Annotated in this window: 199 protein-coding genes and 1 riboswitch (2 of these 200 running past the window's edge); of the genes, 101 read left to right on the top strand and 98 right to left on the bottom strand. The window is 63.0% G+C overall.

Annotated features, from left to right (window positions below; translation table 11 throughout):
- Positions 1–338, bottom strand: partial view of a ribosome biogenesis GTPase YlqF gene (ylqF, locus tag MPZ60_RS17560; RefSeq protein ID WP_034359425.1) — the beginning only. 616 nt of this gene lie to the left of the window's left edge; only the first 338 of its 954 coding nucleotides appear in the window; the start codon lies at positions 336–338; its stop codon lies beyond the left edge, outside the window.
- A 123-nt stretch (positions 339–461) separates the two neighbouring features.
- On the opposite strand from ylqF, the gene MPZ60_RS17565 reads away from it, so the two are divergent.
- On the top strand, positions 462–686 hold the full coding sequence (locus MPZ60_RS17565; RefSeq protein ID WP_003063898.1) for a hypothetical protein: 225 nt from the start codon (positions 462–464) through the stop codon (positions 684–686).
- Positions 683–901, top strand: coding sequence for an oxidoreductase-like domain-containing protein (locus MPZ60_RS17570; protein ID WP_080746229.1), 219 nt, complete (start codon positions 683–685; stop codon positions 899–901). Before MPZ60_RS17565 ends, MPZ60_RS17570 begins: the two co-directional genes overlap by 4 nt.
- A gap of 17 nt (positions 902–918) precedes the next feature.
- Here MPZ60_RS17570 and MPZ60_RS17575 read toward each other — a convergent pair whose 3' ends face one another.
- The 3 genes from MPZ60_RS17575 to MPZ60_RS17585 all read right to left on the bottom strand — a co-directional run bounded on the left by MPZ60_RS17575 (position 919) and on the right by MPZ60_RS17585 (position 5,487).
- Positions 919–2,574: a methyl-accepting chemotaxis protein gene (locus MPZ60_RS17575; RefSeq protein ID WP_034359491.1), complete on the bottom strand. Its 1,656-nt coding sequence runs from the start codon at positions 2,572–2,574 to the stop codon at positions 919–921.
- Positions 2,575–2,731: 157 nt separating this feature from the next.
- Positions 2,732–4,258: a glutamate--cysteine ligase gene (gshA, locus tag MPZ60_RS17580; protein WP_034359427.1), complete on the bottom strand. Its 1,527-nt coding sequence runs from the start codon at positions 4,256–4,258 to the stop codon at positions 2,732–2,734.
- Between the two features lie 317 nt (positions 4,259–4,575).
- Positions 4,576–5,487, bottom strand: a complete 912-nt coding sequence (locus tag MPZ60_RS17585; protein ID WP_003063906.1) for an SDR family NAD(P)-dependent oxidoreductase — start codon at positions 5,485–5,487, stop codon at positions 4,576–4,578.
- A gap of 552 nt (positions 5,488–6,039) precedes the next feature.
- Here MPZ60_RS17585 and MPZ60_RS17590 point away from each other — a divergent pair.
- From MPZ60_RS17590 to prfH, 11 genes are all read left to right on the top strand, one after another.
- Positions 6,040–6,345 (top strand): 2Fe-2S iron-sulfur cluster-binding protein, encoded by a 306-nt coding sequence (locus MPZ60_RS17590; protein ID WP_012839207.1) that lies wholly within the window; start codon positions 6,040–6,042, stop codon positions 6,343–6,345.
- Between the two features lie 306 nt (positions 6,346–6,651).
- On the top strand, positions 6,652–7,773 hold the full coding sequence (gene ribBA / locus MPZ60_RS17595) for a bifunctional 3,4-dihydroxy-2-butanone-4-phosphate synthase/GTP cyclohydrolase II (RefSeq protein WP_003063911.1): 1,122 nt from the start codon (positions 6,652–6,654) through the stop codon (positions 7,771–7,773).
- Positions 7,774–7,788: 15 nt separating this feature from the next.
- Positions 7,789–8,262 carry a 6,7-dimethyl-8-ribityllumazine synthase gene (gene ribH / locus MPZ60_RS17600; RefSeq protein ID WP_003063913.1) on the top strand — a complete coding sequence of 158 codons (474 nt, stop codon included), beginning with the start codon at positions 7,789–7,791 and terminating at the stop codon, positions 8,260–8,262.
- Entirely contained in the window at positions 8,255–8,791 is a 537-nt protein-coding gene (gene nusB / locus MPZ60_RS17605) for a transcription antitermination factor NusB (protein WP_003063915.1), read from the top strand. Before ribH ends, nusB begins: the two co-directional genes overlap by 8 nt.
- A gap of 207 nt (positions 8,792–8,998) precedes the next feature.
- Complete coding sequence (locus MPZ60_RS17610) at positions 8,999–10,192, top strand: pyridoxal phosphate-dependent aminotransferase (RefSeq protein ID WP_187771854.1); 1,194 nt, start codon at positions 8,999–9,001, stop codon at positions 10,190–10,192.
- A gap of 52 nt (positions 10,193–10,244) precedes the next feature.
- Positions 10,245–10,679 (top strand): tol-pal system-associated acyl-CoA thioesterase, encoded by a 435-nt coding sequence (ybgC, locus tag MPZ60_RS17615; protein WP_034359495.1) that lies wholly within the window; start codon positions 10,245–10,247, stop codon positions 10,677–10,679.
- Positions 10,676–11,380, top strand: a complete 705-nt coding sequence (gene tolQ / locus MPZ60_RS17620) for a protein TolQ (protein ID WP_003063920.1) — start codon at positions 10,676–10,678, stop codon at positions 11,378–11,380. Before ybgC ends, tolQ begins: the two co-directional genes overlap by 4 nt.
- A 144-nt stretch (positions 11,381–11,524) precedes the next feature.
- Entirely contained in the window at positions 11,525–11,956 is a 432-nt protein-coding gene (locus MPZ60_RS17625; RefSeq protein ID WP_012839211.1) for a biopolymer transporter ExbD, read from the top strand.
- A 77-nt stretch (positions 11,957–12,033) separates the two neighbouring features.
- The gene (gene tolA / locus MPZ60_RS17630) at positions 12,034–13,188 is read left to right on the top strand and encodes a cell envelope integrity protein TolA (protein WP_034359430.1); all 1,155 of its coding nucleotides are present in this window, start codon (positions 12,034–12,036) and stop codon (positions 13,186–13,188) included.
- 389 nt (positions 13,189–13,577) lie between these two features.
- A complete protein-coding gene (locus MPZ60_RS17635) occupies positions 13,578–14,732 on the top strand; it encodes an RNA ligase RtcB family protein (protein ID WP_034359432.1) in 1,155 nt (384 codons plus the stop codon).
- On the top strand, positions 14,723–15,310 hold the full coding sequence (gene prfH, locus MPZ60_RS17640; RefSeq protein ID WP_034359435.1) for a peptide chain release factor H: 588 nt from the start codon (positions 14,723–14,725) through the stop codon (positions 15,308–15,310). The genes MPZ60_RS17635 and prfH overlap by 10 nt, the downstream gene beginning before the upstream one ends.
- A 73-nt stretch (positions 15,311–15,383) precedes the next feature.
- Here prfH and MPZ60_RS17645 read toward each other — a convergent pair whose 3' ends face one another.
- On the bottom strand, positions 15,384–16,142 hold the full coding sequence (locus tag MPZ60_RS17645; protein ID WP_034359496.1) for a sulfite exporter TauE/SafE family protein: 759 nt from the start codon (positions 16,140–16,142) through the stop codon (positions 15,384–15,386).
- Between the two features lie 146 nt (positions 16,143–16,288).
- On the opposite strand from MPZ60_RS17645, the gene MPZ60_RS17650 reads away from it, so the two are divergent.
- The 3 genes from MPZ60_RS17650 (at position 16,289) to MPZ60_RS17660 (ending at position 19,626) form a co-directional block, all read left to right on the top strand.
- Complete coding sequence (locus MPZ60_RS17650; protein WP_034359437.1) at positions 16,289–17,194, top strand: LysR substrate-binding domain-containing protein; 906 nt, start codon at positions 16,289–16,291, stop codon at positions 17,192–17,194.
- A gap of 27 nt (positions 17,195–17,221) precedes the next feature.
- Positions 17,222–18,610 carry a tRNA 5-hydroxyuridine modification protein YegQ gene (gene yegQ, locus MPZ60_RS17655; protein WP_034359439.1) on the top strand — a complete coding sequence of 463 codons (1,389 nt, stop codon included), beginning with the start codon at positions 17,222–17,224 and terminating at the stop codon, positions 18,608–18,610.
- A 155-nt stretch (positions 18,611–18,765) separates the two neighbouring features.
- Positions 18,766–19,626, top strand: a complete 861-nt coding sequence (locus MPZ60_RS17660) for a plasmid replication/partition related protein (RefSeq protein WP_034359442.1) — start codon at positions 18,766–18,768, stop codon at positions 19,624–19,626.
- 264 nt (positions 19,627–19,890) lie between these two features.
- On the opposite strand, the gene MPZ60_RS17665 is transcribed toward MPZ60_RS17660, so the two are convergent.
- Both MPZ60_RS17665 and ilvD read right to left on the bottom strand, forming a co-directional pair.
- Positions 19,891–20,886: a Bug family tripartite tricarboxylate transporter substrate binding protein gene (locus tag MPZ60_RS17665; protein WP_034359444.1), complete on the bottom strand. Its 996-nt coding sequence runs from the start codon at positions 20,884–20,886 to the stop codon at positions 19,891–19,893.
- Between the two features lie 97 nt (positions 20,887–20,983).
- Positions 20,984–22,798 (bottom strand): dihydroxy-acid dehydratase, encoded by a 1,815-nt coding sequence (gene ilvD / locus MPZ60_RS17670; protein WP_034359447.1) that lies wholly within the window; start codon positions 22,796–22,798, stop codon positions 20,984–20,986.
- A 540-nt stretch (positions 22,799–23,338) separates the two neighbouring features.
- On the opposite strand from ilvD, the gene MPZ60_RS17675 reads away from it, so the two are divergent.
- The 3 genes from MPZ60_RS17675 (at position 23,339) to MPZ60_RS17685 (ending at position 27,259) form a co-directional block, all read left to right on the top strand.
- Positions 23,339–25,555 carry a TonB-dependent siderophore receptor gene (locus MPZ60_RS17675; RefSeq protein WP_052057695.1) on the top strand — a complete coding sequence of 739 codons (2,217 nt, stop codon included), beginning with the start codon at positions 23,339–23,341 and terminating at the stop codon, positions 25,553–25,555.
- A gap of 49 nt (positions 25,556–25,604) precedes the next feature.
- On the top strand, positions 25,605–26,720 hold the full coding sequence (locus MPZ60_RS17680) for a PepSY domain-containing protein (protein WP_034359449.1): 1,116 nt from the start codon (positions 25,605–25,607) through the stop codon (positions 26,718–26,720).
- Positions 26,721–26,869: 149 nt separating this feature from the next.
- Positions 26,870–27,259, top strand: a complete 390-nt coding sequence (locus MPZ60_RS17685; RefSeq protein ID WP_034359451.1) for a VOC family protein — start codon at positions 26,870–26,872, stop codon at positions 27,257–27,259.
- A 72-nt stretch (positions 27,260–27,331) separates the two neighbouring features.
- Here MPZ60_RS17685 and MPZ60_RS17690 read toward each other — a convergent pair whose 3' ends face one another.
- From MPZ60_RS17690 to MPZ60_RS17720, 7 genes are all read right to left on the bottom strand, one after another.
- The gene (locus MPZ60_RS17690) at positions 27,332–30,253 is read right to left on the bottom strand and encodes an aconitate hydratase (protein WP_034359453.1); all 2,922 of its coding nucleotides are present in this window, start codon (positions 30,251–30,253) and stop codon (positions 27,332–27,334) included.
- A 167-nt stretch (positions 30,254–30,420) separates the two neighbouring features.
- On the bottom strand, positions 30,421–31,560 hold the full coding sequence (locus MPZ60_RS17695; protein WP_034359455.1) for a CaiB/BaiF CoA-transferase family protein: 1,140 nt from the start codon (positions 31,558–31,560) through the stop codon (positions 30,421–30,423).
- 92 nt (positions 31,561–31,652) lie between these two features.
- A complete protein-coding gene (locus MPZ60_RS17700) occupies positions 31,653–32,660 on the bottom strand; it encodes a tripartite tricarboxylate transporter substrate binding protein (RefSeq protein WP_034359457.1) in 1,008 nt (335 codons plus the stop codon).
- A 29-nt stretch (positions 32,661–32,689) separates the two neighbouring features.
- On the bottom strand, positions 32,690–33,868 hold the full coding sequence (locus MPZ60_RS17705) for a M20 aminoacylase family protein (protein WP_034359460.1): 1,179 nt from the start codon (positions 33,866–33,868) through the stop codon (positions 32,690–32,692).
- A 169-nt stretch (positions 33,869–34,037) separates the two neighbouring features.
- Positions 34,038–35,021, bottom strand: a complete 984-nt coding sequence (locus MPZ60_RS17710) for a tripartite tricarboxylate transporter substrate binding protein (RefSeq protein ID WP_034359462.1) — start codon at positions 35,019–35,021, stop codon at positions 34,038–34,040.
- Positions 35,022–35,062: 41 nt separating this feature from the next.
- Entirely contained in the window at positions 35,063–36,058 is a 996-nt protein-coding gene (locus MPZ60_RS17715; protein ID WP_034359464.1) for a tripartite tricarboxylate transporter substrate binding protein, read from the bottom strand.
- A gap of 95 nt (positions 36,059–36,153) precedes the next feature.
- Positions 36,154–37,851, bottom strand: coding sequence for an acyl-CoA dehydrogenase family protein (locus tag MPZ60_RS17720; protein WP_052057696.1), 1,698 nt, complete (start codon positions 37,849–37,851; stop codon positions 36,154–36,156).
- A gap of 251 nt (positions 37,852–38,102) precedes the next feature.
- Between MPZ60_RS17720 and MPZ60_RS17725 the strand changes: the two genes are divergently transcribed.
- A complete protein-coding gene (locus MPZ60_RS17725) occupies positions 38,103–38,990 on the top strand; it encodes a LysR family transcriptional regulator (RefSeq protein ID WP_034359466.1) in 888 nt (295 codons plus the stop codon).
- 156 nt (positions 38,991–39,146) lie between these two features.
- Here the strand turns inward: MPZ60_RS17725 and MPZ60_RS17730 are convergent, their stop codons facing one another.
- From MPZ60_RS17730 to MPZ60_RS17745, 4 genes are all read right to left on the bottom strand, one after another.
- Positions 39,147–39,881: an aspartate/glutamate racemase family protein gene (locus MPZ60_RS17730; RefSeq protein WP_003063973.1), complete on the bottom strand. Its 735-nt coding sequence runs from the start codon at positions 39,879–39,881 to the stop codon at positions 39,147–39,149.
- Positions 39,882–39,899: 18 nt separating this feature from the next.
- Positions 39,900–41,435: an NCS1 family nucleobase:cation symporter-1 gene (locus MPZ60_RS17735; protein WP_034359469.1), complete on the bottom strand. Its 1,536-nt coding sequence runs from the start codon at positions 41,433–41,435 to the stop codon at positions 39,900–39,902.
- Between the two features lie 540 nt (positions 41,436–41,975).
- Positions 41,976–42,296 carry a hypothetical protein gene (locus MPZ60_RS17740; RefSeq protein ID WP_157838027.1) on the bottom strand — a complete coding sequence of 107 codons (321 nt, stop codon included), beginning with the start codon at positions 42,294–42,296 and terminating at the stop codon, positions 41,976–41,978.
- A 271-nt stretch (positions 42,297–42,567) separates the two neighbouring features.
- Complete coding sequence (locus MPZ60_RS17745; protein WP_003063980.1) at positions 42,568–43,269, bottom strand: GntR family transcriptional regulator; 702 nt, start codon at positions 43,267–43,269, stop codon at positions 42,568–42,570.
- Between the two features lie 282 nt (positions 43,270–43,551).
- On the opposite strand from MPZ60_RS17745, the gene MPZ60_RS17750 reads away from it, so the two are divergent.
- The 3 genes from MPZ60_RS17750 (at position 43,552) to bfr (ending at position 46,049) form a co-directional block, all read left to right on the top strand.
- Complete coding sequence (locus tag MPZ60_RS17750) at positions 43,552–44,229, top strand: GntR family transcriptional regulator (RefSeq protein ID WP_034411041.1); 678 nt, start codon at positions 43,552–43,554, stop codon at positions 44,227–44,229.
- Complete coding sequence (gene puuE, locus MPZ60_RS17755; RefSeq protein ID WP_149353968.1) at positions 44,226–45,194, top strand: allantoinase PuuE; 969 nt, start codon at positions 44,226–44,228, stop codon at positions 45,192–45,194. The genes MPZ60_RS17750 and puuE overlap by 4 nt, the downstream gene beginning before the upstream one ends.
- A 390-nt stretch (positions 45,195–45,584) precedes the next feature.
- The gene (gene bfr / locus MPZ60_RS17760; protein WP_003063542.1) at positions 45,585–46,049 is read left to right on the top strand and encodes a bacterioferritin; all 465 of its coding nucleotides are present in this window, start codon (positions 45,585–45,587) and stop codon (positions 46,047–46,049) included.
- Positions 46,050–46,434: 385 nt separating this feature from the next.
- Here bfr and MPZ60_RS17765 read toward each other — a convergent pair whose 3' ends face one another.
- Positions 46,435–47,115: a 7-cyano-7-deazaguanine/7-aminomethyl-7-deazaguanine transporter gene (locus MPZ60_RS17765; protein WP_034356835.1), complete on the bottom strand. Its 681-nt coding sequence runs from the start codon at positions 47,113–47,115 to the stop codon at positions 46,435–46,437.
- Between the two features lie 247 nt (positions 47,116–47,362).
- Positions 47,363–47,785 (bottom strand): hypothetical protein, encoded by a 423-nt coding sequence (locus MPZ60_RS17770; RefSeq protein ID WP_034356914.1) that lies wholly within the window; start codon positions 47,783–47,785, stop codon positions 47,363–47,365.
- Positions 47,786–47,925: 140 nt separating this feature from the next.
- On the opposite strand from MPZ60_RS17770, the gene MPZ60_RS17775 reads away from it, so the two are divergent.
- Positions 47,926–48,768 carry a helix-turn-helix domain-containing protein gene (locus MPZ60_RS17775; protein ID WP_052057631.1) on the top strand — a complete coding sequence of 281 codons (843 nt, stop codon included), beginning with the start codon at positions 47,926–47,928 and terminating at the stop codon, positions 48,766–48,768.
- 81 nt (positions 48,769–48,849) lie between these two features.
- Here MPZ60_RS17775 and acnB read toward each other — a convergent pair whose 3' ends face one another.
- The 5 genes from acnB to MPZ60_RS17800 form a co-directional block, all read right to left on the bottom strand.
- Positions 48,850–51,435 carry a bifunctional aconitate hydratase 2/2-methylisocitrate dehydratase gene (gene acnB, locus MPZ60_RS17780; protein WP_003074861.1) on the bottom strand — a complete coding sequence of 862 codons (2,586 nt, stop codon included), beginning with the start codon at positions 51,433–51,435 and terminating at the stop codon, positions 48,850–48,852.
- 97 nt (positions 51,436–51,532) lie between these two features.
- Positions 51,533–52,105 carry a hypothetical protein gene (locus MPZ60_RS17785; RefSeq protein WP_034356841.1) on the bottom strand — a complete coding sequence of 191 codons (573 nt, stop codon included), beginning with the start codon at positions 52,103–52,105 and terminating at the stop codon, positions 51,533–51,535.
- Positions 52,106–52,136: 31 nt separating this feature from the next.
- Positions 52,137–53,141: a CoA ester lyase gene (locus tag MPZ60_RS17790; RefSeq protein WP_034356844.1), complete on the bottom strand. Its 1,005-nt coding sequence runs from the start codon at positions 53,139–53,141 to the stop codon at positions 52,137–52,139.
- Positions 53,138–53,962 (bottom strand): trans-aconitate 2-methyltransferase, encoded by an 825-nt coding sequence (gene tam, locus MPZ60_RS17795; RefSeq protein ID WP_034356847.1) that lies wholly within the window; start codon positions 53,960–53,962, stop codon positions 53,138–53,140. Before tam ends, MPZ60_RS17790 begins: the two co-directional genes overlap by 4 nt.
- Before the next feature lie 14 nt (positions 53,963–53,976).
- Positions 53,977–54,966 (bottom strand): malate dehydrogenase, encoded by a 990-nt coding sequence (locus MPZ60_RS17800; RefSeq protein ID WP_003063568.1) that lies wholly within the window; start codon positions 54,964–54,966, stop codon positions 53,977–53,979.
- Positions 54,967–55,196: 230 nt separating this feature from the next.
- On the opposite strand from MPZ60_RS17800, the gene MPZ60_RS17805 reads away from it, so the two are divergent.
- The 8 genes from MPZ60_RS17805 to MPZ60_RS17840 all read left to right on the top strand — a co-directional run bounded on the left by MPZ60_RS17805 (position 55,197) and on the right by MPZ60_RS17840 (position 61,837).
- A complete protein-coding gene (locus MPZ60_RS17805; protein ID WP_012839254.1) occupies positions 55,197–55,988 on the top strand; it encodes a GntR family transcriptional regulator in 792 nt (263 codons plus the stop codon).
- Between the two features lie 146 nt (positions 55,989–56,134).
- A complete protein-coding gene (gene sdhC / locus MPZ60_RS17810) occupies positions 56,135–56,560 on the top strand; it encodes a succinate dehydrogenase, cytochrome b556 subunit (protein WP_003063573.1) in 426 nt (141 codons plus the stop codon).
- Between the two features lie 41 nt (positions 56,561–56,601).
- Positions 56,602–56,967, top strand: coding sequence for a succinate dehydrogenase, hydrophobic membrane anchor protein (sdhD, locus tag MPZ60_RS17815; protein ID WP_003063575.1), 366 nt, complete (start codon positions 56,602–56,604; stop codon positions 56,965–56,967).
- Positions 56,968–57,000: 33 nt separating this feature from the next.
- Positions 57,001–58,806 carry a succinate dehydrogenase flavoprotein subunit gene (gene sdhA / locus MPZ60_RS17820; RefSeq protein ID WP_034356849.1) on the top strand — a complete coding sequence of 602 codons (1,806 nt, stop codon included), beginning with the start codon at positions 57,001–57,003 and terminating at the stop codon, positions 58,804–58,806.
- 27 nt (positions 58,807–58,833) lie between these two features.
- Complete coding sequence (locus MPZ60_RS17825) at positions 58,834–59,538, top strand: succinate dehydrogenase iron-sulfur subunit (RefSeq protein WP_003053210.1); 705 nt, start codon at positions 58,834–58,836, stop codon at positions 59,536–59,538.
- Entirely contained in the window at positions 59,538–59,831 is a 294-nt protein-coding gene (locus MPZ60_RS17830) for a succinate dehydrogenase assembly factor 2 (protein WP_003053208.1), read from the top strand. Before MPZ60_RS17825 ends, MPZ60_RS17830 begins: the two co-directional genes overlap by 1 nt.
- Positions 59,832–59,861: 30 nt before the next feature.
- A complete protein-coding gene (locus tag MPZ60_RS17835) occupies positions 59,862–61,172 on the top strand; it encodes a citrate synthase (RefSeq protein ID WP_003063579.1) in 1,311 nt (436 codons plus the stop codon).
- A 260-nt stretch (positions 61,173–61,432) separates the two neighbouring features.
- Positions 61,433–61,837, top strand: a complete 405-nt coding sequence (locus MPZ60_RS17840) for a nuclear transport factor 2 family protein (protein WP_238585735.1) — start codon at positions 61,433–61,435, stop codon at positions 61,835–61,837.
- 23 nt (positions 61,838–61,860) lie between these two features.
- Here MPZ60_RS17840 and MPZ60_RS17845 read toward each other — a convergent pair whose 3' ends face one another.
- Positions 61,861–62,856: a quinone oxidoreductase gene (locus tag MPZ60_RS17845; RefSeq protein WP_034356854.1), complete on the bottom strand. Its 996-nt coding sequence runs from the start codon at positions 62,854–62,856 to the stop codon at positions 61,861–61,863.
- A gap of 124 nt (positions 62,857–62,980) precedes the next feature.
- On the opposite strand from MPZ60_RS17845, the gene MPZ60_RS17850 reads away from it, so the two are divergent.
- From MPZ60_RS17850 to MPZ60_RS17860, 3 genes are all read left to right on the top strand, one after another.
- Positions 62,981–64,276, top strand: coding sequence for a DEAD/DEAH box helicase (locus MPZ60_RS17850; RefSeq protein ID WP_034356857.1), 1,296 nt, complete (start codon positions 62,981–62,983; stop codon positions 64,274–64,276).
- Between the two features lie 366 nt (positions 64,277–64,642).
- Positions 64,643–65,164 (top strand): hypothetical protein, encoded by a 522-nt coding sequence (locus MPZ60_RS17855; protein ID WP_034356860.1) that lies wholly within the window; start codon positions 64,643–64,645, stop codon positions 65,162–65,164.
- 107 nt (positions 65,165–65,271) lie between these two features.
- Entirely contained in the window at positions 65,272–70,056 is a 4,785-nt protein-coding gene (locus tag MPZ60_RS17860; RefSeq protein WP_034356863.1) for a DUF3320 domain-containing protein, read from the top strand.
- A gap of 84 nt (positions 70,057–70,140) precedes the next feature.
- Here the strand turns inward: MPZ60_RS17860 and MPZ60_RS17865 are convergent, their stop codons facing one another.
- On the bottom strand, positions 70,141–70,650 hold the full coding sequence (locus tag MPZ60_RS17865; protein ID WP_003063591.1) for a hypothetical protein: 510 nt from the start codon (positions 70,648–70,650) through the stop codon (positions 70,141–70,143).
- Positions 70,651–70,803: 153 nt separating this feature from the next.
- Between MPZ60_RS17865 and MPZ60_RS17870 the strand changes: the two genes are divergently transcribed.
- Positions 70,804–71,259 (top strand): helix-turn-helix domain-containing protein, encoded by a 456-nt coding sequence (locus MPZ60_RS17870; RefSeq protein WP_242882035.1) that lies wholly within the window; start codon positions 70,804–70,806, stop codon positions 71,257–71,259.
- A 48-nt stretch (positions 71,260–71,307) separates the two neighbouring features.
- Here MPZ60_RS17870 and MPZ60_RS17875 read toward each other — a convergent pair whose 3' ends face one another.
- A complete protein-coding gene (locus MPZ60_RS17875) occupies positions 71,308–72,330 on the bottom strand; it encodes a GlxA family transcriptional regulator (protein ID WP_003063594.1) in 1,023 nt (340 codons plus the stop codon).
- A gap of 149 nt (positions 72,331–72,479) precedes the next feature.
- On the opposite strand from MPZ60_RS17875, the gene MPZ60_RS17880 reads away from it, so the two are divergent.
- From MPZ60_RS17880 to fghA, 3 genes are all read left to right on the top strand, one after another.
- Positions 72,480–73,298: a hypothetical protein gene (locus MPZ60_RS17880; RefSeq protein ID WP_242607058.1), complete on the top strand. Its 819-nt coding sequence runs from the start codon at positions 72,480–72,482 to the stop codon at positions 73,296–73,298.
- 429 nt (positions 73,299–73,727) lie between these two features.
- Positions 73,728–74,849: an S-(hydroxymethyl)glutathione dehydrogenase/class III alcohol dehydrogenase gene (locus MPZ60_RS17885; RefSeq protein WP_034356869.1), complete on the top strand. Its 1,122-nt coding sequence runs from the start codon at positions 73,728–73,730 to the stop codon at positions 74,847–74,849.
- A 252-nt stretch (positions 74,850–75,101) separates the two neighbouring features.
- Positions 75,102–75,953, top strand: a complete 852-nt coding sequence (gene fghA / locus MPZ60_RS17890; protein WP_034356871.1) for an S-formylglutathione hydrolase — start codon at positions 75,102–75,104, stop codon at positions 75,951–75,953.
- 50 nt (positions 75,954–76,003) lie between these two features.
- Here the strand turns inward: fghA and MPZ60_RS17895 are convergent, their stop codons facing one another.
- Complete coding sequence (locus MPZ60_RS17895) at positions 76,004–76,951, bottom strand: sensor domain-containing diguanylate cyclase (RefSeq protein ID WP_241781243.1); 948 nt, start codon at positions 76,949–76,951, stop codon at positions 76,004–76,006.
- Between the two features lie 132 nt (positions 76,952–77,083).
- Complete coding sequence (locus MPZ60_RS17900) at positions 77,084–77,356, bottom strand: VF530 family DNA-binding protein (RefSeq protein ID WP_034356873.1); 273 nt, start codon at positions 77,354–77,356, stop codon at positions 77,084–77,086.
- A gap of 228 nt (positions 77,357–77,584) precedes the next feature.
- On the opposite strand from MPZ60_RS17900, the gene MPZ60_RS17905 reads away from it, so the two are divergent.
- The gene (locus MPZ60_RS17905; protein WP_034356876.1) at positions 77,585–77,941 is read left to right on the top strand and encodes a cupin domain-containing protein; all 357 of its coding nucleotides are present in this window, start codon (positions 77,585–77,587) and stop codon (positions 77,939–77,941) included.
- A gap of 49 nt (positions 77,942–77,990) precedes the next feature.
- Here the strand turns inward: MPZ60_RS17905 and MPZ60_RS17910 are convergent, their stop codons facing one another.
- Positions 77,991–78,290, bottom strand: coding sequence for a putative quinol monooxygenase (locus MPZ60_RS17910; RefSeq protein WP_034356878.1), 300 nt, complete (start codon positions 78,288–78,290; stop codon positions 77,991–77,993).
- Positions 78,291–78,434: 144 nt separating this feature from the next.
- Entirely contained in the window at positions 78,435–80,354 is a 1,920-nt protein-coding gene (locus MPZ60_RS17915; RefSeq protein WP_034356881.1) for an FAD-binding monooxygenase, read from the bottom strand.
- A gap of 136 nt (positions 80,355–80,490) precedes the next feature.
- Here MPZ60_RS17915 and MPZ60_RS17920 point away from each other — a divergent pair, with 136 nt between their 5' ends.
- On the top strand, positions 80,491–81,009 hold the full coding sequence (locus MPZ60_RS17920; RefSeq protein WP_034356884.1) for a MarR family winged helix-turn-helix transcriptional regulator: 519 nt from the start codon (positions 80,491–80,493) through the stop codon (positions 81,007–81,009).
- Between the two features lie 98 nt (positions 81,010–81,107).
- Here the strand turns inward: MPZ60_RS17920 and phnX are convergent, their stop codons facing one another.
- The 5 genes from phnX to phnD all read right to left on the bottom strand — a co-directional run bounded on the left by phnX (position 81,108) and on the right by phnD (position 85,784).
- The gene (gene phnX / locus MPZ60_RS17925; protein ID WP_034356886.1) at positions 81,108–81,971 is read right to left on the bottom strand and encodes a phosphonoacetaldehyde hydrolase; all 864 of its coding nucleotides are present in this window, start codon (positions 81,969–81,971) and stop codon (positions 81,108–81,110) included.
- A 60-nt stretch (positions 81,972–82,031) separates the two neighbouring features.
- Positions 82,032–83,120 (bottom strand): iron-containing alcohol dehydrogenase PsrA, encoded by a 1,089-nt coding sequence (psrA, locus tag MPZ60_RS17930; RefSeq protein ID WP_034356890.1) that lies wholly within the window; start codon positions 83,118–83,120, stop codon positions 82,032–82,034.
- A gap of 119 nt (positions 83,121–83,239) precedes the next feature.
- Positions 83,240–84,076 (bottom strand): phosphonate ABC transporter, permease protein PhnE, encoded by an 837-nt coding sequence (phnE, locus tag MPZ60_RS17935; protein ID WP_003063616.1) that lies wholly within the window; start codon positions 84,074–84,076, stop codon positions 83,240–83,242.
- On the bottom strand, positions 84,073–84,918 hold the full coding sequence (phnC, locus tag MPZ60_RS17940) for a phosphonate ABC transporter ATP-binding protein (protein ID WP_034356892.1): 846 nt from the start codon (positions 84,916–84,918) through the stop codon (positions 84,073–84,075). Before phnC ends, phnE begins: the two co-directional genes overlap by 4 nt.
- Positions 84,915–85,784: a phosphonate ABC transporter substrate-binding protein gene (gene phnD / locus MPZ60_RS17945; protein WP_080746137.1), complete on the bottom strand. Its 870-nt coding sequence runs from the start codon at positions 85,782–85,784 to the stop codon at positions 84,915–84,917. Before phnD ends, phnC begins: the two co-directional genes overlap by 4 nt.
- Before the next feature lie 175 nt (positions 85,785–85,959).
- Between phnD and MPZ60_RS17950 the strand changes: the two genes are divergently transcribed.
- A complete protein-coding gene (locus tag MPZ60_RS17950) occupies positions 85,960–86,892 on the top strand; it encodes a LysR substrate-binding domain-containing protein (protein WP_034356896.1) in 933 nt (310 codons plus the stop codon).
- Positions 86,893–87,044: 152 nt separating this feature from the next.
- A complete protein-coding gene (locus MPZ60_RS17955) occupies positions 87,045–88,025 on the top strand; it encodes a tripartite tricarboxylate transporter substrate binding protein (RefSeq protein ID WP_034356899.1) in 981 nt (326 codons plus the stop codon).
- 119 nt (positions 88,026–88,144) lie between these two features.
- On the opposite strand, the gene MPZ60_RS17960 is transcribed toward MPZ60_RS17955, so the two are convergent.
- The gene (locus MPZ60_RS17960; protein ID WP_052057630.1) at positions 88,145–89,302 is read right to left on the bottom strand and encodes a PA0069 family radical SAM protein; all 1,158 of its coding nucleotides are present in this window, start codon (positions 89,300–89,302) and stop codon (positions 88,145–88,147) included.
- A 354-nt stretch (positions 89,303–89,656) separates the two neighbouring features.
- Between MPZ60_RS17960 and rnk the strand changes: the two genes are divergently transcribed.
- Positions 89,657–90,064 (top strand): nucleoside diphosphate kinase regulator, encoded by a 408-nt coding sequence (gene rnk, locus MPZ60_RS17965; protein WP_003063629.1) that lies wholly within the window; start codon positions 89,657–89,659, stop codon positions 90,062–90,064.
- A 62-nt stretch (positions 90,065–90,126) separates the two neighbouring features.
- Here the strand turns inward: rnk and MPZ60_RS17970 are convergent, their stop codons facing one another.
- Positions 90,127–91,299 carry an acyltransferase gene (locus MPZ60_RS17970; RefSeq protein WP_034356926.1) on the bottom strand — a complete coding sequence of 391 codons (1,173 nt, stop codon included), beginning with the start codon at positions 91,297–91,299 and terminating at the stop codon, positions 90,127–90,129.
- 251 nt (positions 91,300–91,550) lie between these two features.
- Between MPZ60_RS17970 and MPZ60_RS17975 the strand changes: the two genes are divergently transcribed.
- Positions 91,551–92,135 (top strand): GbsR/MarR family transcriptional regulator, encoded by a 585-nt coding sequence (locus tag MPZ60_RS17975; RefSeq protein ID WP_003053080.1) that lies wholly within the window; start codon positions 91,551–91,553, stop codon positions 92,133–92,135.
- A gap of 10 nt (positions 92,136–92,145) precedes the next feature.
- Here MPZ60_RS17975 and MPZ60_RS17980 read toward each other — a convergent pair whose 3' ends face one another.
- On the bottom strand, positions 92,146–93,219 hold the full coding sequence (locus MPZ60_RS17980; protein ID WP_034356900.1) for a LacI family DNA-binding transcriptional regulator: 1,074 nt from the start codon (positions 93,217–93,219) through the stop codon (positions 92,146–92,148).
- Between the two features lie 182 nt (positions 93,220–93,401).
- On the opposite strand from MPZ60_RS17980, the gene MPZ60_RS17985 reads away from it, so the two are divergent.
- The 6 genes from MPZ60_RS17985 to eda all read left to right on the top strand — a co-directional run bounded on the left by MPZ60_RS17985 (position 93,402) and on the right by eda (position 99,463).
- The gene (locus tag MPZ60_RS17985; RefSeq protein ID WP_045840389.1) at positions 93,402–93,938 is read left to right on the top strand and encodes a gluconokinase; all 537 of its coding nucleotides are present in this window, start codon (positions 93,402–93,404) and stop codon (positions 93,936–93,938) included.
- Between the two features lie 19 nt (positions 93,939–93,957).
- Positions 93,958–94,464 (top strand): TRAP transporter small permease, encoded by a 507-nt coding sequence (locus MPZ60_RS17990; RefSeq protein WP_012839280.1) that lies wholly within the window; start codon positions 93,958–93,960, stop codon positions 94,462–94,464.
- 10 nt (positions 94,465–94,474) lie between these two features.
- Positions 94,475–95,755, top strand: coding sequence for a TRAP transporter large permease (locus MPZ60_RS17995; RefSeq protein ID WP_034356902.1), 1,281 nt, complete (start codon positions 94,475–94,477; stop codon positions 95,753–95,755).
- Between the two features lie 121 nt (positions 95,756–95,876).
- Complete coding sequence (locus MPZ60_RS18000; RefSeq protein WP_003065736.1) at positions 95,877–96,884, top strand: TRAP transporter substrate-binding protein; 1,008 nt, start codon at positions 95,877–95,879, stop codon at positions 96,882–96,884.
- Positions 96,885–96,983: 99 nt separating this feature from the next.
- On the top strand, positions 96,984–98,831 hold the full coding sequence (gene edd, locus MPZ60_RS18005; RefSeq protein WP_034356904.1) for a phosphogluconate dehydratase: 1,848 nt from the start codon (positions 96,984–96,986) through the stop codon (positions 98,829–98,831).
- Complete coding sequence (gene eda, locus MPZ60_RS18010) at positions 98,816–99,463, top strand: bifunctional 4-hydroxy-2-oxoglutarate aldolase/2-dehydro-3-deoxy-phosphogluconate aldolase (protein WP_034356906.1); 648 nt, start codon at positions 98,816–98,818, stop codon at positions 99,461–99,463. The genes edd and eda overlap by 16 nt, the downstream gene beginning before the upstream one ends.
- A gap of 74 nt (positions 99,464–99,537) precedes the next feature.
- Here eda and cydX read toward each other — a convergent pair whose 3' ends face one another.
- The 11 genes from cydX to MPZ60_RS18065 all read right to left on the bottom strand — a co-directional run bounded on the left by cydX (position 99,538) and on the right by MPZ60_RS18065 (position 112,784).
- The gene (gene cydX, locus MPZ60_RS18015) at positions 99,538–99,678 is read right to left on the bottom strand and encodes a cytochrome bd-I oxidase subunit CydX (RefSeq protein ID WP_003053063.1); all 141 of its coding nucleotides are present in this window, start codon (positions 99,676–99,678) and stop codon (positions 99,538–99,540) included.
- 105 nt (positions 99,679–99,783) lie between these two features.
- Complete coding sequence (gene cydB / locus MPZ60_RS18020) at positions 99,784–100,938, bottom strand: cytochrome d ubiquinol oxidase subunit II (protein ID WP_034356908.1); 1,155 nt, start codon at positions 100,936–100,938, stop codon at positions 99,784–99,786.
- Between the two features lie 13 nt (positions 100,939–100,951).
- Entirely contained in the window at positions 100,952–102,541 is a 1,590-nt protein-coding gene (locus MPZ60_RS18025; protein ID WP_034356909.1) for a cytochrome ubiquinol oxidase subunit I, read from the bottom strand.
- Positions 102,542–102,572: 31 nt separating this feature from the next.
- Positions 102,573–104,297, bottom strand: a complete 1,725-nt coding sequence (locus MPZ60_RS18030; protein WP_034356910.1) for an amino acid ABC transporter ATP-binding/permease protein — start codon at positions 104,295–104,297, stop codon at positions 102,573–102,575.
- Positions 104,294–106,024: a thiol reductant ABC exporter subunit CydD gene (gene cydD, locus MPZ60_RS18035; protein ID WP_187771853.1), complete on the bottom strand. Its 1,731-nt coding sequence runs from the start codon at positions 106,022–106,024 to the stop codon at positions 104,294–104,296. The genes MPZ60_RS18030 and cydD overlap by 4 nt, the downstream gene beginning before the upstream one ends.
- 240 nt (positions 106,025–106,264) lie before the next feature.
- Positions 106,265–107,221: a nitronate monooxygenase family protein gene (locus MPZ60_RS18040; RefSeq protein ID WP_034356911.1), complete on the bottom strand. Its 957-nt coding sequence runs from the start codon at positions 107,219–107,221 to the stop codon at positions 106,265–106,267.
- A 284-nt stretch (positions 107,222–107,505) separates the two neighbouring features.
- On the bottom strand, positions 107,506–108,636 hold the full coding sequence (locus MPZ60_RS18045; RefSeq protein WP_034356912.1) for an ABC transporter substrate-binding protein: 1,131 nt from the start codon (positions 108,634–108,636) through the stop codon (positions 107,506–107,508).
- 140 nt (positions 108,637–108,776) lie between these two features.
- Positions 108,777–109,721, bottom strand: a complete 945-nt coding sequence (locus MPZ60_RS18050; RefSeq protein ID WP_242899877.1) for an electron transfer flavoprotein subunit alpha/FixB family protein — start codon at positions 109,719–109,721, stop codon at positions 108,777–108,779.
- Positions 109,722–109,875: 154 nt separating this feature from the next.
- Positions 109,876–110,625, bottom strand: coding sequence for an electron transfer flavoprotein subunit beta/FixA family protein (locus MPZ60_RS18055; protein WP_012839288.1), 750 nt, complete (start codon positions 110,623–110,625; stop codon positions 109,876–109,878).
- A gap of 401 nt (positions 110,626–111,026) precedes the next feature.
- The gene (locus MPZ60_RS18060) at positions 111,027–111,803 is read right to left on the bottom strand and encodes an enoyl-CoA hydratase (RefSeq protein WP_034352648.1); all 777 of its coding nucleotides are present in this window, start codon (positions 111,801–111,803) and stop codon (positions 111,027–111,029) included.
- A 21-nt stretch (positions 111,804–111,824) separates the two neighbouring features.
- Positions 111,825–112,784, bottom strand: a complete 960-nt coding sequence (locus tag MPZ60_RS18065) for a histone deacetylase family protein (protein WP_003053043.1) — start codon at positions 112,782–112,784, stop codon at positions 111,825–111,827.
- A gap of 36 nt (positions 112,785–112,820) precedes the next feature.
- Between MPZ60_RS18065 and MPZ60_RS18070 the strand changes: the two genes are divergently transcribed.
- The 4 genes from MPZ60_RS18070 to mltB are packed head-to-tail and all read left to right on the top strand — an operon-like array spanning position 112,821 to position 118,081.
- On the top strand, positions 112,821–113,741 hold the full coding sequence (locus MPZ60_RS18070) for a MoxR family ATPase (protein WP_034352651.1): 921 nt from the start codon (positions 112,821–112,823) through the stop codon (positions 113,739–113,741).
- A gap of 34 nt (positions 113,742–113,775) precedes the next feature.
- Positions 113,776–114,837 (top strand): DUF58 domain-containing protein, encoded by a 1,062-nt coding sequence (locus MPZ60_RS18075; RefSeq protein ID WP_034352654.1) that lies wholly within the window; start codon positions 113,776–113,778, stop codon positions 114,835–114,837.
- A complete protein-coding gene (locus MPZ60_RS18080) occupies positions 114,834–116,942 on the top strand; it encodes a DUF3488 and transglutaminase-like domain-containing protein (RefSeq protein WP_034352658.1) in 2,109 nt (702 codons plus the stop codon). The genes MPZ60_RS18075 and MPZ60_RS18080 overlap by 4 nt, the downstream gene beginning before the upstream one ends.
- The gene (mltB, locus tag MPZ60_RS18085) at positions 116,939–118,081 is read left to right on the top strand and encodes a lytic murein transglycosylase B (RefSeq protein WP_034352663.1); all 1,143 of its coding nucleotides are present in this window, start codon (positions 116,939–116,941) and stop codon (positions 118,079–118,081) included. Before MPZ60_RS18080 ends, mltB begins: the two co-directional genes overlap by 4 nt.
- Before the next feature lie 68 nt (positions 118,082–118,149).
- Here the strand turns inward: mltB and MPZ60_RS18090 are convergent, their stop codons facing one another.
- Entirely contained in the window at positions 118,150–119,442 is a 1,293-nt protein-coding gene (locus MPZ60_RS18090) for a branched-chain amino acid ABC transporter substrate-binding protein (RefSeq protein ID WP_242882033.1), read from the bottom strand.
- 91 nt (positions 119,443–119,533) lie between these two features.
- On the opposite strand from MPZ60_RS18090, the gene MPZ60_RS18095 reads away from it, so the two are divergent.
- Complete coding sequence (locus MPZ60_RS18095; protein ID WP_034352669.1) at positions 119,534–119,917, top strand: Hsp20/alpha crystallin family protein; 384 nt, start codon at positions 119,534–119,536, stop codon at positions 119,915–119,917.
- Between the two features lie 278 nt (positions 119,918–120,195).
- Positions 120,196–120,798, top strand: a complete 603-nt coding sequence (wrbA, locus tag MPZ60_RS18100; protein WP_034352672.1) for an NAD(P)H:quinone oxidoreductase — start codon at positions 120,196–120,198, stop codon at positions 120,796–120,798.
- A gap of 53 nt (positions 120,799–120,851) precedes the next feature.
- On the opposite strand, the gene tsaD is transcribed toward wrbA, so the two are convergent.
- The 7 genes from tsaD to MPZ60_RS18135 form a co-directional block, all read right to left on the bottom strand.
- The gene (gene tsaD, locus MPZ60_RS18105; protein ID WP_034352676.1) at positions 120,852–121,892 is read right to left on the bottom strand and encodes a tRNA (adenosine(37)-N6)-threonylcarbamoyltransferase complex transferase subunit TsaD; all 1,041 of its coding nucleotides are present in this window, start codon (positions 121,890–121,892) and stop codon (positions 120,852–120,854) included.
- A gap of 86 nt (positions 121,893–121,978) precedes the next feature.
- Positions 121,979–122,434 (bottom strand): CBS domain-containing protein, encoded by a 456-nt coding sequence (locus MPZ60_RS18110; RefSeq protein ID WP_034352679.1) that lies wholly within the window; start codon positions 122,432–122,434, stop codon positions 121,979–121,981.
- A 153-nt stretch (positions 122,435–122,587) separates the two neighbouring features.
- A complete protein-coding gene (locus MPZ60_RS18115) occupies positions 122,588–123,298 on the bottom strand; it encodes a DUF937 domain-containing protein (RefSeq protein ID WP_034352682.1) in 711 nt (236 codons plus the stop codon).
- A 165-nt stretch (positions 123,299–123,463) separates the two neighbouring features.
- On the bottom strand, positions 123,464–124,510 hold the full coding sequence (locus MPZ60_RS18120) for a porin (protein ID WP_034352685.1): 1,047 nt from the start codon (positions 124,508–124,510) through the stop codon (positions 123,464–123,466).
- 134 nt (positions 124,511–124,644) lie between these two features.
- Positions 124,645–125,613 (bottom strand): tripartite tricarboxylate transporter substrate binding protein, encoded by a 969-nt coding sequence (locus MPZ60_RS18125; protein ID WP_043004809.1) that lies wholly within the window; start codon positions 125,611–125,613, stop codon positions 124,645–124,647.
- Between the two features lie 50 nt (positions 125,614–125,663).
- Positions 125,664–126,383 (bottom strand): hypothetical protein, encoded by a 720-nt coding sequence (locus tag MPZ60_RS18130; protein WP_034352692.1) that lies wholly within the window; start codon positions 126,381–126,383, stop codon positions 125,664–125,666.
- A complete protein-coding gene (locus tag MPZ60_RS18135; RefSeq protein WP_233425212.1) occupies positions 126,380–127,429 on the bottom strand; it encodes a zinc-binding dehydrogenase in 1,050 nt (349 codons plus the stop codon). The genes MPZ60_RS18130 and MPZ60_RS18135 overlap by 4 nt, the downstream gene beginning before the upstream one ends.
- A 131-nt stretch (positions 127,430–127,560) precedes the next feature.
- Here MPZ60_RS18135 and MPZ60_RS18140 point away from each other — a divergent pair, with 131 nt between their 5' ends.
- The 3 genes from MPZ60_RS18140 to cobA are packed head-to-tail and all read left to right on the top strand — an operon-like array spanning position 127,561 to position 130,381.
- A complete protein-coding gene (locus tag MPZ60_RS18140; protein ID WP_034352699.1) occupies positions 127,561–128,508 on the top strand; it encodes a LysR substrate-binding domain-containing protein in 948 nt (315 codons plus the stop codon).
- Positions 128,509–128,566: 58 nt separating this feature from the next.
- Positions 128,567–129,571, top strand: coding sequence for a DNA-binding protein YbiB (gene ybiB, locus MPZ60_RS18145; protein WP_034352702.1), 1,005 nt, complete (start codon positions 128,567–128,569; stop codon positions 129,569–129,571).
- Positions 129,572–129,580: 9 nt separating this feature from the next.
- A complete protein-coding gene (gene cobA, locus MPZ60_RS18150; RefSeq protein WP_034352705.1) occupies positions 129,581–130,381 on the top strand; it encodes a uroporphyrinogen-III C-methyltransferase in 801 nt (266 codons plus the stop codon).
- Between the two features lie 51 nt (positions 130,382–130,432).
- Here cobA and MPZ60_RS18155 read toward each other — a convergent pair whose 3' ends face one another.
- Complete coding sequence (locus tag MPZ60_RS18155; RefSeq protein ID WP_003069412.1) at positions 130,433–130,912, bottom strand: acyl-CoA thioesterase; 480 nt, start codon at positions 130,910–130,912, stop codon at positions 130,433–130,435.
- Between the two features lie 125 nt (positions 130,913–131,037).
- Here MPZ60_RS18155 and MPZ60_RS18160 point away from each other — a divergent pair, with 125 nt between their 5' ends.
- Positions 131,038–131,640, top strand: coding sequence for an SMI1/KNR4 family protein (locus MPZ60_RS18160; RefSeq protein ID WP_034352708.1), 603 nt, complete (start codon positions 131,038–131,040; stop codon positions 131,638–131,640).
- Positions 131,641–131,690: 50 nt separating this feature from the next.
- Positions 131,691–132,965 carry an NAD(P)/FAD-dependent oxidoreductase gene (locus MPZ60_RS18165; protein ID WP_034352712.1) on the top strand — a complete coding sequence of 425 codons (1,275 nt, stop codon included), beginning with the start codon at positions 131,691–131,693 and terminating at the stop codon, positions 132,963–132,965.
- 88 nt (positions 132,966–133,053) lie between these two features.
- On the opposite strand, the gene MPZ60_RS18170 is transcribed toward MPZ60_RS18165, so the two are convergent.
- Positions 133,054–134,103 carry a BMP family protein gene (locus MPZ60_RS18170; protein ID WP_241781309.1) on the bottom strand — a complete coding sequence of 350 codons (1,050 nt, stop codon included), beginning with the start codon at positions 134,101–134,103 and terminating at the stop codon, positions 133,054–133,056.
- A gap of 500 nt (positions 134,104–134,603) precedes the next feature.
- Between MPZ60_RS18170 and rpsU the strand changes: the two genes are divergently transcribed.
- Positions 134,604–134,816 (top strand): 30S ribosomal protein S21, encoded by a 213-nt coding sequence (gene rpsU / locus MPZ60_RS18175; RefSeq protein WP_003052999.1) that lies wholly within the window; start codon positions 134,604–134,606, stop codon positions 134,814–134,816.
- Positions 134,817–134,980: 164 nt separating this feature from the next.
- The gene (locus tag MPZ60_RS18180; RefSeq protein ID WP_034352908.1) at positions 134,981–135,427 is read left to right on the top strand and encodes a GatB/YqeY domain-containing protein; all 447 of its coding nucleotides are present in this window, start codon (positions 134,981–134,983) and stop codon (positions 135,425–135,427) included.
- A 107-nt stretch (positions 135,428–135,534) separates the two neighbouring features.
- Here MPZ60_RS18180 and MPZ60_RS18185 read toward each other — a convergent pair whose 3' ends face one another.
- Positions 135,535–136,470 (bottom strand): LysR substrate-binding domain-containing protein, encoded by a 936-nt coding sequence (locus MPZ60_RS18185; RefSeq protein ID WP_034352719.1) that lies wholly within the window; start codon positions 136,468–136,470, stop codon positions 135,535–135,537.
- 128 nt (positions 136,471–136,598) lie between these two features.
- Here MPZ60_RS18185 and MPZ60_RS18190 point away from each other — a divergent pair, with 128 nt between their 5' ends.
- Positions 136,599–137,687, top strand: coding sequence for a tartrate dehydrogenase (locus tag MPZ60_RS18190; RefSeq protein ID WP_012839310.1), 1,089 nt, complete (start codon positions 136,599–136,601; stop codon positions 137,685–137,687).
- 116 nt (positions 137,688–137,803) lie between these two features.
- Here MPZ60_RS18190 and MPZ60_RS18195 read toward each other — a convergent pair whose 3' ends face one another.
- Complete coding sequence (locus tag MPZ60_RS18195) at positions 137,804–138,265, bottom strand: DUF1801 domain-containing protein (RefSeq protein WP_034352724.1); 462 nt, start codon at positions 138,263–138,265, stop codon at positions 137,804–137,806.
- Positions 138,266–138,404: 139 nt separating this feature from the next.
- Positions 138,405–139,340 carry a LysR substrate-binding domain-containing protein gene (locus MPZ60_RS18200; RefSeq protein WP_034352726.1) on the bottom strand — a complete coding sequence of 312 codons (936 nt, stop codon included), beginning with the start codon at positions 139,338–139,340 and terminating at the stop codon, positions 138,405–138,407.
- 111 nt (positions 139,341–139,451) lie between these two features.
- Between MPZ60_RS18200 and MPZ60_RS18205 the strand changes: the two genes are divergently transcribed.
- The 4 genes from MPZ60_RS18205 to MPZ60_RS18220 all read left to right on the top strand — a co-directional run bounded on the left by MPZ60_RS18205 (position 139,452) and on the right by MPZ60_RS18220 (position 144,503).
- Complete coding sequence (locus tag MPZ60_RS18205) at positions 139,452–140,435, top strand: tripartite tricarboxylate transporter substrate binding protein (RefSeq protein ID WP_034352729.1); 984 nt, start codon at positions 139,452–139,454, stop codon at positions 140,433–140,435.
- Between the two features lie 58 nt (positions 140,436–140,493).
- Positions 140,494–142,023: a UxaA family hydrolase gene (locus MPZ60_RS18210; RefSeq protein WP_034352731.1), complete on the top strand. Its 1,530-nt coding sequence runs from the start codon at positions 140,494–140,496 to the stop codon at positions 142,021–142,023.
- Positions 142,024–142,085: 62 nt separating this feature from the next.
- The gene (locus MPZ60_RS18215; RefSeq protein WP_034352736.1) at positions 142,086–143,567 is read left to right on the top strand and encodes an NAD-dependent succinate-semialdehyde dehydrogenase; all 1,482 of its coding nucleotides are present in this window, start codon (positions 142,086–142,088) and stop codon (positions 143,565–143,567) included.
- Between the two features lie 132 nt (positions 143,568–143,699).
- Positions 143,700–144,503 carry an aldolase/citrate lyase family protein gene (locus MPZ60_RS18220; protein ID WP_034352739.1) on the top strand — a complete coding sequence of 268 codons (804 nt, stop codon included), beginning with the start codon at positions 143,700–143,702 and terminating at the stop codon, positions 144,501–144,503.
- Between the two features lie 170 nt (positions 144,504–144,673).
- Here the strand turns inward: MPZ60_RS18220 and MPZ60_RS18225 are convergent, their stop codons facing one another.
- The 3 genes from MPZ60_RS18225 to MPZ60_RS18235 form a co-directional block, all read right to left on the bottom strand.
- A complete protein-coding gene (locus MPZ60_RS18225; RefSeq protein ID WP_242882082.1) occupies positions 144,674–147,268 on the bottom strand; it encodes an EAL domain-containing protein in 2,595 nt (864 codons plus the stop codon).
- A gap of 250 nt (positions 147,269–147,518) precedes the next feature.
- Entirely contained in the window at positions 147,519–148,433 is a 915-nt protein-coding gene (locus MPZ60_RS18230) for an EamA family transporter (RefSeq protein ID WP_039049165.1), read from the bottom strand.
- A gap of 112 nt (positions 148,434–148,545) precedes the next feature.
- The gene (locus tag MPZ60_RS18235; protein ID WP_039049164.1) at positions 148,546–149,100 is read right to left on the bottom strand and encodes a hypothetical protein; all 555 of its coding nucleotides are present in this window, start codon (positions 149,098–149,100) and stop codon (positions 148,546–148,548) included.
- A 94-nt stretch (positions 149,101–149,194) separates the two neighbouring features.
- On the opposite strand from MPZ60_RS18235, the gene MPZ60_RS18240 reads away from it, so the two are divergent.
- Positions 149,195–149,548, top strand: a complete 354-nt coding sequence (locus MPZ60_RS18240) for a hypothetical protein (RefSeq protein WP_003069365.1) — start codon at positions 149,195–149,197, stop codon at positions 149,546–149,548.
- Between the two features lie 57 nt (positions 149,549–149,605).
- Here the strand turns inward: MPZ60_RS18240 and pmbA are convergent, their stop codons facing one another.
- A complete protein-coding gene (gene pmbA, locus MPZ60_RS18245) occupies positions 149,606–151,027 on the bottom strand; it encodes a metalloprotease PmbA (RefSeq protein ID WP_012839320.1) in 1,422 nt (473 codons plus the stop codon).
- A gap of 66 nt (positions 151,028–151,093) precedes the next feature.
- Between pmbA and yjgA the strand changes: the two genes are divergently transcribed.
- The 3 genes from yjgA to MPZ60_RS18260 all read left to right on the top strand — a co-directional run bounded on the left by yjgA (position 151,094) and on the right by MPZ60_RS18260 (position 153,958).
- The gene (yjgA, locus tag MPZ60_RS18250) at positions 151,094–151,777 is read left to right on the top strand and encodes a ribosome biogenesis factor YjgA (protein WP_034409367.1); all 684 of its coding nucleotides are present in this window, start codon (positions 151,094–151,096) and stop codon (positions 151,775–151,777) included.
- The gene (gene mog, locus MPZ60_RS18255; protein WP_046460930.1) at positions 151,770–152,387 is read left to right on the top strand and encodes a molybdopterin adenylyltransferase; all 618 of its coding nucleotides are present in this window, start codon (positions 151,770–151,772) and stop codon (positions 152,385–152,387) included. The genes yjgA and mog overlap by 8 nt, the downstream gene beginning before the upstream one ends.
- A 362-nt stretch (positions 152,388–152,749) precedes the next feature.
- Complete coding sequence (locus tag MPZ60_RS18260) at positions 152,750–153,958, top strand: ABC transporter substrate-binding protein (protein ID WP_003069356.1); 1,209 nt, start codon at positions 152,750–152,752, stop codon at positions 153,956–153,958.
- 305 nt (positions 153,959–154,263) lie between these two features.
- On the opposite strand, the gene thiC is transcribed toward MPZ60_RS18260, so the two are convergent.
- The gene (gene thiC / locus MPZ60_RS18265; protein ID WP_242882032.1) at positions 154,264–156,207 is read right to left on the bottom strand and encodes a phosphomethylpyrimidine synthase ThiC; all 1,944 of its coding nucleotides are present in this window, start codon (positions 156,205–156,207) and stop codon (positions 154,264–154,266) included.
- Positions 156,208–156,466: 259 nt separating this feature from the next.
- A riboswitch (TPP riboswitch) is annotated at positions 156,467–156,584 on the bottom strand.
- A gap of 81 nt (positions 156,585–156,665) precedes the next feature.
- Positions 156,666–157,325, bottom strand: coding sequence for a nitroreductase (locus tag MPZ60_RS18270; RefSeq protein ID WP_057092898.1), 660 nt, complete (start codon positions 157,323–157,325; stop codon positions 156,666–156,668).
- Positions 157,326–157,509: 184 nt separating this feature from the next.
- On the opposite strand from MPZ60_RS18270, the gene MPZ60_RS18275 reads away from it, so the two are divergent.
- Positions 157,510–158,730 (top strand): ABC transporter substrate-binding protein, encoded by a 1,221-nt coding sequence (locus MPZ60_RS18275; protein WP_034363015.1) that lies wholly within the window; start codon positions 157,510–157,512, stop codon positions 158,728–158,730.
- A gap of 131 nt (positions 158,731–158,861) precedes the next feature.
- Here MPZ60_RS18275 and MPZ60_RS18280 read toward each other — a convergent pair whose 3' ends face one another.
- The 3 genes from MPZ60_RS18280 to MPZ60_RS18290 all read right to left on the bottom strand — a co-directional run bounded on the left by MPZ60_RS18280 (position 158,862) and on the right by MPZ60_RS18290 (position 161,362).
- The gene (locus MPZ60_RS18280) at positions 158,862–159,521 is read right to left on the bottom strand and encodes a nitroreductase (RefSeq protein WP_242882081.1); all 660 of its coding nucleotides are present in this window, start codon (positions 159,519–159,521) and stop codon (positions 158,862–158,864) included.
- 167 nt (positions 159,522–159,688) lie between these two features.
- Complete coding sequence (cysE, locus tag MPZ60_RS18285) at positions 159,689–160,525, bottom strand: serine O-acetyltransferase (RefSeq protein WP_012839329.1); 837 nt, start codon at positions 160,523–160,525, stop codon at positions 159,689–159,691.
- Positions 160,526–160,561: 36 nt separating this feature from the next.
- Positions 160,562–161,362: an RNA methyltransferase gene (locus MPZ60_RS18290; RefSeq protein WP_003069345.1), complete on the bottom strand. Its 801-nt coding sequence runs from the start codon at positions 161,360–161,362 to the stop codon at positions 160,562–160,564.
- A 257-nt stretch (positions 161,363–161,619) separates the two neighbouring features.
- On the opposite strand from MPZ60_RS18290, the gene MPZ60_RS18295 reads away from it, so the two are divergent.
- The 3 genes from MPZ60_RS18295 (at position 161,620) to mutS (ending at position 166,593) form a co-directional block, all read left to right on the top strand.
- Complete coding sequence (locus MPZ60_RS18295; protein ID WP_242882031.1) at positions 161,620–162,540, top strand: inositol monophosphatase family protein; 921 nt, start codon at positions 161,620–161,622, stop codon at positions 162,538–162,540.
- 206 nt (positions 162,541–162,746) lie between these two features.
- Positions 162,747–163,820: a sterol desaturase family protein gene (locus MPZ60_RS18300; RefSeq protein ID WP_242882030.1), complete on the top strand. Its 1,074-nt coding sequence runs from the start codon at positions 162,747–162,749 to the stop codon at positions 163,818–163,820.
- Between the two features lie 154 nt (positions 163,821–163,974).
- A complete protein-coding gene (mutS, locus tag MPZ60_RS18305; RefSeq protein ID WP_370688567.1) occupies positions 163,975–166,593 on the top strand; it encodes a DNA mismatch repair protein MutS in 2,619 nt (872 codons plus the stop codon).
- A 62-nt stretch (positions 166,594–166,655) separates the two neighbouring features.
- On the opposite strand, the gene MPZ60_RS18310 is transcribed toward mutS, so the two are convergent.
- The gene (locus MPZ60_RS18310; RefSeq protein ID WP_034352784.1) at positions 166,656–168,581 is read right to left on the bottom strand and encodes a methyl-accepting chemotaxis protein; all 1,926 of its coding nucleotides are present in this window, start codon (positions 168,579–168,581) and stop codon (positions 166,656–166,658) included.
- Positions 168,582–168,854: 273 nt separating this feature from the next.
- Here MPZ60_RS18310 and MPZ60_RS18315 point away from each other — a divergent pair, with 273 nt between their 5' ends.
- Both MPZ60_RS18315 and MPZ60_RS18320 read left to right on the top strand, forming a co-directional pair.
- The gene (locus MPZ60_RS18315; protein WP_034352787.1) at positions 168,855–169,838 is read left to right on the top strand and encodes a proteasome-type protease; all 984 of its coding nucleotides are present in this window, start codon (positions 168,855–168,857) and stop codon (positions 169,836–169,838) included.
- A 56-nt stretch (positions 169,839–169,894) separates the two neighbouring features.
- Complete coding sequence (locus MPZ60_RS18320; protein ID WP_034352790.1) at positions 169,895–170,770, top strand: alpha/beta fold hydrolase; 876 nt, start codon at positions 169,895–169,897, stop codon at positions 170,768–170,770.
- A 136-nt stretch (positions 170,771–170,906) separates the two neighbouring features.
- On the opposite strand, the gene MPZ60_RS18325 is transcribed toward MPZ60_RS18320, so the two are convergent.
- Positions 170,907–171,731: an undecaprenyl-diphosphate phosphatase gene (locus MPZ60_RS18325; protein WP_003069230.1), complete on the bottom strand. Its 825-nt coding sequence runs from the start codon at positions 171,729–171,731 to the stop codon at positions 170,907–170,909.
- Between the two features lie 213 nt (positions 171,732–171,944).
- Here MPZ60_RS18325 and MPZ60_RS18330 point away from each other — a divergent pair, with 213 nt between their 5' ends.
- Positions 171,945–172,223 carry a PsiF family protein gene (locus tag MPZ60_RS18330; protein ID WP_003052901.1) on the top strand — a complete coding sequence of 93 codons (279 nt, stop codon included), beginning with the start codon at positions 171,945–171,947 and terminating at the stop codon, positions 172,221–172,223.
- 72 nt (positions 172,224–172,295) lie between these two features.
- On the opposite strand, the gene MPZ60_RS18335 is transcribed toward MPZ60_RS18330, so the two are convergent.
- Both MPZ60_RS18335 and MPZ60_RS18340 read right to left on the bottom strand, forming a co-directional pair.
- Positions 172,296–173,555 (bottom strand): PepSY domain-containing protein, encoded by a 1,260-nt coding sequence (locus tag MPZ60_RS18335; RefSeq protein WP_034352794.1) that lies wholly within the window; start codon positions 173,553–173,555, stop codon positions 172,296–172,298.
- Entirely contained in the window at positions 173,555–175,744 is a 2,190-nt protein-coding gene (locus MPZ60_RS18340; RefSeq protein WP_034352797.1) for a TonB-dependent siderophore receptor, read from the bottom strand. The genes MPZ60_RS18335 and MPZ60_RS18340 overlap by 1 nt, the downstream gene beginning before the upstream one ends.
- A 283-nt stretch (positions 175,745–176,027) precedes the next feature.
- On the opposite strand from MPZ60_RS18340, the gene MPZ60_RS18345 reads away from it, so the two are divergent.
- From MPZ60_RS18345 to MPZ60_RS18360, 4 genes are read left to right on the top strand one after another with little or no spacing between them, the layout of a single operon-like run.
- Entirely contained in the window at positions 176,028–176,432 is a 405-nt protein-coding gene (locus tag MPZ60_RS18345) for a DUF2306 domain-containing protein (RefSeq protein ID WP_034352920.1), read from the top strand.
- A gap of 39 nt (positions 176,433–176,471) precedes the next feature.
- Positions 176,472–176,756 carry a 2TM domain-containing protein gene (locus MPZ60_RS18350; RefSeq protein WP_034352801.1) on the top strand — a complete coding sequence of 95 codons (285 nt, stop codon included), beginning with the start codon at positions 176,472–176,474 and terminating at the stop codon, positions 176,754–176,756.
- A 24-nt stretch (positions 176,757–176,780) separates the two neighbouring features.
- A complete protein-coding gene (locus MPZ60_RS18355; RefSeq protein WP_034352923.1) occupies positions 176,781–177,842 on the top strand; it encodes a sensor histidine kinase in 1,062 nt (353 codons plus the stop codon).
- The gene (locus MPZ60_RS18360; RefSeq protein WP_242882029.1) at positions 177,839–178,654 is read left to right on the top strand and encodes a LytTR family DNA-binding domain-containing protein; all 816 of its coding nucleotides are present in this window, start codon (positions 177,839–177,841) and stop codon (positions 178,652–178,654) included. The genes MPZ60_RS18355 and MPZ60_RS18360 overlap by 4 nt, the downstream gene beginning before the upstream one ends.
- Here the strand turns inward: MPZ60_RS18360 and MPZ60_RS18365 are convergent.
- On the bottom strand, positions 178,641–179,312 hold the full coding sequence (locus MPZ60_RS18365; RefSeq protein WP_034352807.1) for an ATP-binding cassette domain-containing protein: 672 nt from the start codon (positions 179,310–179,312) through the stop codon (positions 178,641–178,643). The two genes, MPZ60_RS18360 and MPZ60_RS18365, sit on opposite strands and share 14 nt — an antisense overlap.
- 116 nt (positions 179,313–179,428) lie before the next feature.
- Here MPZ60_RS18365 and MPZ60_RS18370 point away from each other — a divergent pair, with 116 nt between their 5' ends.
- Positions 179,429–179,794 (top strand): hypothetical protein, encoded by a 366-nt coding sequence (locus MPZ60_RS18370; RefSeq protein ID WP_034352927.1) that lies wholly within the window; start codon positions 179,429–179,431, stop codon positions 179,792–179,794.
- A gap of 85 nt (positions 179,795–179,879) precedes the next feature.
- On the top strand, positions 179,880–180,401 hold the full coding sequence (locus tag MPZ60_RS18375) for an SRPBCC domain-containing protein (protein ID WP_034352810.1): 522 nt from the start codon (positions 179,880–179,882) through the stop codon (positions 180,399–180,401).
- On the opposite strand, the gene MPZ60_RS18380 is transcribed toward MPZ60_RS18375, so the two are convergent.
- The 5 genes from MPZ60_RS18380 to MPZ60_RS18400 all read right to left on the bottom strand — a co-directional run bounded on the left by MPZ60_RS18380 (position 180,398) and on the right by MPZ60_RS18400 (position 190,510).
- On the bottom strand, positions 180,398–180,721 hold the full coding sequence (locus MPZ60_RS18380) for a hypothetical protein (protein WP_012839346.1): 324 nt from the start codon (positions 180,719–180,721) through the stop codon (positions 180,398–180,400). The genes MPZ60_RS18375 and MPZ60_RS18380 overlap by 4 nt on opposite strands.
- Before the next feature lie 63 nt (positions 180,722–180,784).
- A complete protein-coding gene (locus MPZ60_RS18385; RefSeq protein ID WP_080746083.1) occupies positions 180,785–182,362 on the bottom strand; it encodes an efflux transporter outer membrane subunit in 1,578 nt (525 codons plus the stop codon).
- Position 182,363: 1 nt separating this feature from the next.
- Positions 182,364–185,537, bottom strand: a complete 3,174-nt coding sequence (locus MPZ60_RS18390; protein WP_034352813.1) for an efflux RND transporter permease subunit — start codon at positions 185,535–185,537, stop codon at positions 182,364–182,366.
- Positions 185,534–188,734, bottom strand: coding sequence for an MdtB/MuxB family multidrug efflux RND transporter permease subunit (locus MPZ60_RS18395; protein WP_034352816.1), 3,201 nt, complete (start codon positions 188,732–188,734; stop codon positions 185,534–185,536). Before MPZ60_RS18395 ends, MPZ60_RS18390 begins: the two co-directional genes overlap by 4 nt.
- Positions 188,735–188,758: 24 nt before the next feature.
- Positions 188,759–190,510 (bottom strand): MdtA/MuxA family multidrug efflux RND transporter periplasmic adaptor subunit, encoded by a 1,752-nt coding sequence (locus MPZ60_RS18400; RefSeq protein WP_052057579.1) that lies wholly within the window; start codon positions 190,508–190,510, stop codon positions 188,759–188,761.
- Positions 190,511–190,777: 267 nt separating this feature from the next.
- Between MPZ60_RS18400 and MPZ60_RS18405 the strand changes: the two genes are divergently transcribed.
- Complete coding sequence (locus tag MPZ60_RS18405; protein ID WP_003069196.1) at positions 190,778–191,161, top strand: nuclear transport factor 2 family protein; 384 nt, start codon at positions 190,778–190,780, stop codon at positions 191,159–191,161.
- 64 nt (positions 191,162–191,225) lie between these two features.
- Here the strand turns inward: MPZ60_RS18405 and MPZ60_RS18410 are convergent, their stop codons facing one another.
- The 6 genes from MPZ60_RS18410 to MPZ60_RS18435 form a co-directional block, all read right to left on the bottom strand.
- On the bottom strand, positions 191,226–191,873 hold the full coding sequence (locus tag MPZ60_RS18410) for a CoxG family protein (protein ID WP_034352822.1): 648 nt from the start codon (positions 191,871–191,873) through the stop codon (positions 191,226–191,228).
- A gap of 13 nt (positions 191,874–191,886) precedes the next feature.
- Positions 191,887–193,128 carry a VWA domain-containing protein gene (locus tag MPZ60_RS18415; RefSeq protein WP_034352825.1) on the bottom strand — a complete coding sequence of 414 codons (1,242 nt, stop codon included), beginning with the start codon at positions 193,126–193,128 and terminating at the stop codon, positions 191,887–191,889.
- Complete coding sequence (locus MPZ60_RS18420; protein ID WP_034352934.1) at positions 193,115–194,035, bottom strand: MoxR family ATPase; 921 nt, start codon at positions 194,033–194,035, stop codon at positions 193,115–193,117. Before MPZ60_RS18420 ends, MPZ60_RS18415 begins: the two co-directional genes overlap by 14 nt.
- 138 nt (positions 194,036–194,173) lie before the next feature.
- Positions 194,174–194,959, bottom strand: a complete 786-nt coding sequence (locus MPZ60_RS18425; RefSeq protein ID WP_034352828.1) for a xanthine dehydrogenase family protein subunit M — start codon at positions 194,957–194,959, stop codon at positions 194,174–194,176.
- Between the two features lie 46 nt (positions 194,960–195,005).
- Complete coding sequence (locus MPZ60_RS18430; protein ID WP_034352831.1) at positions 195,006–197,393, bottom strand: xanthine dehydrogenase family protein molybdopterin-binding subunit; 2,388 nt, start codon at positions 197,391–197,393, stop codon at positions 195,006–195,008.
- A gap of 33 nt (positions 197,394–197,426) precedes the next feature.
- Positions 197,427–197,897 carry a (2Fe-2S)-binding protein gene (locus MPZ60_RS18435; protein ID WP_034352836.1) on the bottom strand — a complete coding sequence of 157 codons (471 nt, stop codon included), beginning with the start codon at positions 197,895–197,897 and terminating at the stop codon, positions 197,427–197,429.
- Positions 197,898–198,055: 158 nt separating this feature from the next.
- Here MPZ60_RS18435 and MPZ60_RS18440 point away from each other — a divergent pair, with 158 nt between their 5' ends.
- The 4 genes from MPZ60_RS18440 to MPZ60_RS18455 all read left to right on the top strand — a co-directional run bounded on the left by MPZ60_RS18440 (position 198,056) and on the right by MPZ60_RS18455 (position 202,713).
- A complete protein-coding gene (locus tag MPZ60_RS18440; protein WP_034352839.1) occupies positions 198,056–199,228 on the top strand; it encodes a helix-turn-helix domain-containing protein in 1,173 nt (390 codons plus the stop codon).
- A 346-nt stretch (positions 199,229–199,574) separates the two neighbouring features.
- A complete protein-coding gene (locus tag MPZ60_RS18445) occupies positions 199,575–200,195 on the top strand; it encodes a TRAP transporter small permease subunit (RefSeq protein ID WP_003069181.1) in 621 nt (206 codons plus the stop codon).
- Positions 200,196–200,214: 19 nt separating this feature from the next.
- Positions 200,215–202,056, top strand: coding sequence for a TRAP transporter large permease subunit (locus tag MPZ60_RS18450; RefSeq protein WP_034352842.1), 1,842 nt, complete (start codon positions 200,215–200,217; stop codon positions 202,054–202,056).
- A 105-nt stretch (positions 202,057–202,161) separates the two neighbouring features.
- A complete protein-coding gene (locus MPZ60_RS18455; RefSeq protein ID WP_034352845.1) occupies positions 202,162–202,713 on the top strand; it encodes a hypothetical protein in 552 nt (183 codons plus the stop codon).
- Between the two features lie 84 nt (positions 202,714–202,797).
- Here MPZ60_RS18455 and MPZ60_RS18460 read toward each other — a convergent pair whose 3' ends face one another.
- The 5 genes from MPZ60_RS18460 to xseB all read right to left on the bottom strand — a co-directional run bounded on the left by MPZ60_RS18460 (position 202,798) and on the right by xseB (position 208,583).
- Entirely contained in the window at positions 202,798–203,880 is a 1,083-nt protein-coding gene (locus tag MPZ60_RS18460; protein ID WP_003069176.1) for a TRAP transporter substrate-binding protein, read from the bottom strand.
- A 187-nt stretch (positions 203,881–204,067) separates the two neighbouring features.
- Positions 204,068–205,150: an ABC transporter substrate-binding protein gene (locus MPZ60_RS18465; protein ID WP_242882028.1), complete on the bottom strand. Its 1,083-nt coding sequence runs from the start codon at positions 205,148–205,150 to the stop codon at positions 204,068–204,070.
- Positions 205,151–205,429: 279 nt separating this feature from the next.
- A complete protein-coding gene (gene dxs, locus MPZ60_RS18470; RefSeq protein WP_034352851.1) occupies positions 205,430–207,298 on the bottom strand; it encodes a 1-deoxy-D-xylulose-5-phosphate synthase in 1,869 nt (622 codons plus the stop codon).
- A gap of 65 nt (positions 207,299–207,363) precedes the next feature.
- Complete coding sequence (locus MPZ60_RS18475) at positions 207,364–208,305, bottom strand: polyprenyl synthetase family protein (protein WP_034352937.1); 942 nt, start codon at positions 208,303–208,305, stop codon at positions 207,364–207,366.
- A gap of 38 nt (positions 208,306–208,343) precedes the next feature.
- Complete coding sequence (gene xseB / locus MPZ60_RS18480) at positions 208,344–208,583, bottom strand: exodeoxyribonuclease VII small subunit (protein ID WP_034352854.1); 240 nt, start codon at positions 208,581–208,583, stop codon at positions 208,344–208,346.
- A gap of 14 nt (positions 208,584–208,597) precedes the next feature.
- Between xseB and MPZ60_RS18485 the strand changes: the two genes are divergently transcribed.
- From MPZ60_RS18485 to flhC, 6 genes are all read left to right on the top strand, one after another.
- A complete protein-coding gene (locus MPZ60_RS18485; protein ID WP_231905899.1) occupies positions 208,598–208,828 on the top strand; it encodes a hypothetical protein in 231 nt (76 codons plus the stop codon).
- A 188-nt stretch (positions 208,829–209,016) separates the two neighbouring features.
- The gene (locus MPZ60_RS18490; protein ID WP_034352859.1) at positions 209,017–210,156 is read left to right on the top strand and encodes an aromatic ring-hydroxylating dioxygenase subunit alpha; all 1,140 of its coding nucleotides are present in this window, start codon (positions 209,017–209,019) and stop codon (positions 210,154–210,156) included.
- 83 nt (positions 210,157–210,239) lie between these two features.
- Positions 210,240–211,154 carry a DMT family transporter gene (locus tag MPZ60_RS18495; RefSeq protein WP_034352862.1) on the top strand — a complete coding sequence of 305 codons (915 nt, stop codon included), beginning with the start codon at positions 210,240–210,242 and terminating at the stop codon, positions 211,152–211,154.
- A 207-nt stretch (positions 211,155–211,361) separates the two neighbouring features.
- A complete protein-coding gene (locus MPZ60_RS18500) occupies positions 211,362–212,273 on the top strand; it encodes a sulfurtransferase (RefSeq protein ID WP_034352940.1) in 912 nt (303 codons plus the stop codon).
- Positions 212,274–212,888: 615 nt separating this feature from the next.
- Positions 212,889–213,215 carry a flagellar transcriptional regulator FlhD gene (flhD, locus tag MPZ60_RS18505; protein WP_003069145.1) on the top strand — a complete coding sequence of 109 codons (327 nt, stop codon included), beginning with the start codon at positions 212,889–212,891 and terminating at the stop codon, positions 213,213–213,215.
- Between the two features lie 38 nt (positions 213,216–213,253).
- The gene (flhC, locus tag MPZ60_RS18510; protein WP_003052834.1) at positions 213,254–213,805 is read left to right on the top strand and encodes a flagellar transcriptional regulator FlhC; all 552 of its coding nucleotides are present in this window, start codon (positions 213,254–213,256) and stop codon (positions 213,803–213,805) included.
- Positions 213,806–214,248: 443 nt separating this feature from the next.
- Here the strand turns inward: flhC and ppc are convergent, their stop codons facing one another.
- Positions 214,249–217,098 carry a phosphoenolpyruvate carboxylase gene (ppc, locus tag MPZ60_RS18515; RefSeq protein WP_034352866.1) on the bottom strand — a complete coding sequence of 950 codons (2,850 nt, stop codon included), beginning with the start codon at positions 217,096–217,098 and terminating at the stop codon, positions 214,249–214,251.
- A 78-nt stretch (positions 217,099–217,176) separates the two neighbouring features.
- On the opposite strand from ppc, the gene hemC reads away from it, so the two are divergent.
- The 4 genes from hemC to MPZ60_RS18535 are packed head-to-tail and all read left to right on the top strand — an operon-like array spanning position 217,177 to position 221,417.
- Positions 217,177–218,121: a hydroxymethylbilane synthase gene (hemC, locus tag MPZ60_RS18520; RefSeq protein ID WP_034352869.1), complete on the top strand. Its 945-nt coding sequence runs from the start codon at positions 217,177–217,179 to the stop codon at positions 218,119–218,121.
- 13 nt (positions 218,122–218,134) lie between these two features.
- Positions 218,135–218,980 (top strand): uroporphyrinogen-III synthase, encoded by an 846-nt coding sequence (locus MPZ60_RS18525; RefSeq protein WP_034352870.1) that lies wholly within the window; start codon positions 218,135–218,137, stop codon positions 218,978–218,980.
- Positions 218,977–220,092, top strand: coding sequence for a uroporphyrinogen-III C-methyltransferase (locus MPZ60_RS18530; protein ID WP_034352873.1), 1,116 nt, complete (start codon positions 218,977–218,979; stop codon positions 220,090–220,092). The genes MPZ60_RS18525 and MPZ60_RS18530 overlap by 4 nt, the downstream gene beginning before the upstream one ends.
- A 17-nt stretch (positions 220,093–220,109) precedes the next feature.
- Positions 220,110–221,417 (top strand): heme biosynthesis protein HemY, encoded by a 1,308-nt coding sequence (locus MPZ60_RS18535; RefSeq protein WP_034352876.1) that lies wholly within the window; start codon positions 220,110–220,112, stop codon positions 221,415–221,417.
- A 164-nt stretch (positions 221,418–221,581) separates the two neighbouring features.
- Here MPZ60_RS18535 and MPZ60_RS18540 read toward each other — a convergent pair whose 3' ends face one another.
- The 3 genes in view from MPZ60_RS18540 to MPZ60_RS18550 are tightly spaced (each overlapping or abutting the next) and all read right to left on the bottom strand, a layout consistent with a single transcriptional unit that may run on beyond the window.
- Positions 221,582–222,868, bottom strand: coding sequence for a cytochrome c (locus tag MPZ60_RS18540; RefSeq protein ID WP_034352879.1), 1,287 nt, complete (start codon positions 222,866–222,868; stop codon positions 221,582–221,584).
- The gene (locus MPZ60_RS18545; protein WP_003069132.1) at positions 222,861–223,430 is read right to left on the bottom strand and encodes a (2Fe-2S)-binding protein; all 570 of its coding nucleotides are present in this window, start codon (positions 223,428–223,430) and stop codon (positions 222,861–222,863) included. Before MPZ60_RS18545 ends, MPZ60_RS18540 begins: the two co-directional genes overlap by 8 nt.
- Positions 223,430–224,844, bottom strand: the 3' portion of a protein-coding gene (locus MPZ60_RS18550; RefSeq protein WP_034352882.1) for a xanthine dehydrogenase family protein molybdopterin-binding subunit. Its footprint extends 1,393 nt past the window's final position; only the last 1,415 of its 2,808 coding nucleotides appear in the window; the start codon falls outside the window, past its right edge; its stop codon occupies positions 223,430–223,432. The genes MPZ60_RS18545 and MPZ60_RS18550 overlap by 1 nt, the downstream gene beginning before the upstream one ends.

Here is a 224,844-nt window from a genome sequence, read left to right on the forward strand (position 1 = left end):
TTGGCCAGACCGCCACGCGAGGGCGCCAGCAGCTTGCACTGCTCGATCAGACGCTTGGTGGGAGCAGGTTCCGAGGCGTCCAGCGCAATGGCGCGCGTCTCGCTCTGGGCGTTGTACCAGTCCATCCAGGCCTTGGTCTGGACCGGATCGGCCATATCCTGCTTGTTGAGTATCTTCAGGCGCGGCTTGTGGCCCGTCATCTCCTGCAGCAAGGGGTTGGCGCTGGAGCCGGGCAAGCGCGCATCCAGAACCTCGATGACCACATCGATTTCCTTGACGCGCTCCGTGATGGCCTGACGCGTCAGATGCATGTGACCGGGAAACCATTGGATGGCCATAAGCGGAGATCTTTCTTTTTTGCAGGGTGCGAGCACGCAATGGGCGCAAACACCCTTTTATGTCAGTGAATTCAGGCGCGCAAGGATAATCTCCCTCTGCTTTTCTGACCTGCCAGCTCGCTTATGCCCTTGCCCTCCGCCCCCCAAAAGTCCAAAGCCCGCAACGAAATTCTGATCAAGGGCCTGACGATTGCACTGATCGGCATCATCATCTTGCTGGCCCCTGTGTTCAAGCCTGAAAGCGGTATTGCCCAGCTGTTTGCCCAGTCCCATATCGTGGGCTGGTTTGCTCTGGTGCTGGGTCTGGCCTTCATAGCCCAGTTTCTCTGGGTTCGCTTCAAGAAATGAGCGACACAGCCCTGCTGCAGCCGCTGACACAGGCGCGCAGCCAGATTGCGCTGTGGCAGCAGCGCGCAGCAGCAGCGGCGGTGACGCTGCGCCAGCCGCCGCCCGAGCCCACGAGTTGCTGCGGGCGCGGCTGCAACGGCTGCGTCTGGGAAGGCTATTACGGCGCGCTGACTTTCTGGCTGGAGGATGCGGCCCAAGCCATGACCGAGGCCTGAAACCCGCTACTCGGGACTCATGCCATTTCGGCTTCCAGCGCAGCCAGGCGAGGCACATGGACTTCTTTTTCCATGACGTCCACCTCGATATCGGCGATCTCGTTATCCAGCGCTTGATAGTCAATACGGAAGCGCCCCGCCCCTGCCTCCAGCCTTTGCGCCTGATGGAATAGCTCGCGCGCTGCTGCGCTGGATTCGGCCACCAGACCCGCGTTCTGGCTGGTCATATGGTCCAGTGCCTGCACCGCCTCGCTGATCTGGGCGATACCCTGGTTCTGCGCCTGTGCCGCCTCGGTGATCGAGGCGATCAGACCGCTGACCGTGCGCACATCGCGCACGATATGCTCCATGCGCTGGCCGGCCTGCAGCGCCAATGTCTGTCCCGACTTCATCTGTTTGGTGGAGTGCTCCATGAGCTGGCGGATCTGCTTGGCCGCTTCGGCACTGCGCTGGGCTAGCTCGCGTACCTCGGCCGCCACCACGGCAAAGCCACGGCCCTGAGTGCCTGCCCGCGCCGCTTCCACGGCGGCATTCAGCGCCAGGATATTGGTCTGGAAGGCAATGCCGTCAATCACCCCCACAATGGCAGCCACCTGCTGGCTGCTTTGCGCCATGTGCTCCATATTGCGAACCACCTCCTGCACCACGCTGCCTCCGCTGGCCGCCGCCTCGGCGGCACTGCGCGCACTCTGGTCGGCATGGCGCGCACTGTCGGCCGAATGGGTGACCAGGGTGACCATGTTTTCTATGCTGCTGACCGTGGCCTTGAGTTGCTCTGCAGCATGGGCTGTGCGATCGGAGAGATCGCTGTTGTCCTGCGCCATCTGGCTGGATGCGGCAGCCACGGCCTCCACACCCCCCTGCACCTCGCCTACCAGGCCGCGCAACTGCCTAGTCATCAGCGCCAGCGACTGCATGAGCCGACCCAGCTCGTCGCCGCGCTCCGCCGCCGGCGGTGCATAGCTGAGATCGCCCGCCGCAATGGTCTGCGCCAGCTGCACCGCCTCGCTCAAGGGCGTGGTGATGGAGCGAATCGTCGTCAACGACAGCAACGCCCCCACCAGGCCCATGAACAAGCCCACGCCCATGGCCATGCGCTTGGCGATGGCGGTTTGCTCGCGCCCATGCTGCTCGGCGTCCAGACGCTGCTGCTGCTGAGCCTCGATAAAGGCATCCTGCGCCTGGACATAGCGCCTGGAAGCGGGAATCAGTTGTTCGTCCACCAGCTTCTGCGCCTCCCAGGCCTTGCCCAGATCACGCGCCTGATAGGCCTGCTCGTAGATATCGAGCACTGCCTTGCGTTCCTGCTCCACCCTGGCCAGGCCGCTTCGATCGACTTCGCTCTGAGCATCGGCCTGCACCTGTTGCTGCAGACCACCGGCCTGTTGCATCAGCCCGCGAGCTTTCTGCGAGAGCTGAGCAATCAGATGCTCTTCCGAAGAGAGCACGCTGGCCAGCGCAGCCTCCACGCTCTGCAGCGTCAGCGCCTGCCAGCGCAGCGCAAGATTGATGCGCTTGTCCGTGGCCTGAACAGCGGCGCTGACCCGCTGCTCCACATTCTGCAGATAGCTGAACAGGCCGCCTGCCACCAGCACATTGCACAGCAACAGCCCCAGGAACAAGGCCCACATCTTGCGAGCCACCGAAAGGTTCTGGAATTTCTTCAACAACATGAGCACACCGCCGATCAAGCGCGGAGCGCAGTGCTCCGCTGGTCGTTACGATATGAAACACAGATGACAATGACGTGACAGCCGCAGCACCGAATGCAATAAAAAAGCGCCTGCAACCCAGAGATTGCAAGCGCTCCCAGCTATCAAATTCCAAGAATTACAGCAGGCTGGCTGGATCCATATAGCGCTGGCGCCACTCTTCGAACGTCATGGTGTCGGCAGCCTCGATGGCTTGCTGCGCGATCACCGACTCCTGGCTCATCCGCTCGTAGCGCGCCTGCTGCTCGGCCGTCCAGGGCATGGCCAGCAAGGCATCGCGCGCCTTGGCGGACTGCGTGGTCATGAAGTCTATGAAACGATTGTCATAGGCGCCGGTGAGCTCCTTGAGCACATAGGCCGAAGGCGTGGACTGCGCGTCCTGCACGCGGGCCAGGGCCTGATCCAGCGCAGCGCTGTAGTCGCTTGTGCCATGAGCAGCATCCAGCGCCTGGGCATAGGGACGACATTGCTCGAGCACTTCCTGTGCCCAGTCGGTCAGCAGCACCTGCTGGCCGTTGCGCACCAGCTTCAGGCCCGGCTCGCGGCCCTGTTCCGCAGCCAGATGCTGGTTGTGCTTGAGGTCGGCAATTTCCTGGGGCGTGTCGTCGGGGCTGTCGCTGTGCAGGCAGTGCAGCAGGAAGACGTCGATCATGCGCATGGTGGCCGGCGCAATGCCCACGGTTTCATAGGGATCGATATCCATGAGCCGCACTTCCACATATTCCACACCGCGCTCGCGCAGCGCGTGCAGCGGGCGCTCGCCGCTCTTGACGGTGCGCTTGGGACGGATGGTGCCGTAGAACTCGTTCTCGATCTGCAGCAGGCCCGTGCCCAGCTGGTTGTAGTCGCCACCGGGGTTGCGCACGCCCAGTTGCTCGTAGGCCGGGTAAGGACGGGTCAGCGCCTCGTGCAGCGAGTCCGCATAGCCGTCGAGTCCGTTGTAGCTGACGTTGATGCTGGACTGCGCGTCGCTCTGATAGCCCAGGCGCCCCATGCGCAGCGATGTGGCATAGGGCAGGTACAGCGCATGCCTGCCGTCGCCCAGCGGCTGCAGGCGATGCTCGCGCCCTTCCACAAAGCAGGGACACAGCGCGGGAGAGGCGCCATACAGATACAGCAGCACAAAGGCGTTGCGGCGGAAGTTGCGGATCAGCGCAAAGTACTGGTCGCTGCTCACTCCGGGCAGCGACCAGTTGTAATGAATCCCCGAGATGGTCTGCATGCGACGGCCATAGCGGTGGCCCAGACCCATGCGGTACACACTCTTGGAACGGCCCGAGTGCGAGCTGCCATAGCGGCCCAGCGGAATCGTCTCGTCGGTGGGCAGGCGGCAGGGCATGCTGGAGTTCCACATCAGCTCGCCGCTTTCGCTGAGGTTGCGCAGCACGAACTGATGGACTTCGGTCAGCTCGTCCAGGCATTCCTCGACACCCAGGCGCGCGCCAGTGATGAGCTCCAGCTGGGACTCGCTGTAATCGGTGGTGATGTGCGGGTGCGTGAGAGCCGAGCCCAGTTCCGCCGGGTGCGGCGTCAGGGCCAGCGAGCCCGTGGCCAGTGCCCGCAGTCCCTCTTTCTCGATGCCGCGACGAATGCCCAGCAGCCTTTCGGCGGTGGGCATATTCACGGCGGCCTGCGATGTCTTCATTGTTCTTACCTTCTTAGTGAAGACGCTGACGACAAACTTCGTCTGCCCAATCGCGCCCAGACGGCGAATGATAGAGAAACAAGACGCAACGCGATGGCGGCTGGCCGCTTAACCACGTTTTTCGGCCTGTTGAGCCGCCAAGAGCCAGGGCCTCTGCCAGAAATTTGTCAGGTTAACAGCAACCCAAACATGAGCACATGCTCACTCCAAAACAGAAAAAGCCCTCGCGAGAGGGCTTTTTTCAGCTGTGCTAATCGCAATCGCCAGCTGCTCTTGCCGCTCGTGCAGGGCAAAAAATGCTGCGACTTTGGCCTTGATCAATGTCCATGCGCTTTCATGGCCTTGCCCACTTCCACCTGTCCCTGGACGGCGCCGCTGGCCGGCACCTGCTGGCCTTCGCTGGCCGTGACTTCAGCCAAGCGCGCGGCCAACTCTTCGGGAACGGTCTCACCCATGCCCAGATAAACGCCTTCGGTCATGGTGATATGAGCAGCCTCGAAACCGCCGGCGCCGGCGCAGACAATGGTGCGCGTGGGCGCGCTCTCGTGCGCCAGCACCAGCATGGCAGGCACCACGGCCTCCGGCTTCAAGGCTTCCAGCACCGGCTCGGGCAGCAGTCCCGCCGTCATGCGTGTGGCCGCCGTGGGTGCCAGTGCGTTGACCCGGATATTGTGTTTGGCCCCTTCGATGGCCAGCGTCTGCATCAGGCCCACCTGGGCCAGCTTGGCCGCGCCATAGTTGGCCTGGCCGAAATTGCCGTAGAGGCCCGTCGACGAAGTCGTCATCACGATGCGGCCATAGTTCTGCTCCTGCATATAGGGCCAGACCGCCTTGCAGCAATTGGCCGCTCCCATCAGGTGTACGTCGACGACAAGGCGGAAGTCCGCCATGTCCATCTTGGCAAAGCTCTTGTCGCGCAGAATGCCGGCGTTGTTGACCAGAATGTCCACGCGCCCCCAGGCCGTGATGGCCTGCTTGACCATGGCCTGCACGGCGTCGAAGTCGGTCACGGAGGCCGCGTTGGCAATCGCCTCGCCGCCCGCAGCGCGGATTTCATCCACTACCTGCTGCGCCGCCGTGGCCGAACCGCCCGAGCCGTCCACCGCGCCGCCCAGATCGTTGACCACCACCTTGGCACCGCGCCTGGCCAGAGCCAGCGCATGCAGACGCCCCAGACCGCCGCCCGCCCCCGTCACGATGGCCACACGACCTTGAAAATCCATTGCCATGATGTCCTGCTCCTTGCTTGTGCATTGATGCAGCCACTTTAAGCGCCCATGCTGCAGCGCAACGTAGCGTTTGCGACTGCCTGCGGGTAAGTCTGGAGAATGCTATCAATCCGGGAGCTGTTACCGCAAAAAATCAATTGGTTTCAATATTAAAACTATTCAAATCTCAATATCTGTATTCGCTACAAGCTCTTCTTTCAATAGCAAAAATCAGTCATCCACAAGCGACGGGCTTTTCCCCAATTTTTCTCAACAAGCCTGTGGACAAGCCTGAATATCTTTTATAACAATTTCTCAAGTATTTGATTTATATAGAATTTTTCAAACTGCCTATTTTTTGATCAGCTCCTATCCGACAACCAGCCACTTATCCCGTCCTACGCTGGACATCCTTGTGAACAACTGCCACCGCCCCATGAATAAGTCAGGCAAGTCATTGATTTCAAAAGGTTCATTTTTCAGCGCTGAAAAAACAGGCAATCCGCACCGGGCCCACGGCCTTGGCAAACCGGCTAAAACAACGGGTTTTGCAAAGAATCACTACAGCGCCTCATGTCCAACGACTCTGCTTTTGCCCCTCCCTTCTTCATCGCCAAGTGCGAGCCCAGCGGCCAGCAGGTTGACGCCTGGGCCGACCAGTCCCTGCTGGACTCGCTGGAGAGCGGCGGCGTGAACTGGCCCAGCTCCTGCCGCAACGGCACCTGCCGCACCTGCATGGGGCAGTTGGTGTCGGGCAGCGTGCACTACGACATCGAGTGGCCGGGTGTAACGACCGAAGAGCAGGCCGAAGGCTATGTGCTGCCCTGCTGTGCCTATCCCGACAGCGATGTGGTGCTCAAGGATCATGAGTATTTGTAAGCCCCCTGAGCGGCGGGGCGGCTCTTGCCGGATGCCACGCCTTGGAACTGCATCCGGTTCTTGCACTGCATCATGGTTTCAGGGTCGGCTTGCGCGCTCAAAGCCCGCTCTGCAATAGAATGAGCGCTTTCCGCAAGGCCTTGTCCTGCAGAAAGCGGCTCCGCCCAGGCGGCCTCCCGCCTCACACGTTCTTTGGAAGTCCTGCCTGCGCCCATGGCGGCGTCGGCAATGCCTCACTGGTGCGTGTCATGCGCCAGCCGCCGACTGCAGTGCATCGCATCCAGTTCACGTCCAAAAAGGCATTCCATGAACAGCTCCCTCCAACCTGTGCCCATCTCGCCCGTCGAAGAAATCGTGGCGGAAATGCGTGCCGGCCGCATGGTCGTTCTCGTTGACGAAGAAGACCGTGAGAACGAAGGCGATCTGGTTCTGGCATCCGACCATGTCACAGCAGAAGCCATCAACTTCATGGCCCGCTTCGGCCGTGGCCTGATCTGCCTGACGCTGACCCGCGAGCGCTGCGAATTCCTCAAGCTGCCTCCCATGGCCGCGCGCAACGGCACCGTGTACAGCACGGCCTTCACCATTTCCATCGAAGCCGCCGAAGGCGTGACCACCGGCATCTCGGCCGCCGACCGTGCACGTACCATCCAGGTGGCCGTGAACAAGAACAGCCAGCCCAGCGATCTGGTGCAGCCCGGCCATATCTTCCCGCTGCAGGCCGTGGACGGCGGCGTGCTCATGCGCGCCGGCCATACCGAGGCTGGTTGCGATCTGGCCGCGCTGGCAGGCTGCACGCCCTCGGCCGTGATCTGCGAGATCATGAAGGACGACGGCACCATGGCCCGCCTGCCCGATCTGCAGCTGTTCTGTGCCGAGCACGGTATCAAGATCGGCACGATTGCCGACCTCATCGAATACCGCAGCCGCAACGAATCCCTGCTGCAGAAAGTGGGCAGCCGCCCCATGCAGACGGCCCATGGCGAATTCATCGCCCATGCCTTCCGCGACGTGCCCAGCGGCTCCGTGCATCTGGCACTGGTCAAGGGCGAATGGCAGCCCGACACCACCGTGCCCGTGCGCGTGCACGAGCCGCTGTCGGTGCTCGATGCGCTCGAAACCGGCCGCAACCAGCATTCCTGGTGCCTGGACGAAAGCCTCAAGTACATCAACGGCAATGGCCAAGGCGTGGCCGTGCTGCTCAACTGCAGCGAGTCCGGCGAGCAGTTGCTGACCCAGTTCGAAGGCAAGGCCCGTTCTGCCCAGGCGCCAGAGCGTGGCCGCATGGACCTGCGCACCTATGGCGTGGGCGCGCAAATCCTGCGCGAGTTGGGCGTGAGCAAGATGCACCTCATGGGCCAGCCCCGCCGCATGCCCAGCATGGCAGGCTACGGCCTGGAAATCACGGGCTACATCCCCAAAGAATAAGAGACGGAACACCAGATGCAAAACGCAGAAAAAGGCCAAGGCCAGAACCTCAACGGAGCCGAACTGAAGATCGGCATCGTGCAAGCACGCTTCAACGAAAGCATTACCAACACCCTGTTTGCCTCCTGCCGCGATGAGCTGCTGGCATTGGGTGTGAAGAGCGAGAACATCGACCATGTCACCGTCCCCGGCGCACTCGAAGTGCCCGTGGCGCTGCAGACACTGGCCGACACCGATCAGTACGACGCCCTGGTGGCGCTGGGCTGCATCATCCGTGGGGAGACATACCACTTCGAGCTGGTAGCCAACGAATCGGGCGCAGGCGTGACACGCCTGTCCCTGGACTACCGCCTGCCGATCGCCAACGCGATCATCACCACTGAAAACATGGAGCAAGCCATTGCCCGCCAGGTAGACAAGGGCCGCGACGCCGCCCAGGTCGCCGTGGAAATGGCCAATCTGCTCAACTCCTACGACGATCATGAGTGAAGAACAATCCAGCGAGTCCGGCTCGCGCCGCCCTCCCCAGAAGCGCACCGGCCTGACCAGCACCGGCGCACGCAAGGCGGGCTCCAAATCCAATCGCAGCCGCGCACGCGAGTTCGCACTGCAAGGCCTGTATCAGCACATCGTGGGCCGCAATGCGGTGCTCGACATCGACCGCTTCACGCGCGATCTGGCCGGCTTTCACAAGGCCGACGTGGTGCACTACGATGCACTGCTGCGCGGCTGCGTGGAAAACGAAGCTGCACTGGATGCACTGATCACGCCCAAGCTCGATCGCGGCCTGACCGAGATCTCGCCCATCGAACATGCCTGCATGTGGATTGGTGTGTACGAGTTCCAGAACTGCCCCGACGTGCCCTGGCGCGTGGTGCTCAACGAGTGCATCGAGCTGGCCAAGGAATTCGGCGGCACCGACGGTCACAAGTATGTCAACGCCGTGCTCAACGGACTGGCTCCCGAGCTGCGCGCCACCGAAGTGGCGCATGACCGCGCCAACAAGTCTGCGAGCTGAACCGCTTGATCTGCAGCGCCGTGCCTGCGCGGCCCTGCTGGCGCCACATGCATAGTCAATGCAAATACTGCAACAGGGCCGCAGGTGCTATCGTGCACCGGCTGGCTGGTTGCAGTTTTTTTATGGGTGCCAGGCTGCTGTACCGGCTGCATCCTCCGGCACCAGACTGCACCCGAACGCTGATTGATTGAAAGAATAACGTCGTCCATGTCCGTCATTGAGCTTTCCCGCCGCGCCCAACGTATCGAGCCTTTTTACGTCATGGAAATGGCCAAGCACGCGCAGGAAGTGGCCCGCCAGTCCAGCGCCAGCGGCACGCCCATGATCTATCTGAACATTGGCGAGCCGGACTTCAGCGCCCCGCCTCTGGTGCAGCAAGCGGCAGAGCGCGCCATTCGCGACGGTCGCACGCAATATACCCAGGCACCAGGCCTGCCCGAGCTGCGCGAGCGCATCAGCGCCTGGTACGCCAGCCGCTTCGGCATGGACGTGCCGGCGCGCCGCATCATCATCACGGCCGGCGCCTCGGCCGCGCTGCAGCTGGCCTGTCTGGCGCTGATCGACGAGGGCGACGAGGTGCTGATGCCCGATCCCAGCTACCCCTGCAACCGCCACTTTGTCTCGGCGGCCGAGGGCAAGCCGGTGCTCATCCCCTCCTCGGCGGCGGAGCGCTTCCAGCTCAGCGCCGCCAAGGTCGAAGCCGCCTGGAGCGAGCGCACGCGCGGCGTGATGCTGGCCTCGCCGTCCAACCCCACGGGCACTTCGATTGCTCCCGATGAGCTGCGCCGCATCCACGACGTCGTGCGCGCCAAAGGCGGGCTGACCATCGTCGACGAAATCTACCTGGGCCTGTCCTACGACGAAGCCTTTGGCCAATCGGCCCTGAAGCTGGGCGATGACATCATCTCCATCAACAGCTTCAGCAAATACTTCAATATGACGGGCTGGCGCCTGGGCTGGATGGTAGTGCCCGAGTCGCTGGTCGCGCCCATAGAGATGCTGGCCCAGCATCTGTTCATCTGTGCCAGCACCGTATCGCAATATGCGGCCCTCGCCTGCTTCGAGCCCGAGAGCATTGCCGAATACGAGCGCCGCCGCGCCGAGTTCAAGGCCCGCCGCGACTACTTCATCCCGGCTCTCGAATCGATAGGCCTGCCCGTGCCCGTCAAGCCCGACGGCGCTTTCTACGCCTGGGCCGACTGCCGCGCTGCCGCCGAAAAGCTCGGCGTGAAAGGCAGCTGGGACTTTGCCTATGCGCTGATGAACCAGGCTCACCTGGCCATCACCCCCGGCCGCGACTTCGGTCAGGCCGAGACGGCGAACTATGTGCGCTTTTCCACCGCCAACTCCATGGAGCAGCTGCAGGAAGCCATTGCTCGCATGAAAAAGCTCTTCTGCTGAATCCGTGATGATGCAGAGCCAACCAGCGCCTTTGCCTGACGGGGCCGATGCCATGCAAGCCGCCGCAGCCGGGGTGTTCACATTCCCGATGCGCGTTTACTGGGAAGACACCGATGCCGGCGGCGCCGTGTTCTATGCCAACTACCTCAAGTTCTTCGAGCGTGCCCGCACCGAGTGGTTGCGCTCGCTGGGCATCGCCCAGCAAAAGCTGCGGGAACAAACCGGCGGCATCTTTGTCGTAACGTCTGCGCAGCTTGAATATCTGCACCCGGCGCGACTCGATGACCAACTCTTTGTTACCGCTAGCTTGAAAAGTGCCGGCCGCGCTTCGCTCACAATCGAGCAGCAGGCGCTGCTGGTCCATTCCGACAGTCACGCCCAAGAGCCCACGCCGCTGTGCACGGGCTCCATCCGAATTGGGTGGGTGGATGGCAAGACCATGCGCCCCGCGAGAATTCCGAACCATATCCTGGAGCAACTTTCATGAACTCCCAAGACATGTCCATCCTCAGCCTCATCATGCAGGCCAGCTGGGTGGTACAACTGGTCATGCTGATCCTGGTGATCGCATCCATAGCGAGCTGGGCCACCATTTTTCGCAAGGCCCAGACCTTGAAGCGAGTGCGCTCGCTCAACGACAACTTCGAGCAGGACTTCTGGTCGGGCACCAGCCTCAACGACCTCTATGCCTCTGCCGCGCAGAACGCCAAGACCGGCGGCCCCATGGAGCGCATCTTTGCCAGCGGCATGCGTGAGTACCAGAAGCTGCGCGAGCGCCGCATCGGCGATGTCGCCACGCTGATGGACGGCACGCGCCGAGCCATGCGCGCAAGCTTTCAGCGCGAACTCGACGAGATCGAATCCGGCCTGTCCTTCCTGGGCACCGTGGCCTCGGTCTCGCCCTACGTCGGCCTGTTCGGCACCGTATGGGGCGTGATGCACGCCTTCACCGGCTTTGCCAACATGGAGCAGATCACTCTGGCCACGGTGGCCCCCGGCATTGCCGAGGCCCTGGTCGCCACCGCCATGGGCCTGTTTGCGGCCATCCCCGCCGTGACGGCCTACAACCGCTACGCCCACCACATCGACCGCATCGCCAGCCAGGAAGAAACCTTCATCGAAGAGTTCTCCAATATCCTGCAGCGCAATGTCGGTGCCACTGCCAGCGGCTCCGCCTCCGGCCATTGAGATGAAACTGTTCCCGAGTCGCTTCAGGCCTCTGGCCTTGACAGGACACAAGGCCCGCGGGCCTTTGCACTGCGCCTCTGGATTGAGCCTCGCGCAAGCAGGACGGCTGCGCGCCAAGCAGCCTATTTGTAAGGAGTGTGATCCATGCCAGCCATGAGTTCACGCGGTCGCAATCGCCGCACCGTCAACGAAATCAATATGGTGCCCTTCATCGACGTGATGCTGGTGCTGCTCATCATCTTCATGGTGACGGCGCCCATGCTCACGCCGGGCTCCATCAACGTACCCAGCGCGGGCAAGTCCTCGCGCCCGCCGACCAAGAACATTGCCTATGTGCTGCTCGACAAGGATGGCAGCATCCAGTTCAAGAACGGCAGCAACACCCAGACCATCAAGCTCGACGACCTCAAGGGTCTGGCCCAGTCCTGGCAGCAAGGCCAGGGCGAGGACAGCGCCATCCAGATCATCGCCGACAAGGGTCTGCCTTTTGACGACGTCATGAAGGCGCACACCACGCTGTCCAAGGCCGGCGTCAAGCGCATTGCCTTCGGCGTCGTTTCCTCTTCCAGCAATTGATCCCCTACAGGAAGCTCTGCCGCCGGCCGCGACTTTGATGCCTTGAAGCCGCAGCCCGCGCAGACCACCAATTCACCATGCCTAACCAGCAAGATCGCGATCAGTTTGCCCCGCCCCGCCCCAAAGGCCGGGCGCGCTCATGGTCGCTCGCCCTGGCCGCGCACGGGTTGCTGATCGCGGCCCTGCTGTGGACGGTGCGCCCCCCCAAAGAAGCCGACGAAGCCATGGTCGAAGCCGAGGTCTGGAGCAGTTCCGCCCCGGCTTCCGCAGCCGCCGTGACACCGCCGCCTCCCGCTCCGGAGCCCACGCCGGAGCCGGCTCCGGCTCCCGAGCCGCCACCACCTCCGCCGGAGCCCGTGGTGGCACCGCTGCCTCCTCCTGCGCCTGCCCCCAAGGCTCAGGCCCATGACGACGATCATGAGGCCGAGATTGCCCTGGCCAAAAAGAAAAAGCAGGAGCAGCTGAAGAAGGAAAAGGCCGAGCAGGAAGCCCGCGAACAGCGGGAAAAAGAGCGCAAGGAAAAAGCCGAAAAGGACAAGGCCGAGAAGGACAAGGCCGAAAAGGCTCAGCTGGAAAAACAGAAGGCTGAAAAGGCGGAGAAGGAACGCAAGGAAAAGCTCGAGCACGAGAAAAAGGAAAAGGCCGACAAGGCTGCCAAGGACAAGGCCGAGAAGGAAAAAGCGGAAAAGGCTGAAAAAGAGAAAGCCGACAAAGCCGCCAAAGCCGCCAAGGACAAGGCTGCCAGGGAAAAAGCCGAGAAGGACAAGGCAGAGAAGGAAAAAGCAGCCAAGGAAGCCAAGGAGAAGGCGGCCAGGGACGCCAAGGATGCCAAGGCAGCCGATGACCGTCGCAAGGCCGAGCTGGCACGCCTGCAAGGGCTGGCCGGCGGCTCCGGCGGCAGCGATCAGGCCGGCAGCGGCGGCAGCCGCACGGGCGGCTCGGGCAGCAGTGCCAGCGGCGGTCCCTCGGCGGGTTATGCGGCCAAGGTGGCAGCGCGCGTCAAACCCAACATCGTCTACCCCGATGCGCTCAGCGGCAACCCGCGTGCCGAGGTCCGCGTGCGCACGGCTCCGGACGGCACCATCACCAGTGCCACGATCTCCAAGTCCAGCGGCAACGCGGCCTGGGATGAAGCCGTGGTGCGCGCCCTGCACAAGACCGACAAGCTGCCGCGCGATATCGACGGCAAGGTGCCCTCGGATCTGGTCATAGGCTTCAGACCCCAGGACTGACGCGGGACTGCTCCCCGCGCTTTCCCCCAAGCCCCGCTGGCATGGCCCGCGGGGCTTTTTTATCTGTGGCCATTCCACAACGCACCGAGTTGCACGGCTTGCGCCGCCGCCCGCCAGTCCATAGCATGCCTTTCTTTGCCGCAATCCACGACGGATTGCGCGCTTTCCCACTCACGCAAAGGAGAGAGCCATGTCCCAGGCGACAAATCCCTTTGCAGTCGTGCCCGCCTAAAGCCCTCTAGCGCTTCCCGCCACGCTGCAGACCTCGCCCGGCCCATCGACGCCATGGAGCCAGGCCTTGTGCTGCGCGTGAATTCCCGGATGCCTGCCGGCCGAGCATGTCGCGACTGCCCCATCGCTGATTTCATGCATTCGACCAAGGGCCATTCATGGGCAATTCTTTTTCGGACACCTACGTCAAGGTGTTCGCCAACAGCAGCGTCTGGATCGAGGACGCGGCCATCCAGCAACTTCACACCACCGCCGCCAATCTGGACGGCATCCGCGCCGCCGTGGGTCTTCCCGACCTGCATCCGGGCCGGGGCTATCCCGTGGGCGCGGCATTCTTCTCGACAGGACGCTTCTACCCGGCCCTGGTCGGCGGCGACATAGGCTGCGGCATGTCTCTGTACGCGACCGACCTGGCCGTGCACAGGACTTCAGGCGCCAAGCTCGAAAAAGCCGTAGGCAATATCGACGGCCCTCTGCCTCAGGAGCTGCTGGAGACCGTGGACATGGAGCAGCTGCAGCAGATAGCGCAGACCAGCGGTGTCGCCGATCCGGCCTATCTGCTGCAGAGTCTGGGCACCATCGGCGGCGGCAACCACTTTGCCGAACTGCAGCAGGTCGAGACCCTCTACGAGGAAGGCACGCTCGACAAAAAGCGCGTGCACCTCATGGTGCACAGCGGCTCGCGGGGCCTGGGCGGAGCCATACTGCGCGAGCATGTGCAGCGCTTCAGCCACGACGGCCTGGCCGCCGGCAGCGAAGCCGCAAGGCAATACCTGCTGCAGCACGATGCCGCAATCGACTATGCGCAGCTCAACCGCCGCAGCATCGCACAGCGCCTGCTGCGCGCGATCCGCAGTCAGGGCGAGGCCGTTCTCGACATCACGCACAACCATGTGCTTGCCCACCGCTGGCAGGGCCAGGACGGCTTTCTGCATCGCAAGGGCGCCACACCGGCAAACCGGGGTCTGGTCGTCATTCCAGGCTCGCGCGGCGACTACAGCTATCTGGTGCGGCCCGTCGCCGGCCGGCACGAGGCCCTGGATTCGCTGGCCCACGGCGCCGGCCGCAAGTGGGCTCGCACGGACTGCATGGGCCGGCTGCGACCCCGATTCACGCTGGACGAGCTGCTGCGCACGCGCTTCGGCAGCGCCGTGGTCTGCGCCGACCGCGAGCTGGTCTACGAGGAGGCCCCCCAGGCCTACAAGGATGTGGACTCCGTGGTCGCCAGTCTGCAACAAGCCGGCCTGGTGAAGCTGGTCGCACGCCTCAAGCCCTTGCTGACCTACAAGAAGGGAGCCCTGCAATGCTGCTGATGCAACTGAGCTCGGCCCATGGTCCCGCAGAGTGCGAATACGCGCTGCAGCTGACCCTGCGCAAGCTGCTGCAGGCCTGCGCCGCCGAGGATCTCGCGGTCGAGGTGCTGGAGGAGTTCCGCACCCCGGCCGGCTACAGGTCGGTGCTGCTGCGCTGCGAGCGCGAGACACCCGCCCTGCGCGAATGGCTGGGCACCATCCAGTGGATCTTCGCCAGCCCCTTCCGGCCCCGGCATCCGCGCAAGAACTGGTTCGTCGCCGTACAGCGCTGCGAGCCACCGCGCCAGCTGGCCATGGACGGCGAGATCCAGTTCCAGTCCTGCAAGGCTTCGGGCAAGGGCGGCCAGCATGTCAACACCACGGACTCGGCCGTCCATGCCCTGCATGTGCCCAGCGGGATGGCCGTCAAGGTCATGAGCGAACGCAGCCAGCATGCCAACAAGCGGCTGGCGCGCGAGCTACTGGCCATCAAGCTGGCGCAGCACAATGCGCGCAGCGAGGGGCAGGCGCAGCGCCTGCGCAGCCAGCAGCACTGGGAAGTCGAGCGCGGCCAGGCCGTCAAGGTCTTCCGCCTTTAACCGCCCCGAGACGACATTGCCGCCCTCCTCCCGAACGCAGGGACGGCGGCAATGTCGCTGCGGCCCCGGCCACTCAGAAGCACAGGTAGACACCCAGGGTCAGCAGGCTGAGCATCAGCAGCTTCCGGAAAAGCTCGGGCGAGAGTTTCTCGCGCAGCAACTCGCCCCAGTGCATGCCGGCCAGTGCTGGAATCAGCATCAGGGCCGAAGCCAGCAGTCCCAGTCCCATCTCCTGCGCCTGAGCACCCAGGCCTTGCCCCTTCCAGAACAAACTGGCCCCCAGGGCCAGCGTGGAAGTGGTAAAGCACAGGCCCATGGCCTGCATCAGCGCGGTACGGGCCAGGCCCAGCGACTGCAAAAAGGCCACGGCAGGCACGACAAAGACCCCTGTCACCGCCGTGATGGCGCCCGTCAGCAGGCCGCATGCCGCGCCCAGCCAGGCCTGGTGCGGCGCCGGCGTCTGCCAGCGCAAGCCCGACAGCCCCCACAGGGCGTACATCACCAGCGCCAGGCCCAGAGCCGGCCTGGCTGCTGACAGGCTGCCGACTCCACCCCAGAGGGCCACACCTCCCAGCGTGCCCAGCACGATGCCCAGTTGCATCCAGCCCAGACGCTGCAACAAGGCCCGCAAACCCGCCACAGGCCGCATCTGCACCAGATTCGTCACCAGCGAAGGCAAAAGCAGCAAGGCCGCCGCCTGCGCAGGCGGCATGAACACCGCCAGCAAGGCCATGGAAACCGTGGGCAGGCCCAGCCCCACCACGCCTTTGACACAACCTGCCAGTCCAAACACGGCAATGGCTGCCGCAGCCATCCAGCCTTCATTCCACATCATCAATCCTTCGTATTATCCGAATCTTCAAACACCGGCAAGATCCATCTTTCTCTTGCTTAGCGCTAATAATCCTTCGACACAAGACTCTTTACCAACGGGATTATTCAAATCCAGACTTCGTATAAACCTTAGGCTTGAACCCCATGCGCTTTGACCTGACCGACCTCCAGCTGTTTGTGCACATCCTCGACAGCGGCACGCTGACGGCGGCTGCACAGTGCAGCCATCTCACGCTGGCCTCGGCCAGCGAGCGCGTGCGCGGCATGGAACAGCTTCTGGGCACGGCGCTGCTCATTCGCCAGGCACGCGGCGTGCAGCCCACGGCTGCTGGTCACACCCTGGGCCAGCATGCACGCCAGGTGCTCAGCCAGATGCAGCTACTGCGTGGGGCCATGGGTGAATTCGGCGCCGGCCTGGCCGGGCAGATACGTTTGCGCGGCAATACCTCGGCCGTGCGCGAGCATCTGCCGCTGGCCGTCAGCGGCTTTCTGCGCCAGCACCCGCAGATTGCCCTGGAGCTGCAGGAATGCCCGAGCAGCGAAGTGCTGGCCGGACTGCGCCAGGGCTTGTGCGATATCGGCGTGGCGGCCTGGGATGCCGAAGACGCGGCGGCGCTGGCAGGACTGTACTGCCAGCCCTGGAGGCCGGACCCGCTGGCCGCCGCCTTGCCGCTGGGCCATGCGCTGGCCGGGCGCGCGCACCTTCCGCTGGCCGAGCTGCTGAACGAGAACTGGGTCGGCCTGCCACGCGACTCCGCCCTGCAGCAGTTGCTGCAGAAACAGGCCTTGCGGATCAACGACAGGCTGCTGCGCATTCAGGTCCAGCTGCAGCATTTCGAGGGACTGTGCCAGCTCGTGGGCCAGGGCGTGGGCATTGCCGTGCTGCCGCTGGCCGCCGTGCAGCGCCACGCCGCCGCCACCGGCGTGGTGGCCGTGCCGCTGTCCGACGCCTGGGCGCAGCGCCAGCTGCTGCTGTGCACGCCCGCCGCGACGGCCTCCCTGTCATTGCCTGCGCGGCAGTTGCACGCGCAGCTGCTACAGACCGCGTAGCCTTAGCAAGCCACGGTGAAAAGCGCTATGCGGGACAATAGCGCCATCATGACCCTCAAAGCCCCCGAACTGCTGCTGCCTGCCGGCTCGCTCGACAAGATGCGCGCCGCCTACGACTTTGGTGCCGACGCCGTCTACGCCGGCCAGCCGCGCTACAGCTTGCGCGCGCGCAACAACGAATTCCGCCTGGAGCAGATCGGCCAGGGCATTGCCGAGGCGCATGCACGCGGCAAGAAGTTCTTCCTGACCAGCAATCTGATTGCACACAACGACAAGGTCCGCACCTATCTGCGCGACATCGAACCCATCATCGCCATGAAGCCCGACGCCATGATCATGGCCGACCCCGGGCTCATCATGATGGTCAAGGAAAAGTGGCCCGAGCAGGAAATTCATCTGTCCGTGCAGGCCAACACCACCAACCACGCCACCGTGAAGTTCTGGCAGAAGATGGGCGTCTCGCGCATCATCCTGTCGCGCGAACTGAGCCTCGACGAGATCGAGAAGATCCGCCAGGAATGCCCCGACATGGAGCTGGAAGTATTTGTGCACGGCGCGCTGTGCATTGCCTACTCGGGCCGCTGCCTGCTGTCGGGCTACTTCAACCGCCGCGACCCCAACCAGGGCACCTGCACCAACGCCTGCCGCTGGGACTACAAGACGCATGACGCGGCCGTGGACCCCAACACCGGCGAGGCGCTGGGCCAGGCCATGGAAAACGGCTTCAACTTCGAAGAAGCCAAGAACGATCTGGACAACCAGTTCACCAGCACCTGCGGTGACCAGCAGCGCCATCCCAAGGCCGATGCCATCTATCTGCTCGAGGAAAAAGGCCGCCCCGGCGAGATGATGCCCATCATGGAAGATGAGCATGGCACCTACATCATGAACTCCAAGGACCTGCGCGCCGTGGAGCATGTGGAGCGCCTGACCAGGATCGGCGTGGACTCGCTCAAGATCGAAGGCCGCACCAAGAGCCTGTACTACGTGGCCCGCACAGCCCAGACCTACCGCCGCGCCATCGATGACGCCGTGGCAGGCCGTCCGTTCAACCCGCATCTGATCACCGAACTCGAAGGCCTGGCCAACCGCGGCTATACCGGCGGCCTGCTGGAGCGCCGCCCTGCCAACGACTACCAGAACTACGAAACCGGCCACAGCGTGCTGCAGCGCAGCCACTTCGTGGGCGCGGTGCGCGGCTATGCCGACGGCATGGCAGAGATTGAAACCATGAACCGTTTCGCCGTGGGCGACACCATCGAAGTGATTCATCCCCAGGGCAACCGCCAAGTCAAGCTGGAGAAGATGTTCAACCTTGAAGGCCAGCCCGTGGAAGTCGCACAAGGCAACCCCGTGCGCGTGCGCATTCCGCTGGAAGGCCCTGTGGAAGGTGCGCTGATTTCGCGTCTGCTGTAAGCTCGACCGGCTTTGCTTTTCCAACGCCCCATACGCTGGGGCGTTGCTCTTTTCTCTATAGCTGCTTTCGCTCGTCTTCTCTTGAATTCAAATTGAATTCATGTTGAAAACTAACAATAACAAGCGCAGGCAGCTCCTCAATTTGAAGAACACACATGGAACTGAAGATTGACGAAGGCCTGAAGGCCTATATCGACCCTCTGACCCCGGACGAGCACGAATCGCTGGAGCGCAGCATCCTTTCCGAAGGCTGCCGCGACTCCCTGGTGGTCTGGGGCGATCTGCTCATCGACGGCCACAACCGCTACGGCATCTGCCAGAAACACGGCCTGCCCTTCAACACCGTGCAGGCCACGCAGTTCAAGAACATGGACGACGTGCATCTGTGGATGATCGACCAGCATCTGGGCCGCCGCTCGGTTTCGGACTTCCAGCGCGGCGTGCTGGCGCTGCGCAAGCGCGAGATCATTGCCGAGCGACGCGCTGCAGCAGCCGCTGCCGTGAACGCCGCCAAGGCCGCCCAGCCGGCCAGCGAGGAAGCCCCATGGGAAGGCGAGACCGACCCCGTGGTGGCCCAGGCGCTGGCCAGCGTGGCCAAGGTGCCCGACGAAGCGCTGGACACACGTGAAGCCCTGGCACGCGCCGCCCGCCTGTCGGCCGGTCAGGTCAAGATGATCGAGACCATCCAGGAAAAGGCCGCGCCCGAAGTCGTGGCCGCGGTCAAGGCCGGCGAACTCTCGCTCAATGCCGCTGCCGTGGTCGCCACCCTGCCCGAGGAAGAGCAGCAAGCCGTGGCCGCCGAAGGCGCAGATGCCCTCAAGCAGGCAGCCAAGCGCGTGCGCGATGCCAAGAAAAAGCCCAAGGCCGCCAAGCCCGAAGCCGAAGAATCGGCAGAAGCCGCGCCAGCCGCCAGCCCCGAAGAGCTGCAGGCCCGCGTCACCGAGCTGGAAGCCGAGAACGAGCGCCTGCGCCTGCAGGTCAAGACCTTGCAGGACCTGCTGGCCGAACAGGGTTAAGCCGCAGCAGCTGCGATGGCCCCTGCCTGCCGCTCAGAACGCGTCGAAACCATGGGCGCGCAGGCTTTTGCGCATGAGCTGCACGATCCGGCGCTGGCGCTCGCGCGGCATGCGGTTTTCGGTGGCGGCCACGCTGATCCCTGCCAGCACATCGCCGCTGGCGGCCTGACCGAAAGCATGTCTTAGCTCCGACCAGGCGGTGCGACGGGGCCGAACCGCCCGTCAAGTCGGCGGCACGGCCCCGAGACCACCGGACACGGTTGATCAGGCCTCGGCCGTGAAGCCCACCTGCTTGACGATGGGCGCCCACTTGGCCAGGTCTTCCTTGATCAGCGCCGCCAGCTCGGCGGAAGAGGACGACATGGCCTCCAGGCCGAACACGGCCAGGCTGTCGACCACATCGGGACTGGCCAGGGCCTGACGCATCTGAGCGTTGAGCCGCTCCACCTGATCGGGCTTGGCCTTGGCCGGCAGGAAGAAGCCGAACCACTCGCTGTGGGCCATGTTCTTGTAGCCCTGCTCGGTATAGGTGGGCACCTTGGGCATGAAGCGGTTGCGCTTGGCGCCGCTCACGCCCAGCAGGCGCATCTTGCCGCTGGCCGCGTGCTGCATGGCATCGCCCACGGGGCAGCTCACCGCGGCGATGTTGCCGCCCATCATGTCCATGAGCGCGGGCTGCGAGCCGCGGTAGCCCACGTGCTTGAAGTCCACGCCCGCCTGCTGGCCCAGCAGGGCGCCGACGAAGTGCGGCGTGGAGCCCGCGGCGGGCGAACCGAAGCTGGCACCGTCGGGATGGGTCTTGACCCAGGCAAAGAACTCGGGCACGGTGGTCACGCTGGCCGGCACCATGGGGCCGACGGCAAAGCCGAAGTCGAAGATGCAGCCCACGGTCACAGGCGTGAGATCGGCCACGGGGTCGTAGCCCAGCTTCTTGTAGATGTGCGGGTAGATGGTGAGCATGGAGGTGGGCGTCTGCAGCATCACCGAGCCATCGGCCGGGCGACCCTTGACGTAGTTGATGGCGATCTGCCCGCCCGCGCCCGTGCGGTTCTCCACCACCACGGCCTTGGCATAGGCGGCGAGCTTGGTGCCCACGCGGCGGCAGATGGCGTCCGAGGTGCCACCGGCCGCGAAGCCGGTGATGATGTTCAGATTCTCTAGCGGCGCCTGGGCCAGTGCCGGCAGGCCAAGGCCCGAAAGCAGCGCTCCCGCGCTGCCCGCACCTGCGGCCTGCAGCCACTCACGGCGGTTGAAGTTCATATTGGTCTCCTTGGTGTTTTGAGTCGTCGTTAATTCTGTCTTTCAGGCCCTGGAGTCGCTTCACCCTCCCGGGTCGCTGTCTTTGCCTCTGTGCGCATCACTTGCTGTCGCGCAGCCAGGTCACCGCCCCCGAATGCGTGACCGCGCCCTGGTGGGCGGGGCGCACGGTCAGCGCGTATTTCTCCAGCAGCCCGCCCAGGGGGCGCTGCTGCGCGCGGCTGGCCCTGGCGGCTTCCAGCCGCGCGGCAATGACGGCGGGCTCCAGCTCCACCGTGATGCTGCGCGCGCCGGCCCGCGCATCGATGGCGATGATGTCGCCGTCTTGCAGTGCGGCAATCGGCCCACCGTCAGCGGCCTCCGGCCCCGCGTAGCCTATGCACAGGCCGCGCGTGGCGCCCGAGAAGCGCCCGTCGGTGAGCAGTGCCACCTTGTCGCCCATGCCCTGACCGTAGAGCAAGGCTGTGATGCCCAGCATCTCGCGCATGCCGGGGCTGCCCTTGGGGCCTTCGTTGCGTATCACCAGCACATCGCCGCTCTCGTAGGCCATGGCCTGCACGGCGTCCTGCGCCTGTTCCTCGGAGTCGAAGACGCGGGCCGGACCGCGGTGCACCAGGGTCTTGAGCCCTGCGGTCTTGAGCAGGGCACCGTCAGGGCACAGATTGCCCTTGAGCACCGTGAGCCCGCCATCCGCCGAGATCGGGTTGCCGGCCTTGCGCACCACTTCGCCGTCGGGCTCGGCCGCATCGGCCACTTCCTCGGCCAGCGTGCGGCCCGTGAAGGTCAATGCATCGCCATGCAGCAGGCCCTGCTCCAGCAGGGTGCGCAGGATGACGGCCGCACCGCCGATGTAGTAGACATCGCGTGCCAGGAAGCGGCCGCCGGGCTTGAGGTCTGCGATCAGCGGCGTGCGCGCGAAGATCTCGGCCACGTCGTCGAGGTGAAAGCGTATGCCGGCCTCGTGCGCGATCGCCGGCAGGTGCAGGGCCGCATTCGTGGAGCCACCCGTGGCGCAGACCACGGCGCAGGCATTTTCCAGGGCCTTGCGCGTGACGATGTCGCGCGGCAGCACGGCCTCGCCCCTGGCGCTGGCCCAGACCATTTCCATGAGCTGGCGGCCCGCGCGGCGCATCAGCGGCGCACGTTCGCTGAACACGGCCGGCACCATGCTGGAGCCTATGGGCGCCAGGCCCAGGGCCTCGCTGACCATACCCATGGTGTTGGCCGTGAACTGCCCGGCGCAGGCCCCGGCCGAGGGTAGGCAGGAGCGTGTGACGGTGTCCAGCTCCTGCATGGTGGAGGTACCGGCCAGCACCTTGCCTATGGTCTCGTAGGTGTCGACCACGTTGAGGTCGCGCCCCGAGACGCTGCCTGGCATCTGCCCGGGCAGGGCCGAGCCGCCATGCACGAAGACGCTGGGCACATTGCAGCGCACCATGGCCATCATCAGACCCGGCAGGTTCTTGTCGCAAGCGCCCACGGCAAAGATGCCGTCCCACTGGTGGCCGCGCACCGAGGCCTCCACGCTGTCGGCGATCAGCTCGCGTGAGATCAGCGAAAAGCGCATGCCCGAATGCGCCATGGTCAGGCCGTCGCTGACCGAGACCACGGGGCACTCGTGCGGCATTCCGCCGCCCGCGTAGATGCCGGTCTTGGCATGCTGGGCCTGGTCGCGGAGATTCATATTGCAGGGGCTCATCTCCCCGCCCGTATGGAACACACCCACATGTGGGCGTGCAATCTCCTCATCGTCCTGGCCCAGCGCATGCAGAAAGCTGCGCGCGCTGGCGCGCAAGGTGCCGCGGTGCACGATGGCCGAGCGCAGGCCCGGGGCGGAGGATGGCACAGAGGAGTCGGAGGGTTCAGCGTGGCCGCTGACGGCGGCCTGGGAATCGGTAGAGCGGGAATCGTTCATGGGGCGCGAAGCGGAAGCGGGATGAAGTCCAGCGGCTGCAGGAATGTGCCGGAACTTCGCCGCATGCTTATGAACAATAACGGTCAGCCCCAGTCCTGAACATTGGCGTTTCACCTTGCCGCCGTCCGCCTTGCCACAAGAAAAAGCCCGCTGACGCAGCATTGCGCAAGAGACATCTGCCGAACGTCCACGGACCGCTGACTCCACTGCGGCCAGGCATGTCAGGCCGGCAGTTGCGTGCCCCAACTGCCCAGTCTGCAGGAGCTGCTGCCCGAGCAGGGTCAAGCCCTTCTCCTGCCAGCGCCCACACGCAGCGGCCTCGACCGCCGAGATTGCCGGACAGGGAGGCTGTTTTTTTGTGTCTCAACATAACCACATACAGCCAAATGACAGCCATTCTCATTAATATCTGCGCCTGCCAATAAACGCCACATAGCCCCCTCCGGCCCCGACTGAAGACAAGAGATGCCGCCAGCGCAAGGCTGGGGCAGCGCGCTGTTCATGCCAGCCAGGTGCTGTGTGCACTCCCCTACAACACCCATGGCTAACCTCCATCTTTCCGACTCCCCCGCTTTTCGCCTGAGCAGCGCCGCCGCTGCCGTTGCCGCAGCCCTTGGCGTGCTCGCCAGCCCCGTTCATGCACAGACGGCCAACGCCGCCACTGCCGAAGCCGCCCTGGACTCGGTCACCGTCACCGGCAACTGGCTGGATGGCGATATGTCCAGCGCCGAGAAGGTGCTGGAGCATCCAGGCGCCCGCACCATCGTCGAGCGCGAGCGCATCCAGGAAAGCGGCGCGGCCACCTTGCGCGAAGCGCTGCGCCTGGTGCCCGGTGTGCAGGTTCAGGACAGCAACGGCACCGGCGGCAGCGATATCTCTCTGAACCTGAGCGTGCGCGGTCTGACCGCACGCCTGTCGCCACGCTCCTATGTGCTGCAGGACGGCGTGCCCGTCTCCTACGCTCCCTACGGTCAGCCCCAGCTGTCGCTGGCGCCCGTGGCGCTGGGCAATCTGGACTCCATCGACGTGGTGCGCGGCGCAGGCTCGGTGCGCTACGGCCCGCAGAACGTGGGCGGCATCATCAACTTCACGACACGCGCCATTCCCAAGACTTTTGCGGCCGAAGCCTCCATCGGCACCGAGATCTACAGCCACGGCGGCAACGTGAAGACCACGCCCAGCTTCTTTGTGGGCGGCACCAACGAGTCGGGCCTGGGCCTGGCCATGCTGTATTCGGGCACGCACGGCAAGGGCTGGCGCAGCAGCAACGACAAGACCGACATCGACGATCTGCTGGTCAAGGGCAGCTACAAGCTCAGCAACAACAGCAGCATTTCCGCTTCGCTGCACCATTTCGAGGGCAAGGGCCAGATGCCCGGCGGCCTGACCACGGCCCAGTACGCCGCCGACCCGTTCCAGAGCACGCGCAACTATGACCAGTTCACGGGCCGCCGCACCGACGGCTCGCTCAAGTACAGCTACAAGGACGGTCGCAACAACTTCGAAGTGCTCAGCTACTACGTGGACTCCTTCCGCGGCAGCTATATCGAACGCGACGCCACCGGCGCCAATGCCGGCAAGCGCAGCCTCACGGCCGCACCGCGCGACTACAGCTACTACGGCGTGGAGCCGCGCTACTCGCGCATTTTCGAGACCGGCTCCGTGGTGCAGGAAGTCAGCGTGGGCTATCGCTACCTGAAGGAAAAGAGCTCAGAAACGGCGCTGGCCACTTCCGGCTTCTATGTGCCCGGCCAGGTAGATGCCATGGCCCTGCCGCTGAACACCACCCAGACCAGCCAGGGCGGCACCACTGCCAATGCCTTCTATATCGACAACCGCATCGATGTGGGCAACTGGACCATCACGCCCGGCGTGCGCTACGAGCGCATCCGCTCCTTCAACAATGTGGTGGACTACAAGGGCGCGACCGCAGCGGCCATCTACCCGACGGCGGCCGCCAACGAATGGCTGCCCACGCTGTCGGTGCTCTACCGCGTCGACAGCCACTGGTCGGTGTTCGCCAATGCCGGCAAGTCCTTCGGGCCCCAGCAGTACGCACAGCTGGCCCAGTCGTCCAACAACCAGCTCTACCCCGAATCGGCCAAGACCTATGAGCTGGGCACGCACTACAAGAGCGACACCTGGAATGGCGAGCTGACACTGTTCAATATCGACTTCAACAAGGAGCTGTTCCTGGACCGCCCGGGCGACGGCACCGGCAACGGCATCTGGACCGATCTGGGTGCCACGCGCCACCGTGGTCTGGAATCGGCGCTGCGCTATGACTTCGGCAAGAACTACCCGGCACTCAAGGGCCTGTCGCTGGGCATGAGCTATACCTTCACCCAGGCCACCAGCCAGGCCGGTCCTTTCGCAGGCCGCGACCTGCCGCTTTATTCGCGCCACACGGCCGGCCTGTCGGCACGTTATGCAATGGAGCGCTGGACCTTCAATGCCGATCTGAACGCCCAGTCCAAGCAACGCTCGCCCGGCACGCCCGGCACCAGCGCCAAGCCCAATCCCTACATCACGCAGGAAGACGCCAATGGCAATCTGGGCGATATCCCGGGCTTTGCCATCCTGGGCCTGCGCACCAGCTACCAGGCCGGCAAGGAGCTGAACAATCTGCGCCTGACCGTTGGCATGAAGAACGTGTTTGACCGCCGCTACTTCACCCGCTCCACCGACAACAACGGCGGTGGCAAATACGTGGGCATGCCACGCACCCTGTACGTTCAGGCCACCCTGCCGTTCTAAGCGGCGGCCCCGCGAGCCCACCTCGCGGGGCATCACACCATCACGCGCAATGACTTCGCTCCGTTCTCTGTGGCTGCGGCTGCATCGCTGGTTTGCCCTGGGCCTGGGCTGGATTCTGATTCTGGCCGGGCTCACCGGCACCCTGCTCATCATCGGCCAGCCGCTGGACCGCATGGCGCACCCCGAGCTGTTCCAGGCCCGCACGACGCATGCGCAGCAGGCCGCAGCACTGACGCCGATACTGGCAAGAGCCCATGAGGAGTTCGGCAGCAAAGCGACTCTGCGCTTCCGGCTGCCTCAGGAGACACAGGACAGCCTGTGGCTGCGCGTTCAGGCTGCGGACTGGCGCGGCACCATTTACCTGGACCCCTTCACCGGAGCGGAGCAGGGCCGCCGCGGCGAGACCGAGGGCTTTGTCAACACGCTGTTCAAGCTGCACAGCACCTTGCTGCTGGACGCCAGCGGCAAGGCCATACTGGCCTGGACCACCCTGGCCTACGTGCTGCTGCTGCTGACGGGCGTCATTCTCTGGTGGCCCAAGCGCTGGCCGGGCAACTGGCGCATAGAACTCAATAAAAGCCTGGTGCGCGCCCTGTTCGACATGCACCGCATCGGCGGCGTGATCATGGGCCTGCTGATAGCGGTGTCGGTCGTCACCGGTGCCTATATGGCATGGCGGCCGCTGGGCGACTGGCTCAATGTGCTCAGCAGCAGCACGGCAATCAAGCCACCCAAGCTGCCCGCACTGACTACGGAAACATCTGCCAAACCGCTGCCAGCCGATGTGGATGCCATGCTGGCCTCGGCCCGCGCGGCCATGCCCGATGCCCAGGCCAGCTTCGTGCAGCTGCCGCCCAATGCCAAGCAGGCAGTACGCATCCGCTTTCGCGCCCCCGGTGAACCGCACCCTAACGGCATCAGCTCGGTATGGCTGGACCCGCGCAATGGTGCCGTGCTGGACGTCAGACGCTGGAATGAACTCGACCCCGGCGCTGCGGCGGTGGCCGTGGCCTATCCGCTGCACACGGGCGAGCTGGGTGGCGTACTGATGGAAATCCTGGCCGGCCTCAACGGCCTGGTGCTGGGCGGCTTGGGCATCAGCGGAATCTGGCTCTGGTGGCACCGCCGCAAGGCCAGAAAGCTTGCCGCCCAGAGAAAGCCCTGAGAGTGCGGGCCGGCGCCCGGCAGCCCGCGCCCGCCCCTTGCCCCATGTTCCAGGCTCGAAGCCCCTGTTAAGGGCCGGGTCTGCTTGCATCACAGCCTCTGCGGCCTCAGCATCTGGACTTCCACCGATGAGCAGACAAGGAGCTGAAGATGGCTATGAATCCCGTTGGCTGGTTCGAGATCTACGTGCAGGACATGTCGCGCGCCAGGAGCTTCTACGAAGCCGTGCTGGGCTGTCGGCTGCAAGCGCTGACCATGCCGGAAGGCGGCGAGCACCCCGACATGGAGATGTGGGCCTTTCCAGGGCAGCCAGATAACGCTGGTGCCACCGGAGCGCTGGTCCGCATGCCGGAATGCCCCTCTGGCAGCGGCGGCACGCTGGTCTATTTCGTCTGTGAAGACTGCGCCGAGCAGGCCGCCCGCGTCGCACGCAACGGCGGCAGCCTGCACCGCGACAAAGTCTCCATAGGCCCCTATGGATTTATTGCCCTGGCCATCGATACCGAAGGCAACATGTTTGGCCTGCACTCGATGAAATAGGGCTCGCGCCAGCCCACGAAAAAGGCCTGCCTCCGAGGAGGACAGGCCTTTTTACCTGGCAAGCTGGCGCAATCAGGCCAGCAACTGCCTCAGCACATAGGGCAGGATGCCGCCATGGCGGTAGTAGTCCACCTCGATGGGGGTATCGATGCGCAGCTTCACGGTCACGGTTTTCTTGCTGCCATCGGGCCTGGTGATCACCAGCTGGGCATCGCTTTGCGGCGCCAGGTCGGCGGCCGGGATCACATCGATGAACTCCTCGCCCGTCAGACCCAGGGTTTGCCAGCTGTCATTGCCCTTGAACTGCAGCGGCAACACGCCCATGCCCACCAGATTGGAGCGGTGAATGCGCTCGAAGCTGCGCGCCACCACGGCCTTGATGCCCAGCAGTTGCGTGCCCTTGGCCGCCCAGTCGCGGCTGGAGCCCGTGCCGTATTCCTCGCCTGCCAGCACCACCGTGGCACGGCCCGCGGCCTGGTATTTCATGGCCGCGTCGTAAATGGCCATCTTCTCGGCCCGGCCATGGTCGTCGCGGAACAGGGTGACACCGCCCTCCTCGCGCGAGCCGTCGCCTGCGGCGGGGATCATCAGATTCTTGATACGCACATTGGCAAAAGTGCCGCGCATCATCACCTCGTGGTTGCCCCGGCGCGAGCCATAGCTGTTGAAGTCGGCCTTATGCACGCCATGCTCGAGCAACCACTTGCCTGCCGGCGAAGACTCCTTGATGGAGCCTGCGGGCGAGATATGGTCGGTGGTGATGGAGTCACCGAACAAGGCCATGATGCGAGCACCGTGCACCGCGCTGGAGTTAGAGCCTTTCTGACCTGCAGCGCTACCCCCGTCTTCGGGTGGTGCTTTCAAATCCAGAGCGAAGTCGGCAAAGAACGGCGGCTCGGCGATATAGGTGCTCTCGGGCCAGGTATAGGTGGCGCCCGTCACACCCCGAATCTTTTCCCAGAGCTTGCCCGGCTCGCTGGCCACCTGCTCGTAATTGCTGCGGAAGGCCTTGCCGTTCATGGCGAACTTGAGCAGCTCCTGAATTTCCTCGCTGCTGGGCCAGATATCGCCCAGATACACATCCTTGCCGCCCTTGCCCTTGCCCACGGGCTCGGTCATCAGGTCCTTGCGCACCGTGCCGGCAATCGCGTAAGCCACCACCAGCGGAGGGCTGGCCAGGAAGTTGGCCTTGATATTGGGGTGAATGCGGGCCTCGAAATTCCGGTTGCCCGAGAGCACGGCCGAGCAGACCAGATTGTTCTGCGTGATGACGGCATTGATCTCGGGGGTGAGATCACCGGCATTGCCGATGCAGGTGGTGCAGCCGTAGCCTGCCAGCGCAAAGCCCAGTTTTTCCAGATAAGGCAGCAAGCCCGCCTCGGTCAGATAGCGGGTGACCAGGCGAGAGCCCGGGGCCAGCGAGGTCTTGATATGCGGCTTGACCTTGAGGCCTGCCTGCACCGCCTTCTTGGCCAGCAGGCCCGCCGCCAGCATGACGCTGGGATTGGAGGTATTGGTGCAGCTGGTGATGGCTGCAATCAGCACATCGCCGCTGCCGATATCGAAGCTCTTTTCCGGCGCTGCAACCGCATGGCTGGCATCAACAGCAATCGCACTGGCCTCGACCTTGCCGGTCTCGGGTGTGTTGCTCACCATCTCGGCCTTGTTGCGCTCCGCACCGGCCGACAGGGGTTTGCTCTCGGGCTGCAAGGCCTCGGGATCATCGGGGCTCACCACGTGGCGACGCGCCAGCTGATCGGCAGGGAGATTGAAGCCATTCTGGGCCACGGGAGCGCTGAACAGCTCGTCGAACTGCCCGGCCACATGGCCGATCTCGATGCGGTCCTGCGGGCGCTTGGGCCCGGCCAGACTCGGTGCCACCTTGCCCAGATCCAGCTTGACCACATGCGAGTAGTCGATTTCGCCGGCCTTGGGCACGCCAAACAGCTGCTGGGCCTTGAAGTAGGCTTCGAAGGCCTGAATCTCGCTCTTGGTACGTCCCGTTCCCCTGAAGTACTCGATGGTCTTTTCATCGACGGGGAAGAAACCCATGGTCGCCCCATACTCAGGAGCCATATTGCCGATGGTGGCGCGATCCGGCAGCGACAGGCTGCGCGTTCCTTCGCCAAAGAACTCGACGAACTTCCCGACCACTTTTTCCTTGCGCAGCAGCTCCGTGACGGTGAGCACCAGATCGGTGGCCGTCACGCCTTCGCGCAACTGCCCGGTCAACTCGAAGCCCACCACATCAGGCGTGAGGAAGTACACGGGCTGGCCCAGCATGGCCGCCTCGGCCTCGATGCCGCCCACACCCCAGGCCACCACGCCTATGCCGTTGATCATGGTGGTATGGCTGTCGGTGCCGACCAGGGTGTCGGGGTAGTACACCGCATCACCCTTGCCGCTCCTGGCCTTGTGCACGCCGCGCGCCAGGTATTCCAGATTGACCTGGTGCACGATGCCGAAGCCCGGCGGCACGACACCGAAGGTGTCGAAGGCCTGCATGCCCCATTTCATGAACTGGTAGCGCTCCTGGTTGCGCTGGAACTCCAGCTTCATGTTCAAGTCCAGCGCCTTCTTGGTGCCGAAGTAGTCCACCATGATGGAGTGGTCCACAACCAGGTCCACGGGCACCAGCGGCTCGATGGACTTGGGCTTCTTGCCCAGCTTGGCAGCGGTGCTGCGCATCGCGGCCAGATCGGCCAGCAAGGGCACGCCGGTGAAGTCCTGCAGCACCACGCGCGCGACGACAAACGGAATCTCGTCGACCCGCTCGGCCTTGGGTTGCCAACGCGCCAGCTGCGCCACATGCTCCTCGGTGATCTTGTTGCCGTCACAGTTGCGCAGCACCGATTCGAGCACGATACGAATCGAGACAGGCAGGCGCTTGATCTCCGGGAACTGCTTGGCCAGGGCCGGCAAGGAATAGAACTTGCCCTTCTTGCCCTCGGCCAGTTCAAAGGACTTCAGGGTTTTGGCAAAAGCATGCGACATCGTGAGACTCTCCATGGACAGAACACAGGGAAAACGCTTTTGCATTCCATTGTGCACACAATGCCCGTGAAAAGGGTGGGACAGGGCGCCGGCAACGCAAACCGGCTCACATGGGCGCAAGAAAAGAAAGCCCGCACGGGGCGGGCTGGAGTCGCGCCGAAGCAAGCTCAGGCGCCGGCGTCCGGCAGAAACTCCTCTCCTTCGCTCAAGGGCGCAAAGCGGTAGCTGGCCGGCGTGCGGCTGAGCTTGACCGGAGCGCCCAGCCCCTGGTATTGGCCCATCGTCACCACCATCTCGCGGTGTACGGTATGCGGGTGCTCAAGCGCCTGAGCTACATCGAGCACCGGCGCGGCAGGCACGCCGATGGCCATCAGCTCGTCGGCAAGCTTCACGCCATCTAAGGGCGCAAACGCCTGCTCGAGCAAGGGCTTGAGTTCGGCACGATGGACGGAGCGCTGGCCTGCGGTGGCAAAGCGCTCGTCCTGCGCCAGTCCCTCCTGCCCGACATGCTGGCACAGCAACCGGAACTGCCTGTCGTTGCCCACGGCCAGAAAGATGGGAGCACCGCCCGTGCTGAGCACGTCATAGGGATAGATATTGGGATGTGCATTGCCCGAACGCTGCGGCAGCTTGCGCCCCATGAACCAGTTGGCCGCATGGGGGTGGAGCAGCGACAGCCCGGAGTCGTAGAGCGAAGCATCCACCAGTTGCCCCTGTCCGCTGCGCCCCCGCTCGTGCAGGGCCAGCAGCACGCCTATGGTGGCATTCAGCCCCGTCACCATGTCCACCACCGGCAGTCCCACGCGCAGCGGCTCGCCGTCGGCTTCGCCGTTGATGCTCATGATGCCGGCCATGGCCTGGATGGCGGCGTCGTAGCCGGGCAGGCTTCCCAGAGGGCCGTCGGCGCCGAAGCCCGTGACGCGGCACCAGATCAGATGCGGCAGCTCTTCGCGCATCTGCTCATAGCCTATGCCCCATTTCTCCATGGTGCCGACCTTGAAGTTCTCCACCACCACATCAGCCTCGGCCATCAAGGCGCGCACGCGCTGCTGGCCTTCGGGCGCGGACAGGTCGAGAAACTGGAGGCGCTTGTTGCGGTTCAAGCCGAAGTAGTAGGAGGCCACGCCGTCGCGAAACGGAGGCCCCCAGGTTCGGGTGTCATCGCCCTGCGGCGGCTCCACCTTGAGCACATCGGCGCCATGGTCGCCCAGTATCTGGCCACAGAACGGCCCGCCGAGAATGCGTGACAGATCAAGCACCTTGACGCCCTGCAGGGCTCCGGCGCCAATCGTGGCTGGATTGTGCATGTTTCACTTTCCGACAGAATGCGGGCCCATGGCCTGCGTGTTGATCAAAGATTGCTCGTGGGCTTGCACCGCCAGTCGCGGCAGCCTATGTCTCAGGCCAGAGGCTTTCGGCCCACGCTGCACACCAGCGCGCTCAGGCGCTGATGGATGGCATGGAAGCTCTGGTCCGCCTCCACCTGCGAGGCAACAGGCTGGCGCAGATGCTTGCCCTCCAGTTCCAGCTTGGCGCGGATTTCCGGATTCACCAGCGCCTGCCCTATGGCACTGCGCAGCGCGGCCACGCGGTCGGCAGGGGTGCCCTTTTTCACGAAGTAGCCAGCGCTGACCGTGTATTCGAAGTCGGGGCTGAGGCGGCTTTGCGATATCAGCGGCACATGGGTCAGCTCCTTGGGCAAGACCTTGGAAAAGCTGGTCAGAATCTTCAGGCGCCCCTGCTTGGCCATGCCTTCGAAGCTTGCCTGATAAGGCAGGATGGCGAAGTCCACCTGCCCTCCTGCCAGGTCCTGCAGGGCCGGCGCGCCGCCCTTGTAGGGCACATGCAAAAACGGCAGCCTCAGTCTGGCTGCGAGAGCATCGCCCATGAGGTTGTACATGGAGTCCACTCCCACCGTGCCATAGGTCAGCGGGCCGTTCTTGCTGGCGCGTGCATATTCAATGAACTCGTCATAGCTGTTGACCGGCAGCCCGCTCTTGACCATGAGCACTATGGGCGATTCCGTCGTGGGAGCGGCCAGCGTGAAGTCCCCCGGCTTGTAGCGCGCTGCCGTATTGAGCATGGGCGCCAGGAAGATCTCGTTGGCCGAACCATGGAAGAACATATAGCCGTCTGCAGGCGCGTTGAGCACCTTGGCTGCGGCAATCAGGCCCGTTCCGCCGCCCAGGTTCTCCACCACCACCTGCTGCCTGATGCTGCGGCCTATGGATTCGGCAAAGATGCGCGCCGCCACATCGCTGGCCCCGCCTGCGGGAAAAGGCACCATAAGGACCAGAGGCTTGGCCGGAAAGCTTTCTGCAGCCCGGACCCAGCTCGAACCTGCCGCCAGGGCAGCCGTCTGCCACAGCGTGTGCCGCATAAAGCCGCGGCGGTTCCATGTGTTCATCTCTTCTCTCCCGTTCAAGGTGCGACCGCTCAGGCCAGATAGCTTTGCACCAAGTACGCCCAGAAGGCCGCACCTATGGGCAGGGCCTTGTCGTTGAAGTCGTACAGCGGGTTGTGCACCATGCAGCCTCCGTCCTCCCCCACGCCATTGCCCAGCCGGATATAGGCGCCGGGGCGCTTTTGCAGCATGTAGGCAAAGTCTTCGCTACCCATGGTCGGCGTGCGCTCGCCCACCTTGTCCTCGCCCAGCAGGCGTATGGCCACCTGCCGCGCGTATTCGGTCTGGGCTGCGCAATTCACGAGCACTGGGTACTTGTGCACGTAGTCGATGTCGCAGCTGAGCTGATAGCTCTCGGCCTGGGCCTGCACGAAGGCCTTGATGCGCGTCTCCACCCAGCTGCGCACGTCCGGGTGCAGGGCGCGCACGCCGATCTTGAGCACGGCGCTTTCAGGCACGATGTTGAAAACCTCGCCGGCCTGGATGGAACCCACCGTGATCACGGCCGCCTGCTGGGCATCGATCTCGCGCGTGATGATGGACTGCAGACCCAGCACTATGCTGGCCGCGCACTGCATGCTGTCTATGCCGTGGTGCGGCATGGCGCCATGGGCACTGCGCCCGCGCAGCGTAACGGTCACGCGGTCGAACGATGCCATGGCCGGTCCCTGGCTGATAGCCATCTGACCCACGGGCAGGCCAGGTGCGTTGTGAAGCGCATAGATCTCGTCGCAGGGAAACAGCTCGAACAGCCCCTCGTCCACCATGCGCATGGCACCGCCTTCGTTCTCCTCGGCCGGCTGGAAAATCAGGTTCAGCGTGCCGTTGAAATCGAGCTTCTCGGCAACGTACTTTGCCGCGCACAGCAGGATGGCTGTATGTCCGTCATGGCCGCAGGCATGCATTTTCCCGGGCAGGCGGCTGGCGTAGTCCAGGCCTGTTCTTTCATGGATAGGCAAGGCATCCATGTCCGCGCGTATGCCCAGCGACTTGCTGCCCGAGCCCTTTTTGAGCACGCCGACCACACCGGTGACACCCAGGCCGCGGTGCACCGCATAACCCCAGCGAGCCAGGGACTCGGCCACCATGTCGCTGGTGCGCGTCTCTTCGAAAGCCAGTTCGGGATGGGCATGGATGCTGCGGCGGATCTCCACGAACTCGGCAGCAACGGACTGCAGTTGGGCGAGCAGAAGGGAAGTTGAAGATGTCATGGCTATGGATAGTTGAAATACCCCGACTCATGCCTTGCATGGGCTCTCGGGCAGTGGCAGGCAGTGCGAAACAGTGTCCTCCTCTCGGCCGAGGCGAGACGTTTCGAAAAGTTCTAACACGTCCACCCTTCGATGGCATGCCTACGCTTGCGCCCAAGCGACAGCGCCATCAGTCAAGCTTCACGCCGGCCTTTTGCACCACCTCGCTCCATTTGTCGAGCTCGCTCTTCACGAAGGCGGCCAGATAGGCGGGCTGGGCATCCGCGCCGCGCTCCAGGCCCTGGGCCGCAAAGGCTTTCTTCACATTCTCGGAATCCAGCGCCTTGGCATAGGCCTGATTGAGCAGCTCCACCCGCTCCACCGGCATGCTCTTGGGGCCGACCACGCCGAAGAACACGCTCACGTCATAGCCTGCCAGACCCTGCTCGGCGATCGTCGGGATCTGGGGCATGGCACTGGAGCGTTTGGCCGTGGCCACGCCAAGGGCCTTGACCTTGCCGGCCTTGATATAGGGCATGGCCGTGAGGATGTCGGTGAAAGTCATGTCCACCTGACCGGCCAGCAGGTCGTTAAGCGCCGGCCCCGTGCCCCTGTAGGGCACATGCTGCAGCTGGGTGCCGGCCAGGCCGTTGAACAGCACACCCGCCAGATGGGATGAAGCGCCATTGCCCGAAGACGCGAAATTGAGCTTGCCGGGCTTGCTCTTTTCCAGCGCGATCAGTTCCTTGACGTTGCTGACACCCAAGTCCGGCCGAACCACCAGCACATTGGGCAGATAGCCCACGTAGATGATGGGCGTGAAGCTGGTGCGCGGGTCGTAGCTGATGGACTTGTACAGCGGCTTGTTGATGGCCAGCGGACCCGAAGTACCGAACATCAGCGTATAGCCGTCAGGCTTGGCACGTGCCACGAAGTCCGCTCCGATATTGCCGCCGGCGCCAGCCTTGTTCTCCACGATCACGCTCTGGCCCAGCTCCTTGGTCAGCTCGGTCGCCAGAATGCGTGCCATGGCATCGGTAGGGCCACCGGGCGGAAACGGCACGATGAACGTGATGGGGCGTGTCGGATATTTCTCCTGGGCAAGCGCGGGCAGTGCCGCCGACAGGGCGGCGGATGCCATCAGGCCCAGCGCTGCGCGTCTGGCTTTATGCATGTCTGTCTCCTTGGAAGGGTGTTGCCGATGAACCGGCAAAATCACTGCGGGGTGCCGCCGGCAACGGCCTTGAAGCGCTCCATGCGCGTCTTCTCGCGTGCGTAGGCGCTCCTCGCGTACTGCTCGAACTCTTGCGGGCTGCGGTAGTTCAGCGGCTGATTGAGTTGTTCGAGGATCTTGCGCCCCTGCGCCGACTCCAGCGCCGCCTTGAAGGCGTCATGAATGATGCGCAGCCGCGCTGGCGCCAGGCCGGCAGGGGCGGCAATGCCATAGGGCGACTCGATCACCGCGTCCACGCCCAGCTCTCTCAAAGTGGGCACTTGGGGGAACTGCGGAACACGGCTGGACGTGAACATTGCCAGGTAGCGCAATCGGCCCGACTGGATATGCTGGGAGGCTACGCCGGAGAGCACGCCCGCATCGATGTGGCCGCCCAGCAGGTCGCTGGCCTGCTCCGAATCTCCCTTGTAGGGCACGCGATTGAGCTGCAGGCCCGTGGACTGCACCAGCTCACTCAGTACGATGCTGGGCGTTTGCACCGGACCGGCCGCACCTACGGAGATCTGGCCGGGACGCCTGCTCGCATCTTCGGCAAACTCCTTCCAGCTCTTCCACGGTGCATCCCGACGCACAGCCAGCCCGAAGGTGTAGTCGGTCATGCCGATCACGTAGCTCAGCTTCAAGGGGTCGAAGCTCACCCGGTTCAGATACGGTTCGCGATAGACACTGGCAGGCAGCACCGCCAGGGTGTAGCCATCCGGCTGAGCCCGCGCCAGCTCCACCGCGCCAAACGTGCCGTTGGCGCCTGGCTTGTTCTCTATGACCACCAGTTGCCCCAGCAACTGCGAGGCTTGCTGTGCCACCACCCGCAAATGCGCGTCCGTCGGTCCGCCGGCGCCATAGGGCACCACCAGGCGTATCGGCCGAGCCGGATAGGAGTCACCCTGAGCCTGTGCGGCCGAATGGGCGGCCGCCAACAGCACTGCTCCCGAGGCTGCGGCCAGCAGCCGTCGGCGCTCTCTTGCGTGATTGCGCATACTTGTCTCCTTGCAGAAATAATCCGAGAGCCGATAACACCTTTTTCACGAAGCGCTTCAGCCGTTTCTTCTACTTATTTCAAGGCTGCCGGCAATCACTCCTGCCACTGCGCCGGCACGGCAGCCGCATCGACCAGCGGATCGCGCGGCAGCACACGGTGCAGCAGCACCAGTTGCGACAGGCGCAGGCGCTCGGCCGAGCCGGTCTGTACGGCTTCCCAAGCCATGGCGATGGCCGTGGTGCAGTTGTAGAGAGCTGTGGCGGCCTGGCGGGCCAGCACTTCGCCACCGTCCTGAGCGGCCCTGTCGGCCAGGGTGCCGGCGCGGGCCAATGCATCTTCCAGCGCCTGGCGGTAACCGGGCACCAGGCTGGCATGATCGAGCAAGCCATGCAGATACTGCTGCAGCACAGGCAACGAACCTTCGCGCTTGATGGCGCGGATCACGTCCAGCGCCACGATATTGCTCGTACCTTCCCAGATGGAGCCCAGGTGGGCATCGCGCACCAGACGCGGATCGCTCCACTCCTCGATATAGCCACAACCGCCGCGCACTTCCATCGCATCACCAGTGACCTTGCGTGCATCGCGGCAGGCGCGGAACTTGATCAGCGGCGTCAGAATGCGCAGCAGCGCATAGGCATCCGGCTGGCCCGCGTCGGAGCGCATCAGCGTCTGCGCGGTCTGGAACACCATGGTGCGCGCCTGCTCGGCGGGCACGCGCAGCTTGTCGAGCTGTCGCTGCATCAGCGGCATCTGCTCCAGGCGCTTGCCAAAGGCAATGCGTTCATGGGCGATGAATTCGGCCTCGGCCACAGCACGGCGCATCATGCCGGCGGAACGCACACCGTTGGACAAGCGCGAGTTGTTGACCATGTCGGCCATCTGCACAAAGCCCCGGCCTTGCTGGCCCACGAGATAGGCCACGGCGCCGTCCATGCGGATCTCGCCGCTGGCCATGGACTTGGTGCCCAACTTGTCCTTGAGACGGATGATGCGGTAACGGTTGGTGCTGCCATCGTCCAGGGAACGCGGCAGCAGAAACAGCGAGATGCCCTTCATGCCCGGCGCCCCGCCCTCCACACGAGCCAGCACCATGGCGAACTCGGCATCGGGGTTGGAACAGAACCACTTGTCGCCGGTGAGAAGCCATGAGCCGTCGGCCTGCGGGGCGGCCAGAGTCAGCGTGCCCGCGATGTCCGAGCCTGCGGCCTGCTCGGTCATGAACATCGCGCCCTGGGCCTGGTTCTCCCAATCCAGTGAGAGCAGCTGAGGCAAATACTTGTCCACCAGCTCGGGGGCACCGTACTTCTTGAGCGTGCGCGTCAGCGAATCGGTCATGGACAACGGGCAGCACAGACCGAACTCGGACTGCACGAACAGAAAGGTCAGTGCGTACTTGACGATGGGCGGCATCTTGCCGCTCCAGCCCAGCATGTCTTCCCGGTGCGAAATGGCTTGCAGGCCGAACTCTCCGTAAGCGATGCGCTCAAGCTCTTCATAGGCTGGATGCTTGATGATGCGCTGGCTGTCCTGGCCGGCGCGGCTGCGGTGCTCGAGCGTGGGCGGATTCCTGTCGGCCATGCCGGCCAGCTCGTCGATGCGCCCACCGGCCAACTCGCCCATGCGCTGCAGATAGGGCTGCAGATGGGCCAGCAGATCGGCTGGCAGATAAAGCGCCAGCAGCGACTGCAACTCAGGATCGGTGGCATAGAAATTGGCACCGTGGCGATCAGGCACGGGATGGGCAGCCTGGGCCACGGCATGCATCTGGCTCTTATCGTTGGCGGACATGAACGTCTCCTGCTGAATTCGAATATCCCCTGAGGAGCTGAGCACCCTCTCATTGGAAAGAGGACGACAACCTCGCTACAGGGCTTACCTTGCTTGCCATCTCTGGGTTCGGCCATGACGAATTCAGGCGATATGTACCGCACACAAAGCCGGCAATTGAGGCAAGGACTGCCACGAATTTCAGCACCCTCATATATTCACGTCAAATATTATTAAAATCTTTCTCAATACTTTTTAAATATCAATAAATCATGGAACTGAGGTTGCTGCACTACTTCGTCACCCTCGCCGAAGAGCTTCATTTCAGCCGTGCGGCGCAGCGGCTGTCGATCTCCCAGCCCCCGCTGTCCGTGGCCATCAAGCAGCTGGAGCAGGAACTGCAGGCCCAGTTGTTCGAGCGCAGCAGCAAGGGCGTACGGCTGACTGCGGCCGGTGAACATTTGCTGGACAAGGCACGCCAGCTATTGGCCCTGAGTCAGCAGGCCGCACAGGAAACGCGCGACGTGGCCCAGGGCACGCGCGGCCATCTGCGCCTGGGCTTCGTGGGGTCGAGCCTGTACCGCGGCTTGCCACAGGCGCTGGAACGGTTCCAGCACGACCACCCCCTGGTGCGCGTGGACATGCTTGAGGCCAACAGCGCAGAGCAAATCCTGGACCTGCAGCAAATGCGGCTGGACATGGCCCTGGTCCACTCCATACAGCCGCCCGAAGGAATTGCCAGCCGGCTGCTGATGGAAGAGCCTTTCGTGGTCTGCCTGCCCGACCGCCACCCGCTGCAGACCAGCGCCGCCATCGATCTGGCCGAACTCAAAAACGACCGTCTGATTCTGTTCTCCAGCCTGGTCTCGCCTACCTATCACCAGCGCATCTACGAGATGTGCCTGGCCCATGGCTTTGCACCCGAAGTACGCCACGAGGTACGGCACTGGCTGTCGGTGATCTCGCTGGTTTCGCTGGGTCAGGGCGTGGCACTGGTACCCCAGGCGCTGACACGCGTGGGCATGCCGCGCCTGGTATTCCGCCCGCTCAAAGGCTCGCAGCCATCATCAGAGATGCTGGCCATGTGGCGGCGTACACCGGCCAATCCGCTGGTGCAGGCATTGCTGGCCTGCCTGCAGCAGGCCGTGACGGAACTATGAGGCCAAGTCAAGACTGATCATCGCTGACCGGCAGGCCTGCCCGGATCTGTTTCAACGCTTCACCGTCGAATTCTTCGAAATAGCATTGGCTGCTCAAAGGAACGCTTATTGGCATGGAAATAAGAGGCCAGGACGATTTACACAACTCCGGGCAATTCATCCTGCCACTTGGCTAGTGAATGGGAAGCCGGTCACGCGCTTGGCTCGGGGGGGAGCGTAGGTACGGACCTTGGAGGTGCTCAGGCCCAGGCGCACGAGCGACTCGGCAATGGTCACGGCCGCGGCTACTCCATCGACCACTGGTACACCGGTCAGTTCACGGATCCTGGCATCCAGTTCAGCCATACCTCCACAGCCGAGGCAAATGACTTCCGCATGGTCTTCGCTGACGGCAAGGCTGGCTTGACGAACAATCGCTTCGACCGCGCGCTCGGGTTGAGTTTCCAACTCCAGCACAGCCATGCCGCTGGCGCGAACCGATGCACAGCGCTCGTCCAGGCCGGCAAGCTTGAGTCGATCCTCGATCAATGGGACAGCTCGATCCAGCGTCGTGACCACCGAGTATTTGTGGCCCAGGAACATGGCCGCGGTGGCCGCTGCCTCGGTGATGTCCACAACGGGAACGTCCAGCAACTCCTGCAGGCCCTCGCGGCCATGTTCACCGTAGCCGGCTTGAATGACTGCATCAAAGGGTTGTCCATAACTCATCACGGCGTCCATGACGCCGACCGCGGCAAGATAGCTCTCAAAATTCCCCTCGACCGATTCGGCACCAAAGCGCGGGGTCAGCGCGACTATCTCTGTTCCAGGCGCAGCAACCTTCCGAGCTTGCATGCCAATGGCATGGGTCATCGACTCAGTGGTGTTCACGTTCACGATCAAAATGCGCATGATTTTCAACTTTCCTTCTCAGTGTTTGGCGGAGGCTACGGAAATGGCTTCGCCATCCTGGTCTTCGTAGGTGAGACCTTTCGGTGCAACCATCCAATAGAACAAGGCACCCAGTCCGGCTGCGATGAACCAGGAGAACTGGGACAGCGATTGCAGCGTCGGCAGGAATGCAAAGAGCAGCGAGATCAGGGATGAAGGAATCAGGGCCTGAATTGCCTTCGGATTGATGCCATTGCGGTAGTGATAGGGGCCTGCAGGGTCGTGTGTATAGAGCGCCGGAACGTTCACGCGCTGTTTGCGGATCAGCCAGTAGTCGGCCATCACGATGCCGAACAGCGGTCCCAGAAATGAACCCAGCCCTCCCAGGAAGTAGACGATGACCAGCGGAGAGTTGTAGAGATTCCAGGGCAGGATCACGAAGCCGAGAACCGCACTGACAAGAGCTGCCCGGCGGAAGTTCAGATGCCTGGGCATGAGGTTGGCCAGCGCCAGGGCAGGAGCCACGAAATTGGCCATCAGGTTCACGGCGATGGTCAAAATCAGCAGCGAAAGACTGGCCAACATCAACAGCGGCTTATTGGGAATGTTCTGGACGATGTCGGTCGGGCTTTGAATCAGCGTGCCGTCGATGGCAAGCTGGCCGCCTGTCAGGATGACCACGATCAAGCCGAAGATCAGCATATTGATCGGAATGCCCCAGAAATTGCCTTTCACCACGGCGCTGCTTGAGGTGGCTGCACGTGTGAAATCACAGAAGTTCAGCACGAAGGTGCCGTAGATCGCCACCCATAGCGAAGCAGCGCCCAGGATCTGCAGCCACATGGCTCCGCCACTGCTTTCAAAAGGAGCGGACCAGTGCAGAGTCCACTTGGCGCTGTAGAAGATCCATCCTGCCAGGGCAATGAAAGTCAACAGAATTACAGGCCCGGCAAAGGCCTCGTACTTTCGGATGCTCTCCATGCCCCAGCAGGCAATGAGAACCTGCACAACCCACAGGATGGAAAAGCTGATCCAGCCCAGCAATGGCAGGCCCAGCACGACTTGCTCTTTCAGCGACTGCAAGCCGGGAAACAGCGTGATCAGCATCACGTCGAGGACCATCGATGCCAGGTAGGTCTGAATGCCGAACCACGCAATGGCGACTCCGCCGCGGATCAATGCTGGGATCTGCGCACCGCGTGTACCAAAGCTGATGCGGCTCATCACCGGAAAGGGAATCCCTGTACGGGTCCCCATAAAGCCCGAGAGGGACAGCAGCACGAACAGAAATGCCGCCCCCAGCAGAAGCGCCATCAGAATCTGGTGTCCTCCCAGCCCAAGCGTGAAAAGACCGATGGCAAACGCGTAGTTGCCGAGGCTGTGTACATCGTTGGCCCAAAGAGTGAACAGGCTGTAGCTCCCCCAGGTACGCCCCTCTTTCGAGGTAGGTGCCAGATCGTGGTTGTACAGCGCCGGAGAAACTCCGGCCGGCAAGCCTTTATCTCGCTTTGGGCTGGTGGTGTTGGCCCCCGAGGTTAGTGACTCACCATGGGTGTCCAGTACTAGGTTGTTCATATGCCGCCTTCCATCAGGGTGCTCCGTGGAGCCCCTTTGCCATGACCTCATTTCGGCTGAGCGGGTCATGCTTGTCTACCGTTATTAGCGGCTACGGGCGACGCAGGCCTGCAGCCATGTTTTCGCTGCTGAAGAGCTGTGATGCTTATGAAGCGAATCAAATCTGCCTCATGTCCACTGCTTCAGCAAGCTTGTCCAGAAATGCTTTGAACACATCACTGACATGCATGCAATGTATACAAGACATGAATTCAAGATGCTAGTAGGAACCCTGGTTCTATCGGCCAGAGATATTGGTTCGATGGAGTCCTCAGATGGGAGGACAAACGGTCAGTAGCAGGCGCAGCAAGCCCTGGCGTGCATTTCTGCCCTGGGCGAGGTGCTGAAACCTACACTTTGATCATGGCTGTTTTGCGTAGATACCCATTTATGAACCTCTCCACGATCCGCGCTGAGCAAAGCCAGGTTGCTGTGCGTATCAAGGGGCCATAGAAAGTACTCTCGAAGTCACACACCGGAATGAGTACCAGTAGTCACTGGTCAGTTGTTGCAAAGCCGGCATTCAGCCCGCGTCCATCGCAGCAATATTGCTCGCCAACGAGCAATCGGCGCTGATGCTCCCATGGCTTTGAGATCAGTTGCGATGCCGGGCAGGACAGTGACAGCTGCATTCACCAAGGGCGGCAGCAGTTGAAATAGATGGATAGTCCATTCGGTGGGCAATGCGGAGACCAGCGCTTTGTTGCGATCGGTGGCATTGGCAATTCTTGCTGGAAGACCATTCCACGATGCGATGGCTATCCATGTGGTTTCATGGCCCTGATTGAAACCGTTCCGGCGTCTATCCGCAACGCGAGCCATTCCAAGTCCTGGTCGAGGAACCGGCATAGCGCCGGTGCCATGATCACCATGGACCGAGGCGGCTCCTTCATGAATGCTGCCGGGCACGATCAGCGAACGCGTAAGTCATCACCGGCACAGATGGCGAGCTCAATCGCTCCCTGGTAGGGACAAGCGCTTCAAGCCTCAATATTGGCTCGCCGCAAAGTGTTGGGAGGTCGAGATCGGCAAAGGGGCCGAGCGGCTCGACCAAGCTGGATCCCGCCAAGGACTCCCATCGACTTTGAAACGCCTATTTGGCTGAAGACGAATCTTCAGGAGCCAGAATGGAGCGGAGTCGGTTGCGTGCTCCGCGACGACCGATCAGGCTTTCATCAAGGCGCGATGCCAATGCATCGATGTGAGCAATCATTAATTGTTCAGCCCGCAGATTGTCTCCAGCCGCCAGCGCCTCAACAATGGCGGCGTGATCGTCATTGAAGACTCTGGCCTCGGTCTTCGATTGGTATAGATCTGAAATCAGAGTTGTTCGTGCCGAGAGATCGACCATCATAGAAGTCAGGAACCGATTGCCGAGACACTCTGCCAGGCAAATATGAAAGTCGGCCAGCAGCCAGCTGCGAGCTTCTGCGTCCCCACAGGCAATGGCTTTGCGCTCTTCAGCGATGTGCTTGCGCAGGCGTTTCAGTGTTGCCTGCAAGGGTTGACCAGCATCACGCAGCATGCCCGGCTCAACGACGCGCCTCGCTGCATAGGTTTCCTGAGCCTCCTCAAACGAAGGCTCTGCAACATACCAGCCAACCCTGGAGCGGACTTCCACAAATCCCCGGGTCTGAAGGTGCATCAAGGCCTCGCGGACCAGGGTGCGGCTGACCTGAAACAAGTCCGCAATGTCTTGTTCACCCAGTTTCTCTCCCGGACGAAGCTTGGCTGTCAGGATCGACTCTATGAGACGCTCGGCGATCTTGGTTTTGGTGATGACTGGAGTACTCATTAAATTGATTTTATGCGACCGAGCTGTTACGAAGTTGAGGATAGGAAGAGTCAATAAATTCGACCATGCCCGCAATGGCAGGTGATAAATATCGCGCTCCAGAGAACATGTGACGGAGCTGACTGAAGGAGGAGCGTAAGTTAAATATGCCTAGTGGGCTATTCGTCTTTCTTCTCCTGCGATTGCCTCAAGAAACGTCCGGCACACCTTAAGGGAGAACACCTAGCTTTTCCTCAATCAATGTTGTATACAAGTGTTGAGTTCAAGATTTATGATGAAGCAATGGAAACCTCACTCACCTGGTCCATTGCAGAAAGTCTGACCAAAGCAATTGTTGAACATCGACTGATGCCCGGCACCAAGTTGTCGGAACAGAAGCTGGCCAATCATTTTGGTGTTTCCCGCACTCTGGTTCGCCAGGCTTTGTTTCATGCATCACAGAACCGGCTGATCAAGCTCGAGCCCACGCGCGGTGCCTTTGTGGCCACGCCCTCGGTTGAAGAAGCGCGCCAGGTGTTTGCCGTGCGTCGCATGCTCGAAGCCGAAATGGTGCGCAATTTTGCCGCGCAGCAGACACCCTCCCGCTTGTTGGAGCTCAAAGCGCATGTGGCTGCCGAAAGGAAGGCCATGGAAGCCAATGACGTGGGCCAGTGCACCGAACTGCTGGGCGACTTCCACGTGCGCATGGCCGAGCTCATGGGCAACGAGGTGCTGGCTCAACTGCTGGGCGAGCTGATTTCCCGCTGCGCATTGATCACCCTGATGTACCAGTCTGCATCGGCGGCCGAGCATTCGCACGAAGAACATGCCGACATCGTGACCGCACTGGCTGCGGGCGATGCCGAACATGCGGTGCAGCTGATGCAGTTGCACCTCGATCACATGGAAGAAGGTCTGTCCTTTAACCGTACTTTGCCAACGCACGATTTGTCGATGGCACTTTCATCCGTATCCCTATGACTTACGATTCCACCGCCTCCTACCCACGCGACCTGATTGGCTACGGCCGCAACACGCCCCATCCCGAATGGCCCGGCAAAGCCGGCGTGGCTGTTCAGTTCGTGCTGAACTACGAAGAAGGCGGTGAGAACCATATCCTGCATGGCGACCCCGGCAGCGAGCAGTTTCTGTCGGAGATGTTCAATCCCGCCAGCTACCCGGCCCGTCACATGAGCATGGACGGCATCTATGAATACGGCTCGCGAGCAGGCGTCTGGCGCATTCTGAAAGAGTTCGAGAAGCGCGGTCTGCCGCTGACCGTGTTCGGCGTGGGCACGGCGCTGCAAAAGCATCGCGAGCTGGCCCAGGCCTTTGACGAGCTGGGCCACGAAGTGGCCTGCCACGGCCTGAAGTGGATTCACTACCAGAACGTGCCCGAGGAGATCGAGCGCGCCCACATGCAGCAATGCGTGGACATTTTTGAAGAGATCTACGGCCACGACGGCGACCACGGCCTGGGCTGGTACACCGGCCGCGACAGCCCCAACAGCCACCGCATCGTGGCCGATGCCGGTCGCTTTACCTACGACAGCGATTACTACGGCGACGACCTGCCCTTCTGGATGAAGGTCGCCAAGAGCGACGGCACGACGCACAACCAGCTCATCGTTCCCTACACGCTGGACGTCAACGATATGCGCTTTGCCCTGCCCCAGGGTTACTCGCATGCCGATCCGTTCTTTCAGTACATGAAGGACACATTCGATGTCCTGTACGCCGAGGGCAATGCCAGCGGCGACAACGCCCCCAAGATGATGAGCATCGGCATGCACTGCCGACTGCTGGGCCGTCCCGGCCGGATTACAGCGCTGCAGCGCTTCCTCGACCACATCCAGAAGCACGACAAGGTGTGGGTGTGCCGCCGTATTGATTTGGCTCGTCACTGGGCCGAGCGTTTCCCTTGCAATGAAGCAGTCTCGGCCTGACTGTACGATCCGAGAACCCCAGGCGATTGAGGAAGGCGAGCCGGGCATTCGATTTTCGAGGCATCATCGCAGCCAGTTCCAACTAGTGCGGCCCTGCATCCTGCCCTGTGGGCAGGGCTAGCCTCTGCGGAGGCGTGCCAAGTGCGCCAAGTGCTGTCCCTGCTTTACCGTTGATCGGTCCATGCTGACCAAAAGTGCTGGGTGTTATCACCATCCCTTGCGAGGAATCGAACGAACCCGATCAGCCTCGATACGCACCAAGCAATGCGAATGCATCTGCTTACAGCCCGCATCCAGAGCGCGTGCGCTCGGGAATTGATAGCTGCCTTTGATTCCCGAAGCCAGTCGCGGGATACTTCAGGCTTCGAAAACTCACCGAGAACAACAACTATGCAAGGCCATCCCGAAGTCGTCGACTACCTCAAGGACCTGCTTCGCGGCGAGCTCGCGGCGCGCGACCAGTATTTCGCCCACTCGCGCATCTATGAAGACCAGGGGTTCGCCAAGCTCTTCACGCGCCTGGACCACGAGATGCAGGAAGAAACCCAGCACGCCGACGCACTGCTGCGCCGCATTCTGATGCTGGGCGGCCGCCCCGACATGCGCCCCAAGGAATTCACGCCCGGTGAGACCGTTCCCGAGATGTTGCGCAAGGACCTGGACACCGAATACGAAGTCCGTGCCGGGCTGCAGCAAGGCGTGGCGCTGTGCGAGCAGCACCGCGACTATGTAAGCCGCGACATCCTGCTGGCCCAGTTGCACGATACCGAGGAAGACCACGCCTACTGGCTGGAAAAGCAGCTGGGACTGATCGACAAGATCGGACTGCAGAACTATCTGCAAAGCCAGACCTGAGCCCTGCAACGCAGCGCGGAAAAATACTGAGGCCGTCCTTGATAGACGGCCTTTTTCATGGACTTGGGACGAGTTCGGAAACCATAGTCATCACCAGTGGCGGCAGAGCGGCCTTGTGCCGGATTGTCGATCTTGCAGGGCTTGCCCGACCCCATCTTCTGGAATGGGGCTCCACCAGAATTCACGCCCTTGTGGCATCCCATTGACTCGTTGAGAAACGACAAGTCAGCGCCCCCGGGCAGCTCGGTCATCACCGGATGTCATCCGGGACTGCCGCTCCTCGTCTCCAACCAGGCACAAGCTGCAGCTGCCTGCAGGACATGGCAATGCCGATGCACATGTCGAACAGGCCCCAGCACCCGGGCCTGCCCTGCACGCCGCATCCTCAGCGGATTGCCGTTGCGGGCGTGACCTGTACCTTCATGCTGCGCACAATGGCCGCCAGCACCACGCCATAGGCGGGAACAAACAGCAGCAGACTCACACCCAGCTTGATGACATAGTCGACCATGGCGATTTCCACCCAGTTGGCCGCCATGAAGGCATCGGAGCTATGCCAGAAGGCGATCGAGAAAAAGGCTGCCGTGTCCAGCACCTGGCCGAACACCGACGCAGCCGCCGGAGCCAGCCACCAGGAATGGCTTTTCTGGCGGATGCGGTCGAAGACCTGAATATCCAGCAACTGGCCCAGCACATAGGCGGCAAAACTGGCCAGTGCAATGCGGAACACAAAGCCATTGAAGCTTTGCAGCGCTTCCCAGCCATTGAAGCGGCCCTCGTGGAACAGCACGCCCACCACATAGGACACCACGAGCGCGGGGAGCATGGCACGCATGATGACGCGTCGCGCCGCGGTCTTGCCGATCAGGCGCACGGTCAGATCTGTGGCCAGAAAGATGAACGGAAAGCTGAAGGCGCCCCAGGTGCTGTGAAAGCCCAGCAGCGTGATGGGCAGTTGCACCAGGTAGTTGCTGGCGATGACCAGCGCGATATGGAACGCGACGAGAACGGAGAGGTAAAACGGCACGCGCGACGCTTGCGTCTGCACGGCATGAGCGGATGTCATGACAGTCCTTTTTGGTCGATGGGGGCGAGGGAACCCATGGTTGCGAAGAGTGCGCCAGCGCGGCGCAACCGTGAATTTTATGCTGTACGGAATTATCTCTGCCTCCCCCGGCCCGCTTATCCGCCCGGACACATGGCGGATATAAGAAAAAGCATAGCTTGTGGCGCCTGCCAATCCATGTTGTCAGCAGTGAATCAGCCTGCTTTCAATGAAAGACAGACGCTAGCCGCTATCCTTTTTTCATCGTTCAGAGCGCTAGCTGTGCGCCCTGCCCGGCCGCATGGCGCGTGGCACGCAGCCCTGCCCACTGCAGATCGGCCAGGACCAGCACCACGACGGCCTGTGCCGCCACCCAGGCCAGACCCCAGGCACTGAGCGCCAGCCCGGAGCCAAACACCAGGACCGCGCAGCCCAGCGCCCAGCCCAGATTGCCAACCGCCACCAGACCGATCAGCGTGCGCGGCAGGGGCTCGCGACACGCCATCCAGGCTGCGGCCGATGCATAGGCCAGCAAGAAAAGACCTGTTGCCGTCAGCAGGAAAGGCGGCAGACCCGTCAGATCGGCCAGCGGCCGCTGCAAGGCCAGTTGCAGCGCGCCCGTGGCGGCGCAGGAGGCCGCATCGGCCCACATCACAAGACGCAGAAACCGGGGAGAAGCAAAGAGGGACATGGAAGACTCCTGTTCTGAGAGCAAGTTCTTGCGGCCGGCCCTGTGCCGGCTGCTGGGGTCCATGATTGCCATCCGCTCGCACAGCGTCGATAACCTTGCAGGTCATGGCCTGCTGCCCGGCCTGCCACTACGATGCGGGCATGAACTCCAGCACCGCCCCCTCTTCTTTTCATGCCGCTCATATGCCGCCCGGCGCACGCGCGCCATTCGGCGAGCACCTGCGCCATTGGCGCCAGCATCGCCGGCTGAGCCAGCAGGGGCTGGCACTGGAGGCCGAGATCTCGACGCGTCACCTGAGCTATGTGGAAACAGGCCGTGCACAGCCCAGCCGCGAGATGGTGCTGCGGCTGGCCGAGCGCCTGTCGGTGCCGCTGCGCGAGCGCAATGCATTGCTGGTGGCTGCGGGCTTTGCCCCCATGTACCAGGCCCGTCCCCTGGACCACCCCGATCTGGCCGCCGCGCGCCAGGCCGTGGAGCTGGTACTCAAGGGCCACGAGCCCAGCCCGGCCCTGGCCGTGGATAGACACTGGAACCTGGTGGCGGCCAACGCCATCGTGCCGCTGCTGCTGGACGGTGTGGCGCCCTGGCTGCTGGAGCCACCCGTGAATGTGCTGCGCCTGAGCCTACATCCCGAGGGACTGGGCCCACGCCTGGCCAACTCCGCGCAGTGGCGTGCCCATTTGCTGCACCGCCTGCAGCAGCAGATCGCCGCCACGGCAGACAACGAGCTGCAGGCGCTTCATGACGAAATCGCAGCCTACCCGTTCGCCGAAGACAAGGACTCCCCGCCGCCCAGCCCCATCGCCGTGCCCTTTGAATTGCACACCGACCTCGGCACACTGAGCTTCATAAGCACCATCACCATCTTCGGCACGCCCGTGGACGTGACGCTGCAGGAGCTGGCCGTCGAGTCCTTTTTCCCGGCGAATGCCGAGACCCAGGCGGCGCTGCAGCGGCTGCAGCAGGGCCACCGAGCCGCCTGAAAAGAAAAAGCCCGCAGGACTTGCATCCTGCGGGCTTCTTAGCAAGACCCTTGAAGGCCTCGATTTCTGGTGCCTAGACGCTTAGATCTTGGCAGCCACTTCAGCGTACTCGGCGATTTCGTTGAAGTTCATATAGCGGTAGACGGAGGCCTTGTCGGCATCGATCACGCCCATTTCCTTCAGATACTCTTCCTTGGAAGGCAGGTAACCCAGACGCGAAGCGATGGCTGCCAGTTCGGCCGAGCCCAGATACACGTTGGTGTTCTTGCCCAGACGGTTGGGGAAGTTACGAGTGGAAGTCGAGATGACAGTCGCACCTTCACGCACTTGAGCCTGGTTACCCATGCACAGCGAGCAGCCGGGCATTTCTGTACGGGCACCGGCAGTGCCGAAGGCAGAGTAGTGACCTTCCTTGATCAGCTCGTCCTGGTCCATCTTGGTGGGAGGAGCCACCCACAGCTTGACGGGGATGTCGCGCTGGCCGCCAAGCAGCTTGGCTGCAGCGCGGAAGTGACCGATGTTGGTCATGCAGGAACCGATGAAGGCTTCGTCGATCTTGGCGCCGGCCACGTCAGACAAGGTCTTGGCATCATCAGGATCGTTCGGGCAGCAAACGATGGGTTCCTTGATGTCGGACATGTCGATTTCGATGACGTGAGCGTACTCAGCGTTCTTGTCGGCTTCCAGCAGGTCTGGCTTGGCCAGCCAGGCTTCGACCTTTTCGATACGGCGCTGCAGAGTCTTGGCGTCGGCGTAACCGTCAGCGATCATGTTCTTCATCAGAACGATGTTCGATGTCAGGTATTCCTTGATCGGCTCGGGGTTCAGCTTGATCGTGCAACCGGCGGCAGAGCGCTCGGCAGAAGCGTCGGACAGCTCGAACGCTTGCTCGACCTTCAGATCTGGCAGGCCTTCGATTTCCAGGATGCGACCCGAGAACTCGTTGATCTTGCCGGCCTTGGCAACGGTCAGCAGACCTTGCTTGATACCGTACAGAGGAATTGCGTGCACCAGGTCGCGCAGAGTCACGCCTGGCTGCATTTCGCCCTTGAAGCGCACCAGCACGGATTCGGGCATGTCCAGAGGCATCACGCCGGTCGCGGCACCGAAGGCCACCAGACCGGAGCCTGCGGGGAAGGAGATGCCGATGGGGAAACGGGTGTGCGAGTCGCCACCTGTACCCACGGTGTCGGGCAACAGCAGGCGGTTGAGCCAGCTGTGGATCACGCCGTCACCAGGACGCAGGGCCACGCCGCCACGGTTGCTGATGAAATTGGGCAGTTCGCGATGGGTCTTCACGTCCACGGGCTTGGGATAAGCCGCTGTGTGGCAGAAGGACTGCATCACCATATCGGCGGAGAAGCCCAGGCAGGCCAGATCCTTGAGTTCGTCGCGGGTCATGGGGCCGGTGGTGTCCTGCGAACCCACGGTGGTCATGCGAGGCTCGCAGTAGGTACCGGGGCGCACGCCCTGACCTTCGGGCAGACCGCAGGCGCGGCCGACCATCTTCTGGGCCAGTGTGAAGCCGGCCGTGGAAGCGGCAGGAGCCTGGGGCAGACGGAATTCGGTGGATGCGGGCAGACCCAGGGCTTCGCGAGCCTTGGCGGTCAGCGAACGGCCGATGATCAGGTTGATACGGCCACCGGCTTGCACTTCGTCCAGCAGCACGTCGGACTTGAGCTGGAAGTCAGCCACGGTTTCGCCGTTCTTGACGATCTTGCCAGCGTAGGGCAGCACGTCGATCACGTCGCCCATTTCCAGCTTGGAAACATCGACTTCGATGGGCAGAGCGCCGGAGTCTTCTTGCGTGTTGAAGAAGATGGGAGCGATCTTGCCGCCCAGAGTCACGCCACCAAAGCGCTTGTTGGGAACAAAGGGAATATCCACGCCCGTGCCCCAGATGATGGAGTTGGTGGCGGACTTGCGCGAAGAACCGGTACCGACCACGTCACCCACGTAGGCAACCAGATGGCCCTTCTTCTTCAGGTCTTCGATGAACTGCATGGGGCCGCGCTTGCCGTCTTCTTCGGGCTTGAACGCCGCGTCGGGACGCGTGTTCTTGAGCATGGCCAGGTAGTGCAGAGGAATATCGGGACGGCTCCAGGCGTCGGGAGCGGGCGACAGGTCATCGGTATTGGTCTCGCCGGGCACCTTGAAGACGGTGACGGTGATCTTTTCCTCGACCTTGGGACGCGAAGTGAACCACTCGGCATCGGCCCAGCTTTGCATCACTTCCTTGGCCTTGGCATTGCCGGCCTTGGCCTTGTCGGCCACGTCGTTGAAGAAGTCGAACATCAGCAATGTCTTCTTCAGCGCGTCGGCAGCCACGCCAGCCACTTCGGCATCGTCCAGCAGCTCGATCAGAGGGTGAACGTTGTAGCCACCCACCATGGTGCCCAGCAGCTCGGTGGCCTTGGCCTTGGAGATGAGACCCACCTTCAGGTCGCCGTGAGCCACGGCAGCCAGGAAGGAAGCCTTGACCTTGGCTGCATCATCCACACCGGGCGGCACGCGATGGGTCAGCAGATCCATCAGGAATGCATCTTCACCAGCGGGTGGGTTCTTGATCAGCTCGATCAGGTCTGCGACCTGCTTGGCATCCAGAGGCAGCGGGGGGATGCCCAGTGCGGCTCGTTCTGCCACATGGTCACGGTAGGCTTTCAACATGGGTTCTCTCCAATGGTTTTTTGAAAAAGGCTGCGCGTGGAGCGCGAATTACAGGACTGGCGCATGTGCGATACGCCAGTCCTCAGCCTCGCCAGACTTATTTGCTGTCCAGCAGGCTGGGAGGTGGGTTCTTGCGGATGGCTTCGGCCACTTGCTGCTGCTCGGGGCTCATGCACTCATCCGCCAGACGCTGGCCGGCCTTCTGGTTCATCAGCATGGACTTGTTGGCGATCTGCAGCCACACTGCACCGGCAGCCTTGTCTTCCAGGCGCACGGTGCCGGTGGAAGTCTTGACGGGAGACATGTGGTACTTGAAGCCACGGCCGTCCACGATGAAGTAACCGGGGTTGGCGGTGTCGGCATTCACATTCACATAGGCACCGAGCTCGCAGGCAATGCGGCCCTTGTGCACGCGCTCGGCCACGGCCAGCTCTTCCGTGCCCAGTGCGGCGGAAGCCGGGCCGGCGGCCACGGCGGCGGCAGCACCCGCGCCACCTGCAGCTACGGCAGCAGCAGCCTTGCCCTTCTTGGAAGTAGTGGTGGCCTTCTTGGCGGCGGGAGCCTTCTTGGCGGCGGCCGCCTTGGCCTTGGGAGCGGTTTCTGCCACGGCAGAGTGGCTGATTGCGACCAGGGGAGCGGCAATCATCAAAGTGGCGATCAGGGTCTTCATAGGAATTAGCTCCTGCAGACTTGTTATGAGTTCAACGGATTGAGGCCGGGGCAAACCAGGGTTGAACTTCAACCGGCAAGACCTGCCCCGTCTGGTGAGCGCGCTCCAGCAACTGCCAAAAATAGCGGTAGCTCGCGCGGTCGTGTAGTACACCACCAAAACTGATGGGCGCCCAATTCTGCACCGCTGCAGAGGTAAGTATTTGTGCCGCCTGTAGAACTTCGTCCTCTGCTGGCGCAAATGCACGCAGAATCGGGCGAATCTGGTCAGGATGGATGCTCCACATGCGTGTGTAGCCAAGCTCACGCGAGGCTTTTTGCGCGCAAGCCTGCAAAGCTTCAGGATTCTTGAATTCCGTGACCACGCAATGCGAGGGCACCTTGCCGTGGGCATGGCAGGCTGCCGCGATCTCGAGCTTGGCACGAACGACCAAGGGATGCTCGAACTGACCCTGCGCCGTCATGGCGGAGGCCGGGATGGCGCCACCGTGAGCCGAGACAAAATCCATCAGCCCGAAGGAGATGCTTTGCACAGCCGGGTGCGCGGCAATGTCGAAGGCCTGCTGCACGGCAGCAGGAGACTCAATCAAGACATGTAGCGGCACACGCTTGTCTGTCGCGCGCTGCAGGGCTGCTTCGGCCTTGATGACGTCATCCACCGACTCCACCTTGGGAATCATGATGTGGCAGAGCTTGTCCGCCGCGCCGCCGGCAATGATGTCCATGTCTGCCTGGAAATGAGCATGCTCCACCGCATGCACCCGGGCCGCCACGCGCGCGCCTTGAGCCGCTCCATTCGCCAGCTCGACCACCAGGCGAGCGTGCTCGGCCTCCTGGCCGACAGGAGCGCCATCCTCGCAGTCCAGCGTCACGTCGAACACACAGGTGCCGAACTCCTGCATCATCTCTGCCTGCAACTGCAGGCTTTTGCGCATGCGCGCTTCCACGCCGCTGTAGTGATCGCAGACGGGCAGACGCTGAGCGCCACCCTGAGCATCGAGCAGCACGGTGGCGGGATGAACCAGTTCTTTCGTCATGACTTGCGCTGAGCCACCATGAAAAGTCGGGGAAAAGCCAGCAGACGCTTGCCGTCGGCTCGCTCCGGATACGCCGCATCGATGCGGCTTTGATACTCGGTCAGATACTCGGCTTGCAGCTCCCGGGGCAAACCTTCCACGAAAGGCTTGAGGCCCGTGCTGCTGAGCCACTGCACAATCGCTGCGGCCGAGTCCATGGGATGCTGGTAGACGGTGTGCCACACATCCACGCTCGCAGCCTCATTGGCGGGAGCCGCCGGCTGGGGCGCTGCCAGCAGGTCGTAATACACCCCTATGGGCAAAATTTCGGTACGCACCTTGCTCGCGTCCCCGATGTGCGCCACAAACCGGGGCAACTGGGCGACTTCGCGCATGTTTCGGTGCGAGGGTTCCTGACGGTTGTCAGGCATCTGCACGGCCAGCACGCCACCGGGCGCCAGCAACGAAAACAGACGGGGAATCAGGCTCTCATGCTCGCCCACCCACTGGATGGAGGCATTCGCATAAATCAAATCAGGTGCTGGCTCACCTTCAGCAGGTGCCCAGGAGGCAATATCACCGGCCTCGAACCTGGCCTGCGGCAACTGCCTACGCGCAGTCTCCAGCATGGCTTCGGAATTGTCGACACCGAGCACATCGGCGCCGGGAAAACGTTCCACCAGAAGTTCGGTGGAGTTGCCCGGCCCGCAGCCCAGATCCACGATGCGGAGGCTGCGAGCGGGTGAATGCAAGCTGGAAGGTACTCTTGCCAGCAGTTCTGCCGCAGGGCGCGTGCGCTCATTGGCAAAGCGCAGATATAGCGCAGGGTTCCAGTCTTGCATAGGTTTTGCGCTGATTACAGCAGGTGCTTGACGCCGTCCTGCTCGCCTTGCAGCTCAGCCAGAGTCTTGTTGATGCACTCTTGCGAGAAGGCGTCGATTTCCAGACCTTCGACGATCTTGTATTCGCCGTCAGCTGTGGTGGTCACGGGGAAACCGAACACGATACCGGCGGGGATGCCGTACTCGCCGTTGGAAGGCACGCCCATGGTGACCCATTCGCCGTTGGAGCCCAGGGCCCAGTCACGCATGTGATCGATGGCAGCGTTGGCAGCCGAAGCAGCCGACGACAGACCGCGAGCAGCGATGATGGCGGCGCCGCGCTTGCCCACGGTGGGCAGGAACACGTTGGCATTCCATTCCTGGTCGTTGATGGCTTCCTTCACGGACTTGCCGTCCACGGTGGCGAAGCGGTAGTCGGCGTACATAGTGGGCGAGTGGTTGCCCCACACGGTCAGCTTCTTGATGTCGCCAACCTTGAAGCCGCCCTTGGCAGCCAGTTGGGAAGCAGCGCGGTTGTGGTCCAGGCGCAGCATGGCGGTGAAGTTCTTGGCGGGCAGATCGGGAGCCGACTTCATGGCGATGTAGGCATTGGTGTTGGCGGGGTTGCCGACCACCAGAACCTTGACATTGCGCGAAGCCACGGCGTTCAGAGCCTTGCCCTGGGCGGTGAAGATCTGGGCGTTGGCAGCCAGCAGGTCAGCACGTTCCATGCCGGGGCCACGAGGACGGGCACCCACCAGCAGAGCGTAGTCGGTGTCCTTGAAGGCGGTCATGGGGTCGGCGTGGGCTTCGATGCCGGCCAGCAGGGGGAAGGCGCAGTCTTCCAGCTCCATGATCACGCCCTTCAGAGCGTTTTGAGCCTTTTCGTCGGGGATTTCCAGCAGTTGCAGAATAACGGGCTGATCTTTACCCAGCATTTCGCCAGAGGCGATGCGGAACAACAGGGCGTAACCGATTTGGCCAGCTGCGCCGGTAACGGCGACACGGACGGGCTTCTTGCTCATGGTGAAACTCCAAGATTGGAAAAAATTGAGATGTTATGGGCGCCAGGTTGCACCAGCGTAACCACCAGTAGCGCAAGCTCCGCAAACATGCGGCAAGTGTACTGCTGAAATCAAAGCCCGGTCAATTTGTCTTATGTCTTATATAAGATATGATCTTCACTTAGCGACCAGAGTCAAATCGACTGTTTTTTGTGCATCGCATCGCGGAGGCGATACCTTCAAAACCAACTATGCCCAGCCCCCACAACACAGCCCCGGACAACAACGCCAGCCATAGCGGTGGTGCCGGCGTCTCCACCCCAGCCTTCAGCCCTCTGTACCAGCAGATCAAGGGCCTGATCCTGCAAAGTCTGGAAGCTGGCGAATGGCGCCCCGGAGAACTGATCCCCAGTGAAATGGAGCTGGCAGCACGCTTCAAGGTCAGCCAGGGCACGGTGCGCAAGGCAATCGATGAGCTGGCTGCCGAAAATCTGGTCATGCGCCGCCAGGGCAAAGGCACGTTTGTGGCCACTCACGCCGCCCAACAGGTGCAGTACCGCTTTCTGAATCTGCGCCCCGATGCTGGCGACCTGCAGGGCGAAGGCCGCGCAGAGCGCCACATCCTCGAGTGCCGCCGCCTGCGCGCGCCTGCCGAAGTGGCCCGCGCCCTGGCCCTGCGCACCGGCGACGCCGTGATGCATGTGCGCCGCACCCTGTCCTTTGCTGCAATCCCGACTATTTTGGAGGACATCTGGCTGCCTGGCAACGCCTTCAAGGGGCTGACGGCCGAACAGATGTCCAACTACCAGGGCCCCACTTACGCAATGTTCGAGCTCGACTATGGCGTGCGCATGGTGCGGGCCGACGAGAAAATTCGCGCCGTTCTGCCGGATGCCGAGCAAGCCCAGTTGCTGAACATTCCCAGCACCACGCCGCTGCTCAGCGTGGAGCGAACTGCTTACACATACAACGATGTTCCCATGGAGTTACGACGCGGCCTGTACCGCACCGACACCCATCATTACCGCAATGCATTGAACTGAATCCCCCCGTAAAAGCGTTGATTGCAACAGAGCCCAATCATCTGCTATGCAAATTCGGCTAACGGATTCTGCTGCATTGCAATAGAATTTTGTGTCGCTTCGCACTAGCGATTACAACGCAGTTACATCCACGAAAGTACCCTGCCATGACAGAGCAAAAAGCAAAACAGCGGCCAGAGTTCCGCAATATCAACTTCTTCTCGGACCTACCGACCTATCGCCTGCCCCTGGCAGGCATTGTGTCCATTCTGCACCGCGTCAGCGGCCTGCTGATGGCAATCCTGCTGCCGTTCATCATCTGGATGTTCGACAACTCGATCTCGTCGGAAATTTCGTTTGATTCCTTCACATCGGTATTCGCAGGTCCCTTTGGCTGGTTTGCCAAGCTTGTCTGCCTGGCACTGATCTGGGCCTATCTGCACCACTTCTGCGCAGGTGTCCGCCATCTGGTGATGGACGTGAACCACCACGCCGTGAACAAGCAGACCGGCAAGTCCACCGCCGCCGTCGTTCTGTGCATCAGTGTTGCCCTGACCGTGGTGCTTGGCGCCAAGCTGTTCGGCCTGTACTGATCAGCGCCCAGTCAATAACACCTCACGATAAGGAAACAACCATGTCCGTGAATTACGGCTCCAAGCGCACCGTTGTCGGTGCGCACTATGGCACCCGCGACTTTCTGGCTCAACGCTCTACCGCCGTCCTGATGGCGCTGTACACCGTTGTGCTGCTGGTGCGCTTTCTGACGGTCGGCGGCCCCGTGGGCTACGAGCAGTGGGCCGGCATTTTTGCTCCCCAGTGGATGAAGTTTCTGACCCTGGCCCTCTTCGTGGCTCTGGGCTGGCATGCCTGGATCGGCGTGCGTGACATCTGGATGGACTACGTCAAGCCCGTGGGCCTGCGCCTTGCACTGCAAGTGGTCACCATTGTCTGGCTGGTCGGCTGCATCGGCTGGGGCATCCAGGTTCTGTGGCGTCTCTGATTGAGACACAGTCTCCACGATTGAAGGTTAAGAATGAGCTACTCCAAAGCAAATATCACCAAGCGCAAGTTTGACGTCGTGATCGTCGGTGCCGGCGGCTCCGGCCTGCGCGCAGCGCTGGAACTGTCGCGCGCCGGTCTGTCCGTCGCCTCGCTGTCCAAGGTTTTCCCCACTCGCTCGCACACTGTGGCCGCTCAGGGCGGCGTGTCAGCTTCGCTGGGCAACATGAGCGAAGACAACTGGCACTATCACTTCTACGACACCATCAAGGGCTCCGACTGGCTGGGCGACCAGGACGCCATCGAGTTCATGTGCCGTGAAGCACCGAACGTCGTGATCGAGCTCGAGCACTTCGGCATGCCTTTCGACCGCAATGCCGACGGCACCATCTACCAGCGCCCCTTCGGCGGCCACACAGCCAACTACGGCGAAAAGCCCGTGCAACGCGCCTGCGCTGCCGCTGACCGTACCGGTCACGCCATGCTGCACACGCTGTACCAGCAGAACGTCAAGTCCAAGACCAACTTCTTCGTGGAGTGGATGGCGCTGGACCTGATCCGCAACACCCAGGGCGATGTGGTCGGCGTGACCGCACTGGAACTGGAAACCGGCGATCTGTACGAGCTGCACGCCAAGGCCGTGCTGCTGGCCACCGGCGGCGCCGGTCGAATCTTCCAGGCTTCGACCAATGCCTTCATCAACACCGGTGACGGCCTGGGCATGGCTGCTCGCGCCGGCATCCCGCTGCAGGACATGGAGTTCTGGCAGTTCCACCCCACCGGCGTGGCCGGTGCCGGCGTGCTGCTGACCGAAGGCTGCCGCGGCGAAGGCGCTATTCTTTTGAATAGCGAAGGCGAGCGCTTCATGGAGCGTTACGCTCCCACGCTGAAGGATCTGGCACCGCGTGACTTCGTGTCGCGTTCGATGGACCAGGAAATCAAGGAAGGTCGCGGCTGCGGTCCCAACAAGGACTACATCCTGATGAAGCTGGACCACCTGGGTGCCGAAACCATCCGCAAGCGTCTGCCTTCCGTGGAAGAAATCGGCCACAACTTCGCCAACGTGGACATCACCAAGGAACCCATTCCCGTGGTTCCCACCATCCACTACCAGATGGGCGGCATCCCGACCAACATCAACGGTCAGGTCGTGGTCTGGGACGGTCAGCAGAACAATGTGGTCAACGGTCTCTACGCCGTGGGCGAATGCTCGTGCGTGTCCGTGCACGGCGCCAACCGCCTGGGCACCAACTCGCTGCTGGATCTGCTGGTCTTCGGCAAGTCTGCCGGCAAGCACATCGTGGAATTCGTCAACGGCTTCGGCGCTCACCACGAAGTGCCCGCCGATGGCGCCGACCGCACCCTGGCCCGCCTCAACCAGCTGCAGGACTCCAAGGACGGCACGTACGCCCAGGACGTCGCTGGCGAGATCCGTCAATCCATGCAGACTCATGCTGGTGTGTTCCGCACGCAAAAGAGCATGGACGAAGGCGTCGCCAAGATCAACGCGATCCGCGACAAGGTCGGCTCCGTGACCCTGAAGGACAAGTCCATGGTGTGGAACACCGCTCGCATGGAAGCCCTGGAAGTGGACAACCTGATCGAAGTGGCACAAGCCACCATGACCTCGGCCGCAGCCCGCAAGGAATGCCGTGGTGCACACACCGTGTACGACTACGAGCACCCTGCCGACCACGCCGAATTCCCCCTGGGCCGCAACGACAAGGAATGGCTCAAGCACACCCTGTGGGACAGCGCGACCAACAGCCTGACCTACAAGCCTGTGAACCTCAAGCCCCTGACCGTTGCCAGCGTTCCTCCCAAGGTCCGCACGTTCTAATTCAGCAGCCCACGAGAGAAGATCAAAATGAAGCGCACATTCAAAATCTACCGCTACGATCCGGATAAAGACGCCAAGCCCTACATGCAAACAGTGCAAGTGGAGCTGGACGGTCACGAGCGCATGCTGCTGGACGCCCTGGTCAAGCTCAAGGCCATGGATCCTTCCATCGCCTTCCGTCGCTCCTGCCGTGAAGGCGTGTGCGGCTCCGACGCCATGAACATCAACGGCAAGAACGGTCTGGCCTGCCTGACGAACATGAACACCCTCAAGGGCGACATCGTTCTCAAGCCCCTGCCCGGCCTGCCCGTCATCCGCGATCTGATCGTGGACATGACCCAGTTCTTCAAGCAGTACCACTCGATCAAGCCCTACCTGCAAAGCGATGTCTACGCATCGCCCAGCAAGGAGCGCCTGCAGTCGCCCGAAGAGCGCGAAGAGCTCAACGGCCTGTACGAGTGCATTCTGTGCGCCAGCTGCTCCACCAGCTGCCCCTCGTTCTGGTGGAACCCCGACAAGTTCGTGGGCCCGGCCGGTCTGCTGCAGGCTTACCGCTTCATCGCGGACAGCCGCGACACAGCCACGGGCGAGCGCCTTGACAACCTGGAAGATCCTTACCGCCTCTTCCGCTGCCACACCATCATGAACTGCGTGGACGTGTGCCCCAAGCACCTGAACCCCACCGCAGCCATTGGCAAGATCAAGGAGCTGATGGTTCGTCGAACCGTCTGATGCTGATGACGAATACTCTGCTCGACGAACGTGAGCGCGACCTGCTGAGGTGGCGCAGCCGCCGTGGTCTGGTTGAGAACGATCTGTTCATCGAGCAGTTCTTCGCCACCTACGGAAGCCAGCTCACGCGGAGACACGCGACTGGCCTGTCTGCCTTGATGGATCTGGCAGACAACGACCTGATGGATCTTTTCTTGCGTCGCAAGGAACCTGAAGGACAACTCGATACCCAAGAAGTCAGGGAAGTGCTGGAGATGGTGCGCAAGCGCCAGCCCGGTAACTGTCCCCAGTAGGCTAGGCAAACTAGAGAAGGAAGTTTGGAAATGAAACTCGCTGACAACAAAGCAACGCTGTCTTTCAGCAATGGCGCTCCCAGTGTGGAAATGCCGGTGTACCAGGGCAATATTGGCCCGGATGTGATCGACATCCGCAAGCTCTATGCCCAGACTGGCATGTTCACGTATGACCCGGGCTTCCTCTCTACCGCCGCCTGCCAATCCGCCATCACCTACATCGATGGCGACAAGGGCGAGCTGCTGTACCGCGGCTACCCCATCGAACAACTGGCCAAGAACTGCAACTTCCTGGAAACCTGCTACCTGCTGCTGTACGGGGAACTGCCCAACGAGAAGGAAAAGGCCAACTTCGAAGAGCTGGTGACCAAGCACACCATGGTCAACGAGCAGATGCAGTTCTTCCTGCGCGGCTTCCGTCGTGACGCTCACCCCATGGCCGTGCTGACCGGCCTGGTGGGCGGCATGTCGGCCTTCTACCACGACAGCACCGACATCACCAACCCAGAGCACCGCAACATCGCTGCGATCCGCCTGATCGCCAAGATGCCTACGCTGGTCGCCATGGCATACAAGTACGGTATGGGCCAGCCCTACATGTACCCCAAGAACGACCTGTCGTATGCCGGCAACTTCATGCGCATGATGTTCGGCAACCCCTGCGAAGAGTACAAGGTCAACCCCGTGGTTGAGCGCGCTCTGGACCGCATCTTCATCCTGCACGCCGACCACGAGCAGAACGCTTCGACCTCCACCGTGCGTCTGTGCGGTTCGTCGGGCACCAACCCCTTCGCGGCCATCTCCGCTGGTGTGGCCTGTCTGTGGGGCCCTGCCCACGGCGGCGCCAACGAAGCCTGCCTGAACATGCTGGAAGGCATCCAGGCCAACGGCGGCATCGAAAAGGTCGGCGAGTTCATGGAACAGGTCAAGGACAAGACCAGCGGCGTGAAGCTGATGGGCTTTGGCCACCGCGTCTACAAGAACTACGACCCCCGCGCCAAGCTGATGCAGGAAACCTGCAACGAAATCCTGGCCGAACTGGGTCTGGAAAACGATCCCCTGTTCGCCCTGGCCAAGAAGCTGGAAAAGATTGCCCTGGAAGACGACTACTTCGTCCAGCGCAAGCTCTACCCCAACGTGGACTTCTACTCCGGCATCGTGCAGCGCGCCATCGGCATCCCCGTCAACCTGTTCACCGGCATCTTCGCTCTGGCCCGTACCGTGGGCTGGATCGCTCAGCTCAACGAACAAATGGCCGACCCCGAGTACAAGATCGGCCGTCCCCGCCAGTTGTTCACCGGCTCCGTGTCGCGCGACGTCAAGCCTATCGCTCAGCGTTGATCGGCACACCCAGGCCCGGATTTCCGGGTCTCAAGGTGGCAAAAAGCCCGCAGACTGCAAAGTCCGCGGGCTTTTTTACGTGCCCCCCGATCTCAGCTTTGGTAAAACCATAGCTGGTTATGCAAGACACAGGTCGATTTCAAGTGTGAATCATCTCAGTATCCATTGATAGAAAGCGCTAGCCGCTATAGAAATTTATGAATCGGTCCATGTCAGAAATGCGGAGCGAACCCGGAATCGGCTCTTCTATACTGGTCTTCATGCACGCAAAACGACAACGCAATCTGGAGCTGGCCCATGCCGTGCTCGACTGGAACCAGCGCCACCTGAGTCGTCACACCACGCTGAGCCGCGAGCAGGTCGCCGAATGCTTTGCCGAGCAATTCGTGGTCGAGCCCAACGGCCGCCACTATGCGGCGGACCTCGAGAGCTATCGCGAATTTCTCGAAGGCATGAAGCAGGACATGGAAGGCATTCGCTACGACATCCGGCACACCACGGCCGACGAGGACTCCGTGGTCTTTTCCATGGATGTCTGCATCACCAAGGCAGATGGCGGCGCCCAGCACTTTGTCGCCATGCTGCTCATGCGTTTTGACGAGCACGAAAAAGTCAGCCTGTGGCACGAGGTCTATCTGCCACGCCCCCAGGCTGGCGCGCAATAAGACCGCACCGCAGACCACTCCCGTCAGGGCACGAGCAAAATCGGTTGCTGGGCGCCATGCGCCTCCAGTTGCCGGTGGGCCTGCGCGGCATCGGCCAGCGCAAACTCCTGCGGCTCGCCCATGCGGAAATGCTTTTTGCGCAGCGCCTCGAACAGGCGCGCGGCCATGGCATCGCGCTCTCTGGGCTTTTTGACGAAATGAAACACCATGGGCCGGCACACGCTGTTCGACTTGGCGGCCAGACGCGCAATCTCCAGCGGCGGCACCGGACCGGAAGACTGTCCGTACATCACCAGCTGGCCGCCGATGCCCAGACTGGCCACCGAACCATCAAAGCTGTCCTTGCCCACGCCGTCATAAGCCACATCCACGCCTTCGCCGCCGGTCAACTGCTGCACACGCACAGCCACATCCTGGGCCCCCACGCCGCGATAGCGGATCACCTCCACGCAGCCGGCCTGGTCGGCCTTTTTTGCCGTGGCATCGCTGCCTGCCGTGCCGATCACCATGGCCCCCAACTGCGTGGCCCACTGGCTCAGAATCTGCCCCATGCCGCCACCGGCGGCCTGCACCAGAATCCGCGATCCCTGGCTTACCCGAGCCACCCGGTGCAGCAGCACATCGGCCGTCAGCCCGCGCAGCAGGCTGGATGCGACCAGCGCATCGCTGAGGTCATCGGGCACGGCAATCAGCTCGTCGCCCGCAATCACGCGCTCGGCGGCGTAGATGGCATAGGCGCCAGAGACATAGCAGACCCGGTCGCCGGGCCTGAAGCGAGTCACGCCTTCTCCCACTTCTGCCACCACCCCCACGGCTTCGATGCCGGGCGTGCCCGGCAGCGCCAGCGTCTTGTAAAGCCCGGAGCGCACATAGATATCGTGAAAGTTCACGCCAATGCGCGTGTGTCGCACGCGCACCTGTCCAGCCGTCAGCGGCAGCGAAGCGACCGAGGCGATCTGCAGAACCTCAGGGCCTCCGTATTCCGTCATGACAATGGCTTGATGCGTGATCTGACTCATGGCTGATGCTCCTTGCGGGTTGTAATCCTGCGAATGTAGCCTGGGCCGCGCTTGTCCCTGCGCCTCGCTGCGACGCGGCAATTCCCGCACAATGCGCCTCCTGCACACCGCTATTGATTCTTCTATGTCTTTTGCCCCCCTAGGCCTGCGCGCCGAGCTTCTGGATGCCACACTCGATCTGGGTCTGCGCGACGCGACGCCGATTCAGACCGAGGCCATCCCCGCCGTGCTGGCCGGACGCGATCTCTGGGCCTGCGCGCCCACGGGCTCGGGCAAGACCATGGCCTATCTGCTGCCCCTGCTGCAGGCCTGGCTGGCGCAAAAGCGCGGCCACACCGGCTTTGTGCGGCCGCTGGCCACCTTGATTCTGGTGCCCACGCGCGAGCTGGCCCTGCAGGTTCATGAAAGCCTGAGCGACATCACGCGCCAACTGCGTGAGCAACCACGCAGCCGCGTGGTCTATGGCGGTGTCTCCATCAACCCGCAGATGATGCAGCTGCGTGGCAGCGCCGACTTTCTGGTCGCCACGCCGGGCCGCCTGCTGGATCTGGTGGAGCACAATGCCGTGCGCCTGAACGCAGTGCAGCATCTGGTTCTGGACGAGGCGGATCGCCTGCTGGACCAGGGCTTTGCCGAAGAACTCAACCGCGTGCTGGCCCTGCTGCCCGCCAAACGCCAAACCATGCTGTTCTCGGCCACCTTCCCGCAGAACGTGGAGGCGCTGGCCACCCGCCTGCTGCACGACCCCGTTCGGGTGCAGGTCGATGCCGACCAGGCCGCCGAGCATTCGACCAGCCCCGAGAACATCAGCCAGCGCGCCATTGCCGTGGACGGCACCCGCCGCACCCAGCTGCTGCGCCAGCTCGTCAAGCAAGGCGAGAACCAGCCCGAATGGGAACGAGCCCTGGTCTTTGTCGCCAAGCGCCACACCGCCGAAATGCTGGCCGACAAGCTCTACAAGGCTGGCATCTACGCCACCACCTTCCACGGCGATATGAGCCAGGGTGCGCGCAAGGACGTGCTCGACCAGTTCAAGGCCAAGCGCTGGCAACTGCTCATCACCACCGACCTGGCCGCGCGCGGTATCGATATCGCACAGCTGCCCACGGTCATCAACTACGACCTGCCCCGCTCGCCCGCCGACTATATTCATAGAATTGGCCGCACGGGTCGTGCAGGGCATGCTGGTTGCGCCATCACTTTTGTAAGCCCCGCCGACACCGCACACTGGAAGCTGATCTGCAAGCGCAATCAGCTGGAGATCGATCTGGAGCAAATCCAGGGCTTCGAGCCTACCGAAGCCCTACCGCCACCGCCGGTCGCGCAAGACGGCAACGGCGGCATCAAGGGCCGCAGACCCAGCAAGAAGGACAAGCTGCGCGCCGCAGCTGCAGCCGCAAAGCAGCAGCCAGGCGATTAAGCTACCGCGCAAGGCCGAGGACTCCCTCGCCTCAGCTCATCAAAAAGGCCGCCCTTGCGGCCTTTTTTGCGTCTGACAGAGACCGCCTTCAACCTGGCCGGACGCAGCCGCTCCCTCTTCCTGCCGCTTTTTCGACAGCGAAATCTCCAAATTTCCATAAACCCAATTGAAATTCAATCACCAATAGATAAGAACTATTCTTACATCCACCACACCGATAGTCATAGACATTAGGAAACATGGTTTACATGAATTTTTTAAATAGAAATTGGTAAGCCAGGTCCCTTGGCAGCACTGCGAACGCGAGCCAAGGATGTCACTGACCTGTCTGCATGCGCCTGTGAAGCGATGCAGGGGGGAACGGCAATGAAATCGTTGAAAACACTGGCAGGGTTGACCATCGTCATTGCCTGCTCCGCAGTCCAGGCCGACGAAGCCAATCAGTCTGCCGAGACCACTCAGCCCGTCGAGGTCAATCAGTCTGCCCAGGTCAGCCAGGCTGCGGGCGCATGGCATATCAATCTGCACACGGTCAGCCACCATTTCAGCGAACGGAAACGTGGCAAAACATGGAACGAGGAAAACCTGGGCCTGGGTATCAGACGAGAGTTTTCCAGCAATTTCTCCGTGCAGGCCGGCTTCTATCGCAACAGCATCGACCGCTGGAGCACCTACGCCATAGGCGAGTACACGCCGCTGACTTTTGGCAATCTGCACTCTGGCGTTTATGCCGGCTTGCGCACCAACTACACACGCCCCGTCATGGCAGCCGCCGGAGCCCTGGTGCGCTGGCAGGGTGAGCGCTACAGCGTTACGGTCCGCGCTGCACCAAAGACCTGCGGCCAATGCTCAGCTTTCATTGCGCTCGAGTTCGGCTGGAAACTGTGATCAATTTGTAAAACGGGTACGGAACCGCAGTGCATACATTGCCAATCAGCGTTGGCAGCACCAGAGAGCACGCTAAAGTGCCAGCTCACTGTGCTTTTTGATGCCCCATGCACGCAGACTCGAATTCCGCCCTCATCACCCGCCAGCTCGAAAAAAGCCGCCAGGCGCTGCTGGACCTCTCCACACGCAACCGGCTGCTGAGCCTGCCTCAGGCCGCCACGGCACGCGTGCTGCATTTTGCGGATGAACGCACGGACGAGGTCTATCGCCTGCTGGCGGGCGAAAGCAAAGCCATGAGCTTTGCGCCGGCAAAGGCCGAGGAGGAGCAAGCGGCCGCAGACCCTGCAGAGGTCCAGGAGACACAGGCTACCCTCGCCCTGCCCCAGCCCGAAGAAAGCGTCGACGAGCAGCTCGATGCGCGCGGTGTGGCCCAGCGCCATCGTGACCTGAAATTGCAGACACGCCTGTCCAGCGAGAAGCTGCAGCGCCGGCTGCTGGACATGTATTCCGATGCCCGCACCTTCATCGAGGAACAGGGCGTCAACATCTTGTTTCTGGCGCTGGGTCAGCTGCAATGGTTCGACCGCAATGCTCCCGACAAGCCGCGTTTTGCGCCGCTGATTCTGCTGCCCGTGGCACTGGAGCGCAAAAGCGCGGCCGAACGCTTCACCCTGTCCTGGTTGCAGGAAGATGCGGCGGAGAACCTGTCGCTGGCGGCCAAGCTCAAGGCCGACTTTGGCCTGGAGCTGCCCGAATTCAATGCCGGCGACGACTTCGACCCCCGCGCCTATCTGGCCGCGGTCGCCGCCATGGCTGCGGCCCAGCCCGGCTGGCAAGTGTTGCCCGACGCCATGACGCTGGGCTTCTTCAGCTTTGCCAAGTTCCTGATGTACCGCGATCTGGACACTGCGACCTGGCCGCCGGAAAAGCGGCTGGACCAGCAGGCGCTGATTGCTGCCGCGCTGCAGGACGGCTTCGAGGCACGCGAACATCTGTTCCCCGAAGACGCCAATGTGGACCAACTGATCCCCGTCGACAGCCAGCGCCATGTGGTCGATGCGGACAGCTCGCAGTCACTGGCCATCGAAGCCGTGCGCCGCGGCGAGAGCCTGGTCATTCAAGGCCCGCCGGGCACGGGCAAGTCCCAGACCATCACCAACGTGATTGCAGCGGCGATTGCCGACGGCAAGAAAGTGCTGTTCATCTCAGAGAAGATGGCCGCGCTTGAGGTGGTCAACCGCCGCCTCAAATCCGTGGGCCTTGGGCCTGCCTGTCTGGAACTGCACAGCCACCATGCCAACAAGCGCAAGGTGCTGGAGGAACTCAAGGCCACGCGCGATCTGGGCAAGCCGCGTGTGGAGCACCGCGAGCAAATCATCCATGAGCTGAGCAACGTGCAGCAGCAGCTCAACGCGCACAGCCAGACCATGCATCAGGCGCTGGCGCCCTGCACACTCACGCCCTACCAGATCCTGGGGCGGCTGGCGCGGCTGGATACGGTGCAGATCGCGCATCTGCCCGATCTGCTGCAAGGCGCACAGAACTGGTCACCCGAGGACTTTCATTCACGCCAGCAGATTGTCGAAGCACTGCGCCAGGCGGCATCCAAGGTGAGCCCGGTGGCCGGGCACCCGTGGCGCGGCGTATGCCATCCGGCGCTGCTCAAGCTGGATGCGCAACGCTTCGCCCAGCAGCTGCCGACGCTGCAAGCAATGCTGGCCCGGTTGCAGCAGGATGCTGAGCTGCTGGCGCAATCCCTGAGCGCGCCGGCGGCACAGACTCTGAAGTCTCTGCATGAGCAGATCACGCTGGCGCAGCAGCTCGCCAGTGCCCCGTCCATAGACCGGCAGGCCGTCGCCAACAGCATCTGGGATCAGGGCCTGGGCCAGCTGCACAAGCTGGTCGAATGCGGCGCCCAGTTCAGCCTGCAAGCGCAGAGCCTGCGCGGCAACTTTGCCGAATCCGCCTGGACGGCGGACTGGAATGCCCCACGCCAGAGCATTGCAGCACATGGCGACTCGCTGTTTCGCATTTTCAACAGCGGCTACCGCGCGGCGATTGCCAACCTCAAGGGCCAGTTGAAAACGACATTGCCGAGTTCACGGGCAGAGCGTCTGAACCTGCTCGACAGCCTGATCGAAGCCCAGCAACTGCGCCAGAACCTGGGCCAGCAGCAGATCCTGGGGGCAGATGCCTTTGGCAGCCTGTGGCAGGGCGAGCAAAGCGACTGGGCGCAACTGCAGGCCGTGCTGGGCTGGATGGCCGGCCCCGACGGACAGGGCCGCAGTGCCGCCTTTCGCCAGCTGTATGCCCAGCTGCCATCGCCCGCACATTGTGCGGACCTGGCCGCCCAGTCCAGTGCATCGCTGCAGGCATTCGATGATGCTGCGCAAAGCTTGCTGGACGGCTACCGACTCGAGACACAGGAAGCCTTTGGCGCTGCCGATCTGGCCCACATCCCGCTGGCCGACTTTGGCGAGCGCCTTGCGCAATGGGTCGCCGAGCCCAACGCCTTGCTGGACTGGACCTCGTACCACGCCACCCGTGAGCAGGCGCGTGCGGCCGGCATGGCCGTCCTGGTGCAGCAGCTCGAGAATGAATCCATTGCACAAGGAGCCCTGCCCGCCATCCTCGAACGCGCTTATTACGAAGCGCTGCTGCGTCAGGCCACTCAGGCTCACCCCGAGCTGGTCGCTTTCAACGGCGATCAGCACAGCCAGAAGGTGCGCCAGTTCCGGGCGCTGGATCTGGAGCGCATCGAACTCGCGCGCGCCCAGTCGGCACTCTCGCATTACGAGCAGGTGCCACGCAGCGCATCCGGCATGGGCCCGCTTGGCGTGCTCAATGGCGAGATTGCGCGCAAGCGCGGCCATATGCCGCTGCGCAAGCTGTTCAAGCTCGCAGGCGAAGCCGTCCAGGCCATCAAGCCCGTGTTCATGATGAGCCCCCTGTCCGTGGCCCAGTTTCTGGAGCCTGGTGCGGTCGAGTTCGATCTGCTGGTGATTGACGAAGCCAGCCAGATCGAGCCCGTGGATGCGCTGGGCGCCATCGCCCGCTGCAAGCAGCTGGTGGTGGTGGGCGACGACCGCCAGCTGCCGCCCACGCGTTTTTTCTCGCGCATGACCAGCGAACAGGACGAGTTCGACGACGAGGACGAAGACCAGCTCATCGCCGGAGCTGCCGATGTGGAGAGCATTCTGAGCCTGTGCCTGGCCAAGGGCATGCCCCAGCTCATGCTGCGCTGGCATTACCGCAGCCGCCACCAGTCGCTGATTGCGGTGTCCAACCAGCAGTTCTACAACAGCAGCCTTTACGTCGTGCCCAGCCCCTACACGGCCCGCTCGGGCATGGGGCTGCGCTTTCACCATCTGCCCGAAGGCCGCTTTGACAGCGGCGCCAGCCGCATCAACCGCATCGAGGCCCAGACCATTGCACGCGCCATCATGCAACACGCACAGCAGTCGCCGCAGCTCAGCCTGGGCGTGGCCGCTTTCTCGCTGCAGCAAAAAGTCGCCATCCAGGACGAGCTGGAACTGCTGCGTCGCCAGCAGCCCGAGGCAGAGTCCTTTTTTGTGGCCCATCCCAACGAACCCTTCTTCATCAAGAACCTGGAAAACGTGCAGGGCGACGAGCGCGATGTGATCTTCATCTCGGTGGCCTATGCGCGCAACGCGCAGGGCTATCTGCCCATGCGCTTCGGCCCTGTGAGTGCCGATGGAGGCGAGCGCCGGCTGAACGTGCTGATCTCGCGTGCCAAGCAGCGCTGTGAGGTGTTTTCATCCATCACCGCCGACGATATCGACCTGGAACGCGGCAAGGGCAAGGGCGTGGCCGCGCTCAAGGTATTCCTGCAATACGCGGCCACCGGTCAGTTGGCCCTGGCCGGCATCAGCGGACGCGATCTGGAGTCGCCGCTCGAAGAAGATGTGTACGAAGCGCTGACGGCCCAGGGTCTGCAGGTGCAGACTCAGATCGGCATTGCGGGCTTCTTCATCGATCTGGCCGTGGTCGATCCAGAACAGCCGGGGCGCTATCTGCTGGGCATTGAGTGCGACGGCATGAGCTATCACCACAGCCGCTCTGCGCGCGACCGTGACCGCCTGCGCCAGTCCGTGCTGGAGAGCCAGGGCTGGACGCTGCTGCGCATCTGGGGCTGCGACTGGTTCCGCCAGCCGCGTGCCCAGACCGAGCGTGTCCTGGCCGCCGTCGAAGCTGCCAGGCAGCGCAAGCAGGCCGAACCAGTTCAGCCGCTAATGCCCACCCATCAGTCACAGACAGCCACAGAAGTCATAGAACGCGCAGCACGGTCCGATGCCGAAAGCGCCGAGACGGAATCGGCCGCAGGCCCTGACGACAGCCTCTATCAGGAAGCCCGCTTTGCCGTTCCCGCCGGAGAACTGCACAACCAATCCACCGCAAAGCTGGCCCAGCTGATGCACCAGGCAGTGGAGCTGGAAGGACCGATTCATTTCGACGAACTGGTCACCCGCATGCGTACGCTTTGGGGCCTGCAACGCGCCGGCAGCCGCGTGCGCGATGCGCTGGAGCAGGCACGCCAATCGCTGCTGGCCGATGAGGCACTGGCCGCAGAAGGGGAGTTTCTCGACCTGCCGGGACGAGCGGTGCGGGTACGCAATCGCGCAGAGGTCGGCTCGGCCAATCTGCGCCGCATCGATTGCCTGCCGCCAGCCGAGATCCGTGCAGCGATTGCCCTGGCCCTCAGGAGCAGCCTGGGCGGCCAGCGCGAGGAACTGCCCGCTGCTGTGGCCCGGCTGCTGGGCCTGAGCGCTGTCACCGCGCCGGTACGCGAGCTGGTGCTGACGCAGCTCGATGCGCTGCATGGCAGCGGCGCCGTGGCATTCAACGGGACGCTGTATCGACTGCCGACCTGAGTCCTGAGTCAGCAATGAAAACGCCCTGAAGAAATTCAGGGCGTTTTCATCGCGCAAGGCCGCATGCCCGCACCACGCTCTGCGTCAGTGGTCGTTGCTGACCTTGCGGTCCTCGCTCTTGGCCTCCTCCATGGCCTCGGGCTCCAGTTCCTCCGCCGAACGATTCAGGTGAACAAACACCCCCCAGCCGACCATGAGCATGCCGACGGCAATGACCAAGGCGGCGGAATACAGCAGCTTCTCGGGCTGCTCCTGGGCCTTGAAGGTGGCAACCAATCCCTCGACGGCCAGGGCGACCACCAGCACCACCATAAAGCGTGAGAGAAAGCGACGCACTCTTGTCGGGCCGCTGATATGGGCGTCGCGCACCACCTCTTCTTCAATCACGGTCTGGGAAATCTGCAGAGCCACCACGCCTGAGGCCAGAATGCCCAGCGCCTCCACCACATGCAGCGTGGCCTCCGGCTCCAGGCCGGCAGCAATCACGGCCCAGGCCTTGGTGACGGCCATCCAGATCAGGCACAACGCCGCCAGGCCGAACAGCAGGGCAATCAGCGAATGGGTCAGGGTGTAGAGCCAGTGAACAAACTTCATGAGCAACTCCAAGACCGTGTTGACGATCCATCGCCGTCCATGCTTGCAGACTTGATCTGGCCGCTTCGTAGGACAGTCAAGAAAACTGCTGGCTCAATACAAAGAGCGCCCTGTTTGCCCTGAGCACTCCCCAAATCTGCCTACCATTGGCATATGCCTCGCCAGAACACCAGTCCCGCAGAGTTTCCGCCCGCCATTCTTTTGCAGATAACGCAGCTGGCCCAGCACATAGTGGCCCTGCGCAAGAGTCGGGGCGAAACACAGACGCAGTGGGCAGAGCGGCTGGGTATTTCCCAGCCCACCATGGCACGCATAGAGCGCGGCGACCCGGCCGTGGCCATGGCGACCTATGTGTCCTGCCTGTGGCAGCTCAATCCCGAGCTGGACCTGACCCGGTTGCTCGCACCCAAGGCTCCAGCCCTGGCACCCGCATCCCGCTCGGATGCCCCCTGCCTAGACAGGAAAAGAACTGCAACGCCAAAGAGGGCCAAGTCCGCCGCCGAACCTGCCGTCGAGACCGCGAACCACGATGAGCAACAGGCGCAGATCGAGCGCAATTTTGCTGCAGCCAAGGCCGCTCTGGATTTCTTCAAGAGCCCTCTGTTCTGATCGGCTGGCCGAAAAACCGGCGGCTTCCGACAGGATGCAGCAAGCCCATCAGTCTCCGAACCGCTCCCGGTAAGCCACAGGTGTGATACCCAGCTTGCGCACGAACAGATGTCGCAGTGCCTGTTCCGAGCCCAACCCGACCTTGGCGGCCACGGTCTTGAGGGGCACAGAGCCCAGATTCTCCAGCAGCTGCTTGGCCCGCTCCAGGCGAGCGTTTTCCACAAAGCTGCTGGGACTGCAGCCGGTCTCCTGCTGAAAGACGCGGCGAAAATTGCGCTCGCTCATCGCTGCCTTGCCCGCCAGCAGCGCCAGCGGCATGGGCTGGTCCAGGTGCTCCAGCACCCACTGCTGGGCAGCCTGCACTGCGCTGTGCTGCGTGGCCTGTGCGGCCAGGGATACGCTGAACTGAGACTGGCCGCCGGGACGTTTGAGATACATGACCAGGTCGCGCGCCACCTGCAGTGCCAACGCATGGCCGAAATCATGCTCCACCACCGCCAGCGCCAGATCAATGCCGGCAGTGACACCGGCCGAAGTCCAGAGCTGACGCATGCCGTCGCTGTCCTTGATTTCGTCGCACACATAGATCGCATCGGCATCCACCTGCACCCGCGGATAACGCTGGGCAAGCGCCCCGGCCACACTCCAGTGCGTGGCCGCGCGGCGATCATTGAGCAAACCGGCTGCTGCCAGAAAAAAACTGCCGCTGCACAGCGCGATCATGCGCCCGACCCCGGGAGCCACTCGCGCCACCCAGTCCACCAGCTCTGGCGAAGCCGCCAGCACCTGCTCGATATGGCGCGCGCCCACCAGCAGCACCGTGCACCCCGTGCCCTCGGCCTCGACCTGCGCCAGGGTATGGCTGGCCTGCAAGCCCATCAAGGTGTCCGAGGGTACCAGACCGGCCTGTGACGCCACCACCCGCACCACATATCCGTCAGGCAGGCCTTTGTGCCGCAAATGCACATTGGCATAGTCAAACACGGACATGGGGCCTATGGCCTCCAGCGCCTTGAAGCCGGGGTAGACAACCAGATCGACGCGGTGGGCGCCAGCGTGATGGTGTTCCATACAAAAATCAGAGCAGTTCAAGCATATACAACCAGCGCTGCAGGCACTTGCAGCGCACGAGCCTCGACTATACGCAAGCCCTCTCGGCAGCTAGTGCAGGCAGTCGCATCCACTGCTAAAGTCCGGGGCTTCTGCCCCTTTTTCCACCCATGATTCCCGGACCTCTTTTTACCCTGCCCATGCTGTTGCTGCTGCTCGCCCCCCTGGTGGCAGCCGGCCTGAGCCTGTGGCTGCTGCTGCGCGGGCTGATCTGGTGGCTGCGCCATAGGCACACGCCCGCCTCCGAGCGCCCGCCGTTCTGGCACTGGCCCGTCGTGGTGGTGGCGATATTGGCCCTGGCCGGCGATCTCTGGGGCTTGGTGCTGGCGCGCAAGCTGGTACAGATTGAAGAGGCCGTGACGCTGCGGGCCCACTATCGCGAAAGCCGACAGCGCTTTGTGCTGCCCGAGGACTTCCGCTATGGCGAGCAGCTATTCCCCAAAGGCACCTTGATCAACCGCTACGACGCCTTTGACAACGGCGAGCGCCAGCGACCGCTTGGCCTGCGAGGACTGAGTGCGGCGCGCTTTACGCAACCGGTGCAAATCGCAGGTGCCTGGGTCAGCGCCATCGACAACGGCGCATTGGAGCTTGCCCGCGACCAGCGCCTCGGTCCGGTGTTCCACTTCGATCCCGACGTCAACCCGGGTTATGGCGCCTGGGTGGTCGACCCGAAGCGCTCCTATCTGGAATGCCGCAAGGGCGATATCGCCAGCCTGCACGTGCCCTTGATCGACTATGACATTCAGGCCGAGTTTCTGGTCGGCGCCCCCGACGGCCCCGAGGCGCGCTACCGTCCCAGTCAATGGGGCTTCATCGATTGCCAGGAGGGCAAGCCCGCCATTGAGGTGCAGCCGGCCTATGACGGCCCGGCACCACCAGGCGCACACCTGCCGGTGTGGGGGACGCTGATACCGAATGAGGATTGAGCTGGAGACGCTAGGCGCGCCAATACTCTGTGCTGCCCGCGATGATCCGACTCGGATGTAACGACCAGATCCTCCCCGATCAATGCTGCGACGCATGCAGCCCGAACCGCCAGCAAGAACGCGGTCAAGTTGCTGATGATGTTCAAGAGCCCTGCAGCGGCAGGATGGATGCTGGCCATGCCGTCCCTATGATGGCGGCCTCAGCCGGAGTGCAAAGCGGCCGATCAGGATTCATGGCATCGCCAGCCGACGGAAGACGATCCCGCGAACCGTGTGACATTCGGCCAAAGAGCCGCCATCTGCGGCCACGAATTTCCATCAGGCGACGGGATCGCCTACATTCACACTTCACAACCGGTGCGCCCAGTCAGGCCTTGGCCCTGCCCCGGGCAGCCACCGCATCCTCAGCCTTCCAAGAAAGACCTGCCCATGAAATCCCGCGCCGCCGTAGCCTTCAAAGCCGGAGAACCCCTGCAAATCGTCGAAATCGACGTCGCGCCGCCCAAGGCCGGCGAGGTGCTGGTCAAGATCACCCATACCGGCGTCTGTCACACCGACGCCTTCACCCTGAGCGGTGACGACCCCGAAGGCATCTTCCCCGCCGTGCTGGGTCACGAAGGCGCGGGCATCGTGGTGGAAGTGGGCGAAGGCGTGACCAGCGTCCAGCCCGGCGATCATGTGATTCCGCTGTACACCGCCGAATGCGGCGAATGCCTGTTCTGCAAGAGCGGCAAGACCAATCTGTGCGTGGCCGTGCGCGCCACCCAGGGCAAGGGCGTGATGCCCGACGGCACGACGCGCTTCAGCTACAAGGGCGAGCCCATCTATCACTACATGGGCTGCTCGACCTTCAGCGAATACACCGTGGTTGCTGCCGTCTCGCTGGCCAAGGTCAACCCTGATGCCAACCCCGAGCAGGTCTGCCTCTTGGGCTGCGGCGTGACCACTGGTCTGGGCGCGGTCAAGAACACTGCCAAGGTGCAGGAAGGCGACACCGTGGCCGTGTTCGGCCTGGGCGGCATCGGCCTTGCCGTGATCCAGGGCGCCAAGCTGGCCAAGGCCGGCCGCATCATCGCCGTCGACACCAACCCCGGCAAGTTCGACCTGGCCAGAACCTTTGGCGCCACCGACTGCGTGAACCCCAAGGACTTCGACAAGCCCATCCAGCAAGTGATCGTCGAGATGACGGGCTGGGGCGTTGACCACAGCTTTGAATGCATCGGCAATGTGGACGTGATGCGCGCGGCGCTGGAATGCGCCCACCGCGGCTGGGGCCAGTCGGTCATCATCGGCGTGGCCGGTGCCGGTCAGGAGATCAAGACCCGCCCCTTCCAGCTGGTGACCGGCCGCAAGTGGCTGGGTACGGCCTTTGGCGGCGTCAAGGGCCGCAGCGAGCTGCCCGGCATGGTGGAAGACGCCATGGCCGGCAAGATTCAGCTCGAACCCTTCGTCACCCACACCATGGGCCTGAAGCACATCAACGAAGCCTTCGAGCTGATGCACGAAGGCAAGTCGATTCGCTCGGTGGTGAACTACGCTGACGCTTCGTAACCCCCTGAGGCGCTTCGCATGGGCGGCCCTGCGCCTTCCCCCTTTCTCGCTTCGCGGAAGGGGGACGACACCCTCGGTGCGCAGCGGCTCTTCCTCGGTGTCTCATCAATGGGCCGCGCTAGTTTTGAAGAACCACCCAGCGCTTTTAATTTCATAGCTGCTTGCGCATGCTTTGATTCATATTTATATATAAAACAGCTGCAAACGCTTGATTGACGAGCGCAAGCAGCTTTTCTTTTAGGAGTGACTGCCATGGAACTCAAGAACGCCCACGCCTGCTTTGGCGGCGCCCAGCGCTATTACGAACACCATAGCTCCGAGATCGGCCTCGCCATGAAGTTCTCGGTCTATCTGCCACCCAAGGCCGTGATGGGCGAGAAGGTGCCGGCCCTGCTCTATCTGGCGGGTCTGACCTGTACCGAGGAAACCTTCATGATCAAGGCCGGCGCCCAGCGCATGGCCTCCGAACTCAATATCGCCCTGATCTGCCCCGATACCAGCCCGCGCGGCGCGGGTCTGGCGGGCGAGGCCGACAGCTGGGACTTTGGCGTGGGCGCCGGTTTTTACCTGGATGCGACCACCCGGCCCTGGGCGCTGCACTGGCGCATGGAAAGCTACATCCTCAATGACCTGCTGCCCCTGGTCGGCAGCAAGCTGCCCGTGGACCTGCAGCGTCTGGGCATCTTCGGCCACAGCATGGGCGGCCACGGCGCGCTGACCCTGGCGCTGCGCCACCCCGGCCGGTTCAAGTCGGTCTCGGCCTTTGCACCGATTGCCAACCCGCTCAACTGCCCCTGGGGCCACAAGGCTTTCAGCGGCTATCTGGGCGAAGACAAGGCCGAATGGGCCAGGCATGACGCCAGCGAGCTGATGGGCGCGCAAGCCTCTGCCCCCTATCCCGCAGGCATCCTCATCGACCAGGGCCTGGCCGACAAGTTCCTGATCGAAAAGCAATTGCTGCCCGAAGCCTTCGAAGCCGCCTGCGCCAAGGCCGACCAGCCGCTCACGCTGCGCCGGCATGCGGGCTACGACCATGGCTACTATTTCATCCAGAGCTTTGTCGACGACCATCTGCGCCACCATGCGCAGCAACTGGGCGCCTGATTCTTCGGGCCTGGTCCGGCCCCCAAGGGGCTGGCCGTAGCTGTCACACCTCAAGCAATGCAGTGGTCCGCCTGGCCCCGATTCGCCACGACCGCCCGGTGCCCGCCCTGCATCTTGGCGCTGTACAAGGCTTGATCGGCGCGGCGCATGATGTCCTCCAGGCTGCTGTCAGTCGGCATGAAATGCGCAATCCCGACACTTAATGCGGGCACGGAGCTTCCCGTGGCATACCGCTGCAGCGCCTGCTGTCCGGCCTCCAGCAACTCCCGCGCCAAGCCTGAAACCTGGGCAATATGGCGATCGCAGCACAGAATGGCAAACTCGTCTCCGCCCAGGCGACAGAACACATCCTCGGGAGCCAGCAACCAGCGCACGGCAGCAGCCAGATCGCGCAGCGCCTGGTCACCTGCAGGATGTCCCAGACCATCATTGATGGCTTTGAAGTGGTCTACATCAAAGCTCATGAGCCAAGCTGGCCGCCCCTGCAGCCTATGGGCCGTATAGGCTTGAGCCAGCTCGCGCATGAAGCCCCGGCGATTGCATAGACCCGTCAACTCATCATTCAAGGCCTGCTCCTGCAACTGCTGCTGCATGCGCTTGCTGGCCGTGATGTTGCTGGCCACCCAGACCACGGCTCTCTCGCCCCAGAACAGCTCTCCCAAGGCACTGACGCGACCTTCAAACCAGATCGCCTCGGCAGGTCCTTCCAGGGGCAGACCCAGCACATCGTGCGCACTCAGCTCATACTCCACGACCTGCATCTTCTGGCTGCTCAGCGCCTCCTGAATCTGCTGTATGAACCACTGAGCCTTGACGGGAGCCAGCACATCGACGATGGATTGGCCGACCAGGGACGTTCCGTCATGGTAGTAGCGTTGGTCCTTGCCGCCCAGAACTGCCGCGTAACGCCCCGACTCCGTCAGGATGAAGGTCGGATCCGGCAAGCCGTTGCAAATGTTTTCGTACTGGCTGGCTGTGAAGAATGTGGTGTCTGACATGAGCACAAGCGAAGCGGGAACGACAAATTCTCGCAGAATCATTCTTTTACCTGCCACCAGCGCAGCTGGGTGTATCCACAAGCAAGAAAACCGCCTGACGGCGGTTTCTTCTTGATGCGGTCCGGCGCCGGATCAGTCCTCGGACCGCTCCGCTCTTCTCGCTCGCCGCTGCTCACGCTCATCGGCACGCTGGGTCTGTACATACAGCTGCTCCACCTGTTCGCGCGCCCAGGGCGTCTTGCGCAGAAATTTCAGGCTCGAAGAGATGCTGGGATCCAGATTGAAGCAGCGCACGGGCACCCGGCGCCCCAGCTCGCGCCAGCCGTAGTAATCAACCAGATCGGTAACGATGCGCTCAAGCGTCAGCCCATGCAGCGGGTTGCGCGGTTGTTCTTGGGAAGTCATTCACGCATTGTCGGGGAATCGCCCGGCAGAGACAGCCCCGGGGACAAGATCCACTCTGCCCGACCTGTCCGGGACAGCCTGTCCGGGCCTGCTTGTGCAGCCGAGCGCCACGCCAATGACATGGGTTTGGCTTTCCTGTGCGCCAGCAAGAGATCACACTTTTGGCAACCGGCCTGAGCGAAGACAGGTTCGCTTCAACGGCCATGACGAGGCGCGAAGGAGCAAAGAATGTCCAAGCAACAGCAAGTCCCCCAGACCAGGGGGGTGGCCGTACAAATGCTGGCCACGCTCGACCTGGGCCCCGAGATCGAAGGCATGTCGGGGCGCCAGCTTCGCATGCGCCTGGTGACCATGGCGCCGGGCGGCGTGTTCGGCCCGCTTCACGACCACAGGGACCGACCCGGCATGGTCTACATCCTCGAGGGTTGCATCACCGACCACAGAGATGGCGTGGCCACCGACTACGGCCCGGGCGTGGGCTGGCCCGAAGACAGGAACACCACGCACTGGCTTGAAAACCGTTGCGCCGTGACGGCAGTGGAAATATCGGTGGACATCATCAGGCTGCAGCAGGCTTCAAACTAGGCGCTCTCACGCCAAGCATCTTCATGCAAGCCTCTGCCTCTGCCGCAGCTCAGGTGGCGCGTGACGCCTGGACCTCGTAGAGCCGCAGATCCCTCTGCCCGATTCCCAGAGTCGGCCAGGCGGCACGCCAGGCCTGGATATGCGCGGAGGCGAAATGTGCATCCAGCGCTGCCTGATCCACCCACAGCTCCTTCACATGGATCAGCCCCGGCACCAGCACATCCTCGGCATAGCCGTACTCGAGACAGCCGGGCTCGGCGCGGGATGCATCGACCATGGCACGCATGGCGGGCCGGGCAAGGGCCAGGTTCTCGGATGGCAAGCGCACCGTACCCACAATCAACAGCATGTCTTCTCCTCCTCAGCACAGGCAAGCATCGTAGCAAGCAGCGCCCGCTCTCTCTGCCCCGGACGCAAAAAAGGGAGGGCCATGCCCTCCCTGAAACACCTTCCAGGTGTTGATGCTGATCAGCAGTCCTTAGGTCACGGGCTCTCAGGCCCGCATGAAAGACTCGAAATAGGCGCTCAGTGCAGCGTGGTCGCCCAAGGGCAGAACCTGGGCCACATACTGGTCGGGACGCACCACCACCAGAGCGCCCTGCTCGCGGTCGATGCCGCGCAGCTCGAAGATGTCCTGACCGGCATTCTTCAGATCGGGGCTGAACACTTTTTCATAGTCGATCATTCCCAGCTGGCCCTTGGACGGCAGCAACAGGGCCGGCAATGTCTCCAGCGCCACCTCGGTATAGGCCTGCGGGAAGATGGCACGCAGATCGAAGATGCTGTCGATATCCTGGCCGGCCGGCATGAAGCGGCGCAGCGGCGATGCCGCATCGCTCTCCAGGAAGCGGCACAGCGCCAGCAGGCCGGATTCGGGCTGCGCCAGGTCGTTCTGCCCTGCAAACGCATACAGGCGCCAGCGGCCATCGGCCTTGCCGCAGTGACCCAGCTGCACGGGCTTGGCATCGGAGACGCGCACCACCGGCGCGGAATGGAAGCGCATGCCCACGGTGAAGCCGCTGGCCAGTGCCTGATGCGTGGCCTGCCCGGTCAGCAGCGAGGGCGCATAGTGCGTGCCCACGCCGGCCGTGAAGCGGCCGTGCTGCTCGAAATACTTCTGGAATTCCTTGGGGTCCACACCGCCCTGACCGCCTTCCTTGGCCGGGTCGCTGAACATCTTGGCCCATTCGCGGTCAAAGTCGATCAGTTGCTGGGCCACGACCTGGCGCTCGGACGAATAGGTGTGCAGCAGCTCGGGCGCACATTGCTTGCGCAGCACGGCGGCCAGCTTCCAGCCCAGGTTGAAGCTGTCCTGCATGGAGAAATTCATGCCCTGGCCGGCCTTGGGACTGTGGGTGTGGCAGGCATCGCCGGCGATGAAGACGTGCGGCAGGGGCGAGTCCGGTGTGGCCACGGCATCGGTCACATCGTCATATTTGGCGCAGATGCGCTGGCCGATCTCGTACACCGACCACCAGGGCACATTCTTGACGTCAAGCTTGTAGGGATGGAGCACGCGCTGGGCAGTTGCTATCAGTTGCTCCACCGTGATGTTGCGGCTGGCAACGCGCTCGTCGGCATCGAGCTTGTCCATCTCCACATAAAAGCGCACCAGATGACCGCCTTCGCGCGGGATGATGAGCACATTGCCCTGCTCGGACTGAATGGCCACCTTGTAGCGCACATCGGGGAAGTCCGTCACGGCCAGCACATCCATCACGCCCCAGGCCTGGTTGGCCGAGTCGCCGACCAGCTGGCGGCCGATGGCCCGGCGCACATTGCTGCGCGCGCCGTCGCAGCCCACCACATAGCGGGCCTGCACGGTTTCGACCTGACCGGCATGGGCCGCGTCGCAGCGCTCCAGCGTCACGGTGACCGGATAGTCGGCAGCGCCGTGGTCGACCTTCACATCCAGCACGCGGCGTGCGTAGTGCGGCTCCAGGCGGCTGGGCGAGTTGCGCATGCGCTCCAGATAGTGGTCGTGCACGCGCGCCTGGTTCAGGATGACGTGAGGAAACTCGGACAGACCGTCTTCCGTATCCTGCACGCGGCCATGGCGGGCGATCCGGCCAGGCTGGGCAGGATCGGGCTTCCAGAAGGTGACGTCGTTGATCCAGCAGGCTTCCTTGAGGATGGAGTCGGCAAACTCGAAGGCCTCGAACATTTCCATGGTGCGGCAGGCAATGCCGTCGGCCTGGCCCAGCTCCATCGGGCCTTCCTTTTGTTCCACGATGCAGGTGCGGATATCGGGGAAGGCCGCCAGCTGCGCGGCCAGCGTCAAGCCGGCAGGGCCGCAGCCCACGATCAGCACATCGACCTGCGAGGGCACGGTCTCGGTATGGGCAGGGGCCAGCGGCGAAGCTGGAGCGATCAAGGGGTTGCCAGGACGAAAACCGTTCAAATGAAACTGCATGGAGGCCTCAAGTTCTTCAAGTGCGCAGACGCCAGTGTCTGCCCAATCAGTCCGCACACAAATAGTATGTATGCATACCAAATGCATGCATCGTATTATTCGAAACTTGAAATGCCAACCCCACCTAGGGAAAACCATGATTAACTCTGCACTGCCAAACGTTGCCTCAGACAGCGCCAGCAGCCACCCTGTCTTTCCACGCCTGGAGGTGGAAACCTTTCCCGGCCACGGCATACGCCGCCTGCAACAGGTGGCCGTGGCCGTGTTCAGCCAGGCCACCGAAGCCTGGGGCGTGACGCCGCTGCAATTTGCCGTGCTACAAAAACTGGTGCATCTGCCGGGCATAGACCAGCGCACGCTGAGCATGGAAGTGGGCTTTGACAAATCCACCATCGGCGGCGTGATCGACCGGCTGGAAGCACGTGGTCTGTTGTTGCGCCAGCACACGGCCAAGGATCGCCGCGTGCGTCTGCTATCCCTGACGCCCGAGGGCGAAGCCCTGCTTGCCGACGCCGGCCCCTCCGTGCTGCAAGCCCAGCAGCAGATGCTGGACCCGCTGAGCGAGGCCGAACGCGAGCTCTTCACACAGCTGATGCGCAAGGTCATCGAGCATCACGAGCAGCTCGACCCCGAGGCGCAGACGCCCGCAGGCTGAGCCCAAACCGCAGAAAAAAAGCCCCGAGCCGTCAGGCCTGGGGCTTGGCTGTTCAGGGCCGGGCTCGCAACCGGATCTGCGAGCTTCCGAATCGCGCCCTAGAACGGCATTTTTCCGGCACGCATCTGGGCCGCGATCTGCGCCAGCACGGCCGGCAGATCGGCCACGCTGCGCACCACGTAATGGGCTCCGGCCTTTTTGAGCTTGGCTTCGGCCACGGCGACACGGGCCTCGACCTCTTGCTCGGGCGCCCTGGCAAACTCCTCCACGCTATAGCCGACCTCGTTGCCCGACAGGCTCAGGCCCACGGTCCACATGCCTGCGCGCAGACCCTCCTCGATGCCGGGCACGGTGTCGTCCACCTTGACGCAGGCACGCACATCGCCAATGCCCAGCGCCAGCACATTGGCCAGTGCCATGAAGGGACCGGGGCGACCGCCGGCTTCGAGCTCGTCGCCGGCCACCACATAGTCGGGCTTGAGGCCTGCGCCTTCAGCCTGAGGCAGCAACTGGTTGAGCACTTCGCGCGGGTAACCCGAGCAGGAGCCGACCTTGAGACCATGGTCGCGCAACCATTGCAGCGTCTGCACAGCGCCTGCTATGGGGGCCGAGAACTCGCCCACCTTGGCAATCTGCAGCGGCATGAAGCGCGCGTAGATGGCATCCACATCCTCGTTGGTCGGCGTCCGGCCAAAAGCGCTCTGCCATTGCGCGGCAATGCTTTCATCCTGCAGCAACTGGTGAATATGGTCCCATTTGGACAGGCCCATGGGCCCGCGTGCCTGCGCCAGGCTGATGCTGATGCCGAAGCTGGAAAAGGCTTCGACAAAGATTTGCGTAGGCGCGAGCGAACCAAAATCCACCAGCGTGCCGGCCCAGTCAAAGATGACGGCTTGGAGCGGTGACAGGTCGGCAGAGGGCTGGGACAGGACCAGGGTTTCGGCTTGAGCGATGGAGTTCATGATTTTTTCAGTGGTGACTTCAACAGAATGGAAAGCGGGAACGTGATCGGGTTGCAGGACTCAGCTCAGAGAGCGTATGAAGTTGCGACCGCGCGGTCCGCTGGCAGCTTTTTGCACCATGGCGCTCCAGGCGTCTGGCTGCACGCCATAGTGGGCCGGATCGGTGGCAACGCCCAGCCCTTGCAGAACGCAGCGCAGACGCTCGACGGCCGCTACAGGCGTGCTGGCGTCGAAGATGGAGAGCAAGGCCGCATCGGCCACCGCATCCGCGCCCAGCGCCATCTCCAGCACCAGGGGCAGGCTGAACGAGCAGGCCAGGCCATGCGGCACGCCATGCTGCAGCGTGATGTCGTAGGACAGCGAATGTGCGAGCGCAGTCTTGGTGTTGGAAAAAGCCAGGCCGGCCATCAGCGCCGCCTCGGCCATCTCGCTGCGCAGCTGTGGGTTATCCAGATCCTGCATCAGCGCGGGCAACGTGGCCAGGGTGCGGCGCGCCGACTGCACGGACAGCGCCATGGAGACCGGGTTGCGGTTCACATTCCAGATGGATTCCAGCGCATGCGACAGCGCATCCAGCCCCGAGGCCAGCGTGGCACCGGCCGGCAGGCTGGTCATCAGCTCGGCATCGATGACCGCGGCCTCGGGCCAGGTGCAGGACTGGTGCAGCGAATACTTCTGGCCGGCGGCCTGATCCCAGATCGTGGCCCAGGGCGTGACTTCGCTGCCCGTGCCAGCAGTGGTGGGGATGGCGATCAGGGCCTTGTGCCCTCCCACCCCCAACTGGCCGCCCTGCTTGAGCAGCGCCAGCAGATCGGCAAAACGGCCGCCGGGCGTATGACAGATCAAGGCCTTGGCCGAGTCGATGGCACTGCCGCCCCCCAGGGCCACGATCACGGGCACCTCGGCATGGTCACGCTGCACCTGCTCGTACAGCGGCGCCAGCCACTGCACATCGGGATTGGGAGCAATGCTGTCGATCACGCCGTGCAGTTGCGCTCCCAGCAGCTGGCGCATGCGCTGCACCAGGCCCAGACTTTCGGCCTCGGGGAAAGTGACCAGCAGGCAGCTGCGCCCGGCCAGCAAGGCCGGCAGCTGATCGAGACTGTTGCGACCCACGCTGATATGCACGGGGTTGTGATAGGTCCACACGAGAAAGCCTTTTGACGTTTTTTGAGCGAAATCGGCCCTTGACGCTTATGTACCAAGCGCTGATAGCTCATGTTTTTGATGGTTCAAGCACTGCGGCGCACACCGGCACCGCAGCGAGATCAGTGACGAGTGCCCTGCTGTATGCGGCTGCGCAGCCAGTTCGATGCCATGTCGGCGGCAATCACCATCACCGTGATGACGATGATGCAGGTCGCAGTCTCCTGGTAGCGGAACAGCTTGAGGCTGCTGACCAGCTCGAAGCCCAGACCGCCCGCTCCGACCATGCCCAGCACGGTGGCCGAACGCAGATTGACTTCGAAGCGGTAGAGCACCACGGCAATCCAGGCGGTGATGACCTGGGGCACCACGCCGAAGGCGATGATCTGCAGCTGGCTGGCACCGGCGCTGCGCAAGGCCTGCAGCGGGCCGTCGTCGATCTCCTCGATGGCTTCGGCAAAGAACTTGGCCAGCATGCCCATCCCGTGCAGGGCCAGGGCCAGCACACCGGGGAAGGGGCCCAGGCCCACGGCCGAGACAAATACCAGCGCCAGAATCAGCTCGTTGATGCTGCGGATCACATTGAGAAACTGGCGCGTGATGCGACGCAGCCAGTGCCAGCCGTGCAGATTGCTGGCGGCAATGAAAGACAAAGGCAGGGCCAGAATCACGCTCAGCAACGTGCCCCAGATGGCGATCTGTATCGTCTCCAGCGCCGGTGCCCACAGGCGCGGCAGCATGCTCCAGTCCGGCGGCACCGAGCGTGATAGAAAGTCTCCAATCTGCGGCATGCCGCCCGCCAGCTCGCTCCAGCTCATCTGCGCGCCCGCAGCACTCCAGTGCAGCACCCAGCCGATGGCCAAGGCCATTGCGGCATAGCCCAGCCAGCCGCCAGTGCTTTCGGGGCGCCCCGCCGTCCATTGCCAACGATCGGTCTGTTTCAAGCTCTGGCTGTTCATTGCAGACCTCCTGCGGCAGTGGCTGGCGACATCGCCCCGGGCAGCCAGTTGCCGACTGCGGTGCTGCTGAGATGCAGCGCAGCGCCCTGCTCTGGGGTATGTCCGGCGGGCTGAGGCTCGCCGCTGTAGATGGCGTTGAGCGCAGCCTCGTCCAACATCGCCGGTACGCCGTCAAACACCATGCGCCCTTGCGACAGGCCGACGATGCGATCGCCAAACTCCCGGGCGTAATCAACCTGGTGCAGATTGCAGACCACGGCAATGCCGAGCTCGCGCGTGGCATCGCGCAGATACTGCAGCACGCTGCGCGCGGTCTTGGGATCCAGGCTGGCCACGGGCTCGTCGGCCAGAATCAGCTGCGGCTGCTGCGCCAAGGCACGGGCAATGCCCACGCGCTGCATCTGCCCGCCCGAGAGCGCTTCGGTGCGCTCATCGGCCTTGTGGGCCAGGCCCACACGCTGCAGGCATGCATCGGCCAGTGCGATATCGCTTTGCTTGAACAGCTGCAGCACCGAGGCCAGCGTGCCGACCTGACCCAGCCGCCCCGTGAGCACGTTCTTGCGCACCGACAGGCGCTGCACCAGGTTGTGGTGCTGGAAGACCATGGCCACATGGCGGGCCAGCTCGCGGCGCGAGTGCCTGCGCATCAGATCGATGCCGCCCACCTGCAGCTGGCCGCTGTCGGGCTGGTTCAGCCCGTTCATGCAGCGCAGCAAGGTGGACTTGCCGGCACCCGACAGGCCCAGCATGACCACGAACTCGCCGGCCTTCACATCCATGTCTATGCCATGCAGCACATGGTTGCTGCCATAGCTTTTGCGCAGATTGCGGATGCTGATCATTTCATCTTCCCGAGGTCCAGATTCAGCGCCTTGGCGGTCTGGCGCACCACGTCATAGGCCTGATCGTTGGTGGGCGCAAAACCATTGAGCTCGCCACGGTCGCCCCAGGGCAGGCCCTTGATCTCGGCCAGTGCCGCAGCCACCTTCTTCTTGGTGGCTTCGTCGAGGTTCTTGCGCCAGGCCATGGGCGACTCAGGGATGTCCTTGGAGCGCCAGATAACCTGGAAATCCTCGGCCTTCACATGGCCCTTGGCCACTGCCGTCTGGAAGATGGGATCGGCCACGGCCGCCGCATCCACCTTGCCGTTGGCCACAGCCATGATGCTGGCGTCGTGCGAGCCCGAGAAAATTACGCGGGAGAAATACTTGTCGGTATCGATGCCCTCGCCCTTGAGGCCGGCCTTGGGAAACAGATGACCCGATGCCGAGCTGGGATCGACAAAGGCAAAGGTCTTGCCCTGCAACTGGGGCACGGCGCCCAGGCCCTTGTCCTTTTTGCTGATGATGATGCTGTTGTACGAGCTCTTGCCCGACTTCTTGGCCACGGGAATGGCAAAGGCCTCGGCATTTGCCAACTGGCTGGCCAGCACATAGGAGAAGGGGCCGAAATAGGCCACGTCGATCTTGCCCGAGCGCATGGCCTCGATCACGCCGTTGTAGTCATTGGCCACAAAGGGCTTGATCTTCAGGCCGGTCTTGGCGGCCAGCTGGTCCATCACCTGCTGGCTGGCGCGCATCATGGCCTGGGCGTCTTCGGAAGGGATCAGGCCCACGCGCAACTCGGTGGGTTGCTGCGCCATGACGCCGGTGGTGGCGGCCAGGGTCAGGCTGGCGACTGCGGCTTTGAGCCATGTTTTGCGGGTCATCGTCACGGAATTCATCCTTTGCATGTGCGTGTGAAGTGCAGCTTTTCCGGGCTGCCGTCGCACCGTCATTGCAGTGCGTTGACGCAAATATTAGGGACGACATATGACTGTCATGTGAAGGTTTCAGAATCAGTTTTGACAGCTTCCATAGATCAAACCTTGAGATGAAACCTGCATGAGCACCGCCCGCTACCGAGCCTTTATCGCCGTGGCCCAGCAAGGCAGCCTGAGCGCCGCCGCCCGCGCTTTGGGCCTGAGCCAGCCCACGGTTTCCAGCCAGATCGCCACGCTGGAGCGGCAAAGCCAGATCGAGCTCTTCCATCGCCAGGGCTATCGCATGACGCTCACCGGCGCCGGCCACAAGCTCATGACGCTGGCACAGAAGCTGCTCGCGCTGGAGGCCGAAACCGAGTTCTTTCTGCGCGACTCGGGCCAGCTCAACCAGGGCGAGCTCAAGATCGGCGCCGTGGGGCCGTTTCATGTGATCGAGATGGTGGCGGCCTACAGCGCCCGCCACCCCGGCATGAAGCTGTCGATTCGCATGGGCAACTCGCAGCAGGTGCTGCACGATCTGGAGAACTACACCACCGATGTGGCGGTGCTGGCCGGTCTCTATGACAGGCCCGAGCTGCTGGCGCGCGAATATGCGCGCCACGCCATCATCCTGTTTGCCCATGTCGATCACCCGCTGGCAAGGCGCGAACAGGTCGAGCTGGGCGAGCTGCACGGCCTGCCGCTCTTGCTTCGTGAGCAAGGCTCGACCACGCGCACCGCTATCGAGAAAGCACTGCAGGCAGCCGGTGTGAAGCCCCGCACCCAGCTGGAGATCGGCAGCCGCGAAGCCATACGCGAGGCCGTTGCGCGCGGCCTGGGCATCGGCGCCGTGTCCGAAGCCGAATTCATTGCCGACCCGCGCTTTCGGCCGGTGCGCATTGCCGGCGACCCGGCCAGCACCACCACCTATGTCTATTGCATGAGGGAGCGCAGCGAAAGTCTGCTGGTGCGCTCCTTCCTCAAGGCCATTGAAGGCAGTACGGCCCCTGATCTGCCCGTACTGCGGACCGCTCCAAAACCCTTGGTCGCTCCAACGGCCAAGAAGCTGGCGTAATTCGTCAAACCCTCTGCCCCCCTTGCGCCGAGAATTTTTTGACAGTACTGCCCGGGCGCCTCGGTCAGGACTCTCGCCGGGACGGTGCGGCGGCCAGGTACGGCGGTGTGCGGAACCAGCTGCCGGGCAGTCAAAAAACAGAGGAGACAATGATGAAACAAACCATGCTCTGGAAGGCCGTTGCTCTGGCAACCGGCATGAGCCTGAGTGCAGCGGCCATGGCGCAGCAAGCGCCCTGGCCCGTCAAGCCCATACGCCTGGTGGTGGGCGGCCCGGCCGGCGGCAATGCCGACTCGCTGGCCCGCCTGTTGGCCGACGGCATGCAAAAACAGCTGGGCAAGCCGGTGATTGTCGAATCCAAGCCCGGCGCGGCCGGCGTGCTGGCCGTCAACGACCTGCTCGCCAACGGCAAGGACGCCCACACGTTCTTGCTGATCCAGGGCGGCATAGTCAGCGAGACGCCGCTGGCCTACAAAGTCAGCTATCAGCCCTTCAAGGATCTGAAACCACTGGCCCAACTCAGTCGCAACGGTCTGGTGCTGATTGCCAACAAGGACTTCCCGGTCAGTAATCTGCAGCAGCTGGCCGACTACGGCAAAAAGCAGGCCGACGGACTGGACTTTGCCTCGTATGCCACGGGCATGCGCGGCCATACCTCGGGCATGCTGCTAGGGCAGTTGCTCAATATCAAGATGAAGCACCTGGGCTACAAGGGCTCCCCTCCGGCGCTCAGTGACCTGATGGGCGGCCATGTGCCGCTGATGATGGACGGGCTCACCACCGCCCTGCCGCTGATCAAGGCCGGCAAGGTCAAGCCGCTGGCCGTGAACTACCCTACGCGCATGGTGCAACTGCCCGATGTGCCCACCTTCAAGGAACTGGGCTACCCGCAACTGTCCGAGGTAAGCTGGTTCGGCGTCTGGTCGCGCCCGGATATCCCTGCCGATGTGCAGGCCAGGGTCAGAGAGATCGCGCTGCAGTATTTCAAGCAGCCCCAGCTCGAAGCCAGACTCAGGGACATGGGCATGGAGTCGGGCACCGACGCGACCCCGGAAGCACTGATGAGCGAACTGCAGAAGGCCTATCAGCGCCAGCAGGCCTTGCTCAAGTCCATTGATTACCAAGCTCAGTAGTCAGTTCAGGTGTCCAAAAGACCGGAGTCACGCCAGATTCCGGCTTCTTGCAACCGGGCAGCTGCAGCTCGCTGCCTCGACCCGTTCCGAGTCGGCACGCAACGGGCTGAGACAAAACATCAGAAAAGACTTTGCTGCGGCGACAGCAAGGAATGATGGTACTGATCGCAGTCCAGTTGCACTCGCTCACGGTTCAGCCCAAGCTTGCGGCAGGCCAATGCAAAGCGTTGCGCCAGCATATCGGCCCAGGCGCCCGTTCCCTTCATGCGCTGGCCAAACCTGCTGTTGTAGACCTTGCCGTCGGCTCTGCCCGCTTCGCTGATCCCATGCAGATCCCGCACACGCTCCATCACGCGTTGGGCGCGCTCGGGATAGTGCAGCATCAGCCATTCATTGAACAGCGGAGCCACTTCCCACGGCAGACGCAGTACTGCATAAAAAGCCTGTCTTGCACCGGCCTCGCTGGCTGCAGCCAGCACCTGCTCCATATCGTCGTTCAGGAACGGAATCTGCGGTGCCAGGCTGACGCCTACGGGTATGCCGGCCTCGCTCAGGGTCCGAATCATGCGCAGCCGTCGATACGGCGCAGCGGCGCGTGGTTCCAGCTGCCGGGCCAGCTCGGGCTGCAAGGTGGTCAGCGTCACATAAACGGCCACCAGATGCTGCTGTGCCAGCGGCACCAGCAAATCAAGGTCGCGCTCGATGCCGCTGCCCTTGGTGACGATGGAAAACGGATGCCTGGCCTGCGCCAGGACCTCTATCACGCGGCGCGTCAACCCGACTTCGCGCTCCACAGGCTGGTAGCAGTCCGTGACCGAGCCGAGCATGATGGGGGCCGCCACATGGCTGGACCGGGATAACTCGGTGAGCAGCACCTCGGGCAGGTTCTGCTTGGCAATCAGCCGGGTTTCGAAATCCAGACCCGGCGAATAGCCCAGATAGCCATGCGTGGGCCTGGCATAGCAATAGATGCATCCGTGCTCGCATCCTCTATAGGGATTGAGCCCCAGATGAAAAGGCAGATCGGGCGATTCATGGCGGCTCAGGGCTGATTTGGCCCGCTCCCACTCCAGATGGGTGCACCAGGTCTTGACCTCCTCACCCTCTTCGCTTCCTTCATCCTGTTCGGACTTGCCCCAGCCGTCATCGAAACCCTGGCGCAGCTCCCGTGCAAACCGGTGCGTGATCTGGCTGGCAGCCCCTCGCCCCTTGATGAGCCGCACCGGCACATCGGTCCGAATGGATTCCAGCCCAGAGGATGAGGAAAGTTTCTTCATAAAACAACTGTACATAAATACAGTTATTCATTGCAAGAAATGAGCACTGACCATGGCTGCATCCCGGTCAATACGGTGAGGGTTGATTGAGTCAGATCTGGATAGAAAATGACTGCGCCCATTGTTCTACAGGCTTAGCACGCTCCATTAACTAGAGCAAGTTCAAAGTCAATCCGCACTCAGTGAGTGCGAGATGGCTTGGCAGTTTGCGATTCAGCGCCGACAATCCCTTCAATGCACCAAGTTGGTGCCTTTCACTGAATGCCTTGGCCCGGACAACACCGTTGCCCGGGCTTTTGTCCGTTTGCGCAACGCCAAAGCGCCAACCACACCATCTCGCAAGGGAGTTACTACATGGAGCGCAAGCCCAATATCACTCTGTCCTCCTTGGACCTGGATCGCATTGAATCGCTGCTGGAAAAGAACAACAGCCAGTTCCCCGGCCGTGATGCACTGGAGGCGGAGCTGGACCGCGCGGATGTACTCGACCCCGCAGAAATACCCGCCAACGTGGTGACGATGAACTCCACCGTGCGCTTCACCATTCTCGAGATCGCCAAGACCAATACGCTGACACTGGTCTACCCCAAGGATATGGATGGCAGCGCCGACAAGGTCTCCATCTTTGCGCCGGTAGGCATCGCCCTGCTGGGCCTGTCAGTGGGCGATGAGTTCAAGATGCCCAGCCCTACCGGTCAGGTAACCGTGCGCGTGGATGCCATCGAGTTCCAGCCCGAAAGCGCGGGCGAGCTCCATCGCTGAACCGGCTCACCCAACAAAAAAGCAGCTCACCGGAGCTGCTTTTTTTGTTGCCTGGATCAGACTCAGCGCAAGCCGGCCAGCATGGTGGTCAGCAGACCCGCGCCGATCAAGCCTGCCTGCCAGCGCAGGGCCTGACTCCATGACGAAACATGGCGCTCCACCAGTTGATACAGCGCGTAGCCGGCAGTCAGTGAAAGCACAAAGGCAAACGGGATGCCCACCACGGCGGCTGTGACCGAACCATGCCAGAAATGGTTGACCACTGCGTTGACCAGCAGGCAGATGGAAAAGTGAATCAGGAATACCGAGTAGGAAATCTCTCCCAGGCGACGCAGCGGCGCAAAACCCTGCCAGCGGGCAATGACCTCGGTACGCATGCAAACGATCAGCAGCATCGCGGTCACGCCGGCGAGAAAAATGCGGTCGCGCCACTCATAGACCAGCGCGCCGATGATCAGAGCAGCAATCAGCATGCCCCAGCTCCAGGCCGTCAGGCGCTTGTCTGCCGCCACTGCCCAGAAGGCCATCATGCCGATGCCATAGGCACCCATGAAATAAATCGCCCAGACATCCAGGTCTGCATCGAGATTGAAGCTCAGCAACGAAGCTGCCGTCCCCACAACCACCAGCCCCTGCATGCCAGTCACAGCCCAGGGCCACCAGCGCTTCATGGCCGTAGCACCCAAGCGCTTCAGCGCCCATTGTTGCAGCCAGCGCACTCCGGCCAGCAACAGCACGGTCGCGGCGAACAGCTGAAAGTCTATGGACACATACCAGACACCAGCCGACAGTGACTCCTCGCCCACAATGCCCTGCAGCAGCAAAGCATGGGCCATGAGCTGCCATAGATCGGGGTCGGCGGACACGGACTCGTGATCGAACCAGGGACGAATCGCCGCAGACACCACAATCGTCACCACCAGTGCCACGGCATAAGGTACGACCAGACGCACAAAGCGCTTGCCGATCTTGGACCAGGGTGAATCAAACCGCGCCAGACCCATGGGAGCCAGGCTGGCTGCAGCCAGAAAACCGCCGATCACCAGAAAGATCTGCACGGCCATACGGGCGTACTCATAGAGCCAGTCCAGCAGGTCGGGCATGACAGGGTGAGCCACATCGGACATGGGGCCGTAGAAAGCCAGGTGATGCCAGACGATGGCAGCACAAGCCAGCCCCTTGGTACAGTCGATCAGGGCACTGCGGGAATGAGAGGAAATAGAACTTTGAACCATCAGATCACGGCCGCCCGCAGCCCATGGGCTGCCCGGCGGCAGGGTGAGTTTGCCCGGCAACAGGCAACGTAAAAAAGCCGACTTAAAACAGGATGGCGATTTTGCGCCGATTCCCAACAATTTGCTGACAGCGTTGCAAGTTTTACGAAACATATCTGCGCGAGCTTCATGCGCCAAGCATGAACAAAACCAGAGCGATTGCACTCCGGCTTGATTTCCCTGCCCCACTGAGAACCCCGGGCAAAGGCACAATGGAGGCCATGACGCAAGCCAAACCACTGTCGGAGCTGAGCCGACAATTTGTTTCGCATTTCGGCGAGATGGGCAGCCGCTGGGGCATCAATCGCACCGTGGGACAGATCTATGCCCTGCTGTTCATTTCGCCCGAGCCGCTGAACGCAGACCAGATTGCCGACACGCTGGAATTCTCGCGCTCCAATGTGAGCATGGGGCTCAAGGAGCTGCAGGCTTGGCGGCTGGTTCAGCTGCGTCACCAGCCCGGCGACCGGCGCGAATACTTCCAGGCACCCGAGGATGTCTGGGAAATCTTCAAGCGACTGGCCGAAGAGCGCCGCCGCCGCGAGATCGAGCCCACGCAGTCCATGCTGCGTGCCGCCATGATGGAGGAAGCCAGCACCGACGAAGAACGTTACGCCCAGCAGCGCATGCGCGATATGCACGAGCTCATCGACAAACTGATGAGCTGGTTTGACGATGTTCAGCGTCTGTCGCCAGAGACCGCCATGCAGCTCATGGGCATGGGCTCCGCCGTGACGCGACTGCTGGACCTGAAAGACAAGATTACCGGGCGAGGCAAGTCAGGCTCGGAAGCCTGACGCCGACAACTCAGGTGCTGGCCCTGGGCACCAGCCTGAAGCCCAGATCCACGCTGGCCTCTCTGACGGTGTCCCCTGCCAGCAACTGCAGCAGCATGCTGGCAGCTTTTCTGCCCACTTCATCCCTGGGTGTATGGATAGTGGTCAGAGGCGGCACCATCTGATCACTGCCAGGAAGGTCGTTGAACCCGGCGATCGCAACCTGCTGCGGCACCTTGACCCCCATGCGATTGGCCTCCAGCAATGCGCCTTGTGCAATGTCATCATTGCAGAAAAAGATGGCATCCACCGTAGTCTGCGCCTTGAGAAGTGTCTCAAACTGCCTTGCACCCAGCGCCAGCGATGAACGCTCGGGATTGAGAATCTCCAGGCTCTGGTCATAGAGGCCGGCCTGTTTGAGCACCTGCCGATAACCTTCCAGACGCTGCATGACACGCGCGTCGAGCTGGGCTCCGCAAAATGCGATGCGTCTGTATCCCTTGTCCAGCAGATGACGGGTCATTTCAGCGCCAGCTGCAATCTGAGAAAAACCTACGCTGTAGCAATCGGGCCCCGTGCCGGGCTCGCGCAACTCCATGAGATGCACGCGCGGCACGGGATTGGCAGCCAATAATTTCCGCGACTCTTCGCTGTGATCAAACCCGGTCAGCAACAGCCCGGCAGGCCGCATGGGCAGATAGGCCCGCAGCAACTGCTCTTCCTCCGCAGGGTCGTAGTGGGTCACACCGATCAGCATGTGATAGCCCTGGGCAAACAGCACCTTGTGCACAGCCTCCAGGACCTCCACAAACAAGGTGTTGGAGAGCATGGGGACCAGTACCAGCACCTGGGTGCTTTTTTGCGAGGCCAGTGCACGTGCAGCCAGATCGGGCACATAACCCAGAGAAGCCGCAACCTCGCGCACTTTGTCGACCAGGGCTGCAGCCACTCTGCGCTCTCCGCGCAAGGCTCTGGAGACCGTCATCGGACTCACGCCCGCAGCCTGTGCCACATCACTGAGGGTGACACGCCCGCTGGCACGAGATCGCCTTGAAGAAGCGCTGTCTGCCGGGGTTTCACTCTTGGTACGGGTCTCGAGAGGCAAGGGAATCTCCTAGTCAGATGCCTGAGGTTTTTTGAGTATGATAGCGCTATCCAGACTTGAAATGAAGTCTGTAGAAGCAGCTTGATGAAAGCACTGACTTGCCTTCGACCAAGGTCTGAAGCCAATCGCAGAAAGCAGCAGGCTGCTCATTTTTTAACCACATCGGATAGCGCTATCCAAAAATGACTCAAAGCAAGATCCAGCCTCATGGCACCATGTCGGCACTCGTCGTCATGGGAGTTTCCGGCTGCGGCAAATCGAGCGCAGGAGAAGCCATCGCCCGTCAACTGGGGTGGACCTTGGTAGAAGGAGACAGCTACCACTCCCCCCAGAGCGTGGCCAAGATGCAGGCCGGCATTGCCCTGACGGATGCCGACCGCGAAGGCTGGCTGGAACGCCTGGCGCAGCGACTGGCTCAGGCAGATGCCGAACACGGCCTGGTGCTGACCTGCTCGGCGCTCAAGCGCAAGTACCGCGACCAGTTGCGCAGCGCCCAGCAGCTGGGTTTTGTGTTTCTCGATCTCGACTATGCCACGGCCCTGGAACGCGTCCAGACCCGACCCGGGCATTTCTTCTCGCCCGACCTGGTGGCCAATCAGTTCACGACGCTGGAAGACCCGCGTCAGGAGCCCGATGTTCTGACCGTCAGCGCCACCATGAATCTCAACGACATCGCGCTCGCGGCCCGGCAATGGGCAAGGCGCGAATCCCAAGCATAAAGACAGCAGGAGACAGCCAATGTCTGAAGATCGCAAAGAGGCACAGGGCCGCAAGCCATGGCTCAAGCGCCTGGCCGAAGGCCTGATGGTGCTGGCCCTGGCCGGCATGGTGGTTGCCGTTTTCGTCAACGTGGTGCTGCGCTACGTTTTCCACACCAGCATCGTCTCCTATGAGGAGATCTCGCGCCTGCTGTTTGTGTGGCTGGTGGCCATCGGCGCCATCGTGGCGGCTTTCGAAGGCGCCCACCTGGGCTTTGACATGGTGACATCGCGGGTCGGCCCGATCACCCGCAAAGTCCTGTTCTGGGTCTCGCAGCTGCTGATCGGCGCCTGCATGGCCTTGCTGCTGTGGGGCTCCTGGGAACAGGTCGTTGCCGGCTGGAGCAGCTACAGCACCGTGCTGGGCTATCCCCTGGCTCTGGGCGCAGCGGCGACGCTGGTGCTGGCCATAGGCATGCTGCTGGTCGTGGTGCGCGACATGCTGCGCGGCACCCCATCCGAATCTTCTGAAACCAGCGTGGAGTAAGGAGAGCGCCATGGTCGTTACCCTGATTTTTCTCGCCGTGCTGATCGGCGGCATGGTGATCGGCATGCCGATTGCGCATGCACTGATACTCACCGGTGTCGCACTGATGTGGCACCTGGACTTTTTCGACACCCAGCTGCTCGCGCAGAACCTGCAAGCCGGGTTCGACAATTTCCCGCTGCTGGCCGTGCCATTCTTCATCCTCGCAGGTGAGCTGATGAATGCCGGCGGCCTGTCACGCCGCATCATCGATCTGGCCCGCGCCTTTGTCGGTCATATCCCGGGGGGCCTGGGCTATGTGGCCATCGGCGCAGCCGTGCTGCTGGCCTCGATGAGCGGATCGGCCATTGCCGACACCGCCGCGCTGGCCACCATCTTGCTGCCGATGATGCGCGACCAGAAGTATCCCGACAGCTACAGCGCCGGCCTGCTGGCTTCAGGCGGCATCATCGCCCCCATCATTCCGCCTTCGATGCCGTTCGTGATCTACGGCGTCACCACCAACACCTCCATCAGCAAGCTGTTTCTCTCGGGCGTCGTTCCCGGCCTGTTCATGGGCAGCTTTCTGATTGCTGCCTGGTGGTTCATCGCGCGCAAATACCAGCTGACCTCGGGTGAACGCGTGAGCTGGGGCCTGCGCCTCAAGGCACTGGCCAAGAGCTTCTGGGCCATGATGATGCCTGTCATCATTCTGGGCGGCCTCAAGGGCGGCGTCTTCACGCCGACCGAAGCCGCCGTGGTGGCCGCGGTCTACGCGCTGTTCGTGTCCATGGTGGTCTATCGGGAGATGAGCTGGAGCAGGCTCTACGAAGTCTTTCTGGGTGCATCCAAGACCACCGCCGTGGTGATGTTCCTCTGCGGTGCGGCCACTGTGACCGCCTACATGATCACGCTCGCCGACCTGCCCAATATGCTGGCCGACAGCTTCTCGGGTCTGCTGGATCAGCCCATGCTCTTCATGGCCGTGATGATGCTCTTCCTGCTCGTGGTCGGCACCGCCATGGATCTGACCCCGACCATTCTGATCTTCGGTCCGGTCTGCGCACCGCTGGCCGTCAAGGCCGGCATCGATCCCGTGTACTTCGGCTTCATGTTCATCTATGTGGGCTGTATCGGCCTGATCACCCCCCCTGTGGGCACGGTGCAGAACGTGGTGGCCGGGGTCGGCAGGCTGCGCATGGAAACCGTGATCAAGGGCACCAATCCCTTCCTGATGGTCTATGTGCTGCTGGCCGTGCTCTTCGTGATCTTCCCTCAGCTGGTCACGGGTCCGCTCAAATGGATGCACTGAGAATGGCATGCCATCCATGAAAGATCTTAGATTCATAGCATGGTGCGCACTGCAATCAAGCGCATCACGACAGTTCCAATTTCATCAAAGGGCCCAGGCCCAATCAAGCAAGGAGACGGGTATGCGTATCAAATTTGCAGTCGCGGGCCTCACGGCAATGCTGCTGGCCGCAGGTGCCGTTCAGGCGCAGGACTTCAAGCCCCGCCTGGTGCGGTTCGGCTACGGCCTGGTGGAAGACTCCAACCAGGGTCGTGCCGTGCGCATGTTCGCCAAGGAAGTGGAAAAGGCCAGCGGCGGCAAGATGAAGGTCCGCGCCATCGGCAACGCATCCCTGGGCTCGGACACGCAGATGCAGCAGGCCCTGATCGGCGGAGCCCAGGAAATGATGGTCGGCTCCACCGCCACGCTGGTGGGCCTGTCGCCCGAAATGGCGATCTGGGACACCCCTTTTCTGTTTGCCAACACCAAGGAGGCCGATGCCGTGCTGGACGGCCCCGTGGGAGAGAAGGTCAAGGCCACTCTGGAGCCCAAGGGCATGGTGGGTCTGGTCTATTGGGAAAATGGATTTCGCAATCTGACCAACAACAAGCGCCCCATCACCAAGCTGGAAGATCTGCAGGACGTGAAGCTGCGCGTGATGCAGAACAACGTCTTCCTGGACAGCTTCAAGACCCTGGGTGCCAATGCCGTTCCCCTGCCCTTCTCAGAGCTGTTCACGGCGCTGGAAACCAAAGCCGTGGACGGTCAGGAAAACCCCTTCAACACGGTGCTTTCGAGCAAGTTCTATGAAGTGCAGAAGTACCTGACCGTCTCCAACCATGTCTACAGCCCCTGGATCGTGACGGTCAGCAAGAAGTGGTGGGACACGCTGAGCCCCGCCGAGAAGAAGGTGCTGCAGGATGCGGCGATCAAGAGCCGTGAATTCGAGCGCAAGGACACGCGCGAAGAAGCCGCCAAGGCTCTGGCCGAGATCAAGACCAAGGGCATGCAGGTCAACGAGCTGCCAGCCGCCGAAGCAGGCCGCATGCGCGACAAGCTCGGCACCGTCAATGCCGGCATTGCCAAGTCCGTGGGTCAAGGTACCTGGGACTCTGTGCAGGCAGCCGTCAAGCAAGCTCGCGCCAAATAAGCGCCCAACCATGGAGCCATGCCCCGGGCATGGCTCTGACTCATTCCAAGACAATGCCTGCGCCCCAAGCACAGGCCTTGCTGCCCAAGGACTTTCATCATGGCACTTCACCCCGTTCTGGACCAGGTGACGCGGCGCATCCAGGAGCGCAGCCGCGCCAGCCGCTCCGACTATCTGGCACAGGTCGATGCCATGGCCGCGCGCCCTCCACAAGTACGCACCATGGGCTGCGCCAATGTGGCCCACGCCTTTGCTGCTCTGCCCGGCACGGACAAGATTCGCATCGTTGAGGAAAAAGGCCCCAATGTCGGCATCGTCACGGCCTATAACGATGTACTCTCCGCCCATGCGCCGTTTGCGCATTACCCCGATATTCTGAAAGACGAGGCCAGGCGCAACGACGCAACGGCTCAGGTGGCCGGTGGTGTGCCGGCCATGTGCGACGGCGTGACCCAGGGCATGCCCGGCATGGAGCTGAGCCTGTTCAGCCGCGACACGATTGCCATGTCCACCGCCGTGGCTCTCACGCATGACACTTTCGATGCGGCCCTGATGCTGGGCGTCTGCGACAAGATCGTTCCCGGCCTGCTGATCGGCGCCCTGCATTTCGGCCACCTGCCCATGGTGTTCGTGCCTGCCGGCCCCATGACTTCGGGCCTGTCCAACAGCGACAAGGCCAAGGTGCGCGAGCAGGCTGCGCAGGGCCTGGTCGGCCGGCAGGAGCTGCTGGCAGCAGAAAACGCGGCCTACCATGACCAGGGCACCTGCACCTTCTACGGCACGGCCAACAGCAATCAGATGCTGCTCGAAGCCATGGGCCTGCATGTTCCCGGCACAGCCTTCATCAACCCCGCCGACGCAGAGCGTGAACTGCTTACACGCGAAGCCATGCGTACCGTGCTGTCCATCACCCGGGGCCGCCGCTTTGCCCCCATAGGGCATGTCGTGGACGAGCGCTGCATCGTCAACGCCATGGTGGCCCTGCTGGCGACCGGCGGCTCCACCAATCACCTGATCCACTGGGTGGCCGTGGCCCGAGCAGCCGGAATCGTCATCGACTGGGATGACTTCGAGCAGTTGTCTGCGGTAGTTCCCCTGCTGGCCCGCGTCTACCCCAATGGCAGCGCCGATGTGAATCAGTTCCAGGCCGCAGGCGGCCCTGGTTACGTGATCGCCCAGCTGCTGCAGGCCGGACTCATGCATGGCGATGTGCTTACGGTTAGGCCAGAGGGGCTGGCTGCCTTCGGGCGCATCCCCCATGTCGAAAACCATCAGTTGCAATGGCGGGATGCGGGCATCTCCGGCGATGACACTGTTCTGCGCCCTGCCAGCCGCCCCTTCAGCCCTACGGGCGGCTTGAAGCTGCTCAAAGGCAATCTTGGCCGCAGTGTCATCAAGATCAGCGCCGTACCTGAAGATCGCCACGCACTGCGGGCACCGGCATGGGTCTTTGATTCGCAGGATGAATTGCAGGCGGCCTTCAAATCCGGTGCGCTGGAGCAGGCCTGCCAGACCAATGGCTTCAATGGCGTCGTCTGTGTGGTGCGCTGGCAGGGTCCGCAGGCCAATGGCATGCCCGAGCTGCACAAGCTCACCCCTCCGCTGGCCGTTCTGCAAGGCAAGGGCTATGTCGTGGCCCTGGTCACCGACGGCCGCATGAGCGGCGCATCGGGCAAGGTCCCGGCGGCCATCCATGTCAGTCCCGAAGCGCTGGCTGGCGGCCCGCTGGCCAAGGTACAAAGCGGAGACATCATCGTGCTCGATGCCCCCACCGGCCTGCTGCAAGCCGAGCTGACGGATGCCGAATGGGAAGCCAGGCCGCTGGCCATCATGCCGCCAGCGTTGCAACAAGCCAATCACCGCGGCCTGGGCCGTGAACTGTTTGCCGGATTCCGGCGCAATGCGCTGAGCGCAGAAGAAGGAGCTTGCACATGGCTGCTCAAATGACCGCCTTGTCCATCATGCAGGAGGCACCGGTGATTCCGGTCATCGTGCTGCACAACGCAGAGCATGCGGTGCCCATGGCCAAAGCACTGCTGGCCGGCGGCATCAGGGTTCTGGAGGTCACGCTGCGCACGCCTCAGGGCCTGGCCTGCATAGAGGCCATCGCCAAGCAACTGCCCGAAGCCATCGTCGGTGCGGGCACCGTGCGCAATGCAGCCGATGCCGCGGCGGCTGCTCGGGCCGGCGCAAGGTTTGCCGTCAGTCCCGGCTATACCAGCAAGCTGGGCCAGGCCTGCCGCGATCTGAACCTGCCGCTGCTGCCCGGTGTTGCAACCAGCAGCGAAATCATGATGGCTCAGGAAGATGGCTTTACCGAGCTCAAGTTCTTCCCCGCCGTGCAGTCGGGCGGCATCCAGATGCTGAAGGCCTGGCAAGGTCCGTTCGGAGAGCTGCGTTTCTGCCCCACGGGCGGCATCTCGCCCGGCAACGCGGCGGAGTTTCTGGCGCTGTCCAATGTGGTCTGCGTGGGCGGCTCCTGGCTGGTCCCCGCCAGTGCCGTGGAGAGTGGCAACTGGTCGCTCATCACCGAGCTGGCTCAGGCCACGCAGGCGTTGAGAAGCTCTCGCACGGCCTGAGCAAGACAAGGCCTCATCCATAAAAAAAGCCCGGTCAGCTCCAGGCCGACCGGGCTTTTCCATGTCTTGGCGACTCAGGCATCCGGCAGCGACTTGGTTCGCTCCAGAAGCTTGCGACGCGTTGCCTCGTCATCCATCAACTCGAACCAGATCGCATTGAGCACGGCAAAGGCTGCTGCCAGCGGCAGACCCAGCAACCAGGCGAAATACCACATAAGTTTCCTTTCATTCGGCCCATCCAATGCATGGGCCAACAATATTCGAACCGCCCCCCCACACAGAAGGAAGAACGCAGCATGGCGTCCGAGGGGCGTCCCATCTCAATACGAGTGGCCCTGGCCGGTCACGATGGCTTTCACGTCCACTTTGCCTCGCAGCACCGAGTACACCCAGCTGGTATAGGCCAGGATCAAGGGCAGGAAGATCAGCACGCAGACCAGCATGATGAACAGCACGACATGGCTGGAAGACGAGTCCCAGACCGTCAGACTGAAGCGCGGATCAATGCTGGAGGGCAGGATCATGGGGAACATGGCAGCACCCACGGTCAGGATGATTCCGGCAATCGCCAGGCCGCTTGCCAGCAGCGCCAGCCACTCGCGACGGCTGCGCAAGCCGATGGCCACGATCAGCGGCATGAGCAGGCCGATACCGGGCACCAGCCAGAGCATGGGATAGGACTTGAAGTTGGCCATCCATGCACCGGCAGCCACGGCTGCGGTCTTGTTCAAGGGGTTGGAGGGACCGACGGGGTTGATCTCGCTGGTAATCACATAGCCGTTGATGCCTGTAGCCAGCCACAGGCCGGCAACCGCAAACAGCACGGTGGTCAGCACGGCAAACCATGTGCCATACCTGGCGGCGCGGTTGGCGACTTCTCCATCGGTCTTGAACATCAGCCAGGCCGCACCATGCATGAGCAGCATGGACAGCGAGACCAGACCGCACAGCAATGCGAAAGGCGTGAGCAGGCCGAAGAAGCTGCCGTCGTAGTAAATGCGCATATCGTCACCCAGACGAAATGGCACGCCGAGGATCACATTGCCCACTGCCACACCGAACAGCAGCGCTGGCACCAGACCCGTGATGCACAGCACCCAGTCCCAGCGGTTGCGCCAGGCTGCATCTTCATGTTTGCTGCGGAACTTGAACGCCACGGGACGCAGGATCAGCGGCACCAGCACGGCAAACATGGCCAGGTAAAAGCCCGAGAAGGACACGGCGTAAAGCTGGGGCCAGGCCGCAAAGATGGCGCCACCGCCCAGAATCAGCCACACCTGATTGCCTTCCCACACGGGGCCGACGGAGTTGATGGCCGTGCGGCGCTCGACATCGGTCTTGGCCGTGGCGCGCAGCAGGCCCATGGCGCCGAGGTCAAAGCCGTCGGTGACGGCAAAGCCCACCAGCAGCACGCCGAGCAGCAGCCACCAGATGAGGCGCAGCACGTCATATGAAATCAGTTCATGCAAGATCATTTGGTTGCTCCTCTCAGCTTTGGCCGCGTGCCAGCTTCTTGATCATGGGTTCGTAGAGGCTGAGGTGAGGTTCGCTCTCATGCTCGGGGCCCTTCTTGATGGCCTTGACCATCAGCTTGAGCTCGATAACCAGCAGCACGGTGTAAATCAGCACAAAGCCGGCAATGGTCAGCAACAGCGTCTTCGCGCCCAGATTGGAAACCGCCATGGCCGTGGGCAGCACGCCTTCGATGATCCAGGGCTGACGACCCAGCTCGGCCACCACCCAGCCGCATTCGGCGGCGATCCAGGGCAGCGGAATCGAGAACACTGCAACCTTGAGCAGCCAGGGGTAGGCATCCAGCCTGTGGCGGGCAGCCAGCCAGAAGAAGGTTCCGGTCAGCACGATGAAGAACATGCCCAAGGCCACCATGATGCGGAAGGTCCAGAACAGCGGACCGACCGGCGGCACGGTATCCATTGCCGCCTGGTGGATCTGTGCTTCGGTCGCCTTGCGTGGGTCATCCACATAGCGCATCAGCAGCAGGGCGTAGCCCAGATTGGCGCCATTGTTCTCAAAGCGCAGACGTGCCTCGGCGGGAATCTCGGCATCGGTCCTGGCCTTGCGAATGGTCTGCAACGCGTCATAGGCGTCGATACCGTTGCGGATATTGCCCTCCGCACTCTTGACCAATTCGTTGATGCCGGGAATTTGGGTGTCCAGCGAACGCGTACCGATCAGGCCCATGACCCATGGGATGTGCACGGCAAAATGGGTCTCGCGCGCCTCGCGGTCGGGGAAACCAAAGGCCGTGAAAGAGGCGGGTGCGGGCTCGGTCTCCCACATGGCTTCGATCGACGCCAGCTTCATCTTCTGGTGTTCGGATGACAGATAGCCGGACTCATCGCCCAGCACCACCACCGACAGCGAAGCAGCCAGACCAAAGGATGCGGCCACCGTCATCGAGCGCTTGGCCAGATGGATGTGACGACCCTTGAGCAGATACCAGGCCGAAATACCCAGCACGAACAGCGAGGCCATGACATAACCCGCCGACACCGTGTGCACAAACTTGGCCTGCGCCACGGGATTGGTGAGCACGGCAAAGAAGTCATTCACTTCCATGCGCATGGTCTGGGGGTTGAAAGTAGCACCCACGGGGTTCTGCATCCAGCCATTGGCGACCAGAATCCATAGCGCCGAGAAGTTGGTGCCTATGGCCATCAGGCAGGTGACGATCAGGTGCTTGACTTTGGAGAGGCGATCCCAGCCAAAGAAGAACAGGCCGACAAAGGTCGCCTCCATGAAGAAGGCCATCAAACCCTCGATCGCCAGCGGCGCACCAAAGATGTCGCCCACATAGTGGCTGTAGTAGCTCCAGTTCATGCCGAACTGGAACTCCATCACCACGCCGGTGGCCACGCCCATGGCGAAGTTGATGCCGAACAGCACGCCCCAGAACTTGGTCATGTCGCGCCAGATGGCTCGTCCGGTCATCACATACACCGTCTCCATGATGGCAACGAGTATGGACAGGCCCAGTGTCAGCGGCACAAACAGAAAGTGGTAGAGCGCCGTTATCGCAAACTGCAGTCGCGATAAATCGACGATGTCGAGGTCCATGGTCAGGTCCTTTCTCTCGGTACTTCAAAAATCAATCGGAAAAACATATGGACTGCGGTGCAACAGCACCCAGCGCATCGGGTCGCAGCCTTGCCATCAACTGCTCAAACTCTGGCGTGCCGCGCAGGGCTTGCGTTCTTACCTGTCCTGCCTGCAGATACACAATGCGATCGGCGAGGCTCGCCTCACGCTGCCAATGCGTGGCAAAAATCAGCGTTCGCGAGCCGCTCTCAGCCGCCTGCACCAACCGCTTCAGCACATCGGCAGCAGTGACGGCATCCAGTCCCTCCGTCACCTCATCAAGCAGCCAGCAGCGGTCCGGGCTCAGCAGCAGTCTGGCCAGTGCCAGCCGGCGCGACTGGCCTCCGGACAGACCCAGGCCGCCTTCACCCAGCATGGTGTCCAGCCCCTGTGGCAGGGCCATGACGTCGCTTCTGAGACCTGCAGCCTGCAGGACGCCCCACAGTTGCTCATCGTCGGCCTTGGCATCGGCAAGCCTCAGGTTGTTGCGCAGGCTGTCCTGAAAAAGCTCGGTTCTCTGTGTCATCCAGCTGCAGCCGCGGGCCTGAACCACGCCTTCGTCCGGCTGCAGCTCACCCGCCATCAAATGCAGCAAGCTGGTCTTGCCTGCACCGCTGCAGCCGATCAGCGCCACGCGCTCGCCCTGGCGCACGTTCAGGTCTATAGGACCCAATTGACGAAGTCGGACAGACTGCAGGCTGACGGCCAGCTTCTGCACAGGCTGCTGCGGACTCTCTGCCGCTTCGGCCTTGGCCGCCAACGGTGGAGCCAGCCTGCGCAGCGCCAGCCAGGTACGCCCGGCCTGTTCTGCCCCTCTGCGCAGAGCTGCAAACGGCTCCATTGCCGACAGTGCCAGCAAAATACCCAGCGCAGCAACCGGCGCGTTGATGCGGCCCTGTTCCATCAACCAGGCCATCAACAGCACGGATGCGCTCAAAGTAATGGCAGACACCGCACCATAAGCCTGGGCGGCAGCCGCTTCGGATTGATAAAGCCGCTCATCGGCCTGGGCGCAGCGCGCATCGCTGTGCAGCACTTGCTGCACCTGGGCAGGCAACTGGCCTGCCATTAGCAGCTCGGTCTGGCCTGCAACCAGATCCACGGTTTGGGCACGCATGGCCTCCAGTGCCATGGCACGGCGTACAGCGGCCTTGCGGCTGCGCAAGCCATGCCACAGGGCAATGCCCCAGCCAGTCAGCAGCATCCACGCCAGGGTCAACAGGCCCAGCCACCAGCGCATGAACCCGTAGGCCAGAGCCGCCAGCAAGGCCGCGCCCAGCGCCGCTACGGCGGGCACCAGCAGGCGCAGATAAAGATTGTCCAGGGCATCCACATCGGAGGTCAGACGCTGCAACAGCCTGGCCGGGCGCTGCAGCAACAGACGGGCGGCCTGCGGGCGAGCCCAGCTCAGGAACAGTCTCTGGCGCAAAGCGGCCAGCACGGCCAGTGTGGCGTCGTGAGTCACCAGGCGCTCGGCATAGCGGGCACCGGTGCGGCCCACGGCCAGCAGGCGAATGCCGGCCGAGGGCATGAACACATCGAACACCAGGGCCGTGGCAGGCACCAGCCCGGCCAGGGCCGTGGCCGTGATGAACCAGCCCGACAAACCCAGCAATGCCATGCCCATCAGCACCGTAAGCGCTGCCAGGGCGGCACCTCCCAGCCAGAGCTTGTGCGGCGCCATCTGGCCCAGCAGCTTCAGCATCTCGCGCATTGAAATGGCTCGCATCTTCATGGCTGCGGCTCCCGCGTCGGTCGCAGCAGCGGCAGCTCGATCACGCGATCCATGGCAGCGGCCAGCTGTGCATCGTGGGTGGCGACCAGCATGGTGCGCCCCCTGGCCATATGGCGCAGAGACTGCGTAATCTGGGCTGCTGTCTCGGGATCCAGATGAGCAGTAGGTTCATCGACCAGCAGCAGTCCGGCCTGTGTCTGCGCGGCCATACGTGCCAGAGCCAAACGTACCACCTCGCCACCGGAAAGGCCTGCGCCCCCCTCACCCAGGCTTGCGCCGGGGCGATGCTCCAGGGCCTCATCAAGTGCCGCCAACTGCGTAGCTTCGGCAATCTGCTCGGGTCCTACCGAGCTGCGCCCCAGCGCAATATTGCGCGCGGCCGAGCCGGCAAAGACATGGGGCAACTGACCCAGCCAGGCCATGCGCCGGCGCAGCTGGGTAGCACTGCCGGCCTCAAGCGTTTGCCGGTCGATTTCGATACGGCCTTGCTGTACCGGCAAAAGGCCAGCAATCTGCGCCAGCAGCACGGATTTGCCGCTGCCGCTGGGACTCCACAGCGCCACATGCTCGCCGGCCTGTATGTGCAAAGACAGCGGCGCGAGGCTGGAGTCACTGCCTGGCGCCTGAACCTTGAGTCCCGAAACGCTTACGGACACAGGCTGGCCAGGCCATGACTGCTCATCGACCGGAGATGCTTCAGCGGCATGTTGTGCACCGACAATCTGCATGGACTGCGCCTGCATGCTCTGCAAGGTCTGCAGTGCGGCCTCGCCTGCGGCTCTGTCATGCCAGACGGCCGAGAGATCGCGCAAAGGCTCGAAAAATGCCGGCGCCAGCAGCAGCACGAACATGGCTTGGCCCAGACCGAGCTTGTCGCCCCAGGCGCCGAAATTCAGCGTGCCCAGCAGGTGAAAACCTATATAGACGGCCACCATGGCCACACCCAGTGCCGAGAAAAGCTCCAGCACCGCAGAAGACAGAAAGGCAATGCGCAGCACGCGCATGGTGCGGGTGCGCAGGTCTTCGGCATGGTCACGCAGCCGCTGGCCCGTCAGCTCCACGGCATGCAGTGCACGTAGCGTGCTCAGGCCACGCAGGCGGTCCAGCAAGAAAGCGTTCATATGACCGAGCTGCAGCATCTGCTCTTCGCTGGCCGCCTTGGCACGCCTGCCCACGATCGCCATGAAAAGCGGAATCAGCGGCGCGGCAACCATCAAAATCAGAGCAGCGACCCATGACTGCAAGGCCACGGCAGCCAAAATCACCAAGGGCAGCAGACGCACACGCCACATCGCGCTCTGGTAACGCGCCAGCCACGGAACAATGGCCTCGGCCTGCTCGGCCATGGCGCTGGCCGCCTGGCCGGAAGCTGGGCGGCTCTTGTCCAGCGGCGATGTCTGAGCCAGCGACTGCGCCACCCGGGCGCGCAAGCTGCTGAGCTGCGCGCGCGCTGCACGATTGGCCAGCATGCCGCCATGGCCTTCTGCCCAGGCTCGCAGCAAGCCCAGCAACAACACGCCAGCAGCCATGGGCCAGACGGCGGCCCTGCCCTGACCGTTGGCCATGAGTTGCACAGCCCAGGCCAGCAAGGCTGCCTGCGGCAGCCATATCAGCCCGGCAAACACCTGCCACACAGCTCCCGCGCTAGGGCGACGGATGACGCTCGCCAACTCGGCATGTGCTGTATCGACCTGTTTGTCGGTGGAAGAAGAAGGGGTGTGCTGCATTTCTCAATTTTCAGTATTTACTGAAATTAACGGAATACTACTCTTCTTTTGACAATCATCATGACTTGATATGCAAAAGCCAATTGCAGGACCAGGCCTACATTGATACGCATCAACTCCGAAGCGATTTAACAAGGGTTAACCCTTGCACAAGTCGTGCTTGAGCAACATCAAGCGAGCAAGCCGCCCATAAAAAACGGCGTCCGAAGACGCCGTTGGCACAGAAGATAGTGAACTGCCTCAGGCAACCAGCAGGCTTGCCTTGGCTTCGGCGTACTCACGCTTGAGGCGAGCCACCAGCTCCGCCGTGGACTGCACCTTGTCAATGGCACCGATACCCTGGCCACAGCCCCAGATATCTTTCCAGGCCTTTTGCGCACCGCCGCCAAAATTCATCTTGCTGGGGTCTGATTCGGGCAGGTTTTCCGGATCCAGACCGGCCGCACGAATCGAAGGTGCCAGATAGTTGCCATGCACGCCTGTGAACAGATTGCTGTAGACCACGTCGTCGGAGCTGCCCTCGACGATCGCCTGCTTGTAGGCTTCTACGGCGCGCGCCTCGTCGGTGGCAATGAAGGCCGATCCGATATAGGCAAAGTCCGCACCCATGGCCTGGGCCGCCAGAATCGAGCCACCCGTGGCAATCGAGCCGGACAGCGCCAGAGGGCCGTCAAACCATTGGCGAATTTCCTGCACCAGGGCAAATGGGCTCTTCACACCCGCATGGCCGCCAGCACCGGCTGCCACGGCGATCAGGCCATCGGCACCTTTTTCAATGGCCTTGCGAGCAAACTTGTTGTTGATGATGTCGTGCAGCACCACACCGCCCCAGCCATGCACGGCCTGATTCACATCTTCACGCGCACCCAGGCTGGTGATGATGATGGGCACCTTGTACTTAGCGCAGACCTGCATGTCGTGCTCCAGACGGTCATTGCTTTTGTGCACGATCTGATTGATGGCGAATGGTGCCGAAGGGCGATCGGGATGGGCCTTGTCCCAGGCCGCCAGAGTCTCGGTGATCTCTGCCAGCCAGTCCTCCAGCTGCTCGGCCGGGCGGGCATTGAGAGAAGGCATGGAGCCGACGATACCGGCCTTGCACTGCTCGATGACAAGCTTGGGATTGCTGATGATGAAAAGCGGCGAGCCGATGACAGGCAAAGCCAGCTTTTTGAGGGCAGGTGGCAGCTTGGACATATGTTGTCTCCTTCTTCGTTTTATCAATAAAAAAGGGCTGCAGCGTTTGTTCCAGATACGCCGGCAGCTCTTATTTCAGAAGCAGTTCGAAGGACGGCTCACTGTTTGCACCCCTGTGCCGACGGTGAAGCCGTCCGACTGGCCTTTGGCCAGTTTCGCCTGCCATGGCGCCACTCCCTGTCCCCAGGGCAACAGTTTTTGCCTTCTCTGTGCACGGAAGAGCATCGTGATGGGAGCAGGCGCAAAAAAGGCCTGAACGCGGTGCTGCGTCAGGCCTTGGTTTCTTACTGCGTCACACGCCCGGCGGCATTGACGATGGACAGGTCCACATATTTGGATCCCACTTGCCCGGGCTTGAAGTTCACCCAGTAGCCGCCCAGGTCATAAGACTCCAGTCCGCGCAAGGCGGCACTCATTTTTTCCGGCGTCACCGGCTGGCTGCGACGCATGGCCTCCACGATGACTTTGGCATTCACAAAGCCTTCCATCATCGCAAAGCTCACCGGAACGTCCAGGGACTTGCCCGCAGCAATCGTCGCGTCGCGAAACTCCTTGTTGAGCTTGCCCGAGACCTTATAGGGACTGGGCACCACCTGGGCAATCGACAGACCGCTCATGTACTCCACAGGAAGACGCTTGGCCAACTGCTCGATATCGGCCTCGGCCGTGGCATAGACCTGAGCGGTACCGCCCTCCATGCGATATGCCTCGACAAATGCCGCCGTGGCAGGGCTGGAAGCCACCAACAGGATGGCTTGAGGCGAAGTCTTCGCAGCCTGCAGTTCCTGCACAGCCTTGTCCGAGCCACCTCGGCTCTTAAGCATGGCCGATGCGACCAGCTTGGCCCCGCTGGGGTTCACGGCCTTGGTCACCAAGGCCGTCAGCTCCTGTGCATCGGGACGCTCCTCGAACACCAACGCCAGCCGCGTGATGCCTACGGTGGCCAGGTGGGTGGAAATCTTTGCGATCTGCTCGACAAGCCCTGCACGCGTGGAGAACATCTGGGGTGATGCCAGCACACGGGTATCCGTGCTCTGATAACCCACCAGCGGAATCTGCGAGCCATCCAGAGCCTTGCTCTCCAGCAAGGCCAAGAGATTGCGATTGCCGAAATAGCCTGCCAGCACCACGGGCTTGGATTCGCTCAGCAGCTTGCGCGTCTTGGTCACGGTCTCTTCGGGATGGCCCACATCATCGAGCACGGCCAGCTCCACAGGCTGGCCCTGCACACCACCGGCCTTGTTGACCTGGTCAAAGTACAGACGCATGCCCTGCGCATAGGCCCGCCCCTGACTGGCTTCGGCCCCCGACATCGGGGCCACCTGCCCTACCGTCCAGGCCTGTGCCACCAAAACAGCACCTGCACACATGGCGACCAAACCGGCTCGCGCCAACACCCAATGCTTGCGATTCATTCAGAGTCTCCCTCTCCATCAATGCAGTGGGTCTGAAGCGCCCATGCAGCTGCCGAATTATTGTTGATGACCTGACCTGTACGAGCCAGGCGCCCATGGAAAAAGAGGGGCTTGAAGCCCCTCTTTTGATGTGCGCCAAATTACAGCGCGTTGACCAGTTCGGGCACAGCCGTGAACAGATCGGCTTCCAGACCGTAATCGGCCACCGAGAAGATCGGTGCTTCGGGGTCCTTGTTGATCGCCACGATCACCTTGGAGTCCTTCATGCCCGCCAGATGCTGGATCGCGCCCGAGATGCCGCAGGCAATGTACAGCTGGGGCGCCACGATCTTGCCCGTCTGGCCCACTTGCAGGTCGTTGGGAGCGTAGCCCGCATCAACGGCCGCACGGCTGGCACCGATGGCCGCACCCAGCTTGTCGGCCAGGGGGGTGATCACTTCGGTGAACTTCTCGGCCGAGCCCAGAGCACGGCCACCGGAGACGATGATCTTGGCTGCCGTCAGTTCGGGACGGTCGCTCTTGGTCACTTCGCGGCCCACAAAGGCGCTCTTGCCGCTGTCAGCCACGGCAGCCGCCGTTTCCACGGCCGCCGAGCCGCCAGTGGCAGCGGCTGCGTCAAAGCCGGTGGTACGCACGGTGATGACCTTGACGGCATCGGCGGACTGCACGGTGGCAATGGCGTTGCCCGCATAGATGGGGCGCTCGAAGGTGTCGGCGGAGTCGACCTTGGTGATGTCGCTGATCTGGGCCACGTCCAGCTTGGCGGCCACGCGGGGCGCCACGTTCTTGCCCGAGGCGGTCGAGGGGAACAGGATGTGGCTGTAGTTGCCGGCACCACTGCCCACAATCGCCAGCACCTGGGCGGCGACGTTCTCGGCCAGGCTGTCCTTGAGGCTGGCGCCGTCGGCATGGATGACCTTGGAGACACCGGCGATCTGGGCGGCAGCGGCTGCTGCAGCGGCTGCACCTTCGCCAACCACCAGCACATGCACATCACCGCCGCAGGCCTTGGCAGCCGTCACGGTGTTCAGGGTCGCAGTCTTGATCGAAGCGTTGTCGTGTTCTGCAATAACGAGAGAGGTCATTTCAGTCGTCTTTCTCTAGAATTTTTCATGGTGCCTGCATTACCCGCAGCCGGCCAATCTGGCGCGGCTCAAGCGCGGGACACCGAGGAAGGGCCGCCCCGCACCGAGGGTGTCGTCCCCCTGCGGGGGATGACGCGAAGCGGCTCAGGGGGCCTTAGATGACCTTTGCTTCGTTTTTCAGCTTGTCGACCAGGGCGGCCACATCGGCCACCTTGACGCCAGCGCCGCGCTTGGCAGGCTCGGAGACCTTCACGGTCTTGAGGCGGGGCGTCACGTCCACGCCCAGGTCTTCGGGCTTGAAGGTGTCCAGCTGCTTTTTCTTGGCCTTCATGATGTTGGGCAAGGTGACGTAGCGGGGCTCGTTCAGGCGCAGGTCGGTGGTGATGACGGCGGGCGTGGACAGGGCCACGGTTTCCAGGCCACCGTCCACTTCGCGAGTGACGTTGACCTTGTCGCCGGCGACTTCGACCTTGGAGGCGAAGGTGGCCTGGGGCAGATCGGCCAGGGCCGCCAGCATCTGGCCGGTCTGGTTGGCGTCGTCGTCGATGGCTTGCTTGCCGCAGATGACCAGACCGGGTTGCTCCTTGTCCACCAGGGCCTTGAGCAGCTTGGCCACGGCCAGGGGCTGCAGCTCGACATCGGTCTCGACCAGGATGCCGCGATCGGCACCGATGGCCATGGCCGTGCGCAGGGTTTCCTGGCACTGGGCCACGCCGCAGGAGACGGCGATGACTTCGGTCACCACGCCTTTTTCTTTAAGGCGCACGGCTTCTTCGACGGCGATTTCGTCAAAGGGGTTCATGCTCATCTTGACGTTGGCGATGTCCACACCCGTGCCGTCCGACTTCACGCGGACCTTGACGTTGTAGTCCACCACGCGCTTGACAGGGACCAATACCTTCATTGCTGCGGCTCCTTAATGATTACTGCATTGACGTTTACGTAAACTGGATTCATTTTATGCGGCACCGCAACACTCTCTGCACAATTTTCCAGACAATCTGCCCGGAGATCTGTGCAGCAGCCTTCGCAGGTGGAACGGCATAAAAAAGAACGACCGTTCAATTTTATGCACAAGCCTTGCGAAATCATGGGTCTCAGATGGGTCAAATCAGGGTAAAACCTAGGAATTGAGTCCATCAGTGCCATGCCTGCATCCAGATAGGCCTCACGGTAACACTGCCAGAAAGCGGCCTCGTCGTTCAAATGGACGGGCCGAAAACACAAGACTCCGCGCTGTGAACGACGCCATCCACGCAGCTCCGCCTGCCCAACAACGAAGGCCGGGGAGCGCAAATCCAGGGTTTAGCGCCAGCGAGGCCGGCGCTTTTGCGCAAAAGCCTGAGCGCCTTCCTGCGCGTCGGCATCCAGCATATTGGCAGCCATGGTCTGACCCGCCAGCTGATAAGCCGACTCCAGGCCCATTTCACGCTGGCGATAGACCAGCTCCTTGCCCATTCTGATGGCCACCCGGGGCTTGCTCACGATGGCAGACACCAGCTCTTCCACCCCGGCATCGAGCCGCTCCGGCTCGACCACGCGATTGAGCAGACCGTAGTGCAGAGCCGTCTGCGCATCGATGAACTCACCCGTCAGCAGCATTTCCATGGACTGTTTGATCGGCATGTTGCGCACCAAGGGCACGCTGGGCGTGGAGCAGAACAAGCCGTATTGAATGCCGCTGGTGGCAAAGCGAGCCTCGCTGCTGGCCACGGCCAGATCACACTGCGCCACCAACTGGCAACCTGCTGCCGTTGCGATGCCCTGTACTCTTGCAATGACGGGAACAGGCAGCTTCTGAATCGAGAGCATCATGCGGCTGCACTGGGCAAACAGCTGCTGGTAGTAAGCCAGCTCCGTATGGGCCGCCATGTCCTTGAGGTTATGCCCGGCGCAAAAGGCCTTGCCTTGGGCGGCCAGCACCACCACACGCGCCTGCTCGTTCTTGGCCACGGCATCCAGCGCCGACTGCAGGGCCATGAGCATTTCACTGCTCAAGGCGTTGAAACGCTGCGCGTCGCTCAACGTGATGCGTGCCACGCCGCGCTCGTCCTGACTCAGTTGTACCAAGGAATCGCTCATTGCTGTCACCCTGCTTTCGGACTAGATATCGGCCAATACGCGCAGATGTGCTTCCACGCTGCGCGCCAGCGGGTCCATTACGTAACCGCCTTCGAGGCAGGAAACAATGCGACCCTTGGAAAAACGCCGTGCGATGTCCTTGATGCGAGTGGTGATCCAGGCAAAGTCGTTTTCCGTCATGCCGAGCTGGCCCATATCGTCTTCGCGATGCGCATCAAAGCCGGCGCTGATGAAGATCATCTCGGGCTTGAATGCTTCGAGGCGCGGAATCCACATCATCTCGATGATCTCTCGAATGTCCATGCCCTTTGTGTAAGCGGCCACGGGCACGTTGAGCATATTGGAGGCCGGGTCCTTGTCGCCGCTGAACGGGTAGAAGGGATGCTGGAAGATGCCGCACATCAGCACGCGCGGATCACCGGCCAGGATGTCTTCCGTGCCGTTGCCGTGATGTACATCAAAGTCGATCACGGCCACGCGCTTGAGATGGTGGCGCTCCAGCGCATACTTGACGCCCACGGCCACATTGTTGAAAAAGCAAAAACCCATGGCCTGGTTGCGCGTGGCATGGTGACCAGGCGGGCGCACGCTGCAAAAAGCATTTTCCAGTTCACCGGCCAGCACGGCATCGGTAGCAGCCAGTGTGGCCCCTGCAGCACGCAGTGCGGCCTTGAAGGTGTGGCGGTTGATGGAGGTATCTGTGTCGAGCTGCCTGTGCTCGGGCCCGCCAGCTGCCAGCTCCTGCTCCAGCCGGTCGGTCAGGCCCTGCAGGGCGGCAATATGCATGGGGTCATGCGCCAGCTCGATCTCGGCCAATGATGCCAGCGGCACATTGCAGCGCTCCAGCGCATCGCCCACGCCGCTGACCAGCAGCCTGTCCTCTATCGCGTCCAGCCGCGCCGGGCATTCAGGGTGGCCCGGCCCCATCTCATGCAACCAGCAATCCCGGTGGGTGAAATAACCTGTCTTGCCCACAGTCATGTCTCCGCTATCGCTTATTTAGGATATGTTTCTGCCATGCATGCACAGAACACAATTAATGCGCTTTTGAGTCAGCTTAACACGGTGATGGAGGGCAAGCCGGATCAGGTCAGAGACGGTGTCGCCTGTTTGCTGGCAGGCGGTCACCTGCTGATCGAAGACGTTCCTGGTGTAGGCAAGACCACCCTGGCCCATGCGCTGGCACGCAGTTTCGGCCTGCAGTTCTCTCGTGTGCAGTTCACTGCCGACCTCATGCCCAGCGACCTCACGGGGGTCTCCATCTACGATCGCGGACAAGAGGCTTTTGTGTTCCATCCCGGGCCGGTGTTTGCTCAGGTATTGCTGGCCGACGAAATCAACCGTGCCAGCCCCAAGACCCAGAGTGCGCTGCTCGAAGCCATGGAGGAGCGCCAGGTCACGACCGAAGGCAAGACCCACAGCCTGCCCGCCCCCTTCTTTGTGATTGCCACCCAGAACCCTCTGGAGCAGCTGGGAACCTTCCCGTTGCCCGAAAGCCAGCTGGACCGTTTTCTCATGCGCATAAGCCTGGGCTATCCCTCGCGCGATTCCGAGCGCAAGCTGCTCGCGGGCAATGGCCGGCGCGCCGCTGCCGATGCACTGCTGCCCGTCATCTCCCAGCAGCAGCAGCAGCAACTGCAGGCTGCTGCTCTGGCCGTGCATGCCAGCGACGCCCTGCTCGACTATGTGCAGGATCTGATTGCCGCCACACGCAACGGCCAGTGGTTTGCCCAGGGCCTGTCACCACGCGCAGGCATCGCGCTGCTACGTGCGGCCAAGACCATCGCGCTGATGGAAGGCCGCGACTATGTGGCGCCCGACGATGTGCAAGCCATACTGCCCCAGGTGATTGCCCACCGTCTGGTTCCCGTGGGCCATGCAGGCCGTGGTGCCGTGGAGCAGGTGCGCGCCATGATGCAAGCCGTACCGCTATCTTGATGCTGCCGATGTATTTCGTCATGAATTTCATAGCATGAAGCGCTCGGCATCAAAGGGCGAGCAGCCAGAGACTTCCAATATCTTCCAGCGGCTCTCGCCCCGCGCCAGGGTGCGCGAGTGGATGTTTGCACGTCTGCCGCGCAGCGACCAGCTCACGCTGACCCAGGGCAATGTCTACATCCTCCCCTCGCGCGCGGGCTGGGCCATGCTGGCCACGCTGATCGTGCTGTTGATTGCTGCCATCAACTACCAGCTCAACCTCGGCTACCTGCTCACGTTCTTGCTGGCAGGCAGCGCGACCGCCAGCATGGTTGTGGGCCATGGCAATCTGCGCGGTCTGCAGTTGAGCCTCAGCGGCGCAGGTACTCAAGGCAACGCGTCGGGCGGCTGCTTTGCCCATGCGCCCTGCCCCATGCATATCAGCCTGCACAATGCCCGCCGCTCGCGTCGCTGGGGCATAGGTCTCGCATTGCACAAGACCCGGCACAACACCGATCACTCTGATGCCTGGACCTGGGTCGACATTCCCGAGCAGGGCAGCACCGCCGTGCAGCTGAGCTTCATGCCCACACGTCGCGGCCGGCAGGAGCTGCCCGCCATCTCCATACTCACGCGCTACCCGCTGGGCGCATTTCGCGTCTGGGCTCTGTGGCGGCCCCAAACCCTGGTCTGGGTCTATCCCGCACCTGAAACCCATGCCCCGCCGCTGCCAGCCGCCAGCCCCGAAGCCGGCGGCCGCAGCAGCGCCCAGGTACGCAGCGGTGATGAGTTCGATGGCGTGCGCAGCTATCAGACTGGCGACCCGCTCAAGCTGGTGGTATGGAAGAAAGCGGCTCAGTCCTTTGCCGCAAGCAGCCACCAACTGGTCAGCCGCGACCGGCCCATGGCCCACCATCACCGTCTCTGGCTCGATGCGCGCCATACCGGCCTGGCCGACCATGAGGCGCGGTTGTCGCGCCTTACCGCCTGGGTGCTGATGGCTCAGCAGCAAGGCCGTACCTGGGGCCTGCGCCTGCCCGGAGGCCAGGAAATCGCGCCGGCCAGCGGTGTACAGCACACCACGCGCTGCCTCGAAGCATTGGCCGCCTGTCCATGAACGCAACCGCCTCTTCCGCCGGCAGCAACTGGCTGCAGCGCCTGACTGCCCTGCCGCGCGATGCACGGGACACGCTGTTTCTGCTCGCCGTCATCGCCTGGATCATGCTGCCTCAGGTTCAGCACACACCTTGGTGGACCAGCGCCTTTGCCTCAGTCCTGTTGCTGTGGCGCGCACGCCTGGCACTGACCAGCGCCCCCCTGCCCAGCCGCTGGGTGCTGGCGGGCGTACTGACCATCGCCATTGGAGCGACCTGGGCCACGCACAAAACGATTGTGGGCCGCGATGCTGGCGTGACCCTGGTCGTCATGCTGCTGGCGCTCAAGACACTGGAGCTGCGCGCGCGTCGCGATGCCATGGTGGTGTTCTTTCTGGGTTTTTTTGTACTGCTCAGCAACTTTTTCTATTCGCAGTCCCTGCCCACAGCCATGGCCATGGTGCTCGGGCTGATGGGCCTGCTCACAGCCCTGGTCAACGCCCATATGACGGCCGGCAAGCCTCCATTGACACAGGCTCTGCGCACTGCAGGCTGGCTCGCGCTCTGGGGAGCGCCCGTGATGGTGTCGCTGTTTCTGTTTTTTCCGCGCATGACACCGCTATGGGGCGTGCCATCCGATGATATGGCCGGGCGTTCGGGCCTGTCCGAAAGCATGCGCGTGGGCGAGGTCGCCTCGTTGGCCATGGACGACAGCGTGGCCCTGCGCATCCGTTTCGATACCCCCGAGGGCAAAGAGCCGCCGGCCAACGCCCTGTACTTTCGCGGCCCGGTTCTCAGCCAGTTCGATGGCCGCCGTTGGCAGGCCGACCCTGTGCTCGACGCCATGGCCATGCCTCAGTTGCGCGTGAGCGGTGAACCCATTCACTACCAGATGCTGATCGAGCCGAGCAAGCGTCGCTGGCTGACCCTGCTGGATGCCGCCAAGACCGAACCGCAGATTCCGCCGGGCGCCTCGGTAGGCAGGCTTCGCATGAGCTCCAGCCTCCAGTGGCTGAGCTGGCGCCCGATTACCGATGTGCTGCGTGTCGATGCCCAAAGCCATCTCGACTTCAGTCATGGGCCGCTGCAGCTTACTCCAGAGCTCAAGCGCTATCTGCAGCTGCCAGCCGGCAGCAACCCACGCACACAGGCTTTGGGCGAACATTTGCAGGCCGAATTGCGCGCCCAGCCGGGCGCCGGCGCGGATACGGACAGGCTGATCGCCTCCGCCCTGCAGCGCCTGAAAACCGGCGGCTACACCTACACACTGGAGCCCGGCGTGGTCGACAGCGACCACACCGCCGATGACTTCTGGTTTGACAGCAAGCAAGGCTTTTGCGAGCACATCGCCTCAGCCTTTGCCGTGCTCATGCGCAGCATGGGAGTGCCCGCGCGCATCGTGACCGGCTACCAGGGCGGCGACCGCAACAGCGTGGACAATTACTGGACCGTGCGCAACAGCGATGCCCATGCCTGGACCGAGGTCTGGATTGCCGGCCGGGGCTGGGTCCGCGTGGATCCCACGGGCGCTGTCGCACCCAGCCGGGTCGGCCAGTTCCAGCGCCTGAGCCCTCCCCCCGGTGCCTTTGCCAGCGCCGTTGGCAACTTCGTCGATACCGGCACGCTGGAGAAGCTGCGCGCCGTCTGGGAGGCCGTCAACAACCGCTGGAACCAGTGGGTAATCAACTACACGCAAAGCCGTCAGCTCAATCTGCTGCAGAGCCTGGGCTTCGAATCGCCAAGCTGGACGGATCTGCTGCGCCTGCTGGCGGGCAGCTTGAGCGCTCTGGCGCTGCTGTGGCTGATCTGGGCCCGCGCCACACGTCCGCAACGCGACGGCTGGAGCCAGCTCATGCACGCTGCCAGACTGCGGCTGCAGCGCGCAGGCATAGCGAGCGGTGCCAGCGACTCCGCGCGCAGCCTGTCGCGCCGCGTGCAGGAGAGCTGGGCCAAGGAATCTGCATCCGCACCCCTGGCTACGGCCGTATCCGACTGGCTGCTGGACATGGAAAGGCTACGCTATGCGCCATCCTCCAATACCGAAGTCACCGAATTGAAGTCCTTGCGCCGACGCTGGCTGTCCATCCGGAAGCAACGCTGGCCCTATCCCTCAAGAAATAAAACATGAGCATCACCCTCAATAACAGCAAGCACCTCAAAGCTAAAACACTGAGTACTCTGGCCCTGTGCCTGCTGACCGCCAGCGTCATCGCCGCACCGGCCAAAAAAGCCGTCCGCAAGGCAGCACCGGCTGCCGTAGCCACGGCTGCAGCCGCCACGGCCGTGGCCTATGCCGGTCGGGGCGACGCCATGCAACTGGCCGAAGAAATCGCAGTCCGCCGCGATCTGCCTGTCGACTGGGTGCGTGCGCAGCTGAGCGAAGCGCGCAACCTGCCCGTAGTCACACGCCTGATGACGCCGGCCGGCAAGACCTTTGTGAAGAACTGGACGGTATACCGCAGCCGCTTTATCGACCCCGTGCGCATACGCGCCGGCGTGAAGTTCTGGCAGGCCAACCACCAAGCGCTCGCGCGTGCCGAGCAGCAGTTCGGCGTGCCCGCAGAGATCATTGTCGGCATCATCGGCGTGGAAACCATTTACGGCCGCAACATGGGCAACTTTCGCGTGATGGATGCCCTGGCCACGCTGGCACTGGACTTTCCGCAATCCCACCCTCGCGCCCAGGCCCGCACCGACTACTTCCGTGGCGAGCTCGAGCAGGTGCTGGTCACGGCCAGCCGCACGGGCAGTGACCCGTTTGCGCTACGCGGCAGCTATGCCGGCGCCATGGGCCTGGGTCAGTTCATGCCCACCAGCTGGGACAAGTACGCGGTCGACTTTGACGGTGATGGTCGCATAGACCTGTTCAACAGCGCCACCGACGCCATCGGCTCGGTCGCCAACTACTTCGTCGGCCATGGCTGGAAGCCAGGCCTGCCCACAGCCTTTACCGTGGACATGCGCGCCCAGGGTGAGAATCTGGCAACCCTGCTCGCACCCGATATCAACCCCACATTCACTGCCGCGCAGATGGCAGAACGTGAAGTACGTGTGCTGGGCGCCGACAACTATGAGCGTCCGCTGGCACTGATCGAGCTGAAAAACGGCAGCTCCGGCCCCACGGAGTACATCGCAGGTACCGAGAACTTCTACGCCATCACGCGCTACAACTGGTCGGCGTTCTATGCGCTGTCGGTGATAGAGCTGGGGCGCGAGGTACATGAAGCCTATCTGGCCAGCCAGACCGCCTCTGCCACACGCAACTAGATTCATTCGAGCTGCAGCGCATTTCCAACAAGCGCTGGCAGCTATTGATTCGATAGTTCTCCGGCCACTCAAAAGTGCTTCATCTGGCACTGACCAGGCATCTCTGCCCTGGCCGCAGCAATCTCGCGCACTACCTTGAAGCCGTAGCCCGAGCCTTCCACATCGAAGTCCACGCCTGCGCTGCCTCTTTTTTCCATCATGCCAACCACCAGCGATTGCTGAAACTGGTGGTCTGCCGCCCGCATGCTGCCCGAGCGGCCCGCCATCTGGACCCTGGCATGCTCCATGGCGTGGGCCACGGCGACGGTGTCCGTGCTGCCGGCTTTTTCGAGGCTCTGCGCAAGAGCCTCGATCATGAGCTGCATGCGCATATGCACATAGTCGTCCTGCGGCCTGGGAAAGCGCTGACGGAAGGACTGGTAGAAAGCGCGGCTCTCGGCCGTGGGCACATTGGGCAGCCAGTCGGCCACTGCCAGCACCTTGCCCACACCGGCATCACCCAAGGCCGCCGGAGCGCCCAGTGCATTGCCGTAGAAGGTGTAGAAACGCCCTTCATAGCCTGCCTCGCGCGCAGCCTTGACGAGCAGCATCAGATCATTGCCCCAGTTGCCGGTGATCACGGCCTGGGCACCGCTTTGCTTGATCTTGACCGCATAGGGCGCAAAGTCCTTGACGCGGCCCACGGGATGCAACTCGTCGCCCACGATGCGCACATCGGGCCGTTGCACACCAAGCTGGCGCCTTGCCTCGCGCAGCACGGCCTGGCCAAAGCTGTAGTCCTGCCCGATCAGATAGGCACTGTGTACGGCCTTGTCGTCCTTGATGACCTCCATCAGCGCAGCCATGCGCATATCGGCATGGGCATCGAAGCGGAAATGCCAGAAGCTGCAGCGCTCGTTGGTCAGCGCCGGGTCCACGGCCGAATAGTTCAGATACAGCACACGGCGCGAAGGGTCTCGGCTGTTGTGCTTGTCGATGGCGTCGAGAAGCGCCGCCGCTGTGGCCGACGAGTTGCCCTGCATGATGATGCGCGCACCGCTGTCTATGGCCGCGCGCAGCGCCGACAGCGCCTCTTCGTTCTGGCCCTTGCTGTCATAGCGCTCTATCACCAGCTCATGCGGACCGTCGGCCAGGCTCACACCGCCGCGCGCGTTCACCCGCTCGGTCGCCCACAGCAGATTGCGGAACACGGCCTCGCCCGTGTTTGCAAACGGGCCCGAAAGACTCTCCACCAGTGCCAGCTTGATGGGTTGCGCAAGCTTGGCATTGGCTGCAGCCACAGCCGCGCCAGCAATGCCGAACGGCGCGCATATTAGTGGCAACTGCAGGTATTTCAAGACATCACGACGCAATTTATTCATCAAAAAAACCTCTTGAAATGCGCTTGCCACCACCTACCTATGAATCAAGCGGCAACAACGCAAGCCGCGCAGTTTAAAGGAGTTAAACACCATGTTCTTCGCCCCTGTGATGAGCCGTAATACCTTTGTATCCCCTCGCGCCGCCGACTTGGCCCTGCAACGTTTTCTGCAGGAAACCCTGGGCGCTGCAAGCCCCGTACAACGCCAGGTTCAAGTCAGCCGCGACGACCAATTCACGACCCTGACCCTGGATGTGCCAGGCCTGGCACGCGAGCAACTCAAACTCTCGCTGGAAGACTCTGTCGTCAAGCTCGAAAGCGTGGAAGGCGCTGCCCGCCAAGTCAGATACACCTGGGATCTGGGCCATGAAATCGATGCTGCCAACAGCAAGGCCAAGCTCGAGCATGGAGTGCTGACGCTGACCCTGGCCAAGCTCGAGCCCCAGAGCAAGGCCGTGACGCTGAGCATCGAATAAGCGCTGTTTACGCCGACCGGCCAGCCTCATCCTTTCTTCCATCTCCTCTTAGCAAGAGGTCGGCCGGAAAGCACAAAGCCCGCACTGCCTTGGCGTTGCGGGCTTTTTTCATGCCAATGCCATGACCGATTCCGGGATTTGAGCTGATTCGGCGCCTTGGCCTACAGGCGCAGACTGCCGGTGCGTGTCGCGCCGCCATCTTGAATTCCTACACTGTGGGTTCAGCCGGGTGCGCCATTGCTGCACCGCTTTCCAACCCCCGCTTGAGGAATTCACCCATGGCGAAAGTGCTGGTTCTCTACTACTCCATGTACGGACATATCGAAACCATGGCTCAGGCCGTGGCCGAAGGCGCCCGCAGCGTCAGCGGTGTCGAGGTCACCGTCAAGCGCGTGCCCGAAACCATGCCCGAGGATGTCTTCAAGAACGCAGGCGGCAAGGCCAATCAGGCCGCAGAGGTCGCCAGCCCCGCCGAGCTGGCCGACTACGACGCCATCCTGTTTGGCGTGCCCACGCGCTTTGGCAATATGCCGGGCCAGATGCGCAGTTTTCTCGACCAGACCGGCGGTCTCTGGGTCAAGGGGGCCTTGATCAACAAGATCGGCAGTGTCTTCACCTCGACCGGCACCGGCGGCGGCCAGGAAATGACGGCCACTACTACCTGGGCAACACTGGCCCATCACGGCATGATCATCGTGCCGCTGGGCTATCCGCTGCCCGAACAGACCAATCTGAGCGCGGTCAAGGGCGGCAATTCGCCTTACGGGGCGTCGACGATTGCGGGCGCCGACGGTTCGCGCCAGCCTCATCCCGACGAGCTGAGCATTGCCCGCTACCAGGGACAGAACGTAGCGAAACTGGCCGTAAAGCTGGCCGGATAAACGCAGGCGACCATAAAAAAGCAGCCACCTGGGCTGCTTTCTATTGCACGGATTCACCTGAGCGAATCCAGCGGCCAGCGCGGCTTCACATCAAACGCGTATTCATGCAGGGCCTGCTCGCGTCCCGCCTGTATCCGCATGGCGGCAGCCATGGCAATCATGGCGCCGTTGTCGGTACACAGATGCAGCTCGGGGTAATGCACGCGAATCTTGTGCTTGGCGCAGGCTTCATTGAGCTGTTCGCGCAGCTGCTTGTTGGCACCCACACCTCCCGCCACCACCACTCGCTTCATGCCGGTCTGCTTGAGTGCAGCCATGGTTTTCTTGACCAGCACATCCACAATCGCGGCCTGCGTGCTGGCGGCCAGATCGGCCTTGCGCGCTTCCAGCTCTTCACCCAGCTTCTTGGCCTGGGTCAGCACAGCCGTCTTGAGGCCGGCAAACGAAAAGTCCAGGTCACCCGAATGCAGCAAAGGGCGAGGCAGCTTGAAGGCCTGAGGATCGCCGCCCTCCGCCAGCTTCGAGAGCACGGGACCGCCCGGATAGGGCAAGCCCATGAGCTTGGCCGATTTGTCGAAAGCCTCGCCCGCAGCATCGTCGATGGTTTCACCGAGGATTTCGTATTCGCCCACGCCGTCCACACGCATGAGCTGGGTGTGCCCCCCCGAGACCAGCAGGGCCACAAACGGGAACTCCGGTGGGTCGGCACTCAGGAAAGGCGAGAGCAGATGGCCTTCGAGGTGGTGCACGCCCAGCACAGGCTTGTCCAGCGCGGCTGCCATGGCACAGGCTGCACCGGAGCCGACCAGCAAAGCCCCGGCAAGACCGGGTCCGCGCGTAAAGGCAATCACATCGACGTTTTCGAGCTGCTCCCCGGATTCGGCCAACACCTTCTCGGTCAGCGGCAGCACACGGCGAATATGGTCACGGCTGGCAAGCTCGGGCACCACGCCGCCATAGGCGCGGTGCATTTCAATCTGGCTGTGCAGCGCATGACTCAGCAAGGTGGGCACACCTTGGCCGTCCGGCGTGCGCACCAGGGCCACACCGGTTTCATCACAAGAGGATTCGATTCCCAGGATCAGCAAACTCATGGCCGCAAGTGTAGGACTTGCGCCTTCCAGATGCAGAGAAGGCGGACATTAGCCCTGCCCGCCTTCGCTATTCAATTCATAGCAGCCTACGGTTGATTCACATTGGGGGTCCCGGAAATATAGTGTTCCAGCTGATGAATCGTGAACTGCTGGGCCGAGATGATTTCCTTGACGATGTCACCAATCGAAATCAGCCCCTGCAGCTCGCGGGTCTCGTTGATCACGGGTAGATGGCGCATGCGATTGCTGGTCATCAGTGACATGCACTCCTCGCTGGTCTGGCGCGGCAGCACGCAATGCACCTTGCGCGTCATAACCTCGTCCACGCGCGTGCTGGCCGAGCTTCGCCCTTGCAAAGCGATCTTGCGCGCGTAGTCGCGCTCGGTCACGATGCCCGCGATCTCGCCACCTTCCAGCACCAGCAGTGCGCCAATGCTTTTTTCCGCCATGAGCTGCAGTGCAGCCAGCATGGTGTCGGAGGGAGAAACGCTGTAGATAGTGCTGTTGCCCTTGGTGCGCAGAATTTCGGCGACGGTCGTCATCTGGTTCTCCTTTCTGGATCGGCCTGTCATGCAAAACGCATGACGACATGACCAGTGTGAGAATCCTGCTGCATTGCGGCAATCAGGCTATGCCCGTATACAAAAACAAAAAAGGCAGCCAAAGCTGCCTTGATACTGTCACTCAATCCGGGCTCAGCGCCGACCGCCCAGCAGTCCCGCGCCCAGCTTGAACAGATCTCCGGCATCAAGCTTGCCGTCGCCATTCTGATCGAGCAGGCTGCCGAGGATGCCTCCTGCCGCACCGCCTTGCGACTGGATCTGGCCGCGCTCCTGATCCAGGGCATTGCCCAGGTCGCCGGCCCCCATGCCCTGCGTCTGGACCCGATTGGCCAGAAAAGACATCACCAGCGGAGCCAGCAGGGCCAGCAACTGACCTGCATTGCCACCCAGGCCCGTGGCCTGACCCAGCCGGGACTCGGCCTGCTGCTGCTGACCGCCAAAGATATTGCCCAGGATGGCACCTGCATCCAGCTGCGAGTTACCGACACCGGAGCCGCCTCCCAGCACCGAGCCCAGAATGCTGCCCAGCCCACCCAGGCCGCCAGCCGCACCGGCGCCACCGCCCGCTGCGCCCAGCAGGCCACCGAGCCCGCCCAACAGCCCTCCCATATCCATCGCTCCATTGGCACTGCTGTGATCGCGCTGCAGCGCACCGAACAGATCGGCAGCTCCCTGAGGCTGGGCCGTGTTCTGGCCCAGCGCACCAAACAGCATGGGCAGCGCCACACCCACGGCCTGCTCGGCCTGCACAGAGTCGATGCCCAGCTGCTGGGCCAGACCCTGCATGGGAGCGCCCTGCAGCTGGCCCATGAGTTCGTCGGTCAAAGATGCGTTAGCGGTCATTTCAACACTCCTCAAAAACAGCGCACATGGTACGCGCGCCCTGTGTCCCGAAATGTGATCAATGTTCATTCACTACGCAAGCCCCTCCCCGGCTATAGACCATTGAGGCGGCCCGCGCCCTGGACAGGGCCTCCTGCAGGCCGCAGCGTCCGGTGACGGCTTGTCTCAGAAGGAGTGCGAGATGCCCACCAGCAGCGAGCGTGGCCTGCTGCCCTTGGGAACCGAAGGTCCGGCATTGCTGGCGCTGTTGATGGTGAACGCTGCGTCGGCCTCGTTGCGGATTGCGGAGACACCCGCATACAGCTTGGTGCGCTTGGACAGCGCATGGTCGTAGCGCACGCTCAGGGCACGGGCATCGCTGTTCGCACGCGCACGCCCCTGGAACTGCCCATAGGACAGCAGCACCTGCCCTGCCGTGCTGACCGGTATGGTCATGCTGGCTTCAAAGAAGCGTCCGCGCTTGCTGGCTGCATCCGGTAGATCATCTTCGCGGGTGGAAAGCAGCAAGGCCGCCCTGGCCACCTTGAAGTCATAGGAGCCGCCCAGCAAGCGATAGCGGTCGGTGTTCTGGGCCGTGGTGCGACGCTCCCACAGCGAGACCCCCAAGCTCCAGGGACCGCGCGTGTAGTCCAGCGAGCCGCCGAACTGGCGCCCCACACTGGTGCCGGCGTTCTCACCGAACGAGTACATGCCCCGCACCACCAGTCCCGCCATGGAAGCCGACTGAAAGCGCAGCGAGTTGTCGGCGCGCAGCACCGTGCCGTCACGGAAATAGTTGGCGGCGTTGCCCCAGATCAGGCCCGTCAGAGCATAGGAAGCCAGCGAGGTATGAAACGTGGTGTAGTGGCGACCTACCGTCAGCTGACCCCAGTCGCCGCCCATGCCGACAAAGATCTGCCGACCGAAGGCCAGCCCTCCTTGACCGCGCTCGCCGGTATCGGCATTCAGTCCGGCCTCCATCACGTACAGCGCACGCAGGCCACCGCCCAGATCCTCAGTCCCGCGAACACCCCAGCGCGAGCCCGCCAGGACACCGCTTTCCGCGCGCAGGGTGCGACCCGCGCCGGTGGACACCGACTCGGCGGCCATGTCCACCACACCGTACAGCGTGAGCTGGGATGTGGCGGGCGCTGCGGTCTGGGCCTGAGCCAGCGAGCATGTGGAGATGAAGGCAGCGGCCACGGCCAAGCCTCCCGATTGCAAGGATGTCATGAAGTCTCTCTTTTTTAATAATGGATGGGGCTCGCGGCAGAGTCCTACCGCTATCGAGCCGCTGACAGCAGCATCCGCCGCAGTTGCGGGGACACTGTGTGGGAGTCCGACGCCTCAGATGACGCCGGCCGCGCTCATTCGAGGCGGATGTTCTTTTGCGTGATCAGGCTGCCGTAGATGCGTGCATCGTTTTCGATGCGCCTGGCCAGCGAGGCGGCGCTGGTATCGTCGATGCGCCAGCCCTGGGCAAGCAGCTTGCTGCGGATATCGGGAGCATGAAGAATCTTTTCCAAGGCCGCGGCGAGCTTAGCGCGATGCTCTGCAGGCATGGAGGCCGGTGCCATGACCGCATTCCAGACTTCGATGTCCACATTGCCGGCACCAATCTCGGGCATGGCCGGGACGCCGGGCGCGAGCGGGCTGCGCTTGCTGGAACTCACGGCCAGGGCGGCCAGCTTGCCGGACTGGACCAGGGGCATGACGGTGGAGGCCGGCAGCAAGGCCATCTGCACCTGATCGCCCATCAAGGCGTTGACCACGGCAGGACCGCCGTTATAGGGCACATGCTGCAGATTCAGGCCCATGGCTTCCTTGATCAGCTCCACGCCCAGGTGGCCGCCGGACCCCGTGCCCACCGAGCCGTAGTTGCCCTGGGTCCCGGTCTTGAGCGCCTTGAAATAGGCGCCCGCATTCGCAGCCATGGACTTGGGAGCCACCAGCACCAGAGGGGCCGAGCCGATCATGGCCAGCGGTGCGAGATCCTTGATCGGATCGTAGGGCAGCTTGCTGTAGAGAAACTTGGAGCTGGTCAACGGGCCGTTGCCGATCACGCCTATGGTGTGGCCGTCGCCGGCCTTGGCCACGGCGTCGGCGCCGATATTGCCGCTGGCGCCCCCTTTGTTCTCCACCACCACAGGCTGCCCCAGGGCCTTGGTCAGGGGCTCGGCCAGCAATCGGGCCTGCACATCGGGCGAAGAGCCGCTGGCATAGCCGACGATCAGACGTATGGGGCGGGTGGGCCAGTCAGCCTTGCCCTGGGCCTGAGCCACCAAGGGCAGGCAGGCAGCGGCGCACAGCAGCAGGGCAGCCCGGCGCACGGGCATCGATTTTTTTGTCATCTTCATGTCTCCAGAATCTCGGTCTCAGTCTCGGATCAACAATCGGCGTATCCAGCCATCAGTTCCATCATCGGTGGCAGGCGTCCGCTGGCGGGCAGGGCAAGCTGCGAACGGTACACCCGGGTTTGCAGGACAAAGTCCCGCTGCTGCGGCTTTTCGAGGTGATGCGCCTGCATTCGGTCGGCCCACCATTGGCTGCCTTGGGCGCATGCCGGTCCATCCAGATGCTCGGCCAGCATGACCACCGTGACTTCCCCCTGGGCCTGCTCGACAATGCGCTCCCCGCCAACGGGGTAGTGCAAGCAACGCTCCACAGGCACCACGCCCGCCGTGACACGCAGCAGACGCCCTTGCCGCACCGCCTGCTCCGCCCAGCGGGCTGCCTGCGCGGCCCAGGCCTGCGCATCGGTGGTGACGGCCTTGAGCGTCGTCAACGCCGCACCGCTGGATGCTCCAGCCTGGACCTGCAATAGGCAGGGCCTGCGCATGAAAGCACTCAGGCGCGGCCTCATGCGTGCCGACCAGGGCGTGGGATTGGCGATCACATCCGCATACTCGGCCGAGTCCAGGGCTGCCAGAGACTCCAGACCGTAGAGCGTGAAGTATCCGCAGGCTCCGACATAGCGATGGCCGTAGACAAAGCCCGGCAAGCCCACGCGCTCGGGAACATGCTCGAAAGCATGCCAAGCCTCGTATTCTGCGCGAGCCTCGGGCCGGTCGATGTCGTTCCACAAGGCCAGAAAGGCGCTGCTCATGATGCAGAACCCGCGCCGGGTTGAATCAGCACCTTGCTCGCCAGCCGTGCACGCGCCAGCTCAAAACCCTGCCCGGCCTGCGCAAGCGGCACGCGATGGGTGATCATGAGGCGCAGTTGATCTTGATGGGTCTGCATGAATTCAACGACTTCCAGCCAGCAGCGCTCGGGCGTGCGATAGGAGCCGCGCAGCTGCTGATGACGTCGCACCAGGGCCGTCAGATCCAGCGGCACGGGAGCGGAATGAATGCCGGCAATCACCAGCACGCCATGGGTCTTGAGCGCTCGCAGGGCCGGCGCCAGCACGGCAGCCGCCCCGGTGGCTTCGATCACCACATCAAAGAGAGCTTGTTGCGTGTACGCGGCAAGGGCTTCGTCGATGTCCTGCCCCTCGAAGTCCAGCAAATCCTCGAACCCCATGGAGCGCAGGACCTCCAGCCGCGCGGCATCGCCATGGCCGGCCACCACCACCTGGGCCGCCCCTGCGGCACGCGCAAACAGCGCAATGCCCTGACCGATATTGCCAGGCCCCAGGATCAGCACGCGATCGCCAGGCTGGACATTGCCCGTGCGCACGGCTTCGAAACTCACCGACAGCGGCTCGGCCAATGCCGCAACCTCGGGGTCCACGCCGTGTGGAATCGGCACGCAATTGCGCAGGGGCACGGCCACATACTCGGCAAAGCCCCCATGGCGCATGACACCGATGCCGCGGCGGGTGGTGCAGGCATCGAAGTCGCCGGCACTGCAACTGGGGCATCTGCCACAGGTGACCGAAGGCCGCACGGCCACCAACTGGCCCAGGGGCAGATGCTCGGCCCCCTCGCCTCTGGCCACGATCTCGCCGCTGAACTCGTGACCCACGGTCACCGGCAGCGCGGCCTGCAAAAAGTGATAGCTCGCCGTCCAGGCATCGATATGCAGATCCGTACCACAGACACCGGTGGAATGAACCCGCAGCAGCACCTCACCTGCGGCAGGCGACGGCATGTCGACCTCGTTGAGCTTCAGGCCCTTGGCGGACTCGGTTTTTTGCAAGGCTTGCATGAGAGAGGCAATGCATGCGTGGACATGCATCTCAGAACGAACAGGATCGGCAGTGTTGCCGCCCTTCATTCATATGTCCAACACTGATTTAGTATAAAAACCATACTTTTAAAATATGGATTGATTCAGGCATGGAACTGAGACATCTGCGCTACTTCGTGGCGGTTGCCGAGCAGGGCAACGTCAGCAGGGCCGCCCGCAAGCTATTCATCGCCCAGCCGCCGTTGTCGCAGCAGCTCAAGCAACTCGAGGATGAGGTCGGCACGCAGCTCTTCACCCGCCTGCCGCGCGGCATGCAGCTCACCGCTGCGGGCGAGTCGCTGCTGGAAGATGCGCGCGTCATATTGGCGCGTGCCGAGCAAGCCCCCTTGCGCGCGCGCGAACGAGAGCGCAGCAGCCAGACCGTGCTGCGCCTGGGGCTGGTTCCCTCGGCCATGCAGTCACTGCTGCCCGGCTTGCTGCGGGCCGTGGCACAGGCAGGTTGCGAGGTGCAGATCGAAGCCCGTGAAATGATTTCCTCGCAGCAACAACGGGCCTTGCGCCAGGGCGAGCTGGAACTCGGCTTTGCCCGCCCCGGGCACAGGGAGGCCGACGAGCTTGAGCTGGCCAGCATTGATGACCCCTATTGCCTGGCAGTTCCGGCCTCCCACCCTCTGGCCGGAGGCAGTGGAATGCTGGATCTTCAAGCTGCCGTGCATCAGCCCTTTGTGGGCTTCACCCGCTATCAGGACACTGACTACTTCGATCGCACTGTCGCGCTGTGCGCCGAGGCCGGCTTCACTCCGCTGATACGCCACGAGGCTGGCCAGCTGGTGAGTGTGCTGGCACTCGTGGCCTGCGGTCTGGGCGTGGCCATCGTGCCGGCATCCTTCGCGATGTTCCACCGCGAGCAGATCGTGTTCCGGCCGCTTCGGGCTTCGCGCCAGGTCAGCCGGCTCGCCGTCCTGGCGTCTGCCGAAGCGCTCAAGAGCAACCCGATGCTGGACCTTGTCGTCCAGCTCGCGCAATCCCAGCTGCAGGCCCTGGCTGCACAGCTGGCGCAACAGGGAGCGACGGAGTCTCGAGCACAGCCGGTTTGATTTATATAACCAAATCGTCTGACAACTCATGGTTTTTATAGCGACAATTACGTTAATCATGAGCATCAGCCACTACATCAAGGAAATCGGTCGCGGCACCAAGGGCGCGCGCTCTCTTTCGCGGGCCCAGGCCTGCGATCTGATGGGGCAGGTGCTGGACGGCAAGGTCAGTGATCTGGAGCTGGGCGGCTTTTGCATTGCCATGCGTTTCAAGGGCGAAAGCGCCGAAGAGCTGGCAGGCTTTCTCGACGCCACCCAGCAACGTCTGCCCGTGTGGCCGCAGGCCCATAAGGCCCAGCCCGTGGTGGTCATCCCCAGCTACAACGGCTCGCGCAAGCTGGCCAACCTCACACCGCTGCTGGCTGGTTTGCTGGCGCAGCAAGGCCTGCCGGTGCTGGTGCACGGCAGCCATACCGAAGACAAGCGCCTGGGCACGGACCAGGTGTGGCGGCAACTCGGCTGGACGGCCATCGAGCGCCCCGTCGCTCTGGAGCCTGGAGACAAGGTCTGGATGCAGACCCGTCACCTGCTGGCGCCGCTGGATCGGCTGCTGCAGATTCGCCGCCAGATGGGCCTGCGCAACCCCTCGCACAGCATCGTCAAACTGCTGGACCCCATCCATGGCAGCAGCACCGCGCAATCCGGGCTGGTGCTGGCCAGCTATACCCACCCGGCCTATGCCCAGCCCATGCTCCAGACGCTGGCCCTGCGCGCAACCAGTGCGCTGCTGGTGCGCGGCACGGAGGGCGAGGCCGTGGCCGCCCCTCACCGCGAACCCGTGAGCACGGGTGTGATTGCCGGAGAAATCTGCTTTGAGCGCTCTTCCCTGCACAGCAGCCAGCTCGCATCCGGCACCGAGATCAGTGCCCCGGAACAAGATCTGAATGCCGAGCAGACAGCCCGGCTGACGCTGGACATTCTGAACGGCCAGCTGCCTGTGCCGGCGCCGATCGCGCAACAATTGGAACAGATACAAGCCCTGCACCAGGCCATGCAGGTCACCGATGCCGGCGCTGCCGCCAGCCGCGCCGCACTGCAAGCCTATAACCGCAGCCCCGACTGAGACCCCACAATGACTGCCATTTCCCACAACCCCAATCAGCGCGGCTCCTGCACCCTGGTGGGTGCCGGCCCCGGCGACCCCGAGCTGCTGACCATCAAGGCCGCCAAGGCCATTGCCGCAGCCAGCGTGCTGTTTGTCGACGATCTGGTCAGCGATGATGTGATGAGCCACGCCTCGCCCAGTGCCCGCGTGGTCTATGTGGGCAAGCGCGGCGGCTGCAAGAGCACTCCCCAGGCCTTTATCGAAAAGCTCATGATTGCCGCCGTGCAGGACGGCGAACGCGTGGTGCGCCTCAAGGGCGGGGACCCCTTCATCTTTGGCCGTGGCGGCGAAGAGGTCGAACATCTGCGTGAGGCCGGTATCGAGGTGGATGTCATCAATGGCATCACCTCCGGTCTCGCGGGCCTGACCAGCCTTGGCGCCCCACTGACTCACCGCGACCGCGCGCATGGCGTGCTTTTCATGACCGGCCATGCCAAACCCGGCGACAGCGGCCCCGACTGGCGCCAGATCGCCGCCACGGCCCATGCGGCCAAGCTGACGCTGGTGATCTACATGGGAGTGAGCAGCGTGGAGCGCATCAGCAGCGAGTTGCTCAGCGGCCTGCCCGGCAGCACGCCCGTTGCCGTGATCCAGCATGCCAGCCTGCCGCAGCAGCGCCATGCGCTGACCTTTCTCAAGGATTTGCCGCAGAGCATTGCCGAGCATCAGCTGGGCAGCCCCAGCATCATCGTCGTCGGCGATGTGGTCCAGGGTATTGCCGCCTGGCAGAACCAGCCCCAAGCCTTGCCGCAATCAGCGGCCGCCTGAGACTGGACCGCCCCCGGGCTGTCCCGCAACCCGGGCTAGCGGCGACCCGACTCAGGGCGTACGAGTCTCGGCGAAGCGCTCGGCCAGCTCCTTGCGCAGTTCCTTGCGGATGATGGCGGCGTCCCAGCGGCGCTTTTCCTCGTCGGTTTCGAGCTGCAGCGGAGGCACGGGGGCAGGCTTTTTGTCATCGTCCACGGCCACCATGGTGAAGAAGCAGCTGTTCACGTGGCGCACCACCTGGCTGCGAATCTCCTCGGCAATCACCTTGATGCCGATTTCCATGGAGGACTTGCCGGTGTGGTTCACGCTGGCCAGAAAAGTCACCAGCTCACCTACGTGGATAGGCTGCAGAAACATCACCTGATCCACGCTCAGCGTCACGACATAGCGGCCCGCATAGCGGCTGGCGCAGGCATAGGCAACCTGGTCCAGCAATTTCAAGATGGCGCCCCCGTGCACATTGCCGGAGAAGTTGGCCATGTCAGGCGACATGAGCACGGTCATGCTCAGCTGGTGGGATGGTGTATTCATGGGGCGCGATTCTAGAAGTGATCCGGGACGCACGCTGAACCCTTGCGCATACCCCAATGGGACAATGGGCTGCAGATATAAACAAGTACCGATTTACACCGTGCTGTAAGTCTCAGGAGTGCGTCTTGCAAGTTCTGTTTCCCAACCCCTTCGGCCAGCCTGCCGCCAGCGCACAGGAAGTTGCAGCGTTGCAGGCACACATTGGCTTCTCAGATGCTTATGCGCAGTTTCTGATCACACAGAACGGCTTTTCCATGTATGCGCTGGAACAGGCCTCAGACCACGCCAGCTATCTTCATGACAGCACCGAGATTGCCAGCGAAAGCCACGCCAACTTTGCCGACCTCTTCAGCTTTGGCGCGCAACAGCATCAGGAAGACCTGAAAACCGTGCAGTCCGAATTTCTGCTGGCCCGCTGGTTCGTAGCCATTGGCCACGACCAGGGCGGCAACCCATTTGTGGAAGTTCTGCACGGTCGGCACAAAGGAAAGATCGGCAGTCTGGACCACGACCTTTTTCTGGGCGCCAGCGATCTGCAGGAATTCTTCGGCGATATGGAGCTGGAGCATATTGCGGCACTCAGCCTCTCCGATCAGGCCGACGCACTGTGCGACTCCAAGCTGGGCCTGATCTGGTTTCACGCCAGTGACCTGAATCACTTTACGGCCTGCTGCATTCACTGCGACGACGGTTTCTGGGGCTTTGTAGTGGACGAGCCCAAAATCTGAGGCATCTGGGACAATCGCGGCCTTGTTCTTGCTCCATCGCCCTGCCTGCCGTGTCCTCCTCTTCACAGGTCCCCTTCCAGATTTTTGACGCCATCATCATCGGCGCCGGTGCCGCCGGCCTGTTCTGCGCGGCCCAGGCCGGCCAGCAGGGCCTGAAGGTGCTGCTGATCGATCATGCGCCCAAGGTGGCCGAGAAGATTCGCATCTCGGGCGGCGGACGCTGCAACTTCACCAACCGAGATCTGGACGTGCGTGCGCCGCACAAGCATTTTGTGGGGCAGAACCCCCAGTTCTGCCGCTCGGCCCTGTCGCGCTTCACGCCTGCCGACTTCATCACGCTGATGGACAGGCATGGCATTGCCCACCACGAAAAGCACAAAGGCCAGTTGTTTGCCGACCATTCGGCCGAGGACATCATCGCCATGCTGCTGGCCGAGTGCAGCGCGGGCGGCGTGCAGCGCTGGCAGCCTTGCCAGGTCAAGAAAGTAGTATTTTCGCCGTCAAACCAAGACACAGAAAGCGATTGCAGCTATCAGATTGAAACCGATCGTGGCCTGGTACAGGCCACCAATCTGGTCATTGCCACCGGCGGCCTGAGCATTCCCAAGATAGGCGCCACCGACTTCGGCTACCGCCTGGCCCAGCAGTTCGACCTGCCGCTGATCGAGCGCACGCCCGGCCTGGTGCCCATGACCTTCGACGGCGAAGGCTGGCAACCCTACGCTGGCCTGGCCGGTCTGGCCCTGCCCGTGGAAATCAGCACCGGCAGTAAAAAGGAGCGCATGAGCTTCCACGAGGATTTGCTGTTCACCCATCGCGGCCTCTCCGGCCCTGCGGTACTTCAAATCTCCAGCTACTGGAAGTCCGGCACCCCGCTGCAGATCAATCTGCTGCCTGGCGTGGATCTGGCCGAGGTGCTGGCCCAGGCCAAGCTCCACTCGCGCAAGCTTGTGGCCAACGAGCTGGCCGCCCACCTGCCCGCGCGCCTGGCCGATGCCTGGGTCGGCCGCATGCCCGAGTTGCAGCGCCCCATCAACGAGGCCAGCGACAAGGCCCTGGCCAGACTGGCCGAGCAGCTGTCGCGCTGGGAGATCACTCCCACGGGTACCGAGGGCTACAAAAAAGCCGAGGTCACGCTGGGCGGCGTGGACACCAAGGTGCTGTCCCAGCAAACCATGGAGTGCAAGAGCCGCCCGGGCCTGTACTTTATCGGCGAGGTGGTGGACATCACCGGCTGGCTGGGGGGCTACAACTTCCAGTGGGCCTGGGCCAGTGCCGCCGCCTGCGCCCAGGCCATGGCGGAAAAGCAATCGGTCATGGCTTGAGCGACTGGAACCGAAGCGCCTGCCGCCATGAAAAAAGGATGGTTGAGTCATCCTTTTTTGCTGCCTGCGCCTCCAGCGCACCACCCGGTCAGGCAGAAAACTCCTTGCCTTCATAGTGCTCGGGAACCTTGAGCTGCCCCGAGGCGATGGCAGCCGACGCCTTGGCCACGCGCTCGCGCACAGCGGCGGCAACGCCCTGGCCCATGGTCAGGCGTACGGCCGCCGGGTCGCTCAGGCCAATCTTGCGAATACCCGGGCCGGGCGCACCGCGCTCCTGCATGTCCTTGACGGCCAAGAACGCGCCAATGCCCACATCGGCCCAGGCGGAAGCGACGAACACCTGCGGGTCCACCGTGGTCCAGTCGATCACATTGCCGATCTGGCGCGTGCCCGCTTCGCGGCAGGCCTGGGTCACGCCATCGCGGCCGGAGTTGAGCATGGTGAAGATCACATCGGCACCGGCAGCCATCTGGGCCTTGGCAATGCGGTGCGACAAAGCGTTGTCGTCCTGATCGCCCGAGAAGTTCGTCAGCAGCTTGACCCTGGGGTCGGTATCGCGCACACCGGCAGCATAGGCAGCACGCCCCTTGAGCCCCGGGGGCACGCGAATGCCCGACATATGGCCGACCACACCGGTTTTGGTGGTCAGCGCCGCCAGCACGCCCGCCAGATAGGCCGACTCTTCCTGCAGCACGTCATAGCTGCAGAGATTGCCTCCCTGTACCGCGCCCTGGGTCACGACGAACTGGGTCCTGGGGAAGCGCGCCGCAACTTCGGCTGCGGCCTGATTGTTCTGCCCGCCATGGGCAATCACCAGCTGCGCACCCTGCTCCGCAAGCTGTGCAAGAGCCGGCACCAGCAACTCCTTCCTGGGCGCCATGCCGTCGAGAAAGCGGGTCTGCACGCCCAGCTCCTGGCGTGCTTTTTCCAGGCCGCGCCAGCCGGCCTCCATAAAGCCCTTGTCGCTGCGCGAGCCCGCAAACAGACCGCCCACCACCAGGGAACCGCCGGATGCGGCAGGCCCGGAAACTCCGGCCCTGCCGGCACAGGCCGTCAATGCCAGCAAGCCCGGCACGGCTATGGCCGAAGCCATCCATTGGCGACGCGAAATAAATGAGGAATGAGAAGCGCTGGACAAGATGGAAGCTCCTTGAACACAGAAAAACAGCGACGCGCACAGGCACGAAACCCACTTATTCCTTGACCTCGGTCACGAAATAAAGCCCTCAAACTGTATGCAATTTCCGTGCACACGATACTCGCAAGAAACCCCAGCGCCGGGCTCGGCTGTCCTGGCGCCTGGGCAGCACCGTGCTCTTGCATTGCGCATCCGGCCTCGCTCCGCAATACACGCGACTTGAACGCGCCGATAGTCCAAAAGGCACAATGGCGGTGCCTGAATCTGGTCTGCGACAACGCCCTGCCTGCTGCCGCAAAACCATGCACGCGCGACCGACTCCGAATTGCTTCACGCCCCATTCAAGACGCAGCCCAAGTCTTGGTCTATAATGCTCGACTTTGCTGGCATTACCCCGTCGGCCATACTAGTTAAAAAGTGGCGGGGAAACCGCTGTTCACGGCTCTCAGGCCCGATCTTCCCGAGAACCCTCTGTCAGCACAGATATATCTGGAAATTAAATGACTACCATCCGCGTCAAAGAAAACGAGCCCTATGAAGTTGCCCTGCGCCGCTTCAAGCGCACCATCGAAAAGCTGGGTCTGCTGACCGATCTGCGTGCTCGCGAGTTCTACGAAAAGCCCACAGCCGAGCGCAAGCGCAAGAAGGCTGCTGCCGTGAAGCGTCACTACAAGCGCGTTCGCAGCATGCAACTGCCTAAGAAGCTGTACTAATCGTTGATTAGGACCAGTCGGCCTTAAAACAGCCGCAAACCCGCGCTCGGGACGCCAGGCGCGGGTTTTTTGTTTTCTGGCCACTGCCAAGCCTGCCCGGCTGCGCAGTGACCTCCCAGCGCATGGACAGTCAGCGTCCGTTCGCCCACCCCAAGGAGAAAGCCATGAGCCTGAAAGCCCAGATTACCGAAGACATGAAGACCGCCATGCGTGCCAAGGACAGCGCGCGCCTGGGCACCATCCGCCTGCTGCAGGCCGCGATGAAGCAAAAGGAAGTGGACGAGCGCATCGAGCTCGACGACGCCGCCGTCATCGCCATCGTCGACAAGCTGATCAAGCAGCGCAAGGACTCCATCGCCGCCTTCGAAGCCGCCAACCGCAGCGATCTGGCCGACGTGGAAAAGGCCGAAATGGAAGTGCTCAAGGTCTATCTGCCCGAACGCATGGGCGAGGCCGAGATCACCACAGCCGTGCAGGCCATCGTGGCCGAACTGGGTGCCTCCGGCCCTGGCGACATGGGCAAGGTGATGGGCGCCGTCAAGGCCCAGCTGGCCGGCAAGGCCGATATGGGCCTGGTGTCCGCTGCCGTGAAGGCCGCGCTGACCCGATAGTTGGCAACCGGCCTGAGCCACCATGCGGCACCAGGCTCAAAAACAGAAGCTGCTTGCGCTTGCAGTACATATCTTTCAGATTAAAAATGATCTGAAATTTATGTATATCAAGCGATAGCAGCTTCTTTTTTTATAGCATTTCTGAATCCCATGGGCGCCTGTTTGCTGAAGAACTCCTGCAGAAACTCGACGCAGACCCGCACCTTGGCCGAGCGCTCCAGTCGCGTCGGATAGACGGCCCAGATATTCGCCTGCTGCTGCCACTCGGGCAGCAACTGCAGCAGGCTGCCGGCCTGCAGATCGGCCGCCACATCCCAGAGCGATCGCAACACGATGCCATGGCCGTCGCGCGCCCATTGCACGGCCATCTCGCCATGATTGGTGGACAGCGGCCCGGTCACTTTCACGCTGCGCTCCTGACTGCCCGAGCGCAGTTTCCAGACACCGAAGGGATGGTCACGCTCCTTGATGACCAGGCAGTCATGCGCAGCCAGCTCGTCGAGCGTGCGCGGGCTGCCACGCCGCTGCACATAGGCCGGGGCCGCACACAGCACGCGATGGTTGTCGGCCAGATGCCGGGCAATCAGGTGCGGGGCGATCTCGTCGCCCACGCGTACGTCTAGATCGAAGCCCTCGGCCGCAACATCGACGATGCGGTCAAACACCTCCAGGCGTAGCTGCAGCGCCGGATATTGCGCAATCAGCTGCGACAGTGCGGGCGCAACCACATTGCGGCCAAAACCGAAGCTGGTGGACACCCGCAGCAGGCCGCGCGGCTGGCGCCGCGTCACATCCACCTCCTGCAGCAGATGCTCGACCTCGTCCAGAATGCGCTGCGCCCAGTGGTAGACGCGCTCGCCCTGCTCGGTGACAGCTACCCGCCGTGTGGTGCGATGCAGCAGCTTCACGCCCAGCTCCTGCTCCAGCAGGCGGATGCGCTTGCTGACAAAGGCCGGCGAAGCATTGTGCGCGGCCGCAGCCTCGGCAAAGCTGGCTTTGCGCACCACGGTGGTGAAGACACGCAGGTCTTCGGGCGAGGGCATTTTCTGCACGATCTGTAAACAATCAGGCTACGATCAGTCAATTGTATTCAGTTATGTAAGGTGCAGAATACCGCCAGGCACAGGCTGAGCCGCTGCCTCGCCACCCAACACATTCACGAGAGAGCACCATGTCCACACCCAAAAAGATTGCAGTCATCGCCGGCGACGGCATCGGCAAGGAAGTCATGCCCGAAGGCCTGCGCGCGCTGGAAGCCGCAGCCAGGCGCTTCGACCTGCCGCTGGAGTTCCACCATTTCGATTGGGCCCACTGCGACTACTACGCCGAACACGGCCAGATGATGCCCGACGACTGGAAGGCCCAGCTCTCGGGCATGGACGCCATCTTCTTCGGCGCCGTGGGCTGGCCCGCCACCGTGCCCGACCATGTCTCGCTGTGGGGGTCCCTCCTCAAGTTCCGCCGCGAATTCGACCAGTACATCAATCTGCGTCCGGTGCGCCTGTTCGAAGGCGTTCCCTGCCCCCTGGCCGGCCGCAAGCCCGGCGACATCGATTACTACGTGGTGCGCGAGAACACCGAAGGCGAATACACCTCGCTGGGCGGCGTGATGTTCGAAGGCACAGACCGCGAGATCGTGATCCAGGAATCGGTCTACTCGCGCAAGGGCGCCGACCGACTGCTCAAGTACGCCTTCGATCTGGCCCAGAGCCGCGCCAAGAAGCACGTGACCCTGGCCACCAAGAGCAATGGCATCGCCATTAGCATGCCCTGGTGGGACAAGCGCGCCGACGACGTGGCCAAGGACTACCCCGAAGTCACGCTGGACAAACAGCACATCGACATCCTGACCGCGCGCTTCGTGCTTCAGCCCGGCCGCTTCGACGTGGTGGCCGCCACCAATCTGTTTGGCGACATCCTGTCCGACCTGGGCCCTGCCACCACGGGCACCATCGGCCTGGCGCCGTCGGCCAACCTCAACCCCGACCGCAACTTCCCCTCGCTGTTCGAGCCCGTGCATGGCTCGGCGCCCGACATCTACGGCAAGAACATCGCCAACCCCATCGCTATGGTCTGGTCGGGTGCGCTGATGCTGGACTTCCTGGGCCGCAGCGAAGGTGCCTGGCGCCAGGCCCACGACACCATCGTGGCCGCTATCGAGCACACGATCAAGGCCGGTCCGCTGACGCCCGATCTGGGCGGCAAGGCCAACACCACCGAGGTGGGTGAAGCCATCGCCGCGGCCATCGCCAAGGCCTGATGGCTCCAGGCTGGCCGCGGCCGGCCTGATTCAAAATGAGAAGCACCCGTGCAGGCACAACCTGCACCAGGGTGCTTTTTACGTCTGAACGCCCAGGCCCAACGGCGGCGCAGGCTTCAGCCCGGGGATTTGGCTTTGGCTTGCGAAGCCGGTTTTCTGGCCGCCCGGGCCTGGGCATTGCGCTGTGCTGCGGCCTGCACCAGCGCCTGGAACGCTGCGGCGTCAAGCGCATCGCCCAGATGCAGATCTATGGCCCGGCGCGTGGCGCCTTCAAGACTGGCATTGAACAGGCCGGCCGGATCGGCCAGGGCCGCACCATGCGCAAAGGTCAGCTTGACCACGGCCTTGTAGGTCTCGCCCGTACACAGGATGCCGTCCTGCGACCATACGGGCGTTCCACGCCATTTCAGCTCTTCCACCACGGCGGGCAAGGCCTCGCGGATCAGCGCCCGCACGCGGGCCAGCATGGCGCCGCGCCAGTCGTCCAGGCCGGCAATCCTGGCATCGATCAGAGCCGAAGCCTCGGGGCCGCTGACAGGCTCGGCCGAAGGTGCAGGCATGGGTAGCAAGGCAGTCATAGATGGGTCTCCATGGTTGGACCTGGAATCATGTCCAGCACAAGGCTCAAGACATGGGACAAGGATTGCACCACGGTAGCACGCCAGAGCAGAGCGGTCCCAGAGTGCCAGCCCGCCCTATATCAGGCTCATACCAGGCTCAGCCCAGCTCCCCCGCAACCTCGCGCAGGCATTCGACCAGCAAGCCCGTGGTCGGCGTCAGCGGCTGGCCACGCAAGGTGATCAGTCCCACGGGCGGCAGATCTATGGGCACGACCAGATCCAGCATGGCCAGCGTACCCAGGGCGGCATGACAGCGGGCCACGCCACGCGCCATGAAGGCCACGGCGCCGCGCTGGTGCACAAAGGTCAGCTGCGAGAGAAAGGACGCGGTCTCCACGATGTCGGCTGGCGGGTGCAGGCCGTGGGCATAGAACTGCTGCTCCAGCTTCACTCGCAGCGAGGCCCAGGGCGGCGGCAGCACGCAGGGCTGGCCCGCCAGGGCCTGCCAGCTGGCCGCACCCGGCGCCAGCAGCGCATGACCGGGCCGCACCACGGCCACCATGGGATCGTCGTACAGCGCCTCGGTCTCCAGGTCGGGCGCGGCATAGCCGGGCTCCAACCGCCCCACGAACAGATCCAGCTCCCCCAGGCGCAGCTTGGGCAGCAAGCGCGTCAGGTCCCCCTCCTCCACCATCACCGTGGTCTGGTCCGAACGCGCCTTGAGCCGCTCCACGGCGCGCGCCAGCAGCACCGGCGTGGCCACCACCATGGCGCCCACACTGGCGCGCCCGCGGGCACCGCTGGCCTCGGCAGCCATCTCGTCGCGCGTGCGTTCGAAACCGGCCAGCACCGAGCGTGCAAAACGCACCATGCTGACACCGGCTGCCGTGGGTTCGGTGCCGCGCGTGGAGCGCTCGAACAGAGCCATGCCCAGCATGCGTTCGACCTCGGCCAGAGTCTTGGAGACGGCAGGCTGGGTCACTGCCAGAAACTCGGCCGCACGGCCCAGGTGGCGGAACTGGTCCAGCGCCACCAGCAGTTGCAGATGGCGCAGCTTGAGGTTGGAGCGCAGCACACGATCGATCTTGCTCATGGGGCTTCATTACCTAATAGTTATGAAGAGAGTCTATCTTTTCATTGGATTGTCATGGAGCAGTTTTGAACAATCGGGGCTGGCAGTTCATATAACGACAGGAGACAAGCGATGATCCCCCCACACAGCAGCCGACGCAGCTTTGTGCTCGGCACCCTCGGCGCAGCCACGCTCGGCAGTTCCACCCGCCTGCTGGCCCAGACCTGGCCCGAACGCCCCATCACCTTCATCTGCCCCTGGCCTGCCGGCGGCACGGCCGACCAGTCCATGCGCGCGCTGTGCACCGTGGCCAGCCGCATCCTGGGCCAGGCGATTGCAGTGGAAAACCGCGCCGGAGCCTCGGGCATGATCGGCTCCAAGGCCCTGGCCTCGGCCAAGCCCGATGGCTACACCATCGGCCAGATCCCGATCTCGGTCACGCGCTTCTCCCAGCTGGGCACGCTGCAGGCCGATCCGCGCAAGGACTACACCTATATCGCGCGTACCTCGGGCCAGACCTTCGGTATCGCCGTGCCGGCCAACTCGCGCTTCAAGACCCTGCAGGACTTCGTCGCCGCCGCCAAGGCCAAGCCCGGCAGCATCACTTACGCCCACGCCGGCGTGGGCGGCGCCACGCATGTGGGCATGGAAGAATTTGCGGCCGCAGCCGGCATACAGCTCAGCCACGTGCCCTACAAGGGCGGCGCCGAGGCGCTGCAGGGCGTGCTGGGCGGCCATGTGGATGCGCTGGCCGACTCCAGCTCCTGGGCTCCGCATGTCGAAGCCGGCAAGCTGCGCCTGCTGGCCACCTGGGGCGAGCAGCGCACGCCGCGCTTCAAGGACGTGCCCACGCTCAAGGACCTGGGCTACAACGTGGTCGTCGATGCGCCCAACGGCATCGGCGCGCCCAAGGGCCTGCCGCCCGCCGTCGAAGCCAAGCTGCGCGATGCCTTCCGCCAGGCCGTGGCCAGCCCCGAGTTCAAGTCCGTGGCCGACAGGCTGGACGCGCCCTTGCTCTACCTGGACGGCCCCGACTACGCCAAATATGTGAACACGGTCTACCAGAAGGAAACCGTGCTCATCGACAAACTCAAACTGCGCGAGCTGATGCGCTGACGCGCCGCGTCCCCGCCGCATCCCCACTGCCTCAAGCCCGCCATCCCCGGACTCCAAGATGCTCTCCTCCTCTTCTTCCCTGCTGCACCTGCACCCCAACGACAACGTGCTGGTGGCCAAGACCGCCCTGGCCCTGGGCCAGGACATTCCCGAGCTGGGAGTGCGCACGCGCGCCCAGGTGCCGGCCGGCCACAAGATCGCGGCACGCCGCATCGCCGAGGGCGAGCAGGTCAAGAAGTACGACACGGTGATCGGCGTCGCCACACGCGACCTGGAGCCTGGCGACTATGTGCACAGCCACAACCTCAAGCTGGTGGACTACTACCGCGACCCGTCGTTCGGTGCTGACGTACGGCCCGTGGACTACGTGCCCGAGGAGCTGCGCGCCACTTTCCAGGGGTTTGTGCGAGCGGGCGGCGGCGTGGGCACGCGCAACTTCATCGGCATCCTGTCCTCGGTCAACTGCTCGGCCACCGTGATCAAGCGCATCGCCGCCCACTTCACGCCCGAACGGCTGGCAGCCTTTCCCAATGTGGACGGCGTGGCCGCCTTTGCCCAGAGCAGCGGCTGCGGCATGTCCTCACCCAGCGAGCACTTCGATGTGCTGCGCCGCACCCTGGCCGGCTATGCGCGCCACCCCAACCTGGCGGGCGTGCTCATCGTGGGCCTGGGCTGCGAACGCAACCAGGTCGATGCATTGGTGGATTCGCAAGGCCTCAAGGAAGGCCAGTTGCTGCGCACCCTGGTGATGCAGGAAGTGGGTGGCACGCGCGCCACCATCGAAGCAGGTATTGCCGCCATCGAAGAAATGCTGCCCATCGCCAACCAGGCGCAGCGCAGCACCGTCAGCGCCGCCCATCTCAAGATCGGCCTGGAATGCGGCGGCTCGGACGGCTTCTCGGGCATCACTGCCAACCCCGGCCTGGGCGCGGCCATGGACATTCTGGTGCGCCACGGCGGCACGGCCATTCTGTCCGAGACACCCGAGATCCATGGCGTGGAGTTCATGCTCACGCGCCGCGCCATCAGTCCCGAAGTCGGCCAGAAGCTGCTGGACCGCCTGGCCTGGTGGGAACGCTACGCAGCCGGCCAGAACGCCCAGTTCAACGGCGTGGTCGGTCATGGCAACCAGGCCGGCGGCCTGGCCAACATCTTTGAGAAATCCCTGGGCAGCGCCATGAAGGGCGGCACCACGCCGCTGCGCGCCGTCTATGAATATGCCGAGCCCATCACCGAACACGGCTTCGTCTTCATGGACTCGCCGGGCTACGACCCGGTGGCCTCCACGGGCCAGATCGCCAGCGGCGCCCAGCTGATCTGCTTTACCACGGGCCGCGGCTCCATGTTCGGCAGCAAGCCCGCACCCACCATCAAGCTGGCCAGCAACACCCCCATGTACAAGCGCCTGCAGGAAGACATGGACATCAACTGCGGCGTGGTCGTCGACGGAGAGCTGAGCGTGCCCGAGCTGGGCCAGCAGATCTTCGAGCGGATCCTGCACCATGCCAGCGGCGAGCCAACCAAGAGCGAAGCCCTGGGACTGGGCGACCATGAATTCGTGCCCTGGCATCTGGGCATCGTGAGCTGAGGAAAACGCATCTTCCAGAGCTTCCCGCCCATACCCAATCTTCACTTTCTGCGATTTTCACCATGAACGCCACGCCACTCAGACTGCAACGCACCGAACTGCAGCGCAGCGCCAACTTCATCGCCGGCACCTGGACGCCCGCTGCCAGCGGCGCCAGCTTTGCCGTGACCGATCCGGCCACGGGCAGCACCATCACCAACGTTCCCGATTCAGGTGCGGCCGATGCGCGCGCCGCCGTGGATGCCGCCCAGGCGGCGCTGCCCGCCTGGCGCAAGCTGCCGGCCAAGCAACGCGCCGCCATCATCAAGCGCTGGAACGACCTGGTGCTGGCCCATCAGGACGATCTGGGCACGCTGATCTCGCTGGAGCAGGGCAAGCCGCTGGCCGAAGGCAAGGGCGAAGTGGCCTATGCCGCCAGCTACATCGAATGGTTCGGCGAGGCCGCCACACGCATGAACGGCGAAGTCATTCCCGCGCCCGTGCCGGGCCGGCGCATGTTCGCCCTGCGCGAGCCCGTGGGCGTGGTCGCCGCCATCACACCCTGGAACTTCCCGGCCGCCATGATCGCGCGCAAGATCGCGCCTGCCCTGGCCGCGGGCTGCACCGTGGTCTGCAAGCCGGCCGAGGACACACCGCTGACTTCACTGGCCCTGGTGCTGCTGGCGCACGAAGCCGAGGTGCCGGCCGGGGTGCTCAACATCGTCACGGCTTCGCGCGAGCGCACGCCCGAGGTGGTGGACCAGTGGCTGGACGACAGCCGCGTGCGCAAGATCACCTTCACAGGCTCCACGCCCGTGGGCAAGCACCTGGCGCGCCGCAGCGCCGACACGCTGAAAAAGCTCTCGCTGGAGCTGGGCGGCAATGCGCCCTTCATCGTTTTCGAGGATGCCGATGTGGCAGCCGCCGTGGACGGCTTCATGGCCGCCAAGTTCCGCAACGGCGGCCAGACCTGCGTCTGCCCCAATCGCGTCTTTGTGCACAGCTCGGTGTACGAGGCCTTTGCCCAGCAGCTCAGCGCCCGTGTAGCAGCCTTGCATGTGGGCCCGGCCAGTGACCCGGTCTCGCAGATCGGCCCCATGATCAATGACCGCGCGGTCGAGAAGATCGCCCGCCATGTGGAGGACGCGGTGGCCAAGGGCGCCAAGGTGCTCACCGGCGGCAAGCGCCTGACGGATCTGGGCCCCACCTACTACGCCCCCACCGTGCTCTCGGGCGCCACGGCCTCCATGGCCTGCGCCTGCGAAGAAACCTTCGGGCCCGTGGCTCCGCTGACCGTGTTCGACGACGAGGCCGAGGTCATCGCCGCCGCCAACGACACGCCGTTCGGTCTGGCCGCCTATTTCTACAGTCAGGACATACGTCGCATCTGGCGTGTCGCCGATGCCCTGGAGTCGGGCATCGTGGGCGTCAACGAAGGCGCTCTGGCCGCCGAGGCCGCGCCCTTTGGCGGTGTCAAGGAGTCAGGCTACGGCCGCGAAGGCTCGACCCACGGGCTCGACGATTACCTGCACATCAAATACGTCTGCCAAGGTGGGTTGGATTGAATGCAGGACATCTCCCTGAGGCGCTGCGTGGCCAGCCAGGCCCTTGCTTGGTGTCTCTGGCTTGGGCCGCGCCAGTTACAGGCGCCACGCCTATTCACCTGCACTCCGCCCTTTCACTGAATCGAGACCCTCATGCCCGCACTGAACCCCTTCAAGACCGCCATCACCGCACGCCAGCCCCAGATCGGACTGTGGCTGTCCATGGCCGCCCCCTACCTGGCCGAAGCGGCCGCCACCACAGGCTATGACTGGTTGCTGATCGACGGCGAGCATGCGCCCAACGATCTGCGCAGCACGCTGGGTGCGCTGCAGGCCGTGGCGCCGCACGGCGCCCAGCCGGTGGTGCGAGTCGTGGAAGGCAGCACGGCCCTGATCAAGCAGATGCTGGACATTGGCGCCAAGACACTGCTCGTGCCCATGGTGGACACGGCAGACCAGGCCCAGGCCATCGTGGCCGCCACGCAATACCCGCCCCTGGGCGTGCGCGGCGTCGGCAGTGCCGTGGGACGTGCCTCTCAGTGGAGCAGCCGCGCCGACTATCTGAATGTGGCCGACGACGAGGTCTGCCTGCTGGTGCAGGCCGAGACCACCACGGCCCTGAAAAATCTCGAAGCCATCTGCGCCGTGGACGGCGTGCACGGCGTCTTCATAGGCCCGGCCGACCTGGCTGCCTCCATGGGCCACCGCGGCAACCCCGGCCACCCCGAGGTGCAGGCTGCCATCGAGGCAGCGATGCGGACCATTGTTGCCAGCGGCAAGGCTGCAGGTACGCTGACCTCGGACCCCGCGCTGGCACAGCGCTACCTTCAGCTTGGCTGCAGCTTTGTGGCCGTGGGCGTGGATGTGCTGATGTTCGTGAATGCCGCGCGCAAGCTGCGTACCCAGTTTGCCGGCTCCACGGTGGCGGCCCCGGCACTGCCAGGAGCCGCCTACTGAAGCCTTGAAGCACCGTGCAGAAGTTGCAACCATGCCCGTATATCCTGATGGAAATGTCGCAGAGCCGCCCAAACCTCGGTCGCATCACAATGCGCGTGGCCTCTCAGCCACATCTGCACATCAGGTCATCGCTGCTGGAGCGCTCTGTGCCGAACCTCTGCACCGCAAGTTCATGCGGCGACGGCGCCTGGCGCGGTCGGCGGGTTGGCGGCCAGCCAATGCTCAAACTCCTTCGGTGCCAGCGGCCGGGCGAACAGAAAGCCTTGCGCCACCGGGTAGCCCTGCTCGCACAGCATCACGCTCTGCGTTGGCGTCTCCACTCCTTCCGCCACCACGGTCAGGTGCAGACTCTTGCCAATGCCCAAAATAGCACTGCTCAACGCCCGAGCCGCCTCGTCATGTTCAAGATCGGCCACGAAGCTGCGATCCAGCTTGAGTTCGCTGACCGGCAGGCGGCGCAGATAGCTGAGGCTGGAGTAGCCGGTGCCGAAATCATCCATGGACAGGCGCACGCCATGCGCATGCACCTCGTCTATGGTCTTCATGGTGCTGGGGTTGGTGTCCAGCAAAATGCTTTCCGTCAGCTCCAGGGTCAGGTCCTGCGGCACCAGATCGTTTCGGTCCAGCGTGTCGGCGATCATCCGAGGCAAATCCAGATTGTGAAAGCTCGACGGCGACAGATTGACCGACACCGCGGGGACCTCCATCCCTTTGGCGCGCCACTGCGACAGCTGGCGACAGGCCTCTTCCAGTGCCCAGCTTCCCAGATCGGCGATCAGCCCGCACTCTTCGGCCAGCGGGATGAAGCGGGCTGGCGAAATCTCGCCCAGCTCGACATGGGTCCAGCGCGCCAGGGCCTCCACGCCATACAGACGGCCGGTGGCCATTTCGATCTGAGGCTGATAGTGCAGGCGCAGGCCGCCGCTTTTGAGCGCCTTGCGCAGTGCAGTCTCCAATGCCAGGCGCTCCTGGGCCAAGCGGTTCATTTCGCTGCTGAAGAAACAGAAACGGCCGCGTCCCTTGCTCTTGGCCTGGTACATGGCCATGTCGGCGCGGTGCACCAGGGTCTCCATATCCCGGCCGTCCATGGGAAACATTGCAATGCCCACGCTGGCGGATATGGACAGCGAGGTGTCGGCGATATTCAGGGGCTCTGCCAACAACTCCTGCAGGCGTTCGATGGTATTGGCCACATGCTCCGCATCGCATTGCGGCAGCACGGCAACAAACTCGTCACCCGACAAACGCCCGGCAATATCGCAGCTGCGCAGCACGCGCTGTAATCGCGTCGCAACATTGCGCAGCAATTCATCCCCCACAGGATGACCCAGAGAATCATTGACCTGCTTGAACCGGTCCAGGTCGATGAACAGCACCGCCAACTGCTCGTCATTGCCGGCAGCTGATGCAATCGCCTGATCGGCCTTGGCCTGCAGCAGGCTTCGATTGGGCAATCCGGTCAGTCCATCGTAGAAAGCCAGCTGACGAATGCGCGCGCGCGACAGCTCACGCTCCAGCGCCAGGGCGCACAGATGGATGCAGGCATCCACCAGTTGCTGGTGAAAAGCCGAGGCATCCCCGGTCAGCTGCTCCCGGTAATAGAACGCGAAAGTACCGATCGGCTTGCCGCCGCTGTTGCAGATGGGAGTGGACCAGCAGGCTTTGAACCCCAGCGGCAGGATCAGGTGCTTGAAATCCGTCCACAACGGATCATGTGCAATATCGTCCACCAGCACCGGCGCGTTGCGCCAGGCCGCCGTTCCGCAGGAACCCACGCTAGGACCTATGGCCACCCCGTCTAGCAGCGCTGAATAAGAATGCGGCAGGCTTGGTCCGGCCAGCGGATGGAGCAGCCCCTGGGCATCCACCTCGAGAATCGATGCCGTCACCTCCGGAGCAATCCTCTCGACCTCCTGGCACACCATCTCCAGCACCTCCACCAGCGGCCGCTCGCGCGCCATGGCTTCCAGCACTCGGTGCTGCAAGGCCTCATGCATCTTTGAGCGCGTGATATCGGTCAGCATCGAAACCGTGTATTGCCAGCGCCCGTCCGCGTCGAGGATGGGGTTGCTGATGACCTTGGCCCAGTAGCGCTGTCCATGCTTGCCGACCACGATTTCCTCACGCCCCACAGGCTGGCCGGCGCGCAATTCCGCGCGATAACGGTCCACAAAGGCCTCGGACGCCTGAGGAGCCAGCAAGGCAATCGGCATGCGCCCCGCGACCTCCTCGGTGCGCCAGCCGAACATGCGCGTAAAGCCGCCGTTGACATGCACGATGCGTGAGCTTCCATCACTGATGACCACTGCCGTGTCGGAGGCATCGGCCACCAGGGACAAGCGACGCAAGTGCTCCTGCTGCGCCTGCTCCCGGGCTCGCCGCTGCGTGACGTCGGTAGCGATCTTCAGAATATGCATCACCCGACCCTGGGCATCCATCACCGGTGAATAGGTAGCCTCCAGCCAGCAACTGCTGCCATCGCTGCGTAGTCGCTCCACCACTCCGGAGTAGGCATTGCCTGCGCACAGATGCGTCCAGATTTCCCGATACCTGGCACTGTCGGCCAGACGCGCAGAGCAAAAGCTGCGATGCGGGCGGCCCAGAGACTGCTCACGCGTAAAGCCCATAAGCTGCAGATAGTTGTCATTGGCACGGTGCAACGACCCATCCAGGCCAAATTCAGCCATGGCCATGACCCTGTCCAAGGCCTGCAGCTGGGCCAGCTGCAGCTCAGGAGGCATCGCGCCAATATCTCCCTCTCGCATCATTATTCCTTTGCATATTCGCATCCCAGGCCGGCTCGAATCCGGAATGGAAAAGTCATGCTTTTATCTGGATGCAGGCAATAATAATGACGAAAACGAGATTCAATATTCGTGATTCAGTCCAAGTGTTCAAAAAAAACTTTGATTATTGACTTGCGAGCCTGTGCTGCGCTGGCAAAGTACTCTGCCGGGCAGTCACAGGCCGTTGCGGCAGAGCAGCGGTGTGCCCGGCTATCAGCCAGCCGGTGTCTCAGCGTCGCCATTTGCCGCCAAATTGGTTGACCACCATGCCCAGCAGAACGCCCAGCGTGCCCAGCCATTGCAGGCCATTGGGAGCTTCTCCCAGCAGCAGCATGGCCGACAGCAGACCGATCACCGGCACCAGCAGCGACAATGGGGCCACGGTGCTGGCTGCATAGCGCTGCAGCAACCGCGTCCACAGACCATAGCCCAGCAAGGTGGACAAAAAAGCCAGATAGGCGATCACCCCAAGCTCGCTCCAGCCTATGGACTGCAGCTGCGAAGCCACCGAATCCGCGCCATCCACCCACAGGGACAGCAACAGCAGCGGCAGCATGGGGAAGACGCTGGTCCAGACGATGAAGGACACCGGCTCATACGAGCCTTGCTTGGCCGCCATCCGCGTCAGCAGGTTCGAGCCGGCCCACATGGCAGCGGCGCCCACAGTCAGCACAAAACCGATCAGCGTCATATCCGATGTCCCCTCACCATGGGCTGCACCGATCAGCAGCAGTCCGGCAAGAGCGATGAGCAGGCCCAGCCATTGCCAGCGCTGCGGTTTCTCGTGCAAGAACGCAGCCGCCAGCAGCATGGTGATGAAAGCCTGGGTCTGAAGCACCACGGATGCCATGCCGGCAGGCATGCCCAGCTTCATGCCGGTGAACAGCAGGCCGAACTGCCCGACCCCTTGCACCAGGCCGTAGGCGGCCAGCAGACCCCAGGAAAGATTTTTGGGCGGACGCACGAACAGCAGAAACGGCAGCGATGCCGCGGCAAAGCGCAGCGCGCACAGCAGCAGGGGCGAGAGCTTGGCCAGCCCCCACTTCATGACCACGAAATTAAGACCCCAGACCACGATGACGATGATGGCGCTGAGCCAGTCCGGACGGCTCATGCCGGAGGTGGGTGAGGATGCAGAACTCATGACACTGACAACTGATATTGGATTTTCTAGATCAAGCCCCCTAGTATGACTTGCCATCAGTCATGGCTGGCTGCGAAAGCGGTCAAATCGAATACCGGGACTGCAAACGGTCTTACTTGAGCAGATACCGGTCCATTTTGATCGGCAGCATGAGCAAGGCCTTGAATACGTACAGGACGATCAAGGTGCCGCTGAAGTCGCCCAGAATCATCACAAGAAGCTGGTCCATCTGAAAACCATCCCCTATGACCACGGACCAGGCCTGGTGCAGCAAGGCATTGCTCAGTCCGTAAATGACACTGAGCCACAGCAGGCGACGCGGCGTGAGATCACTGAGAGATCGCCCGAGCCCCATCCATTTGCGAGCTGCGCAATAGGTGCCATAAGGGGCAAGCGTGGCCATGATGCCGCCCGCAAATGCCCGCAGCCAGTCATCCGGGAAAAAGTAGAAGTTGCAGACCAGCCATGACACGACGAAAAGCCCGGCCACGCCCGCCTCCGCAAAAAGCAGGGTACAAAGCAGACGAGCGCCTGCAGGCAGGTAAATCCAGTTGACGCCCCTGACAAATTCCAGTTCGGAGAAAATCCACTGATTAAGAGCCAGCATCGCCAGGAACAGCAAAGCCGTGATAACCGCCACCGAAAATTGCGTCCAAATGTTCTTCATGCGCTGCCGCCGAGCTTGTTCACTGTCTGCACAGTATTATGAGTGCCGTTTATTCGCTCTTCGTTAGCGGCGCGTCGCCTGTTTTTGCCTTCTCATGCCAAAGTCCCTGTCTGCCGATATCTATTTACGCTTTCTGCACCTGGCAGCGACCATCCGCAACCTGCCAGTGCTGCCCGCACTGGATCCACTGGAGGAACGCCTGCTGGAGCAAATCGCCAATGCCGGCACGCGCCAGGAGCGTCTTTGCGTCCGGGATCTGATGGCCCAGCGTGAACTGGGGTCTCCGGCCACGATTCACACCCGTCTGAAGTCCATGCGCCAGAAAGGCTGGATCCTGCTGGCCGATACCGAGGATGCCAGACGCAAGCAGATCGAGCTCAGTGCCGATGCCCACAAGCATTTCGAGAAACTCTCGCACTGCATAGTTCAGGCCGCAGCCGAGAGCTGATGCAGAAATGAAAAAGCAGCCGCCGGGCTGCTTTTTTCATGGAGCGACCAACAGCGATCAGCTGCCGGCCACCTTCATGCGATTGATCAGCATGGAGCCCACGGTCTTGGCACCGTAGTTGTAGGCATCGGCTCCGATGGCCTCAATGCCCTTGAACATGGTCTTGAGGTTGCCCGCGATCGTGATTTCGTCCACGGGGAAAGCGATCTCGCCGTTCTCCACCCAGAAGCCGCTGGCGCCGCGCGAATAGTCGCCGGTCACATAGTTCACGCCCTGGCCCATCAGCTCGACCACAAACAGGCCCGTGCCCAGCTTCTTGAGCATGGCATCCAGATCGTCGCCCGCCTTGGTGCGGCGCGAAGTCATGACCAGATTGTGCGAGCCGCCGGCATTGCCCGTGGTCTTCATGCCCAGCTTGCGCGCCGAGTAGCTGGACAGGAAATAGCCTTCCACGCGGCCGGCATCGACCACCTTGCGAGCCTGCACGCGCACGCCCTCTTCGTCAAAGGGCGAGCTGCCCTTGCCGCCCAGGACAAAGGGGTCTTCCTCGACATCGATGTGCTTGGGGAAGATGGGCTTGCCCATGGAGTCGAGCAAGAACGTGCTCTTGCGATAGAGGGCGCTGCCGCTGACGGCCTGCACAAAGCTGCCCAGCAGGCCGGCGGCCAGCGGAGACTCGAACAGCACCGGGCATTCGGTGGTCGGGATCTTGCGGCTGCCCAGACGGCTCAGCGTGCGCTCTGCGGCGTAGCGGCCCACGGCTTCTGGCGAGGCCAGATCTGCAGCATTGCGCATGGAGCTGTACCAGTAGTCGCGCTGCATCTCGCCATTCTTGCCGGGCAGCTTGGCGATGGGCGCCACCGACATGCTGTGGCGCGAGCTGGCGTAGCCGCCGCGAAAACCGTTGGTATGGGCCGTGAAGAAATGGCTTTGCTGGGCCGAGACGCCCGCACCTTCGCTGTTGCTCACGCGACGGTGGGTCTTGAAGGCGGCCTCCTCGCAGCGCAGCGCCATCTCAGCAGCGGCTTCGCTGGTGATATCCCAGGGATGGAACAGATCCAGATCGCGATGCGTGCCGGGCAGCGCGATATCTGCGCTGTCGGGCAGGCGGGCAAACGGGTCTTCTGCGGTGAAGCGCGCGATGTCATAGGCGGCCTGCACGGTCTGCTTGATGGCGGCTTCGGAGAAGTCCGAGGTGCTGGCATTGCCCCGGCGCTGACCCAGATAGACGGTCACGCCCAGCGACTTGTCGCGGTTGCGCTCCACGGTCTCCAGCTGGCCCTTGCGCACGCTGACCGATAGGCCGCAGCCCTCGGAAGCCTCGGCGCCGGCGTCCGTCGCACCCAGCTTTTTGGCATGCTGCAAAGCCTGGTCCACCAGCCCCTCGAAAAAGGCTTGGCTGAAGCTGAAACCGGCTTGCGGTGCGGATTGGGCCTGTGCACTGGAAGTGCTTGTATTGCTGGAGCGAGGTTTTTTCATAGCGGCGGATATGATAGCCGCCACTGCGGCGCCCTCTGCGCTGCCACCGATATTGCCCCCCTTACCATGTCACGCAAACCCACCAAAGGCTATTTTGTTCGCGGAAAGTTCGTTGCCGAAGGCAGCGAGCTGGACCTTGAGCTGAAGGCCGAACTCAAAGGCACTTACGATTCCACCAAGACCGACCTCAAGCGCGAAAGTGATGCGCTGCAGGATCTGGGCAAGGAGCTGATGACGCTGCGCAGCGACCTCTTCAAGCGTCTGCAGCTGTCCGACCAACTGATCGACGCGCTGGCCGAGGCCAAGCGCATCACCAACTTCGAAGGCAAGCGCCGCCAGATGCAATATGTCGGCAAGCTCATGCGCAAGCTGACGCCTGAACAGGTCGCGGCCGTGAAGCAGGCGCTGGACGAGCAGCGCAATGGCTCCGCCAGCGAAAAAATGTCGCTGCAGGTGGCCGAGCAATGGCGCGACCGCCTGATCGTCGAGGAAGCGGCCCTGTCCATCTGGCTGGAGCATTTCCCCGGCACCGATGTGCAGCAGCTGCGCTCGCTGATCCGCCAGTCGCGCAAGGACATCGACAAGGCCAAGGAGCAAGCCGCCGCAGCGGCCGCTGCCGCCGGCCCCGATGCCGAACCCAAGGAAGTCAGCAAGGGCCGCGCCTACCGCGACCTGTTCCAGCTGGTGCGCGAGCAACTGGCCAGCGCCGGCAAGGCCGGTGCGAGCGCCGAGGATGACGGCGATGAGTGATGCGCCCGTATCCGTATATCTTCACGATGCCGTGAAGATCGGCATCGTCTCCATCAGCGACCGCGCCAGCAGCGGCGTCTATGAAGACAAGGGCCTGCCCGCGCTGCAGGAATGGCTGAGCCGCGCGCTCAAGAACCCCATCCAGTTCGAGCCGCGCCTGATTCCCGACGAGCAGGCCGGCATCAGCGCGGCGCTGATCGAGCTGGTCGATGCAGGCTGCAGCCTGGTGCTGACCACCGGCGGTACCGGCCCCGCGCTGCGCGATGTGACACCCGAGGCCACTTTGGCCGTGGCCCACAAGGAAATGCCGGGCTTTGGCGAGCAGATGCGCCAGATCAGCCTGGCTTTTGTGCCCACGGCCATACTCTCGCGCCAGGTGGCGGTGATACGCGGCAGCAGCCTGATCATCAATCTGCCGGGACAGCCCAAGGCGATTGCCGAGACGCTGGAAGGCCTCAAGGACGCCGACGGCAAATCCAAGGTCAACGGCATCTTTGCTGCCGTGCCCTACTGCATCGACCTGATCGGCGGCCCCTATCTCGAGACCCATGACGAGATCTGCAAGGCCTTTCGCCCCAAGACCGCGATTCGCGCGCCGCGCACTGCATAGCCTGCAGCGCCAGGTGCAATCCCTGCCAAAACATCCACCAAAGCAGCCTGCGGGCTGCTTTTTTCATGGTGCTCACGTGGCATGGCTGCTGCGGGTATCTCGCTGCAATCGCTATCAGAATAAAAGCAATTTGCGCCTTTCATCCATGGACTTCAGCAATAAATCCATCTGAAACCTATGAACAAAAAGCGCTAGCAGCTATCAAAGATGGTGTATCCCTTGGGATTTCCCGCAAGTGCTTGCCCCGATGCCAGACGCAATAGCCACCCCTAGCATGTTTGCTGCGATGCAGCGACGGCGGCCACCCGCCAACCGGACGCTGCACGCTCTCTCCACATTTCTCATAATTTTCAGGAGACTCCATGCATCGCTTGTCCCAGTCTGCGCCCACTGCTTCCCTGCTGGCTCTCGCCCTGACGGCGGCCTTCGCGGCTCCCGCCATGGCACAGGAAAAAGTCAAGATCGGCTTCATCACCGACATGTCCAGCCTCTATGCCGATGTGGAAGGCAAAAACGGTGCCGTTGCCATACAGATGGCGATTGACGACTTTGGCGGCAAGGTACTGGGCAAGCCCATCGAGCTGCTGACAGCCGACCACCAGAACAAGGCAGATATCGCGGCCAGCAAGGCCCGCGAGTGGATAGACACGCAAGGCATCAGCCTGGTGTTCGGCGGCACCAACTCCGCCACGGCCCTGGCCATGGCCAAGGTCGCCCAGGAGAAAAAGCGCGTCTTCATCGACAATGGCGCGGGCAGCTCGGCTCTGACCAACGAGCAATGCAGCCCCTATACCGTGCACTACGCCTTCGATACCGTGGCCCTGGCCAAGGGCACGGGCGGTGCCGTGGTGGACACGGGCGGCAAGAGCTGGTTCTTCGTGACGGCCGACTATGCCTTCGGCCATGCACTGGAAGCCGACACCAGCAAGATCATCGAAGCGCGTGGCGGCAAGGTGCTGGGCTCGGTCAAGACGCCGCTCAACGCCAGCGACTTCTCTAGCTTCATGCTGCAGGCCCAGAACAGCAAGGCGCAGATCCTGGGCCTGGCCAATGCCGGCGGAGACACCATCAACTCCATCAAGGCGGCCAAGGAGTTCGGCGTCACCAAGAACATGAAGCTGGCCGGCCTGCTGGTCTTCTTCAGCGACATCCACAGCCTGGGACTTAAGAACACCGAAGGCATGCAGTTCACCGCCCCCTGGTACTGGGACATGAACGACGGCTCGCGCAAGTTTGCCGACGCCTTCATGGCCAAGACCCAGCGCCGCCCCAGCGAGATCCAGGCTGCCGACTACTCGGCCACCATGAACTACCTCAAGGCCGTGGAAAAAGCCGGAACGCTCGATGCCGACAAGGTCATGGCCACCTTGAAAAGCACCAAGATCGACGACTTCTTCGGCCAGGGCTATATCCGTGAAGACGGCCGATATGTGCACGATATGTACCTGATGCAGGTCAAGTCGCCGGCCGAATCCAAGGGCACCTGGGACTATTACAAGATCATCAAGAAGCTGCCAGCCGAGCAGATCTGGACCACCAAGGCGGAAAGCAAATGCCAGTACTGGCGGTGACTTGAACCCGCGAGGCATATGCCCCGCATCGGCACAACGGACAGCAAGCCGCGGCAGCTGTCCGTTTTTTCATGGCAGCAGTTCCAACAGCTCCAAGCGTCAATCCGCAACAAACTTACATCGCGATATTTGCGCCTTATCGAGATGGACCTGACGGGCGGCGTCCCCAGCGACCCTTTCCAAGCCGAACGCTGCAGCCCCTGCGGCATCACTCGGCAAAAAGGCAGGCCCTGCGGCCTGCCTTTTTCATGGCGACGGGCAAAAGCGCTTGATGCACAAGTGCCGCAGCCCGGCTTCAGTTCAGGTCAACGTGCCGTGGTGTCGGTCGATGCATTGACGATGGGAATGTAGAAATCGCCGCCCGCCTGATTGAACTCCGCCGCCTTGGCCTGCATGCCCACGGCAATGCTGTTCTCGGCGCTCACGCCTTGCTGCTTGGCAAAGTCGCGCACTTCCTGGGTGATCTTCATGGAGCAGAACTTGGGTCCGCACATGGAGCAGAAGTGAGCCACCTTGGCGCTGTCCTTGGGCAGGGTTTCGTCGTGGTAGGCCTGGGCCGTATCGGGATCCAGTCCCAGGTTGAACTGGTCCTGCCAACGGAAGTCGAAGCGCGCCTGGGAGAGCGCATCGTCACGCGAACGCGCGCCCGGATGGCCCTTGGCGACATCGGCCGCATGGGCCGCAATCTTGTAGGCGATGATGCCCTGCTTGACGTCGTCGCGGTCGGGCAGACCCAGATGCTCCTTGGGCGTTACATAGCACAGCATGGCCGTGCCGAACCAGCCGATCATGGCCGCGCCGATGGCGCTGGCGATGTGGTCGTAGCCGGGGGCGATGTCTATGGTCAGCGGGCCCAGGGTGTAGAACGGGGCCTCGTGGCAGTGCTTGAGCTGCTCGGTCATGTTCTGCTGGATCATGTGCATGGGCACATGGCCAGGGCCTTCGATCATGGTCTGCACATCGTGCTTCCAGGCGATCTGCGTCAGCTCGCCCAGCGTGGCCAGCTCGGCAAACTGGGCATCGTCGTTGGCATCCGACGCGCAGCCGGGACGCAGGCCATCGCCCAGCGAGAAGCTCACGTCATACTGCTTCATGATGTCGCAGATGTCCTCGAAATGTTCATAGAGGAAGCTCTCGCGGTGATGAGCCATGCACCACTTGGCCATGATGGAGCCGCCGCGCGAGACGATGCCGGTGCGGCGCTGGGCCGTGAGGTGGATGTAGGCCAGGCGCACGCCGGCGTGGATGGTGAAGTAGTCCACGCCCTGCTCGGCCTGCTCGACCAGCGTGTCGCGGAAGATCTCCCAGGTCAGGTCCTCGGCAATGCCGCCGACCTTTTCCAGCGCCTGATAGATGGGCACGGTGCCGATGGGCACGGGCGAGTTGCGCACAATCCAGTCGCGCGTGGTGTGAATGTTCTTGCCCGTAGACAGGTCCATGACATTGTCCGCACCCCAGCGAATGGCCCAGACCAGCTTTTCCACCTCTTCCTCGATGCTGGAAGTCACGGCCGAATTGCCGATGTTGGCGTTGATCTTGACCTTGAAATTGCGGCCGATGGCCATGGGTTCGATTTCAGGGTGGTTGATATTGGCCGGAATGATGGCGCGGCCGCGCGCCACTTCGTCGCGCACGAATTCGGGTGTGATGATCTTCGGGATCGCTGCGCCCAGGCTGTTGCCGGCCAGGCGCAGCTCTCGCGCCGCGTCCTGCTGGTACTGCGCCATCCATTCACGGCGACCGTTTTCGCGCAGGGCCACATACTCCATCTCGGGCGTGATGATGCCGCGCTTGGCATAGTGCATCTGGGTCACGTTCTGGCCTGATTTGGCTCGGCGCGGCTGGCGCTGCAGCGCTGCGGCTTCGGCACGCAGCTGCTCCACACGCAGGTCTTCTTCGCCGCGCTTGCCGCCGTCGTCCAGCGCCACACGCTGGCGGCCCACATAGTATTCGCTGTCGCCGCGCGCCTCGATCCAGGCACCGCGCACGCTGGCCAGACCGCTGCGCACATCGATCTTGGCAGCAGGGTCGGTGTAGGGGCCGGAGGTGTCGTAGACGCTGACCTGCTCACCGTTGGTGAGCGCAATATCGCGCACCGGCACACGCAGTTCGGGATAGATGGAGCCGCTCAGATAGCTCTTGGTCGAAGCCGGAAAGGGCTGGCGGGACTGGGCCAGCAGTTCGGCAAAGCGGGTGGCGTCAGGGGCGTTGCCAGCGGCTGGCGTAAAGATGGAATCAGGGGCGTTCATCGCAGTCTCCTCAAAGCGGTTGAAGTGCATCAAACGCTCCGTGGAGTGCGGCCCTGCTCTGATCTTGCCCTGCACTGGCCCGGCCCGCTATGGGGTATCCGGCCTGTGCCGCCGAAATTCTGCAATCTCGGCCTGGTTCTTCACGCACCGGCTGTCCAGAAAAGACAAAACCCCAGTGCGCGAGGCGCCTGGGGTTTGCTGTGCCCATGGCTTTCAGGGCTGGCACCCGTGCCAGTTGCCCTGTCAATCCATCGGCCCTGCGTCAGGGTCCCGCTCTTCTTCCGCCGGTATGAACCGGATCAAGTTCGTCGGGTTCGCCTGCACTGTTTTCACAGTGACTGGCATCTCAGCGCTTTCGCACACCCCGGAGCTGCACGCAGTATAGGCTGGTTTTGCCACAATTTGCGCACTCTTGAAGCTGTTTAACTATCCTGACCCTCAAGCGTCTAATCCGCCGTTCAATCCAGCCCCTGCAGCGCCAGCCATTCATTGCTGGCAGCACGGCTTGCGCGCCACTGGTTGATGGGCGCGCTGACATCCTCGTAGCCCAGGGCAATGCCAAAGGCAATCTGGTAGCCATCCGGCAATGCCAGCTGTTCGATCAGCATGTCGTTGTACATGCGCCAGAAGCCCTGGGCACAGGTGGCCAGACCTTTCTCCACCGCCAGCAGCATGAAGGACTGCAGATAGATGCCCAGATCCACCCATTGCGCATAGCCCATGCGCTCCTCCACGGCCACGAAAATACCCACGGGCGCACCGAACATCTGGCCGTTCTTGGCCAACTGGGCCAGACGTGCTGCCTTGTCCTCGCGACCGATATTGAGTGAGCGATACAGATCTTCGCCGTTTTCAAAGCGGCGACTGCGGTAGGGCTCCCACAAACCGGGTGGATAGGACAGGCCGGGGCGCTGCACGGCCTCGGTCTCCCTGGCCCTGGCGCACAGATCCTTGAGCGCCTGTCCGCCCACTGCAGTCACACGCCAGGGCTGCATATTGCCGCCGGACGGCGCCTGCGCTGCGGTCTCCAGCAAGTCCCGCACCGTGGCAGCAGCCACGGCCTGCGGCAGAAAAGCGCGCACCGAACGACGCTGCTGCAATGCTTGACGAGTATCCATCTCTTCTACTTTCCTAAATCACTGGTGTGCAGTGTAGGAGCTTGCGGCATTTTCCCGAGTCGCCGTGGATACCTTGTCGCAGCCGCCCCGGTGCTTGCCCTGATGGCGCGCCCTGCTCCAACTGCGACCATGCTGGCTGCCCGTCGCAGTGACCGGGTACTCACCACCTCAGGAGATGACTCTGATGAAGCCTCGCTCTGTTTGCTCCGCTACCGTTTTTTCCCCAAGAACATTGACGCTGGCACTGGGATGCCTGCTGACCGCTGCAGGCGCTCAGGCGCAGGACAAGATTCGCATCGGCTTCATCACCGATATGTCGGGCCTCTATGCCGATGTGGACGGCAAGGGTGGTGCTCTGGCGGTGCAGATGGCCGTGGACGACTTTGGCGGCAAGCTGCTGGGCAAGCCCATCGAAGTATTGACGGCCGACCACCAAAACAAGGCCGATATCGCGGCCAGCAAGGCACGCGAGTGGTTCGACACCCAGGGCATGAACATGCTGATCGGCGGCACCACCTCCAGTGCCGGCCTGGCCATGGGCAAGGTGGCCGACGAGAAGAAAAAGGTCTACATCATCAACGGCGCGGGCACTTCGGCACTGACCAACGATCAGTGCAGTCCCTATTTCGTGCACTATGCCTATGACACCGTGGCGCTGGCCAAGGGCACGGGCAAGGCAGTGGTGGAGCTGGGCGGCAAGAGCTGGTTCTTTCTGACGGCCGACTATGCCTTTGGCCAGGCGCTGGAGGCCGACACCACCCGCGTGGTCAATGCCGCTGGCGGCAAGGTACTGGGCAACGTCAGGCACCCGCTGAACACAGCCGACTTCTCTTCCTTCCTGCTGCAGGCCCAGAACTCCAAGGCCCAGATTCTGGGCCTGGCCAATGCAGGCGGCGACACCATCAATGCCATCAAGTCGGCACGCGAGTTCGGCCTGACCAAGACCATGAAGCTGGCCGGCCTGCTGCTGTTCAGCTCCGACATCCACAGCCTGGGCCTCAAAGCCACGGAAGGCCTGATGTTCACCGACAGCTGGCATTGGGACCTGAATCCCGAAAGCCGCAAGTTCTCGGATCGCTTCTTTGCCAAGTTCAAGAAGATGCCCACCTCGCTGCAGGCAGCCAACTACTCGGCCGCCATGCAGTATCTGAAGCTGGCCGAGAAGCTGGGCACGACGGACGCAGACAAGATCATGGCCGGCTTCAAGGCCACGCCGCTATCGGACTTTTATGCCAAGGGCGTGATCCGCCCCGACGGCCGCTACGCTCACGACATGTATCTGCTGCAGGTCAAGACGCCGGCCGAATCGAAGAAGGCCTGGGATTACTTCAAGGTGCTCAAAACCCTGCCCGGCGACCAGGTCTTCACCACCAAGGAAGAGAGCAAGTGCGCTCTGTGGAAGTAGCCGGTCGGCATTGAAGAAGCAGCCGGGCTGCCTGCATGGCACCCGGCTTGATGCCTTGCGCTTCGTCCTCGCCTTCTTGCCACGCAAGAAGAAGCGTCAAGCGACTGCCCGCACCGGCATCAAGACAAGGCTCATTCGAACCCGCGCATCTCGCACCATTCCCCGGGCTCTGCCCTGGTGGAGCGCCACTGGTTGATGGGTGCCGCGCTGTCCTCATAGCCCAGAGCCATGCCAAAAGCGATCTGGTAGCCCTGCGGCAGCGCCAGATGCCGGCTCACAAAATCGCTGTAATTGCGCCAGAAGCCCTGGGCGCAGGTGGCCAGCCCCTTTCCGGTCGCCAGCAGCATCAGCGATTGCAGATAGATGCCCAGATCCACCCACTGCGCACGCAGCATGCGGCTCTCGACCGCGACGAATACGCCTACAGGTGCGCCAAACATATGGGTGTTCCGGGCTAGCTGCAGCAGCCGCCCACTCCTGTCCTCACGCCCCATGCCTATGGAACGATAGAGATCCTCGCCATTGTCAAAGCGGCGGCTGCGATAGGGCTCCCACAGCTGAGGTGGATAGACCAGGGCAGGATCAGAGTTGGGGGTCGCCGCAGGCATGGCCTGGCGCAAGGCCTGAAGGCTGTCCCCCGTCAGCGCTATCACGCGCCAGGGCTGGAGGTTGCCGCCTGAAGCCGCAAGTCCGGCCTTCGCCAGCAAATCCCTGACCAGCGCCGCATCCACCCTCCTTGGCAAAAAAGCACGCACCGAATGGCGCTGCTGCATGGCCTGTTCCACATTCATCATTGCTTGCCTCGGGTTTGAGTTGGCAAGCAGTCTCGGCCGGACAGGCAGGGCTTTCGCCCCTCAAATCGACTACGGGCAAGCACCATGAAAAAAGCCAACGACAGGCATTGGCTTTCACTGGCAGAGCAGAAGCATCAAGCGATCCATGGACAAGCGCCTGGGGTTTACTTGCCCAGAATCTGATCGATCTTGTCCTTCTGGAATGCCTCGGGTCGTTCGGACTCGCAGGGCACACAGTCCTTGACATGGCCTTGAATCGAGAGCTTCTCGATGGCGGCCCACAGCAGTGCAATCTGCTTTTCATGGCCGGCAGCGCCTTCGGACAGAGAGCGCATGGCCTGGGCCACGGGATCGACTTCGGCCGTCACGCCATAGGCGGTGAAGCCGCTCTTGCCGCAATCCTCGTCAATCACGACAGCCGTTTGCGCCTTGGCCTCGACCTTGGGTGCCGACTCATGCTCGGTCACATCGGCGCTATGTCCGGTCTTGCTGGGAATGATGCGCGCCGGAATGCCCACGGCAGTCGCACCTGCAGGCACGGGCTTGATGACCACGGCATTGCTGCCTATCTTGGCACCATCGCCTACCTCGAAGCCGCCCAGCACCTTGGCGCCGGCACTGACCACCACATTCTTGCCCAGCGTAGGGTGGCGCTTGGCGCCCTTGTAGAGCGAGGTACCGCCCAAGGTGACACCGTGATAGATGGTGCAGCCATCGCCCACCACGGCGGTTTCGCCGATCACGACACCCATGCCGTGATCGATGAAGACCTCGCGACCAATGACGGCACCGGGGTGGATTTCAATGCCGGTGAACCAGCGCCCCATGTGCGAGATGAAGCGCCCCAGCCATTTGAAGCCATGCGTCCAGCACCAGTGCGCAGGGCGCTGCAGCCAGATGGCGTGCAGCCCCGGATAACAGGTGATGACCTCCCAGGTGCTGCGGGCCGCGGGGTCGCGGTCAAGAATGCACTGGATGTCGGAGCGCAGGCGATCAAGCATCAAATAACAACGTGAGGAATGTTTAGCTTGTGAAGTCTAGCGGGTTGGTGGCTGGCTCTGCAGCATGGCTTTGGCAACACCGCGAAGAATATGGATTTCTTCCTGGGTCAGCTGCGCGCGGTTGAAAAGCTGGTTAAGCCTGGGCATGAGCTTCTTGGGCGCTGCCGGGTCCAGAAAGCCGATATGGGCCAGGGCCTGTTCCCAGTGGCCCAGCATGCCCTGCACCTGGGCCATGTCGGCGCGATGCGCCTCGGGCGTGTGCTCCACCACGGGAAAACCACCCAGTGCCACGCGCCAGTCATAGGCAACGACCTGAATGGCCGAGCCCAGATTGAGCGAGCCGAACTGCGGATTGGACGGAATCGACAGCGCCACATCGCAGCGGTAGACATCGTCGTTGCTCATGCCAAAGCGCTCGCAACCGAACAGAAAGGCCACGCCCTTCTGGTTGCAGGCCGCACCGGATGTGGGTAGGTTATCGGTCAGACCTGCGTCCACTTCAGACACAGAGCGTGTATCGAGCTCTCCTTTCAGGAGCAACTCGAAATGCTCGCGCGGAGTGCGTGTAGGCGGGCCGAAGTCGCGTGGCGTCATCGCCGTCGCGCACATATGGCTGATGCCGTCCAGGGCTTCCTCCAGGGTGTCGACCACGCGGGCCTTGTCCAGCACATCCAGTGCGCCACTGGCACGCTGAATGGTTTCTTCCTTGCGCAGCACGTTCTTGTAGCGCGGGCGCACCAGCACCAGGTCGTCGAAGCCCATGGTCTTGAGCGCTCGGGCAGCCGCGCCCACATTGCCGGCATGGCTGGTTTCAATCAGTACGAATCGGGTTTTCATCAACGCAGAACAATGCAAAAGGCCCCACTTGTGGCCTTGATAAGACAGCAGACTACGCGGCCAGCTCTCTCTGGCATCCGCAAGCGCCGCAGAGAAGACCCTCGGGTCGCCGGGACGAACAAGCAAAAAAAGCGCAGCCTGGGTAGAATTGCACCCATTGTCGCCGCCCCGCATCGCCGGTCGCGGCTTTTACGTTCTTACCCGCGTAGTTCAGCCCAGTTTTGCTCCGGGCTGCATCGCCAACGCACTCACAATTTATGTCGAACTCCCTGCACCCCATGCTCAACGTGGCCATCAAGGCTGCTCGCGCCGCTGGCGCCCTCATCAACCGTGCCGCACTGGATGTGGAATCGGTGCGCGTTGCGCAAAAGCAGGTGAACGACTTTGTGACCGAGGTAGACCAGGCGGCCGAGCGCATCATCATTGAGACGCTGCTCAACGCCTACCCCCAGCATTCCATCCTGGCCGAAGAATCGGGCAGCGAGCATGGTGCCAAGAACTCCGACCATGTCTGGATCATCGATCCCCTGGACGGCACCACCAACTTCATCCACGGCTTCCCCGTGTACTGCGTGAGCATCGCCCTTGCCTACAAGGGCAAGATCGAGCACGCCGTGATCTATGACCCCAGCCGCAACGACCTGTTCACGGCAACCAAGGGCCGTGGAGCCTATCTGAACGAGCGCCGCATCCGCGTCTCCAAGCGCACCCAGCTGCGTGATTGCCTGATCTCCACGGGCTTCCCCTTCCGCCGTGGCGACAACTTCAAGCAATACATGCTGATGCTGGGCGAAGTCATGCAGCGCACCGCCGGCGTGCGTCGCCCCGGCTCCGCCGCCCTGGACCTGGCCTATGTGGCTGCCGGCTTTGCCGACGGCTTCTTTGAGTCCGGCCTGTCCATCTGGGACGTGGCTGCCGGTTCTCTGCTGGTCAGCGAAGCCGGTGGTCTGGTGGGCAACTTCACGGGTGAAGCCGACTTCCTGGAACAACGCGAAATCCTGGCCGCCAACCCACGCATCTATGGTTCGCTGATTCCCGTGCTGGGCAAGTTCAGCAAGTTCGCCACCGCTGGCGAAAAAGCGGCTGTGCGTCAGGCAGTCAAGACTGGCGAATTCGAAGCCCCCGCCGAAGAAGGTGCAAAGGCGGTGGCCGAAGAAGGCCAGAAGAACGCAGAATAAAAAAGGCGGTCGCCCCACGACTGCGGAAAGGGCCTGGTCCGGTGGACCGGGCCCTTTTTTTATGCCGCCAGGCCGCCCCCAGGCAATAAACACTCCTTGGGGGCCGAGTCCACAAGCAGTGGACAAGCGCTGGAGGTGTACGTCTCTCCACAGAATCCACAAACTCCCGGTCCAAAATCTGCCCGACGACAAATGGGCAGAACAATATGATGGACTTCTTCAGCCAGCATTGGGCGCTGGCCATTGACTGGGTTTCCGTGCATGCGGTGACTCCCGTGGTCAACGCACTCCATATTGCAGAGGCAGCAGGCGATCCGCGCGAGATAGCCGCCGGCATCCTGATCGCGCTGCTGCAGCTGTTTCTGATCGGCTGTGTGATGCGGCCGCTGGAGAGTCTGCTTCCCGCCGAACGCTGGGCCGACCGCCGCCACACCACGGTGGACCGCAACTACACCCTGCTCATGCTGCTGGGCCTGTTTCCGCTGTTCAGCTTTTTGATCCTCATGCCGGTCGCCCATATGCTGGGCGGCGGGCCTGCCACCGAGGAGGCCAGCGGCCTCAAGGCCTGGCTGCCCTGGTTTGAAGGCCACCCCTATATATTGTTTGCCGTGTACTACGTGGTCTACGACTTCACGTATTACTGGATGCACCGCGCCCAGCACGTCATTCCCTGGTGGTGGGCCATGCACAGCATGCACCACAGCCAGCGCCAGATGAGCTGCTGGAGCAATGATCGCAGCAACTATCTGGACGGCATGCTGCAAAGCTTTGTGCTGGCCAGCGTAGGTCTGGCCATGGGCGTGGAGCCCTCCGAGTTCGCCATGCTGGGCTTGCTCAGCGAGCTGGTGCAGAACTTCTCCCATGCCAACGTAGCGCTGCGTCTGGGCTGGCTGGGCCAAATGGGCGAGCGCCTGCTGGTCGGCCCACGCTTTCACCGCAACCACCATATGCTGCGCGATGCCGAGCGCCCCGAGCGCCACAACTGCAACTTCGGCCAGGTTCTGCCCTGGTGGGATCAGTTGTTCGGCACCGCCCTCTATCACGACGAGGAACTACGCCCCACGGGCGTGAGCGACCCCGAGGTCGATGCCGACAACGAGCGCGGCCTGATCGCCATGCAGTGGTACACCTTGAAGCGCTTCTGGGGAGCCTTCAGTTGCCGCGCGGGCTGGAGGCTGGGCGATGTGTCCTTCGGCCCGGGCTACCGCCCCATTCATGACGACGATCAAGGCTTTGGCTCTCAATCCGAGCAAGGCGTGCAGACGGCCTCTGCCAAATAGCCAAAAAACAGCCATGCCCCCTGCTATTGGGCATCACGGATAATGCAGCATTCGGCGCCCGCCCAGCACCGGCGCGGCGCCCCCTGTTTTGCATACCGCTGAAGCGATGACCCAGACAAGCACAGAATCCCCGTCGCTGCCCTACTCCCCAGACATGACTGACCTCTCGGCGCATACGCCGATGATGCAGCAGTACTTCAAGCTCAAAGCCGACCACCCCGACACGCTGGTTTTCTACCGCATGGGTGACTTTTACGAGCTGTTCTTTGGCGATGCCGAAAAAGTCACGCGCCTGCTGGACATCACGCTGACCACGCGCGGCCAGACCGCAGGCCAGCCCATTCCCATGGCCGGCGTACCTTTCCACGCCCTGGAAAACTATCTGGGCCGCCTGATCAAGATGGGCGAGTCGGTGGCGATCTGCGAGCAGGTCGGCGAAATCGGCGTGGGCAAGGGTCCGGTGGAGCGCAAGGTCGTGCGCGTGGTCACGCCCGGCACACTGACGGATAGCGAGCTGCTCTCCGACAAGAGCGAAGCCATTTTGCTGGCCCTGCACACCGCCGGCCGCCAGCGCGTGGGACTGGCCTGGATGGCCATGACCCAGGGCCGCATTCACATGGCCGAATGCGCGGCCGATGAACTGGGCGCCTGGCTGTCGCGCATCGCGCCCAGCGAAGTGATCTACAGCGCCGGTGTCACCGAGCGCTTCGAGCAAGCCCTGTTTGCCGTCAAGCACAGCGGCGCCATCAGTTGCCCTCTGTCACCCCGCCCTGACTGGCAGTTTGACTCGGGTCTGGGCGAGCGCAAGCTGCTGGAGCTGCTGGGCGCGGCCAGCCTCAAGGCCTGGGAGGCCGAGGGTCTGCCGCTGGCCCATGGTGCCGGTGCCGCCCTGCTGTCCTATGCCGAACATACCCAGGGCCGCAATCTCACCCATATCCACGCCATCCAGGTGCAGCGTGACGACGAGCTGATTGCCCTGCCGCTGGCCACACGCCGCAATCTGGAGCTGGTCAAGACGCTGCGCGGCGAAGATGCGCCCACGCTGTTTTCGCTGCTGGACAGCTGCATGACCGGCATGGGCAGCCGCCTGCTCAAGACCTGGCTGCTGGAGCCCGAACGCAATCGCAAGGCCGCCATGCAACGCCTGGAAGCGATTGGCGTGCTGCGCGGCACCGGGGCAGGCATGGCCCCCTGGCAAGCCCTGCGCGCCGAGCTCAAGGGCGTGAGCGATGTGGAGCGCATTACCGCCCGCATCGCCCTGCGCCAGGTGCGCCCGCGCGAGCTGGTGGGCCTGTCCAAAACACTGGAAAAAGCGAAGCTGCTGGCACAGTCCGGACAGGCTCCGTCGGCCTATCTGACGCAGATCTTCAGCGACCTGATTCCGCCCGAAGGCTGTGCCGAGCTGCTGGCGCGCGCTATTCATGAAGAGCCCGCAGCGCTGGTGCGGGACGGCGGCGTGATCGCCACGGGCTTCGACGCCGAACTCGACGAGCTGCGCGCCATCCAGAACAACTGCGACGAGTTTCTGCTGGAGCTGGAGGCCAAGGAAAAGCTGCTCACCGGCATTCCCAACCTGCGCGTGCAGTTCAACAAGGTGCATGGCTTCTATATCGAGGTCACCAACAGCTACAAGGATGCGGTACCCGAGCGTTTTCGCCGCCGCCAGACGCTCAAGAACGCCGAGCGTTACATCACGCCCGAGCTCAAGGCTTTCGAGGACAAGGCCTTGTCGGCCCAGGAGCGAGCGCTGCAGCGCGAGAAGTTCCTGTTCGAGCAGCTGCTCGACCAGCTTCAGCCCCATGTGCCCCAGCTCACGCGCGTGGCCCAGGCGATTGCCGCACTGGACGTTCTGTGCACGCTGGCCGAGCGCTCTCTGACGCTGAACTGGGCCGAGCCGCAGTTCGTCAGCCAGCCCTGCATAGAGATCGAGGCTGGCCGCCACCCCGTGGTGGAGGCACGCATGGCCGAGACCTCCAGCGGCAGCTTCATCGCCAACCACACGCGCATGAATCTCAACACGCGCATGCAGATCATCACCGGCCCGAACATGGGCGGCAAATCGACCTATATGCGCCAGGTGGCCTTGATCGTGCTGCTGGCCAGCATGGGCAGCTATGTGCCCGCCAGCGCCTGCCGCCTGGGGCCCATCGATGCCATCCACACGCGTATCGGCGCCGCCGACGATCTGGCCAATGCCCAGTCCACCTTCATGATGGAGATGACCGAGGCCGCGCAGATTCTGCATTCGGCCACGCCCCACTCCCTGGTGCTGATGGACGAGATCGGTCGCGGCACCAGCACCTTCGACGGACTGGCCCTGGCCAGCGGCATTGCCAGCCAGCTGCACGACAAGACCAAGGCGTTCACGCTGTTTGCCACGCACTACTTCGAGCTGACCGAGCTGCCCGCCAAGGCCAAGGCCGCCGTCAACGTGCATGTCAGCGCAGCGGAGTCGGGCAGCGACATCGTGTTTCTGCACGAGATTCAGGCCGGCCCCGCCAGTCGCAGCTACGGTATCCAGGTCGCCAAGCTGGCCGGCATGCCCGCTGGCGTTCTCAACCATGCGCGCCATGCGCTTGAGGCACTCGAATCCCAGGCCGGCGAGAACGAGCTGCAGGTCAATCTGTTCGATGCGCCGGAGCTGGTGGACGCTAGCGCCGCGCCCAGCCCGCTGGACCAGGCCATGGCCGACGTCAACCCCGATGCGCTGAGCCCGCGTGAAGCGCTGGAAGTGCTCTACCAGCTCAAGAAGCTGAGCACCGGCACCGCCTAAGAACACGTTCCAAGCCTTGCGGACTCAAGCCCGGGCCTGATCTCTTCAGGCCCGGCTTGCATTCAGGCCTCCAGCAGTTGCTTTTGCGGCTGCTGCACGGACAGGCTGCGCTGCGGTACTTCGCCCAGCTTGAAGGCAGACACCTCGCCCATCAGGCGTGCGGCCTGCTCGCGCAGGCTGGTCGCTGCAGCGGCCGACTGCTCGACCAGGGCTGAGTTCTGCTGCGTGGCATCGTCCAGCCCGGCCACGGACTGGTTGATCTCGGCAATGCCGCGCCCCTGGGTCTGCGAAGCATCGCTGATCTCCTCGATGATCCGCGTCACCCTGGCCACGGCGTCCAGCAACTCCTGCATGGTGGCGCCCGCATGCACCACCTGCTGCGATCCGCTGCCCACCTGGGTCACGGAGTCGGTGATGAGCTGGCGCACTTCCCTTGCAGCTTCGGCCGAGCGCTGGGCCAGGCTGCGCACCTCGGCCGCCACCACGGAAAAGCCACGGCCCTGCTCGCCGGCACGCGCGGCCTCCACGGCTGCGTTCAGCGCCAGGATATTGGTCTGGAAGGCGATGGAGTCGATCACGCCGATGATGTCGGCAATCTTGCGCGACGAGTGGTTGATGCCCTCCATGGTCACCACCACTTGCTGGAAAGCCGTTCCGCCGCGCTCGGCCACGCCGCGCGCCGACTGCGCCAGCTCGCCCGCACTGCGCGTGGCCTCGGTATTGGCCTGCACGCTGTCCGTCAGCACCGACAGCGATGCCGCCGTCTGCTGCAAGGCACTGGCCGCCTGCTCGGTGCGCTGACTCAGGTCCTGGTTGCCCTGGGCCACCTCGGAGCTGGCCACGGAAATCGAATCGGCGGCCTGGCGCACAGCCCCAACCATGCGCTCCAGCGACGAGACAAAGCGGTTGAAGGCCGAGGCCAGCGCCCCCACCTCGTCATTGCTCTCCACCGGCATGCGACGGCTCAGATCGCCATGGCCGTCGGCAATCTCCTCCAGCATGCGCGCCGCGCGCCCCACGGGTGCGGCAATCGCCCGGCTCACCAGCCAGATCACCAGCAGACCTATGCCGCCGCCCACCAGGCCGGCCACGGCCGAGGTCAGCGCAATGGTTCGCCGCACGCCGCCCAGCACCTGGGCCTCGGGCAGCTCGGCAATCACGTACAGATCCAGCTCGGGCACATAGGAGGAAGCAATCAGCTGCCGGCCCGACGGCGCCTCGTACATGGCATGGGCAAAGCGCTCGCGGTTCAGCAGCGCAGCGCTGAGCTCGGCGCTGAAACCGGGCCGGTCCTTGAGCCAGTGCTTGCCGTCCACCAGCGCCGGGTCGCGGTGCACGAGAATGCTGCCGTTGCCGCGCACCAGGGAGACCGAACCGGACTCGCCCACCTGGTAGGCACGCACGGCCTGCGCCAACTCATCCACCGACAGGCCCAGGCCCGCAATGCCCTGCCTGCCCTGGCCCGCATCGAAGCGGACATTGATGAACAGCATATAGGCGTTGGAGCTGACGTCCTTGTCGATCTCCAGCACCTGCGACTTGTCCCCGGCCAGCAGCTCATAGAACCATTGGTCACCCTGGCCCTTGGGCGCCAGCTTGCGCATCGGTCCCTGCTCGCCGAAATACTGGCCCGTGCTGCCCGAGACCCAGAACACCGATGAGGCCCCGGCCTGCTGCTTGACGGCCTGGGCGTATCTGGCCCACGCGGCATTGCCATCCTCGGGCTCGCCCGCGGCCTCCCAGTCCAGCACAAAGCTGTTGCCGGCCACCGATCTGGCCATGGCCAGCGGCGTGCCGATCTGGCGCAGTATGTCGTTGCGGATCTCCCCCACCACGGCCGGAAGCTCCTGCCCCACCACACGTTCGCGCAGGCTGGCGCCCGTCAGCACAAAACCCAGCGCCGTGGAAATCGCCACGAACAGCAGCAGGCAGCTCACCATGCTGGACATGAGCTTGGTCCGTATCGACAGGTTGCGAAATGCGTGCATGGGAGTCCCTCTTCTAACCAGCTGTAAGCAAGTGTTCGATCAAGGGGCGGCATCTTCTCACGCATCCCGGGCGTGCATCTCAGGGACTTCCTCAGCCCGGCCCCGCAGCCGTGCCTGGGCAGGGCATCGGCAACAGTTACAGGGCCGCCAACGGCACTATTAAAACCCTTCTAAAATCGCGTTGCAGCCTGCGTTTACAGCTATACATTCAGAAGCACTCGACGCTTGCTGCATCTGGTGTTCATACGTTTTTCATTATTGTCTCTATCACCCATGACATACTGCGTCGCCCTCAAGCTCAACGCCGGCCTGGTGTTTCTGTCCGACTCCCGCACCAATGCCGGACTCGACCAGATCAGCACCTTCCGCAAAGTCATGCTGTATGAGCAACCGGGCGAGCGCTTCATGGTGCTGCAATCTGCCGGCAATCTGTCCATCACCCAGTCGGTGCGCGAGCTGCTGGAGAGCTTTCAGCTGCACGACACGACCACGGACGAGATGCTGACCATCTGGAATGTGCGCAGCATGTTCGATGCCGCGCGCGTGCTGGGCGCGGCCGTGCGCCATGTGCATGAGCGCGAAGCCACGGCGCTGCAGCGCGCCGGGGTGGACTTCAATGTCTCCATGATTTTTGGCGGCCAGATCCAGGGCGAGCGCATGCGCCTGTTCCAGGTCTATTCGGCGGGCAACTTCATCGAGGCCACGGGCGAGACGCCCTACTTCCAGATCGGCGAATCCAAGTACGGCAAGCCCGTGCTGGACCGCGTCATCACCTCCGAGACCCCGCTGGACGAGGCCGCCAAGTGCGCGCTGGTGTCCATGGACAGCACGCTCAAGTCCAACCTCTCGGTGGGCCTGCCGCTGGATCTGATCGTCTACGAGAACAACCGCTTCGCCACGGACCGCATTGTCTGCCTGGACGCCGACAACCCCTATCTGCGCATGCTGCACGACAGCTGGGGCGAGCGCCTGCGCCATGTCTTCGATAGCATCGACGATCCGGCCTGGGACGGCGGCCAGACCGACACGCCGATTCGCATCCACAGCCCGCGCGCCCATCCTCTGGTCAAAGTGGGAGCACCTGCTGCATCACGCTCGGCCCATGGACTGGGTGCAGGCAATATTCCGCCCGCCGCGCTGCGCCAGCCCGTGGTGCCGGCTCAGGCTGGCCTGAGCATGGCCGATGAATACCAGCGCCTGCAGACGGCAGAGGAGCAGGCGCGCATGCAAAGACAGGCAGGCCTTTCAAGGCGCTAAACTGATCGACGCTCCGACGCCCCTTTGGGGCGTTTTTCATATCCAGCCCGCCTCTCATGTCCCAGCCCACTGCAACAACCGGCAAGCCCAACACCCTGCCCGTGGTCTTCGCGCACGCCAACAGCTTTCCCATAGGCACCTATCGCCTGCTGTTTTCTCTGCTGCGCCAGCGCGGCATCGAAGCCGGCGGCGTGCAGCGCTTCGGCCACGACCCTCTGCATCCCGTCACCAATCACTGGCCGCATCTGGTGGACGAGCTGATCGAATACATCGAGCAGCAGGTCGAGCGGCACGGCCAGCCGGTCTATCTGGTGGGCCACTCGTTGGGCGGCATTCTGAGTTTTCAGGCCGCCTCCAAACGCCCCGATCTGGCGCGCGGCGTGCTGCTCATCGACTCGCCCCTGCTGGGCGGCTGGAAGGCGAACGCCGTGGGCCTGGCCAAGCAGACGCAGATCGTGGCCTCGGTCTCCCCCGGCAAGATCAGCCAGCGCCGACGCACCACCTGGGCCAGCAACGAGGAGGCGCTGGAGTACTTTCGCAGCAAGAAGGCCTTTGCCCAGTGGCACCCGCAGGTGCTGCAGGACTATGTGCAGCACGGCCTGGAGGACGACCAGGGCAAGCGCAGCCTGCTGTTCAGGCGCGAGGTGGAAACCGCCATCTACAACACCCTGCCCAGCAATCTCAACAACCAGCTCAAGCGTCACCCGGTGCGCTGCCCGGTGGCCTTCATCGGCGGTCGCTCGTCGGTGGAGATGCGCCAGGTGGGCATGGAGATGACGCAGCGCATCACCCGCGGGCGCATCACCATGCTGGACGGCGGCCATCTGTTTCCCATGGAGCGGCCCGAGGCCACCGCCGCCGCCATCGAGGCTTCGCTGCTCAATATGGAGCAGACCATTTTGCAGAAATCTGCTGGCAGTACTCACAAATAAGTAGCATCTTGCGCTTTTCAGATAACAATCTAAGCATCAAAACTATCTGAAATTCAATCAGAACAAGCGCTGCAAGCTATTAAAAAAGCCGCTTGCTATCACGCAAGCGGCTTTTTTGTGGGCAGCGCCAAGCCGCTCAATGGTGCCAGTCGACGATGCCGGTATAGGCGGTCACCAGCACGATGATGCCGAAAACGATGCGGTACCAGGCAAAGGGCACAAAGCTGTTGGTGGAGATAAAGCGCAGCAGCCAGCGCACGCACAGCCAGGCACTGATGAACGAGAAGATCAGGCCCACGGCAAACAGAGGCACATCCGCCATGGACAGCAGCGCGCGCTCCTTGTAGAGGCTGTAGACGCCCGCGCCGATCAGCGTGGGCATGGCCAGGAAGAACGAGAAGTCCGTGGCGGCCTTGCGCGACAGGCCCATGAGCATGCCGCCGATGATGGTGGAGCCGCTGCGGCTGGTGCCGGGCACCAGGGCAAAGCACTGCACCAGACCGACCTTGAGCGCATCGAGAGCCGTCATATCGTCCACCGACTGCACGCGGGTGGCAGCGGCAGGGCGGTTCTCGGCCCAGAGGATCACAAAGCCGCCGAGGATGAAGGTGGTCGCCACGATGACCGGCGTGAACAGATGCTCCTGCACATATTTGCCGAACAGCAGCGCCAGCACCACGGCAGGCAAAAAGCCGATGATGACGTTGAGCGCGAACTTCTGTGCCTGGCGGCTGCTGGGCAACTCCACCAGCGTGTCCCGGATCTTCTGCCAGTACACCAGCATCACGGCAAAGATGGCGCCGGTCTGGATCGCAATCTCAAACACCTTGGCCTTGCCTCCGACAAAACCCATCAGCGAACCCGCCAGGATCAGGTGGCCGGTTGAGGAAATCGGCAAGAACTCGGTCAGCCCTTCCACAATGCCCATGATGGCGGCCTTGACCAGCAATAAAGTATCCACGCGAATCGTCCTTTGGATGCAGGGTTGAAGCAAAGCCGCCCATTATCCGCTCGCCATTTTCCCGCTCGCGCTCACAAGACCTTTTCCGCCCGCCAATCGACAGACAATCGCAAACTTTTACAAGACATGGCTTGTGGTGATGGGCAAAGTCACGCGCCTGTGCTGCAATAGCTGCGCGCCGGTTGTCGGCGTTTTTTCAAAAATCACACCATCATGAAAAAATTTGTGGTCCTGGCTGTCGTGTCCCTGGCCTGCAGCATGAGCATGGCTGCCGGCGACAAGCCCAAAACCGCCCAGCAGCAGCTCATGGGCACCTGCAACACTGAAGCCACCGGCAAAAAAGGCGATGAACGCAAGGAGTTCATGAAGTCCTGCCTGTCCGACGGCAAGAAGCGTCAGCAGGAACGCATGAAGAGCTGTAATGCCGACGCCGCCGGCAAAAAGGGCGACGAGCGCAAGGCCTTCATGAGCGAGTGCCTGAAGAAGGACTGAGCCGCCTTAGCGGCTTTGCAGCTTCCGCGCTGCGCGCAATGCACAAAGCCACCGCAAGGTGGCTTTGTGGTTTCAGGCGGAGGCAGCGGCCGAGGCCGTTCGCCGGGCGCGGCGTTTTTTCCACCAGATGATGACGCCGGTGATGGACAGCATGGCCACCATCACGCCGACCACCGATATCAGCACACGCCCGAAGGTGCCCAGGATGCGGCCGCTATGCAGCGGCAGCTGCAGTTGCACGAAGACATCGGCTCCCGTGCCGTGCCAGGGGCGATAGCTGCCCAGCACCTCGCCGCTTTCCGAGCTCACGTAGACATTGGACAGCCCCATGCCCATGACCCCGGTCTCGTCATCGGGATCGAAGAAGGACACGTTGTAGAACGGGAAATCCCCGCCATACCAGATGCCGCCGGCCTCGGTCTTGATGCCCAGCCGCACCGCCTCCTTGCGTGCGATCTCAATGGCCGTGGCAAAACCGATCTTAGGCTCGATAAAGCTGCCCAGAGGTGCCGGCTTGAGCGTCTCGTAGGGGCCGGGCGTGGTGGTCGACACCTTGCTCATCACGGGATAGAACACCTCGCGGTAGAGATTGATCGAGAACGAGGTGAAGGCCACGATGACGATTACCCCCCAGACCCACAGCGCACCTGCGCGGTGCAGGTCGAAATTGAGCTTGTAGGCACCGGCGCCCCAGCGTATGCGCCAGGACGGCATCCAGCGCGCCCACCAGGACTTGCCGCCAGCCTTGGCGGGCGCGTCCTGCGCCACGGCCGCAGCCACCTTCCTCTTCACGGGCAGGGTCAGCACCAGCGCCCAGAAGCTGTCGGCCAGCCACAGCAGTGCGAGACCGCCCATGAACCAGTAGCCCCAGCGGTTGCTGCCCGCAAACGTTGGACTGAGCAGGCTTTCATGCAGATGGCGCAGCCAGGGCATGAGATTGCGCCAGCTCAGGGCCAGGCTCTTGGAGTCACGGTGGCCGGTGATGACTCCCGTCACCGGGTCCACGAACACCGTGTTGTAGCCCAGCACATGGGGCTTGTCCGTGGCCTGGTCCACCAGCGGGCGCACCAGAAAGGAAGCCGCCTCGCCCTCGCGCAGGCCCAGGCTCATATACGAGATCTCGGCGCGCGCATCGGCTGCCTGCACGGCCTGGGCCAGTTGCAGCGGCGTCTGCAGCGGGCCGCGTCCCGGCGTGTGCAGCATGTCGGCATTGAGCCAGTCGTCGATTTCATGATCCCACGAGAGCACCGCTCCCGTGAGACCGGTCATGACCAGGAAGGCCGCGAGAAACAGGCCGACCCAGCGATGAACCACGGTCCACAGAGCTCGCATCAGAAGTCCACGCTGGCGGTCAGCGAGAAGGTACGCGGCGCGCCCTGCACCAGATAGCCGTTGGTGGCATAACCGCCGACCGAGGCCCAGTAGTTGCGGTTGGCCACGTTGTCCACGCGTGCATTCAGGGTCACCAGCTTGCCGCCGACGTCCATCAGATAGCGGGCGCCCAGGTCAAAGCGGGTCCAGGCCGGCACGCGCTGGCTGTTGCCGGCATTGGCGTACTGCGCGCCGGTATACATCAGCCGCGCATTCAATGCCAGGCCGTGCACGCCCGGCACGTCCCAGTCAGCGCCGATATTGGCCTGGCTGCGGGGCACGCCCACCACGCGCTTGCCATCATTGGCGCCACTCGCCGTGGTCAGGTATTTTGCGTCCAGCAGAGTCAGGCCGCCGAGCAAGCGCAGGCCCTTGACGGGCTCGCCGAACACATTGAACTCCAGACCGCGATTGCGCTGCTTGCCGAACACGCCGTAGACATTGTTCTCCACATAGGCGCTGGGCATGCTGGTGGTGAAGAAGGAGACGCTGGCGCCGATATTGCCGCCGTCGTATTTGAGGCCTGCCTCCTTCTGGCGGGAGACATAGGGAGCGAACACCTGGCCAGCATTGCTGACCACCTGGCCTCCGTTGGTCATGGGTGCGCTACCGCCCTTGGCCAGCCCTTCGATGTAGTTGGCATAAGCCGACACCTCAGGAGTCAGCTTGAACACCAGGCCCGCCACCGGAGTCACGCGGCTCTTGTCGTAGTTGCCCGAGCTTGCGCCCGTCGTTGCATCGAAGCCGTCGACCTTGATGCTCTGGTAGCGCATGCCCACCGTCAGCAGCAGGCGCTCGTCCATGAAGCCCAGGGTATCGGCCAGCGCCAGGCTGCTGGTCTTGATGCGCTCGGTCTCGCGCGGGCTGCCCAGTATGCCGCCCAGCCCGGTATAGCCAGGCGCAGGCAGGGCCACCGGGTTGTAGATGTTGTTGCTCTGGCCGGTTGCGTAGTTATAGCCCCAGGCATTGCGCTCGCTGGAATCAAAGGCCGACAGCGAAGCCACCACCGAATGCTTGACCGAGCCGGTCTCAAACTTGCCGCGCAGGCCCAGCTCGCCGGTCTTGACGCGGTTCTTGCGCGTGTTGTCGAAGCGGTTGACCGTGGCATCGCCAGCCGCGCTGGACAGCGTCAGGCCCGACAGCGCGTTGTCCTCGCTGCCCCGGCGCATGCCCACAGCGGCCCAGCCAGTCCACTGGTCGTTGAAGTCGTACTCCCCGCGCACCGTGCCGAACAGGTCGCGGCTGTTGGAGTAGGTCCAGGGCTGTGCATAGTTGGTCTTGCTGTCCGGTGCGGCCGGAATGGGCAGATTGCCCGAAGGTGTCAGCGAGGGACGCGGCGCCGTCAGCTTGTGTTCCTGCCAGCCCAGATCGGCCGACAGGCGTGCACGGCTGCTGCGCCAATCGAGGCCCAACGAGCCGACTGTGGTGTGAACCTTCTCGCTGCTCACGCCGGAGCCGCCGCTGCGCCGCGCAAGATTCAGGCGCACACCTGCTGCATCATCGGGGCCGAAGCGGCGAGCCACATCAGCAGCCGCGTAGGCCTGCCCGCCACTGGCGCCACCCAGGGTCACACGATTGAGCGGCTCGTTGCCGGCGCGCTTGGGCACCACATTGATGAGGCCGCCCAGACCGCCACCGCTGACGCTGCCGGCGCCCGCGCCGCTGAGAAAGGCATTCGCTCCGCGAAACACCTCCACACGTTCCACGAACTCCGACGCCATGTACTGGCGCGGCACCAGACCGTACAGACCGTTATAGGCCACATCGTCGGAATACAGCACAAAGCCGCGCACAAAGTAAGCCTGCTGGAAGTTACCGAAGCCGCGTGCCGAGCGCACGCCGGCATCGTTGAGCAACACATCGCCCACGCTCTTGGCCTGCTGATCCTGAATCAGATCACTGGTATAGCTGGTAGCGGAAAACGGGGTCTCCATCATGTCCTGGTTTCCAAGCACGCCGACACGCGCGCCGCGCGCCACCTGCCCACCCGCAAAAGACTTGGCCAGACCCTGGGCCGAAGCATCGGCGCTGGCCTCCACGGTCACGGTCTGCAGGGCAGCTTCTGATTCAGTGCTGGAAGTCTGGGCAAAAACACTCTGCTGGCTGCACAGTGCGAGAGCAGCCAGGGAAATCGGTCGGAGCAGGAACATTATTAATGTTATTGAGAATGATTTTCAGAATCGTTAATTTTAATAATCAATCTCCTTTGCCGATGCCAAACACCCTGAGATCTCAACGGGATCCAGGGCAGGCTGCAAGTCCTGAAACTGCCGCGTGATATGTGTGCGCGCACAAACAAACACAGGCAAAGCCAGTACACCACTCACACCTGCTGAGGTGCAACTGGCTCCCGTGTCTGGTCACTTCGTCGCAAAGCACTGGTCGGCAGCAGGCCCGGCTTGCACAGTCATGTGCAAGCACCAGGAGCCAGCCATGACACTCACACCTCTGATTGCCTTTCACATGGGTTGCGCCATCGCAGCCACCTTGACCGGAGCCACTGCACTCTGGGCCAGGCGCCAGGCCGGCCCGCTGCCCTGGCTGCACAGAATCGCAGGCTATGGCTTTGTGTTGCTCATGCTGGCCACCGCCATCTCCGCCTTGTTCATACGCGACTTCAAGCTGCCCAACTGGGCAGGCTTCACGCCCATTCATCTGCTGATTCCCGTGACGCTGGGCAGCCTGGCGCTGTCCTTCTGGCATCTGGCCCATCGACGCATTGCCCAGCATCGCAGCGTCATGCGCAAGCTGTACTTCGGCAGCTGCGTCGTCGCTGGACTGTTCACGCTGCTTCCGGGCCGGCTGCTCGGCAATCTGCTGTGGCAGCGATTGGCCTGATATCCCCGTTCTCACCCCCACGCTCGACAAGGAAAAGACATGAACCCGATCTCTGAAGACACTCTGCACCAGCAGGCACGCCGCCGCGCCGGCATGAAGCTGGGCTGGTATATCCATGCAGCGGTCTATGCTGCGGTGAATCTCGGGCTCATGGCCCTGGCCCTGAGCCAGGGACGGCACTGGGCCGTCTACCCGGCTCTCGGCTGGGGTCTGGGCCTGCTGATTCATCGTGCAGTGGTCTGGCTGCTGGCACCCGGCAGTCCGCTCTTTCAACAACTGCTGGAGCACGAGCTGAAAACGCTGCAGCGCAGCGAAAAGCGCTAGATGCCGGACCGCCCATCACCTACCATGCCCCTCATGTCCATGTTTGCGCCCGCTCCCCTGCTGCGTCACGCCGGCATCACCGTGGCTGCCTGTCTGCTGATCGCTGCGGCCTTGACCGCTCTGGGCCAGGGCCTGTGGGATGTCAATCTCGCCTACTCGCTGGCCATAGGCCTGATCAGCTGGCTGAGCATCGATCTGCTCAGGCTGCGCTGGCGCGAGTCCGACGACATTCCCTGGCCGCGCGGCATGCGCGGCATGGCCGTGGTGCCGCTGGGAATTGCAGCAGGCCTGATTCTGGGCAATCCGCTGGGTAGTTTCTACGTTCAGCAACTCCATCCCGAACTGCCCGCCGCAGCCCGGCCCTCGCTATGGTTGCCGCTTGCCATCACCATGGCGACCAGCATTGCCATGTCCTGGGGTTTTTATGTGGTGGGCAAGTCGCGCCATCTGCAAATGCAGGCAGAGCAGGCCCAGCGCCAGGCCGCCGAAGCCCGGCTCAGCCTGCTGCAAGCCCAGCTGGAGCCGCATATGCTGTTCAACACCCTGGCCAATCTTCGCGTGCTGATCGCCACCGATGCACCACGCGCCGAGCAGATGCTCGATCATCTGATTGCCTACCTGCGTGCCACGCTGGCCGGCTCACGCCACGGCACGCACAGTCTTGCCAGCGAATTTGCCTTGCTGGCCGACTATCTGGCCTTGATGCAGATCCGCATGGGCGACCGGCTCAGCTATGGCCTGCATCTGCCCGCTGAACTGGCCGAACTGCCCGTGCCAACCCTGCTGCTGCAACCGCTGGTGGAGAACAGCATTCGCCACGGACTGGAGCCCCAGCTGGCCGGCGGCCACATTGCCGTTCAGGCCGGCATGCTGGATGACAGCCATCTCCTGCTCAGCGTGCATGACAATGGCCTGGGCCTGCCGGCGCTGCCTGGCCAGCCCCCTTCCGGCTCCGGCTTTGGCCTGCAGCAGATTCACGAACGCCTGGCCAGTCGCTACGGCAGCGCTGCCCGCTTCGATCTGACAGCAGACAGCGCAGGCGGAACCAGGGCCTGCATCGTATTACCCCTGAAGTCCCAGCCATGAACACCAGTCCGCCACGCGGCCTGATTGCCGAAGACGAACCGCTGCTGGCCCTGGCATTGCAGCAGTTGCTGAGCCAGCTCTGGCCCCAGTTGCAGATCGAGGCCAGGGTGGCCGACGGCATCAGCGCCGTGCAGCAGGCGCTGGAGCGGCTGCCCGATCTGCTGTTCCTGGACATTCGCATGCCCGGCCAGACGGGGCTGGAAGCCGCCGCCGAAATCGCCGATGCCTGGCCTGAGGAGCAAGCGCTGCCGGCGATTGTCTTTGTCACCGCCTACGACCAGTACGCCCTGGCGGCCTTCGAGGCCTGCGCCATGGACTATGTGCTCAAGCCGGTGCAGGCAGCACGTCTGGGCCAGACCGTGCAGCGCCTGCAGCAGTGGTGGCAGCAGCGCCAGCCGGTACAGGGCAAGGACCTTGCCATGCACAATCACCGTCAGCTCGAACAACTGCTCGGGCTGCAGCAGCAACTGCTGGGGCAGGTCCCCGCCGCGCTGCAGATCATTCAGGCCAGCGTCGGCAACCAGATCCATATGGTGAGGGTGCAGGACATCATCTACCTCGAAGCCGCCGACAAATATCTGCGCGTGCTAACGGCCGCTCAGGAGTATCTGATCCGCACCCCGCTCAAGGATTTGCTGCCGCAGCTCGACGCCCGCGAGTTCTGGCAAATCCATCGCGGTACCGTGGTGCGCGTTCAAGCCATTGCCAGCGCCCAGCGTGACGAGTCCGGGCGCCTCGGCCTACTGCTGCGTGACCGCCCTGAAAAGCTGGCCGTCAGCCGTCTATACGCAACACGGTTCAAGGCGATGTAGCCAGCTCCATCACATCCTCCCAGTCCACCCCCTGCATGGCATCCCAATGCGCCACGATGACGCTGCGGGGTCGCGCCGGGTTCTTGAGCTCGGCTGCCATGGCAGCCAGCGCATGCTGCACATAACGCTCGGACGGCTTGTCCAGCGCCGCCAGCGGCTCGTCGATCAGTACCAGCTCGGCTGCGCTGGCCCAGCCAGCGGCCATCCACAGCTTGCGCTGCGTGCCCGACGACAGGGCCAGCAGCGGCTTGTGCAGATGCGGCTCCAGCCCGAAGCCCTGCACATGCTGCTCGAACTGCTGCTGCAACCAATGCGGATACAGCGTGCGCTGCAAAGCCACCCAGCTCTCGGCCGGCATCTGGCTGTAGACATCGTTGAGCGGCTGGCGTGGGTCCTGCCAGAAGCAGGAGCTTGCAGCCAGGCGGCCGTTATCGGCGAACGGATAGTGCAGCAAGCCCATGCGCAGCGGCAATTGCCCAGCCAATGCCTTGAGCCAGCTGGTCTTGCCCGTGCCCTCGTCGCCTTGCAGCAGACACAACCCTGCATGCCAGCAATGCGAGGCCTCATGGGCCACCACCCGGCCCGGGTAGCCGAAGCTCACCTGCAGAGCCTGCACCATGCAGAGCGACTCGCAGCCATCATCGAGTTCAGAATTCATAGCTGACAACGCCTTTGTATATATGTCCACGGCTGATTGTGTCCAAAGAACCCACGGCCATGCGCAAAGCAAGGCACAGGCACAATGGCGTCCCTCTCAACAGCGCGCAATATGCCATGGCTCTGGATTATCTGGAATTCGATTACAGCGAAGATGAAGAAGGCACGGGCACCTGGGACGCCATGGCCAGCGTCAAGGCCGAGCGCGTACCAGCTTTGGCCGGCGAAATCGAATCCCTGCTGCGCTGGGCAAGCCAGAAGTTTGCTGGCCGCCAGGGCGCCCTGGAAGACGGCAATGACTGGGACTATGACCTGCAGGCGCAGGACGACGACGGCCAGCCCCTGAGCGCCCGCTTCGACAGGGCAGCAGGCAGGCTGGAGCTGCAGGCCTCGGCCACGGGCCGCACCACGGTCAGCCTTTGCCTTTCCGGCTCCACGCAGTTCGGCGATGCACTGCGCCAGGCCTTTGATCTCGAAGCCTGACATCCGGGCCTGCAGCCACGGCGCTTGAAGTCAGGTGCGTGCTGTGCACAATGGATGGCTCCAAGCGATTTGCAAAGGCAATGCCATGACCGAGCGACTCTCTGCCCCGTTTGTCATCGAGCAATTCATCAAGGCACCGCGCGAGCTGGTCTATGCGGCCTTCACGCAGGGCGAGCACCTGAGTCACTGGATGCGCCCGCCCGGCATGGTGATGACGCAATGCGAAGTGGATGCACGCGAAGGCGGCAGCTTTCATTACGGCATGCGTGCCGAAGCCATGCCCCAGGCGCCCGCCATGTGGGGCAAATGGAGCTTCAGGGAGCTGAAAGCGCCCGAGCGCATCGTCGTCGTGGTGCAGTTCAGCGATGCCGCAGGCGGCGTCACGCGCCACCCGATGGCGCCGCAATGGCCGCTCTATACCCTGTCGACCACCACGCTCGGCGAGGAAGCCGGCGGCACGCGCCTGCATCTGGAGTGGCGTGCCCTTAACGCCAGTGCCGTGGAAGAAGCGGTGTTCGACAGCTCGCACGCCAGCATGAACATGGGCTGGAGCGGCAGCATGCAGTTGCTGGCGGGCTATCTGACCAGGATACAGGCGGCCGCCTAGCGATCCATATCCTGTCGCTGCCTGGGTGGCTCGGCCGCATTTCTGCGACTGGCCCCGGCACGCCCGGCCTTGCTCCACTGATAGTCCACGCCGTCAGGCGTCTTGCCGTCCTCGACCGCAGACACGCCCACAGGCCCGACCATATCGCGCAACTCCGACGAAATCACCACATGGGCATGGCGCTCGTCCTTGCGCAGTTGCTGGCACAGGGCCAGCGCCTCGCTCATCTGCGCATCGGAGAAGGCCCGGCATTGCGGCTGCCAGACCGGTGTCTGGCCCTCTGGCTCGGAATTGCGCAGGTAGAAAACAGCAATGCTCATGGTTTGATCTTCACAACAACAGAGCCACGGTTGTAACCCAGACCACAAGCCTGCACGGCGCGCTCACTCTTTGCGCTGCCCCGCATCCAGCGGCTCCCAGCGCCCTGCCACATTCTTGAGCAAGGTGTTCACGGCCGTCAGCCTGCGGTTTCTGACGCTGTTGAGGCTGTTCTGGGCGCCGAGCACCGTCGTCTGGGCCGAGAGCACATTCAGATAGGCCACGATGCCGGCCTGGTACTGGTTGTTGGCCACGGTCAGCGACTTCTGCGCTGCGGCCAGGGCCTCGGTCTGCACCTGCTCCTCCTGGGCCAGATTGACGGCAGCGACCAGATTGTCCTCCACCTCCTGCAGCGCCGTCAGCACGGTCTGCTTGTAGGTGGCGGCATTCAGGTCCAGCGTGGCACGGGCCGACTCCACGGCCGCCGAACGCGCGCCGCCGTCAAACAGGCTCATGGCCAGCGCCGGTCCCAGCGACCAGAACAGATTCGGTGCATTGAGCAGATCGGAGAGCACGGAGTTGCGATAGCCCGCCGATGCCGACAGGGTCAGCGAGGGAAAATAGGCCGCACGCGCCACGCCGATCTGCGCATTGGCCATGGCCACGCGGCGCTCGGCGGCAGCGATGTCGGGGCGCCTCTCCAGCAAGGTGGAGGCCAGCATCTCGGGCACGGCGGGCGGCGTCGGCAAGTGGCCAGTCACCGGCAGGCTGAAATTGGCCGGAGCCTTGCCCAGCAAGGCCGCCAGCGCATGCTCGTACTGGGCACGCGTGATGCTGGCCTCCAGCAGGCTAGCCTGGGTGCTCTTGTACTGGGACTGGGCCTGTGCCACATCGGCCGAAGACACCACGCCCGCCTGGTAGCGATTCTGCGTGAGCTTCAGGCTTTGCTCGTAGGCCTCCAGACTCTCCTGCAGATACTTCATCTGCGCCTCGGCGGCACGCAGCGAGAAATAGGTCTGGGCCACCGATGCCTGGGCCGACAGACGGGCCGCAGCCAGATCGTCGGCACTGGCCTGGGCCGAAGCACGGCTGGCATCCACCGCCCCCGAGAGCTTGCCCCAGAGATCCAGCTCCCAGCTGGCGCTCAGGCCCAGCGAGAAGTTGTTGTTGATGCTGCCGCTGCGCGCCACGTTCTCGCCGTTGGTATTGCTGTACGTGCCGCCGCCAGTCAAGGCACGCGAGCCGCTGCCCGTGGTGCCGAGCGTGGGCAATTGCGCGGCGCGGCTGCTGGCGACGGCGGCCTGGGCCGAGCGCAGACGGGCCACGGCCTGCTCCACGCCGGGATTGCCTGCGGCTGCCGCCTGCTGCAGTTGATCCAGCGTGCTGTCGCCATACACCGTCCACCACTGGTCGGGCACTGCCGCGGCCGGGCTGGCCGCCGAGCTCTGCGCCGGTTGCCAGATGCCAAACTGCGCAGCCTGCGGAGTGGCTTCCTTGAACTGAGCGGGCACTTCCAGCTTTGGCACTTGATAAGCAGGCTGAGTGGAGCATGCGGCCAGCAAGACAGCGACAACGATCGGCAATAGGCGGGGAAGCGAGCGAGGCAGCGCCATGACGGATGTATTCATAAAAGTGAGCTGCTTGCGCTTATCCTGACTGGATTTGAAGCCGATTTGATTCAAAAAATGTGCTGGCATATTCATCTCACTTCGCCTCAGCCATGGCAGAGGCCTGGCCGCCGCGCCTTCTGGCCGGACGGCGCGCCCAGAGGCGCAGCACGCTGCGGCGCACACGGTCCAGCAGCACATAGACCACGGGCGTGGTGTAGAGCGTGAGCAACTGGCTCAGCAGCAGGCCGCCCACGATCGCAATGCCCAGGGGCTGGCGCAGCTCGGCACCGTCGCCCCGGCCCAGGGCCAGGGGCAGCGCGCCGAACAGGGCCGCCATGGTGGTCATCAGAATGGGGCGCAGGCGCAGATGGCAGGCCCGATAGATGGCCTGGGCCGCCGTGGCATGGCCGCCTTTCTCGCGTTCCAGCGCGAAGTCGATCATCATGATGGCGTTCTTCTTGACCAGTCCGATCAGCAGGATCACGCCGATGAAGGCGATCAGCGAGAACTCCGTCTTGAACCACATCAGCGCCAGCAGCGCTCCCACGCCGGCCGAGGGCAGCGTGGACAGAATCGTCAGCGGATGGACCAGGTTCTCGTAGAGGATGCCCAGCACCAGATAGATCGTGATGATGGCCGCGAGAATCAGCAGGGGCTGGCCCGCCAGCGCCTGCTGGAAGGCACCGGCCGAGCCACTGAAGCTGCCGCGGATGGACACCGGAACACCCAGCTCCAGCATGGCATTGCGGATCGCGTCATTGGCCTGCGACAGCGAGACATTGGGCGCCAGGTTGTAGCTCACGGTGCTGGCCGGCGTGCCGCTCTGGTGCTGCACGGACAGCGGCGTGGTCGAGGTGGTGATCCTGGCAAAGGCCGTCAGCGGAATCTGCTGGCCCGCGCTGTTGACGAAGAAGAAGCCGCGCAGCGTCTCCGGGCTCTGCAGATACTGGGACGAGGCCGTCATCACCACGCGGTACTGATTGAGCGGGTTGTAGATCACGCCCACCTGGCGCTGACCGAAGGCGTCGTTGAGCGTGTTGTCGATCTGCGCCACCGTCAGGCCCAGGCGCGTGGCCTGGTCGCGGTCTATGACCAGCTTGGTCTGCATGCCGTTGTCCTGCACGTCGCTGTTGACATCGGTCAGCTCCGGCAGGGTGGACAGCACCTGGCGGATGCGCGGCTCCCACAGGCGCAGCTCGGCCGTATCGTCGGCCTGCAGCGTGTACTGATAGGAGGACATGCTCTGGCGCCCACCGATGCGTACATCGCTCTGGGTCATCATGAACAGCCGCGCGCCCGGTTCATCCTTGAGCTTTTCACGCAGGCGGTTGATGACCTCGTCGCTGGACACTTTGCGCTCGGCCATGGGCTTGAGCGACATGAACATATTGGCCGAATTGGCCTGGCCGCCGCCGGTAAAGCCGGTCACATACTCCACGGCCGGGTCCTGCTGCACCACATCGAGAAAACGCTTGATGCGGCGCTCCATGGCCTGAAAGGACGTGGACTGGTCGGCACGTATGAAGCCCATGACACGGCCTGTGTCCTCGCTGGGCATGAAGCCCTTGTCTATGGTCTGGTAGAGATGGATGTTGAGGCCGATGACCGCCACCAGACTGAGCAGCACCACGGGCTGGTGGCGCAGACCCCAGGCCAGAGTGCGGCGGTAAAGCGCCGTCACGCGCAGCTCGAAGCGATCCATGGCCAGCGAGACGCGCAGCCAGAGCGCATCCCAGCGGCGCGTGAAGGGGCTCCGGGCACGCTCGGCGCGGCAGCGCTCCTCCTCTGCCGGTGTGCGCAGCAGAGCCGCGCACATCATGGGCGTGGTGGTCAGCGAGATGATCATGGAGACCAGAATCGCCGCCGACATGACCACGGCAAATTCACGAAAGAACCGCCCCACGATGCCGGCCATGAACAGAATGGGCACGAACACCGCAATCAGCGACAGGCTCATGGAGACAACGGTGAAACCGATCTCGCGCGCGCCTTCGATGGCAGCCTGCATCGCGGTCTTGCCGCGCTCCATGTGGCGCATCACGTTCTCCAGCACCACGATGGCATCGTCCACCACAAAGCCTGCGGCCACCGTCAGCGCCATCAGCGAGAGGTTGTCCAGCGTATAGCCGCACAGGTACATGACGCCGAAGGTGCCCATCAGCGAGGCAGGCACGGCCACGGCCGGAATCAGCGTGGCGCGCAGCCGGCGCAGAAAGACGAACACCACCATGATGACCAGCGCTATCGAGATCAGCAGCGCGTTCTGCACCTCCTTGACCGAGGCGCGCAGCGTGGGCGTGCGGTCCGAGATCACCGTGACATCGATGGCCGGATTGATGGAGGCCCTGAGCTGGGGCAGCATGGCGCGCACCTTGTCCACGGCCTGCAGGATGTTGGCGTCGGGCTGCTTGAACACCTGCAGCAGCACGGCGGGCTTGCCGTTCATCACGCCGTAGTTGCGTATGTCCTGCACGGAGTCGGTGACATCGGCCACATCGGACAGGCGCACGGCATTGCCGTTGTTCCAGCGCAGCACCAGCGGCGCATATTCGGCGGCGGTGCGGGCCTGGTCATTGGTCGCCACCTGCCAGTAGTGGTCTTCGCGCTCCACGGCGCCCAGGGGACGGTTGGCATTGGTGGCAGTGATGGCCGTGCGCACCGCATCCAGCGAGACGCCGTTGGCGGCCAGCCGCACCGGGTCCAGCTCCACGCGCACGGCCGGCAGCGCGCCGCCGTTGATCGATGCCTGGCCCACACCTTCCACCTGGGCCAGCTTCTGCGCCAGCACCGTGGAGGCCGCGTCATACATCTGGCCGCGCGTGAGCGAATCTGACGTCAGCGCCAGAATCATGATGGGCGCGTCGGCCGGGTTGACCTTGCGATAGGTCGGGTTGCCCGGCATGCCCGAAGGCAGCAGCGTGCGCGCCGCATTGATGGCGGCCTGTACATCGTGGGCCGCGCTGTCCACCGTGCGCGTCAGATCGAACTGCAGCGTGATGCGCGTGCTGCCCATGCTGGAGCTGGAGGTCATCTCGTTGACGCCGGCAATCGCGCCCAGGGCGCGCTCCAGCGGCGTGGCCACGGTGGCCGCCATGGTATCCGGCGCCGCGCCGGGCAGGCTGGCGGTCACCGATATCGTCGGATAGTCCACCTGCGGCAGCGGCGCCACAGGCAGCTGGAAATAGGCCACGCCGCCCACCAGGGCCATACCGATGGTCAACAGCAGGGTCGCAATGGGCCGGAAGATAAAGGGCGTGGAGATGCTCATGGACGCGCCCCGTCCTGGCCGCCGTCCCCGCCCTCGCCCATGACTTCGGCCTCGGAGTGCAGCACATGCTTGACGGCCGGCAGGCCGCGCCTGGTTCGCCAGCCCTCGGCCCAGCTTTCAAAGGTCAGATAGATCACCGGCGTGGTGAACAGCGTCAGCAGCTGGCTCAGCAGCAGACCGCCCACCAGGGTCACGCCCAGGGGTTGGCGCAGCTCGCTGCCCACGCCGGTTCCCAGCATCATGGGCAGCGCGCTCAGCAGGGCCGCCAGCGTGGTCATGAGAATCGGGCGGAAGCGCAGCAGACAGGCCTGGTAGATCGCATCGCGCGCATTCATGCCTTCCTCGCGCTGGGCGTCCAGCGCGAAGTCGATCATCATGATGGCGTTCTTCTTGACGATGCCGATCAGCAAGATGATGCCGATGATGGCGATGATGTCCAGATCCAGCCCCGACACCAGCAGCGCCAACAGCGCACCCACACCCGCCGAAGGCAGGGTGGAGAGAATCGTGATCGGGTGAATCGTGCTCTCGTAGAGCACGCCCAGCACGATGTACATGGTGATGATGGCGGCCAGCACCAGCAGCAGGGTATTGGAGAGCGAGGCCTGGAAAGCCAGCGCCGCGCCCTGGAACTGCGTGTCCACCGACAGCGGGATCTGCCCCTCGTCGCGCAGCTGCGCAATGATGGTCTGCGCCGCCTCCACCGCATGGCCCAGCGACACGCCGGATGCGGTGTTGAACGAAATGGTGGCTGCAGGCAGCTGCCCCACATGATTGACGGCCAGCGCCATCGGGCGCTCGCTCACCGTGGCAATCGAGGACAGCGGCACCGGCGCACCGTTGCTCGATGCGGCATAGATGTTCTGCAGGGCCTCGGGCCCGATCTTGAACTGCGGCGCCACCTCCAGCACCACGCGGTACTGGTTGGACTGCGTGAAGATAGTCGAGATCAGACGCTGGCCAAAAGCGTTATAGAGCGCCGAGTCCACCGACGAGACCGTCACGCCCAGGCGGCTGGCCTGGGCCCGGTCGATCTGCACATAGGCCTGACGGCCCTGGCTCTGCAGATCGCTGCTCACATCGAGCAGCTGGGGCAGTTGCTGCAGACGCTCGACCAACATCCTGGTGCTGGCCGTGAGCTGGTTCATGTCCGGCGAGGAGAGCAGCAGCTGGTACTGGGTGCGGGCCTGGCGATCCTCTATGGTCAGGTCCTGCACGGGCTGGGCATAGAGGCGGATGCCGGGCACGGCGCGGGAATCCTCGGCCAGGCGGTTGAGCACCACGGGCAGACGGTCGCGCTGGGCATGGGGCTTGAGGTCGATCTGGATGCGGCCGGTATTGAGCGTGGTGTTGGTGCCATCCACACCGATAAACGAGGAGATGGATGCCACGGCCGGGTCCTTGAGCAAATGCTCGGCCAGCGCCTGCTGGCGCTCGGCCATGGCGGCAAAGGAGATGGACTGGTCGGCCTCGGTGGTCGCGGCAATCGTGCCCGTATCCTGTTCAGGGAAAAATCCCTTGGGCACGACGAAATACAGCAGCACCGTGACCACCAGCGTGGCGATGAACACCAGCCAGGTCAGCTTGCTGTGATCCAGCACCCAGGTCAGCATGCGGCCGTATTCGGCAATCACCTTGTCGAAAGAGCGCGCGACCGCAGCGCTGAAGCCCTTGGACTGCGCCTGGTTCTTCTCGCCCTCGGGCTGGTGGCGCAGCAGGCGCGCGCACAGCATGGGGGTGAGCGTGAGCGAAACCACGGCCGAGATCAGGATCGCCACCGTCATGGTGATGGCGAATTCGTGGAACAGACGGCCCACCACATCTCCCATGAACAGCAGCGGAATCAGCACCGCGACCAGGGAGATGGTCAGCGAGATGATGGTGAAGCCGATCTGCTTGGCACCCTTGAGCGCGGCCTGCATGGGCGGCTCGCCCTTTTCCACATAGCGGGCGATGTTCTCGATCATCACGATGGCATCGTCCACCACAAAGCCCGTGGCAATGGTCAGGGCCATCAGCGTGAGGTTGTTGATGGAAAAGCCCGCCAGATACATGACGCCGAAAGTGCCTACCAGCGACAGCGGCACCGCTACGCTGGGAATCAGCGTGGCCGATGCACTGCGCAGGAACAGGAAGATCACCATCACCACCAGGGCGATGGCCAGGGCCAGCTCGAACTGCATGTCCTTGACCGAGGCCCGAATGGTCACGGTGCGGTCGGTCAGCACTTGCACGTCAATGGAGGCCGGCAGGGTCTCCTTGAGCTGGGGCAGCAGGTTCTTGATGGCATCGACCGTTTCGATCACATTCGCGCCGGGCTGGCGGCGAATATTGAGGATCACGGCCGACTTGGAGCCGGTCTCGGGCGTGCCCGACCAGGCGGCCAGACGCGTGTTCTCGGCGTCGTCCACGGTCTGCGCCACATCGGACAGGCGCACGGGGTTGCCGTTCTTGAAAGCGATGATCAGGTTGCGGTACTCGGCCGCCGACTGCATCTGGTCGTTGGCATCGATGGTCGATGCGCGGTTGGGGCCATCAAAGCTGCCCTTGGCGGTCTTGACGTTGGCCGCAGAGATGGCGGTGCGCACATCATCCAGCGTCATGCCGAAGCTGGCCAGCGCTGCGGGGTTGGCCTGGATGCGCACGGCCGGGCGGCGCGCACCGGCAATGGCCACCAGGCCCACACCCTTGACCTGGGAGAGCTTGGGCGCAAGGCGGTTCTCCACCAGATCGTTGATCTTGATGACGGGCAGCGAAGGCGAGCTGATGGCCAGCGTCAGCACCGGCGCATCGGCCGGGTTGACCTTGCTGTAGAGCGGGGGCATGGGCAGGTCGCTGGGCAGCAGATTGGTGCCCGCGTTGATCGCGGCCTGCACCTGCTGCTCGGCCACGTCCATGGACATATCGAGCGCAAAGCGCAGGCTGATCACCGATGCGCCGCCCGAACTGGTCGAGGACATCTGGTCCAGACCCGGCATCTGACCGAACTGGCGCTCCAACGGTGCCGTGACGTTGGAGGTCATCACATCGGGGCTGGCACCGGGGTAGAGCGTGGTGACCTGTATGGTGGGGTAGTCCACCTCGGGCAGGGCCGAGATGGGCAGCAGGCGGTAGGCAAGAATGCCCGAGATCAGCACCGCCACCATCAGCAAGCTGGTGGCGATGGGCCTGAGAATGAAGAGGCGCGAGAGATTCATGATGGCCGCAGGCTCTGACTATGCTCAGCGACCCGTGCCACCGGCTGCCGTACCGGTCTGGCCATTGGCTTCGCGCTCAGCGCGCAGCTTCTGGAAGAAAGCGCGGCGCTCTTCGGGCGACAGGGCCTCCAGCTTGGCGCGCTGCTCGGGAGTCAGCTGGGGGCGCTCACCCCGACCCTCGGATCTTTCCGTGCGAGCCTCGCCGCCTTCACCACGCTCGGCGCCGGCCTGAGGCCTGGCCTCGTTCGCAGCCGCAGGCTTGGCTTCTGCCTTGGGGTCCGGCTTGGAGGGACTGCCCTGCGCCTCGCGCGGCTGATCGCCACGGGCGTCCGCGCCGCGAGGTCCCTGGCCTGGGCCCGCATTGCCGCCATTGGCACCACGCTCGGCGCGCAGCTTCTGGAAGAACTCCTTGCGTTCCTCGGGCGTCATCTTGGAGACTTTTTCACGCTGCTCGGGACTGAGATTGCGCATCATGCCGCGCGGCTGGTTGGCTGCATCCTGCACGGCCTGGTCGACCTTCTTGACCTTTTCGGAATCCACCACCGTCACCTGCGCGCCTTCGCGCAGGCGGTCGATGCCGTCGGTCACCACCTTGTCGCCGGGCTCCAGCTCGCCGCGCACGCTGACATAGTCACCGTCCGTCACCCCCACGGTGATCTTGCGCTGAGTGACCGTGTTGTCGGGCTTGACCAGATAGACAAAGTTGTTCTGCACCGCATTCGCGGGCACGACCAGCGCCTGATCAATCTGGCGCAGCTGCAGCTTGACGTTGACGAACTGATTCGCGAACAGCTTGCGCTCGGCGTTGTCAAACGAGGCCTTGGCCTTGACCGTGCCCGTGGTCGTGTCGATGGTGTTGTCCAGCGCATTGAGCTGGCCCTTGGCCAGCATCTGCTTTTGCTCGCGATCCCAGAGTTCGACGGGCATGAGCTTGCCCTCGCGCAGTTGCTGGGCCAGCGTCCCGACATGGGCTTCGGGGATGGAGAAAACGGCATCGATGGGGCGAATCTGGGAGATTGTCACCAGTCCGTTGGTATCGGAAGGGTTGACCACGTTGCCGAGGTCGGCCTGGCGCAGGCCGAGGCGGCCCGAGATGGGAGCCGTGATCCTGGTATAGCTCAGCTGCAGCTTGGCCGCATCGACCTGGCCCTGGTCGGCCGCCACCGTGCCCTGCAGCTGGCGCACCAGCGCGGCCTGGGTATCGACCTGCTGGCGGGCAATCGAGTCCTGGGCCTGCAACTCCTTGTAGCGCTGCAGATCGAGCTGCGCATTCTTGAGCTGGGCCTGGTCGCGTGCCAGAGAGCCCTGCACCTGCGCCAGCGAAGCCGCAAAGCTGCGCGGGTCGATCTCGGCCAGCAACTGACCTGCCTTGACCTCGTCCCCCTCCTTGAAGTGCAGCTTGAGCAGCTCGCCCGAGACCTTGGCGCGCACCACGGCCGTGGCGCGTGCATTCATCGTACCGATGGCGCTGACGAGCACGCGCATGTCGCGCTGCTCCACCAGGCCTACGCTCACAGGCTGAGCCTGGCTCATGCCGCCGGGGCCGCCCGGCCCTGCGCGACCATTGCGCCCTGCGCGTGCACCGGGCCCGCCTGCTCCCTGTTTAGGAGCAGCAGACGCAGTCGTATCGCCGCTTGCACCCTGTTTTTTCGCATACCACCAATAGCCACCGCCAGCGGCTGCCAGGGCGAGCACCACACTGGCAAGCAAGACGGGCCGGACCTTGCCCTGCTGTAAAGAATGACGATTGGGGTGCAATTTTGATGAGCTGGACATGGTTGAGCGCAGGAATTTCGAGCCTGAATTGGCGCCAATGGTATCCAGTTGCAATCAAACCCCGGGTCAGGCAGCGCCGGCTTTGCCAGCATTTACCCCCGCTTTACCTTGGGTTTACCTGCTGAAGTTCCGTATTCGGAGACTTAAACAGTGCTGACTTTCATAGCATCAATGACGGCGTTGGCAGGCCTCATGCTTGGCGGCTGACACTGCCATTTCTGCGTCCGCCATGCGGCGCAAGGAATCCGGCTCCAAGGAGAAACCCATATGACCACCGAACGCCTGACCAATCACCCCGAAGAAGCCGCCGTGCGCGTGCCGCTGGAGCTGTATATGCGCGGCCATGCCGAAGACAATGCCGAGCACATGCGCGCAGCCTTCATGCCCACAGCCCGGCTGGAGTCCGTGCGCGAAGGCCCGCTGACCTCCTGGGATCTGGACTTCTATTGCCAGCGCTTCAAGAACACGCCCGCTGCCGACGAAGCCACGCGTCGCCGCGTCATCGACTCCCTGGACATCGTGGGCACGGCCGCCATGGCCAAGGTCACGCTCTACCACGGTGCCGTGACCTTCACCGACTACTTTGTGCTGCTCAAGACCGAGCAGGGCTGGAAGATTGCCAACAAGGCTTTCCACGCCCAGCCTCAGTAAGGTTTGGCTACCTGCACCAAGCCCCTGGCCTCAGGCTCAGGGGCTTTTTTTATTCATGCGCTGGTCAACGAGTCAGCAGCCAGAGCGCGCCCAGCACGATGACAGCCCCCAGGCCCCAGGCCCAGACGGGGATGCCGGACGATTCGCGCGGCGGCGCCGAGGGTGTGGCGTCCAGCGGCGCGTAGCTGGTGGAGGCCGCGTCGTGTTCCCAGGAGCGTGTATCCGGCTCCTCCGCACCGCCTTCGTCTTCGGACTGCTCGCTCGGGTGGCGCTGCTGCATCAAGGCCTCGAAGCGCGCAAAGAAGTCCTCGGCCATGCTCTTGGCTGCGCCGTCGATCAGGCGCTGGCCCAGCTGGGCAATCTTGCCGCCGACCTGGGCCTGCACCTTGTACTGCAGCTCGCAATGCCCTGCATCGATGGGCGTCAGATCCACCTTGGCCTGGCCCTTGCCAAAGCCGGCCACACCGCCCTGCCCTTCAAAGGCAATCGTGTAGCTCTTGGGCGGCTGCACGTCCGACAGCGTGACCCGGCCGTTGAACTTGGCCGATACCGGACCGATCTTCACGGACATGATCACCGCATAGGAGCCATCGCCCGCATCCTCAAACTTCTCGCAGCCGGCCAGGCATTGCTGCAAGGTTTGCGGATCGTTGAGCGCCTCCCAGGCCTGCTGCTGGCTCACGGCAAGAGGACGGCTGGCATGCATTTCCATGGTGTTCTCCTTTTCAATCTCGGTGCGGCAGTTGCAGCAGCTTCGCCAGATGGGCAGCCAGTTGCTGCAACGACTGCAGGTTGTGCACGGCCAGCATGGCATGGCTGTGACGATGCAGTACCTGCGCGCCTTTGGCCAGCGGGGCATACCCGTCAAAACGCAACAAGGGGTTGAGCCAGACAATGCGCGCACTGTGCCGGGCCAGCCACTGCAGCTCCCGCTCCAGCAGCGTACTGTCGCCGGTATCCAGCCCGTCGCTGATCAGCAGCACCAGGGTACGTCGCCCCACCAGATGGCGCGCCCCCTGCTGGCGCAACTGTGCCAGGCACTCTCCCAGGCAGGTACCGCCGCCGAAATCGTCGATGTCGTGATTGAGCTGGGCCAGCATGGCATCGGGGTCGCTGTAGGCAAAAGCCCGGTTCAGCTCCTGCAGGCCGGTTCCCATACTGTAGACATGGCGGCGCAGCTGCGGATAGCGCCGGGGGCTGGTGGCCTGGTGCAGAAATGCCAGCAGCAGACGCACATAGCGCTCCATGGAACCCGAGACATCGACCAGCGCCAGCCAGGGCATGGGCAGCCGCTTGCGCCTGCGCCATTTGAGACTAGCCAGTTCGCCGCCCGTGGCAGCCGCCGCCTTCAGACTGGCGGGCCAGTGCACGCGCAGCCCCGAGGCGCGCAGCTCGCTTCGGCGACTGCGATAGCTAGGCAGCGGCAAGCGGATATCGCGCGCCAGCTGCTGCACCAGGCGGTACTCGCTGGCACTGAGCTGGTTGAAATCCGCATGCTGCAGCCTGTGCCGGTCGCTGGCCGACATGGCAGCATCCAGCGTCAACTCCTCGCTCGCGGTCTTTTGCTGTGCGGCGCGAATCGCCGACAAGGCCTCCTGAACACGCGGCCTGTGACGCGGCCTGGCAGCCTCCGGCGCGCCCGGCAACAACTGGCTCAGAAGCTGCTGCGCCACCTCGGGATTGCGAAAGTAGGCCGCGAACAGCTCGCGAAAGACCGCCAGATCCTGTTCACGCGAAACCAGCACAGCCTCCAGCGCGGCGGCCACGTCCTCGCGGTTCATGCCCACCAGCATCAGGCCTTGGTGGGCCAGCGCCAGGCGCTCGGCATCCACCGCCAGCCCCGCGCGGCGCAGGGCGCGGCCAAACCCCAGCAGATTGACGGGCAGCTTGCCGCTGCGCGCGTCCCCCCACCAGCTCACGCTTGCGGAACGGACTGGCGCCTGCGCCTGCAGCTCAGGCTGTGGCATCGGGCTCCAGCAATTGCTGCAGACGCTCTGGCGTGAGCGCGGCCACGTCCTCGCGCTGCTTGAACAGAATGCCCGCCGTCTCGTGCACCAGCTCGGGGTCTATGACCAGGGTGTCGAGCGCCACCAGCGCCTTGGCCCACTCCACGCTTTCGGCAATGCCGGGCGTGCGCTCGAAGGCATCGGCAAACGGGCGGCTGCGCAGCCGGTCCACAAAGCGGGCTATCTGCTCGGTCAAGGCCGCTGCGGCCTCAGGCACCTTGGACTGGACAATGGCCAGCTCGCGCTCGCGATCGGGATAGTCCAGCCAGTGATAGAGACAGCGGCGCTTGACCGCGTCATGCAGATCACGCGTGCGATTGCTGGTAAGAATGGTGACCGGCGGCACCTGAGCCTTGATGACTCCCAGCTCGGGAATGCTGACCTGGTACTCTCCCAGATACTCGAGCAAAAAGGCCTCGAAAGGCTCGTCGGCCCGGTCCACCTCGTCAATCAGCAGCACCGCGCCGGGCGCGGGCGCCTGCAGGGCCTGCAGCAAAGGGCGGCGCACCAGATAGCGCGGCTGATAGACCTCCTGCTCGACAGCCTCCAGTTCCGCCGCACCACGCAGCTCGGCCGCTCGCAGATGCAGCAGCTGCGCCGCGTAATTCCACTCATACAGCGCTTCACGCTGCTCCAGGCCGTCATAGCACTGCAGCCGGATCAGCTGCCGCGCCAGCACCTGGGACAGCGCCTGAGCCAGCGAGGTCTTGCCAACGCCCGGCTCGCCCTCCAGCAGCAGGGGCCGCTGAAGCCTGAGCGCCAGAAACACGGCCGTAGCCAGACGCTGGTCCGCGAAATAGCCGACCTCCTTCAAGGCGGCCAGCAGCCCATCCGCCGACTCCAAAGCGCTGTTCACATCAGTATTCATAGCTGCCTGCGCTTTATCCATATAGACCAGAGCCACTTTTCTTCAAAATACAAGAACGAGACAGCAAGCAAGGGCCGCACCGCAGCGAGGCTGTTGCCCCCTCCCGCGAAGCGAGAGAGGGGAAAGCGGCCAAGCCGCTCAGACTGAGAGCAGTTGATCCACCGCCCGCTGCGTCAGGACGCTGATCAGCTGCGCCCGGTAACGCGCACTCGCGTGCAGATCGCTGTTGAGCTCGCTGTCGTCGATAGGCACTGCAGCCGCCGCAGCGGCCGTGAGACTCTGGTTGAGCGCCGCTTCCAGGCCTGCGTGGCGGAAGACCGATAGTCCCGCGCCGGTCACGGCCACATGCACGCCCTGCGCCGTCTGCGCCACAAACACGCCCACCAGCGCAAAGCGCGAAGCGGGCTGCTTGAACTTGATATAGGCGGCCCTTCTGGGCACCGGAAAGCGCACGGCCTTGATCAGCTCGCCCTCTTCGAGAGCCGTGGTATACATGCCCTGGAAGAAGTCGTCTGCCGCTATCTCGCGCCGCTGGGTGAGCACGGTGGCGCCCAGACCCAGCACCGCACTGGGATAGCATGCCGCGGGGTCGTTGTTGGCCAGCGAGCCGCCCATCGTGCCTCGCGCGCGCACCTGCCGATCGCCAATGCCGCCCGCCAACTCGGCCAGCGCGGGAATGGCGTGCTGCACCTCGCGGCTGGCGGCGACATCGGCATGACGGGTCATGGCGCCGATCTCGACCTGATCACCGCTGACGCGGATTCCCGCCAGACCATCGACCTGGTTGAGGTCCACAATCGCGCCGGGCTGAGCCAGGCGCAGCTTCATGGAAGGAATCAGGCTCTGGCCGCCGGCCAGAAACTGCCCGCTGGCAGCGCTCAACTCATCCAGCGTCCGGGGATTGGAGTAACTGAAGGCATACATATATGTTGTCCTCTCTTCCTCTCAGTCGGGTGTGTGCAGGCCACAGTCAGGGGCGTGCAGCATCGATGGCTTCCCACACGCGGTGCGGGCTGGCAGGCATGTCCAGATCCTTGACGCCCAGGGAATGCAGGGCATCGAGCACGGCATTGATGACGGCTGGCGGCGAGCCTATGGCCCCGGCCTCGCCGCAGCCCTTGGTACCCAGCGGGTTATGGGTGCATGGCGTGCAGACCGTACCCAGCTTGAAGTCGGGCAGATCGTCGGCGCGGGGCATGGCGTAGTCCATGAAGCTGCCGGTCAGCAACTGACCCGAGTCACGGTCGTAGACGCAGTTTTCCAGCAGCGCCTGGCCTATGCCCTGGGCCAGTCCGCCATGGACCTGACCCTCCACAATCATGGGGTTGATGATGGTGCCGAAATCGTCCACGGCACTGAAGCGGTCGACACGCACCACGCCCGTGGCAGGGTCCACCTCGACCTCGCAGATATAGGTGCCGGCCGGGAAGGTGAAGTTGGTGGGATCGTAGAAAGCAGTCTCGTCCAGCCCCGGCTCCAGCTTGTCCAGCGGATAGTTGTGCGGCACATAGGCCGTCAGCGCAATCTGGGCAAACGGCAGCTTTCTGTCGGTGCCGCGCACCGTGAACTCGCCTCCCTCGAAATCGATGTCGGCATCGCTGGCCTCCATCAGGTGGGCGGCGATCTTCTTGGCCTTGGCCTCGATCTTGTCCAGCGCCTTCATGATGGCCGCCCCTCCCACGCTGATGGAGCGCGAGCCATAGGTACCCATGCCAAAGGGCACGCGGCCCGTATCGCCATGGACGATCTCCACATGCTCGACGGGAATGCCCAGTCGGGCCGCCACCACCTGGGCAAAAGTGGTCTCATGCCCCTGACCATGACTGTGCGAGCCCGTAAACACCGTCACGCTACCCGTGGGATGGACGCGCACCTCGCCGCACTCGAACAGACCGGCACGAGCGCCTAGCGCCCCGGCAATATTGCTGGGAGCAAGGCCACAGGCCTCGATGTAGCTGCTGTAGCCCAGGCCGCGCTTGAGTCCTTTGGCCTCGCTGGCTGCGCGCCTGGTCGCAAAGCCCGCCACATCGGCCAGTTGCTCGGCCTGATCCATGCAGGCCTTGTAGTCGCCGGTGTCGTACTGCAGCGCCACTGGCGTCTGATAGGGAAAGCTGGTGATGAAGTTGCGGCGCCGGATCTCCGCCTGGGACAGATTCATCTCCCAGGCACAGCGGCTGACCAGGCGCTCGAGCAGATAAGTGGCCTCGGGGCGGCCTGCACCCCGGTAGGCATCCACGGGCGAAGTGTTGGTGAACCAGGCATCGACCTCGATATGGATTTGCGGCGTGGTGTACTGCCCCGCCAGCAGCGTTGCGTAAAGAATCGTCGGAACGGCGCTGGCAAAGGTGGACAGATAGGCGCCCAGGTTCGCATCGGTGTGCACGCGCATGGCGAGGAACTTGCCATCGGCGTCCATGGCCATCTCGGCATGGCTGACATGGTCGCGGCCATGCGCATCGGTCAGAAAGGACTCGCTGCGATCGGCCGTCCACTTGATATTGCGGTTGAGCTTCTTGGCCGCCCAGGTCAGGCAGACATCCTCGGCATACAGAAAGATCTTGGAGCCGAAGCCGCCGCCCACATCGGGAGCAATCACGCGCACCCTGCTCTCGGGCAGGCCCATGACGAAAGCCGTCATCAGCAGCCGCTCCACATGCGGGTTCTGGTTGGCCACGTACAGTGTGTACTCATCCATGGCGCGGTTGTAGCTGCCGATGGCCACGCGCGGCTCCATGGCATTGGGGATCAGCCGGTTGTTGACCAGATCCAGCCGCGTCACATGGGCCGCGCCCGCAAACACGGCATCCACGGCTGCCTTGTCGCCTATCGCCCACTGGTAGCAGCGGTTGTCGGGAGCGATATCGTGAACCACGGCGCCGGGCTTTTTGCCACCCGCCGCATCGGCCACGTTCACGACCGCAGGCAGCACCGCGTAATCGACCTCCACCAGCTCTGCCGCATCGCGTGCCTGCTGCAGGGTCTCGGCAACCACCATGGCCACCTGGTCGCCCACATAGCGCACGGTATCGAGGGCCAGGATCGGGTGCGGCGGCTCCTTCATGGGCTCGCCATTGGTGCTGGTGATCAGCCAGCCGCAGGGCAGGCCGTTGATGCCGGCGGCCGCCACATCGGCGCCCGTGAGCACGCCGACCACGCCTGGCGCCGCCTTGGCGGCATCCACGTTGACGCTGCGCAGCCTCGCGTGGGCATGGGGCGAGCGCACAAATACCGCATAGGCCTGCGCGCCCAGCGTGATGTCGTCCGTGTACTGGCCTGCGCCGGTCAGAAAGCGATCATCCTCGCGGCGCAGAACGGCTTCGCCGATATGCGGCAGCTTGGAAAAGTCAGATGCACCCATGGTGTGTCTCCTCTTCTAGTTGTGATGCGCGGCTCAGCTGGCGCTCATGCCGTCGCGACCCACTTTGACGGCAGCGACGATGTTCTGGTAGCCCGTGCAGCGGCAGATATTGCCTTCGAGCAGTTCGCGGATCTCGGCATCGGTGGCCTGAGGCTTCTGGCGGCACAGATCCACCGCACTCATCACCATGCCGGGCGTGCAGAAGCCGCACTGCAGGCCATGGCACTGCTTGAAGGCCGCCTGCATGGGATGCATGGTTCCATCGGCAGCGGCCATGCCCTCTATGGTCTGCACCTCTGCGCCCTGGGCCTGCACGGCCAGCATGGTGCAGGACTTGATGGCCTTGCCATTGACCAGCACCGTGCAGGCTCCGCACTGGCTGGTATCGCAGCCCACATGGGTGCCCGTCAGGCGCAGCTGTTCACGCAGCGCCTGCACCAGCAAGGTATTGGGGGGGACGTCAATGCTGGCCGCGCGGCCATTGACCGTGAACTGAACATTCATCGTGATGCCTCCTGCCTTTATCCGAAGAATTGGGTAACAAAGCACAACCGCACTCTCTATGGTGGGCAGTTACCGCCATGCAAGGCGCTAGGGTTGACCCCCAAGCCAGACGAAACACGCACAGATATTCTCAAAATGAAACACTGTCCGGAGTCCGCATGTCGCCCGCCAGCCCCGCCATTTCCGCGCAAGCCGCAGCGCATCCAGGTGCACGCCATTCCCTGCTTGCCCAGGCCAGGCAGCAGTTGCTGGCGATGGACTCATCCCATGCGCTGGCACCGTCTGGCCTGGCTCCCTGGCTCTGGCGCTCGTGGCAGCGCTGCGTGGCGCAGGGCCGTCATCCCGCGCAAAAAGTGGAGTTCGAGGCCGTCGGACCTCACGCGCTGCGCCACGCCCAGGACAAGCACCAGTTGCTGCTGCAGGCTGCACGCCCGGTCATGACGCAGCTGGTCGCGGCCGTGGGTGCCATGCGCTACTTCTGCCTGCTGACCAATGCCCAGGGACTGGCACTTGAAGTGCAAGGTCCCGTCGACCATAGCGATCTGCGTGCGCTGGCCGTAGGCCGTGTCGGCGTGGATCTGTCCGAGCGCGGCGTGGGCACCTCGGCCATAGGCGCGACACTGGCCGAACTCAGCCCGGTATGGCTGCACAGGCAGGAGCATTTCTTTGACGATCTGCGCGACTACAGTTGCGCAGGCGCTCCAGTATTCGGCCCTCAGGGCGAGTGCCTGGGCATGCTGGACATCACCGGCATTGATGTACCCGAGCGCCCCGAACTGCTGCTGCTGGCACTGCGCTGCGCACGCGCCATCGAAGATCGATTGCTGCGTGCCCTGCCTCATACCCTGCTGCTGCGCGTGAACTGGCCCGGCGGACCTCTGGGCCAGGAAGGCGAAGGCCTGATGATATTTGATGCCGAAGGCCGATTGCTGGGCAGCAATACCGTGGCCAGGCAACTGGTGCCGCGTCCTCTGCAAGCCCCTGGGGGGGACTCGCTCATCCAGAGCCATGAGCTGCTGGCCCTGCCCTGGAGTCATCTGATCGAACATGCGCGCCAGCGGCCCGAGGCGCCACTGCAACTACCGCTGTGGTCCGGTCTGCGCCTGCTGGCACTGGCACAAGCCGGTCCCCTGCTGCGTGTCCCCGTCATGCCGGGTTCCGGCGCAGCCTGTCGGGCAACATCTGCCCATGCCATGACCACACCGCTGCGCACCAGCGAGTTGCTGCTGATTCAGCAGGCCATGCAGGAGGCTCACGGGAATGTAACCGTGGCCGCCCGCAACCTGGGATTGAGCCGGGCCACGCTCTATCGCCGGCTGGCCAGCAAATAAGAGGTCTTGAACCGGATCTGATGCAGTTTGGCTCTCTACGGATTTGCCCTAGTTTCAGCGCAAAAACGCCCTCCACGACAGCAGGCGCACACTAGCAAGCAAGCCCATGAAAAATACAAAATACCTCAATAAAACAATCATCTAAGCTGCACCAGCCGTGCACTTCCAGCTATCGTACGCATAGCAGGCACAACTGACGCTCGGACGCCACATTTGCGTGCGTATTTGTAAAAAACACCATACCTGCGTCCGTAGAATCTCCAGTTTGGTTCAAAAACTCAGATCGCCCTGAGGCTTACCAGCCCCAACAGCGCGACGCATACACAGCCTACTTTTTGGAGACACCATGCAGGCTTTACTCGCCCTGTCCAGGGCTATCGACAGGCTCAACGCCTTTGTCGGCAAATATTCCATCTGGCTGATATTTGCCGCCACCTTCATCAGCGCCGCCAACGCCATTGTTCGCAAGGCCTTTGACACCAGCTCCAATGCATTTCTGGAAGTCCAGTGGTATCTGTTCGCATGGTCCTTTCTGATTGCTGCGGGCTACACCCTGCTGCATCGCGAGCATGTACGCATCGACGTGATCAACAGCCGTCTGTCCAAAAAGGCCCAGGTCTGGATCGACATCATCGGCTTTGCCTTCTTTCTCACCCCGCTATGCCTGACCATTCTGTGGCTGAGCATGCCGGTGGTGATTCAGATGTACCAGTCCGGCGAAATGTCGGGCAACCCCGGCGGGCTGATCCGCTGGCCCGTATGGACGGCGATTCCTGTGGGCATCACCTTGCTGCTGCTGCAGGGCATCTCCGAGCTGATCAAGCGCATTGCCTTCCTGACCGGCGACGGCCCCGACCCCATGGGCAAGCTCAGCGACAAGAGCGCCGAGGAAGAACTGGCCGAGGCCCTGCGTGCCGAAGCCGATCGCAAGCAGGCTGAGGCGCTGGCCGCCCAGGCCAAGGCATAACGGTAGCGGGAGACAATCGATGGAATTTATCGCTACCAACTACGCCCCCATCATGTTTGCGGGGCTGATCTGCTTTTTGCTGCTGGGATTTCCCGTGGCCTTCAGCCTGGGGGCAGCAGGCCTGGCCTTCGGCTTTCTGGGCATCGAACTGGGGGTCTTTCCCTCCTCCGTGATGGCCTGGCTGCCCCAGCGCCTGATCGGCATCATGGCCAACGACACCTTGCTGGCCGTTCCCTTTTTCACTTTGATGGGCCTGATTCTCGAACGCTCGGGCATGGCAGAGGACCTGCTGGACACTGTCGGCCAGGTGTTCGGCCCCATCCGCGGCGGTCTGGCTCTGGCCGTGATCTTTGTGGGAGCACTGCTGGCCGCCACCACCGGCGTGGTTGCTGCTTCGGTGATCTCCATGGGCCTGATCTCTCTGCCCATCATGCTGCGCTACGGCTATGATCGTCGTCTGTCATCGGGCGTGATTGCAGCGTCTGGCACGCTGGCACAGATCATTCCGCCCTCGCTGGTGCTGATTCTGATGGCCGACCAGTTGGGCAAGAGCGTGGGCGATATGTACAAGGGCGCCTTCATTCCCGGCTTCATGCTCATGGGTCTGTATGTTCTGTGGGTGGTGATTCTGGCCATCTTCAAGCCCAAGATGGTGCCTGCCCTGCCTGTGGAGGCACGTATCTACCGCGAAGCCAACGGCAACGGTGGCTATACCTCGCTGGCCGTGGTCATGGGCATCTCGACCATCGTGGCCATCTTCCTGGCCAATCACATGGCCGACCTTCACACCTGGTGGCAGGGCAAGGAAGTGCTGGATGTACCCACTGACGAGAAAATCGTCACCGCCATGTGCGGCGGCACGTTCATCGCCTTTGTGATCGCCTCGCTCAACCGCGTGCTCAAACTGGGCCTGCTGTCCAAGCTGGCCGAGCGCGTGACCTTTGTGCTGATCCCTCCGCTGCTGCTGATCTTCCTCGTGCTGGGCACCATCTTCCTGGGCATTGCGACTCCGACAGAAGGCGGCGCCATGGGAGCCATGGCCGCACTGATCATGGGTTTTGCCCGCCGACGCCTGAACATGGACCTGCTCAAGCAGGCCCTGGCCTCGACCACCAAGCTGGCTAGCTTCGTGATGTTCATCATGATCGGCGCCACCACCTTCAGCCTGGTGTTCCAAGCCGCCGACGGCCCCAAGTGGGTGGAACACCTGCTGACCAGCCTGCCCGGCGGCCAGGTGGGCTTCCTGATCGTGGTCAACATCATGATCTTCTTCCTGGCCTTCTTCCTGGACTACTTTGAACTCTCGTTCATCGTGGTGCCGTTGCTGGGACCCGTGGCCGAGAAGATGGGCATCGACCTGATCTGGTTCGGCGTGCTGCTGGCCGTGAACATGCAGACCTCGTTCATGCATCCGCCCTTCGGTTTTGCACTGTTCTTCCTGCGCTCGGTCGCTCCGGACAAGCAGTACGTCGACAAGGTCACGCATAAGGTCATCGAGCCCGTCACCACCATGCAGATCTACAAGGGTGCCGTGCCTTTTGTGCTGATTCAGCTCGTGATGGTGGGTGTGCTGATCGCCTTCCCTGGCATCGTGACCGGCGCGCTCGACAAACCCGTGGTCGTGGACATGAACAAGGTGGGCGACGAGATGCTCAACCAGCTCAACGATGCTGGCGGTGGCTATGGCGCAGACAACCCCTTCGGGGCCCCTGAGGGCGGCGAAGAAGGCTCTGCAGTGCCAGCGGCCCCTGCCGAAGGCAACCAGCCTGCCCCGGCCGCACCCGATGCAGGCGACTATGGCTCGGATGATCCGGCCAAGGCCCTGCAGGACTCACTGAACGCAGCTCCTGCGAGCAAGTAAATCTTCGCCCCTCCGCTGATACAGCCCCGGCTCGCCAGAGTCGGGGCTTTTTCATTGAGCAGAGGTTGCCGAGTGATAGATTTGCTGTTTTCCCAGAAAACCGCAATGACCATCGCCGAATTGCTGACGGCCATCCGTCAACCGTACGCAGACCTGCTGTCACAGGCCGCCAATGCCCAGGACTCTTATGTGGAGCCGGCCTATCGCAACAGCGATGGGACGCTGGCCACAGAAGGTGCATGGAATCTGCCCTGCCGGGTCGATGTCATCCCCGTATCGGAAGACAGCGCAGAACCTGTACAAGTGGATTCACAGACGCGGCTCGATTTCGAACCCATTCATTTCCGCATCGGTGATTCCGCAGTGGAGCTGCAGCCCTTTGTCTGGGACTGGCTGTCGCTGGAAGTGCAAGGTCTGACAGAAGAGAAGGCCTCCAAGGCGCTCATCGACTGGTTCAACGATTGGTTTGATGGAGATGATGAAAACGAGCCGGATGCAGCGGGGCTGCAGCAGGTCGTTCACTTCATGTCGGACCCGCAAGTCCTGGCAGGAGGAGTGAAAGCGACCATAGATCTTGGCTCTGCACCTGTCGAAGCCCTGGAAGATTTGCTGTTTGCGCTATCTGACGCAGGAGCCGCTCAACTCAGGCTCGCATGATTTCGGGCACATGAAAAAACCGCAGCAAGCTGCGGTTTTTTTGCAGCCAACGCATGGCGCCGGCAGTCTTGAGTCTGACCGGGATCAGATCTTGGCAGTCGCCATGTACTGATTGAAGGGGTACTCGGAGAAGCGGTTCCACAGAATCTGGTCGCGCTGGAAGGCGCGCATGTCCTGATGGATCTTCTTGAATTCGGGCGACTTGGCTTCGTGCTCGGCAAACACCTCCATGGAGGCCTTAAAGCCGGCATCCATCAAAGGCTTGGGGAACATCTTGAGCTGGGTCTTGTTGGCCACCAGGCGCTTGATGGCCTGAGGGTTCAACACCTGGTACTTGCTGGTCATATCGGCGGCAGCCACGCGGGTTGCGGCGTCCAGGATCGCCTTGTTCTCGGGCGACAGCGCGTTGTACTTCTTGATGTTGATGAAGAACTCCAGCTCGGCAGAGCCTTCCCACCAGCCGGGGTAGTAGTAGTAAGGCGCAACCTTGTTGAAGCCCAGCTTTTCATCGTCGTAGGGACCGACGAACTCCACGGCGTCCAGCGTACCCTTTTCCAGAGCCTGGTAAACATCGCCTGCGGGCATGTTCTGCGCCACCACGCCCAGCTTGGCCATGGCCTCGCCGAACACGCCGCCGCCCAGACGCATCTTAAGACCCTTGAGGTCTTCCACGGTCTTGATTTCCTTGCGATACCAGCCGCCCATCTGGGTCGTGGTGTTGCCGGCCGATGCGGTCTTGAAGTTGTACTTGGCAAAGAAGGCGTCAAGGAGCTTGCGGCCGTTGCCATGATCCTTCCAGCCGTTCATCTGCAGTGCGGTCAGGCCGAAGGGCACGGCGCAGCTGAAGGCGAAGATGGGGTCCTTGCCGGTGAAGTAGTAGGCAGCGGTCTGCGCCATGTCAATGGTATCGCCCTGCAGCGCATCCACCACACCGAAAGCGGGCATCAGCTCGCCAGCGGGGTGCACCGAAATCTCGAACTTGCCGCCCGACATGGCCTTGACCAGTTGCGACAGCTTTTCAGCACTGCCGAAGATGGTGTCCAGCGACTTGGGGAAGCTGGAGGCCAGGCGCCAGCGCACAGCGGCCTGGGCGTGAACAGCAGGTGCTGCACCCGCGGCCAGAACGCCGGCGATACCGGCATTTTTCAGAATGGAACGACGATCCACTTTAGTCTCCTTGAGGAACGAATTGAGCTGATACAGACCACTGATCTATGCCAGCTTGTTTTATGCAACAGGCACAAAATGTACACGAGCCAACCGTTTCGCAAGCGCTAAAAAGTGACCGTTCGCTTAAGAAGTTCTACCTAGTGATGCGCATCAAGTCTGATGCCCAATTGAAAACAATCAATCACTACAGACGTACCGCACTCATATAGCTGGCATAGCGGAACTCGGAGAAACGATCCCAGAGCAACTGGTCGTGCTGAAATCCGCGCATGCTTCTGTGAATTTTCTTGAACTGCGCCGACCTGCCCTCATGCTCGGCCATGGTGGCCATCACGGCCTTGAACCCCGCATCCATGAGCTCGCGCGGAAAGGCTCGCAGTTGCACGCGTTCGCTGAGCAGCTTCTTGAGCGCGGCGGGGTTGTACGCCAGGTACTTGGCAGTCAGATCCTTGGCGGCCAGCGCCGCTGCGGCCTCCACCATGGCGCGCAGCTCGGGCGTCAGGGCCGCAAAGGCCTTGGCATTGATGAAATAGGCCAGCTCTGCACCGCCCTCCCACCAGCCCGGATAGTAGTAGTAAGGCGCGATCTTGCCGAAGCCCAGCTTCTGGTCGTCATAAGGGCCGACGAACTCCACCGCATCGAGGCGGTTCTTTTCCAGCGCCTGCTGCGCATCGGCAATGGGCATGTTGACGGCCTGCACGCCCAGCTTTTGCAGCGCATCACCCAGCAAGCCGCCGCCAGCGCGCATGCGCAGACCATGCAGATCCTGCACGGTCCTGATTTCCTTGCGGTACCAGCCCCCCATCTGCGTGCCGGTGTTGCCGGCACTCAGACTCTTGATGTTGTACTGGGCGTAGAAATCATCCATGAGCTTGCGCCCGCCGCCCCACTCCATCCAGGCATCCATCTGCCGCGCCGTCAGACCAAAGGGCACGGCGCAGCCCAGTGCAAAGCAATAGTCCTTGTCGGTGAAATAGTAGGGAGCGGTCAAAGCCATTTCGACCGAGCCGTTCTGCACCCCCTCCATCACGCCAAAGGCAGGCATCAACTCACCTGCAGAGTGCACGCTGACCTCGATCTGCCCACCGGACATGAAGCGCAGAGATTGGGCAAATTTTTCTGCTCCGCCAGAAATGGCGTCAAGGACTTTGGGAAAACTCGTCAGCAAGCGCCAGCGCAGCACTTCCTGGCTGCGCACCGCAGGAGCCACGCCCGCTGCCAGCACACCAGCCATGCCCACATGTTTGACGAGTGAGCGACGATCCATGAATATTTCTCCGCTAGTAGTTGTCCATTGCAAAGCCGGCTGCAACAGCCTGATCACAGGCCGGCAGCCACAGGCATTCTAGAAACGCAGACGCCGGCCGTGTGGCGATTCGCGGTTGCCGTCAGTTTTCTTGACGACAAGCAAAGAAAAAGGCCCTTCGATGAAGGGCCTGGTTTCAGTCCATCAGGACTTACGCAAACAAGGATGCAGCAACGGCCTGCCCCATCTGGAGCGTGCATCTGCCTGAACCCGTTTTGCGTAAACGATGTCCCTGTCGCCTCAGCCCGCAGCCAGACGCTTTCGGATGGAGGCCTCGATGCCTGCCGCATCCAGCCCCTGCAGCGCAAGCAGCTTGGCGGGGTCGCCATGCTCGATGAACTCGTCGGGCAGCCCCAGCTGCAGCACGCTCTTGCTCAGGCCATGGGCGGCAAGGCTCTCCATGACGGCACTGCCAGCGCCCCCCATGACGCAGCCTTCTTCCAGCGTGACGATGAGCTCATGATCTGCAGCGATCTGGAGCAACAGCTCTTCATCGAGAGGCTTGGCCCAGCGCATATTGGCCACGCTGGCATCCAAGGCTTCGGCAGCCTGCAAGGCCGGGTACAGCAAGCTGCCGAAGGCCAGAATCGCCACCTTTTTGGAGGCCGACTCACGGCGCATCTCGCCCTTGCCAAAGGGCAGGCCTTCCAGGCTGTCAAGCGGAGTCACGCCCACCCCGGCGCCGCGCGGGTAGCGCACGCAGACAGGGTGATCCTGCTCATAGGCCGTGGTCAGCAACTGGCGCGTTTCACGTTCGTCCGCCGGGCAGGCCATGCTCATATTGGGAATGCAGCGCACAAAGGCGATGTCGTAAGCGCCAGCGTGTGTGGCACCGTCGGCGCCCACCAGACCGGCGCGGTCCAGCGCAAACACCACAGGCAGGTTCTGCAGCGCAACGTCGTGGATCAGCTGGTCATAGGCACGCTGCAAGAAAGTGGAATAGATGGCCACCACGGGCTTGACGCCTTCGCAGGCCATACCGCCGGCGAAAGTGACTGCATGCTGCTCGGCGATGCCCACGTCGTAATAGCGGCCGGGAAAGCGCTTGTGGAACTCCACCATGCCCGAGCCCTCGCGCATGGCGGGTGTGATGCCGACCAGACGCTGGTCCTTGGCCGCCATATCGCAGAGCCAGTGACCAAACACCTGGGTGAAGGTCTGCTTGGCAGGCGTGGCTGGCTTGACCAGACCGACCGCCGGGTCGAATTTCCCGGGGCCGTGATAGGCCACGGGGTCGGCCTCGGCCAGCTTGTAGCCCTGGCCTTTCTTGGTGACCACATGCAGGAACTGAGGACCCTTGAGACCCTTGATATTCTCCAGCGTGGGAATCAGCGAATCGAGATCATGACCATCGATGGGACCGATGTAGTTGAAGCCGAATTGCTCGAACATGGTGGCAGGCACGACCATGCCCTTGGCCTGTTGTTCCAGACGCTTGGCCAGCTCCAGCAAGGGCGGCACCTGCTTCAGGACGCTCTTGCCCACATCACGGGCCTTGGCGTAGAACTGGCCGCTCATCAGCTGGGCCAGATAGCGATTGAGCGCGCCCACGGGCGGGCTGATGCTCATGTCGTTGTCATTGAGGATGACCAGCAGGTTGGCGTCATGCACGCCGCCGTTGTTCAGCGCCTCGAAAGCCATGCCGGCCGTCATCGCGCCGTCACCGATCACGGCAATGGCCCGCCGGTCTTCACCTTTTTGCTTGGCGGCCAGCGCCATGCCCAGCGCCGCAGAGATGCTGGTCGACGAGTGCGCCGTGCCAAAGGTGTCGTATTCGCTCTCGGCCCGCTGGGGAAAGCCGGACAGGCCGCCGAACTGGCGCAGCGTGCCCATGCGATCACGGCGGCCAGTCAATATCTTGTGCGGATAAGTCTGATGACCCACATCCCAGACGATGCGGTCATAGGGCGTGTTGAACACCGAGTGCAGCGCCACGGTCAACTCCACCGTCCCCAGATTGGAACTGAGGTGCCCGCCAGTCCTGGAAACGCTGTCGATCACATAGGTGCGCAGCTCTGCGGCCAGGCTTTTGAGCTGGGAGCGCGAGAGGCCGCGCATATCTGCGGGATCGTTGATGCTGTGCAGCAGGGAAGAAGTATTCGTGGACATGTTCTATATTTTTAATAGCTGCTAGTGTTTACCAATACTGGATTACAGGGCTTCTCTATTAAATTTCAGTGGGTGCGCTGCACAACCATATCGGCCAGTGCGGCCAGGGCCTGGGTGTCGGCCAATCCGCTGCGCGTCAAGGCGGCGTGAGCCTGCTGGCGCAACTGCTCGGCATGGGCTCTTGCCGCCTCCAGCCCCAGCAGCGACACAAAAGTGGGCTTGTCATTGGCCGCATCCTTGCCGGCCGTCTTGCCCAGCGTTGCGGAGTCGGCCACCACATCCAGAATGTCGTCCACCACCTGGAAGGCCACGCCCAGTGCCTGGCCATAGTCGGTCAGCGCGGCCAGTGCCCGGGCATCGGTCTGTGCATTGCAGGCGGCCCCCATGAGCACGCTGCCCAACAGCAGCGCACCGGTCTTGAGACGGTGCATCTCGCGCAACTGCGCCTCGCTCAGTTGCTTGCCCACGCTGGCCAGGTCAATGGCCTGGCCGCCGGCCATGCCCTGGCTGCCCGCCGCTGCGCCAAGCAGGCGGCACAGCTTGGCCTGCATGGAGCAGGGAATGCCGTCGTCGTCAGGCAGCAACAACTCGAACGCCAGGGCCTGCAGGGCATCGCCGGCCAGCAGGGCCGAGGCTTCGCCAAACTGCACATGCACGGTGGGCTTGCCACGGCGCATGGTGTCATTGTCCATGCAGGGCATGTCGTCGTGCACCAGGGAATAAGCGTGAATCAGTTCTACGGCACAACCTGCGCGCAGCGTGGCCGCAGCCAGACCGCCCACCGCCTCGGCGGCCGCCCAGACCAGCAGCGGTCGCAAGCGCTTGCCGCCATCGAGCACGGCGTAGCGCATGGCCTCGCCCAGGCCCGCAGGTGCATTGATGCCCACCCAGCGCGACAGCGCATCTTCGGTGCGCGCCAGTCGCTCCTGCATCCAGACGGAAAAATCCAGGGCAGGCTTGCCCTCGTTCAAAGGCGTCGATGGTTCGGCAATCATTGATTCATTCATGGGCTGCATCTTCAAGGCAAAAAGCGCGGACGCCGGGATCAGTCCTGGGTCCAGGCGGACAGCTTGCCTTCGTCCAGTACCTGGACCTGCTCCTGCACGGCTTCGAGCTGGCTGCGGCAAAAACCCAGCAGCTCGGCCGCACGCTGGTAGCCGCTGAGCATCTGCTCCAGCGGAAGCTGACCCGATTCGATCTGCGCAATCAGTTGTTCCAGCTCCTGCAAAGCAGCTTCATAGCTGACAGGCTGTTCGGATTTTTTGGCGGCAGCGGCCTTGGGCATGGATGGTGTGGGCTATGTTGGACGAAAACGACGATTTTAGGCGTCCCTGCACCATTGGCGTGCAATGCCCGCAAAGCCGGCAGGCGGGAGATGTCTTGGCTGTGACTTCCGGTCAGGTCGATGCCGTCCGCACCAGCCTTTTTGACGACCTGCCACGGTTTGCGGACGGCTGGCAGCTTGCTGACAGGACCCTTCGCTACAACGTCGAAATAACGTCAATACACGTACCAGAAAAACGGAAATAACCCCACAGCCTATAATCCCATTCCCGTCAAGCCGGCCACGTGCCTGGTCATCCGGTCGGGCAAACGAGTCGGCTGGCCATGCGCCACCGTCCATTGCCTGAGGCCCGTGTCCAGACAAGGCCGGTTTCGTTTTTTACCGTGTGCGCACGTGCACCCTCCCTGTGGGGAGTCTTTAGGTCAGGTCATCCATGACTGATTTAAGTCTTCAACTGCAGCAGGCCGCAAGCCAACTACCAGTTTCAAGTTATTTCGACGAGGCGCTGTTCCAGCGTGAGTTGGAAACGATTTTCAAGCGCGGCCCGCGCTACGTGGGTCACCAGCTGGCCGTTCCCGAGATAGGCGACTACTACGCCCTGCCTCAGGAAAAAGAGGGGCGGGCGCTGGTACGCAATGCCAAAGGCGAGATCGAGCTGATCTCCAACGTCTGCCGCCACCGCCAGGCGGTGATGCTCAAGGGGCGCGGCAATCTGCTGTCCGAAGGCAAGGGCCATGCCGGAGGCAATATCGTCTGCCCGCTGCACCGCTGGACCTACAGCACCAGCGGCGAGCTGCTAGGCGCCCCGCATTTCAGCCACGACCCCTGCCTGAACCTCAACAACTACCGTCTGCGCGAGTGGAACGGACTGCTGTTCGAGGACAACGGCCGCGACATAGAGGCCGATCTGGCCGGCATGAAGCTGCGCGAGCAGCTCCGGTTCGACGGCTTCGTGCTCGACCATGTAGAGATGCACGAGTGCAACTACAACTGGAAGACCTTTATCGAGGTCTATCTGGAGGACTATCACGTCGGCCCCTTCCACCCCGGTCTGGGCAACTTCGTCACCTGCGACGATCTGAAGTGGGAATTCGCCAGCGAGTACTCGGTGCAGACCGTGGGCGTGGCCCCCGGCTTCGGCAACCCGGGCTCGGACATCTACAAGAAGTGGCACGAGGTGCTGCTGGCCTACCGCAACGGCGAGCTGCCCGATCGCGGCGCCATCTGGCTGACCTACTACCCCCACATCATGGTGGAGTGGTATCCGCATGTGCTGACCGTCTCGACCCTGCACCCGCTGGCCGTGGACCGGACGCTGAATGTGGTGGAGTTCTTCTACCCTGAGGAAATCGCCGCCTTCGAGCCCGAGTTCGTGCAGGCCCAGAAGGCCGCCTACATGGAAACCTGCATCGAGGACGACGAGATCGCCGAGCGCATGGACGGCGGCCGCAGGGCGCTTTATGAACGCGGCGACAACGAGGTCGGCCCCTATCAGAGCCCCATGGAAGACGGCATGCAACATTTCCATGAGTGGTATCGCCGCATCATGGGCGACAGCGTCCCCCAACGCTGAATGAGGTAAGCCTCAAGACTGATAGCTGCTATCGCTTACCCCATAAGCACAGCAGCTATTTTTTATGCTGAATTGAGTGAGATATGCAAGCCCTGTGGATGGTGTTGGCCGCGTTGATTTTTGCGGTCATGAGTGTGTGTGTGAAGTTTGCCTCCCAGGACTTCAATGCGGCGGAGATCGTGTTCTACCGCGGCCTGGTCAGCATGGCGCTGCTGGTCTGGCTGGCCAGGCGCAGCGGCGTGACGCTGACCACCCAGTACTCGCGCGAGCATGCCTGGCGCAGCTTTGTCGGCGTGATCTCCATGGGTGCCTGGTTCTACGCCATCGGCCATCTGCCGCTGGCCACGGCCACCACGCTCAACTCCATGAGCAGCATCTGGATGGCGGTCTTTCTCATCGCCCAGGGCCTGTGGATGCGCCACACGCTGCGCAAATCCTATGCGGCCGAGCCCGAAACCCGCCGCGCCATTCCGCCCTTTCCCTGGGGCCTGGTGTCCACGGTGGTGGCGGGCTTTGTCGGCGTGCTGCTGGTGCTGCGCCCGACCAGCGCCCCGGCCAGCGAATGGGTGGCTGCGCTCGGCGGCCTGTTTGGCGGCATGTTTGCGGCCATGGCCTATATGCAGGTGACCACCCTGTCGCGCCTGGGCGAGCCTGAAACCCGCGTGGTGTTCTATTTCTCGGTGGGATCGGCCATTGCCGGCGGCATCACCATGCTGTTCACCGGCATCTCGCCCTTCCCCGGCTGGAGCGCTCTGTGGCTGCTGCCCGTGGGCGTGCTGGCCGCCGTGGCCCAGGTCTGCATGACCAAGGCCTATGCCTCGGCCGGCAGCAAGAGCAACACCCTGGTCGTCGCCAATCTGCAGTACTCGGGCATTGTGTTTGCCGCCCTGCTCAGCCTGGTGCTGTTCGGCGAAAGCATTCCTCTGATCGGCTGGCTGGGCATTGTGCTCATCGTCGCCAGCGGAGCCGCAGCAACCGCCTTGCGCTCCAGGGGCTAGCCATGGCAGCGGTGCCTGGCGCCTTCGCCATGCACGTCAGCAGCCCCAGCCTGCCGCGCAGTCCACGCCGAATCTGCGCGGCTTGCCATATCCAAACAATGAAGCCTGCAGGGCTCAGGCGCTGCGACCCGATCGCATAATGGTCTGCATGCCGCAAGACTGCACGCCATGCCGTCTGCAGCCGTTCAATCTTTGGAGCAGCAAGCCATGAACCACTCGGCGCCCGAGCACTACAACACCCTGATTTCCGTCGAAGAGCTGGCCAGACTCAAGGCCAGCGGCAAGCCCTTGATGGTGTTTGACTGCAGCTTTGACCTCATGAATCCGCCTGCCGGCCGCGAGCAATATCTGCAGATCCATATCGATGGCGCCCTGTTCGCCGATCTGGACAAAGACCTCAGCGCACCGCACGGAGCACCCGGCGAAGACGGCCAGGTCGCCACCAGCGTGCAATCGGCCTCCGGCGGCCGCCACCCCCTGCCCACGCTCGAGCGCTTTTCCGCCTGGCTGTCGTCCATAGGCTTTGCCAACAATATGCAGGCCGTGGTCTATGACCGCAACGCCGCCAATTACTGCGGCCGCCTGTGGTGGATGCTGCGCTGGGCCGGCCACGATGCCGTGGCGGTCCTCGATGGTGGACTGCAGGCCTGGCAGGCGGCCGGCCAGGCGGTGGGCAGCGGGGAAGAGCCCCGCCATTTCCAGTCCAACTTTGAACTGGGCCAGCCGCTGGAGACACTCAAGACCGTAGGCCAGGTCGAGGCCGACCTGGGCCAGGCCACCCAGACCCTCATTGATGCCCGGGCCCCGGCCCGCTACCGCGGCGAGGTCGAGCCCCTGGACCCCGTGGCAGGCCATATTCCGGGCGCACTGAATCGGCCGTTCAGCAGCAATATCGCGGCCGATGGACGCTTCAAGCCCGCAGCGCTGCTCAAAGCCGAGTTCGAGCAGTTGCTGGCCGGACGCGATCCCGCCAGCGTGGTGCACCAGTGCGGCAGCGGTGTCAGTGCCACGCCCAATGTGCTGGCCATGCGCATTGCCGGCTTTGCGCCCACAGCCTTGTTTGCCGGCAGCTGGAGCGAGTGGTGCAGCCAGCCCTCCCGCCCGGCCGAGCGAGGCTGAGCTGCCATATGCCGGTGTCGCGTCAGGCACCGGCTTTGAACAGGCACGCTCCCCCGCGTTTGCCGGGTTCACTCCCTGGGCCACGGACAGAGCGCACCGTGATCACCGTAGACAGGTGCAAGCGCGGTGCGGCGCGCTTGCTCAGCACCAAGCCAGACCAGACCAGGCCCATTGCTTCTCGGCGCTCCGGGCCTTGGCGAAATGGCCGAGGCCCATGTCCGCACTCGCATGTCGATGCAGCTTGGCAACCCGGATTCAGGCCGCTATCACAGGAAATCCCAGCGGCCTTTTTTCATAGGCGATCAGATACCGAATAAAAAGCCGCCTATTTGCTCGTTTGTCATCTTCCGGACAGATTCACAATACATGTACCAGTGGAATCCGGCTTGACGCAATGTCAGCCCCCACCCGGCACTCCGAGTCATCCCGAAGGACGGCAAGGCAGTAAGGGAAATCCTACATGCCTGCCTGTGAAACCAGACCGGCGATACCGACGCTCCCCGACTTCAGTTCGATCAGGGCTTGAAACACAATTCATTTCAACAGATCGAAACACTTTTAACGTCTTGTTTGTGTGCGCCGTGACGGTCTGTCGAGATTGAAAGGACTGGACCCATGAACAACGAACAACTGCTTGCCGAGATCCGCGAAGCCAACCTCACCTATCTGATGCTGGCCCAGACCCTGATCCGCCAGGACAAGGCCGAGGCCGTGTTCCGTCTGGGTCTGAACGAAGAGTCCTGCGACCTGCTGGGCTCGCTGTCTTCGGCCCAGGTGCTCAAGCTGGCATCGCGCAACACCTTGCTGGCCAGCTTCCGCGCCGACGACGAAATGGTCTGGAGCCTGCTGACCAACCACAGCAGCAACAAGATCGGCAATGCCGCCACCAATACGCTGCACGCCAACATCCTGATGGCCAGCCGTGTCTCCGAAGTGCTCTGAGCACCCGCTAGCGACTACCTGGTTTTAAGGAGAGATTGATGCCCGCCGCCAAGACTGCCACCAAAAGCGTTCTGAACGAATCCAAGCAAATCGAGCGCGCCGCCATGCTCATCGAGATGGGCGCCCGCATGCAGGTGCTGGAGTCCGAGACCACGCTGTCTTATGAACGCCTGATCCGGCTGTACAAGGAAATCTCGGGCAAATCTCCATCCAAGGGCCAGTTGCCGTTTTCCACGGACTGGTTTCTGACCTGGCAGGAAAACATCCACAGCTCGCTGTTTCTCAACATCTACGAATACCTGTCCAAGGGCGTGGAGCTGGACTCGGCCGAGCAGCTGACCAAGGCCTACCGCCTCTATACCGAACAGATTCAGGCCGCCGAACTCGAGGTGCTGCTGTCCTTTACCCGCGCCTGGCGCCTCGTGAAGTTTGTCGATGCACAGATGCTGACGCGCACGCAATGCTCGGTCTGCAAGGGCCAGTTCGTGACCGAGCCTTACGAGAATGCGCGCCACTACCAGTGCGGCCTGTGCAATCCTCCCGCTCGCGCCGGCAAGAGCAAGGCCGCCGGGTCCTTAATGCTTCACTAACCCCCTGAGCGGCTGCGCCGCTTCCCCCTCTCTCTTCGGGATGGGGACGGCAGCCTCGCTGCGCGGCGGCGGTTGCTCGCTGCCTCTGGCCTGGAGCACGCCAGTTTTAAAGCTCAACTTTCATAGCTGGTAGCGCCATACAACAAAGGGGTTGAAGCATTTATTGGCCTCAAACCCTTTATGCGTTGGCGCATGCAGCTCCTAAAGATGCAGCCTATCTTCCGTGATCTGCTGCGGCGGCTTCAGCGTGTCCGGCCTTGATGGCCGAGAAACTGCGACAGCGCTTGCTTGATGTCTCGCTTTTGGAGCATGCCTGCCTGAAGGCAGTTCAACTTTCATAGCTGGTAGCGCCATTCAACAAAGGGTTTAAAGCAGATAAATGCTTCAAACCCTTTATTCATTGGCGACATACGCTCCCAATTCAGGAGCTTCCATCAGCGACCTCAGCCCGTGTTGCGCACTCCGGCGGCGATGCCGTTGATGGACAGATGGATACCGTTCTTGACCCTGTCGTCGGTCTGTCCCGCACGCCAGCGACGCACCAGCTCCACCTGCAGGTGGTTCAGCGGGTCGATATAGGGGAAGCGGTGGCGGATGGAGCGCGCCAGCGCGGAGTTGTGCTCCAGACGCTGCTTGTCGCCCGTGATCTGGTTGAGCGCTTCCACCGTGCTCTGCCACTCGGCTTCGATCGCACCGAAGATGCGGCGGCGCAAGCGCGTGTCGGTCACCAGCTCGCTGTAGCGCGAGGCCAGGTTCAGGTCGCTCTTGGCCAGCACCATATCCATATTCGACAACAGGGTGCGGAAGAACGGCCACTGGCGGTACATCTTCTGCAGCAGCGCCAGTTGCGCCTTGGCATCCTTGCCCGGACGGTGGATGAAGGCCTGGATCGCCGAGCCGAAACCGTACCAGCCCGGCAGCGTCAGCCGGCACTGGCCCCAGCTGAAGCCCCAGGGAATGGCACGCAGGTCTTCGATGGCCTGGGTTGCCTTGCGCGATGCGGGGCGCGAGCCGATATTGAGTTCGGCGATCTCGCGAATCGGCGTGCTGCTGAAAAAGTAATTGGTAAAGCCCGGAGTCTCGTAGACCAGCGCGCGATAAGCCGCCATGCTGGTTTCGGACAGAAACGCCGCGGCTTCCAGGAAGGCCTTGGTCGCCGGCTTGGTCGGCTGCAGCAGCGTGGCCTCCAGTGTGGCGGCCACCAGGGTCTCCAGGTTGCGGCGTCCGATCTCGGGGTTGGCGTATTTGGAAGCGATGACCTCGCCCTGCTCGGTCAAGCGGATCTGACCGCGCACCGTGCCTGGCGGCTGCGCCAGAATGGCCTGGTAGCTGGGGCCGCCGCCACGCCCCACGGTGCCGCCACGGCCGTGGAACATGCGCAGCCGGATGCCGTAGTGATCGGCCAGATCATCAAACAGATCGACCAGCGCAATCTCGGCCCGGTACAGCTCCCAGTTGCTGGTGAAGATGCCGCCGTCCTTGTTGCTGTCGCTGTAGCCCAGCATGATGTCCTGCTCGCCACCGCTTTTTCGGACCAGCTCGGCAATGCCGGGCAGCTGGTAGTAGCGGCGCATGATGGGCGCGGCATTGCGCAGGTCCTCGATGGTCTCGAACAGCGGCACCACGATCAGATCGCACTGCGCGCCGTCCTGCAGCGTGCCGCGCAGCAGGCCCACTTCCTTTTGCAGCAGCAGCACCTCGAGCAGATCGCTGACGGTCTCGGTGTGGCTGATGATGCAATGGCGAATCGCCTCGCTGCCCAGGCGCTCGCGCAGGCGCTTGGCGGTCTCGAAGATGGCCAGCTCGCTGCGGGTGTGGTCACCGTAGTCGGCGCCCATCACGCGCAAGGGTCGTGCGTCTTCGAGCAGGCGCACCAGCAGCGCGCATTTGGCGTCTTCTTCGAGCAAGCTGTAATCGAGCTCGACCTTGGCGACCGAGAGCAGCTCGCGCACCACTTCCTCATGCTTGTCCGAGCTTTGGCGCAGGTCCACCGTGGACAGATAGAAGCCAAAGACCCGCACGGCGCGCATCAGCGGGCGCAGGCGCTGCGGCGCCAGGGCATCGCCGTGATAGCGCGACAGCGAGTCGTCGATGATCTGCAGATCGGCCAGAAAGGCGTCGGCCGATGCATAGGCATTCTGGGGCGCCACGGCATGGCGTGCCGCCTCGCCGCCCGTCAGCTGCCTGAGCGTCGCGGCCAGCCGCGCATAAATGCCCGTCAGCGCCCGGCGATAAGGCTCGTCGCTACGATGCACATTGTGGTCGGGCGAAGCATCGGCCAGTGCCTGCATCTCGGACGTGATGTCCACCAGATTGGCCGACAGCGACAGCTCGCCGCCCAGATAGTGCACCTCGCGCAGATAGTGGCGCAGCGCCACATCGGCCTGGCGCGACAGGGCCAGCTCCAAACTCTCGGCCGTCACAAAGGGGTTGCCGTCGCGATCACCGCCAATCCATTGGCCCATGCGCAAAAAGCTCTGCTCGGGCAGCTTCTCGCCCAGCTCCTGCTCCAACTGCTCATAGATCTTGGGGATCTCCTGCAGGAACGTGGCCTCGTAATAGGACAGAGCGTTCTCGATCTCGTCGGCCACCGTCAGCTTGGAATGACGCAGCAGCCGCGTCTGCCACAGCTGGGCCACGCAGGCTCGCAGCTGCGCCTCCACCCGCGTCAACTCGCGTGGGGTCAGCGCGTCCTTGGCGCTGTTGTAGAGCTGGGCGCGCATCAGGATATCGTCGCGCTCGGCCAGCAACTGGGCGATGCGGCGCTCGGCCGTCAGAATGCTCTGGCGCTGCACCTCGGTGGGGTGAGCCGTCAGCACGGGCGAGATGAAACTCTTGGCCAGCGTATCGACCACGGTGGCCGTCGAGATGCCCGCCCAGCGCAGGCGCGCCAGTGCCACCTCGATGCTGCCTTCCTGCGTGTTGCCGGCGCGCTCGTGCACGGCGCGGCGGCGGATGTGGTGGCGGTCTTCGGCCAGATTGGCCAGGTGCGAGAAGTAGGTGAAGGCGCGAATCACGCTCACCGTCTGATCGCTGGACAGTCCCTTGAGCAGCTTCTTGAGCGCCTTGTCGGCCGCCTCGTCGGCATCGCGCCTGAAGGCCACCGATAGCTGGCGCACCTGCTCGACCAGCTCGTAGGCCGGCCCGCCTTCCTGCTCGCGAATCACATCGCCCAGAATGCGCCCCAGCAGCCGTATGTCCTCGATCAGCGGCAAATCCTTGTCGGTCTTGCGCACCGGCTTGTCGCCATGTTTGTCTGTATGTGCGGCGCTCTTGGGGCGGGCGGAAGGCATGAACTATTCTCCTTGGGCACGGTGTAGGGCAACTTGCCATGCTAGCATTCCCCGTTACCCGCTTGAGACCGCGCCGTCATGAAATTTTCTGCATCCTCACCCACATCCATCGTCATTGCCACACGTGAGAGCCAGCTGGCCATGTGGCAGGCCGAGCATGTGCAGGCGATCTTGCGCGGCCGTGGCCACAGCGTCGATCTGCTGGGGATGACGACCAAGGGCGACCAGATTCTGGACCGAGCCCTGTCCAAGGTGGGCGGCAAGGGTCTGTTCGTCAAGGAGCTCGAAGTGGCTCTCGAGGAAGGCCGCGCCGATCTGGCCGTGCATTCCTTGAAGGATGTGCCCATGGAGCTGCCCGAGGGCTTTGTGCTGGCCTGCGTGATGACGCGCGAAGACCCGCGCGATGCCTTTGTCTCCAGCCGATATGCATCGCTGGACGAGCTGCCCCAGGGCGCCGTGGTCGGCACCTCCAGCCTGCGTCGCCAGGCCCTGCTGCAGGCGCTGCGTCCCGATCTCAGGATCGAGGCCCTGCGCGGCAATGTCAACACCCGCCTGCGCAAGCTCGACGAAGGTCAGTACGACGCCATCGTGCTGGCAGCCGCCGGCCTGATGCGCCTGGAGATGAGCGAGCGCATCCGCGCCAGATTCGACCCGGCCCAGATGCTGCCCGCTGCCGGTCAGGGCGCACTGGGCATTGAGGTGCGCGCGGATCGCCAGGACATCATCGACGCCCTGGCCCCGCTGGCCCATATGCCCACCTGGCTGACCGTGACCGCCGAGCGCGCCGTCAGCCGCTGCATGGGCGGCAGCTGCTCCATGCCGCTGGCCGCATACGGCCGCTTTGAAGGCGACACCCTGCACATGGATGCGGCCTGGGGCGATATGGAGGGCAGCAAGGGCCTGGTGCGCGTGCAGGCCAGCGCCAGCGTGACGGACTTTGCCAGCGCCAACGCTCTGGGCGAGCAACTGGCCGCGCAGCTGCAAGCCGCGGGTGCCGTGCCTGCGGCGCCCAGGCAGGACTGAGCCGCGCCTGCCCATGCGCCGCGTTCTGGTCACCCGCCCCTTGCATGATGCGAAACCCTGGGTCGATGCGTTTCGCGCCCGCGGCCTGCAGGCCGAGGCCTTGCCGCTGATAGGCATAGGGCCCTGCACAGACCCGGCTGCACACCAGGCTCTGCTGAGGGCGCGACAGTTGGCGCTGAAACCCGGTCACTACCGGGCCGTGATGTTTGTCAGCGGCAATGCGGTGCAGTATTTTTTTGCCCAGGATCAAACTCCAGCGTTGGATGCTGAAGCGTTGCTAGCGCCTGATACCAGGGCGTGGACCCCCGGCCCGGGCACAGAGCGGGCCCTGCTCGAAGCAGGACTGGCCTCTCTCCAGATCGACGGCCCTTCGCCGGACGCGGCGCAGTTCGAGTCCGAAGCGCTTTGGCAGAACGTCCACGGCCAGGTTCGAACCGGCGACCGCGTGCTGATCGTGCGCGGCACCAGCCCTGCGACCGCCCCCGTCGCCGGCAATGCCGGCATGCCAATACCGTCCACACAAGGCGCAGGCCGTGACTGGCTGGCAGCCCGGCTGCGCGAAGCCGGAGCCGAGGTGGAACTGCTGGCCGTGTATGAGCGCCAGCTTCCTCCATGGACGGCGCAACAGCTGAATCTGGCCCGGCAAGCCGCCAGCGACGGCAGCCTGTGGCTGTTCAGCAGCTCGGAAGCTGTTGCCAACCTGCAACAGCTGCTGCCCCAGCAGCAATGGCACTCGGGGTTAGCGCTCACCACCCATGAACGCATTGCCAGCAAAGCACTTTCAGCAGGTTTCGGTCGGGTTTTGCACAGTCGCCCAAGTCTGGACGATGTGGTTGCGTCTATAGAATCGGCTCTATGAGCTCCGATGCCATCCCCACCTCCGACAACCAACCCTCAGCCGCCCCCCCCAGCCAGGACCCTTCCGCGCCCGCTCAGACCGGGCGTGGTGTCCCCACGGCTTTGGTGCTGACGCTGGGAGCGGTGGCTGCCGCAGCCCTGGTCGCCTGCGGCATGCTGTGGCAGCGCGTGGGCAATATGCAGGAGCAGCTGGCGCGTCAGTCGGCGCAGTCCGGCGCGCAGTCGGTGGAGGCTCGCACCCTGGCCAAGGATGCTCAGGATCTGGCTCGCGACAGCGCAGCACGTGTCTCCGTGATGGAAGCGCGTGTGGCCGAACTCAGCCTGCAGCGCAACCAGCTTGAAGAACTGATGCAAAGCATGTCGCGCTCGCGCGATGAAAACCTCGTGGCCGATATCGAATCCTCGATACGCATGGCCCAGCAACAGGCTGAACTATCAGGCAGCCTGCAGCCATTGGTGGCGAGCCTCAAATCAGCCAGAAAGCGCGTGGAAAGCACGGCCCAGCCGCGTCTGGCGCCCGTCGTGCGCGCCATTGATCTGGATCTGGACAAGCTCTCGCGCATGAGCGTGACGGACACCACAGGGGTGCTCAGCCGTATCGAGGACCTGATCCGTCAGGTGGACGACCTGGCTCTCATCAACGATGTGGGTCGCCCGCGTACGCGCAATGCTCAGCCCCGCAAGACGGCGGCCGCTCATGACACTCCCGAGGACGCCAGCCTCTCCCTCACTCAATGGGCCTGGTGGCAGGGCCAGGGTCAGCGGGTCTGGGACTCCTTCAAGGATGGCGCGGCCGATCTGGTGCGCGTGCGCCGCATCGATCACCCCGAGGTGGCCCTGCTGGCCCCCGAGCAGGGCTATTTCCTGCGCGAGAACCTCAAGCTGCAACTGCTCAATGCCCGTCTGGCCCTGCTGTCGCGCCAGTGGGAATCGGCACGCGCCGACCTGAGCGCTGCAGGCACCTTGCTCAACAAATACTTTGACGCACGCTCGCGGCGTACCCAGATCGCCCAGGCGCAGTTGCAGCAGATTCAGGCCAATCTGCATACGGGCGGACGCGTGGAGCTTGAAGACACGCTGAACGCTCTGACCACAGCGGCCGCCGGCCGCTAATCGAGGAGGACACAGAAATGCGCGCCGCCTTGTGGTTGATGGGTCTGTTTGCCGTGGCCGTGGCCATGGCACTGTTTGCCGGCAATAACCAGAGCTCGGTCACCTGGTTCTGGTCGCCCTACCGGGTGGACATGTCGCTGAACCTGGCCCTGGTTCTGCTCTTTCTGGCTTTTGTGCTGCTTTATGCCGCGCTGCGTGCCCTGGCAGTGCTGCTGCAGATGCCGCATCAGGCACGCCGCTGGCGCATGCAGCAAAAAGAGCGCGGCATGAACCAGAGCCTGCTCGAAGCGCTCTCGCATCTGCAGGCCGGCCGCTTTTTGCGCGCCCGCAAATCGGCTCTGGCCGCCTTGTCCACCGAGCAATCGCTGCGCGAAGCAAAGGCCGGCCTGCCTTATGGCGAACGCCTGAACGCAACAGCCCATCTGATCGCCGCCGATGCCTCCCACGCCCTGCAGGATGCAGCCTTGCGCGACAAGCACTGGCAACAGGCTCTGGACGTGCTGCCCATCCCCGGCAACACCCAGGACATGGAAATTCGCGAAGGCGCCCAGATGCGCGCAGCCCGCTGGGCACTGGACGACCGCGATGCCGCCGAATCGATTCGCCGCCTGGGCGAGTTGCCGCTGGGCGCAGGCCGCCGCACGATTGCCCTGCGCATCAAGCTCAAGGCAGCACGCCTGTCTGGCGACACGCAGGCGGCGCTCGACACCGCCCGTCTGCTGGCCAAGCACCGAGCCTTCTCTCCCGCGGCCTCGGCCAGCGTGGTCCGCGGCCTGTTGCTGGCCAGCATTCGCGACGCACGTGACACCTCGTCGCTGCAGCAGTTCTGGCTGTCGCTGGACGAAGACGAGCGCGCCATGCCCGAAGTGGCCATCCCTGCCACGGAACGCCTGATCGAGCTGGGTGGAGAAGCCCAGCAGGCACGCGCCTGGCTGCTGCCCGTGTGGGAGCATTTGCTGACCCAGCCAGGACCGCGCACGGAAACCCATCTGCCCAAGCTGGTGGAAGTGCTGCAGTCAAGCTTGGGCAAGCTGGATGGAGCCTGGCTGGCTCGCATGGAAGCCGCAGCCAATGCCAACCCGCGCGAGTCGCGCCTGCAGTACCTGGCCGGCATGGCCTGCGTGCAGCGCGAGCTATGGGGCAAGGCCCAGCAGTTGCTGACCCGCGCCGCACCGCTGCTGCAGGACCCCCAGCTGCGCACGCGCGCCTGGCAGCGTCTGGCGCTGATGGCCGAGCACCGTGGCGATATGGAGGCCTCGGCCATCGCCTGGAAGCTCGCAGCCCAGGCCATGGTGGTGCTACCGGACAATCCGGCGCAGGAATAGGCACGCTCCGACACGGCTTACAAGCAACAGGCAAGCAGCTACTGCGGCCTTGAGTTGCGCGGACGCTGTGCGGCCAACTACGCTGCTCTCGCCGAGCGCAAAGCAAAAGGCCACGGCCGCCGCGGCAAGCCGCGAGCGACCGTGGCCTCAAGCCAGGTCTGGACTTACTTGCTGTGCTCTATGGTCTTCACATGCTCTGCCACCTGCGCGGCGGTCACGTCGCCAGGGCGGCCGCCCCAGGTCTGACGCATGTAGTTGACCAGGTCGGCCATCTCCTCGTTGCTGAGCTTGTCGGCATAGCCGGGCATGGTCTGCATGCGTTCGCCATGGGCCAGGTCACGCTCGTGCACGCCTTCGCGGATCACGCGAATCAGGTTGATGGGCGTGGGGAACATGGCCGTGGTGTTGGTGCTCATGGGCACCGACGAATGCGGCTGACCTTGGCCCTGTGCACCGTGGCAGCCCGCGCACAAGCCCAGGTACAGGTTCTCGCCCTTGACGCTGGTCTGCCCCTCGGCAGCCTTGAGCTTGGGCCCTGGCATCTCGCGGTTCTGGGTCAGATAGGCGGCCATGGCGCGCACATCAGCCTCCGCCATGCGCGAGGTGGAATGCTCGAGCACCGATGACATGCGGAAAGTCATCACCCCTTGCGGCGACAGGCCGGTGCGGAAGAACTTGACCAGATCGTCCTTGGTCCAGCCGCGCTCGCTCAGGGCATCGGGGGTCAGCGCCGGAGCGTAGGAACCTTCGATGGTATTGCCCTCAAGATAGCGCGAGCCATCCATGGCAAAGGTGGCCTTGGTGCGCGGGCTGTGGCATTCGGCACAGTGACCCAGCACATCCACCAGATACTTGCCGCGCACCAGTTCGTCCACCGACATGTCGAACTCCTTGGCTGCGGGTCGATTGAGCGCATTCCACATGGCCACGGCAGGACGGATGCTGAACGGGAAATTCATCTCGCTGGGCTTGTTGGCGACTTCCACGGCCGGCTGCTTCATCAGCCACACCCACAGCGCATCGACATCGGCACGCGTGATCTGGTGGTAGCTGGCATAGGGCATGGCCGGATAGAGGTTCTTGCGGCCGGGCGCCATGCCGGCAGCTACTGCACGATACAGATCGTCGGCCGTCCAGCCGCCGATGCCGTGCTCCTTGGAAGGCGAGATATTGGTACCGTAAAGCGTGCCCATGGGGGTGACCATGGGCACGCCGCCCGCCAGCTCCGCCCCCGTGGCGGGCGAGCTGTGGCAGGCCGCACAGTCACCGCCGCGAAACACCTGCTCGCCGCGCTTGTAGAGCGCATCGAACTCCTGCGGGCCCAGCTTGGCAAAGTCCACCGTGGCGGGCGGGACGTCGCCGCTTGCGCTGCCGTACAGATACATGCCTCCGGCCACGAGCACACCCAGCACGGCGGCTGCGCCCAGGCCCTTGATCCAGGTCTTAGCCATTGTTCACGACCTCCTTGCTGCGCTTGCCCGTGGTCAGGCCCGGCGTCTTCAGGATCACGTCGCGCACGGCGTTGTAGTAACGCACATAGCCGGTGCAACGGCAGATATGGGGCTCCAGTTGCTCCTCGATGGCTTTTTCCACCTCATCGGCGGGTACCGGCTGCTTCTGGAGCTTTTCCACCAGCACGGTGGCCGAGTTCACGAAACCCGGCGTGCAGTAGCCGCACTGGAAGGAATAGTGCTCGAGAAAGGCCTTCTGCACCGGCGAGGGATGGACCACGCCCTTGTCGTCCACCGAGGCAATGCCTTCCACGGTACGAATGGTCTTGCCGTTGAGCCAGGTCACGCCGGTCACACAGGCGGGCACGGTGATCGAGCCTTTTTCCGGGTCGTCGACGATGATGGTGCAGGCGCGGCACACGCCCTGGCCGCAGCCCAGGCGCGTGCCGTTCATGCCCGCGTACTCCTGCAGGAACTCGATCATCATCAGGTCCTTGGGAACGTCGACGGGGCCTACCTGTTTGCGATTGATGGTGGCGGAAAATTGGATACGGTCCTGCATCACAGTGCCTCTTTGATTTTGTCGGGGGTCACAGGGGTCGCATGGAAGCGCTTGCCCGTGGCATGGGCGATGGCGTTGACGCAGGCGGCGACCACCGGGATCATCACCACCTCGGCCATGCCCTTGGGCGGATCGGTGCGCGACAGCGGCGGCAGCACCACGCCCTCGGCCTTCCACACGGCCACTTCGCTGGCGCGCGGCACGTGGTAGCGGTTCAGGTTCCACTGGCCGTTGCCGGGGCCGGTCTCATGGCGCGGCAGGTCTTCGTACAGCGCATGACCAATACCCATGGCCACACCGCCCTGGATCTGGCCGGAGACCAGCTCGGGCACGATTTGCGCGCCGCATTCCAGCCAGGTCTTGTGCGAGAGGAGGTTCACCTTGCCCGTACCCGGGGACACGGACAGCTCCACCATGGTGGCGCAGGGCGCGTAGTACACCGTGCCCGCATTGGTGCGCTGCACCGGCGGGTAATAGACCTTGTCGCGTGCGATGAAGGCATAGCCGCCGGATTTCATCGCGGCCTTCTTGGCCTCGCCAGCTCCCTTGCCGTACTGCACGGACAGGGCGTCGATCATGGCCTGGAACTTCCTGCCCTCGACCGTGAAGTCGGCCTTGGCCCAGGCCCAGCGGTTAAAGGCGTGCACGCACACGCCGGTCACGATGCCGAGTTCGTGCGCGCGCTCGGCCAGGCGCTCCAGGCTCAACGGCTCCAGGCCCTCGGCCACGAGCATGCGATCGCGCCACTCCAGCATGTCTTCGGTGACGGTGCTAGGCAGCATCTGCCCCCCGCCCTCCTTGCCGGACCAGATCGACTGGGCAGCAGGCCACAGGCAGAGCTTGAGCAGCAACTGCGCCGCCTGTTGCGTGGCGTGGCGGAAGTAGTAGGCCGAGTTCGAGGCCGATACCGGCGACACCAGGCGCGGCACCCAGCTTGGGTCCCTGGCCAGCTCATCCTCCTTGGCCTGGGGCGTGGTATAGGGCTCGTCCTTGGTATGCAGCGGCAGGTTGTCCCAGTGGTTCACCGCGAAGTCCACGTCGTCCGCCGGGCGCCCCAGAAAGGGCTCGACCGCCACCAGCTGTGCCGTGGTGCTGCCGGTGCCGATCTCGGTGGCGATGTGGCGCATCTTGATGCGGCCCTCGGGCGTGATCTCGAGCTGCGCAATCGAGGCTTCTGCCCCCGTGCCGAAGTCCTTTTGCACGGCACCAAAGCCTATGCCGTAGCGCAGGCCGGGGTTGGCTGCCTCGAAGTCGGCCTTGCGCTTGGCGCGCTCGGTCCACATCGGGTCCTTGGCGGCCATGTCGAGGATCTCGCCGATGCGCAGATGACCCGAAGGCGAGGCGCCCTGGGTGTTCTTCATGCTGCTCTTGAGCACATTGCGCCGGCGCAGCTCGATGGCATCGAGGCCGATCT

The sequence above is a fragment of the Comamonas sp. 7D-2 genome, from assembly GCF_022749555.1.
GTDB classification, from domain to species: domain Bacteria; phylum Pseudomonadota; class Gammaproteobacteria; order Burkholderiales; family Burkholderiaceae_C; genus Comamonas; species Comamonas thiooxydans.

What these genes read in the sequence shown, in the direction of transcription:
- cobA (WP_034352705.1), top strand. Translation starts at nt 129,581, where the DNA reads ATGACTGCCATTTCCCACAACCCCAATCAGCGCGGCTCCTGCACCCTG.
- acnB (WP_003074861.1), bottom strand. Translation starts at nt 51,435, where the DNA reads ATGTTGAAAGCCTACCGTGACCATGTGGCAGAACGAGCCGCACTGGGC.
- puuE (WP_149353968.1), top strand. Translation starts at nt 44,226, where the DNA reads ATGACTTACGATTCCACCGCCTCCTACCCACGCGACCTGATTGGCTAC.
- MPZ60_RS18320 (WP_034352790.1), top strand. Translation starts at nt 169,895, where the DNA reads ATGTCCCAGCCCACTGCAACAACCGGCAAGCCCAACACCCTGCCCGTG.
- MPZ60_RS18335 (WP_034352794.1), bottom strand. Translation starts at nt 173,555, where the DNA reads ATGCGAGCTCTGTGGACCGTGGTTCATCGCTGGGTCGGCCTGTTTCTC.
- MPZ60_RS18280 (WP_242882081.1), bottom strand. Translation starts at nt 159,521, where the DNA reads ATGAATGTGGAACAGGCCATGCAGCAGCGCCATTCGGTGCGTGCTTTT.
- MPZ60_RS17645 (WP_034359496.1), bottom strand. Translation starts at nt 16,142, where the DNA reads ATGTGGAATGAAGGCTGGATGGCTGCGGCAGCCATTGCCGTGTTTGGA.
- MPZ60_RS17785 (WP_034356841.1), bottom strand. Translation starts at nt 52,105, where the DNA reads ATGAAGACCCTGATCGCCACTTTGATGATTGCCGCTCCCCTGGTCGCA.
- MPZ60_RS17700 (WP_034359457.1), bottom strand. Translation starts at nt 32,660, where the DNA reads ATGAACACATGGAACCGCCGCGGCTTTATGCGGCACACGCTGTGGCAG.
- phnC (WP_034356892.1), bottom strand. Translation starts at nt 84,918, where the DNA reads ATGATCAGCATCCGCAATCTGCGCAAAAGCTATGGCAGCAACCATGTG.
- MPZ60_RS17985 (WP_045840389.1), top strand. Translation starts at nt 93,402, where the DNA reads ATGACTCAAAGCAAGATCCAGCCTCATGGCACCATGTCGGCACTCGTC.
- MPZ60_RS18355 (WP_034352923.1), top strand. Translation starts at nt 176,781, where the DNA reads ATGCCCCTCATGTCCATGTTTGCGCCCGCTCCCCTGCTGCGTCACGCC.
- MPZ60_RS18080 (WP_034352658.1), top strand. Translation starts at nt 114,834, where the DNA reads ATGAACGCAACCGCCTCTTCCGCCGGCAGCAACTGGCTGCAGCGCCTG.
- cydX (WP_003053063.1), bottom strand. Translation starts at nt 99,678, where the DNA reads ATGTGGTATTTCGCCTGGTTGCTGGGTCTGCCGCTGGCAGCAGCCTTT.
- hemC (WP_034352869.1), top strand. Translation starts at nt 217,177, where the DNA reads ATGAAATTTTCTGCATCCTCACCCACATCCATCGTCATTGCCACACGT.
- MPZ60_RS18525 (WP_034352870.1), top strand. Translation starts at nt 218,135, where the DNA reads ATGCGCCGCGTTCTGGTCACCCGCCCCTTGCATGATGCGAAACCCTGG.
- flhD (WP_003069145.1), top strand. Translation starts at nt 212,889, where the DNA reads ATGAACAACGAACAACTGCTTGCCGAGATCCGCGAAGCCAACCTCACC.
- MPZ60_RS18425 (WP_034352828.1), bottom strand. Translation starts at nt 194,959, where the DNA reads ATGTATGCCTTCAGTTACTCCAATCCCCGGACGCTGGATGAGTTGAGC.
- ybgC (WP_034359495.1), top strand. Translation starts at nt 10,245, where the DNA reads ATGCAAGCCGCCGCAGCCGGGGTGTTCACATTCCCGATGCGCGTTTAC.
- tsaD (WP_034352676.1), bottom strand. Translation starts at nt 121,892, where the DNA reads ATGAGTTTGCTGATCCTGGGAATCGAATCCTCTTGTGATGAAACCGGT.
- nusB (WP_003063915.1), top strand. Translation starts at nt 8,255, where the DNA reads ATGAGTGAAGAACAATCCAGCGAGTCCGGCTCGCGCCGCCCTCCCCAG.
- MPZ60_RS17710 (WP_034359462.1), bottom strand. Translation starts at nt 35,021, where the DNA reads ATGCATAAAGCCAGACGCGCAGCGCTGGGCCTGATGGCATCCGCCGCC.
- MPZ60_RS18290 (WP_003069345.1), bottom strand. Translation starts at nt 161,362, where the DNA reads ATGAAAACCCGATTCGTACTGATTGAAACCAGCCATGCCGGCAATGTG.
- bfr (WP_003063542.1), top strand. Translation starts at nt 45,585, where the DNA reads ATGCAAGGCCATCCCGAAGTCGTCGACTACCTCAAGGACCTGCTTCGC.
- MPZ60_RS18065 (WP_003053043.1), bottom strand. Translation starts at nt 112,784, where the DNA reads ATGACTGTGGGCAAGACAGGTTATTTCACCCACCGGGATTGCTGGTTG.
- MPZ60_RS18455 (WP_034352845.1), top strand. Translation starts at nt 202,162, where the DNA reads ATGACCATCGCCGAATTGCTGACGGCCATCCGTCAACCGTACGCAGAC.
- MPZ60_RS18440 (WP_034352839.1), top strand. Translation starts at nt 198,056, where the DNA reads ATGTCGCCCGCCAGCCCCGCCATTTCCGCGCAAGCCGCAGCGCATCCA.
- MPZ60_RS18370 (WP_034352927.1), top strand. Translation starts at nt 179,429, where the DNA reads ATGGCTCTGGATTATCTGGAATTCGATTACAGCGAAGATGAAGAAGGC.
- MPZ60_RS18295 (WP_242882031.1), top strand. Translation starts at nt 161,620, where the DNA reads ATGTCGAACTCCCTGCACCCCATGCTCAACGTGGCCATCAAGGCTGCT.
- MPZ60_RS18140 (WP_034352699.1), top strand. Translation starts at nt 127,561, where the DNA reads ATGGAACTGAGACATCTGCGCTACTTCGTGGCGGTTGCCGAGCAGGGC.
- MPZ60_RS17635 (WP_034359432.1), top strand. Translation starts at nt 13,578, where the DNA reads ATGGGCAATTCTTTTTCGGACACCTACGTCAAGGTGTTCGCCAACAGC.
- MPZ60_RS18275 (WP_034363015.1), top strand. Translation starts at nt 157,510, where the DNA reads ATGAAGCCTCGCTCTGTTTGCTCCGCTACCGTTTTTTCCCCAAGAACA.
- MPZ60_RS17725 (WP_034359466.1), top strand. Translation starts at nt 38,103, where the DNA reads ATGGAACTGAGGTTGCTGCACTACTTCGTCACCCTCGCCGAAGAGCTT.
- MPZ60_RS18195 (WP_034352724.1), bottom strand. Translation starts at nt 138,265, where the DNA reads ATGACTGCCTTGCTACCCATGCCTGCACCTTCGGCCGAGCCTGTCAGC.
- rpsU (WP_003052999.1), top strand. Translation starts at nt 134,604, where the DNA reads ATGACTACCATCCGCGTCAAAGAAAACGAGCCCTATGAAGTTGCCCTG.
- MPZ60_RS18200 (WP_034352726.1), bottom strand. Translation starts at nt 139,340, where the DNA reads ATGAGCAAGATCGATCGTGTGCTGCGCTCCAACCTCAAGCTGCGCCAT.
- MPZ60_RS18130 (WP_034352692.1), bottom strand. Translation starts at nt 126,383, where the DNA reads ATGAGCAGCGCCTTTCTGGCCTTGTGGAACGACATCGACCGGCCCGAG.
- MPZ60_RS17800 (WP_003063568.1), bottom strand. Translation starts at nt 54,966, where the DNA reads ATGAGCAAGAAGCCCGTCCGTGTCGCCGTTACCGGCGCAGCTGGCCAA.
- MPZ60_RS18115 (WP_034352682.1), bottom strand. Translation starts at nt 123,298, where the DNA reads ATGACCGCTAACGCATCTTTGACCGACGAACTCATGGGCCAGCTGCAG.
- MPZ60_RS18535 (WP_034352876.1), top strand. Translation starts at nt 220,110, where the DNA reads ATGCGCGCCGCCTTGTGGTTGATGGGTCTGTTTGCCGTGGCCGTGGCC.
- MPZ60_RS18220 (WP_034352739.1), top strand. Translation starts at nt 143,700, where the DNA reads ATGCCCGCACTGAACCCCTTCAAGACCGCCATCACCGCACGCCAGCCC.
- ppc (WP_034352866.1), bottom strand. Translation starts at nt 217,098, where the DNA reads ATGCCTTCCGCCCGCCCCAAGAGCGCCGCACATACAGACAAACATGGC.
- xseB (WP_034352854.1), bottom strand. Translation starts at nt 208,583, where the DNA reads ATGCCCAAGGCCGCTGCCGCCAAAAAATCCGAACAGCCTGTCAGCTAT.
- MPZ60_RS18540 (WP_034352879.1), bottom strand. Translation starts at nt 222,868, where the DNA reads ATGGCTAAGACCTGGATCAAGGGCCTGGGCGCAGCCGCCGTGCTGGGT.
- MPZ60_RS18390 (WP_034352813.1), bottom strand. Translation starts at nt 185,537, where the DNA reads ATGAGCATCTCCACGCCCTTTATCTTCCGGCCCATTGCGACCCTGCTG.
- tolQ (WP_003063920.1), top strand. Translation starts at nt 10,676, where the DNA reads ATGAACTCCCAAGACATGTCCATCCTCAGCCTCATCATGCAGGCCAGC.
- MPZ60_RS17675 (WP_052057695.1), top strand. Translation starts at nt 23,339, where the DNA reads ATGGCTAACCTCCATCTTTCCGACTCCCCCGCTTTTCGCCTGAGCAGC.
- MPZ60_RS17950 (WP_034356896.1), top strand. Translation starts at nt 85,960, where the DNA reads ATGAGCACCGCCCGCTACCGAGCCTTTATCGCCGTGGCCCAGCAAGGC.
- MPZ60_RS17850 (WP_034356857.1), top strand. Translation starts at nt 62,981, where the DNA reads ATGTCTTTTGCCCCCCTAGGCCTGCGCGCCGAGCTTCTGGATGCCACA.
- MPZ60_RS18000 (WP_003065736.1), top strand. Translation starts at nt 95,877, where the DNA reads ATGCGTATCAAATTTGCAGTCGCGGGCCTCACGGCAATGCTGCTGGCC.
- gshA (WP_034359427.1), bottom strand. Translation starts at nt 4,258, where the DNA reads ATGAAGACATCGCAGGCCGCCGTGAATATGCCCACCGCCGAAAGGCTG.
- MPZ60_RS18205 (WP_034352729.1), top strand. Translation starts at nt 139,452, where the DNA reads ATGATCCCCCCACACAGCAGCCGACGCAGCTTTGTGCTCGGCACCCTC.
- MPZ60_RS18240 (WP_003069365.1), top strand. Translation starts at nt 149,195, where the DNA reads ATGCCAAAGTCCCTGTCTGCCGATATCTATTTACGCTTTCTGCACCTG.
- MPZ60_RS17860 (WP_034356863.1), top strand. Translation starts at nt 65,272, where the DNA reads ATGCACGCAGACTCGAATTCCGCCCTCATCACCCGCCAGCTCGAAAAA.
- MPZ60_RS18210 (WP_034352731.1), top strand. Translation starts at nt 140,494, where the DNA reads ATGCTCTCCTCCTCTTCTTCCCTGCTGCACCTGCACCCCAACGACAAC.
- MPZ60_RS18340 (WP_034352797.1), bottom strand. Translation starts at nt 175,744, where the DNA reads ATGTTCCTGCTCCGACCGATTTCCCTGGCTGCTCTCGCACTGTGCAGC.
- MPZ60_RS18410 (WP_034352822.1), bottom strand. Translation starts at nt 191,873, where the DNA reads ATGGAAATGCATGCCAGCCGTCCTCTTGCCGTGAGCCAGCAGCAGGCC.
- MPZ60_RS17995 (WP_034356902.1), top strand. Translation starts at nt 94,475, where the DNA reads ATGGTCGTTACCCTGATTTTTCTCGCCGTGCTGATCGGCGGCATGGTG.
- MPZ60_RS17920 (WP_034356884.1), top strand. Translation starts at nt 80,491, where the DNA reads ATGATTAACTCTGCACTGCCAAACGTTGCCTCAGACAGCGCCAGCAGC.
- ribBA (WP_003063911.1), top strand. Translation starts at nt 6,652, where the DNA reads ATGAACAGCTCCCTCCAACCTGTGCCCATCTCGCCCGTCGAAGAAATC.
- phnE (WP_003063616.1), bottom strand. Translation starts at nt 84,076, where the DNA reads ATGAACAGCCAGAGCTTGAAACAGACCGATCGTTGGCAATGGACGGCG.
- ribH (WP_003063913.1), top strand. Translation starts at nt 7,789, where the DNA reads ATGCAAAACGCAGAAAAAGGCCAAGGCCAGAACCTCAACGGAGCCGAA.
- cydD (WP_187771853.1), bottom strand. Translation starts at nt 106,024, where the DNA reads ATGCAGCACACCCCTTCTTCTTCCACCGACAAACAGGTCGATACAGCA.
- MPZ60_RS18260 (WP_003069356.1), top strand. Translation starts at nt 152,750, where the DNA reads ATGCATCGCTTGTCCCAGTCTGCGCCCACTGCTTCCCTGCTGGCTCTC.
- thiC (WP_242882032.1), bottom strand. Translation starts at nt 156,207, where the DNA reads ATGAACGCCCCTGATTCCATCTTTACGCCAGCCGCTGGCAACGCCCCT.
- MPZ60_RS18030 (WP_034356910.1), bottom strand. Translation starts at nt 104,297, where the DNA reads ATGAAGATGCGAGCCATTTCAATGCGCGAGATGCTGAAGCTGCTGGGC.
- MPZ60_RS18230 (WP_039049165.1), bottom strand. Translation starts at nt 148,433, where the DNA reads ATGAGTTCTGCATCCTCACCCACCTCCGGCATGAGCCGTCCGGACTGG.
- MPZ60_RS17705 (WP_034359460.1), bottom strand. Translation starts at nt 33,868, where the DNA reads ATGACATCTTCAACTTCCCTTCTGCTCGCCCAACTGCAGTCCGTTGCT.
- MPZ60_RS17960 (WP_052057630.1), bottom strand. Translation starts at nt 89,302, where the DNA reads ATGAAGAAACTTTCCTCATCCTCTGGGCTGGAATCCATTCGGACCGAT.
- MPZ60_RS18445 (WP_003069181.1), top strand. Translation starts at nt 199,575, where the DNA reads ATGCAGGCTTTACTCGCCCTGTCCAGGGCTATCGACAGGCTCAACGCC.
- MPZ60_RS18465 (WP_242882028.1), bottom strand. Translation starts at nt 205,150, where the DNA reads ATGGATCGTCGCTCACTCGTCAAACATGTGGGCATGGCTGGTGTGCTG.
- MPZ60_RS18375 (WP_034352810.1), top strand. Translation starts at nt 179,880, where the DNA reads ATGACCGAGCGACTCTCTGCCCCGTTTGTCATCGAGCAATTCATCAAG.
- MPZ60_RS18095 (WP_034352669.1), top strand. Translation starts at nt 119,534, where the DNA reads ATGTTCTTCGCCCCTGTGATGAGCCGTAATACCTTTGTATCCCCTCGC.
- MPZ60_RS18345 (WP_034352920.1), top strand. Translation starts at nt 176,028, where the DNA reads ATGACACTCACACCTCTGATTGCCTTTCACATGGGTTGCGCCATCGCA.
- MPZ60_RS17865 (WP_003063591.1), bottom strand. Translation starts at nt 70,650, where the DNA reads ATGAAGTTTGTTCACTGGCTCTACACCCTGACCCATTCGCTGATTGCC.
- rnk (WP_003063629.1), top strand. Translation starts at nt 89,657, where the DNA reads ATGGAGCGCAAGCCCAATATCACTCTGTCCTCCTTGGACCTGGATCGC.
- MPZ60_RS18190 (WP_012839310.1), top strand. Translation starts at nt 136,599, where the DNA reads ATGTCCACACCCAAAAAGATTGCAGTCATCGCCGGCGACGGCATCGGC.
- MPZ60_RS17790 (WP_034356844.1), bottom strand. Translation starts at nt 53,141, where the DNA reads ATGACGAAAGAACTGGTTCATCCCGCCACCGTGCTGCTCGATGCTCAG.
- MPZ60_RS18385 (WP_080746083.1), bottom strand. Translation starts at nt 182,362, where the DNA reads ATGAATATGCCAGCACATTTTTTGAATCAAATCGGCTTCAAATCCAGT.
- phnD (WP_080746137.1), bottom strand. Translation starts at nt 85,784, where the DNA reads ATGACCCGCAAAACATGGCTCAAAGCCGCAGTCGCCAGCCTGACCCTG.
- MPZ60_RS18040 (WP_034356911.1), bottom strand. Translation starts at nt 107,221, where the DNA reads ATGTCCAAGCTGCCACCTGCCCTCAAAAAGCTGGCTTTGCCTGTCATC.
- MPZ60_RS18225 (WP_242882082.1), bottom strand. Translation starts at nt 147,268, where the DNA reads ATGCGAGAGGGAGATATTGGCGCGATGCCTCCTGAGCTGCAGCTGGCC.
- MPZ60_RS18500 (WP_034352940.1), top strand. Translation starts at nt 211,362, where the DNA reads ATGAACCACTCGGCGCCCGAGCACTACAACACCCTGATTTCCGTCGAA.
- MPZ60_RS17840 (WP_238585735.1), top strand. Translation starts at nt 61,433, where the DNA reads ATGCACGCAAAACGACAACGCAATCTGGAGCTGGCCCATGCCGTGCTC.
- dxs (WP_034352851.1), bottom strand. Translation starts at nt 207,298, where the DNA reads ATGTCCACGAATACTTCTTCCCTGCTGCACAGCATCAACGATCCCGCA.
- MPZ60_RS17990 (WP_012839280.1), top strand. Translation starts at nt 93,958, where the DNA reads ATGTCTGAAGATCGCAAAGAGGCACAGGGCCGCAAGCCATGGCTCAAG.
- MPZ60_RS17695 (WP_034359455.1), bottom strand. Translation starts at nt 31,560, where the DNA reads ATGCACAATCCAGCCACGATTGGCGCCGGAGCCCTGCAGGGCGTCAAG.
- MPZ60_RS17745 (WP_003063980.1), bottom strand. Translation starts at nt 43,269, where the DNA reads ATGAGTACTCCAGTCATCACCAAAACCAAGATCGCCGAGCGTCTCATA.
- MPZ60_RS18435 (WP_034352836.1), bottom strand. Translation starts at nt 197,897, where the DNA reads ATGAATGTTCAGTTCACGGTCAATGGCCGCGCGGCCAGCATTGACGTC.
- MPZ60_RS17870 (WP_242882035.1), top strand. Translation starts at nt 70,804, where the DNA reads ATGCCTCGCCAGAACACCAGTCCCGCAGAGTTTCCGCCCGCCATTCTT.
- MPZ60_RS17970 (WP_034356926.1), bottom strand. Translation starts at nt 91,299, where the DNA reads ATGGTTCAAAGTTCTATTTCCTCTCATTCCCGCAGTGCCCTGATCGAC.
- cydB (WP_034356908.1), bottom strand. Translation starts at nt 100,938, where the DNA reads ATGATCTTGCATGAACTGATTTCATATGACGTGCTGCGCCTCATCTGG.
- tolA (WP_034359430.1), top strand. Translation starts at nt 12,034, where the DNA reads ATGCCTAACCAGCAAGATCGCGATCAGTTTGCCCCGCCCCGCCCCAAA.
- MPZ60_RS17875 (WP_003063594.1), bottom strand. Translation starts at nt 72,330, where the DNA reads ATGGAACACCATCACGCTGGCGCCCACCGCGTCGATCTGGTTGTCTAC.
- MPZ60_RS17625 (WP_012839211.1), top strand. Translation starts at nt 11,525, where the DNA reads ATGCCAGCCATGAGTTCACGCGGTCGCAATCGCCGCACCGTCAACGAA.
- MPZ60_RS17570 (WP_080746229.1), top strand. Translation starts at nt 683, where the DNA reads ATGAGCGACACAGCCCTGCTGCAGCCGCTGACACAGGCGCGCAGCCAG.
- MPZ60_RS17680 (WP_034359449.1), top strand. Translation starts at nt 25,605, where the DNA reads ATGACTTCGCTCCGTTCTCTGTGGCTGCGGCTGCATCGCTGGTTTGCC.
- MPZ60_RS17720 (WP_052057696.1), bottom strand. Translation starts at nt 37,851, where the DNA reads ATGTCCGCCAACGATAAGAGCCAGATGCATGCCGTGGCCCAGGCTGCC.
- MPZ60_RS18545 (WP_003069132.1), bottom strand. Translation starts at nt 223,430, where the DNA reads ATGCAGGACCGTATCCAATTTTCCGCCACCATCAATCGCAAACAGGTA.
- MPZ60_RS17750 (WP_034411041.1), top strand. Translation starts at nt 43,552, where the DNA reads ATGGAAACCTCACTCACCTGGTCCATTGCAGAAAGTCTGACCAAAGCA.
- MPZ60_RS18530 (WP_034352873.1), top strand. Translation starts at nt 218,977, where the DNA reads ATGAGCTCCGATGCCATCCCCACCTCCGACAACCAACCCTCAGCCGCC.
- MPZ60_RS18485 (WP_231905899.1), top strand. Translation starts at nt 208,598, where the DNA reads ATGTTGGACGAAAACGACGATTTTAGGCGTCCCTGCACCATTGGCGTG.
- MPZ60_RS18495 (WP_034352862.1), top strand. Translation starts at nt 210,240, where the DNA reads ATGCAAGCCCTGTGGATGGTGTTGGCCGCGTTGATTTTTGCGGTCATG.
- MPZ60_RS17650 (WP_034359437.1), top strand. Translation starts at nt 16,289, where the DNA reads ATGCGCTTTGACCTGACCGACCTCCAGCTGTTTGTGCACATCCTCGAC.
- MPZ60_RS17825 (WP_003053210.1), top strand. Translation starts at nt 58,834, where the DNA reads ATGAAGCGCACATTCAAAATCTACCGCTACGATCCGGATAAAGACGCC.
- MPZ60_RS17585 (WP_003063906.1), bottom strand. Translation starts at nt 5,487, where the DNA reads ATGGCAATGGATTTTCAAGGTCGTGTGGCCATCGTGACGGGGGCGGGC.
- MPZ60_RS17610 (WP_187771854.1), top strand. Translation starts at nt 8,999, where the DNA reads ATGTCCGTCATTGAGCTTTCCCGCCGCGCCCAACGTATCGAGCCTTTT.
- MPZ60_RS17735 (WP_034359469.1), bottom strand. Translation starts at nt 41,435, where the DNA reads ATGAACAACCTAGTACTGGACACCCATGGTGAGTCACTAACCTCGGGG.
- fghA (WP_034356871.1), top strand. Translation starts at nt 75,102, where the DNA reads ATGGAACTCAAGAACGCCCACGCCTGCTTTGGCGGCGCCCAGCGCTAT.
- MPZ60_RS17775 (WP_052057631.1), top strand. Translation starts at nt 47,926, where the DNA reads ATGAACTCCAGCACCGCCCCCTCTTCTTTTCATGCCGCTCATATGCCG.
- MPZ60_RS18125 (WP_043004809.1), bottom strand. Translation starts at nt 125,613, where the DNA reads ATGCCCGTGCGCCGGGCTGCCCTGCTGCTGTGCGCCGCTGCCTGCCTG.
- MPZ60_RS18070 (WP_034352651.1), top strand. Translation starts at nt 112,821, where the DNA reads ATGCATGCACAGAACACAATTAATGCGCTTTTGAGTCAGCTTAACACG.
- MPZ60_RS18400 (WP_052057579.1), bottom strand. Translation starts at nt 190,510, where the DNA reads ATGTCCAGCTCATCAAAATTGCACCCCAATCGTCATTCTTTACAGCAG.
- cysE (WP_012839329.1), bottom strand. Translation starts at nt 160,525, where the DNA reads ATGCTTGATCGCCTGCGCTCCGACATCCAGTGCATTCTTGACCGCGAC.
- MPZ60_RS18045 (WP_034356912.1), bottom strand. Translation starts at nt 108,636, where the DNA reads ATGAATCGCAAGCATTGGGTGTTGGCGCGAGCCGGTTTGGTCGCCATG.
- MPZ60_RS17685 (WP_034359451.1), top strand. Translation starts at nt 26,870, where the DNA reads ATGGCTATGAATCCCGTTGGCTGGTTCGAGATCTACGTGCAGGACATG.
- prfH (WP_034359435.1), top strand. Translation starts at nt 14,723, where the DNA reads ATGCTGCTGATGCAACTGAGCTCGGCCCATGGTCCCGCAGAGTGCGAA.
- MPZ60_RS17660 (WP_034359442.1), top strand. Translation starts at nt 18,766, where the DNA reads ATGGAACTGAAGATTGACGAAGGCCTGAAGGCCTATATCGACCCTCTG.
- MPZ60_RS17855 (WP_034356860.1), top strand. Translation starts at nt 64,643, where the DNA reads ATGAAATCGTTGAAAACACTGGCAGGGTTGACCATCGTCATTGCCTGC.
- MPZ60_RS17770 (WP_034356914.1), bottom strand. Translation starts at nt 47,785, where the DNA reads ATGTCCCTCTTTGCTTCTCCCCGGTTTCTGCGTCTTGTGATGTGGGCC.
- MPZ60_RS17845 (WP_034356854.1), bottom strand. Translation starts at nt 62,856, where the DNA reads ATGAGTCAGATCACGCATCAAGCCATTGTCATGACGGAATACGGAGGC.
- MPZ60_RS18120 (WP_034352685.1), bottom strand. Translation starts at nt 124,510, where the DNA reads ATGACATCCTTGCAATCGGGAGGCTTGGCCGTGGCCGCTGCCTTCATC.
- MPZ60_RS18025 (WP_034356909.1), bottom strand. Translation starts at nt 102,541, where the DNA reads ATGGACCTCGACATCGTCGATTTATCGCGACTGCAGTTTGCGATAACG.
- MPZ60_RS17575 (WP_034359491.1), bottom strand. Translation starts at nt 2,574, where the DNA reads ATGTTGTTGAAGAAATTCCAGAACCTTTCGGTGGCTCGCAAGATGTGG.
- MPZ60_RS18430 (WP_034352831.1), bottom strand. Translation starts at nt 197,393, where the DNA reads ATGGGTGCATCTGACTTTTCCAAGCTGCCGCATATCGGCGAAGCCGTT.
- MPZ60_RS18155 (WP_003069412.1), bottom strand. Translation starts at nt 130,912, where the DNA reads ATGAATACACCATCCCACCAGCTGAGCATGACCGTGCTCATGTCGCCT.
- MPZ60_RS18350 (WP_034352801.1), top strand. Translation starts at nt 176,472, where the DNA reads ATGAACCCGATCTCTGAAGACACTCTGCACCAGCAGGCACGCCGCCGC.
- MPZ60_RS17690 (WP_034359453.1), bottom strand. Translation starts at nt 30,253, where the DNA reads ATGTCGCATGCTTTTGCCAAAACCCTGAAGTCCTTTGAACTGGCCGAG.
- edd (WP_034356904.1), top strand. Translation starts at nt 96,984, where the DNA reads ATGGCACTTCACCCCGTTCTGGACCAGGTGACGCGGCGCATCCAGGAG.
- MPZ60_RS17910 (WP_034356878.1), bottom strand. Translation starts at nt 78,290, where the DNA reads ATGCTGTTGATTGTGGGTACGGTGCGCTTGCCATCCGAGAACCTGGCC.
- MPZ60_RS18395 (WP_034352816.1), bottom strand. Translation starts at nt 188,734, where the DNA reads ATGAATCTCTCGCGCCTCTTCATTCTCAGGCCCATCGCCACCAGCTTG.
- MPZ60_RS18365 (WP_034352807.1), bottom strand. Translation starts at nt 179,312, where the DNA reads ATGAATTCTGAACTCGATGATGGCTGCGAGTCGCTCTGCATGGTGCAG.
- yegQ (WP_034359439.1), top strand. Translation starts at nt 17,222, where the DNA reads ATGCGGGACAATAGCGCCATCATGACCCTCAAAGCCCCCGAACTGCTG.
- MPZ60_RS17715 (WP_034359464.1), bottom strand. Translation starts at nt 36,058, where the DNA reads ATGCGCAATCACGCAAGAGAGCGCCGACGGCTGCTGGCCGCAGCCTCG.
- MPZ60_RS17765 (WP_034356835.1), bottom strand. Translation starts at nt 47,115, where the DNA reads ATGACATCCGCTCATGCCGTGCAGACGCAAGCGTCGCGCGTGCCGTTT.
- MPZ60_RS17830 (WP_003053208.1), top strand. Translation starts at nt 59,538, where the DNA reads ATGCTGATGACGAATACTCTGCTCGACGAACGTGAGCGCGACCTGCTG.
- mog (WP_046460930.1), top strand. Translation starts at nt 151,770, where the DNA reads ATGAGTGATGCGCCCGTATCCGTATATCTTCACGATGCCGTGAAGATC.
- MPZ60_RS18330 (WP_003052901.1), top strand. Translation starts at nt 171,945, where the DNA reads ATGAAAAAATTTGTGGTCCTGGCTGTCGTGTCCCTGGCCTGCAGCATG.
- mltB (WP_034352663.1), top strand. Translation starts at nt 116,939, where the DNA reads ATGAGCATCACCCTCAATAACAGCAAGCACCTCAAAGCTAAAACACTG.
- MPZ60_RS18490 (WP_034352859.1), top strand. Translation starts at nt 209,017, where the DNA reads ATGACTGATTTAAGTCTTCAACTGCAGCAGGCCGCAAGCCAACTACCA.
- MPZ60_RS18185 (WP_034352719.1), bottom strand. Translation starts at nt 136,470, where the DNA reads ATGCCCTCGCCCGAAGACCTGCGTGTCTTCACCACCGTGGTGCGCAAA.
- sdhD (WP_003063575.1), top strand. Translation starts at nt 56,602, where the DNA reads ATGTCCGTGAATTACGGCTCCAAGCGCACCGTTGTCGGTGCGCACTAT.
- MPZ60_RS17565 (WP_003063898.1), top strand. Translation starts at nt 462, where the DNA reads ATGCCCTTGCCCTCCGCCCCCCAAAAGTCCAAAGCCCGCAACGAAATT.
- MPZ60_RS18215 (WP_034352736.1), top strand. Translation starts at nt 142,086, where the DNA reads ATGAACGCCACGCCACTCAGACTGCAACGCACCGAACTGCAGCGCAGC.
- MPZ60_RS17590 (WP_012839207.1), top strand. Translation starts at nt 6,040, where the DNA reads ATGTCCAACGACTCTGCTTTTGCCCCTCCCTTCTTCATCGCCAAGTGC.
- MPZ60_RS18270 (WP_057092898.1), bottom strand. Translation starts at nt 157,325, where the DNA reads ATGGATACTCGTCAAGCATTGCAGCAGCGTCGTTCGGTGCGCGCTTTT.
- MPZ60_RS18060 (WP_034352648.1), bottom strand. Translation starts at nt 111,803, where the DNA reads ATGAGCGATTCCTTGGTACAACTGAGTCAGGACGAGCGCGGCGTGGCA.
- sdhA (WP_034356849.1), top strand. Translation starts at nt 57,001, where the DNA reads ATGAGCTACTCCAAAGCAAATATCACCAAGCGCAAGTTTGACGTCGTG.
- MPZ60_RS18360 (WP_242882029.1), top strand. Translation starts at nt 177,839, where the DNA reads ATGAACACCAGTCCGCCACGCGGCCTGATTGCCGAAGACGAACCGCTG.
- MPZ60_RS17665 (WP_034359444.1), bottom strand. Translation starts at nt 20,886, where the DNA reads ATGAACTTCAACCGCCGTGAGTGGCTGCAGGCCGCAGGTGCGGGCAGC.
- MPZ60_RS18135 (WP_233425212.1), bottom strand. Translation starts at nt 127,429, where the DNA reads ATGCAAGCCTTGCAAAAAACCGAGTCCGCCAAGGGCCTGAAGCTCAAC.
- MPZ60_RS18055 (WP_012839288.1), bottom strand. Translation starts at nt 110,625, where the DNA reads ATGAAGGTATTGGTCCCTGTCAAGCGCGTGGTGGACTACAACGTCAAG.
- ilvD (WP_034359447.1), bottom strand. Translation starts at nt 22,798, where the DNA reads ATGAACGATTCCCGCTCTACCGATTCCCAGGCCGCCGTCAGCGGCCAC.
- MPZ60_RS18310 (WP_034352784.1), bottom strand. Translation starts at nt 168,581, where the DNA reads ATGCACGCATTTCGCAACCTGTCGATACGGACCAAGCTCATGTCCAGC.
- MPZ60_RS18235 (WP_039049164.1), bottom strand. Translation starts at nt 149,100, where the DNA reads ATGAAGAACATTTGGACGCAATTTTCGGTGGCGGTTATCACGGCTTTG.
- MPZ60_RS17905 (WP_034356876.1), top strand. Translation starts at nt 77,585, where the DNA reads ATGTCCAAGCAACAGCAAGTCCCCCAGACCAGGGGGGTGGCCGTACAA.
- MPZ60_RS18300 (WP_242882030.1), top strand. Translation starts at nt 162,747, where the DNA reads ATGATGGACTTCTTCAGCCAGCATTGGGCGCTGGCCATTGACTGGGTT.
- MPZ60_RS18420 (WP_034352934.1), bottom strand. Translation starts at nt 194,035, where the DNA reads ATGAATACTGATGTGAACAGCGCTTTGGAGTCGGCGGATGGGCTGCTG.
- MPZ60_RS17895 (WP_241781243.1), bottom strand. Translation starts at nt 76,951, where the DNA reads ATGTCAGACACCACATTCTTCACAGCCAGCCAGTACGAAAACATTTGC.
- yjgA (WP_034409367.1), top strand. Translation starts at nt 151,094, where the DNA reads ATGTCACGCAAACCCACCAAAGGCTATTTTGTTCGCGGAAAGTTCGTT.
- MPZ60_RS18050 (WP_242899877.1), bottom strand. Translation starts at nt 109,721, where the DNA reads ATGACCTCTCTCGTTATTGCAGAACACGACAACGCTTCGATCAAGACT.
- MPZ60_RS17915 (WP_034356881.1), bottom strand. Translation starts at nt 80,354, where the DNA reads ATGCAGTTTCATTTGAACGGTTTTCGTCCTGGCAACCCCTTGATCGCT.
- mutS (WP_370688567.1), top strand. Translation starts at nt 163,975, where the DNA reads ATGACTGACCTCTCGGCGCATACGCCGATGATGCAGCAGTACTTCAAG.
- MPZ60_RS17730 (WP_003063973.1), bottom strand. Translation starts at nt 39,881, where the DNA reads ATGCGCATTTTGATCGTGAACGTGAACACCACTGAGTCGATGACCCAT.
- sdhC (WP_003063573.1), top strand. Translation starts at nt 56,135, where the DNA reads ATGACAGAGCAAAAAGCAAAACAGCGGCCAGAGTTCCGCAATATCAAC.
- eda (WP_034356906.1), top strand. Translation starts at nt 98,816, where the DNA reads ATGGCTGCTCAAATGACCGCCTTGTCCATCATGCAGGAGGCACCGGTG.
- ybiB (WP_034352702.1), top strand. Translation starts at nt 128,567, where the DNA reads ATGAGCATCAGCCACTACATCAAGGAAATCGGTCGCGGCACCAAGGGC.
- tam (WP_034356847.1), bottom strand. Translation starts at nt 53,962, where the DNA reads ATGCAAGACTGGAACCCTGCGCTATATCTGCGCTTTGCCAATGAGCGC.
- MPZ60_RS17835 (WP_003063579.1), top strand. Translation starts at nt 59,862, where the DNA reads ATGAAACTCGCTGACAACAAAGCAACGCTGTCTTTCAGCAATGGCGCT.
- wrbA (WP_034352672.1), top strand. Translation starts at nt 120,196, where the DNA reads ATGGCGAAAGTGCTGGTTCTCTACTACTCCATGTACGGACATATCGAA.
- MPZ60_RS18405 (WP_003069196.1), top strand. Translation starts at nt 190,778, where the DNA reads ATGACCACCGAACGCCTGACCAATCACCCCGAAGAAGCCGCCGTGCGC.
- MPZ60_RS17880 (WP_242607058.1), top strand. Translation starts at nt 72,480, where the DNA reads ATGATTCCCGGACCTCTTTTTACCCTGCCCATGCTGTTGCTGCTGCTC.
- MPZ60_RS18380 (WP_012839346.1), bottom strand. Translation starts at nt 180,721, where the DNA reads ATGAGCATTGCTGTTTTCTACCTGCGCAATTCCGAGCCAGAGGGCCAG.
- MPZ60_RS18180 (WP_034352908.1), top strand. Translation starts at nt 134,981, where the DNA reads ATGAGCCTGAAAGCCCAGATTACCGAAGACATGAAGACCGCCATGCGT.
- MPZ60_RS18090 (WP_242882033.1), bottom strand. Translation starts at nt 119,442, where the DNA reads ATGAATAAATTGCGTCGTGATGTCTTGAAATACCTGCAGTTGCCACTA.
- flhC (WP_003052834.1), top strand. Translation starts at nt 213,254, where the DNA reads ATGCCCGCCGCCAAGACTGCCACCAAAAGCGTTCTGAACGAATCCAAG.
- MPZ60_RS18475 (WP_034352937.1), bottom strand. Translation starts at nt 208,305, where the DNA reads ATGAATGAATCAATGATTGCCGAACCATCGACGCCTTTGAACGAGGGC.
- MPZ60_RS18315 (WP_034352787.1), top strand. Translation starts at nt 168,855, where the DNA reads ATGACATACTGCGTCGCCCTCAAGCTCAACGCCGGCCTGGTGTTTCTG.
- MPZ60_RS17900 (WP_034356873.1), bottom strand. Translation starts at nt 77,356, where the DNA reads ATGACTTCCCAAGAACAACCGCGCAACCCGCTGCATGGGCTGACGCTT.
- pmbA (WP_012839320.1), bottom strand. Translation starts at nt 151,027, where the DNA reads ATGAAAAAACCTCGCTCCAGCAATACAAGCACTTCCAGTGCACAGGCC.
- MPZ60_RS17955 (WP_034356899.1), top strand. Translation starts at nt 87,045, where the DNA reads ATGAAACAAACCATGCTCTGGAAGGCCGTTGCTCTGGCAACCGGCATG.
- MPZ60_RS17805 (WP_012839254.1), top strand. Translation starts at nt 55,197, where the DNA reads ATGCCCAGCCCCCACAACACAGCCCCGGACAACAACGCCAGCCATAGC.
- MPZ60_RS18110 (WP_034352679.1), bottom strand. Translation starts at nt 122,434, where the DNA reads ATGACGACCGTCGCCGAAATTCTGCGCACCAAGGGCAACAGCACTATC.
- MPZ60_RS18415 (WP_034352825.1), bottom strand. Translation starts at nt 193,128, where the DNA reads ATGCCACAGCCTGAGCTGCAGGCGCAGGCGCCAGTCCGTTCCGCAAGC.
- MPZ60_RS17740 (WP_157838027.1), bottom strand. Translation starts at nt 42,296, where the DNA reads ATGGCTCGCGTTGCGGATAGACGCCGGAACGGTTTCAATCAGGGCCAT.
- MPZ60_RS17885 (WP_034356869.1), top strand. Translation starts at nt 73,728, where the DNA reads ATGAAATCCCGCGCCGCCGTAGCCTTCAAAGCCGGAGAACCCCTGCAA.
- MPZ60_RS18075 (WP_034352654.1), top strand. Translation starts at nt 113,776, where the DNA reads ATGAAGCGCTCGGCATCAAAGGGCGAGCAGCCAGAGACTTCCAATATC.
- phnX (WP_034356886.1), bottom strand. Translation starts at nt 81,971, where the DNA reads ATGAACTCCATCGCTCAAGCCGAAACCCTGGTCCTGTCCCAGCCCTCT.
- MPZ60_RS17975 (WP_003053080.1), top strand. Translation starts at nt 91,551, where the DNA reads ATGGAGGCCATGACGCAAGCCAAACCACTGTCGGAGCTGAGCCGACAA.
- MPZ60_RS18450 (WP_034352842.1), top strand. Translation starts at nt 200,215, where the DNA reads ATGGAATTTATCGCTACCAACTACGCCCCCATCATGTTTGCGGGGCTG.